Source organism: Bradyrhizobium monzae (genome assembly GCF_021458635.1).
In the GTDB taxonomy this organism is placed as follows: Bacteria; Pseudomonadota; Alphaproteobacteria; order Rhizobiales; family Xanthobacteraceae; genus Bradyrhizobium.
The window spans coordinates 1009391-1237432 of the sequence record NZ_JAIRDQ010000001.1; the positions used below are offsets into that span (position 1 = coordinate 1009391).

Below are 228042 nucleotides of genomic sequence, written 5' to 3' on the forward strand. Positions count from 1 at the left end.
GCCGATATCCACACCAAGCACCTGCATGATCACAGGATCGCGGGCGCCGGCGCGCACGATCAGCCCGATGCGGGTCTTCTCCAGCGTCAGCCACAGCACCAGCAGCACCACCGCCACCAGCGCGATGACGAACAGGCGGTAGCGCGGGAAGAAGCCGATGCCGAGATCGAGCACGCCGACCAGCTGCGGCGGGGTCGGAAACGGGATGCCGTCGCTGCCGAACACGATGCGCACGCCCTCGACCAGGATGTAGCTGAGGCCGAAGGTCAGCAGCAGCGGATCGTCGATCGAGCGCCCATAAAGCCTGCGGATCAGGACAAACTCGATCAGCATGCCGAAGACGCCGATCAGGATGGGTGCCAGCAGCAATCCCCACCAGAAGCTGCCGGTGAGGGAAGCCACATAAAGCCCCGCATAGGCCCCGATCATGAACAGCGCGCCGTGGGCGAAATTGACCACTCCGAGCATGCCGAACACGATCGTCAATCCAAGCGCAGTGATCACCAGGACCGCCCCAAGGGCGATCCCGGAAAGAAGCTGCATGATGATCAGCGACAGGTCCATCGTGACAGCGCTTTAAGTCGCGTGGCCGAGCTCGCTGCAGCTGCGCAGCATCTCGTCCGAGCCCGAATCGTTGGCGACGATCGCGAACAGATCGTTGTCGGTGGCCATGGCCGACTTCTTCTTAGACTCCAGCACCAGCACCGACTGCACCGATTGGTGGTCGCATTTGCGGAAATGCTGCGGACCCTTGGTCAAATCGTATTGCAGCTTCTCCAGGGCATCAACGACCTTGTCGGTCTCGGTGCCACCCGCGGTCTGCATCGCGGCCAGCAGCGATCCGACGCCGGAATACCCGTAGGCGCCGTAGTCGGTCGGGATCGCGCCACCATTGGCGGCCTTGAACGCCGCGTTGAAATCGGCGGCCGTCTTGTTCTGCGTCTCCAGACCCCAATAGTAGTTGGCGCCGCCGACCACGCCCTCGAACACGTCGGGGCCGACCGCGAGGCGCTGGTTATGCAGAATGACGGGCACGACGATCTTCATCTGCTGCTTCACGCCGAAATCGACCGCCTGCTTGATCGCATTGGCCTGGTCGCGGCCGAAATTGGAGATGCAGAGCACGTCCGGCCGCATCGACATCAGGCGCGGCATGAAGGTGGAGTAATCGGCCGCGCCGAACGGATGCAAGATCTCGCCGACATTGTCGGCGCCGATCGCAGCCTGCGCGCGCTTGAAGCCGCGCAGCATTTCGTGGCCGTAGGCATAATCCGCGACGAGGTGGGCGACCTTCATGCCCTTCTTCAGGGTCTGCCGCGCCACGGCTGATGTCGTCATGTGGGGGTTCAGCGCCTCATGGAAGGTGTATTTGCTGAAATCCTTGGCCTCGTTGATGGTGTCGGACTGGCTGATCGACACGTAGATCACGCCGCGGGCGCGGGTGACTTCGTTCACCGCGAGCTGCACGGCACTGGAGAGCGCGCCAACCACAGCATGAACCTTGTCCTTCTCGATCAGCTCCAAGGTGCGGGTCGCGGCTTCGCCGGCATTGAGCTTGTCGTCGCGCACCAGGAGCTCGACCTTGCGGCCACCGATGCCGCCCTTGTCGTTGACGAGCTTGACCGCGAGCTCGGCGCATTTGACCTGATCGCGCGCTTCCGCAGCGAATGGGCCAGTCAGCGGGGTCGGAAAGCCGATGCGGATCGTCTCATCCGCTGCGCGGCCGAGCCGCGGCATGGCGAGCATGGCCGCGCTGGCCGAGAGGCCGGCGAGTGCGGTGCGGCGGGTTAGTTTCGGGGTCGAACGGGATTTGGGCATGATTTCCTCCAACTGTCTTTTTTCTAGAAGCGCTTCAGAGCGGTCAGGACTTTTATGGGCGTGATCGGAATAGAACTGATCGTGGCATCGAACGGCGTGAGCGCATCGTTCACGGCGTTGAGCACGCAGGCGGACGCCGCTGCGGTACCAGCCTCGCCGACCCCCTTGGCGCCGAGTTCGGTGTCAGCGGTCGGCGTCTCGACATGCGCGATCATGATGTCCGGCATCTCCATCGGCATCGGCACGAGATAGTCGGCGAGCGAGCCGTTCATGAGCTGGCCGGTGTCGCTATAGCGGCATTCTTCGAACAGAGCCGCCCCGAGCCCCTGCACGATGCCGCCGCGAAGCTGCTCATCCACCAGCATCGGATTGATGACGCGGCCGCAATCCTCGACGATGAAATGCTTCAGCATCTTGATGAAGCCGGTCTCGACATCGACCTCCAGCGAGCAGCCCTGGATGCCGTTGGTGAAGGCGAAGGGATAGCCCTGCGGCGCGAAGTGGTGGCTGACCGTGAGCTGCGGCTGCGTCCCCGGGGGCAGCGTGTCCGACCGAAAATAGGCGATGCGTGCGATCTCGGAGATCGGCAGGCGGTGCTGCCGGGTCGCCGCGTCGACGACCTGGCCGTCGATGATGTCGAGCGCAGACGGCTGGGCCTGGAGGATGAGCGCGGCGATCTCAAGAATGTTGCGCTTGAGCACGCGGGTTGCCTGGAGCGCGGTCTCGCCGCCGATGCCGGCACCACGACAAGCCCAGGTGGCGCCGCCATGCGGCGTAACTTCGGTATCGCCAGTGATGACCTTCACTTGGTCTTGCGCAATACCGAGCTGGTCGGCCACGATCTGGCTGATGATCGCCTCGGTGCCCTGCCCCTGCTCGGTGACGGAGATCAGGCAACGCACCTCGCCCGAGGGCGTCAGGCTGAGAGTCGCGCCATCCTGCGAGGAGATGCGGGCTCCGCCGACGCCATAGAAGGCCGGGCCCGGATTGGTGATCTCGATGAAGGTCGCAATCCCGATGCCGCGATAGACACCGCGCTTGCGCAAGTCGGCCTGTTCGGCACGCAGCGCGTCGTAGTCCATCATCTCGTGCAGGCGCTTTAGGCAGGCTTGATGCGACAGCGCCTCGAAGCGGTAGCCCGTCGGCGAAGTCTGCGGATAGGAATCGTCGGCGATCACGTTCTGCGCGCGGATCGCGAAAGGATCGAGGCCGACCTTGGCAGCGGCCATGTCGACCAGCCGCTCGGTAACGGCGCAGGCGATGGGATGGCCAACGGCGCGGTATTGGCTGGTCTGCACCTTGTTCTGGAAAAGCACTTCCAGCGTGGCGCGATAGTTCTTGAAACGATATGGACCGCCCATCAGGCGAATGACCTGGTTGCCCTCGACCACGCTGGTGCGCGGATAGGTCGAGAATGCCCCGATCGCGGTCAGGTCCAGCACGTCCATCGCCAAAATCTCGCCCTTGGCATCGAGCGCCATGCGGGCGCGGACGCGATGGTCGCGGGCGTGGATGTCGGAGATAAAGGACTCGATGCGGTCGGCGACGTATTTGACCGGACGGCCGAGCAGGATCGAGAGGCCGACCACCGCCATGTCCTCGTGATAGACATGCAGCTTCATCCCGAAGGAGCCGCCGATGTCGGTTGCGATCACGCGAACGCGGGCCTCGGGGATGCCGTAGTGACGCGAATAGAGGTCCTGGAACTGATACGGCGTCTGCGTCGCATGATGCACGGTGAGCATGCCAGCGGACGGATCGTAATCGGCAACGATGGCGCGCGGCTCCAGCGTCACCGCGGTGTGGCGGCCGAAGGAGAATTCTTCCTCCACCACATGGGCGGCATTGGCGAACGCATCGTCGACAGTGCCGTTGTCGAGCTGGCTGCGGAAGCAGACGTTGCTGGCGCTGCCGGGATTGATCAGGGGACCGCCGGCTTGGCGCGCGGCATCGATGTCGACGATCAGCGGAAGATCTTCGTAGTCGATCGCGATCAGCTCCAGCGCATCCTCGGCAATCGCCCGGCTCTCCGCAACGACGGCAACCACCGCCTGCCCGGCCCAGACCACGCGGTCCAGCGGCAGCGGCCATTGCGGCGTGGAGGTCATGCCCTTGAAGTGATCGAGCGTCCCTATCCAGGGCGTGCAGATCTTTGCGAGATCGGCCCCGGTCGCCACGAGATGCACGCCTTCGAGGGCGCGCGCTTCCTCGGTGTTGATCGCAACGATCCTCGCATGCGCATGTGGGCTGCGCAGGAACGCGGCGTAGAGCATGCGCGGCAGCTTGAGGTCGCTGATATAGCGTCCACGTCCAGCCAGCAGGCGCTTGGCGTTGGGCCGCGGCACCGAGCGACCGACATAGGAGTTGGGACGATCGAGCGAGGTCAGTGGCGCGCTCATGTCGTGCCCCCGGCTTCACTGCGCGCCTTGGCAACGGCGTCGATCGCATCGACGATCGCCTCGTAGCCGGTGCAACGGCAGTAATTGCCTGACAGCGCGTCGCGGATGTCCTCGCGGCTCGGCCGCGCCACCTGCGAGAGCAGCTCCTGCGCGTTGACCAGCATGCCCGGCGTGCAGAAGCCACATTGCAGCGCGTTACGGCGGTGGAATTCGGCCTGAAGGTCGGCGATCACGCCGCTCTCCGTGAGGCCTTCGATGGTGTTGATCTCAGCGCCATCGGCTTGCACGGCGAACATCAGGCAAGAATGGACGGCGCGGCCGTCGAGCTGCACGAGGCAGGCGCCGCAGGCACCCATCTCGCAGCCGGCATGGGTGCCCGTCAGCTCCAACGCGTTACGGAGGCAATCGACCAGCGTCTCGCGCGGCGCGACCTCGCAGGCGACCCTGCGGCCGTTGACGACAAAGCGGACCCGCACGGTCTCGTCGGCCCCATCCAGCATGGACTCGTCGAAACCGCTCATACGCCCTCCTTCAGGCGTCCGAGCAGGCGACCCAGCAGCACGCGAGCGAGATGCAGCCGCATCGCCGGCGGCACCTCATCGCTGTCAGGCGGTGCGAGATCGCCATCGAGCGCGGCTTGGGCGGCGGCGATGCGCTCCGCATCGAGGTTCGATCCGATCAGGGTGGCTTCTGCGCCCTTCACCCGCGTTGGCGTGTTGCCGACCGAGAAGAAGGAGATGCGGATGTCGTCGATGCGCTCGCCGGTGCAAGTGGCAAGCATGCCGCAGCCGACCAGCGCGTAGTCGCCGCGCCGGCGCGTCAATTCGTCGAAAGCAAAGCGCTGGTCGGCCTTGAACAGCGGGACGTAAACCGCGGCGATCAGCTCACCCGGCTGCAGCGCCGTCTCGAACAGATCAAGAAAGAAGTCGTCGGCTTTGACGCGGCGAGTGCCAGTGGCGCCGGCGATCTCAATCTCCGCCTCGAGCGCCAGCGTCATCGCCGGAAACTCGGAGGCGGGATCGGCGAGCGCGACGCTGCCGCCAAAAGTGCCGCGATTGCGGATCGCGGGATGAGCGACGAAGGGAGCGGCCGCATGCAGCAGCGGCGCGAATTCGGCAATCAGCGGCTCGCTCAGCATCTCGCAATGGCGCGTCAGTGCGCCGATGCGCAAATAGCCGCCCTCACGCCTGACGCCGCGCAACTCGTCGATGTGGGTGATGTCGATCAGGAGCCGCGGCGCCTGCAGCCGCAGCGACAGCGCCGGCACGAGGCTCTGGCCGCCGGCGATGAAGCGCACGTCGTCACCAGCGCGCGCATGAGCATCCAGCGCCTGGTCAATCGTGGCAGCACGAAAATAGCTGAAAGCCCTCGCCTTCACCGCCGCTTCCTCGATATCCATCGGCTCATCAGCCGGGATGCCAGATTTGTAACCATCTGGTCTCAAAATCCTGACACGCCGCCAGGGAGCGGTCAACAGGAAATGACCATTTGGTCACAAATGCACCTTTAGGCTAAGAAGGCGGACGAGATCGCGATTCACGGTAAAATGGCGAAGAAGACGCAGAAGATTGCGAAACGACCGCGGCAGCGGACCGAGACGCGTGAGACGTCCGCGCCAAAGCGCCGCAACATGCGCGCGCCCGACCGCGAGCGCGCGATCCTCGACGAGGCGATCCGCTTCTTTGCCGAGCGCGGCTTCGAGGGCCAGACCCGCGAACTGGCAAAACGCATGGGCATCACCCATTCGGCGATCTATCGCCACTTCCCGAGCAAGGAAGCGCTGATCGAGCGGGTCTATCAGGAGGTCTATCTCAGCCGCTGGTCCCCCGATTGGGGTCCGCTGATCCGCGACCGCTCACTCTCGCTGGAGGCGCGGTTGACGCGCTTCTATCTCGACTATGTCGAACGCGTGTTCGAATACAATTGGGTGCGGATCTTCGTATCGTCCGGCATGAAATCGTTCGGCATCACCGGCCGCTATCTCGACATCGTGCGTCGCGAGATCATCGAGCCCGCGGCGGCCGAGTTACGCCACGACTTGAAGCTGCCAGACGCGAAGGCTCATCCGCTCGGCGAACGCGAGACCGAGCTGTTCTGGGGCCTGCACGGCCGCATCTTCTATCTCGCGATCCGCAAATTCATCTACGAGACGCCGATCCCGTCCGATCTCGACGCGATCGTGCGCGACGCCGTCCAGACTTTCATGGACGGCGCGAAGACGACGATGCCGAAGCTCCTGGTGCGCGGCTAGAGCCGTTTCCGTTCCGATGGAATCGGAACGGGGCTCTAGTTTCTTGTTTTGACGCGTTTTCTTTACGCGAACTGGTATCCACTTCGCTCGAAAACGCTCTAGCTACTTCGTCAGGCTCGGCAGATCGAGCCCCTTGTCGCGGGCACAGTCGATCGCGATGTCGTAGCCCGCATCCGCATGGCGCATGACGCCGGAGGCCGGATCGTTCCACAGCACACGCTCGATGCGCTTGGCGGCCTCCGGCGTGCCGTCGGCGACGATCACCATGCCCGCATGCTGCGAATAGCCGATGCCGACGCCGCCGCCGTGATGCAGCGACACCCAGGTCGCGCCGCTGGCACAATTGAGCAGCGCGTTGAGCAGGGGCCAGTCGGACACCGCGTCCGAACCGTCCTTCATCGCCTCGGTCTCACGGTTGGGGCTTGCCACCGAGCCGCTGTCGAGATGATCGCGGCCGATCACGATCGGCGCCTTCAACTCGCCGCGCGCCACCATCTCGTTGAAGGCGAGGCCGAGGCGATGGCGATCACCGAGACCGACCCAGCAGATCCGCGCCGGCAGGCCCTGGAACTTGATGCGCTCCTTCGCCATATCGAGCCAATTGTGCAGATGCTTGTCGTCGGGCATCAGCTCCTTGACCTTGGCATCGGTCTTGAAGATGTCCTCGGGATCGCCTGAGAGCGCGGCCCAGCGAAACGGCCCGACGCCGCGGCAGAACAGCGGACGAATATAGGCGGGAACGAAGCCCGGGAAATCGAAGGCATTCTTGAGGCCCATGTCCTGCGCCATCTGGCGGATGTTGTTGCCGTAATCGAGCGTCGGGATTCCCTGCGCGTGGAAATCCAGCATGGCCTGGACGTGCTCGACCATCGACGTCTTCGACGCACGTTCCACCGCCTTCGGATCGGATGCACGTTTGGCCTCCCAATCGGCCAGCGTCCAGCCCTTCGGCAAGTAACCGTTGATCGGATCATGCGCGCTGGTCTGGTCGGTGACGATGTCGGGCTTGACGCCACGACGCACCAGTTCGGGGAATATCTCCGCGGCATTGCCGAGCAGGCCGACCGAGACCGGCTTCTTGGTCTTCGCGGCTTCCGCCATGATCGCCAGCGCTTCGTCGAGCGTTGCGGCCTGGCGGTCGAGATAGCCGGTGCGCAGGCGCATCTCGATGCGGCTCGGCTGACACTCGACCGCGAGCATCGAAGCGCCGGCCATGGTCGCCGCCAGCGGCTGCGCGCCGCCCATGCCGCCGAGGCCGGCGGTAAGAATCCATTTGCCGGCAAGGCTGCCGCCATAATGACGACGGCCGACCTCGACGAAGGTCTCGTAGGTGCCCTGCACGATACCCTGGCTGCCGATATAGATCCAGGAGCCCGCGGTCATCTGGCCGTACATCATCAGGCCCAGGCGATCGAGCTCGTTGAAATGATCGAGCGTCGCCCAATGCGGCACGATGTTGGAGTTCGCGATCAGCACGCGCGGCGCGTCGGCATGGGTGCGGAACACGCCGACCGGCTTGCCGGACTGAACCAGCAGCGTCTGGTCGTTCTCGAGCTTGCGCAAGGCGGCCGTGATCCGGTCAAAGCTCTCCCAGTCGCGCGCGGCGCGGCCGATCCCACCATAAACGACGAGCTCGCTCGGGCGCTCCGCGACGTCGGGATCGAGATTGTTCATCAGCATGCGGAGCGGTGCTTCGGTCAGCCAGCTCTTCGCGCTGATGTCGCTGCCGCGGGGGGCGCGGATGGTGCGGTCATTGTCCAGTCGGCGGTTCATGCGGACCTCTTCAGACGAGTCTTGGAAATGGATCGGATGAGAGCGAAGTGAGCGCGACGGCCGGCAGTGCATCGGCTTCAATCAGCGCGGCAGCTTTGGCAAGATCGCCGGCCATGTAGCGGTCGGCGCCGAGCGCGGGAACATGCGTACGCAACGCCGCGATGGCAGCGACGAGCGGCGCGCTGGTTGCATGCGGCGCGCGCAGACTGATGCCTTGCGCGGCGACCAGAAGCTCGATGCCCAAAATCGCGGCGAGATTGTCGGCCATGTCCGCCAGCCGCCGCGCGGCATGCGCGGCCATCGAGACGTGGTCTTCCTGGTTGGCACTGGTCGGCGTCGAGTCGATCGAGCAGGCCGCCGCGCGCTGCTTGTTCTCGGCATAGAGCGCGGCCGCCGTCACCTCGGCGATCATGAAGCCGGAATTGATGCCGGGGTCCGGCGTCAGGAACGGCGGGAGACCAAAGTTGAGCGCGGGGTCGACCAGCGTCGCGATGCGTCGCTCGCTGATCGCACCGATCTCGGACAGCGCCAGCGCGATCGCATCGGCGGCAAAAGCGACCGGCTCCGCATGAAAATTGCCGCCGGAGACGATCTCGCCGGTGTCGACCAGCACCAGCGGATTGTCGGTGACAGCGTTAGCCTCGGTGATCAGCGTGCGCGCGGCCTGCGTGATCAGGTCGAGCGCGGCGCCCGCGACCTGGGGCTGGCAGCGCAGGCAATAGGGATCCTGCACGCGCTCGTCGCCCTCGAGATGCGAAAGCCTGATATCGCTGCCGTCGAGCAGCGCGGTCAGCGTCGCGGCCGCAGTGATCTGCCCGGAATGACCGCGCAGCGCCTGGATTTCCGGGCGGAACGGCGCGGTCGATGCCATCGCCGCATCGACCGACAGCGCGCCGGTGACGAGCGCGGCGCGAGCGAGACGAAATGCACGCAGCACGCCGGAGATGGCGTAAGCCGTGGAGAACTGCGTACCGTTAATCAGCGCGAGACCTTCCTTGGGCCCGAGCGTCAGCGGCGCAAGGCCGGCCGCGGCCAGCGCCTCGCTACCCGACACCGTCTTGCCGCCGACGATCGCCTGGCCCTCGCCGATCATCACCGCGGTCATGTGCGCAAGCGGGGCGAGATCACCGGAGGCACCGACCGAGCCCTGCTGCGGCACCAGCGGATAGACGCCACGTGCCAGCATGTCCTGTAGCTGCTCGATCACCACGCGCCGAACGCCGGAGGCGCCACGCCCGAGCGAGACGATTTTCAGCGCCATCATGAGACGCACGATCGGCTCCGGTGTCGCCGCGCCGACACCGCAGCAATGCGAGACGATGAGGTTGCGCTGGAGCAGCGCGGTCTGGTCCGGCGGAATCCGCTTCGACGCCAGCTTCCCGAAGCCGGTATTGATCCCATAGACCGGTGCTGCGGCCTGAGCCGCCTTCGCAACGATCTCCGCTGCCGCATCGACGCGCGGCCAGAACGAGGTATCGAGCATGACGGGCGTACCTGCCAGCACGCGCGCGAGATCGTCGAGGCTCACCGTTCCCGGTTTGACGACGATCGCTGCGCCCAGCTCGGTCACTGGCCCCTCCAGACACGGCGGTGCAGCGGATTGAAGCCGATGCGGTAGACGAGCTCCGCGGGGCGCTCGATGTCCCAGATCGCGAGATCGCACCATTTGCCGGCTTCCAGCGTGCCGGTCTCATCGAGCACGCCGAGTGCCCGGGCGCCTTCGCGGGTGATTCCGGCCAGGCATTCGGCGACATTCATCCGGAACAGCGTCGCACCCATGTTCATGGCGAGCAGGAGCGAGGTCAGCGGCGAGCTGCCCGGATTGCAGTCGGTCGCCAGCGCCATAGGAATGCCATGCTTGCGAAACGCGTCGACCGGCGGCTTCTGCGTCTCGCGAATGAAGTAGAACGCGCCGGGCAGCAACACGGCCACCGTTCCGGCCGTCGCCATCGCGGCAGCACCGGCTTCGTCGGTATGCTCCAAATGATCGGCAGAGAGCGCGGAGAACTTTGCCGCGAGCGCAGCGCCGCCAAGGTTCGAGAGCTGGTCGGCATGGAGCTTGACCGGCAGCCCAAGCACCGTCGCCGCCCCGAACACCCGCGCGGTCTGCTCCGCCGAGAACGCGATGCCCTCCATGAAGGCATCGACGGCATCGGCAAGGCCCGCCTTTGCGACAGCCGGCAGCATCTCGTTGCAGACGCGATCGAGATAGCGATCCTTGTCGCCGTCGGCCTCGATCGGCAGCGCGTGCGCGCCGAGGAACGAGGTGCGGATCGCGATCTTGCGCTGGCGACCGAGGCTGCGCGCAGCAGAGAGTTGCCGCATCTCGGTCTCGGTGTCGAGGCCATAGCCCGACTTGATCTCGATCGTCGTCGCACCCTCGCCGATCAGCGTATCGAGCCGGGGCAATGCGCTCGCGACGAGTTCAGCTTCGCTCGCCTTGCGCGTCGCAGCAACCGTTGAAACGATTCCACCGCCGGCGCGCGCGATCTCCTCGTAGCTCGCGCCCTTCAGGCGCAGCTCGAATTCGTGCGCGCGGTTGCTGCCATAGACGAGATGGGTGTGGCAGTCGACGAGGCCCGGCGTGATCCAGCGTCCTTCGCAATCGATCCGCTGGATCGCATCCGCATCCGCCGGGAAATCCGCCGCGGCACCGGCATAAAGGATGCGGCCGCCGCGCGTGGCGATCACGCCATGCTCGATCTCGCCGAGATCGGGACGATCGGCCCGCATCGTGGCGAGCCGGGCGTTATGCCAGATTCGGTCGAAGCGCTCTGCCATGCCACTGTCCCTTCGCGAAGTCCCTGCGCCCTGGGATGCTTGACTTATATGTCTAGACATATAATCGTAAGGCGGTTCTGTCCAGCCGGCGTTCATCATGTCCCGACTGCATTTCGCCTCCGCGCTCCTGCCCTCGGGCTGGGCCAATGACGTGCAGGTGGTGCTCACCGCCGGCGCGATCGCGGAAGTGACGCCGGGCGTCACGCCTTCTGCCGGCGACGAGCGCCACGCCATCGCGCTTCCGGGATTGGCGAGCCTGCACAGCCACGCCTTCCAGCGCGGCATGGCGGGACTTGCCGAACTGCGCGGCGATTCGACCGACACATTCTGGACCTGGCGCGAGACGATGTATCGCTTCGCGCTGGCGATGACGCCGGATGATGTCGCGGCCGTCGCGACACTGCTTTATGTCGAAATGCTCGAGCAGGGTTTTACCCGCGTCGGCGAATTCCATTATCTGCATCATGATCGCGACGGCTCGCACTACGCCGATCCCGCCGAGATGGCCGCGCGCGTTGCGCAGGCTGCCGAAGCCTCAAGCATCGGCCTGACGCTGCTGCCGAGTTTCTATGCGCACGGTTCCTTCGGCGGCGCCGCGCCGCATGACGGTCAACGCCGTTTCATCTGCTCGGTCGATCAGTTCGCCAAGCTGATGACTGCCTCGCACGAGGCCATCGCGGCGTTGCCAGACGCCAATATCGGCATCGCGCCGCATAGCCTGCGCGCGGTGGCGCCGGACGAGCTTGCGGCGATCATTCCGCTCGCCGAAGGCGGCCCGGTACACATTCATGCCGCCGAGCAGGTGAAGGAAGTCGAGGATTGCCTGGCCTGGTCGGGACGACGCCCGGTGCAATGGCTGCTCGAGCATGCGCCGGTCGATCAGCGCTGGTGCCTCATTCACGCGACCCACATGACGGATGAGGAAGTCGGCACATTCGCGAAGACCGGCGCGGTGGCAGGTCTCTGCCCCGTCACCGAAGCGAGCCTCGGCGACGGCATCTTTCCGGGACGGGAATTTGCCGATGCCGGCGGGCTGTTTGGTGTCGGCACCGATTCCAATGTCCTGGTCGGCGTCGCCGAAGAGCTGCGCCAGCTTGAATACGGCCAGCGGCTCAAGCATCGCGCGCGCAACGTGCTCTCATCCGGTGCCGGTCGCTCGACGGGGCGCACGCTGTTCGACACTGCTCTTGCGGGCGGAGCCCGGGCGCTGGCTCAGCCGATTGCGGGCCTCGCGCCGGGCGCGCGTGCCGACATCGTCACGCTCGACGTTGCGCATCCGTCGCTGGCGGGACGCGCGCGCGACGCCATCATCGACGGCTGGATCTTTGCGGCCGGCAACGGCGCGATCGATTGTGTCTGGGCCGGCGGCAATAAAGTCGTCGAGAGTGGCCGGCACAAATTGCGTCAAGCCGCGCGCGAGCGCTTCAACGCAGCGGTGCGGAGGCTCGTTGCATGAGCCTCGCCACCGACGCCGCCGACAAGCCGACGCTCTACAAGCGTATCCGCGCTGACATCGAAAAGCGTATCCTGACCGGCGAATGGCCGCCGGGCTACCGCATTCCATTCGAGCACGAGCTGGTCGCGCGCTACGGTTGCTCGCGCATGACGGTGAACAAGGCGCTGTCGGAGCTCGCGCAGGCCGACCTGATCGAGCGCCGGCGTCGCGCCGGTTCGTTCGTCCGCCGGCCGCAGCATCAGTCCGCGGTGCTCAAGATCGCCGACATGCGCGCCGAGATCACCGCGCTTGGCCGTACTTACGGCTACGAGCTGATCGGCCGCAAGCTGCGTGCGACGACCGCCGCCGATCGCGAGCGTCTAGGCGTCAAGAAGGCCGGCAAGGTGGTTGCGATCACCTGCCGCCACAGCGCCGACAATGTGCCGTTTGCGGTCGAGGACCGGCTGATCGACCTGTCATCTGTGCCCGACGCCGCGTCCGCGGATTTTTCGCGCGAGCCGCCGGGCTCGTGGCTGCTTCATCATGTCCCATGGACAGAGGCCGAGCATACGATCAGCGCCATTGTCGCGGATGATCGCACGGCGGAAGCGCTCGACATCGCCGTCGGCGCGCCATGCCTCGTGATCGAACGCTATACCTGGCGTAGCGCGCGCACGATCACCGCGGTGCGCCTGCTCTATCCCGGTGACTCTCACCGCCTTGTCGCCCGATTCAAGGGAGGCTGAGAGAACGATGTCGGCACAAATCGTGCAACGCTTCGGGCAACGGTCCCTGCGGACCGACAGAGATCAACAGGACGTCAAACCATCGATCGGCAAGAGGACGACAATCATGCGTAGTTCGACAGTTTTTGCGACAATCATTGCTCTCGCAGCCACCACTCCCGTGCTCGCCGACGACGTCAAGGTCGGCGTCGGCATCTCCGGATGGACGGGCTTCGCGCCGCTGACGCTGGCGAAGGAAGCCGGCATCTTCAAGAAGAACGGCCTCGACGTCACCATCAAGAAGATCCCGCAGAAGGACCGCCACCTCGCCATCGCCTCCGGCGACGTGCAGTGCGCGGCGACCACGGTCGAGACCTGGATCTCCTGGAACGCCAACGGCGTCGCGACCAAGCAGATCTTCCAGCTCGACAAGAGCTTCGGTGCCGACGGCATGGCCGTGCGCAACGACGTCACGTCGATCAAGGAGCTGAAGGGCAAGACGGTTGCGGCCTCCGCGCCCGGTACCTCGCCCTATTTCGCGCTGGCCTGGATGCTGAAGAAGAACGGCCTCTCGGTGAAGGACGTCACCGTCGTGAACCTCGAGCCGGCCGCGGCCGCGCAGGCCTTTGTGTCCGGCCAGAACGACGCCGCGATGACCTACGAACCGTATCTGTCGACCGTGCGCGCCGCCACCGACAAGGGCAAGATCATCGCGACGACGCTGGATTATCCGATCGTGATGGACACGTTCGGCTGCACGCCAAAATTCCTCAGCGAGAACCCGAAGGCGGCGCAGGCGCTGGCCGACAGCTATTTCGAATCGCTCGACATGATCGCCAAGGACCAGGCCAAGGCCTATGAGATCATGGGCGCCGACGTGAAGCAGACCGGCGAGGCGTTCGGCAACTCGGCCAAATACCTGCGCTGGCAGGACAAGGCCGCGAACCAGAAGTTTTTCGCGGGCGACTTCCTCGCCTTCAACAAGGATGCGGCCGACCTCCTGCTCGAGATCGGTATCATCAAGGCCGCGCCGAAGGTCGAGGACCTCTACGATGCGAGCTTTATCAAGTAAGCCTGGAAAAGCTGCTGGTCCCGCCGCCAGGCGGGGCCAGGGCATGATCGACCATTCGGATAGATAGTTGATGCGTCCCCTGGATTCCGTGACATCGAGGCAGCGCGTGGCCTATGGCCTCGCGTTCTTCGTGCTGTTCGTCGCCCTCTGGTCGTGGGCGACCTTCGGCGGCCATGTGTCGAAGACCTTCCTCGCCAATCCGCTGACCATGGTGCAGGAGGGCTATGATCTCCTGGCCAAGCAGGGCTTCCTGTTCGACATCGGCATGACGATCTGGCGCGTGGTCGGCGGCTTTGCGCTGGCCGCGATCATTGCGGTGCCGCTCGGCGTCCTCATGGGCGCCTACAAGCCGGTCGAGGCATTCCTCGAACCGTTCGTCTCCTTTGCGCGCTACTTGCCCGCTTCCGCTTTCATTCCGCTGTTGATCCTGTGGGCCGGCATCGGCGAGTTGCAGAAGCTGCTGGTCATCTTCATCGGCTCGGTGTTCCAGGTCATTCTGATGGTCGCCGTGACAGTCGGCGCGACGCGGCGCGATCTGGTGGAAGCCGCCTACACGCTCGGAGCCAGCGACCGCGGCATCATCCGCCGCGTGCTGCTGCCCTCCTCCGCACCGGAGATCGCGGAGATCCTGCGGCTGGTGCTGGGCTGGGCCTGGACCTATGTCATCGTCGCCGAGCTGATCGGCTCGTCCTCCGGCATCGGCCACATGATCACCGACAGCCAGGCGCTGCTCAATACCGGGCAGATCATCTTCGGCATCATCGTCATCGGGCTGATCGGCCTCCTCTCGGACTTCATGTTCAAGGCGTTCAACGCCTGGCTGTTTCCATGGAGGCTTGCATGACCACGCTGAAGATCGAGCAGGTCTCGCGAACCTTCCCCGCGCGCCATGGCAACGCGCCGACCAGGGCGCTGGAGCCGACCGACCTCACCATCGGCAACAACGATTTCGTCACCATCCTGGGCCCCTCCGGCTGCGGCAAGTCTACGCTGCTTCGCATCGTCGCCGGCCTCGACCGTCCAACCAGCGGGCGCGTCACGCTCGACGGGCGCGAGGTCACCGGCCCCGGCGCCGATCGCGGCATGGTGTTCCAATCCTACACGCTGTTTCCCTGGCTCACCGTGCGCGAGAACATCGCCTTCGGCCTGCGCGAGCGCGGCGTGCCCGAAGGCGAGCGCAACAAGGTCGCTGATGCCTTCATCCGCCAGGTCGGCCTGTCCGGCTTCGAGAACCACTGGCCAAAACAGCTCTCCGGCGGCATGCAGCAGCGCACGGCGATTGCGCGTGCGCTCGCCAACGATCCAAAGATCCTGCTGCTCGACGAACCCTTCGGCGCGCTGGACAACCAGACCCGTGCCTTGATGCAGGAAATGCTGCTGGGCATCTGGGAGCGCGACCAGAAGACCGTTCTGTTCGTGACCCACGACATCGAGGAGGCGATCTTCCTCGGCGGCCGCGTCATTGTCATGAGCGCGCGTCCCGGCCGGATCAAGGCCGAGATCAATGTGGACCTGCCGCATCCGCGCTCCTACAAGATCAAGACCACGCCTGAATTCGTCCGGTTGAAGGAACGGCTGGTCGAGGAGATTCGCACCGAGGCGCTGAAGGTTGCCGAACATGCCTGACACCAAGCCGCGCGCCAATGGCGAGCGCGTCCTCTCCGATCTCAATACGCTTCGTGCGCTCGGCGCCTACAAGACCGGCGTGCACAAGCCGACCTTCTCGGAGCCGCACAGGCAATCGCTGGACTGGTTGGTGCGGAATCTGCCCGACGCCGGCCTCACCGGCGCGATCGACGGCATCGGCAATGTCCTCGGCACCAGTAAAAAGCCCGGACCGAAACTGCTCGCCGGATCGCACCTCGAGAGCCAGAACTACGCCGGCTGGCTCGATGGGCCCCTCGGCATCGTCTATGCGCTCGAGGCGGCGCGCGTGCTCAACATAGATTCCTCGGTGAAAGGCGCGGTCGAAGTCGCTGCGTGGTGTGACGAGGAAGGTCATTTCGGCAGCTTCCTCGGCTCGCGCTCCTATGTCGGGCAGGTGACCGAAGCGGAAATCGATGCCGCGCGCGACCGTACAAATGGCCGCACCATGCGCGATGCGCTGGCCGACATGGGGCTTGCCGGACGGGCCCGTGTCGCCGCCGAGCCGGGACGGCACGTTGGCTATCTCGAGGCGCATATCGAGCAGGGCGACACGCTCGAGAGCGGCAAGCTTGCGATCGGCGTCGTGACTTCCATCGTCGGCATCTGGCAGTATCGCATCAGTTTTGCGGGTGAGCAGAACCACGCCGGCACCACGCGTATGGCCGTGCGCAAGGATGCCGGCCTCGCGCTGGCAAAATTCTGCGTGGCGGTCGACGAACGTTTCCCGGCGGCATGCGGACCGCGCACGGTCTGGACCACTGGCCGCATCACGCTCGATCCGGGCGCACCGAGCATCATTCCGGGCGGCGCGGAGATGCTATTCCAGATCCGTGACGACAACCCGGCCGTCATCACGCGGCTTGAAGAGCTGCTGCGAAAGATGGCGGACGAGGTCAACGCGAAGGGCCCCTGCACCGTCACAGTGGAGAAAATCCGCACCGGCGCGCCGGCGATGATGAACGCGAGCATTCAGGACGCCATCGAGGCCGCAAGCAAGACCCTGGCGGACGGACGATCGCTGCGCATGCCGAGTGGCGCCGGCCACGATGCGCAGATGCTCGCGACCATCATGCCGGCAGGCATGCTGTTCGTGCCCTCGATCGGCGGCATCAGCCATCACTGGACCGAAAACACAGCCGACACCGACATCGTCACCGGCGCGCAGGTCTTCGTCGATGCCTGCCGCCGGATTCTCGCGGGTTAGAACGATGTACCGCCGCCGAGCCTGAATTCGCCGTTCTCGTTGGTGCCCAAGGAGGTCGGCCTGAAGGGCGCGGTCTATGCCGATGCCGGCTCGCTCTGGGGTGCCGGCCTTGAAGTAGGAACGAACCGTCTCGGCCTCGACGCGGCGATTGCCTCGACCACGATCGCGTCCGTGGCTTGCGCCGCCGCTGCCGGCTGCGGCAACATCTTACAGGCCGAAGGATTACGGTGCGGCCATCTACCTTGCGGCCTTCAACCGATCTGCCATGCGCTCAGCGATCGCGACGGTGGTCAAATGGGTGTTGGCGCGCGGGACTTCCGGCATGATCGAGGCATCGATCACGCGCAATCCTGTGCATCCCATCACGCGGCATTCGTGATCGACGACCGAACGTGCGTCGTCCAGCGCGCCCATTCTGCAGGTGCCGCTGGCGTGCTGCGCGTCGCTGCACTCGGCGAACAGCCAATCATCCAGCTCTGTATCACTGAACGGCGCGTCCATGGAGCGTCCGCTGGCGCCATAGTCGACGCGGTGAGCGATATCGGCCACCGCAGGCTGCAGGCAGATATCGCGCAGGCGGCGGACGCCGTCGCGCATTCGCACGAGATCGCGAGGGTCGGACAGCATGCGCTCCTCGACCACCGGATCGACCTCGGGGTCGGTCGTCACGATGCGAACGTAGCCCTGGCTGAACGCCTGATAGACGGAAACGGCGATACGCCCCAGCGTAACATCGGCCATCGAATGCGACGAGCGCGCAAGATTGCCGGCGATCATGATCATGTCGTTGTCGCCGGCGTCTGCGAGGCCGGAGGCGTAGCGCAGGCAGCAATTGGTGTGTCGGTGCATCAGCGTGCTGACCTGGCTGCCTTCGCGCAAATGCAACAATGCGTTGACGATCGGATGATCCAGCAAATTCTCGCCCGCCGGCAAGTCCGCGCGGATGGGAATGCCGAGCCTCTCCAACAGGGAGGCGGGCCCAATGCCGGAGCGCTGCAGGATGGCCGGCGAATGGATCGCGCCGGCGCAGAGGATCACGTCGCGCGTCGCACGGGGCGTGTAGGATCGACCGTTCACGCGGACCCGGACGCCGTTGGCGTGCAGCCGGTTGCCTTCGAAGGTGACGGTATCGACCAGCGCGTGACCGACGATGTCGAGATTGGCGCGAGCGCGCGCCGGCTCCAGATAGCCGTCATTGGTTGAGATGCGCAGGCCACCCTCGCTATTGATGGCGTAGGGCGAGACGCCGGTGCCTGCAGGCGCGTTGTGATCCTCACACCAGCCATAGCCCAGGCCGAGCGCCGATGCGCGCAGCGCGCGGTCGACGTTGCCCCAATCCGGGATCGGGGCGCGATACACCGGGATCGGACCGCGATCGCCGTGATAGGGTGCGTCTGGGTAATTCTTGTCCGTTTCGAGCTTGCAGAAATAGGGCAGGAGCTCGTCCCACGACCAGCCCGTGCAGCCCGCGGCCGCCCAGCGGTCGATGTCGTCGGGAACGGCGCGGATCGCGATCTGGCCATTGATGGTCGAGCTGCCGCCCATGGCGCGGCCACGCCAGAGCAGAAGCGGTTGCTGCCGCTCGGTGCGTCGCGCCAACAGCTTCGGCCAGCGGAAGTCGTCGTCACCGATGGCGCGCATCGGGTTGGGGATGCGAATGTGTTCCGGCGTGGTCGCGGTGCGGAGATCCTGCCCCGCCTCGAGCAGCAGCACACGATGCGATGGATCTTCGCTGAGGCGCGCGGACAGCGTCGCTCCGGCCGAACCTCCGCCGATGATGATCGTATCGTATTCCTGTTCAATCACGTCCTGCGCGCTCCTACGACAGCCCAATGGGACGCGGCGATCATTCCTTCAGACCGGTTCCAGCCACGCCACGCACGAAATTTCGGCGCATCAGCGAGAAGAACAGTGCACTTGGAACGAGGGCAAGCGCAGCGGCCGCGCTGAGATGACCGATATCCACCGTGAAGCCGGTCTGAAACAACGCCAGCCCCACCTCGAGCGTATACGTATCCTTGTTGGTCGTCACGACGAGCGGCCATGCGAATGCGGTCCAGGCCTGGAAGAAAGCCAGCACGGCCAGCGCCCCCAGAGGCCCTCGCATCAGCGGCAGCACGATCCGCAGAAAGATCCACCCCTCGCCCGCCCCATCCACTCGCGCAGCCTCCAGAAGCTCGTCGGGGATCGACGTCGTCACATATTGCCGCACCAGGAAGATGCCGAAGCTCATCACGAGATAGCCGACCATGAGCCCGGGCAGTGTGTTCAACATCCCCGCAGCCTGAACATTCAGGTAGAGCGGGATCATGTAGACTTCGAAGGGAACGACCGATGTCGCGATGATGATGCCGAAGACGGCCGGGAACCATTTCAGGTCGAACTTGCCGAGCACATAGCCGGCGATGGCGGAGGTGGAGACGATACTGGCCGTCGAAAGCGCTGCAAAGACGAGCGTGTTGCCGATCCAGCGAAGCAGCGGCGTTTCGTGCAACACGCCGAGGATGTTCTCCAGCGTCGGTCGGTCCGGGATGATGGTGGGTGGCCACGCCAGCAATTCCGGCGGCGTCTTGAACGCGTTGCTGATCAGGAAGACGAGCGGCAACAGCATCATCAGGCCGACGGCAAAAAGAACGACGTCGATCGCGAGGCCGGCAGGCGTGTTCCGATCGATATCGCTGGACGGATGGTCTGGATCGCTCACGCCCGGCTCCGATCCCGAAACAGCCTGAACTGCGCGCCGGTCAGAACGAGCACGATCACGAGAAGGACCACGGCTTCGGCGGCGGCGTAGCCGACCCGGTAGTTTCGAAAGCTATTTTCGAGCATGTCGAGGACGAGGACGCGAACGAGATGTCCCGGCGCGCCCTGGACGTCCGAGGCCAGGACAAAGGCCTGCGCATAGATGTTATACGACGAGATCAACGTGATCACCGACACGTACAGCATCACCGGCTTCAACAGCGGTATTGCAACGTAGCGGAAGGCCTGAAACGGGGATGCGCCATCGAGGCGCGCCGCTTCATAGAGCGCCTCGGGAACGTTCTTCAACCCGACGAGAAAAATCAGCACGGCGTAGCCGATCGACTGCCAGGAGCACAGAACGATCAGGCACACGATCGACAGGACGGGGTCGAACAACCAGGACTGAGCCGGGATTCCGAACCATCCGATGAAGGCGTTGAGTGGCCCGAGCCTCGCATCGAAGATCCACTTCCAGGCCATCGCCGCCGGCACCAGCGAGACGACGTGCGGCAGGAAGATCGAGGTTTCGTAGAAGCCGCTGCGCCGCAGCCCCTGCCGACCGTTGATCAGCGCGGCGAGCGCGAGTCCGACCGGAATCGTGATCACCAGGACGCCGAAGGCGACGACGGTGGTATTGAAGATCGCTTCGAGAAACAGCGGATCGCTCATCAACTCGACGAAGTTGTCGAGTCCGACGAACGGCTTGCGCCGCGAGATGATGTTCCACTTGAACAGGCTGAGACGCAGTGTCTCGGCGATGGGGTAAACGCGCAGGCAAGCATAGAGGCCCAGAACCGGGACCAGCGCCAGAACCGGAAACAGCCATTTCGGCTTGGAACGCATGGAGTCTCCAGGAGCGGCCGCCGGCTAGCGCTGCAATTGTGTCGTCGTGACCATTGATTGCGAGCTTACTTGGCTAGCAGATCTTCCCGGGCAAGGATCTTGTCGCTCTCCTCGGCCGCGGATTTCAGGAAAGCGTCGATGGCTGCATCGTTTCCTGCCAGCGATTTGTCGGTGAATGCCTTCTCGAGCCGGGCCGCGAGCCGGGTCAGGATTTCGCTGGCCGGACTGATCGCAGGAACGGTGAAGAAGACGTGGTCGGCGGGGGTGTTCACGAACGCGCCGAGCTGGGGGATCTTGCCGAGGATCGCGGAGTAATCGAGCCCCTTGCGATTGGGCACCCACGCCGTGTTCTCGAGCAGCCACAGCAAATTCTCCGGCTCGTTCGCCTTCTGAACGAAATCCCAGGCAATCTGGCTCTTCGGTCCCTTGTTGGGGACGTAGAGGTCCACCGGGACCATCAACGTGCCCTTCGGCAACGGCGCCGTCGCGTATTTGAGGGTGGGCGCCTTCTTGGCGACGTCGCCGATCACCCAGGACTCCCGGATGAACATCGCGGTCTGGCCGAGCTCGAAGGCTTCAGCGTCCGCCTTCATCTCCGGCGACACCGTCCGATAGCTCACGACGTTGTCGAGATATTGCTTGAGCGCGTTGCGGCCGGCCTCGTTCGCATAGGCCGCGCGCCACTTCCCGCCCTTCTCCTCCAGCAAGGTCCCGCCGAAATTATAGAGGATCGTCCAGTACTTCTCGGCAATACCGGAGCCACCGCCGCTGAGACGCAAACTCCAGCCGCTGACGGTCGGCGCGCCGGACGCGTCACGCTGGACGAGCTTCTGCGCGTAGGCCGTATATTCCGCCATCGTCTTGGGAGGCGAATTAAGTCCGGCCTTGGCAAACATGTCGGTGTTGTAGAACAGCGCACCCTGCCCCTGGAACAACGGGACGCCGTAAATCTTGCCGTCATACGTCGCGGTCTTCACCCGCGTCATGTCGTAGTTGGCTTTGACGAAATCCACGATCGAAGCAGGTGGCTCCGGAATCAGGCCAGCCTCCAGATATCTGGCAGCCTCGACCTCCATCTCGATGACGTCTCCGGCCGCGCCGGATGGAAGCGACAGCGCCAGCCGCTTCTCATGCTCACGCAACGCGATTGCCTCGACGCTGATTTCGAGATCGGGATACTTCGCCTTCAGCTGGTCTCCGACGCGCTTGTAAAACGGGGCGAGGTCAGGCCAGCCGCTCCAGATCGTCAGCTTCTCCGCCGACGCCGGCGACGCCAGCATTGGCAGGGCGACAGCCACCGCCAGCCATCGCGCAGCCGATAGCAATGAAAGACGCTTCTTCCTGGGAGGAGTTGGATATCCGAACGTGCCGACGGATGTCGCGATGAAGGCCATGTCCCCGCTCCCAGAACTACATAAATCCCGATCAAAGGCTGTCATGCAACCGGTTGCGTGTCAATTGCGATCCATTGCCGCTTTCCGAGGCTGTTGACCAAATCGTCAGCGGCTTCTTCGTTTTGCGGGCGCCGGACCGGTGCTCGCACGAACGACGAGATGAGAGTTCAGCTTGTGACGAATCTCGCCCGACGCACCACCGTTCAACTGGCTGAGCAGGAGGCCAACGGCGACGTCGCCGGCATCGGCGCAACGCGCCGACACTGTCGTGAGCTGCGGGTAAGTGGTTTCGCCGAGGACATCGTCGCAGCCGACGACGCTGAACGATCTGGGCACCTCGACGCCGAGGGCGGCAAGCCCCGCCAGCAGACCCTGCGCAACCAGGTCGTCAAACGCGATCGCCGCAGTCACTCCGCTTGCAACGATCGGGGCGGCGGCCAATCGCCCGGTATCGTAAGATGGCGGACGGGCCGGAATGGCGATCACCTTGAGCCCGCGTTTCGCCGCCTCCTTGCGGACGGCGTTGCGCCGTTGCTGGTTCGACCATGACGTCGTGGGGCCGCTGACATAAGCGATGTGCCGATGCCCGAGTTCGGCAAGATGCGCGATCGCCGCTGCAACGCCCGGTGCCGTGTCGATCAAGACTCGCGTAATTCCCTCGATGTCGCGGTTGATCAGCACCAGCGGCCGGCGCGCCGCATAGATCCGGATTTGCGCCTCGTCCAGGCGGGATGAGGCGAGCACGAGCCCTTCCACTTGGCCGATGAAGCGACCGAGCAGCAATTCCTCACGGGCGGGATCCTCGTCCGAATTGCCCAGAAAGACGCATAGTCCCGCCCTGTCGGCATGAAGCTGGGCGGCTCTGATCAAAGGCGGGAAGAACGGGTTCGCAACGTCGGAGACGATGAGCGCGACATTGCCGTGCCGTCCGGTCGAAAGCGCGCGCGCGACCTGGTTGGGCACATATCCCAACTTGTCGGCGACCGCCTTGACGCGCCGGACGGTCTCCTCACTGAGCATTTCCGGTCGCGTGAAGGCACGCGATACGGTCGCGCGCGAGACGCCGGAGATCTTTGCGACCTGACTTATGGTCGGCGTAATCTCCGAGCGCCGCTCCCTGCCGTCGGAATCGCGTTTCACCGGGGGCGCCTCCTGTGCGGGATCTCGGCACTACTCATGCATTGATCGCCGCCGAGGCGCAAGCTTGACATGCAACCGATTGCATTACATCCTTGATGGCGCGGAGTGACAGGCCCCGACAAGAACCACGGATGAGATGATGGCTTCGGTCGCTCCAGACATCGCGACATCAGGGATCGCGATATCAGAGACGCGGGATGCGATGGGCCGGGCTGCGGCGTCTGACATCGCTGCCGCGCTGCGCAATCGCCTCGCGCGGCAAGACAGCGTGAGGATGGTGTTCGCCGCGGCTCCGAGTCAGGCAGAGATGTTGGACGCGCTGGCGGCAGAGCGCGATATCGATTGGCGACGCGTGACCGCCTTCCACATGGACGAATATCTCGGGCTTCCGGCGCAAGCGCCAGAGCGCTTCGGCGTGTGGCTGACCCGCAATTTCTTTTCGCGCGTTCCTCTGGGCGCCGTCCATTTGATCGGACAGGAATCAGATCCGGATCGCGAAGCGGCGCGTTACACCGCCCTTCTGGCCGAGGCCCCGATCGACATCGTGTGCCTCGGCATCGGCGTCAACGGACATCTGGCGTTCAACGATCCGCCCGTCGCGGATTTGCACGACACCAAACACGTCAAGATCGTCGAGCTCGACGCGATCTGCCGTCAGCAGCAGGTCGACGACAAGTGTTTTGCGACTCTCGGCGACGTCCCGACCCACGCGATCACCCTGACGATCCCCCGGTTGCTGGACGCTGATCGGCTTTTCTGCGTGGTGCCCGGCGCCGCCAAGCGCGCCGCCGTCGAGCAATCCCTGTACGGCCCGATTGGCGCTGCCTGCCCGGCGAGCGCATTGCGGACGCATCCGCGATGTACGCTGTATCTCGACCGCGATTCCGCACCATCCCAGCTCTCGCTGCAAGCGCCGGCACGCGCATGACCAACGAGACGACACATGTCTCGGGCCGCGATCCGGAGACCGGACAGCCTCATACGATCACGATCATCGATGGCCGCATCTCAGGCATCGCCCCCGGTGGTACCGACGACGGGCATTGGTTGTCGCTCGGGCTGTTCGATCTGCAATTGAACGGTTTTGGTGGCCATGACCTCAATGGTGGCACCGATCCTCAGACGGTTCGCGATCTCGCCCTTGCCGTCCATGGCAGTGGCGTTTCGCGTTTTGCTCCGACGCTGATCACGGCATCGCGCACCGCGCTCATCGATGCGTTGAAGGCGATCGCGCAAGCACGCGACAGCGATCCGCTGATCAGGCACGCAATCCCCTTCGTCCATGTCGAAGGGCCCCATATCGCACCGGAGGACGGTCCTCGCGGCGCGCACCCGGCCGAACACGTCAGACCACCGGATCTCGATGAGTTCGATGCCTGGCAAGCCGCCAGCGGAAACCTCGTCGGCCTGGTGACCTTGTCACCGCACTGGCCGGCGACGACCGACTATGTGCGAGGGCTTCGCTCGCGCGGCGTTCATGTTGCGCTCGGCCATACCAACGCCACGACGGATCAGATCGCCACCGCGGTCGAGGCTGGCGCCAATTTGTCAACGCACCTCGGCAACGGCATCGCGGCCGAACTGCCGCGGCATCCCAACCCGATCTGGGCGCAGTTGGCGGAGGACAGGCTCTGGGCGAGCTTCATCGCAGATGGCCACCACCTTCCGCCCGAGACCTTCAAAGCCATGCTCCGCGCAAAGGGCCTCGGACGTTCCATGCTGGTTTCGGACGCCGTCGCGCTCGCGGGCTGTCTACCCGCGATCTACGACATGCCAGTGGGCGGACGCGTCGAGCTGAAGGCAAATGGACGGCTGGAAGTCATCGGCACGCCGTTTCTGGCGGGAGCAGCGGCCAGCCTCGCATTCGGAATTGCGACGGCGAAACGCATGGCCGGATTGACGCTGGCCGAGGCATTGAGGCTGGCAACGATCAATCCTCGCGCACCATTCCGGCTTCCGGCTCTAACAGTCGGTTCACCTGCGGATCTGCTTCGATTTCGTGTCGGAGACGACGGGTCCATCATCCCCGAGACCGTTTATGTCGCTGGTCAGCCCTTTTCCAGCCAACCATTGAGGAACTGAGATGAGCCAACTTCGCATCGGGTTGGTCGGTCCAGGGGCGATCGGTGAAACGCACGCGCGAGCGATCAGGGCGCTCGACACGACCGTTTTGGCCGCTGTCGCCAGTGGCACCCCCGAGCAGATCGCCGCATGCATCGATGGCAAACCTGTTCCGACATTTGCAACCACGGACGCCATGCTGGCTGGCGCCGACATCGACGCCGTCGTGATCTGTACGCCGAGCGGCGCGCATCATGACGCTGCCCTTGCCGCCATCAGGTCCGGCCGGCATGTGCTTGTCGAGAAGCCGCTTTGCATCGATCCGGCCGAGGCCGCAGCCCTTGTGCGTGCGGCCGAGAGTTCGCAACTCACATGCGGCGTGGTCTCGCAGCGCCGGCTCGAGCCGCAGCACCAGGCAATCAAGACGCTGCTCGATGCGGGCCACCTCGGACAACCGCGCCTGATCGAGGCCGCGATCCATTGGTATCGCTCCGACGCATATTACGCGGAGAAGCCATGGCGCGCCGAAGCCGATCACGGCGGCGGCTCGCTCTTCAACCAGGGCGTCCACAATCTGGATCTGATGCTTTGGCTGTTCGGACCAGTCGCGAGCGTTCAAGGCCAGACGGCAACGCTCGGACACACGCACGCGATCGAGGACACGACGACGGCCCTGCTGTCCTTCACATCCGGCACTCTGGGCGTGATCGTGACGAGCACGGCACTGCCGCCGGGACGGCCGGCCATGCTGCGCCTGTTCACCGATCGCGGCAGTTGCGAGCTCGCGCACGACAGCATCGTTCGCTGGGATTTTCCCGGTGTGCCACAGCCTGTGAGCGCGACAGGACCAGGAAGTGCCGCGAACGATCCCAAGGCGATCGGCATCGAGGGGCATATCGCGCAATGGCGCGACTTCGTCGGGGCGGTCCGGGAGCGACGGCCCCCCGCCACTCCGTTCAGGGATGGGTTCGACGCGACGCGCGTGGTCACAGCAATCTATCGCTCGGCCGAGGAACGCCGGGCCGTCACTCCCAACGACGTCGCGCCGGAGATGGCCTTCGATGCCAGGTAATGCCCCTTCTGCGCTCGATATCGCCATCATCGGCGCGGCTCATCCGCACGTCGAATACGTGCTCTCGGAGGTCGCAGCCAGGACCGACGTCAGGATCGCGGCGGTCGCCGATCAAGACCCAGCGCGCCTCGCCGAGCTGGAACGACGCACGCAGGCTGTCGGCTATGCCGACCCGATCGCGTTGTTGGAAGCGCACAAGGTTCAGGCCGCGGCTGTTTTCACCGAGTTCGGTCTCAGAGCTCCGATCGTGGCCGAACTGCTGCACCGGAATATTTTTGCGATCGTCGACAAGCCGATGGCGGTGACGCTTCCGCAGCTCAGCCTGATTGAGGACGCCCTTGCCGGGCGCGACCTGTTGACGCTTCTGCTGGAGAAGCGCTTTTACCCGGTCACGCTCGCGCTCCGCGCGGTTCTCGAAAGCGGCGAGTTGGGAGACATCGTATCGATCAGCTCGACCGGGCCGCACAAGCTCGTGCCAAGTCGTCGTCCGGCATGGATGTTCGAGCCGTCCACCTATGGCGGCATTCTCGCCGATCTGACGGTCCACGACATCGATCTGGCACTTTGGCTGACGGGGCACACCAGCGGCACGATCAGCGGCTGGGTCACGCCGACGCCTGCTGCCGGCACGACGAGCTTCCCCGCTCTGGGACGCGCCATTCTCGCCTGCGACAACGGCCCGCAATTTTCAATCGAAGTGGACTGGATTCAGCCGGAAGCCTCTCCTCGCCACGGCGACTATGCCATGCGTATCTCGGGGACGCGCGGGCGCGCGGACGTGCTGTTCGCCGAGAACCGGCTTCTCGTGGAAACCGCAACACGAGCGAGACGTGAGGTCGACCTCCCTCCGGGTGGCTCGCCTGCCGGCTTCGTCTTCGATCATCTCGCCTGCGGCGAAGCCCTGCAAATCTCGGCAAAGGACGCCCTGCGCGCCACGCGCATCGCGATCCTTGCCGAGGAAAGTGCGAAGCAAGGCGGCAAACCGATACGTTGGTGTTAACGGGCAAAACCAGAGCTGCCGCTCCGATGCTCTAACTTACGGCAGATTGTCCCGCAGAAAAATGTCGATGCGGATGCGCTCCTGGTCCGGGCTGATCGGCTCGCCGGAACAATGCGCCAGCAGGACGCGCGCCGCTGACCGCGCCTCATGGCCGGGGTCCTGGTTGATGATGGCATCGAGCGTGCCGCGGACCAGGAAACGTCGCGTGTACTGGGTCAGCTCATGGGTGATCCAGACCACCTCGCGCGCGCGGCCGGATGCCTCGAGCGCATCGGCGATGCCACGGTTTCCGGCGCCGCAGCAATAGATGCCGCGGAGATCGGCATGGCGCGCGAGCAGCGCGGTAGTGAGCTCCCGCGTGCGCTCGCTGTCGTCGCGGCCCTCGATGACAGGTAGGGCACGCAGGTTTGGATATTCGCTGGACAGGATCTGGTGGAAGCCGAACTGGCGCTCGGTATGATCGCGCAGCGACAACGATCCCGCGATCACGGCGACTGTCCCCTCGCGCCCGGCAAGGAAGCGCCCCATCAGCGTCGATGCCGTCCGTCCCGCGGCCGGGTTGTCGATACCGACATAATGCAGGCGGCGCGAACTCGGCGCGTCCGACACGAGGGTCACCACGGTGACCCCGCGCGCGGTAAGCTCATCGATCGCGGCGCGCACCCTGGGATGGTCGAGCGCGATGACGGCGACGCCCTGATAGGCCGGCGACAGATTTTCCAGCGCGCCGGCCAGCACATCCGGATCGAACACGTCGACATGGAGGATATCGATGAAGCCGCGCTGGCCGGCGAGCCAGTCCGCGGTGCGCTGGACCTGCTCGGTCAGGTTGGTCATGAAGCTGTTGCTGCCGGACGGCAGCACGAAGGCGAAGCGAAAACTTTGTCCGCGTGCGAGCCGTGCGGCCGCCACGTCGGCGCGGTAACCGAGCTTGGCAACCGCCGCCTCGACACGCGCGACGGTCTTGGCGCGCACGCCCTCGCGCCGGTTGACGACGCGATCGACAGTGGCGAGCGAAACGCCTGCCGCACGCGCGACGTCCTCCAACGTGGCGCGAACGGCCGGCTGCGTCGCGCCAGCTGTCATTCGCGCGCTGCCCACAGCATGCCGCGGGTCATCAACGTCCGGATCTCCGGGACGTCGAGTTCGTAGGCACGGTGGCCGAGCGAGGAATAGAACACCCTGCCCGCGCCGTATCGCTTCTTCCAGACCACCGGCATCACCACGCCATCGATCCAGGATGCGTGCTCGCCGGTAAAAGTCGTCGTCGCCAACACCTCGTTGGCGGGGTCGACATGCATGTAATACTGCTCGGAACGATGCTCGAAACTCTTCAGGCCCTTCATGATGGGATCATCCGGCTTCGTCAAGTCGACCTTGTAGTCGATGATGTTGCCGGGATGGGCGACCCACTGCCCGCCGCACAGGAACTGGTAGTCGACCGACTCGCGGAACGCATCGCACATGCCGCCATGATGGCCGGCAAGCCCGACGCCGCTACGCACCGCCGCGCAGAGATTGAGCGCGTCCGCCTTCTCGATCTTCGACATGGTGTAGATCGGGATGATCAACGAGAGATCATGGATCGCCGGATCCCCGAATGCCTCCGTCGTGGTTTCGATCCGGACCTCGAAGCCTTCCGCCTTCAGCCAGCCGCGGATCATCGAGGCACAGAGATCGGGGTCGTGTCCCGGCCAGCCGCCCCATACAATCATTGCCCTGCGCATGTTTCTGCCCTCAGTCGATCTGTCCGGTTTCACGTCCGGCCGGCAGCATCGCCGGCCGCTCGACGCGGTTCTCGATCTTGACGCGCCGCCCGTCGTCGGCGGAGGTCTGGAACGCCTCCATCACCTCCAGCACGTGGAAGGCGAGCGCACCGCTGGCACGATGCGGCCGGTTGTTCAGGATGGCGGAAGCCATGTCGGCGACACCGATGGAACGGAACTCACCTTCGACGTGACCATGCGTCAATGGCACCGTCTCCCATTCGCCGCCGGTCTTCGCGACCTGCACCTCGCCGCCGAAGCGGTTCGGGTCCGGCACCAGCATGCTGCCCTTGTCGCCATAGATCTCGATCGGCGCGTGCCGGTGTTTCGGCACATCGAAGCTCATCGCGATCGAGACGACCGCCCCGCTCTCGAATTCGAGCGTACCCGCGACATGGGTCGAAACCTCGACCGGGATCAGGGTGCCGTTCATCGGCTGGCTGGTGACCAGACGCTCGGATTTCGGGCGCGCCGTCGAGCCCATCACGCTCGCGACCGGGCCGAGCAACTGCACGAGATCGGTGATGTAGTACGGACCCATGTCGAGCATCGGCCCGCCGCCCCGCAAATAATAGAACCCCGGCGCCGGATGCCAGCGCTCGTGGCCAGGGCAGCCGAAAAAGGCGCTGCCCGCCACCGGCGTGCCGATGGCGCCGTCGTCGATCAGCTTGCGCGCGGTCTGGTGGCCACCGCCGAGGAAGGTGTCGGGCGCGCAGCCGACGCGCAGGTTCTTCTGCGCGGCGAGATCCATCACCTTGCGGGCCTCCGCGACGTTGATGCCGAGCGGCTTCTCGGAGTGAACGTGCTTGCCGGCGTTCAGCACCGCGAGGCTGACATCGGTGTGGGCGAGCGGCACGGTGAGATTGATGACGATCTCGACGTCGTCACGCTTAAGCAACTGGTCGACCCGCATCGCCGGCAGCCCAAAGGCAGCACCCTGCCGCTCCGCGACATCGCTGCGCATGTCGGCCAATGCCCGCACCTCCATGACCGGAAAGCGCTGGGCTGCCTTGAGGTAAGCGGTGCTGATCACACCGCAGCCGATGATTCCGACGCCGACTTTTCTCATTGTGATCTCCGTGAAATTGCGTTCATCCCTTGACCGCGCCTGCAGTGAGGCCGGCGACGATGTGCTTCTGTGCCAGCAGGAACAGAATGATCGTCGGCAGGATGGTGAGCGTGATGAAGGCGAGGATCAGGTGCCATTCGGACGAATATTCGCCCTGGTAAATCATGATGCCGAGCGGCCAGGGATAGAGCGCATCGGTGTTGAGCATCACTAGCGGCAGAAGATAGGCATTCCAGCTGTTGACGAAGGTGATGGTGCCGACGGTCGCGAGGATCGGCCGCGACAACGGCAGCGTCACGTAGCGGAAGAACTTGATATAACTGCAGCCATCGACCAGCGCCGCTTCGAGCAGTTCATGGGGAATATCCCTGAAGAAGCGCCGCAGCAGCAGCACGCTCATGGCAAGGCTGAACGCGACCTGCGGCAGCGCAACGCCGAAATAAGTGTCGAGCAGCCCGAGATCGCGCACCTTGATGAACAACGGCAATACCGCGGTCGCTGCCGGAAACAGCAGGCCGAGCGTCAGGTAGCTCAGCAACATCGATGAGCCGTAAAACTTGACATGAGCGAAGGTGAACGCCGCCATCGAGGCTGTGATCAGGGTCAATGTCACCGTGAGCGTCGAGATGATCAGCGAGTTGCGCAAGAGCTGCCAGTAACGCCCGGAGAACAGGATGTCGGCGTAATTCTGCCATTCCCAATGCGTGGGCCACCCGAACGGATTGACGCGCAATTCGCCGAGCGATTTGAAGCCGCCAAGCAAAGTCGCGAGCAAGGGCACCAGCACGAAGATGGCAACGACGGCGAGGAACGCCGCCTTGAACAGCACGACGGGATCGAACGGCGCGCGGGTGGTCTCGGCACTACTCATCGCGCATGAACCATCGCTTGTAGGTGAAGGCGAAGGTCACGCAGATCACGAACAGGATGACGCCGATGGCGCTGCCGTAACCGACCCGCATGCGCGAGATGCCGTTGTTGTAGAGGAAGCTCACCATCGTGTTGGAGGAATCCGCAGGCCCCCCGCGCGTCAGCGGCATGACGAGGTCGAACAGCTGCAGCGAGCCGACGATGGCGAAGAACACCGAGAGCCGGATCGTCGGATAGAGCAAGGGAATGACGACGTGGCGCAAGGCTTGCGAGCGCGTTGCGCCGTCGATCCGCGCCGCCTCGACCAGGCTCTTGTCGAGGCTCTGGAGCGCCGCAATGAACAGCATCATGTGGAAGCCAAAGTACTTCCAGACGATCACGATCAGCACTGCCAGCATCGCCGTGTCGGTCGAGGCCAGCAGATGCGGCGGCTCGGCGCCGAAGGTGCGCCAGATCGAGGCGACGAGGCCATAGTCGCCGTCATAGACGAAGGAGAAGATCAACCCGGTCGCGATCTCCGCCAGGATATAGGGCATGAAGAACAGCATGCGCAGCGCGACCGCCCCGCGAAAGCGCTCGGCGAGCATCAGAGCCAGCGTGAGCGCTAGCGGCAACTGGACCGCGAGCGAGACCGCGATAATCAGCCCGTTGTTGCGCAACGCGAGCCAGAACGCACGTGTCTCCAGCACGAAACGGTAGTTGTCGAAACCGATCCAGTTGGTCGGCCGGCCGAAACCGTTCCAGTTGAAGCCCGAGTACCAGGCGGCTTCGCCGATCGGCAGCACCACGAACAACGTGAACAGCAGGAGTGCCGGCGGCAGGAACAGGATCAGGACGGTGAAGCGGCCGTCCCAGCTCGGGCCGCGGACTGCGACCTGCGCGGTCGTCTCGCCCGCAACACCCATCGGCGACGCAATCGCGATCCGCCGCGCCACCGTCAATTGCCCTGCTTCCACGCCGCATCGATCGCTTTCGCGGCGTCCTGCGGGCTCATGCTGCCACCGGCGATCTCCGCGGCGACGTCGTTGACGACGCGGCCGACCGACGGGCCGAGGCTTTGGTCATAGAAATTCTGGTGGTAGTTCGACTTCGCGAGATTGGCCGCGATCACCTTCATGAAGGAATTGTTGAGGCCGGCGTCCGCGCCCTGCACCACGGGGATGATGTAGTTGCCCGCGGCAAGTCGCGTCTGCACGTCCTTGGAGATGAAGTACTTCAGGAAATCGACCGCTTCCTTTGGCGAGCCTTTGGTGACCAGCCACCCGGTGATGCCGCCGAGCGTATCCGTCGGCGCGCCCTTGCCGCCGGCAACGACGGGAAAATCGAACCAGCAGATCTTGTCTTCGCTCAATCCGACCTTGTCGGCGGCGAGTGCGCGCTGCAAATTATAGACTGTGGAGATCGCGAGCGTCATCGCGGCCTTGCCGTCGCCGAAATAGCCGACGGCCTGCGGGTTCTTGAAACCGAGGAAGCCGTTCTGGAAAGGCTGGAGATCGACGAGCTGCTTGAACAGCTCGCCGGACTTCCGGAAGGTCTCGCCGGCAAAGCCACCATTCTCGCCGCGCAATGCAGCGTCGAACGCTGCCTTGCCACCGACCCGCACCGCAAGGTGGGTCCAGTAGAAGTGCAGCGGCCATTTGTCGGCGCCGCCGACCACGATCGGCGTCACGCCCGCGGCCTTGAGCGTCTTCACCGCGGCGAGAAGATCGTCCCAGGTCTTGATCGCGGCGGGATCGACCTTCGCCTTGGCCATCAGTTCCTTGTTGCAGAGGAATCCGACCTGCGACAGCGCGACGGGCAAGCCATAGACGCGGCCGTTGCGTGTGAATGCAGCGAGCGCAGCCGGCGTCAGGCTGTCGCTATAGCCCTTCACTTGGTCGGTGATGTCGTCGAGCACGCCGGCTTCGATCTGCGTCTTCAGGACGCCGCCGGCCCAGCTATAGATGATGTTCGGCCGGTCCTTGGATTGCAGGATGGTCGGCAGCTTGGCCTTGTAGGCCTCGTTCTCGAGGAACTGCATCTCGACCTTGACGCCGGGATGCGACGCCTCATAGCTGCGTGCAACCTCCTCCCAGATCTTCACCTGAGCCGGGTTGACCTCGATGTGGAGCCATTTCACCGTGGTGTCGGCTGCGGCGACATTGGCGCCAAGCAGGCATGCGGCAGCGGCGAGTCCCAGCTTCCGGAGCAGTCTCATCACATCCTCCCAGGCTATTATTCTTTGGCCGCAATCCTGCCTTCAATTTTTGAGGTACGCAACTTAAAATCTGACCTATGCACCTCACGCAAGGAATGGCTAAGGTCCGGAAAAGAGTCGGGGCGGCCTGTCGCGTCGTCCGCAACAAACCCGGAGGTGCCCATGGCTGCCATCTATTCCGACCTCGCTGGCAAGGTCGTGCTCGTCACCGGAGGTGCGGCGGGAATTGGCGCTGCGATCGTGCGGCGCTTCGCGGAGCAGAAATCCAAAGTCGTGTTCTTCGACATCAAGGTCGACGAAGGCCAACGGCTGGCGCGCGAGCTGTCCGGTCAGGGACTGGCTGCGCATTTCCAGCACGTCGACCTGACCGACATCCCCGCGCTGCGCGCCGGTGTGGTGAAGGCACGCGAGACGCACGGCCCGATCAACATCCTGATCAACAACGCCGCGCACGACGAACGGCACAAGACCGAGGAGATGACGCCGGAATATTGGGACGACCGCGTCGCAGTGAATCTGAAGCACCAGTTCTTTGCGTCGCAAGCCGTGCTGCCGGACATGAAGGCCGCGAATGCCGGTGCCATCATCAATTTCGGCTCGGTATCTTGGATTGCAGGGCAAGGCGGCATGGCGGCCTACACCGCCAGCAAATCAGGCGTGATCGGCCTGACGCGCTCGCTGGCGCGCGACTACGGTCCCTACAACATCCGCGTCAACGCAATCGCGCCGGGCTGGATCATGACCGAGCGCCAGCTCGAGAAATGGATGACGCCGGCGGGCGAGGCCGAACTTCAGCAGCGACAGTGCCTGAAGCGCAGGCTGGTGCCGGACGAGGTCGCGAAATTCACCGTCTTCCTTACCTCCGACGAGGCCTCCGCCTGCACTTCTCAGCACTACATCGTCGATGGTGGCTGGGTGTGATGCTTTGGGGATGGCGGGCGCACCGGCTTCAGGCCGGGACGCGTCGATGACGTGTTGACTTGTCGGCGGATTCAACAGCTATTCCGACAAACGTCTCGACGTCCCGACAACGTCAAAAGGTGGCACCATGATCAAGCGCGTCCTGCCGTATGAAGGATTGCTCCACGAAGTTGTCGAGCACAACGGCGTGCTCTACATCGGCGGAATTGTTCCCGAGGACACAAGCCTGGATATGGCCGGCCAGGCAAACGATGTACTCGGCCAGTTGTCGCGCTTGCTGGAAACCCTGGGATCCGATCGGTCCCATGTCCTGCAAGTGACGATCTTCATTACCAAGCTCAGCGAGAAGGCCGCATTCAATACGGCCTGGAAAGCATGCTTCGCGGAAACTTCGCTACCGGCGCGCGCGGTCATCGGCGTCGCCGACCTCGGTCCTGGCGTCAAGCTCGAGATGACGGCCATTGCGGCTCGTCGAGCCTCGAGTTGAGGGCACCCATCTGATCCGAGACGAACCAACAGCGCGCCGCTGATCGACACGGCACGCAACGCGAAGCCCAGGCCGGCCGTTCGGCCATCGCCCGGCTCAGGGCGCGACCAGTTTCTTGCGAATTGCATAACGGACAAGCTCAGCGGTCGATGACATCCCGAGCTTGCGCATGGCTGCGGCACGATGGGTCTCGACGGTCTTTACGCTCAGCTTCAAGATGGCGCTGATTGATCTGTTCGTATGCCCCTCCGCGATGAGCTGAACCACGCTCTGCTCGCGCGAGGTGAGCAGCACGTCAGACTTGTTCTGCTTGTTGATTTGATAGTCGTGCAGCAGCTTCTCCAGAAGCACACTGGTGAAGTAGGGCCTGCCGTCAAGCAAGGCCTCGATTGCGAAGATCAAATGCTTCCGGGCGTCCGACTTGAACAGGAAGCCGCGGACACCGGCCATAATGGCTTCGGTCAACAGTTCCTCGCTTTCGTGCATCGTGAGGATCAATACTTCAGAACGCAGATGCATCAACTTGAGGCGGCGACTGACTTCGATCCCGTTCATGAGCGGCATTGAATAATCGACGATAACAATGTCAGGAAGCGTCTCCAACGCCAGAGCCACAGCCTGCTCCCCGTTGGTTGCCTCTCCGCTGACGATCCAATTGGAGCGCGTATCGACGATCGCGCGAAGCCCAGAACGCACGACTTCATGATCGTCGGCAATCACGATGCGCTTCACGGCGTCGTTCCCGTATGTCGGCCCCGAATCCATCGGGCAGTCAACAGACATGACCGGCAGCCCAGCGAGCCGATCATACCGGCCATTCTTCAAAGGGTTATCCTGCAAAACCCTGATGCGCCCGGGCGAATGTACTGACGTTCGCACACGTGATCACTCGTCAACCAGCCTTGCTCGAACTGCGTATCGAACCAGACCGGCGGTCGAGTTCACGTCGAGCTTTCGCATCGCAGCCGCGCGGTGAGCCTCTGTCGTCTTCACGCTCAGGTTCAGGATGGCGCTGATGCCCTTGTTGCTATAACCCTCGGCGACCAGCTTGACGACAAGCCGCTCGCGCGGTGTAAGTCCCTGGTACACGTTCTCGGCGTCAGCCGGTCCGTGATCGACTTCATTCGACCCGCTCCTGATACAGAATGGTCTGTGAAGCAGTAGCGAATCGACAGCCGCCAGCAGCAGCTTGTTCGCGTCAGACTTCACCAGGAATGCCCGCGCGCCGGCCTGATAGGCCTGCTGCGCCAGCAGACTGGAGTTGTGAACGGTAAAGATCAGAACCTCGGTCAAGAGCGGGTACTCCTTGATCCGCCTGGCGACCTCAACCCCTGTCATGCGCGGCATGGAGAAATCGACGATCGCGACATGCGGCTGGCTCTCGATCGCGGCGGCGACTGCCTTGCTGCCGTCACTCGCCTCAGCGACAACCTCCCAGTCGGCACGTTGCGCCAGCACCGCGCGGAGACCCGAACGAACTGCTTCGTGATCGTCGGCAATAAGAATTCGCTTCATGGCAGGAACTCCCGATCATCAACACCCTGCTCCGCCTTCGAGTGCCGGAAGCTGCCGGTCGGAATCCGCTCAGCGCCGGCGACCCGTGATCTCTCGACTGAGCGACCGCACGGCACTCACGATTGCAACGGCGATCGCCGCTTGCGCCGCTTCGCTTCAACGCGCTGCGGGAACACCGCGCACAACGTTGTGCCGGAGTGCAGCGTTTCTGGCCCGGACCGGATCTCTAGCGTCCCTCCAAGCTGCTTAAGTCTCGCCCTCATGGCCGGAATTCCGACGCCCATCGACATCGCGCCGCTACCGTCTGTCGCGCGGCGGGCCGGAAAGCCGCGCCCGTTGTCGCTGATCGTCAAGCGGAACTGCCCGTTCGTCGCGTCGACGACAATTTTGACTTCTGTCGCCTTCGCATGACGAAATATATTCGTGAGTCCTTCCTGGACGACCCGCAGCAACGAACGCTGGCTCGCGTAAGAGAGCAGATCAACGGAGGCGTCGATGCCGATGCCGACTCGTAACGACGTACGTTCAGCAAAGCCGTGGGCGTAGCATTCGATCGTCGCCTTAAGTCCCTGCGCCATCAGGTTCTGAGGATGCAGCAGATAGGTGAGCGAGCGGATCTCCCTGAGGGCTTGGTCGATCGAGGCGTCGACGTCATCACAGAGGCGCTCCAGCCCATCGACCGTGTCAAGGCGGGCACGGATACGCATCATGCCGAGACTCGCGGCGATCAAATGCTGACAGGTCGAATCATGAAGCTCAGACGCTATCCGCTGCTGGATATCTTCCTGAATGGATGCCAAGCCGACGCTGCTGCGAAGGTCCGCCGTCTCGTCGGTTCCGTCTTCGGGAAACTCCTCGAGGAGATTCCGGTGACGACCGATCAGTCGGACAATGACGCCGGCCACGGGATCGAGAATTGGAACAACAATTGTCTCGAAACTTCGCCGGAAGCCACCCAGTGTCAGACTGTGATGAATTCTAACCTCGGTTCCCTCGGCAAGGCACGCCTCAAGGGCCTCACAGACGGCCTCTGAATCTTCCATCCCCATACAATGGAAGATGTCCAGCCCGGACACTTCGCGCGAAGACATTCCCAGGGCTGCTTCGAAGGCCCGATTGATACCCTCGTACACGAAACGCCCGCGGTGCGACGGGCGCACTGCAAAAAGGAGGTCTTCACGGAGGCACCAGTCTGGCCGATCGCCAACCGCTTCCGAGACAATCCGTTCGTTCGTGACGCTGGCCCGCGTCAATGCGCTGGCAGGAAGACTGTTAGGCTTCACGGTACGCACCCGACTTTCGAGGCTGCTCCCGAATTGACTCAGCGGCCAATTTCGACAGCTACCCGCGCTACGGTCTGTCTCGGCGGAGCCGACCGGACCGCAAGCACGAACCCCTAAGGGAATGGCGCAGCATACACCCGCATTTTTCCTACAACCAGAGGGCTACATTCTATGGCGACTAAAACCGCGCATGACTGACATGAATTTCCGCATGTTAATGTGCAGTTTGTGCCTTCTCGTTGAGGGCCGGCGCTCAAAGGCGCTGCAATAACGATTAAAGCTTTCGTCAAGCAGCACTCCAACCGCTGCCCGCGCGCATAGAGCCGATAGGACAGGTCATTTGTCAGATAACCGTCCAGCCTGACGCTCACATCAGGCTCGTAGTAACGAGTTCCGACGACCGGCGGCGATCGCGGTCGAGCCGCGAGGGGCCCATGTCCCCCGGGGGTGTATGGGTCTCACCGCCAGAAACGTCTTCTGCCCATTGCTAGTAGTCCACGGCGTCGCGGATTATCGGGCAGGTCATGCAATGACCGCCGCCGCGACCTCGGCCGAGCTCGGCACCAACGATGGTGATCACCTCAATGCCTGCCTTGCGCAGCAGCGTATTTGTATAGGTGTTGCGATCGTAGGCGTACACGACGCCTGGTGACGCGCAAACGAGGTTGGCGCCACTGTCCCACTGTGTTCGCTCGCGCTGATAGTCGCTTCCGCCGGCCTTGACCACGCGAAGTTTCTTGAGACCCAGTGCCTCCTCGACGACACCGACAAACGGCTTCTCTTCCGCATGCAATTCGACGCCACTCGGCGCATTGCTCGGGCGATAGGAGTAGGTACGAGTCTGATTGATGAAATCGGGCGCGGTCAGCACGCAGTCGCGGTCGGCGAAGGTGAACACGGTGTCGAGATGCATGGCGGCGCGGATCTTGGGCATCGCCGCCACGATTACACGTTCCGCCGCCTTCTTCGCAAACAGCGTCGCCGCGAGTTGACTGATCGCCTGACGGGACGTGCGTTCGCTCATCCCGATCAGCACGACGCCCTTGCCGATCGGCATCACGTCGCCGCCCTCCAGCGTGGCCAGCCCATGGTCATGCGTGGGGTCGCCCCACCAGACGTTGACCTTGCCCGCAAAGTCAGGATGAAACTTGTAGATCGCCGTTGTGAGGATCGTTTCCTCCTGCCGCGCCGGCCAATAGAGCGAGTTGAGCGTCACACCGCCATAGATCCAGCAGGTCGTGTCGCGGGTGTATAGCGTGTTCGGCAGCGGCGGCAGCAGGTACTCGGTGACGCCCGCCGCCTCCTTGACTATCTTGATCGCTTCGCCTCCATGCGTCTCGGGAAAGTCGTGGGTCGAGAGGCCGCCGATCAAGGTTTCCGCAAGCGCGCGGTTGTCCAGGCCGGAGAGGTAGCTTCTCAGCTCGTCGATGAAGCCGAGGCCGACCTGATTTGGTACGACCTGGTGGTCGAGGATCCACTTCTTGCCTTCGGGTACTGCGACCGTTTCGGTCAGCAGGTTGTGCATTTCCACCACATCGACACCCCGGTCGCGCATCTTGGTGACGAAGTCGAAATGATCACGCTTGGCGTTCTCCACCCAGAGCACATCGTCGAACAGCAATTGATCGCAGTTCGACGGCGTCAGCCGTTGATGCGCGCGACCCGGCGAGCAGACCATCACCTTCCGAAGCTGACCGACCTCGGAATGAACGCCGAAGGCTGAGGAGTTCGCCATTGGTGGCTCCTTTCGTGCCGGGGCTAGATGCTGATATAGCCGGTCGCCAGTCCGTGTATTCCGACTGCAGCTGCGACGGCGACTGCGATGAAGATGCCCCACTCGACCGAGGTGAAGACCTTTGCCTTCTGTTCGAGACGAGCCCAGAAATACAGCACCGTGCCAGGCGCGTAGAGAATGGCAGCCAACAGCAGGTATTTCATTCCCGCCGCATAGATCAGAAACAAGGTGTAGATGACGGCGATGCACGTGAAGATCAGGTCGCGCCTGCGTTGGTCCGGATTCTTCTCGTAGGTCTCGCCGCGCCTGACCAGCAGGAGTCCGTAGGCGGCGACCAGGAAAAACGGAATGAGGTTCATGACGCTGGTCAGATTGAGCATCAGCGCAAAGGCGTCTCGCGACCAATAGGTGCTGATGACGAAAAGCTGAACGACCACATTCGTCAGCCACAACGCCGAAGCGGGCACCCTGTTCGCATTCTCGGTACCGAAAATAGCCGGCATGTCCTTGGTCCGGCCCGCCGCTGAAAGCACCTCGGCGCAGATCAGCGACCAGGCGAGATAAGCCCCGAGCACTGAAACCAGAAGCCCGATGCTGACGAAGACAGCGCCCCAGGGGCCGACTACCGCTTCAAGCACCGTCGCCATGGATGGTTGCCGCATGGCGGCGATTTCGGCACGGGGAAGCACAGCATAGGGCAGCATCGTGACGAGCACCATGAGACTGGTGACGATGACAAAGCCCATGATCGTCGCGGCGCCAACATGGGATCGCTCCCTTGCGTAGCGTGAGTACACGCTGGCACCCTCGATTCCGAGAAACACGAACACGGTGACCAACATGGTCGCGCGGACCTGGTCGAACAGTCCCTTTTCCGGCATGCCCTCGCCGCCCCAGAAATTGGCGCGGAACATGTCGGCTTTGAACGCAAAGATCAGAATGACGATGAAGATCACGATCGGTACAATTTTTGCGATTGTGACGATCGTGTTGATCGCAGCAGCCTGCTGCACACCGCGCAGGATCATGAAGTGGAACAGCCAGATTCCGACCGACGCGACGATGATCGCGATGACCGTATTGCCGTCACCAAACACAGGAAAAAAGGCGCCCAGCGTCGACTTGATCAGGACCCAATAGGATACGTTGCCTATGCAGCTTCCCGTCCAGTAGCCGAGCATGGACAGGAAACCGGGATAGTTGCCAAATCCCTCCTTCGCGTAGGCATAGACACCGGCATCGAGATCGGGCTTCCGTTGGGCCAGCAACTGGAAGACGCGGGCCATTGTGTACATGCCCCCACCGGCGATGCACCAAGCGAAGATCGCGCCAAACGGTCCGGTGGCGATGCCAAACGTTCTCGGCAGCGAGAAGATGCCCGAGCCCACCATTGAGCCGACCACCATCGCCGTCAAGGCGAACAGCGAGAGTTTCTGAGCGGATGGCGTCCCAGTCATGAGCGAACCTCAAGCCGCAACCAAGCGGCATTTGTCCTGGCCGGGTAGCATTCTTCGAGCGAAACCATGCGCTCCCGACAGGGGCCATGACATCGGGTGGATTACCGAGCCGGCCGTGAGGAATTCCCCCCATACTGAACCCAAGCAGGATGCAATTCCGAACGTATTGCGGGCGCTTGCCGCCCTGCCTTTCGCGGATCGGAAAATTCATCCCGTCGCCCCCGGGTTTTCTCCGATGCCGAGGGCGGAATCCGCGGGTTAGCGTCACGCTGGAGCGCGCCGTCAGCAGCGCCCGCCCGGCCGAAAACGCTCAAGGAGGTTTCGATGTCAGATCTCGTCGCGATCGTGTACCCGACCGAGGCAAAAGCCGAGGAAGTGCGTCAGCGGTTGATCAAATTGCAGAAGGAATACCTCATCACCATCGGCGACGCCGTGATCGCCGTCAAAACCGACACTGGCAGCATCAAGCTCAACCAGCTCGTCAACACGACGGCCGTGGGAGCGATGACCGGAAGTTTCTGGGGGCTGTTGATCGGCGTTTTATTTCTGAACCCGATCCTCGGCGTGGCCGTCGGTGCAGCGTCCGGGGCGCTTGGGGGTGCACTCTCCGATTTCGGCATCGATGATTCCTTCGTGAAGGAACTATCGGCATCGCTCCACCCCGGCAACGCAGCCCTCTTCGTCCTGATCAAGAACATGACGGCCGACAAGGTGCTCAACGATATCAAGTACGCCGGCGGGGTCGTGCTGAAAACATCCCTGGACGAAGGCAAGGAAAAGATCCTGCGCGATGCGCTCGCAAGCGCAGTGGAGCAACCCGCGACTGAGCCGCCTACCGCCGCCCGCCAAGCAGGCGCAGCAACATCATGAACAAATTGATGAAGTTGAGATAGAGCGACAGCGCCGCAATCACTGACTTGCGGCCTGTCGTGGTCTCGTCGTCTCCGTTGTCATACATCGCCTTGATCCGCTGCGTATCGTAGGCCGTCAGTCCCGCGAAGACACCAACGCCGACGATCGAGATCAGCCAATCCAGTCCTGTCGACCTCAGGAAGAGGTTGACCAGGCTTGCGACGATGACGCCGATCAGGCCCATGAACAGGAAGCTGCCGAGCCCGGACAGGTCGCGCCTGGTCGAATAGCCGAAAACGCTCAGTGCTCCGAACATCGCTGCCGCGATGAAGAAAACCCGCGTGATCGAGGCGCTGGTGTAGATGTGCAGCAAAATCGAAAGCGAGATGCCGACCAGCGCGGCATAGACAAAGAACAACAGCCGCGCTGTTCCCGCCGACAAGGTATTGATGCGCGACCCGATGAAAAATACCAATCCGATCGGTGCCAGGATGAAAACCCACATCAGCGGGCTCTCGAGCAATGCGGGGCCCGTGAGCTGATAGGTCAGCCCGGCCACAACGGCGGTCAGGCCGACGCCCGCGGCCATATAGTTGTAGATGCGCAGCATGTAGGCGCGCAATCCGGCGTCGATGGCGAGCGGGCTGCCAAGAGTGCCCGGGTTAGTCAGGTTCGGTTCATAGTTTGACATCGGTCGTCTCCGCGCGTCCGGTCGGACAAAGAGCCACGCTATCGATCCGGCTCCTGTGGGAACATCGGATGATCACCCGAGTGCAGGGGTGCACATCACCCTATTTCGCGGAACGCGCAGCTTATGCCGCGTGCCGAAAGGTAACTGGCGGGAGCCCTGAGTTTCTCATCCCTCTTGCCTGGATTCTTACACGCTTGTCACTGGAAGTCGACACCGCACCGGCCTACTCCGTCTGCATGCGCTACTTCTTTCATATCGTCGACAAATATGGTCTCTGTCAGGACGGGACGGGATATGAGTGCGCGGACCTGGAAGCTGCCGTCCTGCACGCCAGACGTCTCGCATCGGAACTCGCAAAGGCGGGCGAGTTGTTCCGTACGGGCTTCGTATTGATCGCCCCGCGCCGCCGCGCCCGGATCGGCAAGCCGGTCTAAGGCGCGTCGCACTGCCACTTTGACGTCAAGGAGAGCGCGACGGGACCTGGCCGATTTCCTGCCCTCCCCTCTACAGAGAAACCCTGATGTCCCGAGGGGAAAGTCGCCTCTAAGGTCGTGCCAAGGGCGGCCGGCTCGTCACGCTCGAATTCGACCGTCGCGCCCGCCTCATCTCCGATTGAAAGCCATCCTCGTCATGGCTCCTTCCTCGAACCAGCTCGACCAGAAGCTTTCGCGCAGCGCGCTCGTCGCGCTCGTGGTCGGGTCGATGGTTGGTTCCGGCATCTTCGCGCTACCCGCATCGTTCGGACGTGTTACCGGTGTGCTCGGCACCTTGATCGCGTGGCTCATCGCCGGCATCGGCATGCTCATGCTGGCCCTCGTCTTTCAGACGCTGTCTCGCCGCAGGCCAGACCTGGATGCGGGCATCTACGCATACGCCACGGCGGGGTTTGGCGAGTATATCGGCTTTGCTTCGGCGGCCGGCTATTGGATCGGATGTTGCCTCGCCGACGTGGCCTGTCTCATTCTGATCAAGGCGACGATCGGACAGTTTTTTCGTGTCTTCGGCGACGGCACGACGCCGACCGCCGTCGCATCGGCGTCCCTGCTGCTGTGGGGCGTTCATTTCCTGGTGCTGCGAGGCATCAAGGGCGCCGCCACCCTCAATACGATCGCGACTTACGCCAAGATCATTCCGATCCTGCTTTTCATCGGCGTTGCGTTCATCGTCCTCGATCCCGATCGGATCTCCCGGAATTTCTGGGGAACGGATCAACCCGGCGGGGCAGCCGTATCCTCGCAAGTCCGAAGCACCATGCTGTTGACCGTATTCGTTTTCGTCGGAATTGAGGGCGCGAGCGTATACTCGCGCTACGCAAGGGATCGCTCCGACATCGGGTTTGCGACCGTCGCCGGCTTCCTGTCCGTTCTTTGCCTTCTCGTTCTCGTGACGCTGTTGTCCTATGGCGTCCTGACACGACAGGAACTCGCAAACCTGCCGACACCGTCGATGGCCGGTGTGATGGAGGCGATGGTCGGTCGTTGGGGCGGACTCTTCATCAGCGTGGCGCTGCTGATCTCGATCCTGGGCAACTACCTGTCTTGGTCGCTGCTCGCGGCCGAGGTTCTGCACTCCGCGGCCGTCAACCGCACGATGCCTTCCTTCCTTGCGAGCGTTAACGCTCACCAGGTTCCCATCGGCGCGCTCTGGCTCACCAACTGCGTCATCCAGGCGTTTCTTCTCGTCACCTGGTTTGCCGAATATGCGTTCACGCTCGCCTTGAAGATGACGAGCGCGATGACGCTGATCCCGTATTTCCTGGTTGCCGCGTACGGCCTCAAGCTGGCGTATCTCGGCGACTCCTACCGTGCGGACGAACGCGCCCGGACCGTCGACGGCCTTCGCTCGACCATCGCAACCCTCTACGCTGTTAGCATGATCTATGCGGGCGGTCCGACGTTTCTCCTGCTGTCATCGATACTTTACGCGCCGGGAACGATTCTGTTTTTTTTGGCCAAGCGCGAGCGCAAGGAAACTGTCTTCAAACCGTTCGAGGCAGTCATCTTTGCCGTGCTCGCGCTCGCTGCTTGTACCGGCGTCTATGCACTGGCGGTCGGTGCGATCTCGATTTGAAGCCCTGTAGGTCGAATGGAGGCTAACATGAATGTCCGGACCGTTTGCGGCGTGCTGATCCTGGCGGGATCAATCGGGGCCATGCAGCCGTCCCTCTCTCAGGCACAGTCGATCGATCCGACCACATCCACGTCAAAGCCTGCTGCGGCCACGCCTAGCGCCGCGACACCGAATACCAATACGAACCCGACCAAACATCGCTACTGGCGCCATCGCGGCGGCTCGCATCCTCATTATGGCAGTCGGCGTATTCGTACCTAGGCTCGGATGCGATGGCTCCTCCTTGCAATCGCCGAGTTACCCGATGAGCGACGTGAGGACACGACAAGAGCAACTTCGCGGCCTGCTCGCAACGGGCCTTGCCCTGCTCGCCATATGCGTGGCCCTCTTCCTGGCCTGGCAGACGGTTTCGAGCCTTCTCATCATCTTCGCGGGCGTGCTGTTTGCGGCTCTTTTGGATGCCGTTGCAAGGGCGATGGCGCCTGTCGTCCGCCTCAGTCGTATCTGGCGGCTGACGTTCGTGCTTCTCCTGCTCGCTGCCGGGATCGGACTTGGCCTCGTCTGGGGGGCCGGCAAGCTCCCGGCGCAAACGCGTCTCCTGCTGAAGGTCATGGACAGCCAGTTCGACGTCCTGCAGCAGCATCTGCTGACCTACGGCGTCGACCTGCTTGGTCCGGAATGGGGCCGGGATTTTGCGCAATGGTTGTTGTCCGACCAAGGCCGGTTCTTCAGCCATGCCCAGTTCGTCCTTGGCGGGGCGTCGAGTTTTCTGACCGGCGCACTCGTGATCGTGTTTCTGGGCATCCTCTTTGCTTTTGATCCCAGCAGCCACCGCGAGAGCCTCGTCATTCTCGCGAAACCATCCTATCGCTCCCGAGTACGCGGAGTTATGGACGAGATGGGCGGCGTCATGCGGCTATGGTTCGTCGGACAGCTGATCCGCATCGTCCTGATGACGCTGTGCGTCTGGGTCGCACTCTATTTGATCGGGCTGCCCAGTCCCTTCGTGCTTGGCTTGCAGGCGGGCCTCTCGAACTTCGTCCCGTATCTCGGGCCGATCCTTGCCGCAATTCCAATCGCGCTCGTCGCGATGCCGCTTGGGGGATCGCTGCTGGTCTGGGCCGTCTTCGTCTACACCATCATTCAATCGATCGAGGGCTACGTGATCGGCCCGCTGATCCAGCGCCAGGCTGTGGAAATCCCTCCCGCCTGGACATTGGTCGCGATCGTGCTGCTGGGTGCGCTGTTCGGCGTCATGGGCATCGCGCTCACCATGCCGCTGGTCGCGGTCGGCAGAATCGCAATCCTCAGATTTTACGTCGAGGACTACCTCGGCAACGATCTCGAACCGATCGTCAACAAGGGATGATCGCAAAACGGGTGTCCCATGAGCGAAGCTGAAGCCGAACGAACCAGCAGCGCAGCGCAGTCTTCAAGGCATTCGGGGATGACCCGGCTTCTGTGGCAGCAGCTTCCCTACATCGTCGCACTGGTGCTCGCCATTGCGGGCGTCGCCTATACGAACGCTTCGCACCAACCCCTCGTTGGCTACTGGGAATTTCTTGCACTCGCCGTCGGTATGGTCTGTGTCCTCAACAAGTGGCCGGAGGTCGACGGCAAGGAAGCTCGCTGGCAGCTGATCTGGACTCAAGCGCTGCATTGGGTCGCCGTACTGGTCACGATGAATATCATGCTGGTCTCGGGAGTTCAGCAAATGCTGCCAACGCCGGCGACGAGTCTCGTTCTCCTCACATTGCTGACGCTCGGCACCTTCCTCGCGGGCGTTAGCCTTCTATCGCCGCAAATCGCCTTCCTCGGCATTGCCATGGGCATTGCGGTTCCGGCGATCTCCTGGTTGCAGCAATCCGTGATCTTCTTCCTGCTGAGCGCCATCCTGCTGATCGGCCTCGGCATCACGTTCTGGCTTCGCCGGGACCGCGACCCGGGCGAATCTCGCGCCAACACCAGCAGCCAAACGGAGGCTTGAATGCGAATGAACCTGCTTATAGCGAGCATCTGCGGATCCGCAGTGATGTGCGCCATTGCCTTGCCCGCGAGCGCCGAGAGGTTCAGGGTCGGCAGACTGATCTGCACCAGTTCACCACGCGTGGGGCTCGTGCTTGGCTCGGCGCAGGAACTCCGTTGCGTTTTCGTCGGGACAAGGCCGCCTCGGCAGTACACCTACGAGGGCCGGATCAGGCGCGTCGGTCTCGACCTTGGCGTAACCAGCGCGGGAAGTCTCTCGTGGGCCGTTCTCGCGAGGAACTCGCGCGTCGGACCAGGCACCTTGCGTGGGAGCTACGTGGGCGCGAGCGGCAATGTCGCAGTGGGCCCCGGTCTCGGCGCGAACGTGCTCATCGGAGGCTCGCGCAGGACAATTATGCTGCAGCCCATATCGATCGAGCGATCGATCGGATTGAACCTTGCAGCGGGGGTAACCAATCTGACGCTCGGGCCGCGCGGGCCGCGATAGATCGAACCTTGCGATCGGCATGCTTGATTAAACCGCGAGCATTCCCGCCGACATATTCAGGGTTTCATCGGATGTCGGCGTTGGTGGGCCGCGACTAGCATCGCCGGGGCACCAACCGAGTTGGTCGCCGGAATCCGGGAGGAAGGCGTGGCCAACTGCGACAGCAGCTCCCACGCAGGGACCTTGGCGCCTCCTTCGCGATGGGCATGCGCCCCTCTTGGCGTGGTGACGTAACTAGAAGAGGAGTTACGACAATGAACGCTCCAACCCGTCGAAATTTTCTTGGCTTCGCCCAGAACGCTGTTGCGGCCGTCGCGGTCGGTGCGATTGCGGTTCGCTTCATTGATGTCGCGGAGGCGATGCCGGTTGCGCCCGATTTAGGAGGTGCCGGACAGCGGTCCGACCTTGTGACAGAAGCGCAGTGGGGCCCCGGCCCCGGTTGGGGGGCACCGCCGCGCCCGCGCCGGCGTCGGCGCCGATGGGTTTGTTGGTGGCATCGGGGTCGCCGTGTCTGCGGCTGGCGATGGGTTTAGGTGGCCGCGCAAATGCCTTCCACCGCAGGCAGGTCTGCGGATGGCCGGCTCAAATTCTGGAGCAGACGATGCGCAACAAAAATCAGTGGCTCCTGATTGCAGCCCTCGCAGGACTCCTCATCATCGTATTCTGGTACTGCGTGTCAGTCTGGCGAGCCACACCGGCAATGCCGCTCTATGCCAATATCATTCTGGGCGTGGCTATGACTCTGGCGCTGGTTGCAGGTTGCGGCCTGACGGCCCTGATGTACCACAGCCGGCGTAAGGGATACGACGAACCTGCACGCCCTCAAACGAAGAAAGAAGACCAAGCCAGCCGATGATGAGCTCACGGCGCGATCGATGCGCATTCGAGGCCTCGGATCGCTATGCGAATGAGGGCTATACCGAGATCCGCGCGCGCTTGCGCCGTCCGCCCGGGACGCCAATGTGGAGCCATTCATCGCAGCGAGCGCCAGTATCGACCGACTGCCTCATGGCCGACGCGTCGGCAGCTACGTCATCCGAACCCATGCGCCATTGCATGTCGCGGACTTCACAGCAGCATCGATGAACTTCACGCCTGCCAGACCATTCTCAACGGTTGGGAAGATCACCTCGGGATCCGGCTTTTGGCCGGCCTCAACTGCGCGGATGGCGCGCGCTGCCTCGGCGTAGATGGTCGCGAAACCTTCAAGGTAACCTTCGGGGTGGCCGGAGGGGACGCGGGTAACGCGACCCGCCGCGCCCAGAACGCCGGCGCCGCCCCGGGTCAGGAGCTGCTTCGGCCGGCCGTAGGGCGTGAACCAGAGCTGGTTCGGATTCTCCTGCGACCATTCGAGGCCGCCTTTGCTACCGTAGACGCGTAACGTGAGGCCGTTCTCATTGCCGACGGCGACCTGACTCGCCCAGAGCATGCCCTTGGCGCCCCCTTTCCACCTGAGGAGGATCTGGACATCGTCATCGAGGCGCCGCCCCTCGACGAAGGTCGACAGTTGTGCGAGCAATTCGTCGAGCTCGAGTCCGGTGACAAAGCAGGCGAGATTGTAGGCGTGGGTGCCGATGTCGCCGATGCACCCGCCGGCGCCGGACCGGGCCGGATCGGTGCGCCACGCTGCCTGTTTGTGGTTGCTTGCCTCCAATCGCTCGGTCAGCCAATCCTGGAGATATTCGGCCTGCACCAGCCGGATCTCGCCGAGGTCGCCACTCGCGACCATGGCGCGGGCCTGCCGGACCATGGGATAGCCCGTGTAGTTGTGCGTCAGGACGAAGACCCTGCCCGCTTTCCTGACCAGCGCCACCAACTCCTCGGCGGCCGCGATGGTCGTCGTCAGCGGCTTGTCGCAGATGACATGGATGCCGGCTTCAAGGAAGGTCTTCGCAACCTGGCTGTGCATGTGGTTCGGAGTTACAATCGAGACCGCCGCGATGCCATCCGCTCGCGCGGCTTCGGCCTTCGCCATCTCCTCGAAGGAGCCATAAGCGCGATCGTCGGCAATGCCGAGCTGTTTCGCCGAGGCCTTGGCTCGAACCGGATCGGACGCGAGCGCGCCAGCAACCAGCTCGAACTGGTCGTCGATGCGAGCGGCAATGCGGTGGACCGCGCCGATGAAGGCCCCCTGTCCGCCGCCGACCATGCCGAGCCGGATACGCGCATGACGGCCCGTCTCGTTATTTGCTTTGATCGTCATTTGCTCCTCCCGCGCCGGGATTGGCCCGGCATCTTACGGTTCGCTGCATCGTCGGTGCCGGCGTTGGCGCCGCCGTAACCGGCCACTCGTTGAAGGAGGTCGAGGCGATTCTCGATGCGCACTACCTCGGCCGCGATATTGAGCTCGCAGAGGCGACGGTGCTGAAGCTCGAAGCGCGAACAAGACCGTAAAATGACCCGTAAAATAAGGCCACCTTGCCGCGTCACGCCTGATGCTAAGTGTTTGATTTATATGGTGGGCGCACCAGGGCTCGAACCTGGGACCCGCTGATTAAGAGTCAGCGCTGTCGGCTCCGCAACTAACCGCAGCTTCCCGCCTGTTCAGAACTAATTCATTAACCGGTTCAGTTACTTAGAGCCATAATGCTATGTTTTCCGGCGTGGTCGCCGGAGACTGGAAACGGCCGACCCAGCTTCGCTAATTCTTCGCTGGAGTTCCGATGCCGAAACTAAAAATGACCAAAGCCAATATCCGCGACCTCACTGTTTCGGAGGGACGTAGGCAGGAAGAATATTTTGACATCGTGATGCCGGGCCTCGTCCTGAAAGTGAACTACGGCGGCTCCCGCACTTGGTTCGCCATCCACTACGATGACCAAAAGAAAAACCGCTGGTTCAAGCTTGGCAGGTACGATGATCGCGGCGCCGACGAGTTACCTACTCCGGAAAGTGGCCAGGAATGGCCTCGCGACTTATCGCTCCAGGGGGCCCGGCAGGCCGCCCGGCTCTTCTTTCAAAACAAGGAACTGTATCTGAGAAGCCCGTTATCCTTGAATGCCCGTGTCTCCGCACAGTGGGTATTCGAGGCCGTGGTCGAAAAGTACATCGAACGACGAGCGGTCAAACTGCGGTCAAAGCGCGAGATTGAACGCACCTTGAACAAGTATGTCATTCCAGAATGGAAAGGTCGCAAGGTCGCAAGCATTGCCTGCGGTGACGGCAAGGAGCTTCATGAAAAGATCGCCGAGGCGCACGGGCCTCGTCAAGCCGATGCCGTGATTGCGAATGTGCGCGCCGTTTTGAAGTGGGTGGAAGATTTCGAGAGCTACTATGTTTGTCCCGTTCGTGCCCACCGCTCCGACAATGATGGCATGGAACGCGACGGACGCGAGCGCGCGTTGGGCGCGGATGAAATCCGCCTTGTTTGGTGCGCGGCATCGCAATTGGGAAGCTTTGGAGCGTTCGTCAAGCTGCTTCTACTTACTGCTCAGCGTCGCGAGAAGGTCGCGCGCATGAAGTGGTCAGAGATTAACGACAATCTTTGGACGATCCCGAAGGAGCTACGCGAGAAGGCTAACGCCGGGATATTGAAGCTGCCGAGACTTGCACTCGATATCATCGACGCTCAGCCACATATCGCTGGCAATCCATTCGTCTTTGCCGGACGGCTCGATGGCAAGCCGATCAACGGTTTCTCAAAGCCAAAATTGGAACTAGACGCTTTGCTTCCCGACGATTTCGAACATTGGACGCTGCATGACCTTCGGCGCACAGCACGGTCCGTCATGACGGACCTCGGCATCAGCGAACGTATTGCCGAGCAGGTGCTGGGTCACAAAATCAAGGGTGTCGAACGCATCTACAATCGATCTCAGTACATTGAACAAAAGGGCACCGCTCTTCTGGCTCTAGCAAATTATGTTTCGCAGGTCATCGCGCCCACGCCGAACGTCATCGCACTCGTCGAGCGGAGAGCGCCCGCCACGCTCGCATAGCGAACACGTCGAGCCTATCTGCGGACGTGCGGGAAGATTGCTAGCTCTTGCATCCTTGAACTGCTGGACGAGCTGCGCACACGGTTTGAGCTATATTGCCGCAGCTTTCCGCTTTTGCTAGCTTAACAGAGCCCCGAAAGGTGGCTCTGTTCGCACTGCCCGGTCTCCGGGTCCACTCATACGCAGCCGTAAGGCATAAGGCGGAGGTGGGTGCGGCTAGGGCCGATCAGAGACGGATGTGGACACCCCACTGCCCGGCTGATCCTTCTCAAAACACCGGCAGCGCATCAGCGTTGGCGGCAGAAGGATCTTGCCAATGGTGTCGCGCATCCGCTCTCGCGCTAAGCCAACAGCTCCCGTGAGGAATACTCGCGAGTACTACCTCGCCGAATTCAGGGAGTCGCACATCTATGACGATCGGCTGTTGCTCAGCCGCAAGTTGGTGATGCGGCTGCTCGACATCTCCTATGACACCATCGAGCGTCTGGAAGCAGCAGGTAAGCTGCCGCGAGTCCAATTTAGCACCGGCGGCTCACGGCCTGGCCGGACCACTAAAGTACTCTATCGGCGGGACGACGTGCTTCGGCTTATCGAAGCATCCACGATCGCTCGACCCGAGACATGACCGGGGCGCACCAAGGATGCGCCCCACCATCGCGCCGGCCGGCTAGCCAGCGCTCGCACACCGCTCCATGAAAGCGATGCTATGCCGAAGAATAAATCCAAGGGCGCCCGAAGCGCCACCCCACCGCTCGACGCGATTAGAAGCTCGTCAGCATCGGTCACCCGCTATCGGGCGGCCGATCCCCTGCCACCCCCCGGCACCGAGCTGGACGAGCGCCGCTTCTGCGGCATCCCCTATGTCGATTGCTACCACTATTTCGACAGCGCCTATTTTCTTTCCAAGACACTTCTGGGCGCCGAAGATCAATGGTGGCTGCAAGATCATTGCGAGGATTTCGATATCCTATGGGACGGCCAGCTCTTTTTCGACGAGCGCCGGAAGCGCTGGCGCGAAATACGCGTCTATCCTCCCTATCGCTTTCGCATCGAAGTCCACTTTCCCGACGACGAAGCGCGCGAGTTCTTGGTCCACCTTGCCCTCAACGGTGACCGCAAGCTTGTTGCCGCCCATCCCGCCCGCGACTTCACTTTCGATCACCGCCATTCGGCCAAGGGCGACATGCTCGAATTCGTCAATAAGCATTGGACCCAATCGCATCAGCCTAAAGGTCGCGCCTCGGCTCGCTTCGACAACGGTGCGCTAGACAATGGGGGCGGCTCGACCGGCCGCAGAGGCAGGGGGCACTATTTCACTCACTATGCTTCCGAACATTGCCGAATCGACGGCATCGTCGAGTGCTTTCATATCGAGGGGCGCTATCAGGGAAAGCAGGCTCTCACCAAGATCGGCATCAATTCGGCATTCGACCTGCTGAACTTCGATCACCTCAGGTATTGGCAAAAGGTCGACCGAGTCAGTCTCAAAGAAATCGATGTCCAGCGACTCGGCCAATATCACAGCAATCGCTTGCGCGGATCGCGCGAGCGGCCATCGGACAGGCACAGGCGCATCGGAAGCGTGCTGATCCGCAAGTATGGCCTCGATAAGTTCGGCAACATCTGTGTGCAGCAATTCATCCAACGATATGGACGCGGACCCTTCTTGAGAAATGTCCTTGAGAGGGAATGCTTTGATCAAAAAATCCAGACGAGCGGCATAGATATCAAGAAGGACGATGAACCATGAGCCGTGACGATGAAATCGACTATCGCGTCATGTACCCAATCGGGGGGCGCAATCGGAAGCGATATGCCGAGAACCCACGCAAGCCGAAGGAGCCGAAGAAGACCTATGGCCTCTTCAGCCGCTCCCCCACCGAGGATCGCCAAAAGAAAGCCCAGCTGACCCGGCGCCACCTCGGCAAGCGCTATGACGATGACGGCCGACCCCAACCGAGCATGGAAAAGATGATCCGGATGCGAGTGGCCAAAGACCTGAACCGCTCCGCGAAGAGCATAATTGCTGAACTCGACCGACTTGACTATGAAGCCGCTCCCGTGACCGTGTCGATGATCCGGCAAGAAATGATCGCCACTCTGCGCCTCTGCGAGAAGCACGGCAGCATCATTATTCCCGCGTGGGACGACTAGATCAGTCGCTGTCGCAGGCAGCGCATAACGGACCGCTATGAGCTATAGGGATCTGACAATGCAGGCAGCGCGGACGATCATCATCGCGCAGACGAAGCTCCGCGAGCCTTGCCTCTCGCTTCTGGCGTTCACGCTTGTTGGTGTCTTCGGACATTAGGGTGCTCCAATAGGGTTGCGAAATCCCAACCTATTGGGGGCAGTTCAGGCTCCATGAGCCCCACAGCGGACCTACCGCGCCCGGGAAGATAAACGAAGCGAGAAGAAATTGGAAGTATTCGCCCCGCCCTTTTTTTGAGCACTGAGAGACAAAGACGACGATCGAATATTTTTGCTCAGATGAGCGAGTGACGCGCATTCTCTGATTTTCGATCAGCAGCTCGCTGCGCAAAAACCGCCTTAGAATGTGCGATTAGCCAAAGAGGGTTGCAATTAGCGAACATATAGACCCAGCTTGCGCAAAATCTCCAAGCATCTGGAATGCAGATGGCTGCAAGCAAGCACATCACTCAGCGAAAGACTAAAGCACGATCGCGTGTCACGAATGGCAAAAGTCTATTTCCGAAAGAAGTGGACCAGCGCACTCTTTACTATCGAAGATTTCGCGATCTCATCGATTTGCTTTCGGCTGATCTTGGCGGCGTCGATTGTCTCAGCACGAGCGAGATGGCGCTTGTCAGGACGGCAAGCACGCACATGACCGCGCTGGAGCAACTGGAGATGAAGTTCGCTCTGGCCGAGGGCAAGGCTGGTAATGACGATTTGATGCTTTACCAGACGCTCTCGAATTCATTGCGGCGGCTGCTCAAAGAACTCGGCGTCAAGCGGAAGCCGCGCGATTTGACCCCGGCGAGCCCTCGCGATTATCTGCGCAGCCGCATGATCGACGATGATGATCCGCCTCGACTGAACGGCAGCCATCGAGTGAGGGCTGCATGATCCAGAGGTATCGGGCTTCCGCTGAACAAAGGAAGCCTGGACCTCGTCGCCGACCAAAGCAGGACGGCTCGATTATCGACTGCATCCATGACCCGCAGCTCTTCGCGTCTTGGTTCGAGGACGATTGGCAGAGCTGGCAGCCATGGCTCGCGTTCCTCTGTGCTCTCTTCGCCCTGCCGATGGATGCGGACAAGCTCGGCGTCTACCGCGAATGCACGTCCCGCAAGGATGCACCGAGTGATATCGCGAGGGAAGCTTGGCTTGTCTGCGGACGGCGTGCAGGCAAAAGCTTCATCCTCGCCCTCGTCGCCGTCTTCCTCGCCGCCTTCTTTGACTATCGGCCCTATTTGGCGCCGGGCGAGCGCGGCACGATCCTCGTCATCGCTGCCGACCGGAAGCAGAGCCGGGTCATCCTTCGTTACATCGCAGCGCTGCTCAAGGGCGTGCCGATGCTGACCCGGCTCATCACCCGAGAGACGGCGGAGGGCTTCGATCTCGCCAATTCAGTCTCAATCGAAGTCGCGACTTGCTCCTTCCGCTCGGTGCGCGGCTACACACTCGTCGCCGCCCTTCTGGATGAGGTCGCCTTCTGGCGCGCAGAGGACAGTGCTGAACCTGACTATGAAGTGCTGAATGCGCTGCGACCGGGGATGAGCACAATCCCCAATAGCATGCTGCTGTGTGCCAGCTCGCCCTATGCGCGGCGCGGCGTGCTCTTCGAGGCGCATCGGTCGCATTTCGGCCGCGAGCATGATCCGGTCCTCGTCTGGCAGGCTGCCACGCGCCGGATGAACCCGAGCGTGCCGCAGAGCTTCATCGACGCGGAGATGGAGCGTGACGCCGCATCCGCTCGCGCCGAGTATCTTGCGCAGTTCCGCGCAGACATCGAAGCTTTCATCACCCGCGAGGCCGTGGAAGCCTGCATCTCCAAGAATGTGTATGAGCGCGGTCGGATCGATGGGGTCCGATATTCGGCTTTCTGCGATCCGTCGGGCGGCTCCGCCGACTCGATGACGCTTGCGATTGCTTCCAAGCAGAATGGCGTCGCGACGCTCGACGCTTTGCGGGAGCGCAAGCCGCCTTTTTCTCCCGAACAAGTCGTCAGCGAGTTCGCCACGCTGCTTAAGTCCTATGGCATTACGAAGGTGCTCGGGGACCGCTATGCCGGCGAATGGGTCAAGGAGCCTTTCCGCGCGCATGGCATCACGTACGAGAGCGCGGCCAAGCCGAAGTCGGACCTCTATCGCGATTTCCTGCCGATCGTGAACTCCCGCAAGGCCGATCTGCTCGACCACCCGAAGCTCTTGCAGCAGCTCGTTGGTCTAGAGCGGCGCGTAGCTCGCTCCGGCAAAGACAGCATCGATCACAGCCCCGGCGCTCACGATGACATCGCCAATGCGGTTGCAGGCGCGCTGACGAACGTCGGCGTGCGCAAGTACTCCTATGACTCATCGCTCGCTTGGGTCGGCGGCGACGATCTCGACGAGAACGCAACTTTCCGAGCCGGGCGGATCACCCGGTATCTCTTCAGCGGAGGAATCATCAGATGAAGAGCGAAGTGTTCGACAAGGACGGCAAGCGGATCACGCTGGCCGGGAATGTGATCCCGGATGGTGCGACGATCCGGGTGCCGCGCATGCTCATGGACGCCGCGCCGCCGGCCATACTTCACCGGCCGGGATCGCTGCCGCTTGCGGATGCGGTGATGGATGCTCGGCAAGCAGCCTATGAAGACCGCAAGCGGAGCTTGTCGGATCAATGGCGGGCGCCGGCACCGGCTCAGCCCCTGGCCGATGCCAAAGCGGGCCAGACGACGCCGCCAGCGGCCGTCGGAGGCGCTTCTGACGCCGCTGCTCAATATGCCGACCGCTGCGCGGCTCTCGAACGCGCTTATCGGAGGGCCTGACATGCTGCAATTACCCACCCTGGCCCGTGTAAAGCTGGATCGGCTCGATAGCCGAGCCATAGAGCTGCATGACGCTGTCACTTCCATGGCCCGTCGAGCTTCCGAACTCTCCAGAGCGCGAAGCACGGCACCGGTCACGGAGCTGGCCGGCATGGATCTAGAGCTGGCGCGTCTGCAGGACAAGCTACCCGATCTGCAGGAGAAGCACCGCAATCTGGCTAACCTTGGCGCCAACATCAAGCATTGGGTCTCGGTCGCGACTGGGACCTACGAGATGGCCAAGCTGAGTCGCGCGATGCCGGCCGATGTGAAGACGACTCGAACGCCGGCCCATGCAGTGTCGAATGTGAGAGCGCAGATCAAAGTGCTCGCCGCCCAGCGTGTGCGCGTCTTGCAATCGGGCGTACCGGCCGCCGATCTCAAGGAGCAGGCATCGGCCTTTGTCCAGACACAGCGCGAGAACGGACGACCGAAGCTCGTCTTTGGCCACACGATAACATTCCAAGCTCAATTCAATGCGCTCGTCGATGGAGCGTGGACAACCAAGCAAGACATCGGCGCCGCGCTCGCTTGGCTGGACCCCGTCGCATTCGAAAAAAAATTGCACGACGAAATCGAGATGCTTCCGAAGCCGACGCTCGCGATGTCGTCAGATGAGCGCGCCGCCAAGCTGCTGGAGCTGGAGGTCGAACTGCTGAAATGCGAACGCGAAGAGGAAGCGCTGATCGAACTCAGCGAGGAGCAGGGAGCAGCCGTGCACCGCAGACTGGATGCCGATCCTCGCGCCGTGCTCGGCATCGTGATTGCGAGCGCCAAGAAGTCGAAGCCGGAGCGCATTAGAGCCGCCTAACGAATACCCTCCCGCTTGGTCTCGCGTCGGGAGGGGCAATGCCTGGATCGGCTGGGATGCCCGTCGCCGATCCGGGGGCGGACAAGTCGGTGAGTGTCCGACCTTCATGAAACAACCCCGACAGCCTGCGGCCCTCCTTCCGGGCGCGGCGGGCACAGCGAGCCGCCGCTCCCTGCCCGGTGTCCAGCGGCGGCTCGCTTCCTTCTAGCGTTGGCCTTGCCCGATATCTGCTTTAGCCTCGCGAGCAGACATGCCGATGTCGCGGACGCATGCCGGCTTTGGGCCAAAACTGGACATCAACAGGACAATGACAAAGCCATGGTCGCTTGTCGGCGGCCATAGCTCGATGCACTTTTATCTCTCTGTGAATTCGCGATGCCTCAAACCCGATTCGTGGTGCCGGCCATAACGCCAATGAACGATCCTGCCAGGAAAGAGGCACTAAGCATTATTAGATAGAGAACAAACTTGTCTTGACCAAAATGAAGTAAGATCCACCCAAGCAGCGTGCAAATTAGCCCGCAGCCTACCGGCCAAAGCGCACGCCGCCGTACTGCGAGCCGCTGGGCCGGGCCAAGCAGCTCAGAGTTCCGTGATAGATTCCAGGCTCGGCGAAACGATACCTCGTAACTCAAGGCTAATACGGCCAGACAGGCAGCGAAGAAGTAATAAGACATTATCGTTGTTGCCAACCGTTACCATCTTGAAGGACGCGAGACGATAGCGTGGATTGATTGCCTCGATCTTAAGGGGGATAGCGAACCAACAGTCGTATCGGAGCACTATTCGAAGCTCGTCAACGATGTCCGTTCAGGGTCATGAGCCCCCTCTGGGCTCGTTCAATTGCAGGTTCTGCTTACCCTCCCAAAGCGGATGAGCGCAGCCGGGGACTCGACATTTCGTTCTTGTTATGTTCTATTATCAGCATAGGCAAGGAGCGGATGGCGGGCTGGCGGATGTACTCAAGAAAGCAGATAGATCAGCTAACCGAACGCACTAAAGCCCAGCCGAAGGCGTCGGCGCCCGATCCAGCCCCGGCCGACCCGATCCCCGATGCCATGTGGCAATCGCTGCTAGACGACCCGCGCGCGGCCGGCAAGCCCAAGGTGTCGATCCAGCAATGCCGCCTCGCCGACATCCAGCACCACATGCTGCGCGTCGCGTGCTCGCGCTGCTCTCGCATCGTTGAGATGCAGAAAGCCGAGGCCATCCGCTATTTCGGAGCTGATGCGATCTGGAAGAATGTCGGCCAGCGCTTGCTCGATCAGACCTGCACCAATCGCACCGGCCGGCATGAGGAGGATGGCTGCTGGCCAAATTGGAACGCCTAACCCGGAAACGAAATTCAGGCTGACACCTTCTCACAACTCAGAATAGAGTAATGCAGGGCGAGGGTGAAATACTGAAGATGCCGAAAGAATTCGACTGGGAGCGGGGATTTGATCGTAACCGAGTGCTTGGTCAACTTAAAGGTATCCGAAAGAAGGACGGACGCTCTTTCGATGCGGCCGGTTATTCCTTCTGGTTTCCAGTGCTCAGTTCGGCCATCCGAGCGACCCGAATTGCAGCACCCATTAAAGCGAAATGCGTAGCGGCTTCTGTATCTGACCCATCATTGAGTCTGACCGATCCCGACGCATTTCTTGTTCGCTGCAATCAAGAATTTGAGAAATTGGCGCAGCGACCCAAATCAAAATTCGTTCTGTATACGACGATCACCTATGCCGGCCCTAAGCCAATTGATTGGATTGGTGACGATGGTGCACGCATTTATTGGCAACCCAGCCAGCGTGGCAAGTTTTTACGCGCGGCTAGAAAAGCTCAGGAGGAGCAAAATATTCGACGGGCAGCCAGCAATATCCCGACCGAGGACGGCACACTCTCGCCAGTTCTAGTGCACCTGTCAGCTCACGACCCTTTCGATGCCTTTGAAAGAGCTAGCGAGCATGTCGATCGCTTTCGAGGTATGCTAAATCTCCTTGTTAATTCTGGCAAATCGGTCAACCCTTTCGCCAGATTGACTGCTCCTCACGCAGTGAACAAATGTCGACGCGGCCCTTTCCATTCGATTCACTATCCGGATGGTTCGCTCGCCACCGAAACGTTTTGGTATGAACCGAGATGGGTACACGACACGCCATCCGTTGAATTTAAGGATCCTCGGGACTATCGAAAAAGCATCCAGCGCTGGTGGAGCACGCTGCAGCGAAACTCCATGAAAGATTTCATTTCCGACATCCTCATCCGCTATTGCCGTGCGCTCGACTCACATGAAGCGGACGCCGCGTTGCTCGGAATATGGCAGGTGTTAGAGAAATTGATGGGCACTGAAAAATACGATCTCCTTATCGATCGTCTCGTCCGGATTTTTCGAGATCATGCCGATGCTCGATTAATCGCAGGGCATATCGCCCCTCCGATCACACCGCGATCGAGTTCCTTGAATTCAATTCGCCAGAACTTTCCGCAATCTATTTCGGATGCCGAAGCTCGAAAGAAGATCGCGAAAGGATTACCAAGGCGGCGCGCGCCATCAACCCGGGCGCCAAGCTTCTCTTGGCTGTAAAGTCAGAAAGAGAGTTTGCGCTCGAGTTCGAACCAATCAACTAGACTGCGGCGGAAGCTCACTTTGGTAGGCCGCGATCCGTGCGATTAACACTGCCTCCCGATGGCGGACGTAAGCTTCATCGAAGCCCTTCCTACTATTCGACTGCGCTTTGGCCTCCCCGTCGAGAGTCGCTACGGTCGAAGCTTCCAATCGCTCAGCGAGCTCATTCGCTGTAGTTGCGAGCCCGCGTAGCGCGCGGTTTAGCTCGCCGACGATCTCTGGTACCAAACGTTCCCGCGTGTCGATGATCCGCTCAATTTTCTCTCGAACCGCGATCTTGCGAGAGACGGGTGTCGTTCTAAAGCGGGCGCCTCGCTTGGTGGCGATCAGCGTGCTCGCCTTCGGATATGCCAGGAATTTTCTGATTTGGTCGGCCAGATCATCGACTAGCTCCGTGCTTGCGGGCTGGTCCTCTGCAAAATCATTCTCAGTCCATTGATGGCCCGGTAGCTTGCGTTCTGTTTCCCGACACAATGCGCACTTCACCTCCGTCCGAATATCTTCGCTGCGCGGCAGAATGGTCTGACGTCCAGCGAGCGCCATCGCATCTTTGCGTTCCATCTTAGAATTGACGACCCCGTCTTCGATGGCGCGCTCCAAGTCTTCCCGCTTCAGTTTGCTTAGCTCATAGAGCGTTCCCCACGACGCCGGCAAATCGTTCACGTGTGCTCGATTTGCAATTATCGGATGCGACGCGATCCGCATGAGCTTCCTGGCCGTGCTTTCGGAGAACGGCAATTCATTGCGGACCATGATTTCAAATTCGCCGTGATTGAGCGTGCCCTTCGCGTCGATCAAGCGGCTCCCGGTCTCAATGATACTTTCGACGGCGCTCCGCCAAGCTTCGGCGATGCGAAGCACATGCTCTTGTCTCGCTGACGAGGGCAGGTCTTCGGAATTGGCCTGATGTTGCATGACGGCTCTCATCCCTTAGCGGAGCAGTGTTTCATACAAAGAAGCACCCCGCGGTAGCTTTGCGCTTTAGTCCTTTGCCGGACTGCGGAGGTCGTTCTTCCTCGCTCAAGGAGGAATTAGGCGCACCGACCAGATGACTGCAATGTTGCGAAACGAACGGGACGGCTCGCTAAATCCTTCGCTAAAGGACCTGAGCGATTGCCGAAACAAGGGCTAAGCTTTTGAAAAGCTTGGTGGGCGCACCAGGGCTCGAACCTGGGACCCGCTGATTAAGAGTCAGCTGCTCTACCAACTGAGCTATGCGCCCGAAAGGCGGTCAATGCCTTGCGAGGTCGGTCGTTTAGCAAAGCGATCCGGGTCTGGCAAGCGATGTGGCGCATGTTTTCCAAGGTTCTTCCACAGCCCCGGAAATGCGAAAAGCCGCTGGATTCCAGCGGCTTCTCAGAGGTCCATACCCGGGAAATGCCGGAGCGCTTACAAGCGCCCGTCCTGATCCGGACCGTCGTCGCGATCGTGGCCGCGGAAATGGTCCATGCCACGCTCCATCATGCGGTCCATGCCGCGCTCCATGAAGTGGCGGCGCGGGCCGTCCTCGCCGCCGCCGAATGGGCCGCGGTGGCGGGTCAAGACGGCAAGGCGGCGCTTCTGGCCGTCATCGAGGGTCTTGTAGAGCGGATCGGCGGCGTCGGCGATTTTCTTCAGCGCCGCCGAGGTCGCACCCATGTCGTCGGCGCGCTGGCGCAACCGGGCGACCGGATCCTCCGGCTTGTCGGCATCGCCCGGGCCCGCGTTCATCCGCGCATTGGCGCGATCGAGGCGCAGCTTGGCCAAGTCGCGCACGGCGGCCTCGACCGGCGGCCACAGTTTCTCCTGGTCGGCGTTGAGCTTCAGCCCGGCATGGACCGCGGCGATCCGCGCGTCGACGAAGGCGGCGCGGTCTTCCGGGTTCATGCGGATGTGGCGGAAGTGCTCCATCCACGGGCGATGATATTGGGCATAGACCGCGCCCGAGCCGGCGATGCTGAGCACGGCGATGGCGGCGATGGTGAACTTCCTCATACGGACCTCCTCTGGAAGGATGTCCTGAAGATGAGGGCCTGAAGGCTAAGACGCAACTTACAACTTGGACAGGGAGCGCGTTCTTTCGGAGATGTCATTCATTTGAATGTCCGTTCAGCGACCGGCGGACATCATCCGTAACAAAAAAGAGCTTCCGTGCAGCCCGCACGGAAGCCCCGCTTCATATTTCGTTTGGATTCGTTCGAACCGCGCTCAGTTCGTCGTGCTTTTTGCTGCCTTCAGGAACTCGTCGATCAGCGGCTGGCCGATGCGGCTTGCGGCGTCCTTGTAGACCGGCTCCATCGCCTTGCGCATCGCTTCGTCCTGCTCCGGCGTGAGCTTGATGATCTCGCTCTTGCCGCTCTTCTTGATCTCGGCGAGAGCGTCGTCGTTTTCCTTCTGCGACTGCGCGTTGTTGAAGTCGGTCGCCTCCTTCATCGCCTTCGACAGCTGGTCGCGAATGTCGGCCGGCAGATCGTCCCAGAACTTCTTGTTCACGATCACGACGTAGCCGATGTAACCGTGATTGGTCTCGGTGATGTACTTCTGCACCTCGTGCATCTTCTGGGTATAGATGTTCGACCAGGTGTTCTCCTGGCCGTCGACCACGCCGGTCTGCAGCGCCTGGTAGACTTCCGAGAACGCCATCACCTGGGGCAGCGAACCGAGCGCCTTGAACTGCGCCTGCAGCACCCGCGAGGACTGGATGCGGAACTTGACGCCCTGATAATCGGCCGGTGCCACCAGCTTCTTGTTGGCGCTCATCTGCTTGAAGCCGTTGTCCCAATAGGCGAGGCCGGTGATGCCCTTCGGCTCGAGCAGCTTGAGCAGCCGCGTGCCGAGCGGACCTTCAGTTACCTTCCGCAGCGTCTTCAGATCGGGAAGGATGTAGGGCAGATCGAACACCTCGAATTCGCGGATGCCGAGCGGGCCGAACTTGGAGTTGGACGGCGCCAGCATCTGCACGCTGCCGAGCTGAAGCGCCTCGAGCTCTTCCTTGTCCTTGTACAGCGTCGAGTTCGGATAGACCTCGATCTTGACCTTGCCGCCGGTGTACTTCTCGGCGAGTTCCTTGAACTTCTCGGACGCCTTGCCCTTCGGCGTGTCGGTCGCGACGACATGACTGAACTTGATGATGATCGGGTCGGCGCTGGCGGGTCCGGCAAGGCTCAAGGCCAATGCCGCGACGGATGCCGCGATCGCGAAGGTGCGCATAATCTCTCCCTGTTGTTTTTGGGTCGCCCGGCGCGCGGGGGACCTATCCTCATGCCGGCAGCATCAATACAGGCCGGCGCACCTCGGTGCTATTGGCCGTTAGCAGGGCAGCTATTCGCAGTGAACGCCGCGAGCACTGCTGCGTCCCCTCTCCCGCTTGCGGGAGAGGGTTGGGGAGAGGGTGTCTCCGCATCGGGACACTCCCCGCATGGAGAGAACCCTCACGCCGCCCTTCGGGCGTCGGCCTCTCCCGCAAGCGGGAGAGGCGAAGCAAGCCTCAGCTCGCCGCAGCCGTCGTCACGGTGTCGCGCTGGCGCTTCATGACCATCTTGTTGAGCGCGCCGAGATAGGCCTTGGCCGACGCCACCAGCGTATCCGGATCCGCCGCGCGCGCCGTCATCGCACGTCCCTCATGCGACAGTCGCACAGACACTTCCGCCTGCGCGTCGGTACCTTCGGTCACTGCGTGGACCTGATACAGCTCGAGCTTGGCCTCGTGCGGCACCAGGCGCTTGATGCAGTTGAACACCGCATCCACCGGACCGTTACCCTCGGCTTCCTCGATCTTGATCTGGCCGTCGACGTCGAGTTTCATGGTCGCGCGCTGCGGGCCATGGGTGCCGGCGATCACGGTCAGCGAGGTCAGCTTGATGCGGTCGTGCGACGCCGCCATCTCCTCGTCGACCAGCGCCTCGATGTCCTCGTCGTAGATGTCCTTCTTGCGGTCGGCGAGCGCCTTCATCCGTGTGAACGCATCTTCCAGCTGGTTCGGACCGAGCTTGTAGCCCATCTCCTCCAGCTTGTGCACGAAGGCATGGCGTCCGGAATGCTTGCCGAGCACCAGCGAGGACTGCTTCAGGCCGACCATTTCGGGCCGCATGATCTCGTAGGTCGAAGCATCCTTCAGCACGCCGTCCTGGTGAATGCCGCTCTCATGCGCAAAGGCGTTCCGGCCGACGATGGCCTTGTTATACTGCACCGGGAACGAGGTCGCCGCCGACACCACCTTCGAAGCGCGGGTCAGCTGCGTGGTGTCGATCTTGTTCCAGAACGGGAATTTGTCGTTGCGCACGTTGATCGCCATCACGATCTCTTCGAGCGCAGCGTTGCCGGCGCGCTCGCCGATGCCGTTGATGGTACACTCGACCTGACGCGCACCGCCAACCACGCCGGCCAGCGAGTTCGCAACGGCCATGCCGAGGTCATTATGGCAGTGCACCGAGAACACCGCCTTGTCCGAGTTCGGCACGCGCTCGATCAGCGTCTTCATGAAGTGGGTGTATTCGTCGGGCGTGGTGTAGCCGACGGTGTCGGGTATGTTCACCGTCGTCGCACCGGCCTTGATGACGGCCTCGACGATGCGGCACAGATAATCCATCTCGCTGCGGGTGCCGTCCTCGGCCGACCATTCGACGTCGTCGATCTGGTTGCGGGCGCGCGCGACCATGGCAACCGAGGTCTCAAGCACCTGCTCCGGGGACTTGTTCAACTTCACCCGCATATGCAGCGGCGAGGTCGCGATCACGGTGTGGACGCGGCCGCGCTTGGCGAATTTCACGGCCTCGGCGCAGCGGTCGATATCGGCGGGATGCGCCCGCGACAGGCCGGCGATCACGGCGTTCTTGGAGCGGCGGGCGATCTCGCTCACCGCCTGGAAATCGCCTTCGGAGGTGATGGGGAAGCCGGCTTCGATGACGTCGACGCCCATATCGTCCAGCAGTTCCGCGACCTCGAGCTTCTCCTCGAAGGTCATGGTGGCGCCAGGGCACTGCTCGCCGTCGCGCAGGGTGGTGTCGAATATGATGACGCGGTCCTTATCGGACTTGTTCGCGGGGGCCATTGCAAAATTCCTTTTGAGCTTTTGCGCCGTCAGTCTGCTGGGCGCTTGAGGTGTCCGGTGATCTCGACCAACCCCTGAGCGCCCAGGCGCGTGGCGCCCAGCCGGCCCTCAGGGGCAAGTAAGAAGAAGGCCGCCAATAAGGAGGGTGGGCAGCAGCGCGGCCGGGATCGTGGCGGCGGCCAGAGCCACCTCCCCCGAAATCCCATCAATTTGGCCGCGAATCAGCATTGCCAGACCCTTTTGAGCCCCAAATCGTCGGTCAAAACCGTTGACGGTTGGTTGCCGGGAGGCCCAATGCGTCGTTTCTAGACGAGAAATAGCAGCAACTGCAACGCCAAAAGATGGTCAGGGGGGCTGACCTGACCCGGCCGCCGGTCTCCGTGTCCCGGACACGCTGCAGCGCGGACGCGTCGCCGCGTCCGGGGCACGGACTGAACTATGGCGTACGCTGCCTCCACAATCGTCATTGCGAGCGGAGCGAAGCAATCCAGAATCCCTCCGCGGAACGACTCTGGATTGCTTCGCTGCGCTCGCAATGACGGAGCAAGCGGTGGCATTGTGATCCTCCACTAGACATTTCATCTCGTAGACACACCCTCGCGTCCTCGCGGCGCGTTTCGCCCGAGTTTTGCTCTTCGTTTCATGCCCTCTTCAAACAAAGGGCGCAGGGAAGGCCGGGTGCCGGCTGGCACCCACGGTCCGCTGTGCGCATGTAGCGCAAAAGAACTGCACAGCGGCATACAGGTGAAGCCGAACACACGGCCTTCCCTGCGCGATGGTTGGACGGCTTATGCCGTGCTCTCCCGGGAGCCGAATTCCTTCTGGCCTCCCTCACCTCACGGAATTCGCCGGCACCGCGCCGGTTGGCGCCAATGCCGCATCCGCAAGACTTGACCGTAGCGACGACGGCCGGGACCACACGGTTTTGCCGTACGCGGACTTTCCGGCTTCGCCAAAAGGCTTCGCCGGACATCAAGCGCCGTTCGTACAACGCGGCTTGCGAGACGCTCACGGGGTTCGGCTCAATCCATCGCCCCGCCCTGCACTCGCATCCGCGACGGCGCTGCTCGCGTCCACCGCAACCCGATCCGCGGCTCGTGACGACGTACGACCGCCCCTTTTCGCCGGATCAGGATGGGCGATACATACGATAAAACCGAAATTCGGTAAAGTGGAATATTTGGCGTAGGGCGGTTGACCCAGCGGCTGGTGTTTCGCCCGACGGGTAGCGCAAGGGATTGTAGCCCCGCAGGGAGCGATGCTTACCGCAGTCGAGCCGTCATCCTGAGGTGCGAGCCCTGCGATGCATATGCATCGCAGGGTGAAGCCTCGAAGGATGAGCCACGCGCGCCTCCGGCCCATCCTCGAGGCGCGCAAGGGCGCGCACCTCAGGATGACGGCTGAGCTTGTGGCAAGGCAAAATCGTAACGTGGTCTGGAGGCCTACCCCGTGCGACGCGAACGGGCCCTGCTTTCCCAGCGGTCCAGCATCTGGCCGAGTTCACCAACGGCGGGGGACGGAGTTTCGTTGGTGTTGGCGGGAACGGTGGGACTGAGCCAGTCAGGCTGCGTGTAGCCGCCCGAGCGGCGAGCCTTGGCACGCCGTTTGCGGGACTGGAAATCGCGCGTGAAATAGCCGGCCGCATACGCGATCCCGAGCAACACGATCAATGTGATGATACCCTGCACCATTGGCTGCGGCCCTTTCTTCCAAGGTTTCTGCGCAGCAATAGGGGCAAGGTCAAGGCTTGACAGGGCCCAAACTGGGGCTCGGTCAATTGGCCAAGGGCGCGCGAATTGTCGGGTCACACCGTGCAGAACGGCCGTTCACATTTATTCCCGCATGAATCCGCAAATTGACGAATTCAACCATCTCTAAATTGCGCAGACGACGCGACGGCAGCCCTCGCAACTCATCGCGGACGGGACTAACCTTGGGTTGCTCGGCTGGATCAACCGGCTAGCTGAATATAACCAGGGAGGACGCGAATGACACGCCAACAGCAGCGTGAGCAGGATGCCGCGCTTTCACGACGGACGTTGGTCCAGGGACTTGCGCTCGGTGCCGCGGCCACGATGGCCGGAACGGGCGCCGCGCTGGCCCAGGCCGGACCTGCCGCCCCGCCGACGACGATCACCACACCGCCGCGCGACTTCGGCCCCCATGGCGCACCGACCACCTATTTCTGGGACCCCGATATCATCGCGGTCGATCCCTCCTTCAACGATCTGGCGCAGCCCAACACCGCGATCAAGCGGCTCTATACCGGCGTGCTCTGGGCCGAAGGTCCGGCATGGAGCGCCCAAGGCCGCTATCTGCTCTGGAGCGACATTCCCAACAACAGGCAGATGCGCTGGAGCGAGGATGACGGCCGCGTCAGCGTGTTCCGCACGCCCTCCAACAATTCCAACGGCAACTCGTTCGACTTCCAGGGCCGCCAGCTCTCCTGCGAGCATCTGACCCGGCGGGTGACGCGCTACGAGCACGACGGCACCGCCGCCGTGCTGTGCGACAATTACAACGGCAAGAAGCTGAACTCGCCGAACGACGTGGTCGCGCATCCCGACGGCAGTTACTGGTTCACCGATCCGCCCTATGGCGGCCAGCTTTATGAAGGTGAGCCCGACGCGGCGGGCGGACCGAGCAATGCAGGCGGCAAGCTCAATCCCCGGATCGGACAGCCAGCCGGCTTCACACCGGGCAAGCGCGAGCTGCCGACCAATTGCTATCGCATCGACCCAAGCGGCCGCGTCGATCTCGTCGTCACCGAGGAGCAGGTGCCCGATCCCAATGGCCTGTGCTTCTCGCCCGACTTCAAGAAGCTCTACGTCGTCTCGACCGGCAAGGGACCGGGCGACACCGGTCCGGGCGGCAAGGGCGAAATTTTCGTGTTCGATGTCGGCAGCGACAACAAGCTGTCCAATCTGAAGCGCTTCTCCGATTGCGTGATCGACGGCGTGAAGTGCGGGCCGGATGGCGTGCGCTGCGACGTCAACGGCAATGTCTGGGCTTCCAGCAATGCCGGTCGCGCGGTCGGCTATAACGGCGTGACCGTGTGGTCACCCGAAGGCAAATTGCTCGGCCGCATTCGCCTGCCGGAAGTCTGCGGCAACATCTGCTTCGGCGGGCCGAAGCGCAACCGCCTGTTCATGGCCGCGAGCCAGTCGCTCTACGCGGTGTTCACCGCGACGCAAGGTGCGGGGCCGGGCTGAAGCAGAGCGCAAGTCGAGCTGCGAGACGGCGCCGGCGTGCCTCGCCGGCGCCGAATTGTTTGGATGATCGGATCGATGCGCGAACATCGAGGCAGCACGTGACTTCCGGGCGGAGCGCGTGATAATTGAATCATGGCAGACAAAATTCGCGTCGTTGTTCTCTATGGCGGCAGGTCCGGTGAGCACGAGGTCTCGCTGAAATCGGCCGCCTCCGTGCTCCGGCATCTCGACCGCGCGCGTTTCGAGGTGATCCCGGTCTCCATCGACAAGACAGGTCGCTGGCAGTGGAACGATCCTGCCGGGATCGATCCGGCGCAGGCGGCCTTGCCGATTCTGCCCGATGCGCCCGAGATGCGGTTCGCCCGAGGCGCCGACGGATGTGGCGTTCTCATGCCGATCTCCGAAAGCGCGACAGACCCGATCGAGATCGACGTCGTGTTTCCGGTCATGCACGGCCCGCTTTGCGAGGACGGCACCCTGCAGGGCCTGCTGGAGCTGGCCGAGGTCGCCTATGTCGGCTCGGGCGTTCTCGCCTCCGCCGTCAGCATGGACAAGGATGTCGCCAAGCGGCTCGCGGAATTCGCCGGCGTTCCGGTCGCGCCCTATCGCGTGCTCACCCGCAAGGCCTTCACCGCCGACCGCGCCGCGTCACTCGCCAGGGCGGTCGAGGGTTTGAGCCTGCCGGTGTTCGTCAAGCCGTGCAACATGGGCTCCAGCGTCGGCATTCACAAGGTGAAGACCTTTGATGCGCTTGGCCCTGCGCTCGATGATGCGTTTCGCTATGACGTCAAGGTGCTGGTCGAACAGGGTATCGACGCGCGCGAAATCGAGGTCGCGGTGCTCGAGGGCGAGACGCTGTTTGCGAGCGTCGCCAGCGAACTCAATCCGAACGCCCAGCACGAATTCTATTCCTACGAGGCCAAATATCTCGATCCCGACGGCGCCCGCGTCGATCTTCCGGCCAGGCTCGACGCGACGCAGATGCAGCGCGTGCGCGCGCTCGCGGTGCAAGTGTTCGCGGCGCTCGAATGCAGCGACCTCGCGCGGGTCGATTTCTTCCTCGACCGGCAAACCGGCGAATTCTGTTTCAACGAGATCAACACCCTGCCCGGCTTCACGTCGATCAGCATGTATCCGAAGATGATGGAAGCCTCGGGCGTGCCATATGGGGAGCTGCTGACGCGCCTCGTCCATCTGGCGCTGGACCGCTACCAGCAGCGCCATGCCCTGGAACGCGGCTATTCGAGCTAGGTTGTCTCCGCGAACGTAGGCCGGATCGGGAAGCAAGCCATGCGCGTTGTGATCTGCGGCGGCGGCGTGATCGGGGCCTGCACCGCCTACTTCCTCCGCCGCCACGGCGTCGATGTCATCGTCGTCGAACGGACCGAAGTGGCGGCTGCGGCTTCCGGCAAGGCCGGCGGCTTTCTGGCGCGCGACTGGTGTGCGGGCACGCCGCTCGATGCGCTGGCGCGACGCAGTTTTGCGCTTCACGCGCAACTGCCGGGGGAGATCGCGGGCGATTGGGGTCACCGCCCGATGAGCGCCTATGGCGGCTATGTTGCACCTGATGGCGATCCGCGCCGGAATGCGCCATCCGCGCTCGACTGGCTCGGCGACGGCGTCGTCATCACGCAACGCATCGGCACCCCCGAGACGACCGCGATCGTTCATCCCCGAAAATTCACGTCGGCCGTGATGAACGCGGCGCTGGCGCGAGGCGCCGAGCTTCGCGTTGGCCGCATCACCGGCATCTTGCACGATTCCAATGGCACGGCGTCGAAGGGCGTGGAGATCGAAGGCAGCATCATCGAAGCGGATGCCATTGTGATCGCGATGGGACCATGGTCGCTGCTCGCGGCGCAATGGATGAGCCTCCCCGCTGTCTATGGCCAGCGCAGCCCGAGCATCGTCTACGACATCGGCCCCAACGTGCCGGCCGATGCGTTGTTCCTGGAATGCGAGACGGATGGCAGCGCCGTGTCGATCGAGGTCTTTCCGCGCGCCGACGGCAGCACGCATGTCACCGCGCTCTCCGACATCGCACCGCTGCCGCTCGACCCGGCGACGGTGACGCCGGACCGCGATGCGATCGCGCGCCTGCAAGCCATGTCCGAACGGTTATCGCCGCTGTTTCGTTCCGACAGGATCATCGCGCAGCAGGCCTGCTTCCGTCCCGTGACGGAGGACGGCCTGCCGTTGATCGGCCGGGTGCCGCAGAGCGACGGGCTCTATGTCGCGACCGGACACAATGTGTGGGGCATCCTGAATGCGCCCGCGACCGGCGAGGCCATGGCGCAACTCATCGCCGACGGCGCAGCGCACGAGGTGGATCTCGCGCCGTTCGATCCCGCGCGGCTCGCGCCGCTTGACCCGTCGCTGTTGCAAGCGCGCTGAGCGACCAGCATCGCCGCCGCCGCAACGTACGCGCATGGCCTTCGTCGAAATCTGCATGCCTGCGCGCGCTCGAACGCCTGCAATTTATGCAAGCGCTAGACTTTAGTCCCCATCGTACAATCCTGAATACAGTTTCACTTGCCGGGGATTCTCTCGTCGTTATAGTCCCGCCCCAATAGCTCAAAGAAGCTTTGGTTCAAGGGAGAGAACAACATGAATAAAGCACTCTCTGGTGCATTGCGAAGTGCGTTTGGTGCGGTCGCGACCGGCGCATTGTTGGCGGCTTCCAGCCCCGCCTTTGCGGCCGATCCGATCAGGATCGGCGTCATCGCGGAAGCGCAGGCGATTGCCGGCGCATCGATCCCGCAGGCGGCGCAGCTCGCCGCCGACGAGATCAACGCCGCCGGCGGCGTCGACGGCCGCAAGATCGAAATCATCGGCTACGACAACCACTCTTCCTCGGCGGACTCGGTGCGTGCCTTCCAGCGCGCGGTGAACGAGGACAAGGTCAACGCGGTCATCGCCAGCTACATCAGCGAGGTGGTGCTGGCGCTTGAGCCCTGGGCGTCGCGGCTGAAGACGCCGTTCGTCACGCCGGGTGCGGCCTCCAACGAGATCAGCAAGAGCGTTCACGCCGATTACGAGAAGAACAAGTACACCTTCCACGGCTACCTGACGTCAGCGGCGCTGGCGCTCTCGGTGTGCGACGGCGCCAAGGACCTGCTCGTCGACAAGATGCACATGAAGACGGCCGTCATCATGAGCGAGGACGCCGCCTGGACCAAGCCGCTCGACGTCGGCTACGAGGAATGCCTGCCCAAGATCGGGCTGAAAGTGCTCGACCACATCCGCTTCTCGCCCGACACCACCGACTTCACACCGATCTTCAACAAGATCGAGGGCTCGAAGCCCGACGTGATCATCACCGGCATCTCCCATGTCGGCGTGCAGCCGACGGTGCAGTGGAAGAACCAACAGGTGCCGATCCCGATGTTCGGCATCTCCTCGCAGGCGACCAACGAGACCTTCGGCAAGGACACCAACCAGGCGGCCGAAGGCGTGCTCTATCAGGGCGTCTCCGGCCCCGGCGTTGCGGTGACACCGAAGTCGGTGCCGTTCGCGGAAAACTTCAAGAAGAAGTTCGGCAACTACCCGTCCTACGCCGGCTACACCGCCTATGACGAGGTCTATTACATCGCCGACGCGGTGAAGCGCGCCGGCTCGACCGATGCCGACAAGCTGGTCGACGCGCTGGAGAAGACCGACTGGGAAGGCACGATCGGCCGCGTCCAGTTCTACGGCAAGGACGATCCGTTCACGCACTCGATCAAATACGGCAAGGGCCTGATCACCGGGCTGATGCTGCAATGGCAGGACGGCAAGCAGAGCGCAGTCTGGCCCAAGGACGTCGCCAAGGTCGATCTCAAGTTCCCGAGCTTCATCAAGCTCGGCAACTGATTGGACATGCTCCCGGGACCACCTCCCGGGAGCTTCCATTTGCGGCGCCCCGCAGCACCTTCCCTCCAGTGAGACTCTTGGCCAATCATAGATGCGAGCTTTCCAGATTCTGATTGATGGCTTTGCCATCAGCGCCCTCTACGCACTCGGTGCCACCGGCTTCACACTCATCTTCGGCGTCTCCGGCGTGCTCAACCTCTCCCACGGTGCCATCATGGTGGCGGCAGCGGTGGCGGCCTGGGCCGCCGCCAGCGTGCTCGGTGTCGGCACCTATGCCGGCGCACTGATCGGGGTCGGGGTCGCCCTCCTCACGGCTTTCCTCACTTATTTTGCGGTGGTGAAGCCGATCCAGGACTCCCGGCGCATTCCGACTGAGGAGAAGGAGATCTTCGTCCTCACGGGAACGCTGCTCTGGGGCATCATGATCCAGGAGCTGATCGCCTATTTCTTCACCAACAACGCCAAGACGGTGCTGCCGATCGTCGAGGGCGTCGTCGAGATCCTCGGCGTCCGCACGCCGAAGAACGAGATTTTTACCGCGATCGTGTGCTGCCTCGTCATCGCGCTGCTGTGGCTGCTGGTGAACCGCACCCGCACCGGCAAGGCGGTGCTGGCGGCTTCGATGAATCCGCGCGGCGTGACGCTGCTCGGGCTCGAGCTCACCAACATCTACATCGTGGTGTGGGGCATCTACGGCATCCTCGCCGGTATCGCGGGCGTGCTGCTCGGCATGTTCCTGGGCGTCAGCTCCTACAGCGTGGGCCCGCTGACCGCGAGCGCGTTCTCGATCGTGGTGCTCGGCGGCCTCGGCAGCGTCTCCGGTTCGCTGATCGCGGCCTTCGTGGTCGGCTATCTCGAAACGCTGACGGCCTATCTGGTCTCGCCGGCCTACCGCACCATTCCGGCGCTCTTGCTGCTCGTGTTCGTGATGTATATCCGGCCCCAGGGCCTTCTTGGGAGGCGCTGAGATGGCGAGCTTCTTTACCTCGCGCCTGTTCTTTGTCTCGCTGGCGCTCGTGATCATCGCGGCGACGTTGCCGCTCTATGTCTCCGGTTATGTGCTCGGCCTCCTCACCGTCGCGTTCTATTTCGGCGTGTTCGCGATGGCCTGGGACCTGCTGTTCGGTTTCGCGGGCGAAGTCAATTTCGGCCCCACCTTCCTGATCGGCGTCGGCGCCTACACCGCCGGCATCCTCAACGCCCAGTTCGGCTGGTCGGTCTATCTCTGCATCGTGCTCGGTGCGCTCGCCTCGGTCGTCGCCGGTCTCGTGCTGGCGCTGCCGGCGCTGCGGGTGCGCGGGCCGTATTTCGGCCTGACCACGCTGGTCGCGGTCTTGATGCTGCAGAATTTCATCGTGGTGTTCGCCGATCTCACCGGCGGCGAGATCGGCCTGACCATCCCCGACGTCATCACCATCAACGCCGGCGCCAATTACTGGATCGCGCTCGGCTTCATGACGATCTCGGCCGCGATCCTCTACGGCCTGTCGCAATCGCCGATCGGCCTCGTGCTGCAGGCCAGCGGTCAGGATCCGGTCCAGGCCGGCGCGCTCGGCTTCAACATCGTCAAGCACAAGCTCGCCGCCTTCATCGTCAGCGCGTTCTTCTCCGGGTTATCGGGCGCACTGCTGGTGTTCTACTTCGGCACCGCCTCGGTCGGCACCGTCGTCGACGTCGCGGTCGGCGTCAACGTCATCGTGTCGGCCGTGCTCGGCGGCCGCCGCACCGTGCTTGGGGCGGCGCTCGGCGCGATCTTCCTGATCGTCGCCGGCGAATTCCTGCGCCCGACCGGCGAGCTCGCCACCTTCATCGTCTCGGCGGTCGCGCTGCTCGTCGTCCTGTTCTTCCCCGGCGGCTTCCTCGGAGCGGCCCTCTCGCGCGAGGCTCGCTCGTAATGGACCAGAGGCTTTCAAACCGGCCCGTGCTCGAAGTCCGCGGCCTGACCAAACGCTTCGGCGGATTGACCGCGGTCAAAAACCTCGGCTTCGAGGTCAACAGCGGCGAGATCTTCGGCCTGATCGGGCCGAACGGCTCGGGCAAGTCCACCGCGATGAAGAGCGTGATGGGCATCGAGCGCCCGACCGCCGGCGAAGTCGTCTTCGAGGGCGAGAATGTCGCCGGCCTTCCCGCGCACAAGATCGCGCGAAAGGGCTTCGGCATGGTGTTCCAGCACTCGCGGCCGCTGAACCGGCAGACGGTGCTGGAGAACATCATGGTGGCGCTGCTGCCGGACAGCCTGTTCATGCTGTTTCCGGACAAGGCGCTGGTCGAACGCGCCAAATGGATCGCCGATCGCGTCGGGTTGGGTAGCGTGATGAACCGCCGCCCGCCGACGCTGCCCTTCGCTGATCTGCGAAGGCTCGAGCTCGCCAAGGCGATCGCGCGCGACCCGAAGGTCGTGCTGGTGGACGAACCCTTCGCCGGCCTGACCCGCGCCGAGGTCGACGTGTTCTCCGACCTGATCCGCAGCTTTCGTGATGAGGGCCGCGCGGTGATGCTGGTCGACCACAACGTCAAGAGCGTTGCGGCGCTGGTCGACCGCGTGCTCGCGATGTATCTCGGCGAGGAGATCGTCACCGGCAAGGCCGACGACGTCATGAAGAACGAGACCGTGCGCCGGGTCTATCTCGGCGGTGCGATCGAGACCCATGCGCGGCCCGAGACCAGCTTCAAGGACAAGGTGCCGTTGCTCCAGGTCGAGAATGTCAGCGTTCATTACGGCAAGGCGCAGGCGCTGGAGAACGTCTCGATCCACATCCACGAGGGCGAGTTCGTCTCCATCGTCGGTCTCAACGGCGCCGGCAAGACCACCCTGTTCAACACCATCTCCGGCTTCCTGCCCTACAGCGGCGAGATCATCCGTGGCGGCGAAAAGCTGCGCGGCACCAGCCCCGCAAAAATTGCGCGCAGTGGCCTCGTTCAATGTCCTGAATCGCGCGAGCTGTTCGGCGAGATGAGTGTGCGCGAAAACCTCGATCTCGGCGGGCAACATCTCGACGACGAGGCCCGCGCCAAGCAGCTCGCCTGGCTGTTCGAGCTGTTTCCGATCCTGAAGGAGCGGCAGGGGCAGATGGCGCAGACGCTCTCCGGCGGCGAGCAGCAGATGCTCGCAATCGGCCGCGCGCTGATGATGCAGCCGCAGATCCTGATCCTGGACGAGCCGACGCTAGGGCTTGCGCCCGTCATCCTCGAACTGTTGTCCAAGGCTCTGGAGCGGCTGCGTCAGACGACATCCATCACCGTGCTGCTCGGCGAGCAGAACGTGACCTTCGCATTGCCGCATGCCGACCGCGTCTATGTGCTGGAGCATGCACGGGTCGTCTGGGAAGGCGATCCCGGCCGCTTCGCCGCCGAGGCCGGCGCCGATTTTCTCTAGTTCGCGCCTATCAACAAGAAAACAACGAAAGGGAAACGACCATGCGATCATCGCGCATTTTAAGCTCTGGCCTCCTCACCTCCGCGCTGGCGCTGTGCCTCGCCGCCCCCGCCTATGCGCAGTCCAACGATCCGATCAAGATTGGAGTCATCGCCGAGGTGCAGTCGATCGCGGGCGCTGCGACGCCCGGTGGCGCGCAGATCGCCGCCGACGAGATCAACGCCAAGGGCGGAATCCTCGGCCGCAAAGTCGAGATCGTCACCTATGACAACAAGAGCTCCTCGGCCGACTCGGTGCGCGCCTTCCAGCGCGCGGTGAGCGAGGACAAGGTCTCCGCCGTGATCGCGAGCTATATCAGCGAGGTCGTGCTGGCGCTCGAGCCCTGGGCAGCTCGCCTGAAGATGCCGCTGATCACGCCCGGCGCCGCCTCGAACGAGATCACCAAGGCGATCCACAACGACTACGAGAAGAACAAGTACACCTTCCACGGCTATCTGACCTCGGCTGCGCAAGCCCAGATCGTCTGCGACGCGGCCAAGGATCTTCTGGTCGACAAGATGCACATGAAGACGGTCGCGATCATGAGCGAGGACGCCGCCTGGACCAAGCCGCTCGATGTCGGCTACGAGGCCTGCCTGCCCAAGGCCGGCTTGAAGGTCGTCGAGCATGTGCGCTTCTCGCCCGACACCACCGACTTCACGCCGATCTTCAACAACATGGAAGCCAAGAAGCCCGACGTGATCGTCACCGGCATCTCCCATGTCGGCGTGCAGCCGACGGTGCAGTGGAAGAACCAGCAGGTACCGATCCCGATGTTCGGCATCAGCGCGCAGGCGCTGAGCCCGACCTTCTGGAAGGACACCAATGGCGCCGCCGACGGCGTGCCGTCGCTGGCGGTTGCGACCCCCGACGTCGCCGTGACCTCGAAGACGAAGCCGTTCGCCGCCGCCTTCAAGGCCAAGTTCGGCACGCCGCCGGCCTATACCGGCTACACCGCCTATGACGAGGTCTACATCATTACCGACGCGATCAAGCGCGCCGGCTCGACCGACCCCGACAAGATGGTCGCCGAGATGGAGAAGACCGACTTCGAGGGCACGATCGGCCAGATCAAGTTCTACGGCAAGGACGACGAGTTCACCCACGGCATCAAGTCCGGCCCCGGCGCGGTCACCGGCCTCGTCTTCCAGTGGCAGGACCAGAAGCAGGTCGTGGTCTGGCCGGAGAAGATCGCGGAAGGCAAGTTGAAATTTCCGGACTTCGTGAAGCTGTCGCAGTAAGAAGCGGAAGAACGCCACCACAACGACGTGATGCCCGGGCAAAAGCGCGAAGCGCGTCTTCGCGCGAGATGTCCCGGGCATTTCGTTTTGCGGCGATGCGCCGTGAGCCGAGGCACTCTTGCAAATTTGGCAGGGTCGATCAAAGTAACGACAGCACGCAGGGATCCCAAGAATCTGCTCAAGAATCTGCCCAAGAATCTGCGGCTCATCAAGGAGGACGCATGCTCCCCTATGTCGCCCACGACCCTCGCTTCGACCGGCTGGTCTTCGGCCACGTCAATCTCGAGAAACTCACCAGCGGTTGCCGCTGGGCGGAAGGCCCCGCCTACTTTCCGGCCGGGCGCTACCTCGTCTGGTCCGACATTCCGAACAACCGGATGATGCGCTTCGACGAGACCGACGGCTCGGTGTCGGTATTCCGCGCGCCGAGCTTCAATTCCAACGGCAACACCACCGACAGCCAGGGGCGGCTCGTGACCTGCGAGCATTTCATGCGCCGCGTCACCCGGACCGAGCACGACGGCTCGATTACCGTGCTGGCGGATGCGTTCGAGGGCCGCCGGCTGAATTCGCCCAACGACGTCGTGGTCAAGTCCGACAACTCGATCTGGTTCTCCGATCCGACTTACGGCATCGACAGCGATTATGAAGGGCAGCAGAGCCCGTCAGAGATCGGCGCCTCCAACGTCTACCGGATCGACGGCAGCACCCGTGCCATCACGCGCGTCGTGTCCGACCGGGTGCAGCCCAACGGGCTGGCCTTCTCGCCCGACGAAACCCGGCTCTATGTCGCCGACACCGGCGCGACGCATGTCCGCGGGCTGCCGCCGACGATCTGGTCCTATCAGGTCAAGGGACAGACAGTTGGGGAAGCCTCGCTGTTTGCCACTTGCCCGGACGGACTCTATGACGGCTTCCGCTGCGACATCCATGGCAACATCTGGACGTCGGCGGGCCGCAGCGTGTTCTGCTACGCAGCCGACGGCACGCATCTCGGCACGATCCCGATTGGCGAGATCGTCGCCAATGTCTGCTTCGGCGGCCCGCGCCGCAACCGCCTCTACATCTGCGGACAGACCTCGCTGTATTCGATCTACCTCAACACGCGGGCGGCGGTGTAGGAAGAAAGCCAAAGCCTATGACGAGACGACGAGTTTTGATAGCCATAGCGCTCGTTGTAGCAACGATGCTGTCTGCCGTCGCGGCCGCCCCTTGGGTTCTTTACTGGAAGGGACTTAACGAGATTGAGGGCCGCCCCACGCCCGCAACACACACAGCCTCGATCGAGCAAATAGATGACTTGTTCCAGAAGCTACGGCTCACCCAACCCGCTCAAGTCCGTCCGATGTCACCATACTCCTATTTACTTCAGGGCGGTACCAACGATCCAAGCGCTCGCATCGCCTGGCTCGTTGCACGCTCCTATAACGTGAAACACTTGAGCAACCGCCGATATTGGCACTTGTCTGGCGCAGCTTTGACTGTTTGGCTCACGCGCAACTGGACTCCGACAGAGCTGATCGCCACAGCAGCTGATCTAACTAACTCGTGACACGTTCGCCGCGCCCGTAGACCAGCAGCATGAAGATGATGACGAGGCCGTAGATCACCTGGCGGCCGGCCTCGGGCATATCCATGATCGACAGCACGCTGTTGAGCAGCACGATCAGCACCACGCCGATCAGCGTCCCGAGATAGCGGCCGCGGCCGCCGAGGATGTTGGTGCCGCCGATCACGACCGCCGCGATCGACGGCAGCAGATAGGCATCCCCCATGCCCTGATAGGCCTTGGTGGAGTAGCCGGCGAGCAGAACGCCGGCGAGCGCGGCGGCGAGACCACAGAGGACGAAGCAGATCACGGTAATGCGGCGGGTATCGACGCCAGCGAGATACGCCGCCGCCTCCTTGTTGCCGATGGCATAGACGTAGCGGCCGAGCGTCGTGCGCTGCAGAACAATCGTGACGAGCACCGACACGGCGATCCAGACGAACAGGGCGTTGGGAATACCGAGCGTGCGGTCGCCGGCCAGCATCCGCATCAGGTCGGTGGCGCCGGTCTGCGGCGCGTACCCCCCGGTGTGCGCCACCATCAGGCCGCGCATCACCGCGTTGACGCCAAGGGTGAAGATCATCGATGGCACGCGCAGATAGGCGACCCCGATGCCGTTGACGAGACCGACCAGCAGCCCGACCCCGAGCCCGACCGGAATTGCGAGCGGCCCGCCGATCGATGTCGCCATCATGGCAGCCGCGGCAAGCGTCCACGGCACCGACAGGTCGATCTGGGCAATCAGGATCACCATCATCATCCCGGCGGCCACGATGCCGAGGAAGGCGCCGATCTGAAGCTGCTGCAGCAAATAGGTCGGTGACAACAGCGGCGCGCTGCCGAAGCGCGCAAACGTGTAGATCGTGCCCGCCACCAGGATGACGAGGATGAACAGCGCCGCGATCAGGATCGGGCGGTCATCGCGCGAGAGACTGAGTGAGGCCGAACTCATCGGAACAGCTCCAGCGTGTTCTTGACGCGCAGGACGCCGAGCGCGCCGATGCTGACCGCTGCCAGCAGGATCAGGCCCTCGAACAGCGGTTGCAACAGCGGCGCGATGTCGAAGATGCGGAAGAAGAACGAGATGACGCGCAGCACCATGGCGCCGAAGATCGAGCCGATCGCGCTGCCGGTCCCGCCAAGCAGCGACGTCCCGCCGATGACGACGGAGGCGATCGAGTTGAGCGTGTAGGCGCCGGCCTGCGGGATGTCGGCATTGCCCGAAGATGTCTGGATGGCGAGGAACAGGCCGCCACAGCCGGCAAAGAAGCCGGCGAGCGTGAAGGCGGCGATCTTGGCACGCTCGATCGGAAGGCCGGACATGTAGGCGGCGCCTTCGGCCGAGCCGACCGCATAGACGGCCCGGCCCAGCACGGAGCGGCGGAACGGCACCCAGACCAGGAGCGCAATCAGGACCAGCAGCACGAACGGCACCGGGATCCAGGCCACCGGCGCAAACCAGGGCGCTGCGCCGTCATCGAAAATGTGGACGGTCGCGGCGAAATCGCCGAGCGAATTTGTCAGCGCCCAGTTGAGATCCTCGTCGATCTTGCCGCCCGGCGTCGGCCGCAGGAACAGCGCGATGCCGATATAGACCGCGCCGGTCGCGAGCGTCGCGATGATCGGCTGGATACGTCCATAGACGACGACGCAGCCATTGACGAAGCCGGCCAGTGCGCCGATCGCGAGGCAGATGACAATCCCGAGCAGGATGCCGCTGACGCCGCCGGGAAAGGTGCCGAGGCCGAGATGAAGCCCGAAGATGTCGAGATGCAACGCCGTGCCGCCCGCCGCCCCCGTGAGCAGATAGCTTGCGAAACACCCCACCATGGTCATGACGGCGCCCACGGAGAGATCCAGCCCCGACGCCAGCACCGGCACGGTCTGGGCCATCGCCAGCATGGCGAGCGCAAAGATCTCGTCGCCGTTCTGCACCAGAACCGCCGACGAGAAGCCCTTGGGGTGGGCGAGGTTGTAGAGCAGATAAAGGATGGAGAACAACAGGACGGCGGTGACGATGCCGATGTTCTGGCGAATCCTGATGGCGACATCGTCAAGCATGGGCGGCTCCGGGCGTGTCCGGTGTCGCGGCGTCGATGTTCAGCGCGCTCGCGATGATGTTGGTCTCGTTGAGCTCGTCACCCCAAAGCTCGCGCACGATGCGCCCGTCATACATGATCGCCACCCGGTCGCAGCAGCCAATGAGCTCGTCATAATCGGTCGAGTAGAACAGGATGGCGGCGCCCTGGTCGGCGAGCTCGCGCATCAGCCGGTAAAGCTCCTGCTTGGTGCCGACGTCGATGCCGCGCGTGGGATCGTTGAGCAGGATGATGCGCGGATCGGTCATCAGCCATTTGGCGAGAACGACCTTCTGCTGGTTGCCGCCGGAGAGCGTGGCGACCGCGTCGCCGGGCGCGCCGATCTTGATCTGCAGCCGCGCGATGGCGCGCTTGATCGCATCGGTCTCGCGCGCACGGTCGACCAGGGGTCCGGTCGAGATCGCGTCGAGCGAGGCGATCACCAGATTGTCGGCGATCGACATCGGCAGCATCAGGCCTTCGGTCTTGCGATCCTCGGGCACCAGCGCGATGCCGACCGACTTCGCCGCCGCCGGAGATCCCGGACGCACCTCGCGACCTTCGACGGTGACCTGCCCAGAGACGCCGCGCAGCACCCCGAACAACGCCAGCAGCAGGGATTTCTGGCCTTGGCCGTCGAGCCCGCCGAGGCCTACGATCTCGCCGGCGCCGACGCTGAGCGAGATGCGATCCAGCCTCTTGTCCCAACTCAGATTATCGACAGCCAGCATCGGCTTCGGCGATCCACGCGCGGGCTTGGGGGGATATTGGGCGGCGATGTCGCGCCCGATCATGAGCTGAACGATATCGGCGGTCGAGCGCCGGCCCTGGTCGAAGGTCTCGATATGACGCCCGTTGCGGAACACCGAGGCACGGTCGGCCAGCGCCTCGACCTCGTGCATCCGGTGCGAGATGTAGAGAATGGCAACGCCCTCGGCCTTGAGCCGCGCCAGCATCGCATACACCTTCTCGACGTCGGCACTGGTGAGGGCCGATGTGGCTTCGTCGAGGATCAGGAGCTGCGGCTTCTTGCCGAGCGCCTTGGCAATCTCCACCACCTGCCGTCGCGACAGCGGCAGATCGCGCACGCGCATCAGGGGATTGACGTCCTCGCAACCGATCTCGGCCAGCAGCTCCTCGGCACGGCGGCGCTGCGCCCGCGCGTCGATGAGGCCGAAGCGGCGCGGCGGCGAGGCGATCGAGATATTGTCCGCGACCGAGAGGTCGGGCATCAGCGACAATTCCTGGAAGATGCAGACGACACCGGCCGCATTGGCGGCCGACGGCGTCGCGAAGGTCACTTCGCGTCCGCCGAGCCGCATGGTGCCGGTATCGGGCTGGACGACGCCGGCGATGATCTTGATCAGCGTCGACTTGCCGGCGCCGTTCTCGCCCAGCACCGCGTGGATCTTGCCGCGCTCGCAGGCGAAGTCGACGCCCTCGAGCGCCCGTACGCCGGCGTAGCGCTTGGAGATTCCGGACAGGGTGAGGAAGGCGGGGTGGCTCGAGGTGACGTCCGGCATGGCGGGCTCACGCAGCAGCGGCCCGGCCAAGGCCGGGCCGCAACCGGGACATCTCCAGTGTACTCACTGGGTGTTCTTCTCGCTCTGCGACATGATCTCCGGGGCCGTGAAATTGACGCCGCAGGGCGTGAACTGGTTCGGCGCGAAGAAGTTTGCATTGAGGTCCGGCCAGTAATTGGTGCCGGGCTTCAGATCCTTGTAGGTCGCAACCGGAATCGGGATCGAGATGAGCTGCGGCATCACATTGCCTTGCAGCGCGGAGATCGCCGCCTTGGTGGCGATGGCGACCAGCGCCGGCGACTGGCCGTAGGACATGCCCTTGAGCCCATCCTTGGCATGATCGGCGATCTGCTTGCGGTACTCGTTCTCCCCTTCGCCCGACATCGGGACGAAGGGATGCTTCGCCGACATCATCGCCTGCACGGTGCCGTCGGAGCCGCCTTGCGTGAACACGCCGTCGAAATGGCCGTGCACCGCGAGGGCGTCCGCCGTCACCTTCTGCGAGGTGCCGGTATCCCAATTGCCGACCACTTCTGTGATCTTGAAGCTGTTGCCCGGAGCTTCCATGACCTCGCGGAAGCCGAGATGGCGATCACGATCGACCGAATTGCCCGGCAGGCCGCGGACCTCGAGGATGTCGCCCGCCTTCTTGCCGCTCTCATCGATGAGCCACTTCGCCGACATGCGGCCCATTTCCTTCTGGTCCTCGTTGACCATCATCACCTTGTCGGTGTCGAGGACGTTGTCGAAGGGAACCACGACCACGTTGTTCTTTTCGGCAAGGCGGATAATGCGGTCGAAGCCGTCGGGCGCTACCGCGATGGTGACGATGGCGTCGAAGCCCTGATTGATGAAGTCCTCCATCGCGCCGAGTTGCGCTGCAACATCGGTGCCGGTCGAGACGACCTTGAACTCCTTGATGTTCTCCTTGATGCCCGGCTGCGCCGCGAAGGCCTTTGCGGTCTTCACCATCTGGATGCGCCAGGTGTTGCCGACGAAGCCGTTGACGAGCGCGATCTTGTAGGGACCGGGCTTCTTGTCCCACTGGAAGAACTTGGTTTGAGCAGACCAGGGCTTGAAGCATCCGGGATCGGCGCCCGGACCGGAGACGACCTTAGGCCCTGCCAGGGCGCTGACCGACGACAGCAACAGGCCAACGCAAGCGAGCCCCGTCAAACGAAGCGTCCACACCATATCACTTCTCCTGAGCTTTTGTGTTCCACCCTTAACGCGGCGCAATGGCCAAGCCGGGAATTGGGCTTCCCGTGCAATTTACCCGACTAGGATGGCACGCAACCTCCGATGCGCACAAGCCGAATGCCGGTCATAAGTCTTGTCCCACAACGAACGCGTAGAGCAAAAACCATCACATCTGCGGGAGACGATGTGGCCTCGGGCCGAAGCTGAAAACACACGCGCGACAAGCGGATGTTCGCGTTCGGCCTGATGGCGCGCAATCGGAATGATCGCCAACCAAAGGACAGCGCAGCGCAAAAAGAATGATGCTCAGCGAAAAATGATACTCAGGGAAAAATGCCCGACGCGATTCATGGTCGGCTGCGCGTCCGAATTGCCTAGTGCGGCGCATGTTGACTTTCGTGCACGCCCTCCAAATACTCGCCAAAAAACATAAGACCAGTCGCAAACGACGGTTCGGAGGGAGGGATAGGATGCCGACTTCACGCAGGCAGCTGCTGAAGGGTACGGCGGCTGCTGCCGCCACACTCAGCCTCGATTGGACCCGGGCCCAGGCGCAAGCCGAGAATTTGCGCATCGGCCTGATCTACGATCTCACCGGACCGTTCGCCGCGGGCGGCTCGGTCGCCTCCTCGGTCGGTGCGCAGATCGCCATCGATCTCGTCAACGAGAAGGGCGGCATTGGCGGCAAGACCAGGATCGTGCCCGTCCCCGCCGACTCCCAGAGCAAGGCCGACGTTGCCATCAACGAGGCCGAGCGCCTGATCAGCCAGGAAAAGATCGACATCATCAACGGCGTCTACTCCAGCGCGCATGCCGTGCCGATGGCGGCGAAGGTCGAGCAGCAGAAGAAGATCCTCTGGATCACGACCGCGGTGTCGACCGCCGTGTTCAAGGACAAGAACCTGCAATATGTGTTTCGCGCGCAGATCCACTCGGATCAGTACGGCCAGGCCTTTGCCGGCTTCATCGCCGAGCACGCGAAAGCGAAACTCGGCATGGACCCCAAGGAGGTCAAGGTCGCGCTGATCCATGAGGACGGCCCCTACGGCGTCGGTGTCGCCGCGGCCGACGAGGCCTATGCCAAGGAGGCCGGCATCCAGGTGGTGCTGCGCGAGGGCTATTCGGCCTCGGCGCCCGATCTCTCGGTGCTCGTCACCAAACTCAAGCGCGCCAAGGTCGATGTGATCTCGCACGCCGGCTACAATCCCGACATCACCCTGTTCCTGCGCCAGGCACGCGAGAGCGGATTGCGTTTCAAGATGCTGTTCGGAGCCGGCGCCGGCTACAGCCAACTCGACAAGCTGCGCACGACCTTCGGCGCCGACATCGACAATTTCTGCAACATCGATCCGGTGCCGGCACAACTGCTCGATCCGTCGAAGCTCGCGCCCGGCATGGGCGATCTGATCAAGACCATGGTCACGCGCTACCAGGCCAAGACCGGCGCCACCGACGTGCCGCCGCACTGTTCGATGGGCTTCAACCAGACCTGGGTGCTGCTCAACAACGTACTGCCGGTGGCGAAAGAGAAATACGGCAGCTTCGAGCCGGAGGCCATTCGCAAGGCCGCGCTCGACGTCGACATCCCCGCAGGCGGCACCATCCAGGGCTACGGCGTGAAGTTCTTCCCGCCGGGCACGCCGCTCTCCGGCCAGAACGAACGCTCGACGCCGGTGGTGATGCAGAACGCGGGCGAGCATATCTCTGTGGTGTGGCCGACCAACATCCGCACCCAGGATCCGGTGTTTCCGCTGCCGAAGGGCTCGACTTACGGGACGTAGCGATACAGTTCTCGGTGGATTGCTCCACCCTCCTCTGGAGGGGTAAGAGCGCGCGCCCACTACAACACCACCCGCCGCACTCACGCCGTTGTAGCCGGCGCTGTCTGCAGCCAGCGGTTATTGTTTTCGCGCTGTAGTTGGATTTTTGACCACGCAGCAGCGCGCCCAGGTTGTGAGACGAAGTCTTCTTGAAACAGAAGCCTGCTATGCTGGGACTTTAATAATTGGTCCCACGCTCATTTTTATATGCAAGACGATCAACCAATCACGTTCCAATTTCGGGTTGACGTATCGGCATAGCGGCTCGCATTCCGGAGCCATCCAGCGGGGAGCAGACATTCTCAGGAACTGAATTCCAGCGATGGGGGTGACAATGCCCGCCATATTCGAATTACTCTACAAGGAATATTGCCGCGCTCGCCTTGCCGAGATGCGCAAGCAGCTTCTGCTCACGGGCAAACATCCAAAACTCGTCCTGCCGGATCATGATCCCGCCGACCCGGATAGGGTGGATCCGCAACACGATGCCGAATCGAAGCGCGCGCGGGAATAATCGCGCCACGGCAACAGTATCTTGGAAGGCAGTCCATTTTCAGGAGGCCACATTGAATACGCCCGAATTCTATGCGGCGTCGATCGCCTGCTTCTCTTGCCTGACCATTGTCGTGATGATGGCCGTCGGAGCCTGGTAGGCGACGAGATGATAGCAGCGAACGCGCATCGTCCTACAACATCACCCGCCGCCCCTCTTCCGCCGCCCAATAGCCGGCATAGTTCACCTTGATCGTCTCGTAGGCCAGCGCGAGGTCCGACAGCGGCTGGCGTCCCGTGGCGGCGCATTCCATGAAATCCTGGATCTCCTGGAGATAGCCGCGCGTCCATTCCTCCTCGAGGCAGACATATTGCCAACCGGTTTTGCGGTCGACCTTCTCCGTGATGTAGACCGGGGCGAGCTTCTCCTCGGAGGTCTGGTAGCTCATCAGATGCGTGTTGGGGGTGATGTTGGCGAACAGCGAGCCGCCGCTGGTGTAGGTCTCGATCAGATTGCGCACGCCGCCCATGATCATGTCGCCGGAGAACACGGTGGCCTTGGTGCCGTCTGAGAAAGTCGCCGTCAGCGTGCCCCAATCCTCGACATCGACCGGGTTGGCCTTGATGTAGGTCCGCTCCTCCGGCTTGAGGCCGGCCGTGACGTTTCCGACATCGCCGGTGACGCTGGCGACCTTGATGGTCTCGCCGCGCGCCTTCGCCTCGACCTGCTTGAGATAGAGCACGGCTGAGAGCGGATGGCAGCCCATCCGGATCAGCGAGCCGCCGCCAGTCGTCGCCCATTGCGCGGCATGCGCCGCGTGCGAACCGGAATGACTCTCCTCGCCCTTCATGAACAGGATCTTGTCTTTCGTCGCCTTGAGGATCTCGGCCGTCTTGGTCACCGCCGGTGCGTAGATCCAGTCCTCGGCATACATGAAGAGCTTGCCGGTGCGCTCGATCGCGGCACGGGTGGCGTCCATCTCCTCCAGCACGCGTTCATACATCAGCGCCTTCGGCACGTGCTTGCCGATCGGCTCCCTGTCGCCGTTGCGGCCGAAATAGCCGGCAAACGGCTTTTCGCAGATGACGTGCTTGCCGGCCTGCATGCTGGCGACGATCATCTCGGCATGAAGATTTGGCGGCGTGCAGATGTCGATGACCTCGAGCGCGCGGTCGGCGATCAATTCCGCAAAACTGCGATAGACCCGCGGGATATTATGGCGGGCGGCAAATTCGACGACGTGATCGCCGCGCGCAGCGACCGCCGCTACCTCGACGTCGACGCCGTAGACGCGCCGGAACGCATACATATGCAGCTCCGACACGAAGCCGCAGCCGACGAGTCCGACCCTGATTCTGGCCATAACGCCCCTCCCCTTGCTTTGGGCGGCACTATAGCGCGCGGACGGAGCTATTCCACCGAGACCCGCACCACGCCGGCACTCATCATGCCGAGCGCGCGGGCGGCTGGCACGGAGAGATCGACGATGCGGCCGCGGATGAAGGGACCGCGATCATTGACGCGGCATTGGATGGAGCGTCCGCTGTAGGACACCTTGAGCACGCTGCCGAACGGACGCGTCCGGTGCGCGCAGGTCAGCTCGCCGCCTCTTCCGGCCTTCCCGTATCCATAATAAGAGGCAAGTCCGCTTTCGGCGTGGGCGATGGAAAATGCAGAAAGCGAGAAGGTGGTCAGGCACAATAATAGCGTCGGTTGCGCTCGCACGGCTCCGCTCCGGGTTAGCCCTGCCCCGCGCTGCAACGTCGCCCGGTTCCCGTTGGTTCCCGAAACACTGCCGGGCAACGCCCGGCAGTGCCATCACACATTGTTACTGTTTGTGAAAGACCAGCGTGCGCACCTCGATGCTCTCGCGCGGCGCGGTATCGGTCGGCGTGGTCGGATCGACGAAGGCGGTGTGCGGCCCGAAACGCGTACGGCCGTCGGTCGCCGAGTCATAGCATTTGAGCAGCAGCGCCTCGTCCGCCGTCATCTCGGGGAAATAGAACCAGCGGTGGTTCGGATTGTATTTCACCGAATAGGTCTCGCCGCGACGGTTGGGATAGATCAGGTCGGAGGCGACGAGATCGTCGGGTGACACCGTGGTGCCGTCGACCATCGCCAGCGGTGAATCGCGCAGGGGACCACGGATCGGCCGCCAGAGGTTGATCACCTGGACGCGGCCCTTGAGCAGCTCCTCGGCTTCATCAGGTACATGCTCGCGCACGCGGTTGGCGCCGGAGACGGCGGTCTGGTCGACATGCACACGCGTCGCAGGCTGGCGCGGACCGCCGTCGCGAATATCCGCGGCGCCCTCGACGCGCCTGCGCACGGTGTGGTCAAAGATGACGACGCGATCGGCTTTCAGCGTCGCCCGCAGGAAGGCCTCGACAGCGGGATAGTAGACGGCGCGGATTTCCTCTTCGTTGTAAAAGTCCTTGACCTGGTTCGGATGGCGCACCAGCGCAAAGCCCTCGCGATCGAGCGAGATATTGTTCGCGATCAGGCGCGCATCGAAGATCGGCACCTGATGCGGCTCAGGCAGTGACGTGCTTTTCGGCTCGCCCGGCGGCGGATCGAAGGCGTAGGTGCGTGGCTTGCCGGAAACCGGCGCGAGATAGTTGAGTTCAGCGGTGACGAAGGGAAGCGATTCGATTTTTGTTTCTTGCAGGCCCATGGCCGGTCTCCCGATGTGGTCGTCTTCATGATTTTTGATGGGTGGAGCGTGGCGCAAGAGTGGGGATGCAAATAGCAATGCGGGTGTTGCCGTCAGCATGAAATGCAGAAGGAACCTGTCGAGGAAGGCGACCGGGTTGGAATGCGTTCTATCCGGTTCACGGATGCTTGAGCTCCTTGTGAGGTCTCGTGCCCCGTGTCCGGGACACGGTTGCCGTGCGGATCATTCCGCCGCGATCCCTCGCTGCTGGTCGCGCGCGGCGATCAGCTTGCGCGTCAGCGGGATCAGCTCGCGACCGTAGTCGATGGCATCCGGAAGCGGATCGAAGCCGCGGATCAGGAAGTGGCTGACGCCGAGGTCGTAATAGTCGGCGAAGACCTCGGCGACCTGCTCGGGCGTGCCGACCAGCGCGGTGGTGTTGCTGTTGGCACCGGTGAGCTTTGCGATCTCGGTCCACAGCCGCTTGTCGATACGCGCGCCCTGGTCGGCCGCTGCCAGCAGCCGCTTGGCGCCCTCGGTCGCGTGATTGGGCCGGCGATAGCCGGTCTGATCCTGCAACTCGGTGGCACGCTCCAGGATCCCTTCGGCCTTCTGCCAGGCTTTTTCCTCGGTGTCGGCGAGGATCGGCCGCACCGACAGGCTGAAGCGCGGGCTCGGCCGCCCGTGCTTCGCGGCCGCCGCACGCACGCGTGCCGTGACGTCGCGCACCTGCGCGTAGGATTCGCCCCACAGCGCAAAGGTGTCGGCGTGCTTGCCCGAAACCTCGATCGCGGCGTCCGAACCGCCGCCGACGAAAGTATAGATGCCGCCCTTCTGGAGCGGCTTCACCTGCGAAAAGCCGTTCTCGACGGTGTAATACTTGCCGCTGTAGTTGAACGGCTTCTCGCTGGTCCATTCCAGCCGCACGACGTCGAGGAATTCGCTGGTGCGGGCGTAGCGTTCGTCCTTGTCGTCGAGCGTGTTGCCGTCCTGCCTGAGCTCGATCGCGTTGCCGCCGGTGATGACGTGCAGCGAGACGCGGCCGTCGTAGAGCTGGTCCAGCGTGGCCAACTGGCGCGCCAGCAGCGTCGGCGCGGTGAAGCCCGGCCGCTGCGCGATCATCACCTTGAGATTCCTGGTGATGGTCAGCACGTGCTGGGCGATTTGCAGCGCATCCGGCGTGGTCGAATGGAACGCCAGCAGCGCGCGGTCGAACCCGGCAAGCTCATGCGCTCTCGCCACCGTCTCGATATAGTGCGGATCGAGCAACCGGCCCCTGGCGCACGATGGTCTCGGAAGCGTTGCTGTTTGCGATGAAGCCGATGAACTCGACCGACATGATGGTCTCCCTGTTGTTGTCTGAAAGCTAGAGGCCCAATGCGGCGCGACCGAGGCTGGTGCGCGTCGCATCGTCCTGCGGCGTGTGCACGCGGCCGCACAGCACATCGCGATAATGCCGCTCCAGCGGATTGCTGCGGCTGAGGCCGTGATTGCCGGTCAGCGACAGGGCGTCCTCGACCACGGCGACGGCATTGTTGGTGACCGTCAGCTTGATGACGTTGGATTCGCCGGTGGAGAGATCGACACCATCGTCGAAATCGCGGGCAAACGTGTCGAGCAGCCGCGCATTGACTGCGAGCCTTGCCTCGATGGCACCGAGGATCTCCTGCGCGCGCGGCAAGGTTGCAAGCGGAGCGCCGAGACTGGCGGGAACGCGCTGCTTCAGGAACTGAACGAACCAGTCCCGTGCCGCACGGGCAATGCCGTCATAGATTGCAGCGACAAAGACGGTGTGCACCGTCGCCTGCGTCATGTCGCGCGCATTCCAATCCGCGGGCTTGCGGACATCGACTTCGGCATCGAGCGGGATCACGACATCGTCGAAGATGACGTCGTGGCTGCCGCTGGCGCGCAGGCCGTGATGATCCCAGGTCTCGACGATGCGCGTGCCCGGCAGGCCCGCGGGGACCAGGAACTGGCCGACGCGCGGTTCGGCCTCGTCGGTGCGCGCCCAGACCAGATACCATTTCAGGATCGGCGCGCCGGTCGAATAGATCTTGTGGCCGGAGAGGCGCCAGCCGGTCTCGGTACGGCGCGCGATCGTTGCCGGCAGGCCGCCACGCGCGGGCGAGCCGAGCTCGGGCTCGACACGCAAGGCGTTGACGAGCGCGATGCCTTCGACCGTTTCGCGCGCGAGCTTGCGCGACAGCCGCAACGGCCAGGTCGGGCTCCGCGCCATCACCAGATGGTTGATGTAGTGCATCGACAGCACCAGCGCGGTCGACGGATCGGCCCTGCCGATGATGCCGAGAACACGCGCGGTGTATCGCGCGCCCGCGCCGGCCCCGCCGAGCGCGGCCGGCACCGTCAGCGACAGCAGGCCGGCTTCAGAAAGCTCGCGAAAATTCTCGAAGGGAAAGCTGCCGGTGCGGTCATGCTCGGCCGCGCGCGCGGCGAAGCCTGGCGCAAGCGCCTCGGCGCACGCGATGTAATCGGGCTCGCTATGGGCCACCCTTCCCTGAACTGCAGAAGTCACCATGTCGCATCCAATCCCAGGAGGCCGAGAATCTGACGGCGCAGATCGGCCAGATACGGGTCGCCGCGATGACGCGGATAGGGCCGGTCGACGCGGATGTCGGCTTTCACGCGCGCGGGACGCTCGCTGAAGACGACGACGCGGTTGGCGAGCACCAGCGCCTCTTCGGCATCATGCGTGACGAGGAGCGTGGTGAAGCCCTTGCGCTGCCACAGCGACACCAGCTCGGCCTGCATGGTGATGCGGGTAAGCGAGTCGAGCTTGCCCAGCGGCTCGTCCAGGATCAGGATCTTGGGATCGTTGACCAGCGCACGGGCCAGCGCCACGCGTTGCGCCATGCCGCCGGAGAGCTGATGCGGATAAGCGGTGCGGAAGTCCGACAGCCCAACGAGATCCAGCGCGGCATCGACGCGATGCCGCTGGCTCGTCAAGATGCCCTGCGCCTCGAGCCCAAGCGCGACGTTGTCCCAGACCGTGCGCCAGGGAAACAGCGTCGGGTCCTGGAACACGACGACGCGCGACGGATGTGGCCGGGTGATGCGGATTTCGTCCTCGCGCAGGCTTCCCGACTGGGGCTTGTCGAGGCCGGCGACGAGCCGCAGCAAGGTCGACTTGCCGCAGCCGGACGGGCCGAGCAGTGCCACGAACTCGCCAGGCTCGACGGCAATGCTGACCTCGGTGAGCACCGGCAACTCGGCGCCGTCGATGTCGAAGGCATGGCTGACCTGCTCGATGTCGAGCGCGGCGCCTGCAGCCGAATGCCCGGGAACTTCGGCCAATGCGGCTGCTGCTACCATTTCACGGTCCCCTTCTGCCAGACCAGCAGGCGGTCGCGGATCGCGAACAGCAGCGTGATCGCGCCGGAGCAGAGCAGCGACATCACGATCAGCGCCGCATACATGTTGGCATAGGCCGCCCAGCCCTGCGCCCATTGCAGGTACCAGCCGAGTCCGGCCTTGACGCCGATCATCTCGGCGACGACGAGCACGGCAAAGGACGCGCCGAGCCCCATGAACAGGCCGACGAAGACATGCGGGAGTGCAGCGGGAATCGCGACCTTCAGCACCAGGAAGGACGGCTTTGCGCCAAGCGTTCGGGCGACGTCGTAATAGGCCGTGCTGACGCTCGCGACGCCCGACCAGGTCAGCACCGTGACGGGGAAGCCCGTTGCCAGCGCGATCAGGAAGGTCGAAGCACTCCAGCTCGACGGAAAGGTGAAGAAGGCGATCGGCAGCCAGGCGGTCGCCGGCAGCGGACCGATGAAGCGCAGCACCGGATGCACCCAATAGCCGACCGCACGCGACCAGCCGATCGAGACGCCGGTCAGGAAGCCGGCCGCGGCGCCGATGAGATAACCGCCGAGCTGAAGCCTGACCGAAGCGAACACGCTGTCGAGCAGTTTTGGCAGATCGTCCGTATAGACCTCGATGATCGATTGCGGCGGCGGGAAGAACGGCAGCGGCAGCCAGGCAAATTTGGCGGTCGCGACCTCCCACAAGGTCAGGAAAGCTCCGAGCGCAATGAGCCACGGCGCGCGCTGGCGCAAGGCCCGGCCGGCCGAGCCGAGATAGTCCGCGCTGACGGTCCCGAACAGGGCGACCGCGGCGATGACGAAGGCGGCAATGCCGAGCGAATGCGTACGCGACCAGTCACCGACATCCTCCCACCACAGGCAGGAGAGACCGAAGATCATCCAGGCGGCGCTCGCGAGGATGCCCGGGCCGGACTCGAGAAACCAATGCGCAAGCAGCGGCGCACGCGAGAGGCGCGGCGCGCCAGACGCGCGCCCGTCAGACAGAGAATACGTCGACATAGATGCGCTCCGCGAATTTGGTCGTATCAGTGCTCTGCTTGAACACCTGCACACTCTTGAGGTCGTCGGCATAGGCCTTGAGCTCACGCTTCAGCACCTCGCCCGTGGGGTGATGATGGTGCGTGTGGTAGCGCACCATGCCCTCGATATCGGCGAGCGTGGCGGATTTCGGCGCGTAGGGCTGGAACGATTTTGCCGCGACAGCCGGGTTCTGCGAGGTGAACATCGCGGCATCGAGCAGTCCTTGCGTGATCGCGCGCGCGACCTGCGGCTCCTCGCGCACGAGACTCCCGCGAAGACCGACGATGCAGCAGCTCTTGTCGCGGTAGTCGCCGTCGAGATTGGAGGCGATCTCCTTGTACTGGCTGTCCTTCAGCCAGAGATAGGCCAGCGGATCGGACGACAGGAAGGCCTGCACCTCGCCCTTCTCGACCGCGACGTTGAGCAAATTGCCGGGATAGGCGCGCCAGTCGACGTCCTTGTTCGGGTCGATGCCGAGCTTTGCCAACTGGATCGAGAAGAAATTCTTGTCGGGACCGGCGAGATCGCCGACCGCGACGATCTTGCCTTTGAGATCGGCGAGCCTGGTCACGCCGGAATCCGTGCGGCTCAGCACGCGCATGCAGCCGCCATGGGTGCCGGCGGCGATCTTGACGTCAAAGCCCTGCTCCAATGGCTTCAGCCAGCGCAGCGCCATGCCGAGACCGGCGTCGCTCTTTCCGGTGGCGATCGCCTCGAGCAGCTGGTCGGTCGAGCCTGAATAGTTGACGAGTTCGACGTCGAGATTCTGCTTCTGGAAGAAGCCGTGCTCGATCGCGACCGGCAGCGGCGCGAGACAGACCGCGCCGGCATTCCACGACAGTTTGAGTTTGCGTGGTGCGCCTGAAAGCACCGGACCAGCTGCAGCCGCGCGGCACAGCGGGAATTCCGAGAGGTCGACACCGGACGCGGGCGCCTGCGGAACAAACGCCTGCGCGCCCAACGCGCCGAACGGTGCGGCGAAGGCGGTCGCAAGCCCCGCCTGCAGCAGATGACGCCGATCGAGGCCCGATCCGCGCTTGTTATCGTTGTTCATCAGTCCCCGCTCCTGCGCTGACACGGCTCCGCCATGAGCGCAACGGTCCGCGTTGCGCCTATTCCTTGCGGAGCAGCGTCGAGATAAAATTGTTCCAGCGGCGCGTCATGCGCCACGGTGCGATGCGCAAATCATGCGGCGCGCTCGTCGCATCGTCAATGAAATGGAATTTCGAATGTGACGCGAGGCGAAGTCATTCTCTCCATCGGCACGCATGCAAACGATGAAAGGATTTTTGCCGATAGATCGGCTGGCACGACACGGCGCGACTCTGTCCACGTGCTTCGTTTCTGCTCATCCTCGACTGAGAGCGTCGCAAATTCTCGCAAGCAGCGCTTCGTTGAAATGCCATTGCTCGATGCATACGCAATACGGTTGGCCATTTCATTGACTGCGCATCGCGCGATCATAGACTTGATCGTCTCGACGCATCGTTCGTTCACACGTCGTGAACAAGGCCATAAGACGGATCAAATGAGCATCAACCCCGACAATCCATCCATCACTCGCCGGTTCGCCGCATCGTTGCTTGCCGCTGCAATCACGCTATCGACCGTCGCCGCATCGCTCGCGGCCGACACGGTCGTGCTGCGCGTCGGCGACCAGAAGGGTGGCAACCGCTCGCTGCTCGAAATCTCGGGTTACGCCAGGGACCTGCCCTACAAGATCGAATGGTCGGAATTCCCGGCCGCCGCGCCGATCCTGGAAGCGCTCAATGCCGGCGCGCTCGATGTCGGCTACACCGGCGATCTCTCCTTCCTGTCGGTCTATGCGGCCGGTGCGCCGATCAAGGCGATCGGCGGCACCAGGTCGGATGCGAAGACGCAAGCGATCCTGGTGCGCCAGGATTCGCCGATCAGGTCAGCCGCCGACCTCAAGGGAAAACGCCTCGCCGGCACGCGCGGCGGCTGGGGACAGTTCCTGATCGACGCGACGCTGGCGAAAGCCCAGATCAAGCTGGACGACGCGACCTTCGCGCCGCTCGGCCCGGTCGATGCCAAGGTCGCGCTGATGGCCGGCTCGATCGACGCATGGGCGGTGTGGGAGCCCTATGTCTCGTTCGCAACGCTGAAGGACAAGGCGCGCGTGATCGCCGACGGCGAAGGCCTGACGCCGACCATCACCTTCATCGTCGCCACCGACAGCGCCATCGCCACCAGGCGCGCGGCGGTGCAAGACCTCGTGCAGCGGCTGAACAAGGCGCGGCTGTGGTCGCTGGATCACATCAGCGAATACGCCAGGAGCACGGCCGAGCTGACCAAGCTGCCGGAGGACGTGCTGCTGTCGGCCTACACCGCACAGCGCACCAGCCCGATCGTCATCGACGAGAGCGTCGTGAAGGAAGTGCAGGAAGCATCGGACCGCTCGACGCGCTACGGCATCCTGCCGAAGACGCTCGATGTGAACAAGGCCGTCGACTGCAGCTTCACCGCGGCGGCTGCAGGGTCAAATTAGGCGTGATGACTTTCAGACGAGCCGCGGGCTCAATCAACCTCTCCCGCAAGCGGGAGAGGGAGCGCACCGTGGTCGCGGCGATAGGCAAACCCGGCAGAGCAAAAGGCAGCAAGATGCGCAGGCTTCGGCTCAAAGCCGGCCCGCTCCATCTCGCCGCAATCGTGCTCGGGCATCTCGCCTGCATGAGCCTGATCGTGTGGCTGTCGCTTTGACGCGCGCGATCGCCATTCAGGCGTTCGCGGTCACCAATAGTGCCGATAGTAGGGGCGATAATAGGCCCGCGGCCGATAGTAGCCGTAACTGTAATACGGACGCGGACGGTAATAAGGGCGATAGCCATAACCGTAGCCCGGACCATAGCCGTAACCGTAGTAAGCAGGGGCGTAACCATAGCCCGGGCCCGGGTATCCATAGCCCCCATAACCACCATAATACGGCCCACCGCCGTAATAGCCATAAGCCCCGCCGCTGGCGATCGCGCCGCCGATGATCGCGCCGGCTGCGAGGCCGCCGAGACCCCATCCAAAGCCACGGCCACGCCAATAGACCGGCGTGACGTCGTCACCGGCGGCGGCCTTCATGGTCGCGACATTGGTTGGTAGCGGGGCCGCTGTCACCGGCCCCACTTCGCCCGCCACGACCGCAGCCGTGAGCGAGCAGACAATTGTCATTTTCAAGATATTCATCGCCTTTCTCCCTGTCTGACGTTCCGTTTAGGAAAAGGATCGCAAGCCATGATTCAGGCATCCCGGCGTTAAGTCAAAGCCTCGAATTTGCGTGCAGCGCACAAGATGCCGCGCCTGCCTGAAATGTGATCGTCCGCCGCGCCGTTATGACGCCGGCACGACGGCGCTGGCGAGTTGAGACCGGCGGGAAAGCGTTAAGCTTCCCATGCGTTCGCAACCAACAAGCACCTTCCCGATTTACTATTCGTACCGTTACTATCGGTTCCAACGATGCGCGGCCGGAAGGCGTCTCGCGAAGGCCTTGGTATGCGCCTGAGTTCAGGGAGGACGACATGAGTGCCGCCGGAAATGAGCCGCTTGCCCGCCAGGCCCTGGCGTTCGTCCTGGCCGGCGGTCGCGGCAGCCGGCTGCTGGAATTGACCGACCGGCGCGCCAAGCCCGCGGTCTATTTCGGCGGCAAATCCCGCATCATCGATTTCGCGCTGTCGAACGCGGTGAACTCCGGCATCCGCCGCATCGCGGTTGCCACCCAGTACAAGGCACACAGCCTGATCCGGCATCTCCAGATGGGCTGGAACTTCTTCCGCCCCGAACGTAACGAGAGTTTTGACATCCTGCCTGCGAGCCAGCGTGTCTCGGAGAGCATGTGGTATGTCGGCACGGCGGATGCGATCTACCAGAACATCGACATCATCGAGTCCCACAACTGCCGCTTCATCGTCGTGCTCGCCGGCGACCATATCTATAAAATGGATTACGAGGTGATGCTGCGCCAGCATGTCGACAGCGGCGCCGACGTCACCGTGGGCTGCCTCGAAATGCCCCGCGCGGAATCTTCGGGCTTCGGCATCATGCATATCGACGAGAACGGCTGGATCCAGCAGTTCCTCGAAAAGCCCAAGGATCCGCCACCGATGCCGGGCAAGCCGGACGTCTCGCTCGCCAGCATGGGCATCTACGTGTTCGATGCAAAATTCCTGTACGACCAGCTCAAGCGTGACGCCGAAGATCCGCAATCCAACCACGATTTCGGCAAGGACATCATCCCTTACATCGTCAAGAACGGCCGCGCCATCGCGCACCAGTTCTCGAGCTCCTGCGTCCGCTCTGGCGACGACCCTCGCTCCTATTGGCGCGATGTCGGCACAGTCGACGCCTATTGGGCTGCCAATATCGACCTCACCGACGTGGTGCCGGAACTCGATTTGTTCGACCGAGCATGGCCGATCTGGTCTTATTCGGAGATCACCCCGCCCGCGAAATTCGTCCATGACGAGGAAAGCCGGCGCGGTTCGGCCGTGAGCTCGCTGGTCTCCGGCGGCTGCATCATTTCCGGCGCGGCGCTGCGTCGCTCGCTGCTGTTCACCGGCGTGCGCATCAACTCCTATTCCAATGTCGAAAACGCCGTGATCATGCCTTACGTGAATGTGGGACGCGGCGCGCGGCTGAAGAACGTGGTGATCGACCGCGGCGTCGAGATCCCCGAAGGTCTCGTCGTCGGCGAAGATCCCGAGCTCGATGCAAAGCGCTTTCGCACCACCGAGCAGGGCATCTCGCTGATCACCCAAACGATGATCGACAGGCTCAATACATGACGCCTGTTCGCGTCCTCGCGGTCGCTTCCGAAGTTTACCCCATCGTCAAGACCGGCGGCCTCGCGGATGTCGCCGGTGCGCTGCCGATCGCGCTGAGGGCGCATGGCGTCGAGATGCGCACCGTGATGCCGGGCTATCCGGATGTGATGCGGCTGCTCTCGGGTGCGGAGGAAATCCGGCGCTGGCCGGATTATTTCGGCGGCCCGGGCCGGCTGCTCGCCGGATCCCATGACGGGCTCGACCTGTTCGTGCTCGACGTGCCGCACCTCTACACACGGCCGGGCAATCCCTACGTCACCGCCGAGGGTCTCGACTGGCCGGACAACGGCGTGCGCTTCGCGGCGCTGTCGCGCATCGCGGCCGATATCGGCCACGGTCTCGTCGCGGCCTTCGTGCCTGACATCGTGCATGCCCATGACTGGCAGGCCGGGTTGGCGCCGGCCTATCTGCATTACGATGGCGGGGCGCGGCCCGGCACCGTCATGACCATCCACAACATGGCCTATCAAGGCAAGTTCGACCGCACGCTGGCGGCCGCGATCGGCTTGCCCCAGGACGCGTCGTTCGACGTCCATGGGCTCGAATATTTCGGCGGCATCAGCTTCCTGAAAGCCGGACTGCAGCTGGCCGATCGCATCACCACGGTGTCGCCGACCTATGCGCAGGAGATCCAGAGCGACGAGGGCGGCATGGGGCTCGGCGGCCTGCTGCGCGAGCGCGCAAGCGTGCTGAGCGGCATCCTCAACGGCATCGACACCGAGGTCTGGAATCCGCAAACCGATGCGCATATCGCCTATCGCTTCGGCGCGCAGGACCTCACGTTCAGAGCCGCGAACAAGGCGGTGCTTCAGCAGCAATTCAATCTCGATTCCTCCGACGAAGCGCCGCTACTCGGCGTCATCAGCCGGCTGTCCTGGCAAAAGGGGCTCGATCTGCTGCTCGAGGCGATCCCCACGATCCTGGAGCAGGGCATGCAGCTTGCGCTGCTCGGCAGCGGCGACCGCGATCTCCAGGACCGCTATCAAGCCGCCGCGCGCGCCAATCCCGGCCGGATCGGAGTCATGATCGGCTATGACGAGATACTGGCGCATCTGGTCCAGGCCGGCTCGGACGCGCTGCTCGTACCGTCGCGCTTCGAGCCGTGCGGGCTCACCCAGCTCTGTGCCCTGCGTTACGGCGCCGTCCCCATCGTCTCCCGCGTCGGCGGCCTCGAGGACACCATCGTCGACATTGGCGAGACCGACATGTCGGGCCGCGATGCCACCGGCTTCAAGTTCGGTCCCGTGACGGCAGATGCCCTCGCCGGCACGCTACGCAGGTCGAACGTCGCTTTCCACAACAAGGCGACCTGGCGACGACTGCAATTGAGCGGCCTCGCGACCGACGTATCCTGGCGCAACCGCGCCGGCGAATACGCCACGCTTTATCGCAGCCTGATGGCGTCCCGCCACACGTGAGACTGCCCCTCTCCCCTTGTGGGAGAGGGTGGCTCGCCGCGTAGCGGCGAGACGGGTGAGGGGTCTCTCTCCACGAGTCCAACTCTCATAAACAGTCGATGTCTGCTTTCTGAAGCAAAGAGGAAATGCGCCCAATGTACCGGAATTTCGCCTTTCTGGCCCTTAGCTGACCTCCAACGGCGCTCGGCCGACGTCCGCAAGTGACCCCACAACGGACTTGGCGGCTCCACGCCCGCTACACCGGGTTTTGCAGGAGATCCGCGCGGATGGGCGACCTCAGGGCTCACGCTAACTCATAGACCACCGATCGGGCGACCCGCCCCGCACCTCAGCGCGTGATATTCGCATCGCGTTCGGACGACAGCTGATCAGTGTGAGCTACTGCCCAGATCGAGCAACTGTACTAATGGGCAGAAATTGCTCGCCGGCCAGGATTTGACGGATATTGCAGGAGTAGATTAGGTCAACGCCAATGCCATGTGAAGCGTTTGAGGTTCGCGGGAGGATTCTGGCCGAAATCCGAATCTGCGGAGCACGCGGAGCATAGCTGCGTTTTCCGCGAGTACCTCCGCCGTCAACGCTGTCAATCCAGCCTCGCGTGCGATAGTGATGAGATGGCCTGTCAAGAGACAGCCAATGCCGCGCCCTTGCCAAGCGTCGATGACGACGAAAGCTACTTCGGCTCGTCCCGGCTCGAATATGACATAGCGGCCGCCGCCGATTATCATGCTGCGGTCCGCCACTTCCGTGCACGCAACCAGTGCCACGTGGTTTCTGAAATTGGGTTCCATGAAAAATGCGCGCTCCTGTTCGGAAAAATGACGTTTCGTCACAAAGAAGCGGCGTTGGAGCGATTGAGCGCTTGTCTCCTCGAGCGCAGCAAGCATGTCGGGCTCGTCCTCGGGACGAAGCGCCCGGATATCCACCAATCGTCCGTCGCGCAGCCTCTCCTGGCGGCTGTAATTTGCGGAATCCGGCACCTAAGCTCTCCTGCGGCTCGGTCGCGGCGTGGCCCCGCGGGGCGGTTGATCGTCCCCGATTGACGCGAACACCGTCGCAGACCGTTGACTTATATCAACGTCAGCCACCGCTAGCCTTCTTGAATGGCGTTGCGCGATGACGAGGTCGAACATGGCGATGGAAGACCTAAAGCTGCCTGGTGGCCCGATGTCGGGGCTGGTCGCCTCGGCGGTGGAATTCATGGTCGATGCGGGACAGCGCAGCGTCCTGTTTCTGGACATCATGCGGCAGCGCGGCGACCAGTACCGCGAGCACGTCGCCCAGACTGCACCGCATGTGCTGCAATATGCCGCCGAATTGATCACGGACGGCCGGAGGCTCGACGAGCCCGTCAACTACGCGCTGGTGCGCATTATTCCGCCCAGGGATGTCGAGATCGACATGAGCCGGCGGCCTTTCATCGTGGTCGATCCGCGCGCCGGCCATGGTCCGGGCATCGGCGGCTTCAAGGCCGATAGCGAGATCGGCGTCGCCATGAAGGCCGGGCATCCCTGCTACTTCATTGGCTTCCTTCCGGAGCCGATGCCCGGACAGACCATCGAACGCATTGCGCGCGCGGAAGCCATCTTTATCGAGACCGTCATCAGCCGTCATCCGGACGCCGATGGAAAGCCCTGCGTGATCGGCAATTGTCAGGCCGGTTGGGCCGTCATGATCCTGGCGTCACTGCGGCCGGAATTATTCGGGCCGCTGATCATCGCCGGTGCGCCGCTCGCTTATTGGGCCGGCGTGCACGGCCAATTTCCGATGCGCTATTCCGGCGGACTCCTGGGCGGAAGCTGGCTCACGGCGCTGACCAGCGATCTCGGCGCCGGCAAGTTCGACGGTGCCTGGCTGGTGCAGAATTTCGAGAACCAGAACCCGTCGAATACGCTCTGGACCAAGCAGTACAACGTCTACTCCAAGGTCGATACCGAGGCGGAGCGCTATCTCGACTTCGAGCGCTGGTGGGGCGGGCACGTCAACCTCAACGCGGAGGAGATACAATTCATCGTCGACGATCTGTTCATCGGCAACAAGCTCGCCTCCGGTCGGATTGAGATGTCCGATGGCCAGAAGGTCGATCTGCGCAACATTCGTTCGCCGATCGTGGTGTTCTGCTCCAAGGGCGACAACGTAACCCCACCGCAGCAGGCGTTGGGCTGGATCCTGGACTGCTACGCCGACGTCAACGAGATCAGAGCTTACGGACAGACCATCGTCTACACCGTTCACGAGAGCGTCGGTCATCTCGGCATCTTCGTATCCGGCGGCGTGGCGAAGAAGGAGCATGCTGAGTTCTCCAGCAACATCGACCTGATCGACGTGCTGCCGCCAGGACTCTACGAGGCCACGTTCGAGGCCCGTGGCAACGAGACGCTCAACGCGGATCTTGCGGCAGGCCAGTGGGTGATGCGCTGCGAGGCCCGCACGCTGGACGATATCCGCGCGATGGGCGGAAATTCGCCCGAGGACGAGCGGCGCTTCGCTACCGCCAAGCGTGTCTCTGAACTCAATCTCGCGGCCTATCAGAAGTTCTTGCGGCCGTGGGTGAAGGGCATGGTGACGCCCCAACTCGCGGAATGGGCCCGCAACATGCATCCACTGCGGCTGCAATACGAGGCGTTCAGTAGCCAGAATCCTTGGATGTCCATGGTCAAGTCGGCGGCCGATCATGTCGAGGACAACCGCAAGCCAGTCTCGAACGACAATCCGTTCCTGGCATTCCAGGAGCAGATGTCGAAGCAGATCGTCCATGCGCTCGATAGCTGGCGTGATGCGCAGGAGGCGTTGAGCGAGACCGTCTTCCTCAACGTTTATGGCTCGCCAGTGCTTCAGGCCGCCGTCGGCGTCGATCCTAATTCTGTGCCCTCGCGCCGCCGTGAGATGTCGGTTGAACATCGCGCGCTGCTCGAGAAGCGGGTCACCGAACTGAAATCCAGCATGGGAGAGGGCGGCCTTCGCGAAGCGGCCATCCGCGCGCTGCTCTATGTCGGCTCGGCGCGCGGCATGGTCGACGAGCGAAGCATCGAGGCCCTGCGCCAGGTCAGGCGCGATCATTCCGGTGCGCGGCTGACTCTGCACGAGTTCAAGATGCTGGTGCGCGAGCAATTCTTCATGCTGCTCCTGGATCGGGACGCAGCGCTCGCGGCCATTCCCAACATGCTGCCTAACGACCTCAAACAGAAGCGCGGTGCTTTTGTTGCGATGCGCGAGGTACTGTCGGCGAGCGAGGAAATAACGGGCGAGCGTGCCAACCGTCTGAAACGTGTCGCCGAGCTTTTCGGTCTGGACCCGGGGGAGTTGACGTCGAACGTCGCCCCTTTCGACCCCCAGGCAAGAGCGTCGTAGCGCGGATTGGCGGAAGCAGGAGTGACGTGATGTCGGCCGACACGACGCAGGCGCAATCCAGCAGCAAATATGACCGCCTGATCGCGGCGGCCCGGGCCGCGCCCCCGACGCCGACCGTCGTCGTGCACCCCTGCGACGAGACCTCGCTGCGCGGCGCCGTCGATAGCGCCGGCGCCGGCATCATCCGGCCGATCTTGGTTGGACCAGAGAGGAAAATCAGGGATACCGCCGCCAAATTCAATCTGGACGTCTCCGGCTTCGAGATCGTCGATGCCGCGCATAGCGACGGGGCCGCCGCCAAGGGCGTCGAGCTCATCCACTCCGCAAGAGGCGAACTTTTAATGAAGGGCAGCCTGCACACTGACGAGTTGATGCGGGCTGTCACGGCCAAGGCCGGTGGCCTGCGCACCGACCGCCGCATAAGCCACGTCTTCGTCATGGATGTACCGGCCTACGCCGAAACGATCTTCGTGACGGATGCAGCCATCAACATCTTCCCGGATCTCGATGCTAAGCGCGATATCATTCAGAACGCGATCGATCTCTACAATCAGGCCGGCTTTGGCCGAGCACCGCGGGTGGCGATCCTGTCGGCGGTCGAGACAGTCACGTCGAAGATTCCTTCCACCATCGAAGCGGCCGCTCTCTGCAAAATGGCCGACCGCGGCCAGATCACCGGTGGCGTGCTGGATGGACCGCTTGCCTTCGACAACGCGATCGACCCGGAAGCCGCGCGAATCAAGGGCATAACATCCGAGGTCGCCGGCCGCGCACAGATCCTGATGGTTCCGGACCTCGAGGCCGGCAACATGCTGGCCAAAAACCTCGCTTATTTCGCCAAGGCCGATGGCGCCGGCATCGTGCTCGGTGCGCGCGTGCCCGTCGTCCTGACCTCGCGCGCGGATTCGCCCCGTGCGCGGATGGCGTCCTGTGCGGTCGCCGCGCTCTATGCTCACGCCCGGCGCCAGAAGGCGCCGACGGTTGCCGCGTGATCGCCATGGATACGATCCTCGTCGTCAATGCCGGCTCGTCCAGTGTGAAGTTTCAGGTCTATGCGATCGATGGCGACGGCGCGCTTCGCCGTCAGATCAAGGGACAGATGGACGGAATCGGCAGCCGGCCGCGCCTGAGGGCAAGTGGCCCGAGCGGCGATCCGATGGCCGATCGGGCCTATCCGATCGAAGCTGTGCCTGATGTCCCGGCGGCGATGGCCGTTGCCGGCGACTGGCTACGAGACGAACTTCTCGTCACCCCGATCGCGGTCGGTCACCGGGTCGTGCATGGCGGGCCGGACTATTCGAAGCCAGTTCTGATCGACCACGGCGTTGTGTCCCGTCTCGAACGATTTGTGACCCTGGCGCCGCTGCATCAGCCCCACAATCTCGCGCCGATCCGTTCACTGCTGGCGAATTTCCCGACGCTGCCACAGGTTGCCTGCTTCGATACCGCATTTCACCGCACGCATGACGCCGTCGCCGACCACTATGCTATTCCGCATCAACTTCATGCCGAGGGTGTCAGGCGCTATGGCTTTCATGGGCTGTCCTACGAGTATATCGCCAGGACGCTGCAAAGTGTGGCGCCCGATATCGCGAAGCGGCGTGTCATCGTTGCCCATCTCGGCAGCGGCGCGTCGATGTGCGCGCTCAAGGACGGGCGCAGCGTCGAGAGCACCATGGGTTACACAGCGCTCGATGGCCTGCCGATGGGAACGCGCCCGGGCCAGATTGATCCCGGGGTGGTGATCTATCTTATCTTCGAGAAAGGGATGTCGGCCTCAAACGTGCAGAACCTCCTTTATCGCGACTGCGGATTGAAGGGGCTCTCCGGCGTCAGCAATGACATGCGCGAGTTGGAGGCGAGCGCCGACCCGAAGGCCAAGCTCGCGGTCGACTATTTCGTCTACCGTATCGGTCTCAGTGCCGGCATGCTCGCGGCAGCCTTGCAGGGCCTCGACGCCTTCGTCTTCACGGCCGGGATCGGCGAGAATTCGGCGAACATTCGCGCGCGCGTGGTCGAGCAACTTGGATGGCTTGGCGGCACGCTCGATGCCGTCGAGAACTCGCGTAATTCCAGGCTGATCTCGCGTTCCGACAGCCGCATCCCCGTCTACGTCGTGCCAACCGACGAGGAACTGATGATCGCACAGCATACGCTGTCGCTCTTGATGAACGGACAATCGACCAACCCAAGACAAGAGAGAGTGTCATGATCCCCGTGTTCCCGGATACAAAGGTTGCCCTGAAGGGCAAGAAGGGCCTCGTCGTCGGCATCGCGAACGACCAGTCCATTGCCTGGGGGTGCGCGAGGGCATTTCGTGCGCTTGGGGCCGATCTGGCCATCACCTACCTCAACGATCGCGCCAAGAAACACGTCGAACCGCTTGCGCAGGCGCTGGAAGCGCCGATCTTCATGCCGCTGGACGTGATGACGGAGGGGCAGACCGAGGCGGTGTTCGAGCGGATTACGAAGGAATGGGGACAGCTCGATTTCCTGCTGCATTCAATCGCCTTCTCGCCGAGGGAGGCGCTTCACGGCCGCGTGGTGGACGTCGGCCGCGATGGCTTCCTTAAGACGATGGACGTCTCTTGCTGGTCATTCCTGCGCATGGCGCATCTCGCCGAGCCGCTGATGAAGAACGGCGGCACGATGTTCACCATGACCTATTATGGCAGCCAGATGGTGGTGGAGAACTACAATATCATGGGCGTGGCGAAAGCGGCGCTTGAAGCGGCCGTCCGCTACGCGGCCGCCGAACTTGGCCCGAAGGGGATCCGCGTGCACGCGATCTCGCCCGGCCCGCTCGCCACGCGCGCGGCGTCAGGTATCCCAGAGTTCGACGAGCTCATGGACAAGGCGCAGTCAAAAGCGCCTGCGCGCAGCCTGGTCAGCATCGACGACGTCGGCAATGCCACCGCCTTCCTGGCGCTTGATGGCGCCAAGCTGATCACCGGGGGCGTTCTCTATATCGATGGCGGGTATCACATCATCGATTGAACGCACTCAGCGATAGTGCAAGGCGATCAGCTCGGCGACACAAGCGGGCTTCTTGCCGCCCTCGATCTCGATAACGAGATGATAGTTGACGCGCAAGCCATCCGGCGGCACGTCCTGGGTTTCAGCGACCGTGACGCGGCCGCGAAGCTTTGAGCCGGCCGGCACTGGCGCCAGATACCGTATGCGATCCGCGCCATAATTCAGCGTATTGCGCAGCCCTTTCAGACCCATCACCGATCGAATGAACAGTGGAGCAAGCGAGAGTGACAGCAGGCCGTGAGCGATGGTGGTGCCGCCGGGCGCTTCCTTCCTGGCGCGGTCCTGGTCGACATGGATCCATTGCTCGTCACAGGTTGCTTCGGCGAATTTATTGATCCTATCCTGGGTCACCTCGATCCAGTCGCTCGCGCCGATCTCGGTGCCGACCGCGGACTTGATCTCGTTGAAATCGCTGAATATCCGCACGATCGTGACCTCTCAGATCTTCATTTCCGGGATGTCGTCAGGAACGACCAATTCGGCCTCAGTCACCGCCATAACCTCGGCAACGCTGATACCCGGAGCGGTCTCGAGCAGCGTCGCCTTGCCGTCCGCAAAACCGATAACCGCCATGTCGGTCACGACCAGATGTACCGGGCGCGCGGAGGTCAGAGGCAAGTTGCATTTCTTGACAATCTTCGGCTTGCCTTTCGCGGCATGTTGCATTGCGACGATGACCCGCTTGGCGCCGCTGACGAGGTCCATCGCCCCGCCCATGCCCGGCACCATCTTGCCCGGGATCATCCAGTTGGCGAGGCGCCCATGCGCATCGACCTGGAGGCCGCCGAGCACGGTGACATCGACATGACCGCCGCGGATCAGTCCGAACGACATAGCGCTGTCGAAGGTTGCCGCGCCCGGCAGCGCGCTGATCGGCCGGCCGCCTGCATCTGTGAGCAGCGGATGGGCCATGCCTTGCTCCGGAATGGGCCCGGTGCCGATCAAGCCGTTCTCCGACTGGAAGAACACCTTGAGATCGGCCGGTACGTAGTTCGCGACAAGGGTCGGAATGCCGATGCCGAGATTGACGAGATTGCCGCTCTTCAGTTCCTGGGCGACGCGCCGGGCGATGATGATCTGCGGATCCATGATCTCACCCGTTCGTGATGAGGTAATCGACCAGCGGTGCCGGAGTGATAACGTGATCCGGCGCGATGACGCCGACCGGAACGATATGTTCGGCAGTCACGATCACGGTGTCTGCCGCCATCGCCATGATCGGATTGAAATTGCGCGCGGTGAGCGCGTAGGTGAGGTTGCCGAGATAATCAGCGAGGAAGGCGTGAACCAGCGCAAACTGCGCGCGAATGGCAGTTTCCAGCAGGAATGGCTCGCCGTCGACCTCAATCAGGCGCTTGCCGTCCGCAACAAGTGTGCCGACCCCAGTCGGTGTGAGCACTCCGCCGAGCCCGCAGCCGCCGGCACGAATGCGCTCGACGAAGCTGCCCTGCGGCACAAGGTCGATATTGATCTGGTTTGCCAGCATCTGCTGCTGCGCCTTCGGATTGAGCCCGATATGCGTCGCGGTCAACCGTGACACCAGCGTTGCGTCAAACAGCTTGCCGACGCCTTTGCCGGGAGTGGCGGCGTCATTGCAGATCAGCGACAGGCCGGTCTTCTGCTGCCTCACCAGTTCGTCGAGCAACCGCTCCGGCGTTCCGACGCCCATGAACCCGCCCACCATGACGCTGGCGCCGGCCGGGATCATCGCAACGGCTTCTTCGACGGAAACGGCCCGCATCATTGGAACTCCGATCGGCGTGCGCAAGCAGCGACAGCGGACCGATGTTGGCGGGCATCCGCATGCCACCCTTGATCTGCGTCAAAGCTCCGGATCATTCGCGGGTATCGATGCCGATGCTTGTCAGCATCTCGTGCCAGTGTCCTTGAAATTGCAAAGCTCCAGGAATGGGGCAATTCGATCCGGTCTATCTCCAGCAGAGTCCGTCGCTCTGACGGAAGTCTACGGCTCGCCGACTTCCGGTTATGGTCCCCACGCGGACATGACCAAGTGCGCCTCGCATGTCCGCTTCCGACTGCAAAGCGGACCTCGCCGCTTCCGAAACGACAGGCTTATGAGTACACGCCCTAGCGGATCTGCTCCGGATTGGCCTCACCACCGATATTGGGTCGGCATCTATACCAGCCATCGCGACGCCCGTATCTGATCAGGCTGCCCAAGACCGAGGCCGGGCCACCGGCAAACTCCAAGAAGGTCTAGGATCGCTGCGCCCTGGGATCGGGCCGCACGGGCGCGCAGCGAAAAAATACTCGGAAACACCTGGAAAAGCCATTTCCCGACACTGGGCCGACACTGCCGACGTCTGTTTTGAGTTCATTGACCTTTTCCCCGTGGCGTATCCCACAAGGGGCGAAGGAAGAGGCATTCATCCGAACACGTACGACGCCATCGCCACGTTCGCGACCTCGTCGACGAAGACGCGCTTGCCGACGTCGCTGCCGGCGGCGCCGGCGGCGACCATCAGCGGCAGCAGATGATCCTCACGCGGATGGGCGAGACGCGCGCTCGGTGCGTTCTCCCAATCCACCAGCATCGCGTTGCGGCGCTTAGCATCCGGGTTGCCGATCGCCTCGTTCAGATAGGCTTCGAAATCGTAGGAGACGGGCTTCGATTCCGCGCGGCCAAAACCGCGCATGTTGTGGTAGGTGAGCCCGCTGCCGACGATCAGAACGCCCTCGTCGCGCAGCGCGGCAATCGCCTGGCCAACCCTGATGTGCTCGGCTGCGTCGTAGCTCGACTTCAGCGACAGCAGCACGATCGGCATGTCGGCATTCGGATACATCAGGCCGAGCGGCACGAAGGTGCCGTGATCAAAACCCTGATTGGGATCTTCTCGGCAATCGAGGCCCGCGTGCTTGAGCAGCGCCCTCACCTCTGCTGCCAGTTCGGGCTGGCCCGGCGCCGGATATGTGATGTGGTAGGTATGCTCGGGGAAACCGTAATAGTCGTACACCATCGGCGGATGCGCCGAGGTCGATACGGTGAAGGCGTCGGCCTCCCAATGGCCGGTGATGACGAGCACGGCCTTCGGGCGCTCGGGAAGAAGCTGCGGCAGCCGACCGAATTCCGCAGCAGTCTTCGCATATTGCACCCGCCGGTCCTCCATGAAGGGCCAGGGGCCGCCGCCGTGGGACAGGAACAGGGTTGGAAGTCGCGTCATTTGCGCCAGCTCGTCTCGTTGACAACATGCGCGTGTAGCAGTCGCGCAATCGGCGGCGAGCATAGGCAAACCGGTATGGTTAGCAAGTCGTTAACGATTTGCCGCCCACAATCCGGCGTGGCTGAAGGAATCGGTCAGAAGACATGCGAGACGTGAGATGAAGAAGTTTGCGCTGGGGGACGTCGTCAACAGTGACAAGGGCCGCCGCGGCGTCGTTCGCGCCGCCTACCGCTCGAAGGACGGCCAGCAGTTCTATGCCGTCGAGAAAGACGGCGCGATCGACTATCTGGAAGAAGACCGGCTGAGCCCGGCGCCGCGCGTCGAGCTCGCGGCCTAAATCCACCTCATTTTTTGCTCTCGCGCGCGAGCCGGTCCAGACGCTCCACCCAGGGGTCGTCGCCGCTCGCAATGCGATCGTTCGTGATCATCAGCAGATGATCGCGGTCTGCGGCCGCATCCCAATGCGGCAGCTCTGCGTCGTTGGGATCGCCGCTCCTGGCAAAGTTGATCCAGTAGGCCCGGATGCGGTTTGCGACCTCGCGATCCCGCCGCGAGAAGATGCCCGCACCGGGCACGCCCTCCGCGCCGAAGATGAACTGCAACTCCCGCCCATGGCCTTCGTCGGGATTGCCGCGCCGTGCTTCCGGCACATAGGCAAAGCGATAGCGGAAGGTCGGCGCGCCGGTCGCGGCATGAAGCTGGGCGAGCATTCGCACCGGCTCGGAGAAAACCTTGTCGGTGTAGAAGCTCGCCGCAACATCGGACGATCTCGTTGCATCGGGATAGAGCTTGCGCAGCGCATCGATGCTCTCGCCCGAAGCGGACAGCGTCTCCTTGACCTCCAGCTCGCTGTCGTAACGCGTCTCATCGTCGTTCGAGCCGATGATCAAGGGGATGCGGCTCTCATGTCCCGCGGCAAATCCTGTCGCGATGTCCTCCGTCACCAAATGTCCATCCATCGCCGGGCCGAAGCTGCGGAGCGATTTCTCCAGCAGACGCCTTTCAGCAGCAAGCAGACGCGCCGGTTCGACGGCGCGCAGATCCGTCTCTTGCCCGAGCGCGGCGGCAAACTGCCGGCCTGTGGCCTCCGCCTCCTGCAGCGAAGGCAGGCGCGCGCGGCCAGGTACCGATTGCAAAATGGCTTTCTGGAAGAGATCGCGGGATTGGGCGCACAGCATCAGCAGCGCGATCGATGTCGCGCCGGCGCCGTTGCCGAACAGGGTGACGTTGCTCGCATCGCCGCCGAAGGCTGCGATGTTGTCGTGCACCCAGCGCAGCGCCGTGACCTGGTCCATCAGGCCGAAATTGACCGAACCGTCGTCGGACAGCGCCGGGTGCGTCAGCCAGCCGAGCGCGCCGAGACGATAATTCACGGTCACGACGATGAGCCCGGCCTGCGCAAACCTTGAGCCGTCGAACATCGGGTCATTGGCGGTACCCGTAACGAATCCGCCGCCATGGATGAACACCATCACCGGCAGCGGCCCGTCGACGCCGAAGGGACGAAACACGTTGAGCGTGAGGCAATCCTCGCGCGCGGCCGGCAGCGATGACTGAAGACAGGGCGCGCCATAGTCGTAGGCCGTGCTCATCTCCGAACTCTCGGGCAATGCCTGCGGCGGACGCCAGCGCAGACTGCCCATCGGCGGCGCTGCATAGGCAAGCCCCTTGAACGACGCCACCTCGCCTTTGACGGCGCCGAGCATCTGGCCTTCGCGCGTCAACGCAAATGGAAACTGACCGACCGACTGCGCTAGGGCCGCGCCGGTCCAGAGCAATACAAGGGCTGCAATGAGCGCAAGCAGGGATCGCATCTTCGGGGGATCTCGATGCGCGGAAATGTGTCCCGGCAGGTTACGTCGGCAGCCAGCTGCGAGGCAAGCGCCGCGACCTCAGCTAGCCGCCCTTGGCAATAATCTCCGCCAGCGCACGTCGCGCGATGATGCCGAGCTCGCCAAGCGTGGAGTGGCCGGATTGCGCCGCTTCGATCAGGCGCTCGGCGATGAACCTGCGGCTGTCGTGATCGCCACCATGCGGCAATTGGCGGCAAGTCTCCTCCAGGACGACGTCCATGTTGGCTTTGGTTCGCTCACTCAGCTCTATCATGACGCCCGGTCGGTACGCGTGGCTTGTAGCCGCAAGCATACACAGGCGGATCGTCCATGATTAGCCCGGGTAATCACGGCCATTGTGCATCGCGATGCGTGCATTGAAGCATGGTTCGCGCCGCCACGATGACGCCGCAAACGACTACCGAAGATTGTACTTGCTCTGATGACAGGCCGGGCCTGCAGGACTAGCCTGCCGGCAAAACAAAATACACGGGAGGAATACCATGCCTGACGCAATGGTCGCCGCGCGTGAGTCCAAAGCGACGAGTGGAACAGCCCAACAGGTCGATGTTGCCGTGGTCGGCGCCGGATTCGCCGGCCTCTATCTCCTTCATCGCCTGCGCAAGGCCGGCCTCTCGGCCGTCGGCCTCGACGAAGCCGGCGACGTCGGCGGCACCTGGTACTGGAACCGCTATCCCGGTGCGCGCTGCGATATCCAAACCATCGACTACGGCTACACGTTCGATCCGGAACTCGACAAGGTCTGGACCTGGTCGGAGAAATACGCGGCCCAGCCCGAGATCCTGCGCTATCTCGGCTTCGTCGCAGACCGCTACGATCTGCGCCGCGACATCCGCTTCAAGACCAAGGTCACCGAAGCCAGATGGGATGAGAAGGCCGAGCGCTGGCAGCTCACCACCGACAACGGCGCGCCGGTCTCCTGCCGCCATTACATCATGGCCACCGGCTGCCTCTCCGCGCCAAAGCCGCCGGAGATCGACGGCGTCAAGGACTTCAAGGGCCAAGTCTACTTCACGGGACGCTGGCCGCATGACGGCGTCAACCTCGCCGGAAAACGCGTCGCCGTGATCGGCACCGGATCGTCGGCCATCCAGTCGATCCCGCTGATCGCCGAGCAGGCCGCGCACCTGACCGTGTTCCAGCGCACGCCGAATTTCGCGCTGCCCGCCCATAACGGGCCCTCGCCGGCCGATCGCAAGACCTTCTTTGAAAACGACCGCGCGGCCTATCGCGAGCAGGCACGTCAGTCGATGACCGGCGTGCCGTATCCGCAGCAGACGGTTGTGAGCTGGCAATTGAGCGATGCTGAGCGTCGCGAGCGCTTCGAACGCGCCTGGGCCGCCGGCGACCTCGTCCACATCCTGACCCAGCTCTGGGCCGACCAGGGCGTCGACTTCGACGGCAACGCGTTGATCGGCGAGCTGATCCGCGAGAAGATCTCGGCGGCCGTCAAGGATCCGGAGACGGCGGCAGCGCTGATGCCGCACGATCATCCGTTTGGCGCCAAGCGTCCGTGCCTCGATACCAATTACTACGCGACCTACAACCGGCCGAACGTCACGCTGGTCAATCTGCGGCAGGAGCCGATCAAGGCGATCACCGCCGGCAGCATCACCACCGGCAAGCGCAGCTTCGACGTCGACGTCATCGTGTTCGCGACCGGCTTCGACGCCATGACCGGCGCGATCCGCGCCGTGCATCCGATCACGGGACGCAACGGCAAGTCGCTCACCGACGTCTGGGCACAGGGACCGCAGAGCTATCTCGGTCTCACGGTCGAGGGCTTCCCGAACTTCTTCATGATCACGGGACCCGGCAGTCCGTCGGTGCTGTCGAACATGGCGGTGTCGATCGAGCAGCATGTCGACTGGGTCGTCGACCGCCTTGCAGCGCTGCACGACGCCGGCTTCACAACGATCGAGCCGACCGCGACGGCGCAGTCCGGCTGGGGCCGCCACATGGCCGACTGCTCGATGGTGACGCTGCACCGGCTCGCCAACACCTGGTATACGGGCGCCAACGTGCCCGGCAAAGTGCAGGGCCTGATGCCCTACACCGGCGGCGTCGGCCCCTATCGCAGCATCTGCGACGAGGTCACGAGCCGCGGCATGCTCGGCTTCAGGCTCACCGGCCCCAACGTCGCCGCGCAATGCAATGACGGCGAGGTGGTGCGGCTGCAGCCCGACGTACGGCTGGTGCTGAATTTGCTGGCGTCGCTCAACCTGCCGCCGATCGAGTCGATGGGCGCGATCGGCGCGCGCGCCTTCGTCGACGAGTTCAACAAGGGCCGGCCTGCGGGACGGCTGATCGGCGACATCGTCGACGGCACGCTGCCCGGCGCGGATGGCCCGCTGCCTTATCGCGTCTACAAGCCGGCCACGCCGGGCCCGCATCAGGTCGTGGTCTATTTCCACGGCGGCGGCTGGGTGCTCGGCGACGAGCAGTCGGACGAGCCGTTCTGCCGCGACATGGTGCGGCGAACCGGCATGACCTTCGTCAGCGTCGGCTATCGCCACGCGCCGGAGCATCGCTTCCCCGCGGCGGCCGAGGACGGCTATGCAGCGACGCGCTGGATCGCCGAGCATCTCGCCGAGCTCGGCGGCAAGCCGGGCCCGGTGCTGGTGGCGGGCTGGAGCGCCGGCGGCAATATCGCCGCCGTCACCTGCCAGCTCGCGCGCGACCGCGGCGGGCCCGAGATCGCCGGCCAGCTGCTGGTGTGTCCGGTGACCGACTGCAGCTTCGACCGGCCCTCCTACAACGACAATGCGACCGGCTACTTCCTGACAAGGTCGCTCATGTTCTGGTTCTGGGACCTCTACTGCTCGCCGGCCGACCGCACCGATCCGCGCGTCTCGCCGCTGCGCGGCAAGGTCGCCGGCCTGCCGCCGGCCTTCGTCGTGACCTCTGAGTTCGATCCGCTGCGCGACGAGGGCATCGCGTATGCGGAAGCGATGGCGGCCGCCGGCGTCCCGGTCGAGCAGTTGAAAGCCCACGGCCATTTCCACTCGTCCTTTGCGATGGTCGACGTGGTGATCACCGGCGTCCAGGGCCGGACGCAGATGGCCCAAGCCTTGCGGCGCTTCGCCGGGCTTCCGCCGGAGGTCAGCCGTGGCGACGACGCCGGCCACGGCCAGGCGAGCCCGGGGCACAGAATCGCTGCCGCCGCAAGTTGAGACGCCATCGGCCGGGAACTTTTTCCCGGCCACCGCGTTGCCGACGCGTGGCATTCAGATGCAGCGATGGGTATGGGCCCCGGCACGCGAATTTGTGTGCTGGGGTTCTTTTTGCGTGAGGCGGGGACGATGGGTGGCGTATCGGTTGATTCAAAGGTCGATTTCAGTGCGCGCGCGACGCTGCATAAATGGCCGTCACTTGGAAACCAGCGCCGGCCGGACCGCGCCTCCTACCAGGTGAGCGAGGGCACGCTCGACGAGTGTATCTCGGCCTTCATGGAGAAGCCCGCGCCGACCCGGCATCTCTATGACATCCACACCGCGCCGCAGCCGCCGCTGGTCACGGACATCCTCTCGCCCGAGCACATTGCGGAGCTGTCTCGGCTGCGGGAGTTTCTTTGATTGCGCGCTGACATTCCAACCTCGCGCACGCGACGAACGTCTTACTTGTTTCCGCTAATTTGAGCAGGAACCTTCTTCCGGTTTTTCCCGTTAACGGAGATCGGAAGCCAAGACCTGAGCAACTCACATGCTTGAAGCTGGCGTACCATCCCCGGTCGTGCCCTATGGCGCAGACCAGACCCTGTTCGTGGTGATCGATCGCCGCGACAAGGCGACTGAAATTCGCGTCGAGCGAAACGACCTCGAAGCCACGATCGGCGAGCTCGTGGCCGGTTGCTTCAACGATCCGATCAAGGTGATCTCTTTCAACACGCTCGAGCACTGGATGAAGGACATCTCGACCGAGATCGCCGGCGAAATTCGTGCGCGTTGCGACATCGAGGGCATCCGGCTTCCCGACTATCTCAGCGATTTCGTCGAGAGCCACAGCTAATCGCGTCCAGACGCTAAGCGCGCCGGCGGCCGGCGATCACTTCGATCTCGCGGCGGCGGTCGCCGGCGAAGGTCAGGAGCTTTTCGATCGTCAGCGTATCCGTGATCCGTTTGGCAAGTCGCTCGGCGCGCGCAGCCTGATCTTCGAGATGCTGGATCGTGGTCAAGCGCTGTCTCCCCCCAAGCCCCGGATTGCCGGGCACCCATGGTGCGTGAGAGCAGCTAACAGCCGGTTAAGCGCGGCGTGTCGATGCCGATGAATTGCAGCCTATCGCACGACGTCGAGCCGGACATTGGCGATGCCCTTGTCGACCATGCCGAGCGCCTCGGCTGCGGAGGGCGAGATGTCGACCACACGACCGTGAACAAACGGCCCGCGATCGTTGACCCGGACGGTCACGAAGCGGCCGGAGGAGACATCGGTCACGCGCAGCCTGGTGCCGAACGGCAGGCTCGGATGCGCGGCGGTCAACTCGTTCTTGTCGAACTTCTCGCCGCTCGCGGTCTCCGTGTCCGAATAGAAACTGGCCACACCATGCGATGCGGTTGTCTTGGCGCTCGCCAGGTCATGAGACCGATGCGGCCTGTAGATCGGACGCGGATGCAGCGCCGCCACCCTGTGCGGACGCTCGATCGCAGTTTGCCTCGTGGTCGTGGCAATATCTGCTTTCTGGCGCCCGACCGGCGATTGCGCGCACGCGGCGAGCGAGGCGGCGCCGACGATGGCGAACAGCAACCGGCTCGAGGTTGCCAGCGAAATCCGGGCAGTTTCGGCACGTGCAAAGCAAGACATGATGCGCCCTCCGAACAACCCTGAGTTTCGGTGGGCAATGAGGGCAGAACCTTGGCTGAACAAAAGCGGCCTTGCGGCCGCCGTGGTTTCGCGCCGGCTGTGACGAATCCACCACAGTACCTGTCCTGAATCGACACAGGCTCGCGAAAAATCAGCCCGATAGGACGCGCCAGCTGATCGGGCGCGTCTCCGATTGCGCCTCGCCACGCTCGACGTCGCCCCTGACGAGCCGCATCAGTTCACGCCGATAGAGCAGCCGCCAGCCGGTTTTGAGGCTGGCGAGAAAGTCGAGCTCCCGTTGCGTCAGCATGCACATCATGAACCCGGTCAGCTTGCGAGGGCCTCGCCGAATTCTCCGGGCCCGCGGCCGGCTACCTAATGTAATGTTACGTATCGTAGCGCTCGCGGCGGGCATGCGCAAGCCGCGATTGGTGCAATCGCGGCGACGTCCTGGCGCGCCGCGCTGCTAGAAATTCGGCCCGAGCGCGATCTTGGTGATCGTTCCGTTCCTGACGCCGATGCGCCATTCCGCCGAGCCGTTGGCGAACTGGGCGACATAGATGTCGCTGTCGAGCGCAGTGACGCCGCGGAACGAAACCGCGCGCAACGCACCGAGCCGCGCCACGATGGCCTGGTCGAACGGAAGCTGCTGACGCGTGATGTTGGCGACTTCGGTCGTCATGTGGTCGTAGTCGGGCTGCCCCTTGCCGATGCCCTCGATATATTGCCGCAGCATCGCCTCGCCATTGGCGATCGGGACAGCGCGACGCGACGCGCGCCCCGGCCGTGCCGCGACGTTCGAGGCCTCGACATTGTGGAAGCGCGTCTGCCGGCCCGGCACCAGGATCTCCATGCACTTCCCGGACTTGTCGGCGATGATCCATGGACTGTTCACGGTGGTCAGCGTGGCCCAGGTCATGTCCGACCTGACGACGCTCTGCGCCTTGTGCTGGCCGTTCGCGTCGAGATTAAAGACCTGAATGTCGCTGTCCGTTTCGTTGTAAATCATGATCCTGATCGGCGAGGTATCGGCGCGGCCGCGCACGCTCGCCTCCTGCGAACAGGAAACGATGCCGCCGAGCTCGTCGTTGCCGTCGGGCCGGAAGATGACGTCGCCGGCCTTGCCGTCGGGTTCGAGCAGCACACGGAATTCCGCGGTGCCGTTCTCGAACTTGGCACCATAGATGTCGTAGCCGCCGGGCCCGACGCCGCGGAAGAAGATCGACTCGACGGCACCGAGCGCCGCGAAGGTCGCACGCAATTCGTCGACCCGGCGGTGGATGCTGGCGGCGAGCGGCGCGCTCATCCGATCGTAGCTCGGCGTGCCGCGGCGCAGATCCTCGATCCCTTTGAGGACCACCTCCTTGCTGCCCGCAGCCGGGACCTGCTCCCTGAACCTGTCAGGCACTTCCGCGAGGCGGCGCGCGAAGTCGGTCTCGATCGCCTGGGCCTGCGCTGCATCGATCCGCTGCGCGAGGCGGGCGCCGGAGGTGGCGTTCTGGACCAGCACGCGGGAGACGCCGGCGGCATCATCGCGCAGGAAGATCAGGAGATGATCGCCATGGACGGAGAAGGCGTCAGTGCCCTCGGCGAGAACCGGCGCGCGGCCCTGCCCGGTCTCCTCCACTTGCAGACGATCGCCATCGCGCCGCACGGTGAGCACGCGGTTCGGCGCGATCTTGTACCAGCCGACATATTGATCGACCGACACCGGCTCAGTGGCCGGCGCCGGCATCTCGGCAACGCGAACGGCGCGCACGTCGCGGCCATTCATGCGCAACGTCAGCTCGGACGAGCGACGCTCCGCATCGACCTCGAACGTGATCTCACCGAACGATGCCGCATAGGACGCCGTGCCGTCGTTGGCGACGGTGATACGCAGCCTGCGTTGCCCGGTGAGCTGCCCGTAGATGTCGTCGCCCTCGCGGAAGACGGCGAACACCGAGGCGGGGCCCATGGCGTAGAAATTGACGAACGGACGGTAATGCTGCGCCGGTACATCACCGAGATCTGCGCCGGCGGCCACCGGATCCGGCGTGCGATAGGCGATCATTCCGGCCGACACGACCACGACAGGCACGATCGCCGCCGCGATCCACAGCCGCTTGCGCCAACCGACCGTTGCGGGCATGGCGGCGGCCGCGATGATGCGTTCGACCCGCGCGCGCACGGTCGACGCCTGCGCCATCGCAAGCTCCATCGGCCGCGGCTTCACGGAGGCCGCGACGTCGAGCAATATCTCGGCGTAGGACAGCCGGTCGTCGATCATCTCGATCGCCCGGGCGTCGCTGATGATCTCGGCAAGCTCGGCAAGCCGCGCGAGCTGCCACCAGGCAAACGGGCTGAACCAGAACACCACGCGGTTGAGCGAGGCGAGCAACAGGACGTAGAAATCGCGATTGGCGACATGGGCGCCCTCATGGGCGAGTACCGCGAGGCGCTTCTTCGCGTCCCAGCCGAAAAACTGCGGCGGCACCAGGATGGTCGAGCCGAAGGTGACGGGGCCGCCGACGTCGCGGCTGACGCGCACATCGGCATCGATCATCTCACGGCTCTTCACCGGCTTCGCCGCGCGCGCCAAACGCCAGGTCAGGCAGAGGCCGATGGCCAGCCGCAGCAGCAACAGGCCGGCGACGCAGGCATAGACGGTGGTGGCGACCATCCACCAGTCGATTGAGACACCCCGCTTCACCATCGGCGCGATGGCTGCAGCGGACGCGATCGGCAAGGACGGCTGCGGTCGCTCGAGCATCGCGAAGTCGGCCGGCCACGCTTCCTCCGGCACCGGCACGGACAAAGGCATCCGGTCGATGGTGAGCGTCGGCCAATGCATCACGAACGGCATCGCCAGCGATGCCAGCAGCACGACCACCCACGCCGTCATGTGGACGTGCGGATTGCGCACACGAAACAGGATGAGACCGATCCAGACGACGCCTCCCAGCGCGAAGGAGCGTAACGCCGCCTCAGCCAGAGCTGCGATCATTCTTTCTTCACTCCCCTCGCCTTCTTCGCCTTGGCCACCTGGTCGGCCAGCGCACGCAATTGCTGCTGGTCGAGCATCGCATTGTCCACCATGCCGACGAGGACCTCCTCCATCGAGCCGTTGCAGAACCAGTCGACGATGCGCTGCACCGCCTTGGCCGCAACGCGGGCCCGCTCTTCGGCGGCGTGGTAGACGTAGGTGCGTCCGTCCACGGTGTGGCGAGCATAGCCCTTTTCTTCCAGCCGGCGCAGCACCGTCCGCACCGTCGATTCCTTCAGGCGTCGCGATAGCCGCTCGCGCACGATCTCGGCCGTGACCGGCCCATGGGCCCATACCAATTGCATGACCTCGTGCTCGAGATCGCCCAGGTCGGGCAAACGATCGTCCATGGTGGCTTACCTAACATCTTGAGATTCTTGTAGCGCTACGGACCGTCGCACATAAGGCAACGGCAAACAACGGCGATTCCACCGGAAATGGTGGCGTGGGCTGACCTAACGAGGCGCGCTGCGACCCGCGAGGGCGGTGCGCTCCCTCTCCCGCTTGCGGGAGAGGGTTGGGGTGAGGGTGTCTCCGCAGTGGGACTCCCCAAGAGGATAGAGCCCTCACCCGGCGCAAGTGCGCCGACCTCTCCCGCAAGCGGGCGAGGTGACCGAACCTGCCGCCGGATCGAGTCAATCAAAAGTCATCAGGCGTCAGTACTTCGGTTCGTACATCTGCGACTGGACCAGGCCCTTGACGTCGTTGGGCGCAGGTCCGTCGGCGAGCCCGCGCTGATAGGCGACATCAGCGACGGCTGCCGCGATGCGGGCCGAGACCTCCCGGATGCGGGGCAGCGCGGGATAGAGGCTGCCCTGATCGAGATCCTCCTTGCCGACGCAATTGGCCAGCGTATGGGCCGCCGCCATGAACATCTCGTCGGTCACGAGCCGCGAGCGGCTGGCGATGACGCCGAGGCCGACGCCGGGGAAGATGTAGGAGTTGTTGCCCTGGCGCGGCACGAAGGTGCGGCCGTTGAGCTTGACCGGATCATAAGGACTGCCGCAGGCGAACAGCGCGCGGCCCTCGGTGTAGCGATAGGCATCCTCTGCCGAGCACTCGGCCTTCGAGGTCGGGTTGGACAGCGCGAACACGATCGGCTGCTCGTTGAGTTCGGCCATCGCCTTGAGCACCTCGGGCGTGAAGGCGCCACCGACCGCGGCAACGCCGATGATCGCCGTCGGCTTCAACGTCTTGATCGCGGTGAGGAAGTCGGCGATCGGCGCCTGATCCTTATGCGCATAACGGAGCTTGTGGCCGTGCAGGCCATCGCGGCCGCTGACGACGAGACCGCGGGAATCCACCAGCCACGCGCGTCGAAGCGCATCGGCTTCCGTTGCGCCCTCCGCCATCATCGCGGAGACGACGAGATCGGCGATTCCGGTCGCAGCCTCGCCGGCGCCGAGGAACAGGATGCGCTGATCCCGGAGCTTGCCCCCGCTCACCCGGAGCGCCGAAAACAGGCCGGCGAGCGCAACTGCTGCGGTGCCCTGAATGTCATCGTTGAAGACACAGGCTTCATCCCGGTATTTGTGCAGCAGCTTGAACGCCGAATGGTTGGCGAAATCCTCGAACTGGATCAGCACATCGGGAAACGTCTTTCGCGCGGCCGTCATGAACTCGTCGACGAAGCTGTCATAGGCCTCTCCGGTGAGCCGTCGCTCGCGCAGACCGAGATAATAGGGATCGTTCAGCAGCTCTTCGTTGTTGGTGCCGACGTCGAGCACGACCGGCAGGCACTGCTCGGGATGCACGCCGGCACAAGCCGAATAGAGCGAAAGCTTGCCGACGGGGATTCCCATTCCGTTGGCACCGAGATCGCCAAGTCCCAAAATGCGCTCGCCGTCGGTCACGACGATGAGTTTTGCGGGATTGGGCCAGTTCTTCAGGATGTCCGCGATCTGGCCGCGATCGCGCGAGGAGATGAACATGCCGCGCGGCCGCTGGTAGATCAGTCCGTATTTCTGGCAGGCGAGCCCGACCGTCGGCGTGTAGATGATCGGCTGGATCTCGTCGATATTATCGACGACGACGCGGAAGAACAGCGCCTCATTGCGGTCATGCAGTGCGTTCAGCGCGACGAATTTTTCGAGATCGGTCGGCAGCGTGCGCAGATTGGTCAGCACGCGCTCGACCTGGGTCTCGATCGTCAGCACACAAGGCGGCAGCAGGCCGCGCAGGCCGAGCGTATCGCGCTCCGCTTCCGTGAAGGCCGTGCCCCGGTTGAGCAAGGGATCGCGCAGCAAGGCCATGCCGTGTGCGGAATCGGACGATGTCGGATGGATGCTGACCGGAGCAGGTCTATTCACGAATTCCCCCAGGGAGTTTCTTATTGAAGGGCAGGCATTGTCGGCCAGCGTTCCATCGAGATCAAGGACGTTGCCCGTGGGGCCGCGATTGTGATCTCGCACCGCAGCGAGATTTTCTTTGCGCACGACGGAGCGTTAACTCTCACCCCTCATGGTGAGGAGGCGCGTCAGCGCCGTCTCGAACCATGAAGGCCCCCGATCTCGCCCGCGGCACATCCGTCGAGACGGCCGCTCCGCAACCTCCTCAGGATGAGGAGCAATGCTTGTGGCGCCGTTTAGCTATTCCGGCTTGATGTCCGCGGCCTTCACGATCGGCCACCATTTTTCGGTCTCGGCCTTCTGGAAGGCGCCGAGAGCTGCGGGCGATTGCTGGTCCGCCGGCGGAATCTCCTGGCCCAGTTCGGCAAAGCGCTGCTTGACGGAGGGATCGGCAAGCGCCGCGACGATGGCTGTGTTGAGCCTTGTGACGATCTCCTTCGGCGTGTTCTTCGGGGCCCAAATGCCGTGCCAGTAGGAGATGTACAGGCCCGGCAGCCCCGCCTCGTCGACGGTCGGAATGTCGGGCGCGGACGCGAGCCGCGTCGGCGACGTCACCGCGAACGCCTTGATCGCCCCGTTCTTGTATTGCGGCAGCGAGTTCGAGGCCTGGTCGAACATGATGTCGATCTGGCCGGCGACGAGATCGATCATGGCGGGCCCCGCGCCGCGATAGGGCACGAACTGGAAGTCGGTGCCGGTCTTCTCCTTGAAGAAGACGCCGGCGACATGCGCGCCGGTGCCGGCGCCGGCCGTCCCCGCGGTGGCCTTGCCGGGATTGGCCTTCAGCCACGCAATCATCTCTTTCAGATTGTTGGCCTCGAGCGACTTCCGGCCGACGATCAGCTGCGTGCCCATCGCGACCAGCGCGACCGGTTCGAAATCGGCAACCACGTCATAAGGCAGCTTGAAGATTCCGCCGTTGAGCACATGCGTGCCCCAATGGCCGATGGTGATGGTCGTGCCGTCAGGCGTTGCACGTGCGACGCGGGCGCCCGCGATGCTGCCGGACGCGCCAGCGACGTTCTCGACCACGACCGTCGCATGCAGCTCGGCTGCGATCCGCTCCGACAGGATCCGCGCCAGCGTGTCGGTCGGCCCGCCGGCCGCGAACGGGACCACCAGCGTGATGGGACGGGAGGGGAACGGCTGGGCGTCGCCGGGTGCGCTCCACGCGACACATCCGATCAACGCACACATGACGATTACATGACCGCGCAATCCGGCCCACAGCCCCCGCATCACCTGCTCCCAAGCTTCTTGTCGCCCGCATGTCATCAGCGGACTGGAGGGTGAGTGAACGCTGCCGCGTGGGCGGAGGCAAGCCGGAAATTTGCGGCGCCGCTATCCCGCAGCCCGCCGCGGCGTCAGGTTCGTGGCGACATCGGCCGGTGGCGCGACGTGCATCAAAATCGTTTGGGTCGCGGATGCGACCTCGATGCCGTCCTGCTGGAAACGCTGTTTCATGCGGCGGTTGAACTCGCGCTGGACCGGCCAGCGGCCGGCCTCGGTGCAGCGGATCTGCCCGACGATCGACACCATGGCACCGTCGACCTTGTCGATGCCCCAGAGATCGAGATCGCCGCGGATCAGCGGGCGGAATTCCGTCTCGCGGCGCATCTCATCGACGATATCCTTGAGAATCTGGCCGGCGCGGTCGGTGTCCTCCTTGTAGGCGACATTGACACTGACGGAAGCATTGCCCGCGCCACGGCTGGCATTGGTGATGGTCGTCACCGCGCTGAACGGTACGATGTGCACGGCCCCGTCGCCGGCACGCAGGCGTATCGTACGAATGGAAACGTTCTCGACCACGCCTGACAGGCCCGACACGCTGACGGCATCGCCGACCTGGACCGTGTTCTCCAAAAGCAGGAACAGGCCGGTGATGAGATCCTGCACCAGTTTTTGCGAGCCGAAGCCGATGGCAATGCCGACGATGCCGGCGCCCGCGAGCAGCGGCGCGACATTGACGCCGATTTCGCTCAGCGCCGTGAGCCCGACGACCGTGGCGATCAGGCACAGCAGCGCCGTGCGCAGCATCGGCTGGAAGGTGCGCAGGCGTGCCGCGCGGGCATAATGTCCGTCGCGCGACAGCGTATTGATCTGCCGGTCCAGCAGCGCATTGCTGGCCTCCCAGATCGCCGCGGCGATGGCGACGGCAACGCCGATCGTGGCGACCGCCGCGAGCAGCCGGCTGCCGATCTGGCCGCCGTAGAACCAGACGATGGCATCGACGCCCCAGACCTCGAGCACGGCCACGAAGCCGATGAAGGCAATCACGCCGGAGACGATCTTGCGCAGCAGCGGCAGATAGCGGTTGGCGCGGATCTCCAGTCCCGGAAAGCGCTGAAGGATTTCAGGCTGGATCCGGAAGCCGCGGTCGATCAGGCTCAGCGTCACCATGATCGCGACCCGCGTGATCAGCGCCACCGCGATGGTGCCGACGAAATATTGCAGCAGCAGGGAATAGCCGTTGCGGATGTTGAGCGCCCAGACCGCCCACAGCGCCAGATCGAGTGCAATGGCCAGATAATGCCAGCCGCCGGCGATGCGGTTGCGCAGGCGCGCCGCAAGCCCCAGCCGGTCCGCAGGCGCGCGGATGGCGTCGGCGACCTGGCGGCGGCATTGCAGGATGATGACGACGACGAAGAGATGCACGACCAGCATCACCATGCGAATGAGCGCGGCATAGCCGGCGCGATGCAGGCCGAGCAGCAGCGCCACGTTGGCGAACGCAATGCCGGTTACGCCGACGGCGACGATGCGGCGGGCCCAGATCTCGACATAGGCTGCCGTCTCTGCGCGCACCGGAAACAGGCCGAACGGGCCGGCCAGCGCACGGACGACGCAAATGAGCCCACGCGAGAGCGCGTAGGCATTGACGACCGCGAGGATCACGAGGCGGACTGTGGCGGGCTCGCCGATCTCCGTTCCAAGCAGTGCGGTTGCGATGCTGACGAAAACGATCACCGGAAGCAGTTCGAGCAACAGCCGCCCCAGCACGAAGGGTAGCCGCAGCAACAGCTGCCAGACGCGCGCGAGGCTATGCCGGCGCTTGTGCAAGTCCGGCGAACGGGTGACGTCGGCGACCGATGACGGCGGATCGGCAACGGGCAGCACCCCGACCGGCAGGTGCGCGGTCTGCGGCACACGTGCTTCGAGGAAGCCGACCGGACGCCGGATCAGGCGGACAATCACCCATTCGGCTGCAAGCGCGCAGCCGAACACCAGCGCCAGCTTCCAGGCAATCTCGATCAGGAGATTATAAGCGTCGGGATCATTCGCGGTCTGCACGATCCAGTAATAGAACGCCGGGAAATGCGTGAGCGTCCGCGCCATGTCGGCGACATCGCGCGAGATCTCGCCGATCTCCTCCGACACCGTCAGCAGAAGCTGCGCGCCTAGGCCGTCAGCCGACAGCGGGATCGGTGACTTCTGCTCGGGCGCGGGTGCCGGCTGCTGCGGACCGGACGCATTCGCGATCGCGCGCAGCGTATCGATCATCTGCGCGCGCTTCTTGTCGTCCTGAAGCGTCTCCAGCGCCCGCCTGGCCTCGTCAGGCGACAATGCGGCCGCGCCATTGGCGGCCGGCGCAGGCGGCTCTGCGTAAGCGGGGGAGAAAGACGAGATCGCGGCCAGGAAGAAGGCGGCGACAAGCGCCGAGACAAGCTTATGCGACACGCGGATTCCCCAAATAAATGAAAATGCGCCGGCGGAATCGGGACCGCGCGAAGCACTGCGTCATGCCGGATGGTGGCTATTCGCCCCGATCATGTGTCGGAAGTTTGCCGATCAGGCGACCATCTCTTGGCATTTCCTTTGGCATTTCCCGCAACGCAGATGTGATGGAACCGCGTCATGGCCAGTGTCGCCAAAGCATGCGAGATTGCGGGTGGGAATTCGGGGGCATCACATGACAGATTTCGATCGGCGCCGGCTCGTGCTTGCGGGAGCTGCGATTGTGCTCGGCACGCGATCTGCGGCCGCACAGAGCGGACCCCCCTTCACCTATCGCGGCATCTCGGTCGACACCAGCGCCGCGCGGGGCCAGCCTGATCTCAAGGAGATCGTCGCATCGCTCAAGCATCAGATCGACATCGTCGTCGAATGCGGCGCGAAGCCTGGGATCATGACCTTCTTCAAGAGCCAGCCGGTCTCGGTCAAGCCCGGACAGGGCGACGGCGGCGGGCATTTCACGTCCAAGGTCGAGGGCGTCACGGTTGACGCGGCGGTCGTTGCGCCGGAGAAGCCGGTGCTGTTGCACGAGCTGCTCCATGCCTATCATTTCCGCGTGCTGCCGGACGCGCTGCAGAATCCGGACCTCGTCCGCTTCTACGGCATAGCCAGGCAGAACGAGCTTTACCCGCCGGACTCCTACGTGCTGAAGAACGTCCAGGAGTTCTTCGCGGTGACCGGGAGCCTCTATCTCTGGGGCAATGTCGACCGCCCGCCCAACAACCGTGCCACGCTGCACGAGAAGCAGCCGGTGTATTATCAATGGCTCGGTGATCTCTTCGGCGTGCAAAAGAAGGCATAGTTGCGGTCAGCCCAAAACGCACAGCGCCGGGCAGGTAGGGGCTCTGCCTTGCTGATGCAGCCCACTAAACCTTGACCCGGCGTGCCGTTCGCGGTTTCTGCCGCTATGCGATAGTCCGAACGAGCTCCATCGCAATTAACGCGGCTGGATTTGCGGAGGTGGCGTCATAGACCTCCCCTTGCTCATGAAGTGGACGTTACGCGTCGCTTGTTTGCGACCACCTGCATGCTCCTCCCCCGACATAAAACTGTCAAGCGGGATCGATGGCCTTCAAATCACATTTGGCGACGCGTTCCCTGTTGTTCCCGCGACAGATTGCGCGCATGAGACAGCGGAATTAATCCCTCTCGGCAGCGTTGGTGTGAGCGCGCATATTCGCCTCTCCATTTTTGAAAGCGCCGCGAGATCCTCAACACGCCCATCACGGCACTGTCGCGATGGTGACATCATGCCCGTGTTTTGCCCGACGGGTCAAGCGAATTTCTTAAAATCCGAACATACATCGCGATCGCCAGCAAGCCATTGCTTCCATTAACGCGGGCGACTGTGCATGGGGTTGTTTTCAAGTTTTGCCGACGACGGCGGCCACGCGGGCTTTTTCCTCCCGTCACTTTCCCCGATTCTTGTCCCCCTTCCCTTCCTTCTCCAGCGCCTTGCGCACGTTGTCGAACTCCGCCGCCGAGGCTTTGTCGGCACGGGGAAAGCGCAGGTCCAGTTTCTCGAGCTCCGCGACAATGACGGAGCCGATCACCACGCGGGCAAACCATTTGTGGTCGGCGGGCACGACGTACCACGGCGCGTGCGGCGTGGCGGTGTGGCGCACGATGTCCTGATAGACCGCCTGGTAGCGCGGCCACAGCGCGCGCTCCTTGATGTCGTCCATCGAGAATTTCCACTGCTTGGCCGGCTCCTCCAGCCGGTCGAGAAAGCGCTGGCGCTGCTCTTCCTTGGAGAGATTGAGGAAGAATTTCAGCACCAGGGTGCCGTTGCGGCAGAGATGGCGCTCGAACGCGGAGATGTCCTCGAACCGCTCCTTCCAGATGCTCCGGCTGACGAGCTTTTGCGGCAGCTTCTCCTTGGCAAGGATCTCCGGGTGCACGCGCGTCACCAGGCATTCCTCGTAATGGGAGCGGTTGAAGATGCCGATATGGCCGCGCTCCGGCAACGCGATGACATGGCGCCAGAGGAAATCGTGATCGAGCTCCTTGCTGCTCGGTGCCTTGAACGAGGACACCTCGCAGCCCTGCGGATTGATGCCCTCGAAGATCGCCTTGATCGCGCTGTCCTTGCCGGCGGCATCCATGGCCTGGAACACGATCAGCACCGACCAGCGGTCTTGGGCATAGAGCTTCTCCTGGAACGCGACCAGCCGCTTCTTGTTGGCGTCGAGAATCTCCTGCGCCGTCTCCTTGTCCAGATCGCCCTTCTCGTTGGTCTTGTAGTTCTTCAGGTGAAACTTGCCGGACCCGTCGTGCCGGAACGGCGTGATGTAGCGGTCAAGTTCCTGGGCGAGCGGTTTGGACGGCTTTTTGCTCATGGGCGCGGGGCACCTTGCGTTGCGGCTTCAATCGGTCGAGCAGGCTACCAAGGATGCCCTTCGGAAGGAATATGATGAAAAGCACCAACAGCACGCCGTAGACGAGGTTGTCCCAGCCGACCGCCCTGGTGCCGAAGCCGATGCGCAGGGTTTCCGCGAGCAGGATGGTGATGACGGCGCCGACGGTCGGACCGAGCGAGACGAACAGACCGCCGACGATGGCGGCGAACACCATCTGCAGCGACACCGCGATGCCGGAGACGGTGTCGGGCGTGATGAACATCTGATACTGGCAATAGATCGCGCCCGCCAGCGCCGTCATCACGGCGCTGATCAAGGTGATCTTCAATTTCTCCGCGGTGACGTCGACGCCGGCGGCGGCAGCCGCGTCCTCGTCCTCCGAGATCGCCTCGAGCGCGTAGCGGCTCATGCTGCGATCGATCAGATGCCAGACGACGATGCCGCCGAGCCACACCGCAAGCGCGATCAGATACCAGGTGATCTTGTCGTCGAACTGCAGCGCGAGCAGCTTGTTGCCCGAGGCCCGGTTCGGCGTATAGCCGAGCGAGCCGCCGGTATAGTCGCGCGTCGCGGTGATGATCTGGAGCACGATGCCGGAGAGCGCGAGCGTCACCAGCACGAAGTAATGTCCGGTGATGCGGAAGCGGAAACAGGGATAACCGACGATCAGCGCCAGCGCGCCGGCCGCGACCATGCCAATGGGAATTCCGATCCATGGCGACAGGCCGAGATGATTCCACAACAGCGCGGTGACATAGGCCCCGATCCCCATGAAGCCGCCATGCCCGAGCGAGACCAGGCCGAACCGCCCCATCATCGACCACGACGTGTAGGCGAACGACCAGATCAGGATCAGTACCAGAATGTGCAGATGATAGGGATCGCGATAGACGAACGGCAGCGCGACCAGCGCGGTCAGTCCGATCCCCCAAGCTACGAGCCGGCCCTGCCCCATCATCGCCGCCTCGCGAGCAGGCCCGCGGGCCGGATGAACATCATGACGATGAAGAAGGCGAAGGCGAGCACGTAGCCCCATTCGAGATCGGAGAACAGGCCGCCGAGCGAGATGATCTCGGCAAACACGAAGGCCGCGATGAAGCCGCCGATGAAATTGCCCAGGCCTCCGAGCACGCAGATCAGGAAGGTGATCGGCCCGAAGGAGAGGCCGACGAAGGGATGCACGTCATACTGCAGCACCAGCAGGCAGGCGGCGAGCCCGGCCAGCCCGCCGCCGATCGCGGACGTGATCAGATAGATGCGCTTGGTATCGACGCCCATCAGCGCCATGATCTGGCGGTCCTGCGAGATGGCGCGGATGGCGGTGCCGGTAAAGGTCCGCGTCATGAACAGATAGACCGCGACCATGCCGACCAGCGCCGCCAGGAACGACAAGAGCCGCGCGTAACTGAAATGCATGTCGCCGAAGGCGAGCACCGGGAGGCGGATGCCGAGGTTGAGGAAGTCGATGCCGAAGGCGACGGTAGCAAAGCTCTGCAACACGAACAGCACACCACCGGTTGCAAGCAGCTGGTTGATCGGCGGCGCCGTCAACAGCGGCGCGATCACGAGATAATGCAGCAACGCGCCGAGGATCGCGACCAACAGGATGGTCAGTGGCGCCGCGATGAAATAGCTGACGCCGTAATACTGGACCATGAAATACATGGCGTACATGCCGATCATCACGAGCTCGGCGTAGCAGATCCAGGTCACGTCGATAACGCCGAAGATCAGGTTCAGCCCGAGCGCGAGCAGCGCCAGCACGCCGCCGAGCAGGATGCCGTTGATCACGGCTTCCAGCAGATAAATGTCGAAAATGTCCAGGAACGCCTGCATATGCCCCTCACACCCCGAGATACGCTTCCTTGACCGTGTCGCTCGCCAGCATCTCGGCCGATGTGCCTGAGGCGCGGATCGTCCCGGCCTCGATCAGATAGGCCCGGTCGACCACGCGCAGCACCTGCTGCACGTTCTGCTCGACGATCAGCACCGTCAGGCCGCGGCTGCGGATCCGTTTCACCAGCTCGAAGACCTGCTGCACCACGACCGGCGCCAGCCCCGCCGATGGTTCGTCGAGCAGCAGGAGTTTTGGATTTGACATCAGCGCGCGGCCGATCGCGCACATCTGTTGCTCGCCGCCGGACATGGTGCCCGCCATCTGATGGCGGCGCTCCTTCAGCCGCGGAAACAGGTCGAACACAACCTCCAGCCGCTCGGCGTATTGCCCGCGCGCCTCCTTCATGAAGGCGCCCATCTTGAGATTGTCGTCGACGGAGAGCTGCGGAAACAGCCGCCGGTTCTCCGGCACATGCGCAATCCCGAGACTGACGATCTTGTGAGGCGGCGTCGCCAGCACCTCGGCACCTTCCATCGCGATCGACCCGCGCGAGGGACGGATCAGGCCGGAGATGACGCGCATCAGCGTGGTCTTGCCGGCGCCGTTCGGACCGATCACGCCTACCGCTTCACCGGCCTTCACGTCGAGATTGACGTCGAACAGCGCCTGGAACGTGCCATAGCCGGCATTGACGCCGCGAAGCTCCAGCATCATTGGCCTCCCGCGCGGCGGCGCGCTTCAGCGGCCGCGGCCTGCGTGGTCTCGGCATCGGTGCCGAGATAGACCTCGATGACGCGCGGATCGCCAGCAACCGCACTCGGCAGGCCTTCCGAGATTTTTTCGCCGTGATCGAGCACCATCACGCGGTCGACGACGCGCATCAGCACGCCCATGATGTGCTCGACCCAGATGATGGTGATGCCGAGTTCGTCCCGGATGTTGCGCAGCATGTCGGCGGCCTGGCCCATCTCGGCCTCGTCGAGACCGCCGAGGCTTTCATCGGCAAGCAGAAGTTTTGGGGCGGTGGCGAGCGCTTTCGCGAGCTCGAGCTTCTTCAGCCCCGCCGCGCCGAGGCCGTCAACGCTGGCGTGACGATCGGTCGGCAAACCCACCATCGCGAGCGAGCGCTCGGCCGCCTCCTCGGCCTTGACGCGGCTGTGGCGGCCTTGGCCGTAGAAGCCGGCAAGCGCGACGTTCTCGAAGATGGAGAGGCGGCGAAACGGGCGCGGGATCTGGAAGGTGCGGCCGATGCCCCGGTTGATGATCCGGTGCGGCGCCAGCCCCGCGATCTCCGAGCCATCGAGCAGGATCGATCCGGCGCTCGGCGCCAGCGTGCCGGAGAGCATGTTGAAGATCGTGCTCTTGCCCGAGCCGTTGGGACCGATCAGGCCGAGGATCTCGCCCTGATCGACCTTGAACGACACGTTGTTGACAGCGGTGAAGCCGCCAAACCGCTTCACCAGCCCGCTGACCTCCAGCACCGCCCCGGCTCCGCCGCTACTGGTTGCTGTAGGTGGTGCCCTTCGGCAGCGGCAGCACGGCTTCGCGCTGCGCCTGGCTCTTGGGCCACACCACCGAGGACTTGTCGTCGATGTACTGGATCACGACCGGGAACGAGCGCTCGTTCTGGCCCGCCATCGGTGTGCCCTCGCCGTAGAACTTGACGCCGAAGCCGAGCATGGTGCCGCCCTCCGGAATGTCGGTATCGAGCGACGCCTTGCGCAGCGCCTCGGGATCGACCCCGCCATACTTCTTGATCGCGCGCGGCAGGACGTCGTCCATGAACACGTAGGTGTTGGATGCCCCGATACCGACATGGGCTGAGCGGATGGCAACGCCCGGCTTGATCTTGTCGAACTCCTCGCCGACCATCTTGATGACGGGCGCAAGCTTCGGGTTCATCGTCTTCTGGTTGGCGAGCCAGATCGAAATCGGATCGGTGTTGAAGATGTAGCTCGCGTCGGCGCCCATCCCTTCCTTCAGTTTCTCGTAGACGCCGTAGCCGGCGCCGTGGCCGACGAGGGCTGCAAACTTCAGGCCCTGCTCGCGCGCCTGCCGCAGCAACAGCGTGATGTCAGGGTTGTAGCCAGTGTGGAAAATCACGTCGGGCTTGGCGCGCTTCAGCTTGGTCACCAGCGCGGAGAGATCCGGCGCGGTCGCCGAATAGCCCTCCTTCAGCACGACGTTGAAACCCGCCTTTTTCGCTCCGGCTTCGTTGCCCTTGGCGACATCGACGCCATAGGAGCCGTCTTCGTGGATGATGGCGACGCGGAGGTCTTTTGGCTCCTTGCCGAGCTTGCCTTGCGCGTTCTGCGCGATGAAATCCATCGTCATCGCACCGAATTGGTCGCCGCTCGCCTGTGGGCGGAAGACGTATTTGTAGTTCTTGTCGGCGAACACGGCAGACGAGATACAGGTCGTCATCCACATGAACTTCTTCAACTGCTCGACGCGGGCGGCAACCGGCACGCATTGCGCCGAGGAGAAGAAGCCGAGCACCATGTCGACCTTCTCCTGCTCGAGCAGGCGGACGGATTCGTTGATGGCGACGTCGGGCTTGCTCTGCGCGTCCGCGTAGACCGCTTCGACCTTGTAGCCCTCGACGCCTGTCTTGCTGAAATGATCGAGGATGATCTTGGTGCCCAGGTATTCGAGCTCGGAGCCGCCGCCCGCCAACGGGCCGGTCAGGTCGAAAATCACGCCGATCTTGATCTTCTTGTCTTGGGCCTGGACCGAAACGGTCAAGCCCATCGCGGCAATCGCGATCAACAGCCCACGTACCAAACGGGCAGCCATGCGCAGGCGCATCTAAACCTCCCTGGACGATTGTGCATTGCGTTTTTGTTTTTGCTTTTCGCCCATCACATGGGCTCGGCCGCGCGATGTCAAGCCTCGCGCGTCAGCGCGAGGCGAACTGCTGCGCAATGAAGGCCGTGACAAATCGCGGCATGGTAGGTGTGAGATCATCCATTCCGCGCACGAGATGGATGGCCGAAAGCTCCGGCTCATCCTGGCGAGCCAGATTGGCTTCAATCCGCGCGCGAGCAGCCTCGCCCGGCATATCCAGGTTGAGGATCTGTATCATTGCAAGTGCACTGCCGGTGACGACACAGTGCCAGTCCGCCTCCGCCGAATAATCAGCGGGGAGCAGGCCGGTCTCCTCCTCGAGCTCGCGAACGACACTGCCGGGAATGTCGAGCGTGCCGTCCCTGACATCGTCGAGATCGGGCGTGCCTGACGCAAAGTAGATGCGTCCCGCGTTGGCCGTGTGATGCGCCATCTCGCCCATCACGAAGGCGCCATCGGAGGTGCGCAGCGCGCCCATGCCGAACCCGTTGAACACGTTCGGATCGGGAAAGCCCCAATCGCGCCAGGCCAGGAAACTGGCGAAATCCGTCTCGAAATAGGTCGCAGCAAGATGACCGTCGGTGAAGACGGCATCCCGCCCGAGCAGAACACGGCCGTTCCAGATTTTCGGCCGCGCGCGTTGCTGCTCGGCGAAATGCGCCTCGATCTCGGCGCGCCGCGCTTCGGCGAACGGCCAGACGACGGGGTGCACGGCAAGATCAAGCGTCGAGACGCGATGAATGGTCAGTGACGTCATGACGCCTGATTACCAAGCCTTCGCGTCAGTTATTTGGCGCTCCCCGTGGTCTTCTTGGCCTGGTCGACAAACTTGTTGGTAAACGTCTTGCTGACGTCGATTTTGGCGTTGGCCACCTCGGGCGAACCGACGCTGAACACCGCCAGCACGGCGTCGGCGCCCTTCGGGTCCATCTTGCCGGTCTCGGAGAACATCGGGATCGTGTTCTTCAGCGCGGCGAGATAAAGGTCCTTGTTCTTGCCGACCATCTCGTCCGGCATCTTGGCCATGATCTCTTCGGGCGAATGCGAATGGATCCAGGCGATGGTGGCCAGCATTGCGTTGGTCAGCGCCTGCGTCTCCTTCTCGTGTCCATTGATCCAGGCCACCGTCGAGTACAGCGCGCCACCCGGATATTCGCCGCCAAAGGTCTCGAGCGTGTCTTTTTGCGTACGGGTGTCGCTGAGGATGCGCAAATCCTTGTGGCTGCCCTGGAGCACCGTGACGGAGGGATCGAGCATCACCGCGGCGTCGATCTGACCCTGCTCCATCGCAGCGACGGCCGTGGCGCCGAGGCCGACGCCGATCACGGCGGTGCCGGCGGGATCGAGCCCGTTCTTCTTGAGGAGGTATTTCAGGAAGAAGTCGGTGGAGGAGCCGGGCGCGCTGACACCGACCTTCTTGCCGGCCAGGTCCGTGACCGATTTGATGTCCCCGGTATGCGAGGGGGCGACGACCAGCACGAGCCCGGGATAGCGGTCATAGACCACGAAAGCCTGCAACTCCTGCTTCTTGGCCGCCAGGTTGACGCAATGGTCGAAATAGCCGGAAACCACGTCGGCGCTGCCTCCGAGCACGGCCTTGAGCGCGTCCGAGCCGCCCTTGAGGTCGACCAGATCGACATTGAGGCCCGCCTTCTCGTATTCGCCGAGCTGCTTGGCCAGCACCGTCGGCAGATAGCACAGGCAGGCGCCGCCACCGATCGCGATGGTCACCTTGCTTTGCGCTGCGGCAAGACCGGTGGTGAGCGTCAGCGCGAGCAACGCGCCGGCGAGCCTGGCAATCGTGTTCTTCATTGGTTTCCTCCGTTCGGCTGGCGGCACCATAGAGCAGCGGGATGGGCTTGAGAAGCACCGCTTAACTGGCACTGGCCATTGGCCTTTCGGCGCAATAGCATGCCCGAATAAGAACAATTCTTGATGGGGAGGATCATCCATGAATCGCCTTGCAATCGGGCTGTCGATCGCCACCGCTTTTGCCGCCGGATGCGGCGCAACCCACCTGCTCCGGCCGGCACTGGCCGCCGAGAGCATCGCCCCGCAGATCATTCATACCAGTGAGATGGAAGGCGACGCGCTGGGCCCTGCGAACAATGTCGGCTATCGGTCCAAGACTTTCATGGTTGCCGATGGTGCCACAGTGTCGATTCAGGTCGGCAATGTGCCCAAGCACATGCATCCCAACACCAACGAGATCCAGTACATTCTGGAGGGCACCGGTACGATCTGGTTCGGCGACAAGGAAGTCACGGTGAAGCCTGGCGACCTCGTCATCATCCCCAAGGGGACGGCGCATGGCGGCACCAAGCCGATCAGCGGGCAGGTCAAGGCGATCGCGATCAAGACGCCGCCGCAGGCGCCTGATGACGTCAAGCTGTTAGACTGAACGTTGAGTTCACATGCCTCGCGAGTCGCGCATCGCCTGCGCGACTTTCGTCGCTTGCGACACTCGTCCGATCTTTGCGCCGGTGACGATCTTTCTTCGACGTGTGCTCGCGTTCGGGACCATGCCTTCGTTCGCGGCAGCGCCGGCAGGAGGATAGGTCGTGAAGTTTGCGGCTCGATGCAGCGCAAGCGCCTTTCGAGCCGCTTCGATATTCGCGGTGCGGGCTGCCATATTGTGAAGACGGCCGAGTTCCTTGTTCAGCCGCTTCAGCGCCGCGGCGAAGACTTGCTTGCGCTCTGATGCACGCTCGACGGTTCCTGGAAAGCTTGCTCCGCGCGCCTCAGCCTTTCCGCGCCCTTCGCGTCGCCGTTGTCGGCCGAGCGTGCGTTCCTTATCGCGCATCTTGCGCAAGCGGGGACGCATGGCTTCGAGTTCAGCCACCTCGACGTCATAAATGGCAGGATGGTGCGTAAAGCGGATCGTCTCATACTCTTCGTGGCTGAGGAGACTGCGCTCGAGCTTGGAAGGGACCGGCATAGCATTCCTCCGTTTGATTTCCTCAGATGAAGGGAGCAGGACCCGTCCAGGTCCAGTGACCAAGTCTACCCGCGGAGGCGTGGGCCCGCCATTGGCCGAATCGAAGATGGTAAAAATCTACCGGCGAAGATGCCGTGCCGCTCGGTCCTAAGCGGCTGCACGCTCAACCGCGTCCATCCGACGTAGTCGGCCGCCACACCAGCAGCCTTCGCTCCGCGAGCGTGACGCCAAAGTCGATGAGGATGACGAAGGCCGACAGCACGAACATGCCGGCAAACACGCCGGCGACGTCGAACACACCTTCAGCCTGCTGGATCAGATATCCGAGCCCTGCGGCCGATCCCAGATATTCGCCGACGACGGCGCCGACCACGGCGAATCCGACCGAGGTGTGCAGCGAGGAGAACATCCAGGACAGCGCCGACGGCCAGTAGACGTGCCGCATCAGCTGCCCTTCGCTCATGCCGAGCATGCGGCCATTGTCGAGCACGGTGCGGCTGACCTCCTTGACGCCCTGGTAGACGTTGAAGAACACGATGAAGAACACCAGCGTCACGCCGAGCGCGACCTTGGACCAGATGCCAAGCCCCAGCCACAGCGCGAAGATCGGCGCCAGCACCACGCGCGGCAGCGCGTTGGCCATCTTGACGTAGGGATCGAATACCGCGGCAACCAGCGGCTGCCGCGCAAACCAGAAGCCGACCAGGACGCCGCTGAGCGAGCCGATCACGAAGGCGAGGATCGATTCCCAGAGCGTGATCGCGAGATGCTTCCAGATCACACCGGAAACGAACCATTTGACGATCTGCTCGAACACGTCGATCGGATTGGAGAAGAAGAACGGCGGCAGCAAAATCTTGCCAAACACCGGCACGGTCGATAACAGCTGCCACAACACGATGCAGACGATCGCGACCAGGACTTGCAGCGCAAGCAACGTCACCCGCGACATCAGACCGCCTCCGCCGCGTGGGTCGATTGCGCGTAGCCCTTCATCACCTCATCCTTGAGCACACCCCAGATTTCGCGATGCAGCGCATGGAAGTCCTTGTCCATCCGCACCTCGAAGATGTCGCGCGGGCGCGGCAACGTCACGCGCCAGTCGCCGATGATGCGCGAGGACGGCCCCGCCGACATGATCACGACACGGTCAGCGAGTGCGATCGCCTCCTCGAGATCGTGGGTGACGAACAGCACGGCCTTGCGGTCGGCGTTCCACAAGTCGAGCAGCAGATTGCCCATGACCTGGCGGGTCTGCGCATCGAGCGGCCCGAACGGCTCGTCCATCAGCAGGATCTTTGGGTCGCGGATCAGCACCTGCGCCAGTGCGACACGCTTGCGCTGGCCGCCGGAAAGCATGTGGGGATAGCGGTTGGCAAAGGCGACGAGACCTACGGAGGTGAGCCATTTCTGCGCATGCGGCAGCGCCTCGGCGCGCGGCGTGCCCTTGATCTCGAGTCCGATCGCGACATTGTCGAGCGCCGTCTTCCAGGGGAACAGCGCATCGGCCTGGAACAGATAGCCGGCATCCCGGTTCAGCCCGGCGAGCGGCCGATCAAAAATCTTGACGCTGCCCGCGGCGGGCTTCAGCAAACCGGCCGCGACATTGAGCAGCGTGGATTTTCCGCAACCGGTCGGGCCGACAATGGCAACGAACTCGCCCTGCGCGACCGCGAGATGGGCCTTCTCCACCGCCGTATAGACCCGCCCGTCCCCCAACCGGAACGCAACCTTGGCATCTTCCAGCGCCACCGCCGTGGGCGTTGTCATGTGTTTCCTCCGAACCCTGGCGATGCCTTAGCCTCTCGCGCGTCCAAGTTCAATCAACCGGCCAAGCGTGCTACGCATGGGGCTGGCCGCCCCCTTACCGTCCCTTGAGCCCACCCGCGATGCCCTCCAAGCTGGCAATCAGCTACCGAAACGTCACCAAGAGCTTCGGCCCCCTCCGGGCCGTCGACGACGTCTCACTCGACATCGCCGAGGGCGAGTTTCTGGCGATCGTCGGCGGCTCGGGCTCGGGCAAGACGACGCTGCTGCGGCTCGCCAACCGGTTGATCGAGGCCGACGGCGGCACCATCACGGTCGAGGGCGAGGACGTCCAGAACGTCGATCCGGTCGCGCTGCGGCGCCGGATCGGCTACGTCTTTCAGAGCGGGGGGCTGTTTCCGCACTTGAGCGTCGCCGACAATATCGGGATCACGCCAAAGCTGCTCGGCGCGCCCGCAGCAGAGATTGCCGCGCGCGTCGACGAGCTCATCGAGCTGGTGCAGCTCGACCGTGCCTCCCATCGCGACCGGCTGCCGGAGGCACTCTCGGGCGGGCAGCGCCAGCGCGTCGGCGTGGCGCGGGCGCTCGCGGCAAAGCCTCGCATCGTGCTGATGGACGAGCCGTTCGGCGCGCTCGATCCTCTCACCCGCGATGCGCTCGGCGAGGATTTTCGCGAGCTGCACCGCAAGCTCGGCCTGACCACCGTGATGATCACACACGACATGACGGAGGCGATTTTGCTCGCCGACCGCATCGCGGTCATGCGCGGCGGCAGGTTGCTCGCGCAGGGCACGCCGTCGGAGCTCTCGACCAGCAGCGACGCCTATGTGCTGGAGCTGCTGCGCACGCCACGGCGCCAGGTCGAGCGGCTGAACGCGCTGCTGCCACAGAGCGGTGCGCCATGAGCCTCCTCAATGATCCGCGCTGGGGCGAGGCACTGTCGCATTTGCCCGATTACCTCGGCAATCATGTGCGGGTGAGCCTCGCCGCGCTCGCGCTCGGCCTCGCCGTCAGCCTGCCGCTCGCGATCCTCACACGCAACCGCCCGGCGCCGCGCGCCATCCTGCTCGCGTTCGCCAGCATCGTGCAGACGGTGCCGGGGCTGGCGCTGCTCGCGCTGTTCTATCCGCTGCTGCTGCTCGCGGCGTCCGTGACGCTCAAATGGTTCGGCGTCTCGTTCTCCGCCTTCGGCTTCCTGCCGGCGATGCTGGCGCTCGCGCTCTATTCGATGCTGCCCGTGCTACGCAACGGCATCACCGGGCTCAACGGCATCGACCCCGCGCTGATTGAGGCCGCCAAAGGCGTCGGCATGACGGAGCGGCAGTCGCTGGTCATGGTCGAGCTTCCGCTGGCTCTGCCGGTGATGATGGCCGGCATCCGCACCGCTGCCGTATGGGTGATCGGCACAGCGACGCTGTCGACGCCGATCGGTCAGACCAGCCTCGGCAATTACATTTTCGCGGGACTGCAGACCCAGAACTGGGTATTCGTGCTGTTCGGCTGCTTTGCCTCAGCCCTGCTGGCGCTCGCCGTCGATCAGCTGCTCGGCCTGATCGAGAGCGGCCTGCGCAATCGCAGCCGCCTGGGTGCCGGGCTCGGCGCGATCGGCATCGCGGCGCTGGTCGCGGCGACACTGGTGCCGACGATGGGACGTACGTCGTCCGGCTATGTGGTCGGTGCAAAAACCTTCGCCGAGCAATACGTGCTCTCGGCCCTGCTGAGGGACCGCCTCCAGGCAGCCGGCCTCTCCGCCACGGCACGGTCCGGTCTCGGCTCGAGCGTGATCTTCGAGGCGCTGAAGGCCGGCGACATCGATCTCTATGTCGACTATTCCGGAACGCTCTGGGCCAACCAGCTGCACCGCACCGACATCAAGCCCCGCGCGGAGCTGGTGACAGATTTGAAGACGGCGCTCGCCAAGGACAACATCACCCTGCTCGGCGAGCTCGGCTTCGAAAATGCCTATGCGCTGGTGATGCCGAAGAAGCGCGCCGACGCGCTTGGCATCCGCACCATCGCCGATCTCGCCGCGCACGCTTCAACGATGTCGATCGCCGGCGACTACGAATTCTTCTCGCGGCCGGAATGGGCGGCACTGCAGAAAGCCTATGGCCTTCAGTTCCGCGCACAACGCCAGATGCAACCGGATTTCATGTATGCGGCGGTCGCCAGCGGCGAGGTCGACGTGATCGCCGGCTACACCAGCGACGGGCTGATCGCGAAGTATGATCTGGTGGCGCTCGACGATCCCAGGCAAGCGATCCCGCCTTACGACGCCATCCTGCTGCTCGCGCCGAAGCGTGCCGGTGACGAGCGGCTCAAGGCCGCGCTGAGTCCGCTCCTCGGCAAGATCGACATCACCACCATGCGCGAGGCTAATTTACGTGCGGCCGGCAACGACGCGACGTCGTCGCCGGATGCTGTGGCGACGTGGCTGTGGCAGAAGGTCGGCGGGCGCTAGGGCGTGCCTCCCTGCGCCGCCGCCCTTGCTACGCCTTCTCGGTCGCCCCTCCGGCATCGACCCAGTCCTTGAAGCCGCCGACGTTGTAGACGTGGCCGTAGCCCATGTCCTGAAGGAGTTTGCCCGCGAGCGCGGAACGACCGCCGGAGGCGCAATAGAGGATCACGGTCTTGTCCTTGGCGAGCGCCTTGTCGTGATAGGGCGAGTCCGGATCGGCCCGAAACTCCAGCATACCGCGGGAGATATTCACCGCCCCCGGAATCTTGCCGTTCTTCTCGATTTCAGGCGCATCGCGCACGTCGAGCACGAGCGCGCCCTTCCCGATCATCTCTTTCGCCTGGGCCGGCGATATCTTCGGCACGGCCGCGTTAGCAGCCTCGAGCATCTGCTTCACGGAAATTGGCAAATTACTTCTCCTGCGGTTCGCAATCTGTTGAGCGTCCCCATTAGCCGGCATCGTCCCCCACGGCGTCCCTCATTCGGAGGAGAGCACCGGGCCAAAATATCCACGGACGCAGTGGCGAATGAATGGCCGCGACGGAGACTACAGCCCGTGAATCATCCCTGCGTTAATCAGCAGCCGGTTCAGTCGCCGCGCCTCGGCGCCGTCCTTGCAGCCGTAGAAGATGCCCTTGCAGCGGAGCATGATCTCCTTCTGCTCCGCAAAGGACGGATCGAGCGGAATGCCGGCCGCCTCCTGGATCACCAGCGGCAGATAGGGACCGTCGACCGTGTCCATCACCGCGTCGCTTTTCACTGGCTCGAAATTGACGGCGTCGATCGCATAATAGGTCGCATAGAGGCGCGGATCATAGGCGTCGAGCTTCTTGCCGATCGCGCCTTCGTCGAGCCCGGGCTCGAGCAGATTGGGCGCGAATTCGGGCTGGTGATCGCCATAGCGCACGATCAGGAAAGGCTCGCCCGGAAAACTCTTCTTCAAGCCGGCAATGAAGGACTTGTATTGCTCGGCGCTCATCGCCTGACGGCGCAGATATTCGTCGATGGACGGTGCGTTGCCCGGCGCGCGCCAGTTCGGCACCAGATCAGGGCGGAAGCGCGTCTCCCATGGGAAATGATTGGCGCCGAGATAGATGAAGCTGAACAGCGGCTTGTTGGGCGTCCGCTCGCCCATCAGCCGTAGCGCCTTGTCGTAGAAGAAACTGTCGGGCTCGACGTCCTTCGCACCGAGATCCTTGGCATCGAGGAAACGCTCGATGCCGCTCGTCACCTGGAAGCTGCGCGCGCCCATGAAGCCGCCATAGGCGGGATAGAGCGACATGGTGTCGTAACCGCAACGGCGCAGCGCCAGCGGCAGGCCGCGCTCGACACGGCCCGACGCAATGCGCGTCACGAAATAGGCGAAGCGGCCGAACGAGCGCGAGGAGAGACCTGCAAGCACGTTGTATTCGGTGAACCAGCTCGGCCCGCCATTGCTCTCGGCCAGGAAAGTGCGCTCCTTGCCGTCCCAGGACTTGAAATGACTGCCGTACCCAGGCGGTACCTTGATGCCCTGTGCGGCACGGATGTCGAAACTCGATTCATCATGGATCATGATGATGTTGGGCCGCCGGCCAGCCGGATGGCAGGAATCGACCAGCGGCATGTTGAGCCGCTCATTGGTCGAGGCGTCCGACTCCATGAAGCCGTACTGCACGAAATCGGAGACCGCCGTGACGCCGGAGCGGAAGAACTTTGAGAGATAGCCGTCGTCGTAATAGCCGCGCCAGGCTTCATCAGGATGATAGACGGAGTAGCCGACCAGCCCGGCGAGACATGCAAGCATCGCCGCCAGCGCCGGCAGGCGGCGGATGCGGAACGGATCGAGCCACCACAGCGCATACATCAGCGGCAGCGTGACGAGGCCGGCCCCGATCACCGACCAGCGCAAATTCGGGAAGATCGTGAACAGGAACGCGACCGTGTCGCGGTCGATCATCATCAGGTCGATGAAATTGACCGTCATCTGTACGACGTCGTGCTTGAGCCGCGACAACAGCACCAGCACCACGACCATGGTCAGCGACAGCGCGCCCGACAGCGCCGGCCGGCGCAACAGCGTGATCCAGAAGAAGTTGAGGATGCCCCAGGCGAGCAGGAAGGAGAGGCGCGAGCCGAAATCGGTCTCGGTCTCGTACATCAGCGCCAGCGCTGCGAAATGCGGCGCGGCAACGGCGAGCAGCCGCCAGATGCCGAGCGCGGCGACGCTCGCCAGGACGGCGGTGGTGGCGGAAGGACCTGGATTGGGCGCGGACGCCATCGACGACACGCAACTTCTGGTCCGGCGCGGTGATGCCAAGCCGTCTGGCCGGCCTGCGGCGTTCGACGCAGCCGGAAAGCCTGCGCCACGTCATAAAACTGTAATGGAACGGTCACGGACAAGCAACGCGAGCCGCGATCCGACCTTCGCTTATTGTTAGCGGGTGGCGAAGGGCCGCACCTCTGGTGACGCTAGGACTTGCCGATCCCCGCGATGAACAGATCGATCACCCCCTCCGCCAGCCGCTCGACTTCCGCTTCCGCCACGCCCCAACGCGGAAAATGGCCGTCGAGGTTCATTCGGGCAAAACCGTAGATCAGAGCACGGCCGGCGATCAGGATGCGCTTGAGATCCGTCGATCGCAGCAGGCCCTGTTCGGCCGCCTCGGCCAGCATCCGCTCGGTGAGCGCGACCAGCTCGTCATTGTCGCGGGTCAGCTCGGCCGAGCTGCCATGGGCGAAATAGCGCCCCGTGGAGATGATCTCGAAATGGGCGGGGTAACGCATCGCCCAGCGCACATAGGCGATGCCGAAGGCGCGGAAGCGGGCCAGCGGGTCGGCCGACGGCGCTTCCGCGAGGGCGGCCTCGATCTCGGCGCGAAAGCGCCGCTGCGCTTCCTCGGCCACCGCCGCCATCAGCGCGTCGCGGTTGGGAAAGTGCCGGAACGGTGCCCCCGGCGACACCGCGGCCCGGCGCGCAGCCTCGCGCACGGACACCTCGGCGCCTTCGGCCGCCAGTTGCAGCGCAGCATCGATCAGCACGCGGCGGAGGTCGCCGTGGTGATAGGGCCGGGCTTCGGGTGTCTGGCGACGGGCGCGAGGTTTTGAGGTCTGAGGCTTCGAGATCTGAGGCTTGGACGTCTGACGGGCGGGCATGGCGCCTTCTAGCATCACCCGAACGTGAATGTAAGCAGCGATTACACCATTGACGATTCCGTCACCTCGAAATGTAATCGATGATTACATAATGGAGGGGAACACCATGTCGCAACGTCAAAGCTGGTTCGAAGGCTGGCGGCTGCTCGCCGTCCTCACGTTGAGCCTGATTGCCTTAAGCCTCTGGATCGCCTCGATGCGGCAGTTCGAGGCCGAGGGCGTTCGCATGGTGATCCGCTTCACCGCGCGCAGCTCGCTCCTGCTGTTCTGCCTGGCCTTCGGTGCCGCGGCGCTGGCGCGGCTCTGGCCGAACGCCTGGACGCGCTGGCAGCGTCGCAATCGCCGCTATCTGGGCTTAAGCTTTGCCGCCTCCCACGCCATCCACGCAGTCGCGATCATCGCGTTCGCCAAGATGGACCCGGCGGGCTTTATGGAGACGACGTCGCCGGCCTCCTACATCTTCGGCGGCATCGGCTATGCCGTGATCACTGCGATGAGTGCGACCTCGTTCGATCGTACGGCCGCGCTGATCGGGCCGCGCGCCTGGCGCGCGCTGCACCTTGTCGGCGGCTATTACCTCTGGTTCCAGTTCATGGTGTCGTTCGGCAAGCGCGTGCCGGCCATGCCTGGTTACACGGCGTTCCTAATTCCGCTGCTCGCCGTCATGGCGCTGCGCATGCTGGCGATGGCTTCACGCCCGACCCAACAGACCGCCAAAGCGTAATCACTCTAGCGGCCGAGGCCCTCAAGCTCGCGCGCGTGGACCTCGGTCATCCGGCGCAGGCACTCGCCGGCATCGACGCGGGCAATGGTGCCCTCGCCCATGCCGTAATAGAGGCAATTGGCGTCGCGGTACTGGATCCAGAGCCGCTGCGCGGCGCGAAGCTGGTCGCGCCGCCCGTCCGCGGCATTCTTCATCGCCTGCTGGTAGGCGATGGTCATGCGCTTGTCCCATTGCGCGGTCTGCGCCTTCAGGCACTCGACCATCTCCACGGTCGAGCCGTCGCAGGACCGCGGATCACCCTGGTCGCCGGCTTGCGCCGCGGTAGCGAGGGCGCAAAGGACGGCGATCAAAATGCTTCGCATGTTCTAGCCCTGCGGCAGCAGCCCGAGCCGCTTGGCAATGATGCGGTCGACCGCTCGTTTGGGCAGTGTGGCAGTTATGAAGTGCCGCATCCGATCGGGCGTGATCTGGTACCGAACCTTGGGCTTTGCAGCCGTGAGCGCCTCGAAGACGACTTCGGCGATCCGCTCAGCTGGTAGCCCGGTCTCACCGAGCTTCATCATGAACGCCATGACCTTGTTGAGCGCCGGGAGATAGGGCGAGTTCTGGTAGACCGACATATCGAACTGCTCGGCCTTGGCCCAGATCGGCGTCTTCACCGCACCGGGCGCGACGATGATGACGTCGATGCCGAACAGCATCAGCTCGCGGCGCAGGCTTTCCGACAGGCCCTCGATCGCATGCTTGGAGGCGCAATATGGGGCCGATAGCGGATTGCCATTCTTGCCCGCGACCGAGCTGATCATCACGATCCGCCCTTTCGGCCCCTTCAGCGACGGATCGGCGCCGAGCAGCGGACCGAACGCCTGCGTCGCGATCACAGGGCCGATGACGTTGATGTCCATCTGGCGGCGGAAATCATCCGCCGACAATTCGAGCACGGGGCCAGCGACGGCAACGCCGGCATTGTTGACGAGACCCGCTAGCGTCTCGCCGGCCAGCGCCTCGCGGACCTGGCGCGCGGCCGCCAGCACGGCGGCCTCGTCGGTAACGTCGAACAGCAGCGGCGTGAAGTTCGCACCGAACTCACCCTTCAGCCGGTCAGCGTCGGCCTGCTTGCGGACGCTGCCGAAGACGCGATAGCCGCGCCCAATGAGAAATTTCGCAATGGCCCAGCCAATGCCGGTGGATGCGCCGGTGATGACGACTGATCGCATGGTCCTTCCCCCCTTTGTGCCCCACGGTCAATGTAAGGGGAGGCCGCGCCAGCGCAATGCTGCCCGGTTCTCAAGCAGCGCACTGATGAACTTTTTCGAGAGCTCGACGCACGGCAAAGAAGGCGCAGCAGGTGTCGGTTCTTAAGATGAAGCGGTGTGCGAACGTCGAGAAATACGTTTGACCAACGATGAAAGCGCAGATGAAGAGCCGAATCTTAGACTCTGAGGACACGGCGCTTTTGGCGATTGCGAGTTCTGAAAAAGCGTTGAAGAACGACGCGAATTCAAGAATGTGGTTTAAGCGTCAGTTCTTGCTGCTCTGAGAGCACTTCAACTCGCGAAGAATTTGAATGAAGCAGCAATGCTTCGCGCGAGATGAAAAGAGCGAGACCGCTGTTCGCGATCTCGCTCAGATATAGTCGCGAAGATTTAAGATTTGGTTTGGCGAGCGAAGCTCTTTGTTTTCGCTCTCACGCCCCGAACGTAGCGCGTCACCGACGCGCCACGTCCAGAGATCGCCGCCTTAATTCTTCGACTTGTCGACCAGCGCGCCCTTCTTGATCCAGGGCATCATGTCGCGAAGCTTGGCGCCGACTTCCTCGATCGGGTGCTGGGCGAGCTTGGCGCGGGTCGCCTTGAACGAGGTCTGGTTGACCTTGTTCTCGAGCATCCAGTCGCGCGCGAACTTGCCGCCCTGGATGTCGGCGAGAACGCGCTTCATCTCGGCCTTGGTCTCGGCGGTGACGATGCGGGGACCCGTAACGTACTCGCCGTACTCCGCGGTGTTGGAGATCGAGTAGTTCATGTTGGCGATGCCGCCTTCATAGATCAGGTCGACGATCAGCTTCACTTCGTGCAGGCACTCGAAATAGGCCATCTCCGGCGCGTAGCCGGCTTCGACCAGGGTCTCGTAGCCGCCCTTGATCAGCTCGACCAAGCCGCCGCAGAGCACGACCTGCTCGCCGAACAGGTCGGTCTCGCACTCTTCCTTGAAGGTGGTCTCGATGATGCCGGCGCGGCCACCGCCGACAGCGGAGGCGTAGGACAGGCCGAGGTCATGGGCGTTGCCCGAGACGTCCTTGGCGATCGCGATCAGGCAGGGCACGCCGCCGCCGCGCTGATACTCCGAGCGCACGGTGTGGCCGGGGCCCTTCGGCGCGATCATCAGCACGTCGAGGTCGGCGCGCGGATCGAGCAGGTTGAAGTGGACGTTGAGGCCGTGCGCGAAGACGAGGGCGGCGCCCTTCTTCATGTTGTCGTGCAGGTGCTCGCGATAGATGTCGCCCTGGAGCTCATCCGGGGTCAGCATCATGACGAGGTCGGCCCATTTGGCGGCGTCGGCAACTTCCATCACCTTGAAGCCGGCGGCTTCCGCCTTCTTGACCGAGCCCGAGTCCTTGCGCAGCGCAATGGCGACTTCCTTGACACCGGAGTCCTTCAGGTTGAGCGCATGGGCGTGGCCCTGGCTGCCATAGCCGACGATGGCGACCTTCTTGCCCTTGATCAGGTTCAGGTCGGCGTCGCGATCGTAATAAACACGCATAGTCGTTTCCTCGTTCAGGGCCAGAATCGGCCGATAGTCAGTGTCCGAAGGGTGAAATTTGCGGATTTCGGGGGCTGTCTAGAGCATTTTCAGCCCTTAGGGAAACCCGTTTCTGCATGGAAATCCGCGACATCATGCATCCATGAAAACGGGGTAGAGGGAGGCGAGCAGCAGGAGCGCCATCAGGATATTGAAGGCGCGGACCAGCCGCTCCGAGGTCAGCACCGGTCGTAGTGCAGTGCCGAAGAAGGCCCAAACCACCGTCGAGATCGTGCCGACCAGCAGGCTGATCAGGGTCTGGATGGCGATGTTGATCGGGAACTGGGCAATGGCCGCGTAAGCCGTGATGGTGCCGATCACGATCACCCAGCCCTTGGCATTGATCCACTGGAACATGGCGGCGCCCCAGAAGGTCATCGGGCCGCGACCGTCTCCCTCGCCCGGCTTGGCCGGGCCGGACATGGCGATCACGGCAGCAAGGTAAATCAGGTAGGCGGCGCCGGCATATTTCAGGATGGTCTCGAGGATCGGATAGGCCAGAAACACCGTGCCGAGCCCGAGGCCGACGGTGGCGACCATGAAGGCAAAGCCGAGGACGACGCCGACGATGTGCGGAATGGTGCGACGGAAGCCGTAGGTCAGGCCGGAGGACAACAGCATGATGTTGTTCGGCCCGGGGGTGAAGTACATCACCACCATGAAGGCGAGGAAAGCATAGAACAGCGAGTAGGCCATATTCACCTCACGCGATTTTCGCAAGCGGTTCTTTGGGTAACGCCTTGGGCCGCCTGACCAGCACCATCACTGCGATGCCGCCGATGACCGTCACCATGCCGGCAAGGCGGAGCGGCCCGAACCGTTCGCCGAACACGATGCTGGACGCAGCCGAGCCGACGAACGGCACCAGCAGCGCGAACGGCACCACCTGTGCAGCAGGATAATCACGCAGCAGCCGCCCCCACAGCCAATAGGCGATGCTGGTCGAGATCGCTCCGATCACCAGCAGGCAGATCAGGCCGGTGAGCGACATATGGATCAGCGACTGGAAAGTCTGCGTCGGCCCGTTCACGACCAGCGCGAGTGCGAACAGCGGTACCGCGGCGACGAGGCACAGCCAGGCGAACAGATCGAACATCGGCGCGCCGCGGGCACCGCGCAGCAGGAGATTGCCGACGGCAAAGCAGATCGGCGCGATCATCAGCACCGCGAAGGCGCCGACGCTGAAATCATACCCGACGGTGCCGCAGATCATCAGCAGCCCGATCGCTGCGATGACGATGCCGAGCGTCTGCGCCGGCGCCGGGCGCTCGCCGAAGACGAGCGCCGCGAAGCCGATCGTGAACAGCGCCTGGCTCTGCACCACGACGCTGGTCAGGCCCACCGGAACGCCATGGGCTATGCCGTAAGCCTGGCTCAGGAACTGACCGAGGAACAGCGTAAAGCTGATGGCGATGAGGAGCGACCAGGCGACCTTCGGCTTGGGAATGAACAGGCACGGCACCGCGGCGATCGAAAAGCGCATCGCCGTCATCAGCTCCGGCGAAAACTCGTCGAGCGCGATCCGGCTCGCCACAAAGGCAAACCCCCAGATGATCGCCACCATGAGGGCGATGAGGATGTCGGCGGGCTTCATTGTTGTTTCCGGTTCTGCCCTGTCGTGCAGCCCTGCTTGTTCTTCTCGTCTAGCCTTGCTCGCCGGCTTTCGGTTTGCGCAGGAGATAAGTCCCGTGCATCGGTGCGTGATAGTCGGCCGAGACCAGCGTGAAGCCGACATCGGTCAGCATCCGCTCCATCACCCAGCCGAAGGTCGAATATTCGTCGCGCATATGCGTCACCACGCTCTCGCGCGAGAAATCATGGTTCTTGATATGGTAGTCGGCCCATTGCTCGACATCGCGCTCGACCGCGTCGGGCATCGAGGCGTAGACGATGTCGCGGAGATAGAAGGTCGCCCCCGGTTTCAGCGCGCGAAGAATCCGCGACATTGCGACTGCCTTCCAGAAATCCGGCAGATGATGCAGCGTGAACTCGCTGACGATCAGATCGTAGGATTCGGGCTGGTAAGCAAAACTGAGCAGGCCGGCCGATTGCGTGCGGACAGGCGCCTTGCGGTCGCGGGCATAGATCTCGGCCAGCGCCAGCATCGCCGGCGAGATGTCGATGGCATCGACTTGGGCACCCATCAACGCGGCTTCGGTGGCCAGCACGCCGTTGCCGCAGCCGATGTCGGCGATGCGCCAGCCGCGCTGGACTCCCAGCATTTTCAGCGCGGCGCGCGCCCGCAGATCGGCATCGTCGTGGGCGTCGTAGATCGACGCCACCGCGGGCTCGATGCCCATCCGGTTCCGCTCGTTGTAGTACCAGTCGCGCGCCAGCATGGTTCACATCCCTTCAGGCCCGCGGCCGATCGCGGCAACGCCGGTGCGCGACACCTCGACAAGGCCGAGCGGGCGCATCAGGTCGATAAACTGATTGATCTTGTCCGTATTGCCTGTGATTTCGAACACGAAGCTCTCGGTGGTGGCGTCGATGACGCGGGCGCGGAACGCATCCGCCAGCCGCAACGCCTCGACGCGATGCTCGCCCTGCCCGCGCACCTTCACCATCGCAAGCTCACGCTCGATCGAGCGCTTGGTCTGGGTCATGTCGACGACCTGGTAGACCGGGATCATGCGATCGAGCTGGTGCTTGATCTGCTGGATCACCATCGGTGTGCCCGTGGTGACGATGGTGATGCGCGAGAGATGCTTCTGCGCTTCAGTCTCCGAAACCGTGAGGCTCTCGATGTTGTAGCCGCGGCCCGAGAACAGGCCGATGACGCGGGCGAGCACGCCGGGCTCGTTCTGCACGAGCACCGCAAGCGTGTGCGTCTCGTTCGGATCGTGACGCTCTTCGATGAAGTAGGCGGATGCGGGCTGGTTCATTGTCGTCCCCTCTGGTCTCTGCCTCACGCCATCGCTGGCGCGTCCGTCCCGACCCAACGGCGGAACAGATCGAAATCGATATTGCCACCGGACAGCACGAGACCGACGCGCCTGCCCCTCAGCTTGCTCTTTTCTTGCAGCGCCGCGGCGAGCGCGGCGGCACCGGCACCCTCGGCGAGATTGTGCGTATCGGTCCAGTAGGCGCGGATCGCGGCGGCAACCTCGTCGTCGGTCACCTGGACGATGCGCGAGGCACCCTTGCGGATCAGCGCGAGCGCATCTGCATCCGGGATGCGCGTCGCCATGCCATCAGCGAGCGTGTTGGCGGTCTCAGTCGCCACGATCTTGCCCGCCGCGAACGACAGCGCATAGGACGGCGCTTCCGTCGACTGCACGCCGACGATCTCGGTCTTCAGGCCCAGGAGATCGCACGCCATGATGCAGCCGCAGATGCCGGAGCCCTGCCCGATCGGCACATAGAGAATGTCGAGGTCGGGTGCGGTCCGAAACAGCTCGAGCGCGTAGGTCGCAACGCCCAGCACCAGATCCGGGTGGAACGACGGCACCATGTGGAGCCCAGCGAACTGCGCGCGGCGCTCGGCCTCCTCGCGCGCGGCCTGAAAATCCTCGCCGTACTCGACCAGCTCCGCGCCGAAAGCCTTCATCGCGCGGTTCTTCTCGACCGAGTTGCCGCGCGGCACATAGATCACCGCGGGCAGGCCGTGACGGCTCGCGGCAAAGGCCAGGCTCTGGCCGTGATTGCCGCGCGTCGCCGAGATGATGCCGGGCGTGTTCGGACTCTCGTGCTTGAGACGGTCGAGATAGACGAGGCCTCCGCGCACCTTGAACGCGCCGATCGGCGTGTGGTTCTCGTGCTTGACCACGACTTCAGTGCCGAGCCGCGCAGCGAGCAAGGGCCAGCCGCGCGCCGGCGTCGCCGGGACCGCCCGCCCCACGATCGCATGTGCGCGCTCGAGCTCCGTCAGGTCGAACATGGGCTCACACCAGCGCCTTGCCGCCGGCGAACGCTTTGGCCGTGGCTTCGTCGTTGGCCTGCTCGGGCAACAGCATCTCGTTGTGCGCCTTGCCGGAGGGGATCATCGGGAAGCAGTTTTCCAGCGCCGCGACGCGGCAGTCGAACAGCACCGGGCGTTTGACCGAGATCATCTCCTTGATGGCACCTTCGAGATCGGCAGGCTTTGTGACCTGGAGACCGACCCCGCCATAGGCTTCCGCGAGCTTGACGAAATCCGGCAGCGCCTCCGAGTAGGAATGCGACAGCCGGTTGCCGTGGAGCAACTGCTGCCACTGCCGCACCATGCCCATGTACTGGTTGTTCAGGATGAAGATCTTGATCGGCAGCTCGTACTGAACCGCCGTCGACATCTCCTGCATCGTCATCTGCACCGAGGCGTCGCCCGCGATGTCGATGACGAGGCTGTCGGGATGGGCGACCTGCACGCCAATCGCGGCCGGCAGGCCGTAGCCCATGGTGCCGAGACCGCCCGACGTCATCCAGCGGTGCGGCTCCTCGAAGCCGTAGAACTGCGCCGCCCACATCTGATGCTGACCGACTTCGGTCGTGATGTAGGTGTCCTTGCCGCGCGTCAGCTCGAACAGGCTCTGGATCGCGTGCTGCGGCAGGATGACGTCGTTGCTCTTCTTGTAATAGAGCGAGTTGCGGGCGCGCCATTGCGCGATCTGCTGCCACCAGGTCTTGATGTCCGGCTTCTTCGCCTCGGCCTTGAACACCTGGAGGATGTCGCCGAGGATGTTGCCGCAATCGCCGATGATCGGCACGTCGACGCGGATGTTCTTGTTGATCGAGGACGGATCGATGTCGATGTGGATTTTCTTCGAGTTCGGCGAGAACGCATCGACACGGCCGGTGATGCGATCGTCGAAGCGCGCGCCGACGCACAGCATGACGTCGCAATCATGCATGGTCATGTTGGCTTCGTAGGTGCCGTGCATGCCGAGCATGCCGAGCCAGTTCTTGCCCGACGCCGGATAGGCACCCAGGCCCATCAGCGTCGAGGTGATCGGGAAGCCCGTAACCTCGACCAGCTCGCGCAGCAACTTCGTCGCCTCGGGGCCGGAATTGATGACGCCGCCGCCGCTGTAGATCACCGGGCGCTTGGCGCCGGCCAGCAGCGACACGGCCTTGCGGATCTGCGTCGCATCGCCCTTCACGCGTGGCGCGTAGGAGCGGTGCACGTCGGACTTGCGCGGCGGATGATAGGTGCCGGTCGCGAACTGGACGTCCTTGGGAACGTCGACGAGCACCGGGCCCGGACGGCCCGTGGTCGCCACGTAGAAGGCTTCGTGCAGGACTTTTGCGAGATCGTTGACGTCGCGCACCAGCCAATTGTGCTTGGTGCAGGGGCGCGTGATACCGACGGTATCGCATTCCTGGAACGCGTCGTTACCGATCAGGTGCGTCGGCACCTGACCGGAGATGCAGACCAGCGGGATCGAATCCATCAGAGCATCGGTCAGCGGCGTCACCATGTTGGTGGCGCCGGGACCGGAGGTCACCAGCGCGACGCCGGGCTTGCCGGTCGAACGCGCGTAGCCCTCGGCGGCGTGGCCCGCGCCCTGCTCGTGGCGGACCAGGATGTGCTGGACTTCGCTCTGCTGGAAGATCTCGTCATAGATCGGAAGCACAGCGCCGCCGGGATAGCCGAAAATGTCGGTCACGCCGTGATCGATCAGCGCGCGGACGATCATCGCGGCGCCGGTCATCTGGTTCGGATCGTGGCTCTTGTCGCTCATTGGCTTGCTCCGGATGCGCTGTTGTCAGCGGCTTCGTTCGTGTCGGGTTCGGGAAATAAAAAAGGCCCCGAAGAGGGACCCTGCACACCGCCTGTCATGTGGATGGCAGCTAGCCATCCCCGGCGGTGTGCCTGGGTACGACGGCGATAAGGATGCTGGTAATAATGTTACGCATGGCGGCGCTCGGCTTCCCAAAGGTTGCGCGAAACATAGCGACCAAAGCCCGGATGTCAAGGCAAAGCGGTCGTTCTCGCGCGATTTTGGCAATGTAACGATGTTCCCGGGGTTCGGCGAGGGGTAAATGCGGGAACCCGAGCACAAAACCACGTCAGCCGGGGTTTCGCGCAACGCGCTCCGCGGCCGCCAGCCATCCGCTCGCCTCCTCCGGCTTCACCCATTCGAACGCGGGCAACTGGTGCCGGAACCAGGTGAATTGACGCTTGGCGTAGTGGCGGGTGTCGGCCCGGCCGATCATAGCGGCCTCCTCCAGGCTGAGCTCACCGTGCAGATGGCGGATCAACGCCGGCACACCGTGGGCCTTCATGGCCGGCAGCAGCGGGTCGAGCCCGCGAGCGGCGAGCAGCTCGACCTCGGTCTGGGCACCAGCGCCCAGCATAACGTCGAACCGGGCGTCGATGCGGGCATAAAGCTCATCACGTCCGGGCGCGAGAAACACCGCGCGAAAACTGTCCTTCGGCAATAGCGGCGGCTGGCCCTCATGGTGCCAGTCGAGCAGCGAACGACCGGTCGCCTCGACCACCTCAAGCGCGCGCGCGATGCGTGTGCGGTCGCGGAGATTCAGTCGCTCGGCAGCGCGGGGATCGCGACGCGCGAGTTCCGCATGCAGGGCCTCGACGCCGTTGCGCTCCAGCCGGGCACGTACGTCCTCACGCATTTCCGCTGGGATCGGCGGCACGACCGAGAGACCCGCCGTCAGCGCCTTGAAATACAGCCCAGTGCCGCCAATGAAGATTGGCAGGCGGCCCTCGACCCGCGCTTCTTCGAGCGCCTTCGCGGCATCAGCCACCCAGGCGCCGGCCGAAAAGTTCACGGCCGCATCGACATGGCCATAGAGGCGATGCGGCACGCGCGCCTCCTCATCCTGCGTGGGACGCGCGGTGATGACGCGGAGGTCGCGATAGACCTGCATGGAATCGGCGTTGATCACGATTCCGCCCGCGTTCAGCGCAAGCTCCAGCGCCAGTGCCGACTTGCCGCTAGCGGTCGGGCCTGCGATAAGCACGGCCTTGCTCGAATGCCTCTCGCTCACGAAAACCTCAAATGTCCCTCGTCGCCACGCTGATCTGCAATCCCGCCAATCCCGCCCTCGACTCGACCATCGTCGACGGCGCCCGCGCCGTGCTGCCGCAAGCGGCACCCGCGCACTGGCTGTTCGACGGGGTTGCGGTCGACATCCCCTTCGGCGCCGACAGTAACCTCGAAGGCGACCGTCACGCCATCGAAGAGCGATTGCGCGAGCTTCGCGGCGATCTGCCCATCGACATCGTCGTGCAGCCTGCCGGCGTCCGGCGCAAGAAGCTTTTTCTCGCCGACATGGATTCCACCATGATCGGCCAGGAATGCATCGACGAACTCGCCGATCTCGTCGGGATGAAGGCGCACGTGGCGGCCATCACCGAACGCGCAATGCGCGGCGAGATCGAGTTCGAGCCGGCACTGCGCGAGCGCGTCGCGCTACTGAAGGATCTCCCGGCCAGCGTCGTCGACGAGGTGCTGGCCAAGCGCATCACGCTGACCCCGGGTGGCCGCGAATTGGTCGCGACCATGCGCGCCCACGGCGCCTATACCTGCCTCGTCTCCGGCGGCTTCACCCTGTTCACCAGCGCGGTCGCCGCCAAGATCGGCTTCCAGGAGAACCGCGCCAACGAGCTCGTCGTGCGCGACGGCAAGTTCACCGGTGAAGTGAAGGAGCCGATCCTGGGTCGCGCCGCCAAGCTCGCGACGCTGGTGGATTTGATGGAGTCGTTCGATCTCGACGACATCGACTCGGTCGTCGTCGGCGACGGCGCCAATGATCTGGCGATGATCCAGGCGGCAGGGCTGGGTGTGGCGTATCACGCCAAGCCTGCCGTCGCGGCCGCCGCGGCTGCGCGGATCGACCACGGCGATCTCACCGCGCTGCTCTATGCGCAGGGCTATAAGCGCGCCGAGTTCGTGGAATAGTTCCTTCGGTCGCTGCGACATCGCGCGCAGCCGTACGGTGGGCAAAGGCGCACTTTCGCCTTGCCCACCCACGACATTGTGCCGCGACTACTGCACGCTCAGCGCCACGAACCGCAGTTCGCCATCGCCGTTCGAGACCAGCAGCAGTGCGGACTTCTTGCCGTCCTTCTTGAGCTGGTCGATCCGCTTCTGGATGTCGGCGCCGCTCGCGACCGCTTCCTGCGCGACTTCGACGATGACGTCGCCGGCAGAGAGCCGCTTCTCGGCAGCATCCGAATTGGCATCGACATTGGTGACGACCACGCCCTTGACGCTGTCCTTGATCTTGTAGCGCGTGCGCAGATCCTTGTTCAGCACGGCGAGATCGAGGCCGAGCGCCTTCTGCGTCACCAGCTTCTCGGGCGGCGGCTCGTCGGTCTTCACCGCGGCCTGCACCTTGTCCGGGTCCTGCAGGCGGCCGAGCGTAACCTTCTTGGTCTGCTCCTCGCCCTTGCGGATGATGATGACGTCGACTTCCTTGCCGACTGTGGTGTCGGCGACGACACGGGACAGATCCTTCGGATCCTTGACGTCCTTGCCGTCGAACTTGACGACGACATCACCGGGTTCGATGCCGGCCGGCTTGGCCGGGCCCTTATCGTCGACGCCGGCCACCAGCGCGCCGCGCGCCGGCTTGATGTTGAGGCTCTCGGCGATCTCGTCGGTGACGCTCTGGATTCGTACGCCAAGCCAGCCGCGACGCAATTCGCCGAACTGACGGAGCTGATCGACGACGCCGGCGACCGTCTTCGACGGCACCGCGAAGCCGATGCCGATCGAGCCGCCGGAGGGCGATATGATCAGGGTGTTGACGCCGACGACGTCGCCATCGAGGTTGAACAGCGGGCCTCCGGAATTGCCGCGATTGATGGCGGCGTCGGTCTGGATGTAGCTGTCATAGGGCCCCGAGGAGATGTCGCGGTTCTTGGCCGAGACGATGCCCGCGGTCACTGTGCCGCCGAGGCTGAAGGGGTTGCCGATCGCGACCACCCAGTCGCCCAGGCGCAGCTTGTCGGAGTCGCCGAACTTCACCGAAACAAGCGGCTTCGGCGGCTTGAACTTCAAGACGGCAAGATCGGTCTTCTTGTCGACACCGACGAGCTCGGCCTTGATCTTGGTTCCGTCGTTGAGAATGACGTTGATCTCGTCGGCATCGGCGATGACGTGGTTGTTGGTCACGACGACGCCGGATGTGTCGATGATGAAGCCGCTTCCGAGCGAGTTGGCCTTGCGCGGCGGGCCGTTGCCGTTATCGCCGCCCTTGCTGCCGCCGCCGGGGCCTTTGCGGTTCTTGAAGAAGTCGTCGAAGAATTCCTCGAACGGCGAGCCGGGCGGCAGTTGCGGCATGGTGTTGCTGCCACCGCCCCCCTTGGCCTCGACCGTCTGCGAGGTCGAGATGTTGACGACGGCGTCGATGACTTTCTCAGCGACGTCGGCGATGCCTTCCGGTCCGCGTGCCTGCACCGGCGAGCCGAACACACTGAAAGCGCCGATGGCGAGCGCGGCCAGCCCACATCGCGCATGTTGGCGCAAGCGGGTCGGAACAATGGTGGCAGCGGTCATTGTGGTCTCCAGAGAATAAGGATTCGGCCTCAAGACTGCGCTCGAACAGGGGCACGGCGCAAGCGCGGAGCTTAATGGGCCTCAAGACCCACATAATACGGCGAAAACCCGCCCCTCGCCTTCACTTTGGCGTTGGCCGCGCGGCTAGATCGGACGTCGCATCACCCAGATCAGGATCAGGCCGGCTACGGCCGAGCCGATCCCGACCGCCCGCAGGATATTGTCCGGTGTAGCAATAGCGCTCTTCATGGCCTTGCGCATCCAGTTCGGGCTGGCCGCGAACATCAAGCCTTCGAGCACAAACAGGATGCCTAAGCCGATGAGGAAGTCGGCGAACGCAATGGACCTCATCGGATTGGAACCTCCCGTGGTGCTGTTCTTGTCTGGACGAAGGGCGGCCAAACCTGCCGCCCTTGTCTAGCTTACGGTTTCGCCGGCGTCCCGGTCGTCGGCTTGCCGGACGGGTTACCAAAATACCGGAAGAAATCCGAGTCCGGCCGCAGCAGGAAGCGGGTGTCGTCCTTCTTCAGCCCGTTCTCATAGGCCGTCATCGACCGGTAGAATGCGAAGAAGTCGGGATCCTTGCCGTAGGCCTCGGCGAACAGGCGGTTGCGCTCGGCGTCACCGACACCGCGCGTCTGCTCGGCCTGAGAGTTGGCTTCGGCGATGATCACGGTTGCCTCGCGATCGGCCTTGGAGCGGATCTCCTGGGCCTTCTGGCCGCCCTGCGCGCGGAACTCCGCTGCCTCGCGCTGACGCTCGGTCTGCATGCGCTGGTAGACCGCCTGGCTGTTCTGCTCCGGCAGATCGGCGCGACGGATCCGGACGTCGACGACTTCGATGCCGTAACCATCAGCCTCCCTGTCGAGCTGCTCGCGGATGCGACCCATCAGCTTCTCGCGCTCATCACGCACCACGGTGATGAAGTTGACCTCACCGAGCACGCGGCGCAGCGCCGCGTTCAACAGCGAGGTGAGCTGGAGGTTCGCCGCCTGGATCGAGCCGACGCTCTGGTAGAAGCGCAGCGCGTCCTTGATGCGGTAGCGCGCAAACGCGTCGACCACGAGCCGCTTCTGGTCGGAGGCAATGACCTCCTGCGAAGGGTTCTCGAGGTCGAGAATCCGCTTGTCGATGTTGATCACGGAATTCCAGGGCGCCTTGAAGTGCAGCCCGGGGTCGGTGACGACGTCCACGGGCTTGCCGAATTGCAGCACGATGGTCTGCTCGGTCTGCTGCACCGTGAACAGCGACATGTAGGCGACAATCGCGACCAGAAGCGCTGCGAGCAGCGCGACGATGCCAGTAACCGGAGACCTCATCGCGTGCCTCCGCTCGACTGCAGGCCCGTTGTCGTGGGCTTCTTGGCCGACAATTCATTGAGCGGCAGATAGGGCACGATGCCCTGGCCCGAGGAACCACCGTCATAAATCAGCTTGTCCGAGCCGCCGAGCACGCGCTCCATCGTCTCCAGATAGATCCGTTCACGCGTCACGTCGGGTGCCTTCTTATATTCCTCGTACACTTTCAGGAAGCGTGAACTCTGACCCTTTGCCTCGGCAACCGCCTGCTCCTTGTAGCCCTCGGCGGCCTGCAGGATCCGCGCCGCGTTTCCACGCGCTTCCGGCACGACCTTGTTGGCGTAGGTCTGCGCTTCGTTTTGCAGCTGCTCGAGATTGGCGCGCGCCGCCTGCACGTCGCGGAAGGCGTCGATCACCTGTGCCGGCGGATCGACCTTCTGCATCTGCACCTGGGTGATCTGGATGCCGGCGCCGTAGCTATCGAGCGTCTTCTGCATCAGGTCCTGCACCGTGGCTTCGGTTTGCGTCCGCGCGCCGGTCAGGATCGGCTGGATGTTGGAGCGGCCGATCACCTCGCGCATCGCGCTTTCGGCGACCGCCTTCACGGTGCCCTCGGGATTCTGGATGTTGAACAGGAAGTTGCCGACGCCGTTGGGCTTGATGCGCCACAGCACGGTGAAGTCGACGTCGACGATGTTCTCGTCGCCGGTCAGCATCAGGCTCTCTTCGGGCACGTCACGGATCGAGCGGCCGCGGCGGGCCGGGTCGTCGATCAGTGTCATGCCGATGGAAATGGTGGACACGCGCAGCGCCTTTGGCAGCAGCACGGTCTCGATCGGATAGGGCAAATGATAGTTCAGGCCCGGATCCACGGTGCGCACATGCTTGCCGAAGCGCAGCACGACGCCCTGCTCTTCGGACTGCACGCGGAAGAAGCCCGACAGCAGCCAGAGCGCGACGACGATGAGCAGGATCAGCGTGATGCCGATGCCGGAGAAATAGCCGCCAGGCATGATCTGCTGCAGCCGGTCCTGGCCGCGCCGCAGAAGGTCTTCCAGATCCGGCGGTCTCGGCCCGACCGGTTGCGGGCCTGAGCCCCACGGTCCCTTCGGACCAGAGCCCCACGGGCCACCGCCCTGATTCTTCCACGGCATTCGACGTTCTCCTCGGCAGACCGGGACTAGAGCTTAAGCCGGCCCGCATTGTCCGGCCCGGCTTTATAGGGGACCGAAAGGACCCTTACAACGCAAGCCTCGCCATCCTCCGAGCTAAGCTCGGGGGCAGAAAAGTCAATGTTAACATTGGCGAATGCGGTTAATGGGACCGCCGCCGACGATATGTCACATAGGAGTAGTCGGCGCTGTCGTCGGGGCCGGCGGGATGGCGGACGCGCGCCGTCTCCTCCCACTGCGCCTTGTCGATGTCGAAATGCGTGTCGCCGTCCGGCCGGGCGTGCACTTCGGTGATTTCCAGGCGGTCGGCGCGATCGAACCATTGCCGGTAGATTTCAGCGCCACCGATGACCGCGATTTCAGCGGCCGAACGCCGCAGGGCATCACCGCGCGCAACCGCGGCCGCATCCGCGGCCGATGTCGTGACGACAGCGCCAGCGGCGCGATAGGCCGCATCGCGCGTGATCACGATGTTGGTGCGGTTCGGAAGCGGTCGACGCCCGGGTAAGGATTCAAAGGTCTTGCGACCCATGATCACGGGCTTGCCGATGGTGAGCGCCTTGAAGCGCGCCATGTCCGATTTCAATCGCCACGGGATCGCGTTGCCGGCGCCGATAACGCCGTTCTCCGCAACCGCAACGACGAAGACGATCTCCATCAGGTCACGCTCCCTGCAAGCCGCGTCAGCGCAGGACCGGAGACGCGGCACAGCGTCCAGTCGTCCAGCATGACAGCGCCAAGCGATTTGTAGAACGCGATCGACGGCGCATTCCAGTCGAGCACCGACCATTGCAGGCGCGACCAGCCGTTGTCGACGCATTCCTTGGCCAGATAGACCAGCAGCGCCTTGCCGAAGCCTTTGCCCCGATGTGACGGCCGCACATAGAGATCTTCGAGATAGATGCCGTGGCGGCCGCTGAAGGTCGAGAAATTCAGGAACCACACCGCAAAGCCGACGGGCTCGCCGTTCCACTCGGCGACCGCACAAAACAGCCGCGGATCGCTGCCGAACAGCGCGTCCGCGATGTCAGCCTCGGTCGCCTCGACCTCATGCGACAGCTTTTCGTACGCGGCAAGCTCGCCGACGAAATCGAGGACGAGCCTGGCTTCGTCAGGACGTGCGCGGCGAATGCTGAGCGACATCGGCGCTAGACCGCAACTGCCGCCTTGATGTGCGGATGCGGATCGTAGCCGACGAGCTCGAAATCCTCGTAGCGGAAGGAGAAGATGCCCTTCACGTCAGGATTGATCCGCATCACCGGCAGCGCACGCGGCGCGCGGGTAAGTTGCAGCCGGGCCTGCTCCAGATGGTTGGAATAAAGATGGGTGTCGCCGAACGAATGCACGAAGTCGCCGGGCTTCAGGCCCGTGACCTGCGCCACCATCATGGTGAGCAGCGCATAGGAGGCGATGTTGAAGGGCACGCCGAGAAACACGTCGGCCGAGCGCTGATAAAGCTGGCACGACAGTTTGCCATTCGCGACGTAGAACTGGAACAGGCAGTGACAGGGCGGCAGCGCCATCTTGTCGACCTCGGCCGGATTCCACGCCGAGACGATCAGGCGGCGCGAGTCCGGATTGCGCTTGATCATGTCGACGACGTTGGCGATCTGGTCGATGCTGCGTCCGTCCGGCGCCGGCCAGGAGCGCCATTGATGGCCATAGACCGGACCGAGATCCCCATTGGCATCCGCCCACTCGTCCCAGATGGTGACGCCGTTGTCGCGCAGATATTTGATGTTGGTGTCGCCCTTCAGGAACCACAGCAGCTCATGCACGATCGCCTTCAGCGGCAGCCGCTTGGTGGTCAGCATCGGGAAGCCGGCGGACAAATTGAAGCGCATCTGATGGCCGAACACCGACAGCGTGCCGGTACCGGTCCGATCCGTCTTCTCGGCGCCGTCTGAAAGAATCCGCTCGAGCAGGTCCTGATACTGGTGCATGTGCGATAGAGCCTTTGGGGAGGCGGCGAACTTAACGGCGCCCCCGGCGCTGCGACAGCGGCGATTCGCTGCCTTCGCCGATTATACCCGGAAAAGTGAGTGCTCCGGGCGCAAACGACAAGGGGCGGAACTGGCGTCCCGCCCCTCTCCTATCGGCTTGATTGTGCTGACTAACTTGCCGGCTTGAGCACCGGGGTCCACTTCGCGATCTCGGATTTGACGAGCGCGGCGAGCGCCTCCGGCGTCCGTTCCACGGGACCCGGGATAACACTACCGAGTTCGAGCAGGCGCTTCTTCACGGTCTCGTCGTCGAGCGCCTTGGCAGCGGCGGCGTTCAGGCTCGCCAGAATCGTAGGCGAGGTTCCCTTCGGCGCGAACATGGCATTCCAGGCCTGGGCCTGGAATGTGGGCAGGCCCGCTTCCGCAGTCGTCGGCACGTTCGCCAGCGACGGATTGCGTTCCGGCGTTGCGATCGCGTAGGCCTTGATGGTGCCGGCGTTGATTTGCGGCACGGCGTTGACGATCTGGTCGCACATGTAGTCGACCTGTCCCGCCACCAGCGCGTTCATCGCGGGACCCGTGCCGTTGAAGGGCACGCCGACCGGCTTGACGTCGAGGATGGAGTGCAGCAGTTCGCAGGAGACGTGCGAGACCGAGCCGACACCGGCATGCGCGGCATTCACCTTCTCGGCGTTGGCTTTCACGTAGGCGACGAACTCCTTGAGGTCCTTCGGCGGGAAATCCTTGCGCGCCAGGATCAGGATCGGCGTGCCCGCGAGCAGCGCGATCGGCTCGAAGTCTTTCTCGGGATGATAGGCAAGCTTCGGATAGAGCGGCACGGAGGCTGCGTGCGTGCCCATATGCCCGGTGATCAGCGTATAGCCGTCATTGGTCGCACGCGCGGCGCGCGTGGTCGCGGTGGTGCCGCCGGCGCCGACCACGTTCTCGATGATGATGCTCTGCCCGAGCGTCTGTGCCATGTGCGAGGTGACGATGCGCGCGATGACGTCGGTGGGGCCGCCCGCGGCAAACGGCACGATCATGGTGATGCTGCGCGTCGGATAGGTCTGCGCTTCGCCCGGTGCGACAAAGCCGCACAGCGATGCCAGCACGGCCGCACATGCGCCGGTGAGCGCGCGAATGGAGGTCATCTCGATCTTCTCCGACATGAACAAAAATGCCGGCCACAAGGCCGGCATTTTCATTTCACGAAGCTGTCACGCAAGTCGATTGGACTTCCGAATGCGGCGCGCCGACGCAGTGCGCTGTGACGACGCAGGCGCGACGCCGACGTTGCGCGCGGCGAGATCAGTTCTCGGATTCGGTGAACACCTCGTCGCGCTTGGCGCGCAGCATGGGCAGGAACGTGAGAACCAGCAGGAAGGCCGCGATCGCGAGCAGCACGGCCGACAGCGGACGCGTCAGGAACACGCTCCAATCGCCGCGCGAGATCAGCAGCGCGCGGCGCAGGTTCTCTTCCATCAGCGGTCCGAGCACCATGCCGAGCAGCAGCGGCGCCGGCTCGAAATCGTGCTTGATCAGCCAGTAGCCGACCAGACCGAACACGCCTGCGAGGATGACGTCGACCGGCGCGTTGTTCACCGAGTAGATGCCGATCGCGCAGAAGATCACGATCGAGGGGAACATCAGCCGGTACGGCACACGCAGCAGCCGCACCCAGATGCCGACCAGCGGCAGGTTGATGATGATCAGCATCAGATTGCCAATCCACATCGACGCGATCATGCCCCAGACCAAATCAGGCTGCTTCTGCATCACCTGCGGCCCCGGAACGATGCCATGAATGGTCATCGCACCCACCATCAGCGCCATCACCGCGTTCGGCGGGATACCGAGGGTGAGCAGCGGGATGAAGGAGGTCTGCGCGGCTGCGTTGTTGGCGCTTTCCGGCGCCGCCACGCCCTCGATCGCGCCACGGCCGAACCGCCTCGGATCCTTCGCCAGCTTCTTCTCGAGCGTATAGGCCGCAAACGACGCGATCACCGCGCCGCCGCCGGGCAGGATGCCGAGGATCGAGCCGAGCGCGGTGCCGCGCAGGATCGCAGGCGCGGAGTCGATCAGGTCTTTCCTGGTCGGCATCAGGCCGGTGATCTTCTGCTGCACCAGATCGCGATTCATCTCGGCGCCGGCGTCGAGATTGCGGATGATCTCGGCGAAGCCGAATACGCCCATCGCCACCGTCGCGAAGCCGAGACCGTCGGCAAGCTCCGGAATGTTGAAGGCCATGCGCGAAGCGCCGGTTTCGATGTCCGAGCCGACCATCGACAACAGCAGGCCGAACACGATCATCGCGATCGCCTTCAGAACCGAGCCCTTGGCGAGCACGACGGCGAAGATCAGGCCGAGCACCATCAGCGAGAAATACTCCGCCGGACCGAATGCCAGCGCGAGTTTTGTGAGTGGCGCGCCGAGGACCGCGATCAAAATGGTCGCGACGCAGCCGGCGAAGAACGAGCCGATCGCGGCGATCGCCAGCGCCGGGCCGGCGCGGCCCTGCCTGGCCATCTGGTGGCCATCGATGGCGGTGACGACCGACGTCGCTTCGCCTGGAATGTTGACCAGAATCGAGGTGGTCGAGCCGCCATACTGGGCGCCATAATAAATGCCGGCGAGCATGATCAGCGCGCCGACCGGCGGCAGACCGAAGGTGATCGGCAGCAGCATCGCGACGGTCGCGATGGTGCCGATGCCGGGCAGCACGCCGACCAGCGTGCCGACCAGCGCGCCGATCAGGCACATCAAGAGGTTGATCGGAGAGAAGGCGACGGCAAAACCGTGAGCGAGGTTGGCAAAAAGCTCCATGACAGCCTCACTGAACCAGGAAACGCGGGAACATCGGCATCGGTAGCCCGAGCACGTAGGGGAATAGCAATGCGCAGCCGAGTGTCAGGCAGGCGCCGACAATGATCGCTTCGACCCAGCGGGTCTCATGCGTGCCCAACGCCGCGATCAGGAAACTCACGAACGCCGAAACAACCACCCCGAGCGGACGAATCGCCAGGGCAAAGAAGACGATCGAGGCCATCACGAACAGCGGCCCGCGCCAGGAATAATGCGCCATCGCCGGTCCGTCAGCCAAGAGACCGGTCAACGCGATGCCGGCGCCAAGCGCGACGAGAAGCCCGCCAAACATCCGCGGCGCCGTACCCGCGCCAAAGGAGAAGCCGCGCATCCCCTGCAAATCGCTCGAGGCCCACAGCGCAAACAGCGCGAGCGCCATCAGGACGATTCCGCCGACATAGTCCTGTGCCGATCTGATCGTCATGAAGATCGTGAGGATCGCCACCGCAAACAGCGGATAGGAATAGATCAGCGCCAGCAGCACGTCCGATGACGCCTTCTTGGTGTCACCGCCGGCCGCGGCGAGCAACGCAGCCGGAGCGCCCGCGACCAGCGCCGTCGCATGTGCGGCCACGACCTGCAGTGGACCCCGCCCGGCACCCCATCCGAAGATCGTCCCGATGGACCAGATCAATTCGAAAATCTGCGGCGCGACGGCCAGCAGGCAGAAACCGATCGCTACCGACGTGTTTCTCGTAGCTGTCGCCGAGTGGCCCATTGTGTCGGCCATGCATGTCTCCTCCGCGACCCGTAAGTCACGAGCACTGTTGTTCTAATCGGCTGGAAGGGATCCCCGGCCCGGATCATTGCCTAGCGATTTTCATCACACAATGCCAGCAAAACCCAACACGCCGCCCGCGAGCAGAAGCCACAACGGATTGATGCGCGCGACGGAGGCGATCACTGCAACCGTCGCGGTCAGAAGCAGCGCCGCAATATTGCGATCGGTCGACTGTGCCAGGATCAGGGCACTCGCCGCCATCAGTCCGATCGATAGCGGAACCAGTGCAGCCTGGATCAGACCGGGCCAGCGCGATTGGCTCGGCCGGTTCAGCAATCGGCTGACATAATAGGCAAGCAGCGCTGTCGGCAGGCACATCGCCAGCGTTGCGGCCAGCGCGCCGGGAATGCCCGCCACCGCATAGCCGATTAGCGTGACGATAAGCACGTTGGGACCTGGCGAGAGCTGCGCGATCGCATAGGCGTCGGCGAACTGCTTGTCGGTCATCCAATGATGCAAATCGACCGCGATGCGGTGCATCTCGGGCACCGCGGCCGCAGCGCCGCCGACGGCGAACAGGGACATTAGACCAAAGGTGGAGATCAGCGCCCAGATCGGGTTCTCGCTGCTCATGCTGCTACCTTCCGCCGCATCAAATAGGTGACGCCGATGCTGAGCGGGATCGCGACCAGCAGCACCGCCTGCAACGGCCAGCGAAGCACGCCGATGGCTGTGAACACGCCAAGCATCAGGATGATCACCACGACGTCCATTCGCTTGAGCAGCGGCGTCATCATGCGGAAGACCACCGCGATCAGCAGACCGACCGCGGCGCAGGAGATACCCGCTAGGATGCGGCGGAGCACCTCCACGTCCCCAAACCGGGCGTAGATGATCGCGAGCACGGTCATGATCAGGGTCGGCGGCAGCAACAGCCCGGTGAAGGCGGCAACACCGCCCGCGATGCCGCGCAGCCGCGACCCGAACACCATCGACAGATTGACGATGTTGGGCCCGGGCAGGAAATGGCAGAGCGCAAAGGTCTCGTTGAACTCCTCCGCCGTCATCCAGCGATGCTGGTCGACGATGGCGTGCCGGGCAAACACCAGGACGCCGCCGAAGCCGGCCAGCGACATCCGGGCAAAGGCCAGGAACAACGCTGCGAGGCCGGGTGGAGGGGCGTGAGGTGATGGAGGATCCGGCTCTTGGGCGGCCGGTGCTGAATCCGGGGACATGCCAACAGCTTAGAACGCGGTCCACCGCGGGGCCAAGATCAGACCGAAGGCCGCCCAAATCTATCCAAAGGGAACCTCGGCCCGTCCGCGCCAAACCCCTGTCTTTCTAAACCTTTGCCGCCTATATTGGGGGTGTCGGTTCGCCGGCTATGGAAATAAACGGTCGTCGCAATAAACCATTCGGACCCGGGGGCGGTACCCGGCGCCTCCACCAAAGCTCATCGTTCGGCGGGCTTGGCCCACTGACAAGTGAGCTTCGGCGGGGGCGAAATAGGATCGACGAGGGCGTAAAGGGCGAACTTTTTCCCGGTATTGTTCCGCCGTTATCGGGCTATGCAATAGTTGCCAACGACAACTTTGCTCCGGTTGCTCAGGCTGCGTAACGCAGTTTGAAAGACCATCTTAAAGTCCTAACGGGTTAAGCTCCGTTAGGCGGGGTTCGGAGGCACCTGGCAACAGAAGCCTCCACTTACCTCTGATTTCCTTCCCGGCGGGGACTCCTGCTGACCCGTCAGGCGCGGTACTATTGCGGCTTGGCGAGTCGGGCCGGCAGGGCCCGTCTCCTGGAATGCAACAGGACCACCATGGCGACCGATCATATCCGATACGATGTGCTGGCCCGCGACGCGCTGCGCGGCGTGCTGCGCAAGGTGCTGACCGACGCCGCCGCCCACGGCCTGCCGGGCGAGCATCATTTTTTCATCACCTTCGTCTCGAAGGCCGAGGGCGTGAAGATCTCGTCGCGGCTGCTGGCGCAATATCCGGAAGAGATGACGATCATCCTCCAGCACCAGTTCTGGGACCTGACCGTGCTCGAGGACCGTTTCGAGGTCGGCCTGTCCTTTGGCGGCATCCCGGAGCGGCTGATCGTGCCGTTCAGCGCCATCAAGAGCTTCCTCGATCCGTCCGTGAAGTTCGGCCTCCAGTTCGACACATCCGATGTTGCCGAGGTGGCGGGCGAGAACTTGCCGGCGACCCCGGCCCCTTCCGCTGTCGCGGCACCTGCGTCGGCTACTGAGACGGCAGAGACCGCGGAAGAACCGACCCCTCCGAACCAGGGCGGCGCCGAGGTCGTGCGGCTCGATCGTTTCCGCAAGAAATGATCTAGGTTGGCCGCGAAGCCGTCGCGCCCGGCCAAACTCCCTATATAGAAGAGCACATGAAGAGGGCCGCACGGCGTTTCGCGCGGCAGAATGGATGTGCTCATGGCCAAAGCTGCCCGCGCGAAGACCGACCGCCCCGCGACCCGCATCGAGACCGACAGTTTCGGTCCCATCGAGGTCCCCGCCGATCGCTATTGGGGGGCGCAGACCGAACGCTCGCGTCAGAATTTCCGCATCGGCATCGACCGCATGCCGATCTCGCTCGTGCATGCGCTCGGCATCGTCAAGCTTGCGGCTGCACAGTCCAACCTCGAGCTCGGCCTGCTCGACAAGCGCCGCGCCAATGCAATCATCCGCGCCGCGCACGAGGTGATCGAGGGCAAGCTCGACGATCATTTCCCGCTGGTCGTGTGGCAGACCGGTTCGGGCACCCAGAGCAACATGAACCTCAACGAGGTCATCGCCAACCGCGCCAACGAGCTGCTCGGAGGCGAGCTCGGCAGCAAGAAGCCGGTGCATCCCAACGACCACGTCAACATGAGCCAGTCGTCGAATGACTCTTTCCCGACCGCGATGCACATTGCGGCGGCAAGCCGCGTCACCGCCGATCTCGTCCCCGCCCTCGGCGAGCTGCACCGCGCGCTGCGCAAGAAGGAAAAGGAATTCGCCAAGATCGTGAAGATCGGCCGCACCCACACCCAGGATGCGACGCCGCTGACGCTCGGCCAGGAATTCTCGGGCTATGCCGCGCAGGTCGAGAGCGGCATCGCGCGGCTCAAGGTCGCGGTGAAGGACCTTTATCCCCTGGCGCAGGGGGGCACCGCCGTCGGCACCGGCCTCAACTCCAAGCCGCGCTTCGCAAAGCTGTTTGCAAAGCACGTCGCCGGGATCACGAAACTTCCCTTCACCAGCGCCGCCAACAAATTCGAGGCGCTGGCCTCGAACGACGCCTATGTGCTGGCGCACGGCGCCATCAATTCCGTCGCGACAGGCCTGTTCAAGATCGCCAACGACATCCGCCTGCTCGGATCGGGTCCGCGCTCGGGCCTCGGCGAATTGATCCTACCGGAGAACGAGCCGGGCTCGTCGATCATGCCCGGCAAGGTCAACCCGACGCAGTGCGAGGCCATGACCATGGTGTGCTGCCAGGTGTTCGGCAATCACACCGCGATCACGGTCGCCGGCAGCCAGGGCCATTTCGAGCTCAACGTCTACAAGCCCGTCCTCGCCTACAACATGCTGCACTCGATCCGCCTGATGGCGGACGCCGCGCGCTCATTCACGGAGCATTGCGTCAGCGGCATCCGCGCCGACCAAAAGCACATCAAGGAGTTGATGGAGCGCTCGCTGATGCTGGTGACCGCGCTCGCGCCGAAGATCGGCTACGACAACGCAGCCAAGGTGGCCAAGACCGCGCATGCCAACGGCACCACGCTGAAGGAAGAGGCGCTACGGCTCGGCTTCGTCTCGGCCGACGAATTCGACCGCCTGGTGCAGCCGGAGAAGATGACGAGGCCGGGGTGAATTCCGAATTCCGATAGTCATCCGTAATGATACGGAGCCTAAAGGCTCACAAATATGAGGCTAAACGGGCAGGATTTGATTACCGTCAATGTCGCAGTGAAGATCCATGTTACGCAAGCCTGCCTGCCCTTGACGGGGCGGAATTCATCGTTTGATGGCCCGAGCGGCCGATTGACGAGGACGAGCGAATGACGATCAAGTCTTGCGGGGCGCAACGCGGCGCCTTGTTTCTGGAAGTTTCATCCAGCCTGAAGAGGAGCGGATGATGGAGACGCGGCATGGGGAACGTCATCAACCTGAATCGTTTCAGGAAGCGCGCCGAGCGGGAAGCATCGGCGAAGCAGGCGGACGTCAACCGAACGAAGTTCGGCCGCACGAAGGCCGAGCGATCGGCGGAGGAGAAGCAGGCGGACCAGGCGAAGGCGCATCTGGACCAGCATCGGATCGATCGCGAGGAGCAGCCATGAAGTCGCCCGTCGTGAAGCGCTCGATCGTGGTTGCCGGCCACAAGACCAGCGTCAGCCTGGAAGAGGCGTTCTGGAACGGCATGAAGGAGATCTCGGGCCTGCGCAACATGACGCTGTCCGAGCTCGTCGGCGAAATCGACGGCGCCCGCCAGCAGGGCAATTTGTCCTCGGCGATCCGCCTGTTCGTGCTCGACTACTTCAAGACCCGCGCCATGGCCGCCATCCAGCCGGAAAAGGTCCCGGCGCAGTAGCGCCGGGGCGATCGGCCCACGGCTTCGTGATCTGCACTTTAAAATCACTCTAAGGTGCAGTTTCAGCGAGCGTGCGCGCTTGACCTCCCTGCCCTGCGTTGAAAATACAGGGCATGACCGATACCCATGATACGCGCCGCGAGATGCCGCTGGGCCTGGCCAAGCGCGGCTATACCGGCGTCATTCAGCACCTCTCCGCCAAGGACGCCAGCTCGGCACTCTCGGACATCGAGCTCGAGAGCCGGCTGATCGAGCTTGGCTTCGTCGAGGGCGCCCGGGTCGAGGTCCTGCACGAGGGGCTGGTCGGGCGCGACCCGATTGCCGTTCGTGTCGACAACATCACCATCGCGGTGCGCCGCCGCGAAGCCATGGCCATCATCGTCGCCTGAGATTGCGGCCGGACATCTGATTCCATGGAATTACCCCTTCTGCATCTCGCCCTGGTCGGCACGCCAAACAGCGGCAAGACCTCGCTGTTCAATGCCCTGACCGGCAGCCGGCAGAAGGTCGCGAACTATCCGGGCGTCACCGTCGAGCGCAAAGAAGGTTTTTTCGTCACCCCGCAGGGGCGCCAGGTCTCCGTCGTCGACCTGCCCGGCACCTATTCGCTGCGCGGCCGCAGCCCGGACGAGGAGATCACCCGCGACTTCGTGCTCGGCAAGGCGTCTGGCGAGACCGTGCCCGACCTCGTGCTGTGCGTGGCCGACTCGACCAATCTGCGCCTGACCATCCGCCTGCTGCTGGAGCTCAAGCGCACCGGACGGCCGATGATCCTGGTGCTCAACATGTTCGACATCGCAAGCCGCCGCGGCATCTCGGTCGACGTCGAACGGCTCGCCAAGGAGCTCGGCGTGCCTGTCGTCACCTCGATCGCGGTGCGCAAGGGCGGCACCGCGGACCTGTTGGCGCTGACCGACGAGATCTCGGCCAGGCTCGCCGCCGAGCCTGGCGAGAACAGCTGGCGCGCGCTCAGCGTCGCCGAATTGCGCGCGACCCAGCGCGAGGCCGACCGCATCATCTCGGACTGCGTCAGCCTGCCGAGCCGGCCCGACACCTGGACCGCGCGCATCGACGCGATCGTGCTGCATCCGGTCGGCGGCCTCATCGTGCTCGCGCTCATCCTGTTCGTGATGTTCCAGGCGGTGTTCGCCTGGGCGCAGCCGCTGATGGAGCTGCTGCAATCGGGCTTCGACGCGCTCGGCGACTTCGTCCACGCCACCCTGCCAGAGGGCCTGCTGCAGAGCTTCCTGCAGAACGGCGTGATCTCGGGCGTCGGCAGCGTCATCGTGTTCCTGCCGCAGATCATCATCATCTTCCTGTTCATCCTGCTCTTGGAAGATTTCGGCTATATGGCGCGCGCCGCGTTCCTGATGGACCGCATCATGGGCGGCGCGGGGCTGCACGGCCGCGCCTTCATTCCGCTGCTGTCGAGCTTTGCCTGCGCCATTCCCGGCATCATGGCGACGCGCGTCATCGACAACAAGCGCGACCGGCTGACGACGATCCTGATCGCGCCGCTGATGACCTGCTCGGCGCGCATTCCGGTCTACACGCTGATCATCTCGGCCTTCATTCCGGCCAGGGACGTCTGGGGCTTCATCAACCTGCAAGGCCTCGTGATGTTCGGCCTCTATGCGGCCGGCATCACCAGCGCGCTTGTCGTCTCGTTCCTGATCAAATTCTTCATGCTGCGCGACTACGCGCCGGCGCCGTTCATGCTGGAGCTGCCGGACTACAAGATGCCGCGGCTGAAATCGATCGCGATCGGCATCTTCACCCGCGCAAAGATGTTCCTGCAGCGCGCCGGCACCACGATCTTCTCGATGATGGTGCTGATCTGGTTTCTGGCCTCGTTCCCGCAGCCGCCCGCGGGCGCGACCGAGCCCGCGATCGACTTCAGCCTTGCCGCGATGATCGGCAAGGCGCTGGCGCCGCTGCTCGCCCCCGTCGGCTTCAACTGGCAGATCGCAGTCGCGCTGATCCCGGGCATGGCGGCACGCGAGGTCGCGGTCGCGGCGCTGGGCACCGTCTATGCGATCGAAGGCGGCAAGGAAGCGGCCGAGCAGATCGGCCAGGTGCTGGCGACGAAATGGTCGCTCGCGACCGCGCTGTCGATGCTGGCCTGGTACATCTTCGCGCCGCAATGCGCTTCCACGCTCGCCGTGATCCGGCGCGAGACCGGAAGCTGGGGCTGGATGGCGGCGACCTTCGCCTACATGCTGGTGCTGGCCTATGCCGCGAGCCTCCTGACGTACAACGTCGCGGTCGCGCTGGGCGCCGGCTAGCCTCTTTCAAATCCCGACTTATGAAAACAACCCCATGCACAGTAGACGGGGGTTGCGAGATCAATGGCTTACGCGCGTTTAAAATCACCCGATCGTAGGCCCGTCCCGCCGAGCGCTGCGAAGTGATCGCACTCCGAATTCCCCGCAGGCCGGCGGTCACAATTACCTCGAAGCCGATGGAACTTTTTCGCTCGCGCATCGTTCTTTGGTTTTTCCGCGAAAGTTTCTTCAATGGGCAGGATGTCGGACGAGTTGGGGGATAAGGCCCGCAGAGCAGAGCGTCTCTCCAGCACCATCAGCAGCATCGAGGATGCGAAGAAGCTTCGCGACCTGTCGAAGCAGTTCGATGCAGAAGCCGATGCGCTGGACCGCAGCACCGGCGCGCGCGACGCTTGACCAAACCGTTCCTCTTTTCAGGCATGGAACTCGACGCCGCGCTTTGAATTCCTTTCCAACGTCCCTTTTCAACCAAGGCTTCGGCCTTGGGACTCAACACCGATGACGCCCTTTTCGGGGTAAAAGCGTCAGGAAGTTCGATGATCAGTAAAGCTGGCACCCCTCAAGACGGTGAGCCCAAAGATTTGCCGCGGGTCTCGACAGGCAGCGAAGGGCTCGATGACATCCTCGGAGGGGGCTTCGATGCCAACCGGATGTACCTGTACGAGGGCAGGCCCGGCACCGGCAAGACCACGATGGCGCTCCAGTTCCTGCTGAAAGGGGCCCGTGGTGGCGAACGCGTGCTCTACATTTCCCTGTCCGAAACCAAGCGCGAGCTGAATCTCGTGGCGAAACGGCACGGCTGGTCGCTCGAGGGCGTCGACATCTTCGAACTGGTGCCACCGGAGACGACGCTCGATCCGGACCGCGAGCTCACGGTCTTCCATCCAGCCGAAATGGAGTTGAGCGAAACGACCAATCTCGTGTTCAAGGAGGTCGAGCGCATCAATCCAACCCGCGTCGTACTCGACAGCCTGTCCGAACTGCGTCTCCTCGCCCAGAACCCGCTGCGTTACAGGCGCCAGGTTCTGGCGCTGAAACACTTCTTCACCAACCGCAAGTGCACTGTGGTGCTGCTCGACGATCTCTCCTCGTCCCAGGACGACCTGCAACTGCATTCGATTGCGCACGGCGTTGTGATGCTCGAACAGCTCGCCATCGACTACGGCGCGGAACGGCGCCGGCTTCGCGTGATCAAGATGCGCGGCATCAAGTTTCGCGGTGGCTTCCATGATTTTACGATCGAAGCGGGTGGCTTGCGCATCTTCCCCCGCCTGGTCGCGGCCGAACATCACAAGTCCTTTCCCGGTGAACTCACGCCCAGCGGCAACGCCGAGCTCGATCAGCTCCTGGGAGGCGGCCTCGAGCGCGGCACCAACGCACTTCTCATTGGGGCTGCCGGGGTCGGCAAGTCGTCCGTTGCGCTCACCTATGCAACATCAGCGGCCCAACGTGGCGAGCACGCCGCCTTCTTTGCGTTCGACGAAGGTCGCAGCACGGTCGAGGCGCGGGCCCGAACGCTCGGCCTGCCTCTGGAAAAATATGTCGAGTCCGGACTTATCCGGTTTCAACAGATCGATCCGGCCGAGCTGTCGCCAGGCGAATTCGCCGCAAACGTGCGGAGAAGCGTCGAGATCGACAATGCTCGCGTCGTCGTCATCGACAGTCTCAACGGCTACCTGGCTGCGATGCCGGACGAGCGGTTTCTCATCCTGCAAATGCATGAACTCCTGACCTATTTGGGGCAGCAAGGCGTACTGACGATTTTGGTTCTTGCGCAGCACGGGCTGGTCGGTCCCATGGATACGCCGCTCGACATCAGCTATCTGAGCGATGCCGTGGTCATGCTGCGCTACTTCGAATTGGCCGGAACTGTGCGGCGTGCTCTATCGGTCGTCAAGAAGCGCAGCGGCCATCATGAGCACACCATCCGCGAATTTCGCCTCGGCAGCGCCGGCATCAAGCTCGGCCCGCCGCTCCGGGAGTTCAGCGGCATCTTCTCCGGCAATCCCCAATATACCGGCAAGGCGACGCCGGAAGGGTCCGCCGGATGAGCGCAGACCGCGATCAACAGGTTCTCATATTCGCTCCGATCGGCCGCGACGGGCAGGCTTCCGCCGAGCTCTTCCGCAGCGCGAACCTTGCCGCGATCAACTGCCGAAATCTCTCTGATCTCGTCAACGAGATGACCGCCGGCGTCGGCGTCGTTTTTTTGGCCGAAGAGGGTCTGTTCGGGAAAGACACGTCCGAGCTTGCAAGATGGATCGCGAACCAGCCGCCGTGGTCCGACCTCCCTTTCGTCATCCTCACCAGCCATCGCGAGCAGCCTGCCGTCGTCGCCTGGCGCCGCAGCATCGTCGCGCTGCTCCGCAACGTCTCGCTGCTCGAGCGGCCGGTCCAGCCGATGACGCTGACCAGCGCCATTCAGTCGGCAATGCGCGCCCGGGGACGTCAATATGAAATCCGGGCCTTGCTCGAGGCGCGCGAGCAGACCGCTCAGCAGCTTGAAAAACTGGTGGTCGAGCGCACTCGTGCGCTGGAGGAGGCCAACGAGCAATTGCGCCTGGAGATGAACGAGCGCGCCCGGGTCGAGGAGACGCTCCGCCAGGCCCAGAAGATCGAAGCCCTCGGCCAGCTGACCGGCGGCGTTGCGCACGACTTCAATAATCTGCTGATGGTCATTTCCGGTGGCCTCGACATGCTCGACCGTCAGACGGATCCTGCCCGCCGTCGTCGCCTGATGGACGGAATGGTCCAGGCCGCGCAGCGCGGGGCCAGCCTGACCCGGCAACTTCTGGCGTTCTCGCGCCGGCAGACGCTCCGGCCGGAGCCCGTCGACGTCGCCTCGCAGATGGGCGGCATGCGCGAACTGCTCGATCGAAGCCTGAGAGGCGACGTGCATGTCGAATTCGACTTTCCCGACACGCTCTGGCCGGTGGAAGTCGATCCCGGCGAGCTCGAGCTCGTGATCCTCAACCTCGCCGTCAACGCCCGCGACGCCATGCCCAACGGCGGCACGATTGTCGTGCGCGGGGAAAACCTGCCCGACCTGAACGACGAGCAGATCGCCGGGGATTACGTGCGCCTGTCCGTCATCGATACTGGCGTCGGCATGGGGCCGGAGATCCTGTCGCGCGTTTTCGAGCCGTTCTTCACCACCAAGGAGATCGGCAAGGGGTCGGGGCTTGGGCTTGCCCAGGTCCATGGATTTGCGACGCAGTCGCGCGGAAACGTCCGCATTCGATCCGAAGTTGGTAAAGGCACCAGCATCGAGCTTTATCTACCGCGATCGCACAGCGTTCCTTCCAGAGAACGGCATCTCATCGATCTCAACATGGTGCGACCGACGAAGAGCAACCATGGCCGAGTCCTTCTGGTCGAGGACGATGACGAGGTTGCCGCACTGGTGAGCGAGATGCTCGGGCAACTCGGCTATGAGGTGACGCGCGCTGCGAGCGGCGCTGCCGCACTCGGTGCCCTGGCCGACGGCCGTGCCGTCGACTTCATCTTCTCCGATGTCATGATGCCCGGTGGCATGAACGGGGTCGAGCTTGCACGGGAGATCAAGAGAAGGCGAAGCGACCTGCCCGTCCTTCTCACCAGCGGATATTCCGAGGCCGCGGTTCACGAGGCCGAACTGGCGGGTATCCAGATTTTACCGAAACCCTATCATATCGACGAGCTGGCTGCGGCGCTCAGCGCAGCCAAGTTGGAGCACGGGCTCGACGTTGAATCAAAACGATCCAGCCGTTGCTGATACCGCAAGGCCTCGTACCACGAAACCGATCGACGATAGGGCACGAAAGCAGCTATCTGCCTCCATGGATCATTTCAGCACCGACAGGTTGACCGCCGAGCGATTGCGCGAGGACCATCTGGGCGTTGCGAACGAAGGACGGCGCCTTCGCCGGACGGGCGGGAATTCGGCACATCATCGTGGACAACGTGGACGAGATCGAAATTGCCTACACGTTCAAGCGCGATGTTTGGGGCCAGGGATTTGAGCGAGATCGCGACCGCGCTGACCGACATCGGGCTGTCACACCTGAAATTGCCCTCCCTCATCGGCCTCTCCTTCTTCGCGCACAGCGCATCGCGGCGCGTGCTGGAGAAGTCGAACTATGTGCTTGAAAGGAGTACGACGCATCACGGCGGGGACGTCGTGATCTACCGTATCAGACGGTGATACATGAGATGCCGGCAGCTCGCAGCTTCATGAGCGCCGCGACCAGCTGATCGGGGTGAAACGGCTTTTCGAGGAGCATGCTGTTGGGGACGCCTTGAGACCTCCACGATGCTGCACCGGCGCTGCCCGTGATGTACACGACCGGAAGGGTCGGATCCTTTTCTCGCATTCTCCGGGCGAGATCCCAGCCATTCAGCTTGCCGCCAAGATAGACATCGGTCACGAGCACCTTGTGATTCTTTCCGCGCGCGACGAACACCGTGATCGCCTCCTCGCCGGACGAAAGGATGTCGGCAGCAAAGCCTGCGTCCGCCAACACGTTCTCGAGCACACCCTGGAGCGGATATTCGTCCTCCACGATCAAAATCGACGGCGGTTCCGACATGTGAGCCTTTGATTGGCCGGCGATCCGACCCGACACGAGGTTCCAGTTCGAGCAAAGCGCAACATGCGTTTCTGGCTTTCTCACGATGGCGCGTGTGAAACCTGAACAGCCATTCAAGAAAGTTTCTCGCTGGTTCCTGCAACAGCCGACAGGGGGCAGAAGTTGACCCTCGGACGATGCAGAAGGAGGAACAGATGAAGAAGCTGACTTACGCTCTTGCGGCGGTCGCGACGCTCGCAATCGGTGCCCCTACCATCGCCAATGCGGCGGGCATCGGGATCTACGTCGGCGGCGACAGGGACTACTATGACGGCCCGCGCGCGCGCATCTACGAGCATAACCGTGGCTGGCATCATGGCTGGTACCACCACGATCGCGATTATGACCGCGGCGTCGTGATCCGTCGCCATTACTGGGACGACGATTAGTTCGTACCAGCACTGTGAAACAAGGAGGCCTCGCTTCGGCGAGGCCTTTTTGTATCTGGGAGAACGCGACGACAGCCCGCCCTGCAGACTCTTAGGGTTCCAGTGTGTAGGAGCGTCCGGGTTCAAGCACGTAGATGGTCAGGAAGCGGAGCGGATGGTCCGGGTCGCAATTACGAAAGTGCGTGTGCGGAAGATCCGCCCGGTCCTGCAGCGTCTCGCCGCGCGATATTGCCGCGGTTCGTCGCTGCCATAAGCGGACTCGGCAACGCCTTCGATGATGTAGATTGCACCGGCAACGGGATGGCGGTGAAGCGGAGCAACGCCGCTCGGCGGATAGGTGACCTCGACGACCATGAGGCCCTGATTGCCGGGCATTGGAAGACGTTCGAGAATCTTGCGGGTGACGCCGGCAAAGCCTGCCTGTTGCGCGCTTGCCTGACTCCGGGGACGTTCAACCATTGGGCACCCCTCTTCGTCGATCTAAGACTCCTCGACTTGTAACCCTCACCGGACCTCGCGGCCATGTTCGAAGCGAGCCGCAAAATAAATCCCACCCGAATTTGAATGGCGTTCCGGCAATCGACTGTCTATGGTCCAATCATGTCGCGCCTCTTGTGTTTATTTGTTGCTGCCATCCTGTCGCTGCTGCCGGTCGTTGCGCCTGCCGCGCCCGTTGCGAAGAAGCCCAAGCAAGCCTGGCACGGCTACGGCTTCCTGCCCGGCTATCGCCAGCCGCTGAGCAACAGCCAGCCGATCTACATGCAGAAGAACGGCTTTCGTCGCTACGCGCGCGAGAACCAGCGCCCCTGGTACATCGATCCCGTGCCGAGCTATTACCGCTTCATCGACGGCGAATGGCGCTATTTCGGCCGGCCCGGTTTTGGCGGGTCCCGCTACAATGGCGGCAGCTTCGGTCCGTGCTGGACCCGGACGCCGATCGGCGCGATCTGGAATTGCGGCTGAGCCGTCATTCGGAACAAAACGTTCCGAAGACGCGATCCCACATGCTGGTGACCACGCCGAAATTGCACGGCCGCTTGCCGTAGTGATGGCGGGTGTGGCGGCGCTTCAGGCGCCAGAGATAGCCGCCGCGCTTCACGGGGCGATGGTGGATGATGTGGTGAAGCGCGCCGAAATAGATGTAGCCCAGCATCAGTCCCGCCGTGACGGTGCAGGCGCTGCCAAACCCGACCAGCAGCCACACCGGCAGCAGCGATCCCAAACAGATCGATCCCAGGCTCAGCCACAGCGGCGAGCCGACCAGTGCGCGCGGGTCGGAATGGTGCATGTCGTGCAAGGCGGCCAGATAGGCAGGACCATGCAGCGCGAACCGGTGAATGACGTATTCGGCAAGGCTCCAGAGCAACAACCCGCTTGCGAAGCCGACCGCCGCTTCGTCCCAGCGCAGCGGCTCTTTCCGGAGCATCGCGACCGCGACCAGCGCGGCGCTCGCGAGGGGATAGAAGACGAAATCGGCAAAGTACAAAAAATTTTTCAGTCGCATGGGTTTGCGCATGCGCTGGTCTTGCTGGAACGCTCCATGGCCGCCCGTGCTTCGAAAATCTCCGGCAACTCCTGTGCGTTGGTGAACATCCCGACCACTGGCATGAGCACGCTGTGCGCCTGCGCATCCGTTCCGCTCGCTTGATACAGCCTGGCAAGCGAGAGCGCTGCGCGCAGCTCGTACGTCGCAGTGCGCTGCGCCCGTGCGGTCTCGATGGCCTGGATGAACGCCGCCTCCGCGGCGACGATATCGATGGGATCCTTGCGCAGCAGCAGCTCGCCGCGCCAACGCTGGATCTCCGGGGTGAACCATTCCTGTCCGGTCCGCTCCACCTCGACGAGCTGTTCGTCGAGGATCGCGAGCGCCTCGTCGAACTGCCCCTCGTCGGCCTTGGCTTCCGCGAGCAGCGTCCAGGTCAAGGGCACGTAGAGCCCGGTCGCCATCTTCCCGACCAGCGGCAGCGCGATGGAGTCCTCCATCTCCTGGAGCCCGGCCGCGCGTTCGCCGAGACGGCAGCGGATCCAGCCGTTCCAGAATTTTCCGGCCCGTGTGTAGAGCAGAAGTCCGTGTTCGCGGCTGAGCTCGATCACGGCATCGACATGGGGCCTCGCGCCTTCAGGGTTGCCGCGCACCGCCTCGAGCACGATCTTGTGGAAATGCGTGTAGACCATCGTCGCGACATGGCCGCTGTCGGCCGCACGGCGGATCGCTTCCTGCGCCAGTTGCTCGGCGCGATCGACTTCGCCGAGCGGCCACAGCACCAGCGCAAGATAGATCGCCGCCGCGATCCCGTAATCGTGGCCATACAGAAACGCGAGATTGCGATCGTGCTCATCGCGGTAGATCGTGAGCGCCTGCTCGAGATGCTGCTTGGCATCGGCGAAATTGCCTTCGAACCAGCGGGTCATGCCGCAGACGCGATGGGCGATCCCCGCCTCCGGCGCGTCGGGCCGGTCGGCGGTATCGTGCAGGAAGGCCTGCGCGAGCTCCTGCATCGATCCGAGCTCGCTGCGAACGAGGCTACCGACCCACAGGCCGTAGGTCGCGGCGAACCGTTCGGGCGCGCCCTTGAGCCCCGAGGCGAGCTCGCGCGCACGTGCGAATGCGACCGACGTCTCCGGCGCGCCATAGCCGCGTGTTGCGATCAGCGCATTGCCATAGGCGATCTGCAATTGCAGCCGCCGGCTCTGCCCCGCCGGGCTTTCGCTCAAGCCTTCGGCAAGACCGATGGCCTTGGTCAGATGCGCGATCGCCTCGGGATAGGCCGAGCTGCGCAAGGACCGGTCGCCCGCCTTGCCCCACCATTCGACGGCGTCCTCAACGAGACCAGCCTGCGTGAGATGATGCGCGGCAATTTCGGGCGCTGCTGCGGCGTCGTCCGGGAATTTCTCCTGGAGCACGGCTGCGATCCGCTCGTGCAATCGCCGCCGGCTGCTCCTGAGCAGGCTTTCATAGGCGGTGTCCTGCACCAGCGCATGCTTGAACGTATAGACGCTTTCGGGCGCAGCCCCGCTGCGGAAAATCAATTCGGCGGCCTCGAGCTGGGCCAGCCGGGTATCGAGCTCGGCATCGTCCTTGTCCGAGATCGCACGCAACAGCACGTCGGAGAATTCGCGGCCGATGACGGCGCACACTTGCGCGACCTCCTTTGCCGGCCCGAGCCGGTCGAGCCGCGCCATCAGCGAATCCTGGAGCGTTGTCGGGATCGACAGGCGCGGCAGGCTGCCGGCCATCCTGTAGCGTCCGCCCGCCCCCTTTTCGAGGACGCCCATCTCCAGCACCGTGCGCGTCAGCTCCTCGACGAACAGCGGGATGCCGTCGGTCCGCGTCGCGATCTGCGTGACCAGCTCGGACGGGACCGCGCGGCTTCCGATCACCTCGGCGATCATGTGCTGGACGTCGGTCTCCTTGAGCCGTCCGAGCTGCAGCGTCGTCAAATTCGCCGGGCCCATCCATGGCAGCGTGAATTCGTCGCGGAACGTCAGCACGAGCAGCAGGCGAAGCTGGTCGGCCAACCTGACCGCGAGCCCGAGCAGCTCGAGCGAGGTCGCATCGGCCCAATGCAAATCCTCGACGATACACACCACCGGCGCCTCGGCGCACAGGCGCTGCAAGCGCTGGATCAGCGCCGCAAGCGTGTTGCGCCGCAGCTGTTGCGGCGTCCAGTCGAGCGGCGGATAGCATCCGTCGGTGGCAATCGACAGCAGATCCGCAAACAGCGGCACCAGCGTCGGCGTCTTCAGATCGTTGCGCCCGAGCAGCGCTTCGAGCTTGCGCAGACGCTGGGCGTTGCCGCCGCCGGCGCCGAGCTTCGCCGCCCGCTGCAGCTGGGTGATGACGGGATAGAGCGCGCTGGCACGATGATGCGGCGAGCACTGATAGCGCAGCCGGATGTGCGGCTCCGCCGCGACCCGCTCATTGAGAAAATGCGCAGCTAACCGCGACTTGCCGATGCCGGGCTCGCCAGAAATCAGCACGACCTGGCCCTGGCCGCGCCAGGCCCGCTGCTTGCACTCGGCCAGCCGGTCGAGCTCGTGCTCGCGGCCGACGAAACCGGCGAGGCCTGCGGAGCGATAGGCTTCGAAGCGGCTCGCGAGCGGCGATGGACGCTCCACCGCCCAGACTTCGATCGGCTCGCTGAACCCCTTGATCGCGCGGGTGCCGAGCGCGCTCAGCTCGAACAGATTGCCGAGCAGCCGGCGCGTCGAGGACGCGATGATGACGGAGCCCGGTTCGGCGAAGGCCTGCATCCGCGCTGCGAGGTTGGGCGTCTCGCCGATCACCTCGAGCCGGCTCGAGGCGCCCATTGCGAAGAGATCGCCGACGACGACGAGCCCGGTCGCAATCCCGATCCGCACCTCCAGCCGCAGGCCCGGCTGGACGTCGATGGCCTGGACCGCGGCGGTGATCTCGAGCCCTGCGCGCACCGCGCGCTCGGCATCGTCCTCGTGAGCGGATGGATAGCCGAAATAGGACAGGATGCCGTCGCCCACCAATCGCGAGACGATGCCGTCATAGCTCGCGATGACCGCGGTCGCAGCCTCGCGATAGGCCTGCAGGATCTCGCGCATCTGCTCGGGATCGAACTGCTGCGATAGCGCCGTCGAACCGACCAGGTCGCAGAACATGATCGTGAGCTGTCGGCGCTCGGCACCCGCGTCGATCGTCGGTGCGAGCAGACGCGCCTTCGGAACGTCGAGTTCGGCAATCGAACGCAGCAGCCTGCGCCGGTGCCCAAGCACGACGCCCATGGTCGCGAGATCGCGATCCGTAATCTCGGAAAGGATGTCGAAATCAATGCCGTGGTCGGAAAAGGACTTCAGGTATTGAGGGAGGCCGACCTTCTCCAACCAGGCAGCAACCTGCCCAGTCATCGCGCGGGGTCCAGCATTATCTGTACTAAACCTAAAGTATATCCCCCCAAGGAATGAAGTCAATCGTGGCAGGCAAGCGTCGCCCTTGTTGACGCGTCAAGGGCGTTGGCTCATGCTTTATGGTGGAAGCGTTCCCCATTTTCGCGTGAAAGTATTCATCCGTGAAGCAGGATCCGTATCCGACAGCGGCAAGCCCGATCCACGCGGCCGTCGTAAAACTGTTTTATTCGCGCGCCGCGCGCCAGCTTTTCACCAACACCTGGTACTCCCTGCTGAGCAACCTCGACAGGGGGGCCGCGATCCGATTCCTCAACTACGGCTACGCCTCCCTGAACGGCGAGCAGGTCGCGCTGCAAGCCGTCGACGAGCCCGATCGCTATGCGATCCAGCTCTATCATCACGTGGCGTCGGGTTCTGAAATCGCGGGCAAGGATGTGCTCGAGGTCGGAAGCGGCCGCGGCGGCGGCGCGTCCTACATCGCGCGATATCTCCATCCGGAGAGCTACACCGGGCTCGACATCTGCAAGCCGGCGATCCGCTTCAGCAAGGCGCGCTACGCCGACCAGGACAATCTCGCATTCCGCGTCGGCAATGCGCTCAGCCTGCCGTTCGCGGACGAGAGTTTCGACGTCGTGGTCAACGTCGAGAGCGCGCAGCATTATGGCGACATGGGACGCTTTCTGGAGGAGGTCCACCGCGTGCTCAGGCCGGGCGGCGCTTTCCTGATGGCGTGCTTCGAAGACCGGTCGAAGGACGTGTATCCGCGCGAGTCCCTCGCCCGGTCGCGCTTGCGCCTCGTCCGGGAGGACGACATCACCGCCAATGTGGCGCGCGCGCTGGAGCTCGACGGCGCGCGACGAACGGCGCTGGCGGACGAGATCGTGCCGCGGGTGCTGCTCGGCGTCTCGCACGAGTTCGCCGGCATTCCAGGCACGCAGCTGCATGCGTCCTTCGCCGACGGTACTTGCCCCTATTATTGCTTCACCTGCTGCAAGGACTAAAGCGACCGCTCAGAGCGTCTTGAGATATTCGATCAGCGCCTTGCGGTCGCCCTCGGTCATATCCGTTCCGTAAACGTGCCCGGCATTCGAGTTGCCGCGCATGCTCGTGTCGAACAGGAACGCGCCCGGCATCTCCGCCTTCATGTCGTATCCCACGATGTCCGGATTGAACTCCCAATTGCCGACATAGAAGATCTTTGGCCGCTGCCCTGGCGGCAGCAGGAGATCATTGAGCGACGGCACCGAGCCGTTGTGCAGATAGGGCGCCATCGCCCAGATGCCGTTGAGCGGCCTTGCCCGGTACGCGAGCGGCGCCCGGTACTGGTTTGGACGGCCGCAATTGATCTCGGCGGCGCTGGCCGCGTTGTCCTTGGACCGACCGATCCACTGTGCAGCGATGTTTCCCGTGAGAACCTCGGCGGCCTTGTAGTTGGACATCGCGTCCGGGCCGCCGATCTTCGACAGCGCGATTCTGCGGCTGTTGAACGTCGTCGCCTGCTCGGGATCGGTGCCGATCTTGCGGAGATCGACCAGCGGGATCTGGATCTCGCCGCAGGCCCCGGAAGCCGCTTCGACAGGTGCAGCCTCGTGGCAATTCGCGCACGCGCTGGCATAGACAAGCTGACCGCGCAGCGCCCGCTTGTGGTCAAGTGCACCGAGCATGGCTTCGGGCCAGCGCGGAGAGCGCAGATCCATCAGCTTCCGCTGTCCCCACACGACATTCTCCATCTGGACCCCATGCAGCACGTCGGGCGTGATCATCGTCGCGTCATGCTTGATCGGCGCGAGCACACCGAGCGCCTCGACGATGTTGCGCGTCAGCGGCTGACGGATCGAGGCGTTGTAGAGCACCCAGTTGAAGCGCGGCGTGTCCCACAGCGCCGGGTATCGCACCGGCGCGGTCAAATGCGCATAATTGCTGGTCTCGCCGATGTCCGACGGGTCGGTCATCAGCCTGAACGGCCCGGCCAGCAGCTGGTTCAAGCCGGCGCCATGCGCGTCCAGCCTGCCCGCCCCGCCCGCCGTATCGCCGGAGTTTCCGCCGACGATCTGGTTGAACTTCGCGGCCGCCTGCAGGACGCCGCCGAAACATTGCAATCCCTTCCGCACGTCGGCAGGCGGTGCCTTCACCCGCGCCATGAAGCGCTGTCCGGCCCCGTCCTGATTCTGCAGGACAGCGGTTATGGACCCGACCAGCTGTCCCACGAATGAATCGATATCGATATGGGAAGGACCGCCCTCGATGCGGATCTGCTGGCCGCGATAGCTGACTTGCCCGGTATGACAGCCGGCGCAGCCGAGACCGAGCCAGTTGCCTTTCCAGCACGCGTGCCTGCCGTCGGGAAGGTCGACCGGCGTGCTGTAAAGACCGATCGCAAGACCGTCCGGATTGTTGGTCGGGTTGACGGGTTCGGGGAGGAAACCCAGACGCTGCAAATTCTCGGGCGCCTTGATCAATGCGGTTTGCCCGGAAGGCTGTCCCGGCTGCTCCAGCGCGACGAACCATTCATAGGGGATCAGCGCCGTTCCCTGCGAGATGAAATGCCAGCGATCGGCGGTCTCGTCGCTCCAGCCCTGCTGCAGATGGACGGGACTGCCCGACGCGGGCTTGTCTTCAGCCGATGCGGCCGTGAAAGCGGCAAGAAGGGATAGGAGGGCAATCAATGATACGCGCACATCAAATGTCATCATCGGCTCCAATCAGGGTGAAGCTCTCAATCATGACGGCGTGAATGCCGTCGCTACATCGCAATCAGCAATCGTGTGCCCCGATGGCGCTGCGCGCAGCACCGGAGGCCTTCAAGAAATTTTCGTGCAAATGACAATGCGCGGCGCTCGCGCGGGCGTTCCGAACCACCAACAAGGAAGACACGCCGCCCCATAGCGACCGCTCCGAACCCCATTGCCCGCGACCGCACTCTCGTGCGCCCGCAAGTGGAGGCTACATCATGTCGGATATAAACGCAAAGGTAGAGATGGATCGGATCAGATCTTACGTTCGTTACCGGAAATATCCCAGCACGAGATCGGTATCCGCGCTGGCGGCGACCGTGCCGTTCAGCTCGGCATCGATGACGCGGCGGCAGGCCTCGATCGCGGCGTGGTCGCCGAGATCGTTGGCGGCTTCCAGCACGAGCCATGCGGCGTCGACCGTGGCCTTCTCCGGAGCCGCTCCGCCGATGTCGGCGGTAGGGTTCGTGGCGAGGCTCTTGTTCTTGCGAACTGCGGTGCCGAATTGAGGCAACATTGCAAATACTCCCTCGATGTCCCGTTCAGTGAACCTGGAGCTCGGGCTGACGACCCGTCGCGGGATCGGTGCCGGCGCTGTTCTTGCGCGACTGGTAGAATTTCAGAATGCTGCGTGACGTCTCGATCTTGAGCCGGCCGAAATCGCGCTCGTTGTCGTGGAGCTCGCGCGCCGTGATCAGGTGATCCTTGGCGCCGAGGAACAACAGCGACATCGTCGTGTCCCAGGAGAAGTCGAGCGCCTTGCACAGCACTAGGATCATCTCCCGGTTGCGGTCCATCAGCGCGCGCTCGATCACGTCGACCGGCAGCGACGACAGCAGCGAGAGGCCGATCTGCACCTCGTCGAAGCGATGCTGGCGCGCATAGTTCGAGATCGAGACCTGGTTGAGATTGCCCTGCCGGTACTGCGTCGTCACCACGCGCTTGGCGACGAAATAGCTGCGCGAGGACGGGCCGAACTTCGATTGCAGATCGCCGGTGAGCTCGGTCACCGAGCTCTGGATCTGCGACATCATCTCGGGGCGCTCGGTCTCGAGCCGGCGACGGACGTCTTCGGACGCCTTGGAGATGAGCTGCTGGAAGATGTGGCGCGGCACGTCCTTGCGCAGGCCAAGTTGTTCAGCAAGAATCGAATCTCCCTCGGCGCGGCGGACCATGTGCAGCAGGCCCGAGCCGGAGAAGCGCGCGCCCTCGTTCCTGGCAACCGAGGTAACAACCTCCTGGTTACCACGCTTGACGAGCACGTCGGTCACGGCCTCGCCAATCGCATTACGCTGCGAGATCGCGAGCAGATGCGCCTGGCCCTTGGTCATGGCGCTCTCGACCAGCACCTTCTCGTCGATCCGGGTCGACTCGCGCAGCACGGGGCCGGCGACCTCGATCTCGTCATCCAGAGCGAGCTTCTCGATGACGTTGAGCGGAGCATGATCGCAGCCCGCCATCAATTCGGAGAGCTGCGCCCGCGCGGCGACCTCGATCTCGTCGGCAAGCCGGCCGATGACCTCGCCGAACATGCTGATCTCGTCATCGACGTAGCGACCGGTGATCAAAAGATCGGTCGCATGCCACAACGCCTTCGCCCGGCTTTCGTCGGTGCCGCGCGCGATCGCGTCGTCCAGATCCTGCAGAAGCGTTGGTGCCCCGTTCATCTCGATAACCCCAGTTCTTGGTAGCAATCCTGCTTGTGCGGGCAGGACGCCGAATTCCTCTGGACCAGAGCCTAGAGAACAAACGCGCAAATCCAGTAAAATCGGCAGTTCAGTTTTGCCGAGCAAAATTCATTCAAATGCGAGCGAATGTGTTTACGACCGCGCCGCGGCGGCAGCGAAAGAGCCACTTTTTCAGGGATTCGACGGCGTCAGGACCAGCGGCGGCTTCGGCCGGGGCTTTGCGGGCGGCGGGCCCGGGGCTGGGCGCACGTCGATCGGCGGCGGCAGGGGCGCGACCTGCTGGCTCGCAAGCGGCGGGCTCGGCACGGCGGGGGCAGCAAGCGGCGCCTTCGGCATCGGCGCGGCCTTGGGCTCAACTCTCACCTTCGGCGGCGCGCGGCGCGGATCGCGGCCGGGCATTGGCACATCGGTCAGCGACGGCTCCGGCGCGGGCTCGGGTGAGACCAGCGTCGGCAGCGCGGCGGTCGCCGGCGGCGGCTCGCCGCGCTCGATGGCATCGAGCCTTCGCGTCTCGCGATCGATCGTGCGCACCGCAAGCCACGACGACAACGGGGTGAGATCGACGGTGCGGCTGAGCTTGTCGGGTGGGCCGGCCGCGAACAGCTGGATCTCCGGCGGCGCGCCGGAGAGCCCGGTCATGATCGGCGTCAGGCTGGCGCGGATATCGGCCTGGTCGGCGGGAATATCGTAACCGCCGGAGACGATGGCACGTGCGTTCTTCGCCTCGAGCGGGGTTGCGCCGACGCGCAGGCGGCCGTCGCGGATCGTGAACGCAATCTGCGCCGAGGCGACAGTAATGGGAGCGGCCGACAACGCGGGCTCGACGAGCTGACGCAACCGGTTGTCGTCGCTCACCTGCCCGCCGTCGCTGGCGCGGATGGCGATCTCGAAGGCGCGCGGATTGAGCCCGCTGATCTCCGCCGCGTCCAGCGTCACCGTGCCATTGCCGGCGAGCGCGCCGGTCAGCGCCGAGACGCTGCGGCCCTGGCTCGTCAGCGTCATCTGCACCGAGGCGCGTCCCTTAGGGAGCGCGAGATCACGGTAACGCAGCGACGCCGCATCGACATTGGTGAGATCGAGATGCGCGTTCAGCGCGAGACCGTTGGCGCCGTTGCGCGCATCGAGGCTTGCGGTCATCTCGCCGCCACCGACGCCGCCCTTGAGTGCATCGAGCGCGAGCGACTGACCATCGCCTTTGACCGTTCCGCTGAACGGACGCATCTCGATTCCACCCGGCAAGCTGCCGCGCAATGCCTGGAACGCGATCCGGCCGCGCCAGCCGCTGACGAGACCGGCGCTCAGCGGCTCGCCGCTGTCACGCCCGGCCGCACCGACGGCAAGCGCGAGCGCGGGCATCAGATCGAGCGTGTCGAGCCCGAATTCGCCGTCAACGCGCTTCTCCTGATCGAACGTCATGGCGAGACGGCCGCGCAGATGCGAGCCGAAAGCGGTGCTGTCGAGATCGTCGAAGGTCAGGCGATTGCCTGATAGTCCGACGCGGGAGGACAGGCTCACATTCAATGCTGATTTGTCGGCCGGGCTGGTCCCGAACAGCGGCGCCAGATTGGCGTTGCGCACACGTAGATTCACGCTGGCCTTCGGCTCCGGCGCCGACAATTCGACGCTGCCTTGCGCATCCGCATCCAGCCCGCCGCCGCTGAGCCTAGCGTTCAGTTGCAACGGCCGGCGCCACGCGCCGCTCAGTTTGCCTTCGATCTGCGAGGCGCCCTCGCCTGCGGCGACCATGCGATCGAGGCCGAGCAGCGCCGTCAGCGAAGCGGCCTGCGACGATGACAGTTTCGACTCCAGCGTGAAGTCGCTGTTGCGCAATTTTTCGATGTCGATGCCGTTGACCGCCGCCACCGGCATCTGCGCGGCGAGCGTGGCGCTGGCCTTGAGCTGCGGCGCATCGAGGTCGAACACGGCGCGCGCGTCACTGCGATCGGCATGTTCGGCGTTCTGGTCGAGGCTGAGGTCGAGCTTCAGGCGTGTTGCGCCCGGCAACGGCGCGATCGCATCGAAGCGTGCGCGCAACGCGGGTGAGATCGGCTCCAGCAGGGCCGCGAGATCGCCCAACGAATTGGCGGAGGATTTCAGCGTGAGCTTGCCGGTGGCCCTGGTGCGATCAAAACTGCCGCTCGCCTCCGTGGTCACGCCGCTGGCCTGCCCGAAGCGCAACTGCTCGAGCGACAGCGAGGTCGGACCGTAGCCTAGCCTGGCCGCGAACGGCCGCAGCTCCTGTCCGGCCGAGATCGCGCGCCCGATATCGAGCGAGAGCTTGGCCTCCTCCGGCCATTCGCCCTGCGGTCCGGCGAGCGCGCGGACAAAACTCGCGGCCGCATCGAGATCGAGCCGGTCGGCCTTGAGCTCGGCGTCGATCCGCGAGCCTTTGCTGGCCCCGGTCTGCACGAAGGCAATGCGGCCCTCGACGGCGCCGCCTTCGATGTCGGCTTTCAATTTGTTGATGGCGAGATGGTTGGCGGCGATCGTCACGTCGCCGGCAAGGCGCAGCGGCCGCGTGCTGCGCCGGTTCACCTCATTGCGGCCCAGGAGCCAGGCTGCAAGCGTATCGGGATCGGAGGACTCGACGCTGAGCCGGCCGCTGAAACTGTCGGCGCCGGGCGTGGCGCCGTTGAGCGAAAGCTGTGTCATGCCAGGTGCGCGCAGCTCGAGCCGCTGGAAGGTCCAGGACCGGCCGTCGGTCTGCAACTCGGCCGTGATGTTCTGGAGCGGACGGCCACCCAGCATGATCTGGTCGGAGTTGAACTCGATCTGCGCCGGGATCGGCGCCTGCGGAATCGCAGCGAGACCTGCGCGCAACGCCGGCAAGATGCGCAGCGGCTCGGCATCGTCACGGCCGGAGAGCTTGTCGGCATCGACCTGCCGCGCCGACAGCACCGCGCGCAGCAGCGGCGAGGTGCCGAACCTGAGATCGCCGACGCCGCCGAGCTTCAGCGCGGTATCTTCCGGGCCAAAGCTCGCGTCGACCTGGTCGAACTTGGCGCCGGCCGGATCGGCCTTGAATTTTGCGGTGAGCTTCCAGGGCATCGGCCCCGCCTCGCCCGGCTTCTTTGCCGGCGGCACCGCCAGCGTCAGCGCGCCATCGAATTTCGGCTGGCGATTGTCGAAGGCGAGCATGCCTTCGAGATCGGCCAGCATGGCGCGCTCGCCGGGGTCGATGTTGAGGTGGAGACGGGTGGCGCTGCCGTCTGGGCTCGGACCGGAGGAGACGCGGAACGGGTAGCGTGTGCCTGCGGCCGTGAAATTGCCATCGCCGCGCACGGAGCCGGCGAGCGAGCGCACGTCGCCGGAGAAGACGATGTCGTTGAGCTCCAGCGTCGAGCGGCTGGCAGCGTCATGGAGGGCGATGCGGCCGGTGAGGTTCAGCCGTTCGATGGCGAGCGAAGCCAGATTAAAAGCGCCGCTCGCGGTGGACGGCAAATCGACCTTGCCCCTGGCGTCGAGGCCGAGATCCACCGCCATGCCCCCGACCGAAAGCTCGGTGGCGCGCCATTCGCCGCGCATCAGGGAGCTCAGGCTGAATTCGACGTCGAGCTTGTCGGCCCGCAGCCGGCCGAGATCGTTGTTGCCGCCGAAGGTGACCGAGCGCAGCCTCAACGTCGGCGCCGGCAAGAGCCGCGCATCGAGCTCGCCCGCCACGCGCACCGGCACGCCGATAATCCGGCTCGCCTCCGCCTCAAACTGGGGCCTGAACTGGTTCCAGTCGACGAAATGAGGCCCGATCAGCGCGGCCAGCAGCGCTAAGATAAAGGCAATTGCCAATCCGAGCAGCGTCGTCTGCACGGGTCTCCCCTCGGCCAAGCCGGCACCCGGGTCAAACCCAAGCCTTTCAAACCCAAGCCTACAACCAAGCTTCAGGCGCGCCGGAACTTCCCCTTATATAAGGGGAAGTGTGGCGAAGTCACAGCGACTGTTGCGCACGGAGGTTAACGCTAGCGCGAGACCCTCATGGTGAGGAGGCGCGCAAGCGCCGTCTCGAACCATAGAGGCCCCCGCCCGCGGCCATCCTTCGAGACGCCCGCCTTGGGCGGGCTCCTCAGGATGAGGAAGAGTACGCGCGGGACCAGCGCTGACGGCTATCACCAGCTCGCCGGCAGGTGCTTCAGCCCGCGCAGCACGAAGGTCGGCCGCCATGCCGGGTTTTCGACGTCGTCAATGCGCAGATCGGGCAGCCGGCGCAGCAGCGTCGCGATGGCGATCTCGGCCTCGATGCGCGCCAATTGGGCCCCCAGGCAGAAATGGATGCCGCCACCGAACGACAGCGGCCGGACGTTGGGCCGGGTGATGTCCAGCCTGTCAGGGTGATCGGGATAGACCGCCGGATCGTGATTGGCCGAACCGAGCAGGCAGAGCACGCTCTCGCCCTTGGGGATCCGCTTGCCGCCTAGATCGTCGATCTCCTCCAGCGTGACGCGGCCGGTCATCTGCACCGACGAGTCGTAGCGCAAAAACTCCTCGATCGCGTTGGTGATCAGGTCCGGCCGCGCCTTCAGCAGGGCGAGCTGGTCGGGATTGCGATGGAGCGCCAAAAGGCCGTTGCCGATCAGATTGACGGTGGTCTCGTGGCCGGCACCGAACAGCAGGATGATGTTGGCCGTCAGCTCCTCATTGGTGAGCTTGTTGCCGTCTTCCTCGGCCTGCACCAGCTGGGTGGTGAGATCGTCGGCGGGACTGCGGCGGCGCAATTCGAACAGCTGCTGGAAGTACATTTGCGCCATCGCGTTGGCGGCGTTGCCCTTCGCGATCTCCTCGGCCGTCATCGGCACGGGATCGAGCAGCCGCCCTCCGTCGCGCGAGCTCTTGTAGAAGACCTCGCGGTGATCCTCGGGGATGCCGAGCATGTCGCAGATGATGGTCACAGGCAGGCGGAAGGCGAAATCCTCGATCAGGTCCATGTGGCCGCGATCGATCACCGCATCGATGGTCTGGTCGACGATTTGCTGAATGCGCGGCCGCATGTCCTCGACGCGGCGGGCGGTGAAGGCCTTCACGACGAGGCCGCGCAGGCGGGTATGATCGGGCGGATCGGCCTGCAGCATCCAATTGCCCATGCTGCGGAACACCGGCTCCTTCATGATGTCGGGGCCATAGCGGCGCGTCGTACGCTCGACGAAATCCTTGCCGAAGCGCTTGTCGCGCATGACGAGGCTGACCTCGGCGTGACGGCTGGCGACGAACTGGCCGAACGGCGTCTCGTGGATCGGATCGATCGTGCGCAGCCGGTCGTAATGCGGATAGGGATTGCGGATGAAGTCCGGCGCCAGCGGATTGAACAGCGGATCGCCTGCGGGTTGCACTTGCTCGTTCATGGTGACCTCGACATCGGTTGCCGCATGACACGATACGCGAGGCAGCCCCACAAGCCTCAGCGTAACCATCCCTGTAAATCATCAACTCGATACATTGTTGTATCGAGTTGCATTCTGCCCTAAACTGGGGCGATGTCAAGGGTGAGGACCAGGCCGACCAGGGACGACACGCGCGACAAGCTGTTCGAGGCGGCCGCCCGCGTGTTCGAGCAAGACGGCATCGGCGGCGCCAGCATCGAGGCGATCGCGGCAGAGGCCGGCTTCACCCGCGGCGCGTTCTATTCGAACTTCAAAAGCAAGGACGAATTGATCTTCGCCATGCTCGAGGATCACGTCGAGCGATCGATCCGGCGCAACATGGAGATCCTCGCGCAACACAAGAGCCTCGACGACTTCATCGCCGCGCTGAAGGCAATGGATCGTGCCCGGCAGGATCCCCTCGCCCGCTCGCCGCTGCTGCATATCGAGATGATCCTGTTCGTCGCGCGCGCCGAGAAGCGCCGGCCCGAGCTCGCCAAGCGGCTGCGCGCGCGGCGCAAGCTGATCGCCGACATCGTCGAGGCGACATTGAAGGACAACGCCAGGGGCGAGACGCTGAACCCGCCCTGGATGGCCTCCGTCGTGCTGGCGCTGGAAGACGGATTTCGCCTGCACCGGCTGATCGATCCGGAGACGACGCCGGCCGACAGCTTCTTGCGCGCGATCACGGATTTGCGGCGCAGGACGGGATTGGCGTCGGACAGCAGCTCATAAACGAGAAAGAGGCCGCCCTGCGAGCGACATCTCCTGCGCTGGCGATATATCGCTTGTTGCGTTCAGCTCTCTTGAACGGCGGCCGCGGCCTTGCGGATCACGTCGATCACGATGTCGGGCTGCGAGAGCATCGGCACGTGGCTGCTGTTGATCTCAGTGACAACAGCACCCATGCGCTTGGAGACCCAGCGTTGCAGATCGGGATGCACGGTGTGGTCTTGCTTGGCCAGAATATACCAGCTCGGCTTCGACCTCCACGCAACCTTGTCGGAGGTGAGCTTCTGTTGCTGGAACAGATTAGCGACCGGCGCATAATGCGTCGCCCACACCAGCTTCTGCTCCGCCGCGGAAAGGTCGCCGCAGAAGAACTCGGTGCCGTTTGGAAGCAGCCAGGCCCGCCCATCCGCGACCTCGACGCGCGAGAAAATATCCGACGGATACTTCTCGAGCTGGTCCTGTACGGTTTCGCCGGCATCCGGCGCGACCGCAGCGATGTAGACAAGGCCGACCACGCGCTCATCGGTGCCCGCGCCCGTGATGGTGGCGCCGCCATAGGAATGACCGACGAGAAGGACCGGGCTGCCAACACGGTTGAGCGTGCGCTTCACCGTCGCAAGGTCCTCTTCGTAGGAGTCCAGACCATATTGAACGGCGATCACCTCGTGCCCGTCAGCCTGCAATGCCGGAATGACCCTGCTGAAGCACGAGCCGTCGGCCCAGATGCCGTGACAGAAAACGATGGTTGGTTTCGCGGGCATTTGCGCTCCTTTGCAATTGAAGAGCGCAGTATGGGCAGGGAGAATGTCACGTCTTTCGCGATGGCACGATTAAGCGCAGTCAAAAAAGCGACACTTGCTCCAGGTCCGTTGCAGACGACTTGACCGTCTCGGCGATCATTCGTAGCGTTACATGGTGTAACATCTGGCCAGTGGCGGGGCATGGCTGCAAGTCGAGGTCGCGAGAAACCATGAAGGTCTGGTTCTGGCTTGTTTTGGCGGTCGTGCTCGGCACGTCGCCCACGTTCGCCATCAGCGATAGCGATCTCAAGGCTGCGCTGTCGCTGCGTTTCACCGGCGATCGTACCGGCGCCTGCGTTGCCGCCGGCGTGATCGACAACGGGAGCGTCGCGACAGCTTACGTCTGCGCCGATCCCAAATCCGCGCGTCCCTATGACGACCACACGGCGTTCGAAATCGGCTCCGTCACCAAGACGATGACCGCGGCATTGCTCGCGGAGCTGATCGCAACGCACGACATCGCGCTCGACGATCCCATCGCGAAACTTTTGCCGCCGGGCACAAGCGTGCCGTCATTCAACGGCCACGAGATCACCCTCGGCGAAATCGTGACGCATACGTCGGGCATTCCCGCGAACCTTCCCGACTATCGCCCGCCGGACCCCAGTGATCCCTATGCCGGTGCAACCGAGCGCGACCTGCTCGATACTCTGGCCGCGATCAAGCTGACGCGCGAGCCAGGTTCGAAATGGGAATATTCGAATCCGGCGATAATCGTCCTGTCCTATGCGCTCGCCAAGCGCGCCGGCAAGGATTACGAGACGCTGCTTCGCGAACGCCTGCTCGGTCCACTCGGCATGAACGAGACCTATGTGGCCTCGCGCCCGCCGCAGGTGCATCTGGCGCAAGGCCATCATCCCAACGGCGTGGCGGCGCCGCCTTGGGATTTTCATCCAGACATGGCCGGCGTCGGCGGAGTGCGCGCAACGCTCGCGGACATGTTGCGCTACATGGAAGGTGAACTCGGCACCCGCGACAGCGCGATCACGCCGGCGCTCGCACTGACGCAGCAAGAGGTTACGCATGTCGACGGACACCGCATGGGCATGAACTGGAATCTGCTCATCATGAACGGACATGCCGTGGCCTCTCATGAAGGCGCGACCGGCGGCTACTCGTCCTTCGCAGGTTTCGATCGTGACGCGAAGCGCGCCGTGGTCGTGCTGAGCGATACGTCCCTGGTCACGCTCGGCGGCCTCGGACAATTGGGATTTCACCTGCTGGACACGTCACGCTCGGCCGGCGCACCGCGCATCGCGATGGACGCCGATGCCAAGCTGATCGACGCCCTGGTGGGCAAGTATCGCCTGCAGGGCGGCCTCGGCATCGAATTGCGGCACAAGAACAGCGGTCTGACCATCCAGGCCGACGGCCAGAGCGAATTCGAGATGGGTTACGACAGCGCGGGCGACTTCTATCCGCACGCGTTTGACGCAGTGTTGCGGCCAAAGCGCAAGGCGGACGGAAGCTATGGATTCACCTGGTTTCAGGATGGAGGCGCAGTCGAGGCCAAACGCATTGATCCGCTTCCGGCGACAGCGAGCAAGTGGACGCCGACCGACGCGCAACTCCCGGACTATGCCGGACTCTATCCGCTGACGCAAAAGTTCGGGCTACGTATTTTCGTCGCGGACGGACGGCTCAATGTGCAGGGGACCAACCAGCGACCACTCAAACTCGCGCCAGTCGAACAGGATATCTTCGTCGCGGAACAGGTCGGCGCAGAGATCGATTTTGCGCGCGATGGCGGCGGCAAGATCGTGGCATTGACGCTCAGACAGCACGGACAGGTCCTGAAGGGCGAGCGCCAGCAGGATACCACGACCGAACCGGCCAATCGCTGACGATCTATAGGGACGCAGCGAAGCCGCTGCGTCCGCTTGATTTACGGACCTGTCGTCAGCGCGATGCCGTGCTGAGGTTTTCTCCGAAGAACTTCCACGTCTTGCCGTCGAACTTCGCGAGCTTGAACGTGTCGTAAGTGGAATAGTCGGTCGGCGACACCGAGACCGTGATTCCGGGAAGGAGTAACGGCAGCGATACCTTGCTGATGTTCGTGGCCTGCTTCAGCACATTCTCGCGCGTCAGCACGTCGCCGCAGTTCTTGAGGATGATGGCCGTGAATTGCGCGGACATATAACCGATCTGGTTGCTGCCATCGATCGGATTTCCCTCCGGATACCACTGCTTCATGAACGCCAGATAGTCCTGCACGCCCTGATCAGAATCCCATGCGGGATCACCGACGACCTTTGTAGCGAGCGCCGTGATCAGACCGGTGGACGCCTCCAGCCCCGCAGGCTCGAGCACGCCGCCGATCGAGCTTGCGACCGACACGATGAAATGCGTCGGCTTCCAGCCGAGATCGGTCACCTTGCGGATCGCCTGCGCGCCGAATTTCGGCGTCGTGATCGTCATCAGGACATCGGCACCCGCACTCTTCAGATTGACGATCTGGGAATCGATCGTGGGATCGGTCACTTCATAGCTGAGCTCCTTGACGATGAGATCGGCTTTTTCGCTCAGCCCGTCCTTGAAGCCTTTGAGGTAGTCCTTGCCGAAATCATCGTTCTGATAAATCACGCCGATCTTCGCGTTGGGAAGCTCCTTGAGGATGTACTTTGCATAGATCTTCGCTTCCTGCGCATAGGGCGGATAGAAAGGCGTGGTCCACGGGAAGTTCTTCGCATCGTTCCACTTCGAGGCGCCGGTGGAAATGAGGATGTGAGGAATTTTCTTGCCATTCAGATATTTCTGGATGGCGGAATTCGTCGGCGTGCCGAGTGACCCGATGTTGGCGAGAATTTCGCCCTGCTCGACGAGCTTGCGCGTCTGTTCCACCGTCTTCGGCGGGCTGTAGCCGTCGTCCATGCTGAGCAACGTTATTTTCCGGCCGTTGATCCCGCCCTGGCTGTTGATCATCTTCCAGTAGGCGGCCTCGGCCCTGCCCTGCGTGCCATACCCGGACGCCGGGCCACTATAGGGCATCGTCTGTCCTATCTTGATTTCGGTATCGCTGGCGCCGGGATCGTACTGCTTGTCGGCGGCCCAGGAGGCCGCAGTCGAAAGAATGCCGAAGGTGGCGACAACCGCCACCGCGATGCAACAACGCATTGAGTTTCTCCCTGGTGCGTCGCTGTTTGCCGCGACGTCTACGAGGATAATGATCTTGGGTTTTTGGAATGTCGATCTTTAAGTCGTGGCCTGTCGTCGGGAATCGGGTGGGCCGGGAGCGGTGCCGTCGTCATAGCTACTCATGGCGGGCAACAAAGCACTCAACAGGAGAAACGATCGTGTCGATTGAAGAAGACAACAAAGTCATTGTTGGTCAGTGGTTCACGAATTTCTGGGGCAAGACTTGCGACCTCGGAATTGTCGATGAACTCGCTGCGCCGGACATGCTTCTGCAGTATTCGCTCCACGAACCTCGGCGTGGCCGTGAGGACATCAAGGCGTTCATGACGGACTTTCGGAAGGCGTTCCCCGATCTCAACTTCTGGGGCGCTGCGGATCTGATCGCGGAAGGCGACTACGTCGTCGGCCGATGGGAGGGCGGAGGAACGCATACCGGGCAGGCGTTCGGTGATTTCCTGGCGGGATCGCTGCCAGCCAACACCGGCCGCAAAATGAAATTCACCGGCACGACCGTATTGAAACTCAAGGACGGAAAGATCCTCGAGGAAATCGGTCTTGACGATGGGGTCACGGCCTTGCAGCAACTCGGCCTCATTCGCGCCGCGTGAATTGCACGCTGCCCTGAGCCGGCCGCAGAAACCTCGAGGTAGACACCGGCGCCGCTGCGGTCGCCGGTGTCATTTCGGAGTGCGCGCGCTATGCTGACCGCTTCACCGCGGCTGCGTCCGCCGGCCTGAGCTTGCCCAGCATCGCCTTCGCCTGCCCGGCGCAATGCTCGATCAGCCAGCGCTCGAACGCGACCGGCGTGAGCGCGGGGGCATAGAGGAAGCCCTGCACGACGTCGCAACCGAGCTCGGCCAGCATCTTGCGCTGGCCTTCGGTCTCGACGCCTTCGGCGACCACGGTCATGCCGAGGCCCTGGCCGACGCGGACCACGGCGGTGGCGATGGCGAGCGCGCCGGCGTCCTTCTCGATATCGCGCATAAAGCTGCGGTCGATCTTCAGCTCGCGGATCGGCAGATGCGCGAGGCGGCTGAGGCTCGAATAGCCGGTGCCGAAATCATCCACGGACAGGCCGATGCCGAGCGCGCGGATCGCCTGCATTGTTTCCAATGCGGCGGCACCGTCCTGCATGAAGGTGCCTTCGGTGATCTCCAGCATCAACGCGTCCGCCGGCAGCGCGTACTCGGCCAGGATATCGGCGAGCCGCGCTGCGAGCGCGACATGGCGGAAATTGATCGGCGACAAGTTCACCGAGACGCTGGGAATGTTGAGCCCGGCGCGGCGCCAGCTCGCCATTTGCCGGCAGGCTTCGCGCACAGACCACAGTCCGATCTGCTCGATCAGGCCGCATTCTTCGGCGAGCGGAATGAATTTCGCCGGCGAGACATCACCGAGCGCAGCGTCGTGCCAGCGCGCCAGCGCCTCGACGCCGTGGATGGCGCCGTCGCCACTGCGAATCTGCGGCTGATAGCTGAGGCTCAGTGCATTGTCGGCAATGGCGCGGCGGAGTGCTGCGATCATCGCCAGCCGCTGCTCGGCCAATCCGTTCATCTCGGCACTGAACATGCGATGGGTCGATCGGCCCGCCTGCTTGGCCATGTACATGGCGGCGTCGGCCTGCTGCATCAGCGTGTCGATGTCGGTGGCATGGTCGGGATAGAGGCTGATACCGATGCTGGCCGACATCGGCATCAGCTTCGATCCGAGCCGCAACGGTGCCGCCAGCGCCTGGGTAACGTCGGCCGCGACCCGCTCGGCGCTCTCGGCGTTGCGACCAGGCAGCAGGATGACGAACTCGTCCCCGCCGAGCCGGCCCAGCATGTCTTCGGGCCCGATCTGCTCGCGCAAACGCTGCGCGAGCTGAATCAGCAGCTCGTCGCCCGCGGCGTGACCGAGCGTGTCGTTGACGTCCTTGAAATGATCGACGTCGAGGAAGGCGAGCGCAACGTGGCTGCCGTTCGGACAGGCGGCGATCGCGGTGGTGATCAGGCGCCGCAATTGCGCGCGGTTGGGCAGGCCGGTGAGGATGTCGTGATAGGCGAGCCGCGCGATCTCGGCGCGCGCTTCCTTGCGCTCGATCGCGAAAGCGCCGAGGTTGACGCAGGCATCGACGATGCGCCGGTGCCAGCTGCTCGGCGCCCGCGGCTCACGGAAGTAGAACGCGAAGGTGGCGATGACGCGACCGTCCTTGGCCTTGATCGGCGTCGACCAGCAGGCGCGCAAGCCGATGTCGAGCGGCATGGCCTTATAGGGCTGCCGGCGCGCATCGGTGTCGAGATCTTCGGCCAGCACCGGCTCACCATAGAAGGCGGCGGTGCCGCAGGAGCCGACATTGGGGCCGATCGGGATGCCGTCCAGCGCGCGGGAATAGTCCTCGGGAAGGCTCGGACCGCCGAGCGGATGAATCAAGCCGGCGGAATCGATATGCAACAGCGAACAAACGACGTCGGGAGCGATTTGCTCGACGCGGCGGCATAGCCGGTCGGCGATCTCGGTGATCGGCACCTCGTCGGCCAGCGCGCCCATGATGAGTTGCTGGAGCGAGCGCAGCTGCCGGGATTCGGTGATGTCCTCGAGCAGCGCGAAGATGTGTTTGACGCGGCCCTTCTTGTCGCGGAAGGCGTCGACCCGGGCGCAGACCCAGATCTCCTCGCCGTCCTTGGTGTAGGCCAGCGTCTCGACCTCGCTGCGCCGGCCGCCATCGAGCAGCCGCTTGACCAGCTTCGCAATGGCGGTGCGATTGGTATGGCAGCCGGCGATGAGCTCGCCTGCACGCCGTCCCTCGGCCTCCTCGCTGGTGTAGCCGAACAGCGTCGTAAAGGACGAATTGACGTAGCGGATGTTCTGCTCGACGTCGGTGATGATTACCACGCGATTGGTCTGGTCCGAGACCGCGTTGAGCAGCCCGATCCTGACGCGACGTTCGGCGTCGGCCGTGACGTCACGCGCAAACACGATGTAATGGATTGCGCCGTCGATCGTCGCCGATGACAGCGCAATCGTCGTCTTGATCCGGCTGCCGTCGCGCCGCATCAGGCTGATCTCGTCGCGAAAATCCGCGACCGGATCGGCCTGAAGGCATTTGAGCGTGAGCACGGCGGCATCGCCGCCGAGCACGTCAGCGCGTGCGAGCTTCCACACCCGCTCCGCACCGGCGTTGAAATGCGTGATGCGATTCGCACCATCGACAATGACGATGCCGTCGTCGGCGCATTCGAGCGCCGCGCGCAGCACGTCCGGCATTTCGGTCACTGGGCAATCGGAGGCAGACATCGTTGGGCTCGGCAGCATCAGGAAAATGCGGCAATCCGCCCCAAGCTAACGCTCCGATGGTGTCCAAGACGTTTTTGCAACCGGCTTGCGCTCCGCCAAGCCGCAACATGCTTAACATTCCGCGAAAGATGCGGAGGCAATCCAGTGCAGACGGAACTTATTTTGCAGTCTGAAGCTTGTGCAGCCGCCCAGCCACGGCCCGCACCTTGCGGGGCGCGGCTTGCCAGATCGACAATGCCGAAAGGAGACTTACGACGATGGCGATGGCAAAGGCGAGCGTGTAGTCGCCGGCGCGATCGTAGAGCAGGCCGGTCACCCACGGGCCGGCCGCGCCACCCGCCAGGCCCGCGAGCATGATCACGCCAAAAATGCTGCCCTGGTGCCGCCCCTGAAAAATCTCGAACACGACCGCGCCCATGATCGAGGTGAGGCCATAACCGAGCGCGCCCTGTGTGAACACCATCAGCCAGACCAGCCAGAACGAGGCTTGGAACTTCAGCGCCATCAGCGCCGCAAAGCAGATCGCAAAGCCGGCGCAGCTGATGGCCCAGACCCATTCCCGCCCGATCCGGTCGGAGACATGGCCGAGGAAAATCTGGCCGGGAATGCCAAGCAGGCTGACCGCGCCGAGCGCCCAGACCGCAACACTCGGGCTGAAGCCAATGTCGAGCAGGAATTTCGTCTGGTGCACCTGCACCGCGTACCAGATGTACAGGCCGCAGAAATAGCCGAGCGCGATCCACCAGAAGCGTGCCGTCGCAACCGCGCGCCGCAGCGTCCAGTCGGTGGCGGCCCAGACGGGATCGACGACGTTGGAGACCGGCTTTGCGCTACCCGCAGCAGGCGCTGCGTCGCCATCCGGCTGGAGGCCGATGTCTTCGGGGCGCTTGCGCAGGAGCAGATTGATCGGCGCCAGCACGATCAGGATCATCAGGCCCATCGCGGTGCAGGCGGTACGCCAGCCGGTCTGCTCGATCATGTGCTGCACCCATGGCAGCAGCGTCATCGAACCGATGCCGACGCCGGCAAAGGCAATGCCGATGGCAAAGCCGCGCTTGCGGATGAACCAGTTCGGCAGGAACAACGATTGGCCGGAATAGCCCAGACACACCGAGCCGGCGCCGACCATGACGCCGATCGTCAGATAGAGGTGCCAGGGCTGGCTGGTGAGCGGCGCGAGCAGCAGCCCACCGGCCATCAGCAACACGCCGAGCTCCATCACCGCACGCGGCCCGGCACGATCCATCAGCCGTCCGATCAGTGGGCTGGCAACAGCGGACGCAACGAACCCGAAGGAGAAGGCGCCCGCGGTGACGCCGCGCTCCCAGCCAAATTCGGAGAGAATGGGCGGATAGAACAATGAAAAGGCGGTGCGCGCGTTGACCCCGATGGCCATGGTGACAAAGGTCACTGCGACCACGACCCAGCCGTAGAAGAACGGAAGCCGCATTTCTTGCATTTCATCCCTGGCCGATCCTTCGGACCATCTGGGAATGCCCGGGTCAAGCCATTTTCGCGAATGCCGCCTGAGCGGCACCGCCAAACGTGTTCCTGACGGTAATCCAGAAGGACGGATCGTTCAGGGCGATCGACCGGCTGTAGGGTAACTCACGGCCGCCGCGTCCAGCGGTCGGCGTTCACTGCACCTTGCGGGGCTTCGCCCTTGATGATGACGTCGACCTGCCGCACCGTTTCAAGCGACTGATATTCGATCGCCTGCGGCGTCAGCCCGCCGACATGCGGCGTCGCGACGACGTTTGCAAATTTTGCCAGCTCCGGCGTCGGCATCTGGTCGGGCGCGCGGCCGACATCCATCGCCGCACCGGCGATGCGGTTCTCCAGCAGCGACTTCGCGAGCGCGGCCTCGTCGACGAGGTTGCCGCGCGAGAGATTGATGAAGACGGCATGCTTCTGCATGCGCGCCAGTGCCGCCTCTCCGATCAGCTTCTCGGTCTGCTCGTTGGCGATTGCGAGGCAGACGACGTAGTCGGACGCCGCCAGGAGTTCGTCGAGGCCGACCTGCTTGATCGCACTGTCGCTGACATCCGCAAAGGGATCGGAGACGAGCACCTCCATGCGCATCACCCTGGCGATCTCGGCGAGGTAACGACCGATGCTGCCATAACCGATGATGCCGATCGTGCTGCCGGCGAGCTGACGGCCCATCCGCGCCTCCGGCTTGCGGCCGGCATGGTAGTCGGCGGTGGCCCGCGACACGCCGCGCGACAGATCGACCATGAAGCCGACCGCGAGCTCGGCGACCGCCTGCACGAAGCCGGGACCGGCGCGCGTCACCAGCACGCCGGCTCGCGAGGCGGCATCGACGTCGACGTTGCGGATGTCGACGGCGCAGCGGACGAAGGCTCGGAGATGCGGCAATTGCGCGAAGATCTCGCCGCGGCCCTCGGTCATGCGATCGGCGACGATGATGTCGGCGTCTTTTGCCGCATTCACGAGGCTTGCAGAATCGAGCGCCTGGTCACCTTCGTGCAGGATCACGTCCGCAATCGCCCGCAGGCCATTCAGGCTGCGATCGCCGTAATAATTGCGGCGCATCTCCGGCGTGTGGGCCAGCAGGACTTTCACGGCGGCACTCCTTCAGTAGCCGAATGCGCGCGGCAACGCGGTCGAGAGCCATGGCACGAAGGCGATGACCAGCAGGCAGAGGAACAACAGGCCGAGATAGCCCAGGATCGGCTTCACCGTCTGCTCGATCGGCACATTGCCGATCAGGCAGGCGCCGTAGAGCCCAAGCCCGAGCGGCGGCGCGAACAGGCCGACACCCATCGCGATCACCAGCACCACGCCGAAATGCAGGGGATCGATCCCGAGCTGCACCGCCACGGGAAGAAGCAGCGGCCCGAAGATGATGAGCGCGGCCGCGCCTTCCAGCACCGAGCCCATCACGATCAGCACGGCGATCGCGAGCAGGATGAACAGCCAGATGCCGCTCGTTTTGGACAGTCCCAGCATGAAGTCGCCGACTGCGTGCGGCACTTGTTGCAAGGTCAGCGTGAACGCCAGCGATTGCGCGGCGGCGACGATGAACAGAACCAGCCCCGCGCGCGTCGCAGCCTGAACGAAACTATGCGTCGCCGATTTGAAGCTGAGCTCGCGGAACACGACGCTGCCGACGATGAGCGCGTAGGCCACGGCGAAGGCGGAAATTTCCGTTGCCGTCGCAAAGCCGCTCTTGAAGCCGAAGAAGATCATGAAGATCAGACCGAACGAGGCGATCGCACCGCTCCAAAGACCCGAGACCGGCATCTGCGGCTCGACCTCCTCGGCGTCCGCCGGCGTCTTGCCGAAGATGATGGAGAAGGCGATCAGGACCGCCGCCATCAGCGCCGCCGGCAGCAGTCCTGCCATGAACAGGCCGCCGATCGACAGGTTCGCGACGAAACCCAGAATGATCAGGTTGATGCAGGGCGGAATCGTCTCCGCCATCACCGCGGACGCCGCGAGCAGCGCCACCGCGCTGCCCGGATTCTGCTTCGAGCGGCGCGCCGCCGGGATCAGCACCGAGCCGACGGCCGCGACGTCGGCCATCTTCGAACCCGAGATGCCGGAGAACAGCACCATCGAAGCCACCATCACGACGTTCAGGCCGCCGCGCATGCGGCCGACTCCGCGCTGCAGCAGTTCGATCAGGCGCACCGACATGCCGTTGGCTTCCATGAGGTAGCCAACGAGGATGAAGAACGGGATCGCGAGCAGCACGAAATTGTCGATGCCACGCGCCATCTGCTGGGCGAAGATCACGCCGGGCAGCGCGCCCTCGACCCAGATGAAGATCAGCGCGGCCAGCGCCAGCGCAAAACCGATCGGCAAGCCGCCGAACAGCGTGGCGAAGAAGCCGATCAGCATCAGCACGCCCGCCGACGGCACCGAGGACGGCGACAGATAATCCCAGGCAAGATAGAGGACAGTCACGACGGCGACTGCAACAAGGCCTCTGGCGATGTCAGGCAGCGGTCGCGCGCAGAGCTGGTCGATCGCGAACACCGTCATGAACAGCGCGCCGACGCCCATCGGATAGAAGGTCAATTCCAGTGGCAAGCCGGAGCCGGTGGTCTGCCCCGCCGTCAGCGAGCCCAGCTTGATGGCGTTATAGGCGACGTAGCCGGAGATCAGCACGACGAGCACGGCGCTGGCGGCGTCAACCAGCGTACGCAGCCGTAGCGCCAGCAGATCGCGGAAGAAGGACACGCCGACATTCTCGCCGCGGGCAAGCGCACTTGCTGCGCCGAAGAAAGCCGACCCGACCATCAAGCCGCGCGCGACGTCATCCGACCATTCGACCGGCGCGTTGAAGCAGAAACGCAGCAGCACGGATCCGCAGACAACCGCGAGATCGGCGGCCAGAAGAATCGCCGCGATCCCGTCACTCACGCGAAGCAGAAGGGCGATGCTCCCGTGCCGACCACCCGAGAGCGGCACGGCTTCCGTCATCGTCAACTCAGATTTGGCCATCTCAGGCTTGCGTCGAGCGAATGATGTCGATGACGGTCTTGGACTCCGGCCGCGCCTTGATGAAGTTCTCGATCTGCGGCGCTACGCGCTTCTTGAATGCCTCGCGGTCGCATTCGGCCACCGTCACACCCTTCTCGGTCAGGGCCGCCAGCGCTTCCTTCTCGACTGCGAGCCCATGGGCCCGCGTGTCGACCGCGGCCTTCTTCGCGGCGTCGAGAAAGCCCTCGCGCAGCTTCGGATCGATGCGGTTGAAGGTCATGTCGCTGAAATAGACCGCGAGCGGCGAGAAATTGTGCTGCGTCAGCGCATAGAACTTCGCCGTTTCGAAGAACTTGCTGGCGAGGATCGTCGGCGGATCGTGTTCGAGGCCATCGAGCACGCCGGCCTGCAGCGCCGTGTAGATTTCGCCGAACGCCAGCGGCGTCGCGGCCGCGCCCATCAGCCGCAGGCATTCCGTGATGACGGGATTGGGCAGCGTCCTGATCTTGAGACCGGCGAGATCCTCCGGTGTCTTCACCGGCTTCTTGGCAAAGACGCTGCGCGAGCCGAAATTATAGGCCCAGGCGATGATGCGGATGTTGCTGCCCTTGAGCAGCGCGTCCTCGATCGGCTTGGCGGCACCGGCGTCGAACGCCTTGGTCTGCTGCGGGAAGCTCGAGAACAGGAAGCCGAGATCGTAGGTGCCGACCAGCGGCACCAGATTGGCCGAGATCGACGAGCCCGACACCATGAGATCGATGACGCCGAGCTTCACCGAATTGATGACATCGATTTCCTGACCGAGCTGGTTGTCCGGGAAGAAGGCGACCTCGACCTGCTCGCCGAGCCCGTTGCCCTTCAAATTCTTGACGAGATTGTCGTAGTAGACGCGGCCATTGGCGAATTTGGGATCGTTCGGCAGCGAGGAGGAGCATTTCAGCTTCAGCGTCGCGGCTTCGGCGCGGCCGATGATGGCGGGAGAGAGCACGAGGCCGGCGGTCACTGCCGTCGACGACTTGATGAACGTGCGACGGCTGACGGGCACGATAGTCATGGTGTCTCTCCCCAATATTTTTTGTTCGCGGCCGCGGTCACAGCCACGGCCTATTGCGCGGACTGTATGGCCAAAGCGACGGGGCAGGCAAGGGTTGCGGCCAGCACAGCCGAGACGGGACGAGCGAGAGGCGCGCCGGCAGAGACTGCAGCGGAATGCCTATATTTGCCGATGTTTGCGAGCATGCGGCATCGCGACCGAACGGCGGGCTATGCAAGATTGACGCAGATCGATCCAATTCAGGTATGGATCAATGCCGAACGCAGATAGATGGCTTTGGCAGGTCGCCGCGCGTTGGCACGCAACAAAAAGCTGCGGGACCGTGATCCCGCAGCTCTCGCGTTTCAATGATGCGATGATGTCAGCGCGATGAGGCGACGCTCAAATGTCCGTTCGCCGCCTCGACATTACGCGAGGGCCGCAGCGCGAAGGCGCCATCGCCGAGCAGCGCCTGTGTGACCAGCGCGATCACCCAGAACGCGGGGTACTCCCAGCCGCCCTTCGGGTTGGTGAAGAAGAACCCGGCGGCGCCGTGGACGGTGAAGATCGCGCCGAGCAGGATCGGGATGCCAGCCAGCGCCGCATAACGGGTCCAAACCCCAAGGATCAGGGCAATGCCGCTGAGGACTTCGACAGTCATCACGAGGTAGGCGAACTCGGGCGGGAAGCCGAGGCTGCCGAAGAACTTTGCCGTGCCGGCCGGGGTGAAGACGAACAGTTTCAGACTGGCATGGGCCAGGAACAGCGCACCCAGCGTCACGCGCAGCACCAGCGCGGCGTAGGGAGCGGTACGGGAATCGATCATGGCGGTCTCCATTGTTGGGCACAGCTATGATCTATTCTCAGAAGGACGATAATTGGCTATTCTGGAAAAATACTTCACACCAGCAGAGTGAGATAGATGCTCGACCGGCTGACCAGCCTGGAAGTCTTTGCCAAGGTGGCGGCGAACGGCAGCCTGTCCGGTGCGGCCCGGGCGATGGGTCTGTCGCAGACCATGGTCACCAAGCACATAGCCTCGCTGGAGGCACGGCTCGGCATCAAGCTGTTCCACCGCACCACGCGGCGGCTGTCGATCACCGACGCCGGCCGCCTCTATCTGGAATCCTCCGAGCGGATCCTCGCCGACATGGAGACGGCCGATGCCGCAGTCGCGCGGGAGCGTGCCGAGCCACGCGGATTGTTGAAGGTCAACGTGCCCGTCGTGTTCGGCACACGCCAGATCGCGCCCCTCATTGCGGACTTCTCGGAACGCTACCCCGAGGTCACCATCGAGCTCGGCCTCAACGATCGCCTCGTCGACCTCGCCGAGGAAGGCTGGGACCTCGCGATCCGCATCGGCAAGCTGCGCGACTCCAGCATGGTGGCGCGAAAGCTCGCGCCGAACCGCCTGGTGGTCTGCGCCGCCCCCTCCTATCTGGCAAAGCACGGCACGCCGCGCACCGTCGCCGACCTTGCCGCGCATAATTGCCTCGGCTACACGCTGACGCAGCAGGGCAGCGCCGCGGAATGGCCGTTCGGCATCGACGGCGAGATCCGGATCCAGATCAGCGGCACCTTGCGCGCCAACAATGGCGATGCGCTGCGCGCCGCGACGCTGGCCGGCCTCGGCCTCGCCCGGCAGCCGACCTTCATCATCGCCGACGATCTGCGCGCCGGCACGCTTGTCGCGCTTCCGCTCGACCAGCCGGAAATACAGTCATCCGCGGTGCATGCGGTCTACCTGCCCGATCGAAGGCCGCCGGCGAAGGTGCGCGCCTTCATCGGTTTCCTGGCTGCGCGCTTTGCGCCAGACCCGCCCTGGGACCGTGGACTTTTTTTGACATCGGCATGACACCTCAGCTCCGGCAGAGCCTCTGCCCCTTTTTGCGGCACGCGCGTACGTGAGATAGGACACAGACAGAGTCGTGGCGGACGACTAAGAAAGGTGACATCCTCGCACCATTTCCAATGGAGGTGACACCATGCGCCGTCCAGCACTTTGCAATTTAGTTCTTGCCTTCGGCCTGCTTGCACTCAGCGAGTTGATGACACCGACACAGGCCGCGGCCGAAGCGCGGCTTGCGCTGGTGATCGGCCAATCCGCCTATCGCACGGTGCCGGCACTGCCGAACGCCTCCAACGACGCCAACGGTATGGCCGAACTACTCGGCAATGCCGGCTTCATGGTCACCGCGGCGCCGAATCTCTCGCAGAGCGAGATGCGCCAGGCGATCTCGGACTTCGCCGACAAGGTCAGCGCCAGCGGCGCCGACACGGTCGCGCTGGTGTTCTATGCCGGCCACGGCTTGCAGATCGACGGCGAAAACTATCTCGTGCCGGTCGATCTCGACCCCAAGCGCGAGGCCGATATTCCACTGCAGGGCGTGCGGCTGAACGATCTGCTCAACACGCTCGGCGCGCTGCCGACGCGGGCGCGCATCTTCATGCTCGATGCCTGCCGCAACAATCCGTTCCCGGCGCTGAGCGGCGCCGGCCACGGGCTCGCCATCGTCGACACCAAGGCGGGGGCGCCCGGCTCCTTCATCTCGTACTCGACTTCGCCCGGTGCTGAAGCCGAGGACGGCTCCGGTGCCGACAGTCCCTACACCACGGCGGCGCTGACCGTCGCAAAGCAACCGAACATTCCGATCGAGGAAGTGTTCAAACGCATTCGTATCTCCGTGGCGCAATCGACCGACGGGCGGCAGATTCCCTGGGAGAGTTCGTCGCTGACCACCGACTTCAAATTCTTTGGCGGTGATAGCAGCAGCGGTCAGCCCCCTGCTCCGGGCGCGAACGCGATGGCCCTCGCCAGTACTACGCGCAGCGTCGAGGACTGGCGCAAGGATTTGCAGGGCAAGGATGCCAAGGCCGCCTATCAGCTCGTGATCGCCGACGACACCGTGCCCGCCTACCAGGCTTACATCGAGCTCTACGCGCAGGACGCCCAAACGCCGCGCCTGCGCACGGTGCTGGAGCGCCGGCGCCAGATGCTGGCATGGGATCGTGCAGTAGCGATCAACACCCGCGCTTCGTACGAGGCTTATCTCGCGAACTGGGACAACAGCGATCTCGCCGCGACCGCGCGACGGCTGCTGCTCCGCGTGCAGAACCGCAACTATGTCTTGCCGGTTGTGGCCGCTGCGGTCCCCGTCGCCGTCGCCATGGCGCCGACCTGCCCGTGCTCGGCACCGACGCCGCCTTCGACGCCGGTCAATCCGACGGTTGCGCCCATCATCAAGAAGCGCGTCGACGACACGCCGCCAAAGCGCAAGGTCGTCGAGACGCCGCCGAAACCGCGCCGGCCGCCGCCTGACGAAGTGGTCGTCGAGCGCGCACCGCCTCCCGGTCCGCCGCCTGGCGCCGTGATGCAAGGCATCGGCATCGGGATTGGTCTCGGCATGGGCATGGGCATGGGCGGCGGAGGCCGCGGCGGTGGCGGCGAGATGGGACACGGCGACTACGGCCGCGGCACCAGATACTGAGGTTGCCGCACTGCGATAGACACGAATGTCCGCAAGCATCTCTTGCGGACATTTCTGTTGACGGGGCAGAGCCGCCGCCGTCTGCCGCCCCCCAACCCGGAAATGCGGTAGGCTGACCGACCGACACGCGTTTTCCGGGGATTCGACACCGATGCCAAACGACGCTCATGCCGAGACATCAGCCAAGGGATCATGGCCGGTATTCCGCTCGCTCGCCTCCTATTCCCTGCCCGGCGATCTCATCGCAGGGCTGACGCTCGCGGCGATCGCCATCCCCGAGCAGATGGCGACCGCGCGGCTCGGTGGCTTCGCGCCGCAGATCGGATTCTTCGCCTTCATGGCGGGCTCGCTCGGCTTTGCAATGCTCGGCGGCAACCGCTTCCTGTCCTGCGGCGCCGATTCCACGATCACGCCGATCTTCGCCGGTGGGCTTGCCGCACTCGCTGCGGCCGGCACAGCTGAATATGAGGGGCTCGCGATCGCGCTGGCACTGATGGTCGGCGCGATGATGCTGGCCGGCGGCGCGTTTCGGCTCGGTGGCATCGCCAACCTCCTGTCGATGCCAGTGATGGTCGGCTTCCTCGCCGGCATCTCCGTCCACATCATCGTGTCGCAATTGCCGGGCGTGCTGGGACTGGAATCGCCGAGCGGGCCGACACTCGATCGTATCGGCGTGCTCGCAACCGAGCTTGGCCGCACCAATCCCATCACGTTCTGCATCGGCTTCGGCGTGCTGGCTGTGGTCTTCATCTCCGAGAAGATCAGCGCCAAAATCCCCGGCGCGCTGATCGGGCTTGTCGCTGCGACACTGGTCACGATCGCACTCCGCCTCGAGAGCAAGGGCGTCAACGTCGTAGGCTCCGTGCCGGGCACGCTGCCGCGACCGACCTTCCCCGTGCTTGCGCCTGAGCTTTGGGTGCGGCTGGTGCCGCTCGCCTTCGTGGTCACCGTGGTCGTGATGGTGCAGACTGCGGCGACGACACGGTCGTTCCCGTCCGATCCCGACAAGCCCGCCGATGTCGACCGCGACTTCCTCGGCGCCGGCGCCGGCAGCGTGCTGTCAGGCCTGTTCGGCGCCTTCCCGGTCAATGCCAGCCCGCCACGGACCGGCATCGTCGCGGAGACCGGCGGACAATCGCAGCTCGCGGGTCTCGCGGCTGCAGTGATCGTACTGTTGTTGCTCGCGTTCGGAACGGGATTGCTGCAGCACATCCCGGATGCAGCGCTTGGCGGCATCCTGCTGTTCGTGGCGCTGCGGATCATCCGCACCAAGCAGATCGTGACGATCTATCGCCAGTCGTTCAGCGAATTTCTGCTGATCGTCGCCACCGCTGCGCTGATCATCGTTCTGCCGATCCAGCAGGGCGCGTTTCTCGGCATCGTGCTGTCGCTGCTGCACGGCATCTGGAGCACGACGCGCGCGAGACTCGTGGAGTTCGAGCGCGTGCCGGGAACCACGATCTGGTGGCCGGCGCATCCGCATATCACCGGCGAGCGCATCGCCGGTGTCGCCGTGATCGGGCTGCAGGCGCCGCTGTCCTTCCTCAATGCGCCCGGGTTCCGCAGCGACGTAACCAAAGTCCTCACGACAGCCACGCCGCAATTGCTGGTGCTGGAGGCAAGCGGTATGGTCGAGATCGACTTCACCGCCGCGCAGATCCTGCTCGACGTCTTCAAGGCCTGCAATGAACAAGGCGTCACAGTCGCGCTGGCGCGGCTGGAATCGGCGCGCGCACAGGACGCATTCGAGCGCTTCAAACTGTTCGACGTCCTGCCGAAGGAGCACGTCTTCCACAGTGTGGATGAGGCCGTGCGCAAACTAGCCAAATAACAGCTTAAGTCACACCGGACGAGCCGCGAACTCGGTGCACCTCTCCCGCTTGCGGGAGAGGTCGGCGCGCAGCGACGGGTGAGGGCTCTATCCTCTGGGAGATTGTCCCGTTGCGGAGAGACCCTCTCCCCAGCCCGCTCCCGCAAGCGGGAGAGGGAGCGCACCTGCTTCGTGGAAACAGCCGTCGTCTACTACTGCACCAGCGCCGGGTGATCCCGCTGCGCCGTTTCGCGGATCCAGCTGGCGTGGATGGCGCGAAACAGGATCTGCGCCGTCTTGATGTCGTTCGCGGTCATGCAGAGATTGACGATGCGATGCACCGCGTCGTCGCGCATCAGGCCGTCGGAGATATTCATCGCGATTTCCATCGCGACCTTTGCGGCGCGCTCATAACGTTCGGCTTCATGCTTGTTGTTGCGCCCGGAGCCTGCCGCGCACGCTGCAGCGGCCTCGCAGATCGCGCGGATGCGCTCGGCGGCTTCGATGTCGCCGAGCGGCCATTCGATCGCTTCGTCCCAGATATTCCCCGGTTTCTGCTTCGCGTACCACTTCATCGCCTCGCCACCCGTGGTCTTCCAGCCGCTGTATCGTCGCGCTCCAGCCGAGCCCAGCATAGAGAACCGTATCGAGGTCGGCGAGGCGGTTTTTCCGCCATACTCCGTGGCTCGCGACACGTTCAGGATGTCCGACGTGGCCCGATCGCCTCGAACTGCGCCTTCTGCTCGTCATTCAGCGTGGCGTAGAAATCCTCCAGCGCCGCGCGAACCGATTTGACGCCGCTCAGCATTGTTTCGAGCCGCTTGCGGATCGCGGTCATGCGCGCCGGCGGCGTCATCACGTCATCGGGCTGGCAGGCCGCCTTGAGCGATGCGCTGACTTTGGCGCTCGTATCCTGGAGCACCTGCAGCGCAGCGCGCTGGGTGTCGTCGGGATGAAGCCTCGCCTCGATGTCGGCGCCCGGCCAATCGAGTGCAGCAGATGCTCCGCAATTCCGGACCAGCGATCCACTGGTGGTGTTGGAAGCCGTCGCGCGGCGCTGATCCTCGGCCAGCGCATTGAAGCGCGCCTTCTGCTCGTCGGTGAGCGAGCCATAGAATTTGTCCAGGGCGGGCTGAACGAGATCGACGGCTTTCGCCATCGCCTCGATGCGCTGCTGCATTGCCATCAGCCGACCGGGCGCTGTCGCCGCAACTTGCGCCGGACAGGACGTGCGGATCATCTCCGCCGCCTGGATCGAGGCATTGCCGAGATCGTCGAGGCTTGCGCCTTGCGCGTCCGTCGGCTGCACCGCGGCTGCGATCTGGTCCACCGGCAGACCGACGATTTCGCGGCGGTCGCTGCCGCAAAGCTGCTCGAGTGCAACACCTCGCGCTTGCCGTCGTCCTCGCGGACGTTGCGGCAGATAGGCCGAGAGACCGTCATAGCCATAGGGGGCGAAGATGCCGGCATAGATGTCCGGATAGCCGTAGCCCCAGAAGCCGAGACCGTCGCCCCAGATCGTGTAGTCGTAGAGGTCGTTATAGGCGAACGGCCAGAACAGCGGTCCGACCCAGCCATAGCCGCCCCCCGCATGCTGCCACCACCCACTGCTTGCGCCGTGCCAGCCGGCGAGTGCGGCTCCGGCTACGATCTGGGCTCGCACCGCCGGATTGCCGATCAGCCGGCCGTTGCGGAAGGCGCTGGAATGCAGGTTGAGGGCATTGCGGAAATTCGCGGGACGGACGGCCGCATTGCGGATCTGACCAAAGTTCGCACCGCCGTGTCGGGCTCCTGTTGCGAACCGCATCCCCCCGTGATGCCCGCCACCGCCATGCGCGTGCCCAAAACCGTGACCGCCGAAATGGCCGTGGCCGCCGCCAAAATGACCACCGCCATGGCCGCCGCCGTGCCCACCGCCATGACCGCCACCACCGTGACCGCCACCGCCCTTCGCCAGAGCCGTGCCCGCCAGCATGCAGGCAAGCGCCATCACGGCAATTCCAATGACCGGTCGCAACATCGCATCCTCCCGCAGAGCCACGCCATTGAGGCATCGCAAGTTGACGAGAATGGAACCGGCCAGATGGCCGAACGTTCCGCGATCGCAACGCAACAGGCGCGCGCTACGCCTCCGGCACGATCTTGCCGGGATTGAAGATGTTTTGCGGATCGAGTGCCCTTTTTAGCGCACGCATCGCATCGATGGCTTCAGGGCCGAGTTCCGCCTTCAAATATTTCTGCTTGCCCTGGCCGATACCGTGCTCGCCGGTGCAGGTGCCGTCCATCGCCTGGGCGCGCTCGACCAGGCGATGCATGAATTCCTCGCCGCGCGCCATCTCGGCTGCGTCGTTGGTGTCACACACCAGCGAGCAGTGGAAATTGCCGTCGCCGACATGGCCGACGATCGGCGACAACAAATTGAGTCGCTCGAGATCTTCCTCGGTCTCGCTGACGCAATCGGCAAGCCGCGAGATCGGCACGCAGACGTCGGTTGCGACCACACCGATGCTGTCGCCGGGCCGCAGCGCCTTGACGGACCAATAGGCATCGTGCCGCGCCTGCCACAGTTTCGTGCGATCCTCCGGCTTGGTGGTCCAGGAGAAATCACCGCCGCCACAATCCTTTGCGATCTCGCCGAACGCCTTCGACTGCGCATCGACCTCGATCTCGCTGCCGTGGAATTCCATCAGCAGCAGCGGCGTCTCCGGCAGCGTCAGCTTCGAATAGGAATTGCAGGCCTTGACTTGCGCGGCATTGAGCAACTCGATGCGCGCCACGGGAATACCGGTCTGGATCGCCAGGATCACGGCCTGACATGCCCCGTGCACGGTCTCGAACGACACCGCGGCCGCCGCGATCGTCTCGGGAATGCCGCGGAGTCGAATGGTCAGTTCGGAGATGATGCCGAGCGTGCCTTCGGCGCCGACGAACAGATGTGTCAGGTCATAGCCGGCGGACGATTTTTTCGCGCGCGTGCCTGTCGTGATGATCTCACCGTCGCCGCGCACCACCTTGAGCGCCAGCACGCTGTCACGCATGGTGCCGTAGCGTACCGCGTTGGTGCCGGAGGCACGCGTCGAGGCCATGCCGCCGAGCGAGGCGTCCGCGCCGGGATCGATCGGGAAGAACAAGCCCTGGTCGCGCAGATGCTCGTTCAGCGCCTTGCGGGTGACGCCGGGCTGAATCACGCAGTCGAGATCCTCGGCATGCACCGCGAGCACCTTGTTCATGTCGCGCAAATCGATCGAGATGCCGCCGGCAGGCGCGTTGACCTGACCCTCGAGCGAGGTGCCGGTGCCGAACGGAATGACGGGCACGCCATTTTTGGCGCAGATCCGCACCACGTCCTGGATATCCGCCGTCTCCTGCGCCATCACCACGCCGTCGGGCGGCTGGTTGACGATCCATGTGGTGGTGTGGCCGTGCTGCTCGCGGACGGCCTGCGAGGTGATGAGCCGGTTGCCAAAGCGCGCGGCGAGCTGCTCCAGCGCGCTTGCGAGGGCTTTCGGCGCCGGCCGCGGCGGATTATTGGTGATGGTCGTACCCACGGATAGTCCTCCCGACACAGGAACCGTGGCAAAGGACATCTCACCGGTCAAGTCAAGCGACCGGACGCATAGCCAGGGAATGAGACATGCCGGAGAGCGCCGCCACAACCGAGAACGCCGAGCCGTTCCGTTCGTCTATCATGCAGATCGAGCCGCAATGGATCGACTATAACGGCCATCTCAACATGGCCTATTACAACGTGATGTTCGACCGGGCGATCGACCAGATGTGGCTGCAGCTCGGGATCGGGCCGGGATACATGAAGGAGCGCAACGGGTCGACCTTCACCGCCGAATGCCACGTGCGGTATCTGCGTGAGATCCACCTTGGCGATCCCGTGCAGGTCTCGGTCTGGTTGCTGGAAGCCGACGACAAGCGCCTGCACACATTCCAGGAGCTGCGGCACGCGACCGAGGGCTGGCTCTCGGCCACTTCCGAGAACATGTCGCTGCACATCGACATGGGCTCGCGGAAAGTGGCGGCCTTTCCGCCGGACATAAGCGAGCGCATCGCGGACGTGGTCGAGGCTCACCGCGCCGTGCCGCGGCCCGAGGGCATCGGCCGAAACGTGGCGATGCCCTCGAAGCGGTAGTGCATCATCCGGCGCGCTAGATCCTGCGGCCGCGGGCCAGGCCGACCACGGCCGAGACCAGGAACAGGACGATCGCCACGAAGAAGATGATCTTGGCGATTTCGATCGACGCGCCGGCGAGGCCGCCGAAGCCCAGAAGACCGGCGATCAGTGCGATAACGAGAAACGTCACAACCCAGCTCAGCATGGCCCTAACCTCCGTTTTGATGTCTGTCTGCGATCGGCGCGGCGAACGCGCCTCACTTGCACAAACAATCTCGAGCTCGGAACATTGGTTCCGGCCCGCCGAGGCCCGAAATTCATCGGGCTGGGAGGAACAAATCAGCCCGCCGCGCACGTGGAAAACCCGTCCCGGCCGCCCCATATAGGCAGCAATCCCTGTTATGAAGGCTCCCTTCCACCACCCCGCGGTGCCATCGTGGGGCCAATGATTCGCATGACCGAGCCAAGCAAAATCACCTCCCAGAACGTCCCCGACCACCAGCCCGTGGCCGGCGGCATCGCCGCGCGTGCGCGCGCTTCGGTCGGCCCGAAATATTTGACCGGGCTCAATCCCGAGCAGCGCGACGCCGTGGAGACGCTGGACGGACCGGTCCTGGTGCTGGCCGGTGCCGGCACCGGCAAGACCCGCGTGCTGACCACCCGCATCGCCCACATCCTGAGCCAGGGTCGCGCCCGCCCGGCCGAGATCCTGTCGGTGACCTTCACCAACAAGGCCGCGCGCGAGATGAAGCATCGGCTCGGCCAGATGCTGGGCCAGGCCGTCGAGGGCATGCCGTGGCTCGGCACCTTCCACTCCATCGGCGGCCGCATTTTGCGGACCCACGCCGAGCTCGCGCAGCTCAAGTCGAACTTCACCGTGCTCGACACCGATGACCAGGTGCGGCTGCTGAAGCAGCTGCTGCAAGCCGACAACATCGACGACAAGCGCTGGCCCGCGCGCATGCTGGCCGGGCTGATCGATGGCTGGAAGAACCGCGGCCTGACGCCGTCGCAAGTGCCGTCAGGCGAAGCCGCGGTCTTCGCCAACGGCAAGGGCGGCAAGCTCTATGCGAGCTACCAGGAGCGGCTGAAGATCCTGAACGCCGCCGATTTCGGCGATCTTCTGCTCGAAGACATCCGTATCTTCCGCGAGCACCCGGATATCCTGCGGCAGTACCAGCAGCGCTTCAAATTCATTCTGGTCGACGAATATCAGGACACCAACGTCGCGCAGTATCTCTGGCTGCGGCTGCTGTCGCAGGCGCCGTCTTCGACCAAAGCCGTCATTCCGGGGCGGCTCGAAGAGCCGAACCCGGAATCCAGCAGTGAGACCGATGATCGAGATTCCGGGCTCGATGCGACGCATCGCCCAGAAATGACCGAGCGCGCGGCGATCGCGGCTGCTCCTGCAGGCCCCACCAAGAACATCTGCTGCGTCGGCGACGACGACCAGTCGATCTATGGCTGGCGCGGCGCCGAGGTCGACAACATCCTGCGCTTCGACCACGATTTTCCCGGCGCGAAAGTCATCCGCCTCGAGCGCAATTACCGCTCCACCGGCCACATCCTCGCGGCCGCCTCGCACCTGATCGCGCATAACGAAGGCCGGCTCGGCAAGACGCTGCGCACCGAGGACCAGGACGGCGAGAAGGTCACCGTGACGGGCTCGTGGGACTCGGAAGAGGAAGCCCGCGGCATCGGTGAGGAGATCGAGCAGATCCAGCGCAAGGGCGAGAAGCTCAACGAGGTCGCCATTCTCGTGCGCGCGTCCTACCAGATGCGCGAGTTCGAAGACCGTTTTGTCACGCTCGGCCTGCCCTATCGCGTCATCGGCGGCCCACGCTTCTACGAGCGCGCGGAAATCCGCGATGCGCTGGCTTATCTGCGCGTCATCAACTCGCCGGCCGACGATCTCGCCTTCGAGCGCATCGTCAACGTGCCCAAGCGCGGGCTTGGCGATGCCACCGTGCAGATGCTGCACGACCACGCCCGCAAGCGCCGCATTCCGCTGTTCGAGGCGGCGCGCGCCGTGATCGAGACCGACGAGCTGAAGCCGAAGGCACGCGGGTCCTTGCGCGACGTCGTCGCCCAGTTCGACCGCTGGCGCGCCCAGCGCGAGGTTACCGCCCACACGGATCTCGCCCAGATCGTGCTCGACGAGAGCGGCTACACCGAGATGTGGCAGAAGGACCGTTCGGCGGACGCCGCAGGCCGGCTGGAGAACCTGAAAGAACTCGTGCGCTCGATGGAGGAGTTCGAGAACCTGCAGGGGTTTCTCGAGCACATCTCGCTGGTGATGGACCGCGACAACGGGGCTGACGAAGACGCGGTGTCCTTGATGACGCTGCACTCGGCCAAGGGTCTCGAATTCGACAACGTGTTCTTGCCCGGCTGGGAGGAAGGCCTGTTCCCGAGCCAGCGCACGCTGGACGAACAGGGCCGTGCGGGGCTGGAGGAAGAGCGCCGGCTTGGCCATGTCGGCCTCACGCGCGCGAGGCGGCGCGCGAAAATCTATTTCGCGACCAACCGGCGCATCCATGGCACCTGGTCGACCACGATCCCGTCGCGCTTCCTCGACGAATTGCCGGCGGTCAATGTCGAGATCACGGAATCCAAGGGTGGCTCGGCCTGGGGCGGCACCGGCGGCTACGGCGCCTCGCGCTTCGACGACATGGAGGCGTTCGGCTCGACCTATTCGACGCCGGGCTGGCAGCGTGCCCAAGCCAATCGCAACCGGAGCGGCGGTCGCAATAGCGGCGGCGGAAGTGGTGGCTTCGAGGAAGAGACCTCGAATTTCTCGTCGTCTTCGTCATCCGGCCCCGATTTCGGCAGCTTCTCCTCGCGCCGCCGCGGGCCGATGACGATCGAGGGCGAGCTGGTCGCCAAATCGACCGGCACGACATCCGAATTCTCGCTCTCCGACCGCGTCTTCCACCAGAAATTTGGCTACGGCCACGTCACCAAGATCGACGGCAACAAGCTCACGATCCATTTCGACAAGGCCGGCGAGAAGAAGGTCGTGGACAGCTTTGTCCAGCGGGCGTGAAGCCGACATGCCTCACTACGTTGCCATCATCGAAGACGCAGGCCCGGACGACGTCAGCCTGTGGTTTCCGGACCTGCCCGGCTGCATCTCCGGCGGCGACGACGTCGACGAGGCCCTGGAGAGTGCGCCCGAGGCGATCGCGTTCTACGCGCAGGAGCTGACCGAGGACGGACGCCAGCTTCCCCCGCCCAGGACATTGGACGAGCTCAAGGCCGATCCCGAATTTGCCGACGATATCCGGAACCACACGGCCGTCCTGATCGAATTTCCTCCCGCTGCCGAAGCCGAGGAGTGAGGACTGTTCGCCGCACTGGTCGAACTCTCGACAGTCCTGGGGCGAACAGCCCTTGACCATGGCAAACTTCCCCGTATCAGATGTAACCATGGTCCGGGGCTCCATCACACTGATCGTACTTGCATTGGGGATGCCGTCGCTCGCGACGGCGGAGACCATGAGCTTTGGCGATTCGATCGGGCTGCTGGCGAAAAGCTGCGGTGCGGAAATCGTCGCCAATTGCCGCGGTGTCAATCCGGACTCCACCCGACTGAAGGAGTGCCTCTCCCGTAACCGGGACGTGCTCTCCCAGCAGTGCCAAAGCGACTACCTCACCGCGTTCGACGCCATCCAGAAGCGCGTCGCCGCCCGTGTCACGGTGGCGAACGCCTGCCAGCGCGAAATCGTCAAGGTCTGCGGCGGCTCGACCAAGGAGACCAGCAAGTCGATCCCCTGCCTGGTCTCGACGCCCAAGGGCATCAGCAACAACTGCCTGAAGGCGGTCGGCGACGCGGGGTATCGATGATGCGCGCGGCCGGGCACATCACCGCCGGAATCGGGTTCGCGTTGGGTCTCGCTCTGCTCGCAGGTGCAGCCGGCGCACAGACGGCGCCGACCCGCGACGACATCGTCGGCAAGCTCGATCATTTCGAGGAGGCGGCCGAGGTCGACCTCCCCGCGCTCAAGCAGCAGGTGATGGAGCGGGCCAAGGCCAGGATCAAGAATGATCCGGGCCCGGTGAACCGGCCGCTGATCGCGCCCGATCTGGCCAAGCTGCCCGCCTTCAACGCCCAGATCCAGTTCGACGCCGACACGCCGATCATCCAGCCGGACTCCTACCAGACCGTTGGCCGGATCGCCGACGCGATGGTTCACGCCTCGCTGCTGCCCTACACGTTCCTGATCGTCGGCCATGTCGAATCCAATTCGAAGACGCGCGAGGCCAACGCGATCCTGAGCCAGCGCCGGGCTGACGCGATCCGTGACGTGCTGGTGAACACGTTCAAGATTTCGACCAAGCGGCTGCAGCCGATCGGCCTCGGCGAGGAGCAGTTCCTCGACCGTGCCAAGCCGACCTCGGCAGTCAACGGCCAGTTGCAAATCCTGACCTTTGCCAAAGTGCCCGAAGAAGCGCCTGCGCATCCCGCAGCAGCCCCTGCGCCTGCGGCGAAAAAGCCCACCAGGAAGCATTGAGCGCGCGGCCTTCGCGCCGTACGGAACCCGTTGAAGTCTTGACTATTTTGTGACCTGTCTCACAGCGCGACAGCATGGTTTTGCGCGACAATAGCGCCGGTTTGTGCACTGCCCTGTCCGGTGCTATAGGCTGTCTTCGCCCTTCCCCACCCCGTGCCGCACGAGACTGAGATGGCTGGCTATTTTCGACGCCAACTGGCCGATTATGTCGAATACCATCGCGATCCCTGGAATTGCGCGATGCATGTGGTCGGCATTCTCCTGCTCTTCACCGGCGCGACACTGCCGCTGACGCTGGTGCATTTTTCCGTGTTCGGGGTCGAGGTCAGCCTGGCGGTGATTTTGGCGCTGCCGGTCCTGGTATACTGGCTGATGCTGGATGCAGGCGTCGGGCTTGGCATCCTCGTGTCGATGATCGTGCTGCTTTCGGTCGCAACCGCGATCGGCAATCAGGTCTCGCTTGCCATGATGTGGTCGATTTTTGCGGTGCTGATCGTGCTCGGCGTCGCATCGCAGATCGTCGGCCACAGGGTGTTCGAGGAGCGGCAGCCGTCGATGGTCGACCACCCCACGCATTTTCTGCTTGGACCGATGTTTGTCATGGCAAAATTTTACATTGCACTGGGTTTTCGTCGCGACCTCGCCGCGATTCTCGCGCCTCTTCCGACCAAGTCCCTTTCAACCCGATAGCTTTCTCGAAGCGGAACAGCAAAACCTACTTCATGACTCTCGTACTGGTTACCGGTGGCAGCGGTTTCATCGGACAGCATCTCGTCGAAGCGCTCCGCGCCCGTGGGCAGCGGGTACGTGTTCTTGATGTGCGGCCGCCGGCCGCCGCGAACGCGGACGTTGAATATCTGCACGGCTCGGTGCTGGACGGCGGCGCGGTCGATGCTGCGGTTTCCGGCGTCGATCAGGTCTATCACCTCGCCGGCCTGCCCGGCATGTGGGTCGCCAACAAGCGCGACTTCCACGACGTCAATTTCCGCGGCACCGAGGTCGTGCTAGCGGCTGCGATGAGGCGCGGTGTCTCCCGCTTCCTGCACTGCTCGACGGAATCGATCCTGTTCCCCTACACCAGCCTCAACGGCGTTGCCGCCGAGGAGGCGCTGCAGCCGGCCGACGCGATGCCGGGCGCCTATACGCGGTCGAAGTCGCTCGCCGAGCACCACGCTGCCAAGGCCGCAGCCAGCGGCTTCCCGCTCGTGATCGGTACGCCGACCATGCCGATCGGCCCCGCCGACCACAATCTGACGCCGCCCACCGCGATGCTGTGGTACTTCCTGCAGAAGAAGGTGCAGCCGCATCTCGACTTCCCGGTCAACCTCGTCGACGTCCGCGACGTTGCGATGGGCCTGGTGCTGACGATGGAGCGCGGCCGCACCGGTCAGCGCTACATCCTCGGCGGCGACTGCGTCAGGCTCGGCCAGATCCTGCGGATGATGTCGGCGATGAGCAGACGGCGGCAATATCCGGTCGTCGTTCCGGGCAAGATTGCCGAGCTCTCCGCGATCATGCTTGAATCAATCTCCGATCGCATCACGCACCGTCCACCCAACGGCACCGCCGAGGGCGTGCGCATTGCGCTTGCCGCGAGCGACCTTTCCATCGGCAAGGCCCGTAACGAGCTCGGCTATGCGCCGCGCCCGATCGAGCCGGTGCTGCGCGAAACCATCACCCATCTGCTCGCCCGCGGCGGCCAGGCCGCGTCCAATGCCATCGAGCATCACGCGCTGTCGTCGCGCGCGAGCTGATCTGCTCCTCAACCCAAAGAACCTTTCCGCATGTCTTTCGATTTCAGCAAGCTTCTTTCCGTCGCCTGGGGCGGCTGGACCACGACTTGGCCGACCGAGCTCCTGGCCCTGATCTGGCTCGCCTTTCTCGCCAGCTGGGTGGGCGCCTCGTTCTGGCAGGGCCGGACGCAAAAGCAGGTGATGACGCTGGAGTCCGGCCGCTATCGCCTGCCGATCCTGGTCGGCGGCATCCTGTACACGCCGTGGATTGCGGAGATCCTGGGCTGGAAGCCGCTCTGGGTGCTCGGCAACACCGGCATCACCATCGCCGCGGTCCTCTCGGTCGCCGGCATCGCCTTCGCCTGGTGGGGCCGGCTGCATCTCGGAAAATTCTGGTCCAACACCATCACCCACAAGGAAGACCACCGCGTCATCGACACCGGCCCCTACGGCATCGTTCGTCACCCGATCTACACGGGACTGATCTTCGGCATGCTGGTCACCGGCATCGCGATCGGCACCGTCACGACGATCCTCGGCGCCATCCTGATCTCGCTCGGCATGTGGCAGAAGGGCCGGATGGAAGAGGTGTTTTTGTCGAAAGAGCTCGGCGAAGACGCCTACGGCGCCTATTGCCGCCGCGTGCCGATGATCATCCCGTTCCTGTCGCCGCGGTGATGTAGCAAACCGCTAATCCTCTCCAGTGTCGTCCTGGCGGTTTGCCATGACGACGACGTGATGGCTGCCATGCAAATTCGGCTTGCAGCCATTTGCGCCTTCAACGGCCCGATCCGAGCCCACACAGGTTGACCTTTTTACCGCCACCCAGTTGGATGCGCGCGCAAAACGGCATGACGACGTTCTATCGTGGATCTGGAGAGGTCGACGACCCGGTCTGAGCCCGCGCGGGGCTTTGGACGATCCGTCGTTGGACAGTGCCGCAGGGTTCGACAGGGGATTTTCATGACATTTTCCAGCATATTTGCGCAGTTTGTCGCGTTCGTGGGCGGCATCGCGCTGCAATGGCGAAAGCTGTCGGGCACCACGCCCGCGCCGGCCTGGGGTCAGGCGCCGGCCATTCCCGACGCAAAGCCGCAAGGCGCGCTGCCGACGCTGAAGATGCCGACCGCCCGCGGCTGGAGCGAGGGCCAGAAGCCGACGGTCGCGCCCGGGCTCAAGGTCAACGCGTTCGCGACCGGCCTCGACCATCCGCGCTGGATCGAGGTGCTGCCCAATGGCGACGTGCTGATCGCGGAGGCGACGCAGATCGCGGGCGCTCCCAGGTCGGTGTTTCACTACGCGATGCAGGCGACGATGCGGCGCGCCGCAGCGCTCGGCGAGTCCGCCAACCGCATCACGCTCTTGCGCGACAAGAACGGCGACGGCGTCGCTGAACATCGCGGCGCCTTCATGGAGAACCTCAGCCAGCCGTTCGGCATGGCCCTGGTCGGTGACACCTTCTATGTCGGTAACACCGACGGCGTGATGGCCTTCCCCTATGTCGCCAATGCCGATCGCATTACCGCGCCGGGCAAGCGGCTCACCACGTTCAAGCCGAGCGGCCACTGGACACGCAGCCTGCTCGCAAGCCCCGACGGCAAGAAGCTCTATGCCGGCGTCGGCTCGCTGAGCAACATCGCCGAGATGGGCATGGAGGTCGAGGAAGGCCGCGCCGCGGTCTACGAGCTCGATCTCGCCGCCGGCACGCATCGCATTTTTGGTGCAGGACTGCGCAACCCGGTTGGACTCGCGTGGGAGCCGAACACGAACGTGCTCTGGACCGTCGTCAACGAGCGCGACGGGCTCGGCGACGAGACGCCGCCGGACTATCTGACCTCGGTGCGCGACGGCGGCTTCTACGGCTGGCCCTATTGCTACTGGGGCAAGACGGTGGACGACCGCGTGCCGCAGGATGCAGCGATGGTCGCCAAGGCGCTCACGCCCGACTACGCGCTCGGTGGCCACACCGCTTCGCTGGGCCTGTGCTGGATGCCTGCTGGCACCCTGCCCGGCTTCCCTGACGGCATGGTGATCGGCCAGCACGGCTCGTGGAATCGCAGCACGCTGTCCGGCTACAAACTGGTGTTCATCCCGTTCGAGAACGGCAAGCCGTCAGGCCCCGGTCGCGACATTCTGTCGGGCTTCCTGTCCCCGGACGAGAAGGAATCCTACGGCCGCCCGGTTGGCGTCGTGATCGGCCCCGACAAGAAGTCGCTGCTGATGGCCGACGACGTCGGCAACGTGATCTGGCGCGTCACCGGCGCATAAAAGATTACGTTCCAACGCAAAGCGTGGCGCGTTGCTTCCGCAGCAGCGCGATCACGGACAGCGCGGTGATCATCCCGGTCTTGGGATTTTCGGACGGGATGTTCTCGATGCCCATCGAGAACCGCGCCGAATCCGCCTCGACCTCGATGCGATGAACATTGCGCGTCACGGTGGGGTCGGCCCAAACCTGCATCTGGGTACGATCGGGCCCGATGCCCGCCAGCGACAGCGCAACGGCGACATTGACGTTCGCCGGAAAGCCCTTCGCCGCGTCGCGCGCGCTGCCCTCGAACAGTTTCAGCGGCTCGCGCAGATTGTCGATGTCGATGTTGTTCTGAACGATGAACGGCGCGCCCTTCAGCCCGTCGACCGGCTTGCGCGTGACCATCTTCACCGAATGAATGGTGCCGACCGCGGCGGCATTGACCGCATCGAGCCCGATCAACGCACCGGTCGGCACCAGAATGCGACCGCCATTGGCCCGGGCGAGATCGACGAGATCGAAATTGTCGAGCAATCCGCCGACGCTGACCACGACCGCGGACCTGCCGCGCGTCACCGCCGGCTCGACGACCGCGCGCAGCTGGCTGCTCGGCGCACATTCGACCACGATGTCGGCAGCGTCGCCGAGCTGGTCGATCGGCAAAACTTTCGGCGGGTGGCGCAGGCTGCTCAGGAAGCTCTGGTGCTTCGCGGGATCGCGTACCGCCACGGCGGAGAGCGTCAGCCCCTCGATGCCGTGATCGAGCGCCGTCGCGATCTTGCTGCCGATCGAGCCAAGCCCCGCAATAGCAACCCGCAATTCGTTCGAAGCTTTCTGTTCAGTCATCGCAATCTACCTTCTCGCCAAACCCAAGTCATAGCCGCTCACGCTTCCCGCGCATAGCTGCGCAGGCGCGCCTCCAACACCGCCAGCATCGCATCTCGGGCCGGATCGCGCGACCCGCGCAACCAGGCCGCCGCAAGCGGCAGCCGCCCGACGGGGCCGCTCTGCTTCGGCCGGAGCGGCACGAAGCGCACGCCGGAGACTGCCATCCGCGTGGTCCAGCGCGGTACGATCGCAACGCCAAGCTTCGTTGCCACCAGATGGATGATGGTCTGCTTCTCGTCGGCGACCTGCACGATGCGCGGCGTCAAGCCGGCCTGCTCGAACAGCTTTATCGTGAGGTCGTGGCTGTGCGGCCGCGAGCGACGGTCCGGGACGAGCATGGCTTCGTCGGCGATGTCAGCCAGCGTGATCGACTTGCGCCCTGCGAGCGCGTGGCGCTGCGGAAAGGCCACGATCGCGGTCTCCTGAAGCAGGGGGCGGAGCTCCAGCCGCTTGTCCGGCCGGTCAGGCGGACGGACGAAGGCGAGATCGAGCGCGCCGGTCAGAATTTTCGGCAGCAGCCGGATTGTCTTGTCCTCCAGCAGCTGGACCGCGACCTGGGGATGTCCGGCGCGGAAGTCACGCAGCAGCGGCGGCAGCAACCCCGCCGCAGCGCTGTCGATGGCGCCGACCCGCAGCCGCCGCGCCGCGCCTGCCCGCGAGCGGTTGCGCAGGTTACTTTCCACGGCTTCGACCCGGGCGAGGATGGCGCGGGCATCGCGCAGCAGCGTCGTGCCGTCCTCGGTCAGCGAGACCGCGCGGGTCGTGCGTGCGAACAGCCGTGTCCCAAGGTCCTCTTCCAGCAGCCTGATCTGGCGGCCGAGCGCGGAGGGCAGCATCTGGAGATGCTGCGCGGCGCGGCCGAAATGCAGCTGCTCGGCCGCCGCCACGAAGCATCGCAACTGATGCAATTCCATTAAAAGCCCTCTCGTCGCCCCTCGGTCGTCATGCCCGGGCTTGTCCCGGGCATCCACGTTCTTCGCGCCGCAGGGAAAGGCGTGGATGGCCGGGACAAGCCCGGCCATGACGCCGCGGAAGCTTCGATGCGCTCAACGCTCACCCATGCGATTGCCCAACGATTATATCATTCTTTTGTATAAACCAGCGCCAATTGAGTCCACCTGCCGCCCGCGCCTAGGCTCGCTGCCACACAACAAACCGGAACCTGAGGGAGGCGAGAGTGGCGAGCGAGATTCAGACGCGCGTGCTGCGCAAGATCACCTGGCGCATCGTTCCCTTCATCATGCTGCTCTACTTCGTGGCCTTCATCGACCGCGTCAACATCGGCTTCGCCTCGCTGACGATGAACAAGGACATCGGCCTGTCGCCAACCGTCTACGGTTTTGGCGCCGGCATCTTCTTCTGGGGCTACTTTCTGTTCGAAGTGCCCTCCAACATCATCCTGCACAAGGTCGGCGCGCGGATCTGGATCGCGCGGGTGATGATCACCTGGGGCCTGGTCTCGGCGGCGATGGCGTTCGTGCAAGGTGCGACCAGCTTCTACATCCTGCGCTTCCTGCTCGGCGTGGCAGAGGCAGGCTTCTTTCCCGGCATCATCCTCTATCTCTCCTACTGGTTCCCGGCGCGCCAGCGCGCCGCGGTGACCGCATTGTTCATGGCGGCAGCACCACTCTCGACCGTGCTGGGATCGCCGGTCTCCGGCGCGCTGCTGGAGATGGACGGCCTGCTCGGCTTCAAGGGCTGGCAATGGCTGTTCGTTCTGGAGGCCGTGCCGGCCGTGCTGCTCGGCTTCGTCGTGCTGGCCTTCCTGACCGATCGCCCGGAGAAGGCAAAATGGCTCGCCGATGATGAGCGCCGCTGGCTGGTCGAGACCATGAACGAAGAAACCACAAGCAAGGCCGCAACCGCGAGCCACAGCATCTGGCGCGGGCTCGCCGATCCGCGCGTGCTGGCGCTGTCGCTGATCTATTTCGGCACTTCGGCCGGCCTCTATACGCTCGGCGTCTGGGCGCCGCAGATCATCAGGCAGTTCGGCCTGTCCACGCTCCAGGTCGGCTTCCTCAATGCGCTTCCGGCCACGGCCGCCGTCGTCGCCATGGTGCTGTGGGCACGGCATTCGGACCGCACCGGCGAGCGCACCTGGCACGTCGTACTCGCCTGCCTGATCGCAGCGGTCGGGCTTGCCTATGCCGGCCTTGCATCCGGCGTCGTCGCCGTCATCGTCGCGCTGACGCTCGTCAATATCGGTATCTCCTCAGCAAAGCCGCCGCTCTGGAGCATGCCGACGCTGTTCCTCTCCGGCCCTGCGGCTGCGGCCGGCATCGCCACCATCAATTCGATCGGCAATCTCGGCGGCTTCGTCGGCCCCGCCATGATCGGCTGGATCAAGGACCAGACCGGCAGTTTTGTCGGCGGACTCTATTTCGTCAGCGGCCTGCTCGTTCTCTCGGCGGTCCTGACCCTGCTATTGTCGCGCGCGCAGACCGCGCCCGTCGAACCTCTGCCGCAATCCCACTGACATCCCAACGGAGCATTCTCATGCGCACCCATTCGATCGCAGCCATTCCCGCCGACGGCATTGGCCCCGAGGTCATCTCGGCCGGAATCCGCGTGCTGGAGGCGCTAGCCAAGCGCAGCGGCGACATCGCCTTCAACGTCAAGACGTTCGACTGGGGCTCGGACTATTACAAGAAGCACGGCGTGATGATGCCGGCCGATGGTCTCGCCGAGCTGAAGAAGTTCGACGCGATCTATTTCGGCGCGGTCGGCGCGCCCGACGTGCCCGACCACATCACGCTGTGGGGCCTGCGGCTGCCGATCTGCCAGGGCTTTGACCAATACGCCAATGTGCGGCCGACCAGGATTTTGCCGGGCGTCGCCTCGCCGCTGCGCAATGTCGGCGTCGGCGATCTCGACTGGGTGATCGTGCGCGAGAATTCGGAAGGCGAATATGCCGGCATGGGCGGCCGCGCGCACAGGGGCCTGCCGGAAGAGGTCGGCACGGAAGTGGCGGTCTTCACCCGCGTCGGCGTGACGCGGATCATGCGCTACGCGTTCCAGCTCGCGCAATCGCGTCCGCGCAAATTCCTGACCGTCGTGACCAAGTCGAACGCGCAGCGCCATGGCATGGTGATGTGGGACGAGATCGCCGCCGAAGTCGCGACCGAATTCCCCGACGTCACCTGGGACAAGATGCTGGTCGACGCCATGACCGTGCGCATGACGCTGCATCCGAAGAGCCTCGACACCATCGTTGCGACCAACCTCCACGCCGACATTCTTTCCGACCTCGCCGGCGCGCTTGCGGGCAGCCTCGGCGTGGCGCCGACCGGCAACATCGATCCGCAGCGCCGCTTCCCCTCGATGTTCGAGCCGATCCACGGCTCGGCCTTCGACATCACCGGCAAGGGCGTTGCCAACCCGGTGGCAACGTTCTGGACCGGCGCGCAGATGCTCGAGCATCTCGGCGAGAAGGATGCCGCCGCGCGGCTGATGAAGGCCGTCGAGCAAGTCTGCGCCGCCGGCGTGCTGACGCCTGATGTCGGCGGCAAGGCGACGACGAAGGACGTGACGGATGCCGTGATCGACGCGATCCACGGCTCGAACGTTTGAGAGAAAGCTACTTCCGTCGCGATGGTGGTGCCGCCGCCGGCGGCACCACCATCGCGGCCGCGGCGTCCGGTGGTGTCAAATGCCGCGGGACAATGATGGACTGGCCCGGAGTGAGCGTTGCGTTCTCCGGCAGCGAGTTGCTCTGCGCGAGCGACCACAGCGGCACGCGGTTGGCGGCCGCAATGCTCTCCATGGTGTCGCCGCGGCGGACCGGCAGCCGCACGCCGCTGTCCCACAATTCGACCAGCGTGTCCCCGGGCACGAGATAGCGCAGCGGCACCGCATCGGCCTCGGTCTGCGCCGCCTGGATCCGCGGCAACTGCGTCACCATGTCGACGATCTGGCGGTGGATGTCATCCGACTTCTCGATGTTGATGTGCGAGACGCGGCTGTTCAGTTTCAGGTCGTAGCTTGCGTAATGGCCACGGAAGCCCGGCACTGCCACGACGTTGCCGCCGCCGAGCACACTGTCGGAGAGGAAGATGTTGATGAAGCGCTCGACATTGAGCGGCACGTCATCGGTCGCATGCGCGGGATCGATGGTGATGACGAGGCTGATCGGGATGTTCTCCTTGGCCGCCATCTCGGAGATGAGAACCGAACACAGGCCGCCCATGGAATGGCCCATCAGCACGATCGGCGCCGGGCTCTCCTTGTAGCTGGCGATGGCGCGATTGCCGATCAGCCGGCACAGAGTGAACTCGTAAACGTCGGCCGAGAAGCCGGCTGCAGTGAGCTTCTCGCTGAGCCGGTCCATGCCGGTCGAGAAGATCGGCCCCATCGCACCGCGGAACAGGTAAATCTTCGGCGGCGGAAGCGGCTCGGCGGGGGGCGCAGGAGGTGGCGCGACGGTCGGGGCCGCAAGCGGCTTCGACTTGGCGGGCGAGGCTCCGGTCGTGCCAGGGGTCAAGGCGAGCAGCGCGACCGCCGCCAACACCACAAATCGCCTTGGATTAATCATGAAGTCCCGCAGTCCCACCACTGGCGGCAGAGGCCTCCACCGCGGCGCTTAGTGATCCCTGATTGGGCGGTTTTTGGGGCACGGAACCGAGACCGGGGCGCCGGTCAGCGGGTGCGCTCACTCTGACCACATCGACATTCTCGCCCTCACTTGAGCGGAACCAATGATTCGGCTTCGCACGCCTCGGACAATACCGAACTCTGGATTCCCTTGTACTCGTCATTGTCGAAGAAAACCGGGCCGTCCGCCCACCGATGGGCCTGTCTGCCTCAGGCAGACCAAATACGATCCCGGCCCGTGGTCGGTGTGACGAACGGCGGACATCTCAAGGCTTCCGGTCAGCTTGGCCTCAGTGGCTACTTTCTTGACGCCCTCCTGCACCGCCTTGGCGCTCGGCGAACAGCATCGTGCAGTTATGGCCCTCGCGCGCTTTCACGTCGGCGAAATCCTCCTTGCAGCGAAAGTCAGTTCCTCGCCGGAGCCGTTGCAGCCGCCGAGTGCGCAGCCCGCGGCGCGCGGGGTTCGGCGACCGGTCCAGCCGGACCGCGCGAGCGGGCGATCGCGGCGTCGATCTCGGCGATCACGCGGCGCTGGATCGCCTCGTTCTTGTCGATGGTGATGTGGCCGACGCCGCTGCCGCGCACGTCGACATTGTCGAGCTTGCCGCGCAGGCCGTTCGCGGCACGCACCGGCTCACCCGGACCGTCGCCGATATAGATGTTGATGTAGCGCTCGGCGCCGGTCGACAGCTTGGTCTTGAACACGGAGTCGAGCCCGATCGCGAGCTTCACGGGCACGCCGAGCTGGTTGAGCTTGGCGATCATGTCGGGCAGCGCGGTCGCGCCCGAGGAATGTCCGACCAGCACGATGGTCTTGATGCGGCCGGCCCTGTAGGCCGTGGCGGCTTCATCGGCGAGCGACGACCAGGAGACGAAGTTCGCGACGGTCACCGGGATGCCCTGGGCCTGGAGGCGGGCGCCGATCGTGTCGAGACCGAGCGAGAAGATGTTGAGCACGCCACGGAGCAGGTAGACATGCGTGGTCTGGACCGCGGCCTGGCTCGGCGCGGCCTTGGCGGCGGTCGGGTTCATGGCAACAGCTGACAGCAGAAGCAGGCAGATCGCCCACATGCGGAGAGTGGACAACTGGCTGGCGCCGGCGGTGTGACGGCCGTTCGGTCTCATCGATCTTTTCCCTGGGGACATACGCTTCGCGATTGGCCGGAATCGTAGCCACGGCCTGCTCGCAGACGCAACAAAGAGCCGCGTGAACGGCGATCTTAGCCGCAATCCGTGACCATCGCGCAACACTTGCCTGAAACCTGCCACTTAACGGCCTGTTTTGAGACCATTTTTCTCCGGGCAATTGCGACCGCGCAAGGCCATTCCTATTTCAGGGCTCCGCCGGTCTTCCGCCCTCCAGGGTGCGGGTTCCGGCGCATCCCTCCCCACCCCCGACCGGCCCTCATGTCCTCCATCATTTCCGTCGCCAATCTGTCGAAGACCTATGGGTCCGGCTTCAAGGCGCTCAAGAACGTCAATCTCGACATCAAACGCGGCGAGATCTTTGCGCTGCTCGGCCCCAACGGCGCCGGCAAGACCACGCTGATCTCCATCATCTGCGGCATCGCCAACCCCAGCGAAGGCCGCGTCCTCGTCGGCGGCGAGGACATCCAGACCTCCTACCGCAAGGCCCGCTCGCTGATCGGCCTGGTGCCGCAGGAGCTGCACACCGACGCCTTCGAGAGCGTATGGGCGACGGTGAGCTTCTCTCGCGGCCTGTTCGGCAAGCAGAAGAATCCCGCTCATATCGAGAAGGTCCTGAAGGACCTGTCGCTATGGGACAAGAAGGACAACAAGATCATCACGCTCTCCGGCGGCATGAAGCGCCGCGTGATGATTGCGAAAGCGCTCTCGCACGAGCCGCAGATCCTGTTCCTCGACGAGCCGACCGCGGGCGTCGACGTCGAACTGCGCAAGGGCATGTGGGAAGTTGTGCGGACGCTTCAGCAATCCGGCGTCACCATCATCCTCACCACGCACTACATCGAGGAAGCCGAGGAGATGGCCGATCGCATCGGCGTAATCAACAAGGGCGAGATCGTTCTGGTCGAGGACAAGGCGACTTTGATGCAGAAGCTCGGCAAGAAGCGGCTGACGCTGCATTTGCAGGGCAAGGTCACGACGCTGCCGGAGAGTCTCGCCCATTACGCGCTCGACCTCTGCGACAACGGCGCGACGATGATCTACGACTACGACACCAAGGGCGAACGCACCGGCATCACCAGCCTGCTCAGTGACCTCCGTACCGCCGGCATCCGCTTCAACGATCTCGACACGACCCAATCGTCGCTCGAGGACATCTTCGTCGACCTCGTGAGGACGTCATGAACCATCGCGCCATCCGCGCCATCTATCTGTTCGAAATGGCGCGCACCTGGCGCACGGTGCTGCAAAGCATCGTCTCGCCTGTCGTTTCCACCTCGCTCTATTTCGTGGTGTTCGGCGCCGCGATCGGCTCGCGCATCAGCCAGGTCGAGGGCGTCAGCTACGGCACATTCATCGTACCGGGCTTGATCATGCTCTCCGTGCTGACGCAGAGCATCGCCAATGCTTCGTTCGGCATCTACTTCCCGAAATTCACGGGCACGATCTATGAGATTCTCTCTGCACCGATCTCCTATTTCGAGATCGTGCTGGGCTATGTCGGTGCTGCAGCGACCAAGTCGATCATTTTGGGCCTGATCATTCTGGCAACAGCCGGCCTGTTCGTGCCGCTGCACATCCATCATCCGGTCTGGATGCTGACCTTCCTGGTGCTGACGGCGGTGACGTTCAGCCTGTTCGGCTTCGTCATCGGCATCTGGGCCGACGGGTTCGAAAAGCTCCAGATGATCCCGATGCTGGTGGTGACGCCGCTGACCTTCCTCGGCGGCAGCTTCTATTCCATCGACATGCTGCCGCCGACCTGGCGCACGGTGGCGCTGCTCAATCCGGTCGTCTACCTGATCTCCGGCTTCCGCTGGAGCTTCTACGAGATCGCCGACGTCAGCGTCGTCGTCAGCATCGGCATGACGCTGACGTTCCTGGTGATCTGCCTCGCCGTGATCTGGTGGATTTTCCGGACCGGGTATCGGCTGAAGAACTGATCGTCATTCCAGGCGCGCTCCGCCCGCCCGGGATGACCGCCTGTTACCTGTAGCAGCGGAAGTGGTGATAACCGTCGTAGTACCCACGGCAATGGCGGTGGCCGTGATAGGGGATCCCCAAGATACCGTCGACGGCGCCAACCGCGCCACCGACACCGGCGCCA

General features: G+C 63.7%; 212 protein-coding genes, 1 tRNA gene, 1 other RNA gene and 1 pseudogene (2 of these 215 only partly in view). 93 read left to right on the forward strand and 122 right to left on the reverse strand.

Annotated elements, in window-relative coordinates:
* The 5 genes in view from K3F49_RS05000 to K3F49_RS05020 are tightly spaced (at most 23 nt apart) and all read right to left on the reverse strand, a layout consistent with a single transcriptional unit that may run on beyond the window.
* On the reverse strand, positions 1-564 hold the 5' portion of the coding sequence (locus tag K3F49_RS05000; RefSeq protein WP_234679780.1) for a branched-chain amino acid ABC transporter permease. 312 nt of this gene lie to the left of the window's left edge; the window shows 564 of its 876 coding nt (coding positions 1-564); the start codon lies at positions 562-564; its stop codon lies beyond the left edge, outside the window.
* A gap of 12 nt (positions 565-576) precedes the next feature.
* Positions 577-1818, reverse strand: coding sequence for an ABC transporter substrate-binding protein (locus tag K3F49_RS05005; RefSeq protein WP_234679781.1), 1242 nt, complete (start codon positions 1816-1818; stop codon positions 577-579).
* Positions 1819-1841: 23 nt separating this feature from the next.
* Positions 1842-4217 (reverse strand): xanthine dehydrogenase family protein molybdopterin-binding subunit, encoded by a 2376-nt coding sequence (locus K3F49_RS05010; protein WP_234679782.1) that lies wholly within the window; start codon positions 4215-4217, stop codon positions 1842-1844.
* Entirely contained in the window at positions 4214-4738 is a 525-nt protein-coding gene (locus tag K3F49_RS05015; protein ID WP_234679783.1) for a (2Fe-2S)-binding protein, read from the reverse strand. The genes K3F49_RS05010 and K3F49_RS05015 overlap by 4 nt, the downstream gene beginning before the upstream one ends.
* The gene (locus K3F49_RS05020; RefSeq protein WP_234680573.1) at positions 4735-5595 is read right to left on the reverse strand and encodes an FAD binding domain-containing protein; all 861 of its coding nucleotides are present in this window, start codon (positions 5593-5595) and stop codon (positions 4735-4737) included. Before K3F49_RS05020 ends, K3F49_RS05015 begins: the two co-directional genes overlap by 4 nt.
* Before the next feature lie 252 nt (positions 5596-5847).
* Between K3F49_RS05020 and K3F49_RS05025 the strand changes: the two genes are divergently transcribed.
* Complete coding sequence (locus K3F49_RS05025) at positions 5848-6468, forward strand: TetR/AcrR family transcriptional regulator (RefSeq protein ID WP_234680574.1); 621 nt, start codon at positions 5848-5850, stop codon at positions 6466-6468.
* 102 nt (positions 6469-6570) lie between these two features.
* On the opposite strand, the gene hutU is transcribed toward K3F49_RS05025, so the two are convergent.
* The 3 genes from hutU to hutI are packed head-to-tail and all read right to left on the reverse strand — an operon-like array spanning position 6571 to position 11022.
* Positions 6571-8241 carry a urocanate hydratase gene (gene hutU / locus K3F49_RS05030; protein WP_234679784.1) on the reverse strand — a complete coding sequence of 557 codons (1671 nt, stop codon included), beginning with the start codon at positions 8239-8241 and terminating at the stop codon, positions 6571-6573.
* 10 nt (positions 8242-8251) lie between these two features.
* Complete coding sequence (hutH, locus tag K3F49_RS05035; protein ID WP_234679785.1) at positions 8252-9811, reverse strand: histidine ammonia-lyase; 1560 nt, start codon at positions 9809-9811, stop codon at positions 8252-8254.
* Positions 9808-11022: an imidazolonepropionase gene (gene hutI / locus K3F49_RS05040; RefSeq protein ID WP_234679786.1), complete on the reverse strand. Its 1215-nt coding sequence runs from the start codon at positions 11020-11022 to the stop codon at positions 9808-9810. Before hutI ends, hutH begins: the two co-directional genes overlap by 4 nt.
* 97 nt (positions 11023-11119) lie before the next feature.
* On the opposite strand from hutI, the gene K3F49_RS05045 reads away from it, so the two are divergent.
* The 6 genes from K3F49_RS05045 (at position 11120) to K3F49_RS05070 (ending at position 17105) form a co-directional block, all read left to right on the forward strand.
* A complete protein-coding gene (locus K3F49_RS05045) occupies positions 11120-12478 on the forward strand; it encodes a formimidoylglutamate deiminase (protein WP_234679787.1) in 1359 nt (452 codons plus the stop codon).
* The gene (gene hutC / locus K3F49_RS05050; RefSeq protein WP_234679788.1) at positions 12475-13203 is read left to right on the forward strand and encodes a histidine utilization repressor; all 729 of its coding nucleotides are present in this window, start codon (positions 12475-12477) and stop codon (positions 13201-13203) included. The genes K3F49_RS05045 and hutC overlap by 4 nt, the downstream gene beginning before the upstream one ends.
* A 106-nt stretch (positions 13204-13309) precedes the next feature.
* Positions 13310-14254 carry an ABC transporter substrate-binding protein gene (locus tag K3F49_RS05055; protein ID WP_234679789.1) on the forward strand — a complete coding sequence of 315 codons (945 nt, stop codon included), beginning with the start codon at positions 13310-13312 and terminating at the stop codon, positions 14252-14254.
* Positions 14255-14324: 70 nt separating this feature from the next.
* Complete coding sequence (locus K3F49_RS05060) at positions 14325-15098, forward strand: ABC transporter permease (protein ID WP_027534058.1); 774 nt, start codon at positions 14325-14327, stop codon at positions 15096-15098.
* Entirely contained in the window at positions 15095-15880 is a 786-nt protein-coding gene (locus K3F49_RS05065) for an ABC transporter ATP-binding protein (RefSeq protein ID WP_234679790.1), read from the forward strand. The genes K3F49_RS05060 and K3F49_RS05065 overlap by 4 nt, the downstream gene beginning before the upstream one ends.
* Positions 15873-17105, forward strand: coding sequence for a Zn-dependent hydrolase (locus K3F49_RS05070; RefSeq protein WP_234679791.1), 1233 nt, complete (start codon positions 15873-15875; stop codon positions 17103-17105). Before K3F49_RS05065 ends, K3F49_RS05070 begins: the two co-directional genes overlap by 8 nt.
* A 237-nt stretch (positions 17106-17342) precedes the next feature.
* On the opposite strand, the gene K3F49_RS05075 is transcribed toward K3F49_RS05070, so the two are convergent.
* The 5 genes from K3F49_RS05075 to K3F49_RS05095 all read right to left on the reverse strand — a co-directional run bounded on the left by K3F49_RS05075 (position 17343) and on the right by K3F49_RS05095 (position 23227).
* Entirely contained in the window at positions 17343-18911 is a 1569-nt protein-coding gene (locus K3F49_RS05075) for a GMC family oxidoreductase (RefSeq protein WP_234679792.1), read from the reverse strand.
* A gap of 40 nt (positions 18912-18951) precedes the next feature.
* Positions 18952-19809 carry a carbohydrate ABC transporter permease gene (locus K3F49_RS05080; protein WP_234679793.1) on the reverse strand — a complete coding sequence of 286 codons (858 nt, stop codon included), beginning with the start codon at positions 19807-19809 and terminating at the stop codon, positions 18952-18954.
* Complete coding sequence (locus K3F49_RS05085) at positions 19806-20693, reverse strand: carbohydrate ABC transporter permease (protein ID WP_234679794.1); 888 nt, start codon at positions 20691-20693, stop codon at positions 19806-19808. The genes K3F49_RS05080 and K3F49_RS05085 overlap by 4 nt, the downstream gene beginning before the upstream one ends.
* A gap of 65 nt (positions 20694-20758) precedes the next feature.
* On the reverse strand, positions 20759-22132 hold the full coding sequence (locus tag K3F49_RS05090; RefSeq protein WP_234679795.1) for an extracellular solute-binding protein: 1374 nt from the start codon (positions 22130-22132) through the stop codon (positions 20759-20761).
* 60 nt (positions 22133-22192) lie between these two features.
* Positions 22193-23227 (reverse strand): LacI family DNA-binding transcriptional regulator, encoded by a 1035-nt coding sequence (locus K3F49_RS05095; RefSeq protein WP_234679796.1) that lies wholly within the window; start codon positions 23225-23227, stop codon positions 22193-22195.
* A 202-nt stretch (positions 23228-23429) separates the two neighbouring features.
* Here K3F49_RS05095 and K3F49_RS05100 point away from each other — a divergent pair, with 202 nt between their 5' ends.
* The 4 genes from K3F49_RS05100 to K3F49_RS05115 are packed head-to-tail and all read left to right on the forward strand — an operon-like array spanning position 23430 to position 27360.
* On the forward strand, positions 23430-24155 hold the full coding sequence (locus K3F49_RS05100; RefSeq protein ID WP_234680575.1) for a glucosamine-6-phosphate deaminase: 726 nt from the start codon (positions 23430-23432) through the stop codon (positions 24153-24155).
* Entirely contained in the window at positions 24152-25309 is a 1158-nt protein-coding gene (locus tag K3F49_RS05105) for an N-acetylglucosamine-6-phosphate deacetylase (RefSeq protein ID WP_234679797.1), read from the forward strand. Before K3F49_RS05100 ends, K3F49_RS05105 begins: the two co-directional genes overlap by 4 nt.
* Before the next feature lies 1 nt (position 25310).
* Positions 25311-26360: a Gfo/Idh/MocA family protein gene (locus K3F49_RS05110; RefSeq protein ID WP_234679798.1), complete on the forward strand. Its 1050-nt coding sequence runs from the start codon at positions 25311-25313 to the stop codon at positions 26358-26360.
* Positions 26350-27360 (forward strand): Gfo/Idh/MocA family protein, encoded by a 1011-nt coding sequence (locus K3F49_RS05115; protein ID WP_249794645.1) that lies wholly within the window; start codon positions 26350-26352, stop codon positions 27358-27360. The genes K3F49_RS05110 and K3F49_RS05115 overlap by 11 nt, the downstream gene beginning before the upstream one ends.
* A 36-nt stretch (positions 27361-27396) precedes the next feature.
* On the opposite strand, the gene K3F49_RS05120 is transcribed toward K3F49_RS05115, so the two are convergent.
* Genes K3F49_RS05120 through K3F49_RS05145 form a run of 6 tightly spaced genes read right to left on the reverse strand, consistent with a single transcriptional unit; the run spans position 27397 to position 33262 of the window.
* Complete coding sequence (locus K3F49_RS05120) at positions 27397-28446, reverse strand: LacI family DNA-binding transcriptional regulator (protein ID WP_234679800.1); 1050 nt, start codon at positions 28444-28446, stop codon at positions 27397-27399.
* Positions 28443-29087, reverse strand: coding sequence for a ThuA domain-containing protein (locus K3F49_RS05125; RefSeq protein WP_234679801.1), 645 nt, complete (start codon positions 29085-29087; stop codon positions 28443-28445). Before K3F49_RS05125 ends, K3F49_RS05120 begins: the two co-directional genes overlap by 4 nt.
* A gap of 10 nt (positions 29088-29097) precedes the next feature.
* Positions 29098-30195 carry a Gfo/Idh/MocA family protein gene (locus K3F49_RS05130; protein WP_234679802.1) on the reverse strand — a complete coding sequence of 366 codons (1098 nt, stop codon included), beginning with the start codon at positions 30193-30195 and terminating at the stop codon, positions 29098-29100.
* A 22-nt stretch (positions 30196-30217) separates the two neighbouring features.
* Positions 30218-31066, reverse strand: coding sequence for a carbohydrate ABC transporter permease (locus tag K3F49_RS05135; RefSeq protein WP_234679803.1), 849 nt, complete (start codon positions 31064-31066; stop codon positions 30218-30220).
* Positions 31059-32000, reverse strand: coding sequence for a carbohydrate ABC transporter permease (locus tag K3F49_RS05140; protein WP_234680576.1), 942 nt, complete (start codon positions 31998-32000; stop codon positions 31059-31061). The genes K3F49_RS05135 and K3F49_RS05140 overlap by 8 nt, the downstream gene beginning before the upstream one ends.
* A gap of 2 nt (positions 32001-32002) precedes the next feature.
* Positions 32003-33262, reverse strand: coding sequence for an extracellular solute-binding protein (locus tag K3F49_RS05145; protein WP_234679804.1), 1260 nt, complete (start codon positions 33260-33262; stop codon positions 32003-32005).
* 162 nt (positions 33263-33424) lie between these two features.
* On the opposite strand from K3F49_RS05145, the gene K3F49_RS05150 reads away from it, so the two are divergent.
* A complete protein-coding gene (locus K3F49_RS05150) occupies positions 33425-34183 on the forward strand; it encodes an SDR family NAD(P)-dependent oxidoreductase (RefSeq protein ID WP_234679805.1) in 759 nt (252 codons plus the stop codon).
* Between the two features lie 127 nt (positions 34184-34310).
* Positions 34311-34670 (forward strand): RidA family protein, encoded by a 360-nt coding sequence (locus K3F49_RS05155; RefSeq protein ID WP_234679806.1) that lies wholly within the window; start codon positions 34311-34313, stop codon positions 34668-34670.
* Between the two features lie 96 nt (positions 34671-34766).
* On the opposite strand, the gene K3F49_RS05160 is transcribed toward K3F49_RS05155, so the two are convergent.
* The 5 genes from K3F49_RS05160 to K3F49_RS05180 form a co-directional block, all read right to left on the reverse strand.
* A complete protein-coding gene (locus K3F49_RS05160; protein WP_234679807.1) occupies positions 34767-35402 on the reverse strand; it encodes a response regulator in 636 nt (211 codons plus the stop codon).
* A gap of 153 nt (positions 35403-35555) precedes the next feature.
* Complete coding sequence (locus K3F49_RS05165) at positions 35556-36185, reverse strand: response regulator (protein ID WP_234679808.1); 630 nt, start codon at positions 36183-36185, stop codon at positions 35556-35558.
* A gap of 116 nt (positions 36186-36301) precedes the next feature.
* Complete coding sequence (locus K3F49_RS05170) at positions 36302-37477, reverse strand: sensor histidine kinase (protein WP_234679809.1); 1176 nt, start codon at positions 37475-37477, stop codon at positions 36302-36304.
* Between the two features lie 478 nt (positions 37478-37955).
* Positions 37956-39203 (reverse strand): arginine deiminase, encoded by a 1248-nt coding sequence (gene arcA, locus K3F49_RS05175; RefSeq protein WP_234679810.1) that lies wholly within the window; start codon positions 39201-39203, stop codon positions 37956-37958.
* A 23-nt stretch (positions 39204-39226) separates the two neighbouring features.
* The gene (locus K3F49_RS05180; protein ID WP_234679811.1) at positions 39227-40660 is read right to left on the reverse strand and encodes a basic amino acid/polyamine antiporter; all 1434 of its coding nucleotides are present in this window, start codon (positions 40658-40660) and stop codon (positions 39227-39229) included.
* 324 nt (positions 40661-40984) lie between these two features.
* Between K3F49_RS05180 and K3F49_RS05185 the strand changes: the two genes are divergently transcribed.
* Positions 40985-41530, forward strand: coding sequence for a DUF1269 domain-containing protein (locus tag K3F49_RS05185; RefSeq protein WP_234679812.1), 546 nt, complete (start codon positions 40985-40987; stop codon positions 41528-41530).
* On the opposite strand, the gene K3F49_RS05190 is transcribed toward K3F49_RS05185, so the two are convergent.
* The gene (locus K3F49_RS05190; RefSeq protein ID WP_234679813.1) at positions 41493-42203 is read right to left on the reverse strand and encodes a Bax inhibitor-1/YccA family protein; all 711 of its coding nucleotides are present in this window, start codon (positions 42201-42203) and stop codon (positions 41493-41495) included. The two genes, K3F49_RS05185 and K3F49_RS05190, sit on opposite strands and share 38 nt — an antisense overlap.
* A gap of 194 nt (positions 42204-42397) precedes the next feature.
* On the opposite strand from K3F49_RS05190, the gene K3F49_RS05195 reads away from it, so the two are divergent.
* From K3F49_RS05195 to K3F49_RS05220, 7 genes are all read left to right on the forward strand, one after another.
* Positions 42398-42637 carry a DUF6894 family protein gene (locus tag K3F49_RS05195; RefSeq protein ID WP_234679814.1) on the forward strand — a complete coding sequence of 80 codons (240 nt, stop codon included), beginning with the start codon at positions 42398-42400 and terminating at the stop codon, positions 42635-42637.
* 196 nt (positions 42638-42833) lie between these two features.
* Positions 42834-44273, forward strand: coding sequence for a basic amino acid/polyamine antiporter (locus K3F49_RS05200; protein ID WP_234679815.1), 1440 nt, complete (start codon positions 42834-42836; stop codon positions 44271-44273).
* Between the two features lie 304 nt (positions 44274-44577).
* The gene (locus K3F49_RS05205; protein ID WP_234679816.1) at positions 44578-45642 is read left to right on the forward strand and encodes an AI-2E family transporter; all 1065 of its coding nucleotides are present in this window, start codon (positions 44578-44580) and stop codon (positions 45640-45642) included.
* Between the two features lie 18 nt (positions 45643-45660).
* Positions 45661-46260 carry a hypothetical protein gene (locus K3F49_RS05210; protein ID WP_234679817.1) on the forward strand — a complete coding sequence of 200 codons (600 nt, stop codon included), beginning with the start codon at positions 45661-45663 and terminating at the stop codon, positions 46258-46260.
* Entirely contained in the window at positions 46261-46746 is a 486-nt protein-coding gene (locus tag K3F49_RS05215) for a DUF992 domain-containing protein (RefSeq protein ID WP_234679818.1), read from the forward strand.
* 254 nt (positions 46747-47000) lie between these two features.
* Positions 47001-47279 (forward strand): ubiquinol-cytochrome c reductase iron-sulfur subunit N-terminal domain-containing protein, encoded by a 279-nt coding sequence (locus K3F49_RS39615; RefSeq protein WP_452100457.1) that lies wholly within the window; start codon positions 47001-47003, stop codon positions 47277-47279.
* Complete coding sequence (locus tag K3F49_RS05220) at positions 47225-47602, forward strand: hypothetical protein (protein ID WP_234679819.1); 378 nt, start codon at positions 47225-47227, stop codon at positions 47600-47602. The genes K3F49_RS39615 and K3F49_RS05220 overlap by 55 nt, the downstream gene beginning before the upstream one ends.
* Before the next feature lie 171 nt (positions 47603-47773).
* On the opposite strand, the gene K3F49_RS05225 is transcribed toward K3F49_RS05220, so the two are convergent.
* Positions 47774-48949, reverse strand: coding sequence for a Gfo/Idh/MocA family protein (locus K3F49_RS05225; RefSeq protein WP_234679820.1), 1176 nt, complete (start codon positions 48947-48949; stop codon positions 47774-47776).
* Positions 48950-48969: 20 nt separating this feature from the next.
* Here K3F49_RS05225 and K3F49_RS05230 point away from each other — a divergent pair, with 20 nt between their 5' ends.
* From K3F49_RS05230 to K3F49_RS05280, 11 genes are all read left to right on the forward strand, one after another.
* Positions 48970-49140, forward strand: a complete 171-nt coding sequence (locus tag K3F49_RS05230; protein ID WP_346657297.1) for a hypothetical protein — start codon at positions 48970-48972, stop codon at positions 49138-49140.
* A 269-nt stretch (positions 49141-49409) separates the two neighbouring features.
* On the forward strand, positions 49410-50684 hold the full coding sequence (locus K3F49_RS05235) for a tyrosine-type recombinase/integrase (RefSeq protein ID WP_234679821.1): 1275 nt from the start codon (positions 49410-49412) through the stop codon (positions 50682-50684).
* Between the two features lie 316 nt (positions 50685-51000).
* On the forward strand, positions 51001-51309 hold the full coding sequence (locus tag K3F49_RS05240) for a hypothetical protein (RefSeq protein WP_234679822.1): 309 nt from the start codon (positions 51001-51003) through the stop codon (positions 51307-51309).
* Between the two features lie 81 nt (positions 51310-51390).
* A complete protein-coding gene (locus tag K3F49_RS05245) occupies positions 51391-52434 on the forward strand; it encodes a hypothetical protein (RefSeq protein WP_234679823.1) in 1044 nt (347 codons plus the stop codon).
* Complete coding sequence (locus tag K3F49_RS05250; RefSeq protein WP_234679824.1) at positions 52431-52838, forward strand: hypothetical protein; 408 nt, start codon at positions 52431-52433, stop codon at positions 52836-52838. The genes K3F49_RS05245 and K3F49_RS05250 overlap by 4 nt, the downstream gene beginning before the upstream one ends.
* Before the next feature lie 483 nt (positions 52839-53321).
* On the forward strand, positions 53322-53774 hold the full coding sequence (locus tag K3F49_RS05255) for a hypothetical protein (RefSeq protein WP_234679825.1): 453 nt from the start codon (positions 53322-53324) through the stop codon (positions 53772-53774).
* A complete protein-coding gene (locus K3F49_RS05260; protein WP_234679826.1) occupies positions 53771-55324 on the forward strand; it encodes a hypothetical protein in 1554 nt (517 codons plus the stop codon). The genes K3F49_RS05255 and K3F49_RS05260 overlap by 4 nt, the downstream gene beginning before the upstream one ends.
* Positions 55325-55332: 8 nt before the next feature.
* Complete coding sequence (locus K3F49_RS05265) at positions 55333-55680, forward strand: hypothetical protein (protein ID WP_234679827.1); 348 nt, start codon at positions 55333-55335, stop codon at positions 55678-55680.
* Position 55681: 1 nt separating this feature from the next.
* Positions 55682-56530 carry a hypothetical protein gene (locus K3F49_RS05270; protein WP_234679828.1) on the forward strand — a complete coding sequence of 283 codons (849 nt, stop codon included), beginning with the start codon at positions 55682-55684 and terminating at the stop codon, positions 56528-56530.
* A 941-nt stretch (positions 56531-57471) separates the two neighbouring features.
* Entirely contained in the window at positions 57472-57861 is a 390-nt protein-coding gene (locus K3F49_RS05275; protein ID WP_234679829.1) for a hypothetical protein, read from the forward strand.
* A 50-nt stretch (positions 57862-57911) separates the two neighbouring features.
* Positions 57912-59096 carry a hypothetical protein gene (locus tag K3F49_RS05280; RefSeq protein WP_234679830.1) on the forward strand — a complete coding sequence of 395 codons (1185 nt, stop codon included), beginning with the start codon at positions 57912-57914 and terminating at the stop codon, positions 59094-59096.
* A 36-nt stretch (positions 59097-59132) separates the two neighbouring features.
* On the opposite strand, the gene K3F49_RS05285 is transcribed toward K3F49_RS05280, so the two are convergent.
* From K3F49_RS05285 to K3F49_RS05310, 6 genes are all read right to left on the reverse strand, one after another.
* Complete coding sequence (locus tag K3F49_RS05285; RefSeq protein WP_234679831.1) at positions 59133-60053, reverse strand: DUF3102 domain-containing protein; 921 nt, start codon at positions 60051-60053, stop codon at positions 59133-59135.
* 231 nt (positions 60054-60284) lie between these two features.
* Positions 60285-60360: transfer RNA gene (locus K3F49_RS05290), tRNA-Lys, on the reverse strand.
* Between the two features lie 167 nt (positions 60361-60527).
* Positions 60528-61112 (reverse strand): Spy/CpxP family protein refolding chaperone, encoded by a 585-nt coding sequence (locus K3F49_RS05295; protein ID WP_234679832.1) that lies wholly within the window; start codon positions 61110-61112, stop codon positions 60528-60530.
* A 213-nt stretch (positions 61113-61325) separates the two neighbouring features.
* Positions 61326-62327 carry a TRAP transporter substrate-binding protein gene (locus K3F49_RS05300; RefSeq protein ID WP_234679833.1) on the reverse strand — a complete coding sequence of 334 codons (1002 nt, stop codon included), beginning with the start codon at positions 62325-62327 and terminating at the stop codon, positions 61326-61328.
* 277 nt (positions 62328-62604) lie between these two features.
* On the reverse strand, positions 62605-64167 hold the full coding sequence (locus K3F49_RS05305) for a 2-isopropylmalate synthase (protein ID WP_234679834.1): 1563 nt from the start codon (positions 64165-64167) through the stop codon (positions 62605-62607).
* Positions 64168-65609: 1442 nt separating this feature from the next.
* Positions 65610-65855: a hypothetical protein gene (locus K3F49_RS05310; protein ID WP_234680577.1), complete on the reverse strand. Its 246-nt coding sequence runs from the start codon at positions 65853-65855 to the stop codon at positions 65610-65612.
* A gap of 300 nt (positions 65856-66155) precedes the next feature.
* Between K3F49_RS05310 and K3F49_RS05315 the strand changes: the two genes are divergently transcribed.
* The 9 genes from K3F49_RS05315 to K3F49_RS05355 all read left to right on the forward strand — a co-directional run bounded on the left by K3F49_RS05315 (position 66156) and on the right by K3F49_RS05355 (position 77008).
* Positions 66156-67379 carry an SMP-30/gluconolactonase/LRE family protein gene (locus K3F49_RS05315; RefSeq protein ID WP_234679835.1) on the forward strand — a complete coding sequence of 408 codons (1224 nt, stop codon included), beginning with the start codon at positions 66156-66158 and terminating at the stop codon, positions 67377-67379.
* A gap of 132 nt (positions 67380-67511) precedes the next feature.
* Entirely contained in the window at positions 67512-68630 is a 1119-nt protein-coding gene (locus K3F49_RS05320; RefSeq protein WP_234679836.1) for a D-alanine--D-alanine ligase family protein, read from the forward strand.
* Between the two features lie 39 nt (positions 68631-68669).
* Positions 68670-69773, forward strand: a complete 1104-nt coding sequence (locus tag K3F49_RS05325) for an NAD(P)/FAD-dependent oxidoreductase (protein WP_234679837.1) — start codon at positions 68670-68672, stop codon at positions 69771-69773.
* 213 nt (positions 69774-69986) lie between these two features.
* Complete coding sequence (locus tag K3F49_RS05330; RefSeq protein WP_234679838.1) at positions 69987-71231, forward strand: ABC transporter substrate-binding protein; 1245 nt, start codon at positions 69987-69989, stop codon at positions 71229-71231.
* Positions 71232-71322: 91 nt separating this feature from the next.
* A complete protein-coding gene (locus K3F49_RS05335; protein ID WP_234679839.1) occupies positions 71323-72198 on the forward strand; it encodes a branched-chain amino acid ABC transporter permease in 876 nt (291 codons plus the stop codon).
* A gap of 1 nt (position 72199) precedes the next feature.
* On the forward strand, positions 72200-73126 hold the full coding sequence (locus K3F49_RS05340) for a branched-chain amino acid ABC transporter permease (RefSeq protein WP_234679840.1): 927 nt from the start codon (positions 72200-72202) through the stop codon (positions 73124-73126).
* Positions 73126-74607 (forward strand): ATP-binding cassette domain-containing protein, encoded by a 1482-nt coding sequence (locus tag K3F49_RS05345; protein WP_234679841.1) that lies wholly within the window; start codon positions 73126-73128, stop codon positions 74605-74607. The genes K3F49_RS05340 and K3F49_RS05345 overlap by 1 nt, the downstream gene beginning before the upstream one ends.
* Positions 74608-74648: 41 nt before the next feature.
* On the forward strand, positions 74649-75887 hold the full coding sequence (locus tag K3F49_RS05350) for an ABC transporter substrate-binding protein (RefSeq protein WP_234679842.1): 1239 nt from the start codon (positions 74649-74651) through the stop codon (positions 75885-75887).
* A 221-nt stretch (positions 75888-76108) separates the two neighbouring features.
* Positions 76109-77008 carry an SMP-30/gluconolactonase/LRE family protein gene (locus K3F49_RS05355; RefSeq protein WP_234679843.1) on the forward strand — a complete coding sequence of 300 codons (900 nt, stop codon included), beginning with the start codon at positions 76109-76111 and terminating at the stop codon, positions 77006-77008.
* Positions 77009-77428: 420 nt separating this feature from the next.
* On the opposite strand, the gene K3F49_RS05360 is transcribed toward K3F49_RS05355, so the two are convergent.
* The 4 genes from K3F49_RS05360 to K3F49_RS05375 all read right to left on the reverse strand — a co-directional run bounded on the left by K3F49_RS05360 (position 77429) and on the right by K3F49_RS05375 (position 82231).
* Positions 77429-78388: an ABC transporter permease gene (locus K3F49_RS05360; protein ID WP_234679844.1), complete on the reverse strand. Its 960-nt coding sequence runs from the start codon at positions 78386-78388 to the stop codon at positions 77429-77431.
* A complete protein-coding gene (locus tag K3F49_RS05365; protein ID WP_234679845.1) occupies positions 78385-79497 on the reverse strand; it encodes an ABC transporter permease in 1113 nt (370 codons plus the stop codon). Before K3F49_RS05365 ends, K3F49_RS05360 begins: the two co-directional genes overlap by 4 nt.
* On the reverse strand, positions 79490-81037 hold the full coding sequence (locus tag K3F49_RS05370) for a sugar ABC transporter ATP-binding protein (protein WP_234679846.1): 1548 nt from the start codon (positions 81035-81037) through the stop codon (positions 79490-79492). Before K3F49_RS05370 ends, K3F49_RS05365 begins: the two co-directional genes overlap by 8 nt.
* Before the next feature lie 63 nt (positions 81038-81100).
* On the reverse strand, positions 81101-82231 hold the full coding sequence (locus tag K3F49_RS05375) for a sugar ABC transporter substrate-binding protein (RefSeq protein ID WP_234679847.1): 1131 nt from the start codon (positions 82229-82231) through the stop codon (positions 81101-81103).
* Positions 82232-82707: 476 nt separating this feature from the next.
* Between K3F49_RS05375 and K3F49_RS05380 the strand changes: the two genes are divergently transcribed.
* The gene (locus K3F49_RS05380) at positions 82708-84018 is read left to right on the forward strand and encodes an ABC transporter substrate-binding protein (protein WP_234679848.1); all 1311 of its coding nucleotides are present in this window, start codon (positions 82708-82710) and stop codon (positions 84016-84018) included.
* Between the two features lie 373 nt (positions 84019-84391).
* Positions 84392-84571, forward strand: a complete 180-nt coding sequence (locus K3F49_RS05385) for a hypothetical protein (protein WP_234679849.1) — start codon at positions 84392-84394, stop codon at positions 84569-84571.
* Positions 84572-84743: 172 nt separating this feature from the next.
* On the opposite strand, the gene K3F49_RS05390 is transcribed toward K3F49_RS05385, so the two are convergent.
* The 8 genes and pseudogenes from K3F49_RS05390 to K3F49_RS05425 all read right to left on the reverse strand — a co-directional run bounded on the left by K3F49_RS05390 (position 84744) and on the right by K3F49_RS05425 (position 92627).
* Positions 84744-85913, reverse strand: coding sequence for a Gfo/Idh/MocA family protein (locus K3F49_RS05390; protein WP_234679850.1), 1170 nt, complete (start codon positions 85911-85913; stop codon positions 84744-84746).
* A gap of 47 nt (positions 85914-85960) precedes the next feature.
* Complete coding sequence (locus tag K3F49_RS05395; protein ID WP_234679851.1) at positions 85961-86275, reverse strand: septal ring lytic transglycosylase RlpA family protein; 315 nt, start codon at positions 86273-86275, stop codon at positions 85961-85963.
* A 103-nt stretch (positions 86276-86378) separates the two neighbouring features.
* Positions 86379-87224, reverse strand: a complete 846-nt coding sequence (locus K3F49_RS05400; RefSeq protein ID WP_234679852.1) for a CmcJ/NvfI family oxidoreductase — start codon at positions 87222-87224, stop codon at positions 86379-86381.
* A 222-nt stretch (positions 87225-87446) separates the two neighbouring features.
* Positions 87447-88542 (reverse strand): annotated as a pseudogene (locus K3F49_RS05405) (LLM class flavin-dependent oxidoreductase).
* Positions 88543-88569: 27 nt separating this feature from the next.
* Positions 88570-89742, reverse strand: coding sequence for an acyl-CoA dehydrogenase family protein (locus K3F49_RS05410; protein WP_234679853.1), 1173 nt, complete (start codon positions 89740-89742; stop codon positions 88570-88572).
* Positions 89736-90536, reverse strand: a complete 801-nt coding sequence (locus K3F49_RS05415; protein ID WP_234679854.1) for an ABC transporter ATP-binding protein — start codon at positions 90534-90536, stop codon at positions 89736-89738. The genes K3F49_RS05410 and K3F49_RS05415 overlap by 7 nt, the downstream gene beginning before the upstream one ends.
* The gene (locus K3F49_RS05420) at positions 90530-91552 is read right to left on the reverse strand and encodes an ABC transporter permease (protein WP_234679855.1); all 1023 of its coding nucleotides are present in this window, start codon (positions 91550-91552) and stop codon (positions 90530-90532) included. The genes K3F49_RS05415 and K3F49_RS05420 overlap by 7 nt, the downstream gene beginning before the upstream one ends.
* Positions 91530-92627, reverse strand: coding sequence for an ABC transporter substrate-binding protein (locus K3F49_RS05425; protein WP_234679856.1), 1098 nt, complete (start codon positions 92625-92627; stop codon positions 91530-91532). The genes K3F49_RS05420 and K3F49_RS05425 overlap by 23 nt, the downstream gene beginning before the upstream one ends.
* 474 nt (positions 92628-93101) lie before the next feature.
* On the opposite strand from K3F49_RS05425, the gene K3F49_RS05430 reads away from it, so the two are divergent.
* A complete protein-coding gene (locus K3F49_RS05430) occupies positions 93102-94082 on the forward strand; it encodes an ABC transporter substrate-binding protein (protein WP_234679857.1) in 981 nt (326 codons plus the stop codon).
* Between the two features lie 242 nt (positions 94083-94324).
* Here K3F49_RS05430 and K3F49_RS05435 read toward each other — a convergent pair whose 3' ends face one another.
* Positions 94325-94768, reverse strand: a complete 444-nt coding sequence (locus tag K3F49_RS05435; protein ID WP_234679858.1) for a hypothetical protein — start codon at positions 94766-94768, stop codon at positions 94325-94327.
* A gap of 332 nt (positions 94769-95100) precedes the next feature.
* Here K3F49_RS05435 and glgC point away from each other — a divergent pair, with 332 nt between their 5' ends.
* Together glgC and glgA are read left to right on the forward strand one after the other, a co-directional pair.
* The gene (gene glgC / locus K3F49_RS05440; protein ID WP_234679859.1) at positions 95101-96363 is read left to right on the forward strand and encodes a glucose-1-phosphate adenylyltransferase; all 1263 of its coding nucleotides are present in this window, start codon (positions 95101-95103) and stop codon (positions 96361-96363) included.
* Complete coding sequence (gene glgA, locus K3F49_RS05445) at positions 96360-97820, forward strand: glycogen synthase GlgA (RefSeq protein ID WP_234679860.1); 1461 nt, start codon at positions 96360-96362, stop codon at positions 97818-97820. The genes glgC and glgA overlap by 4 nt, the downstream gene beginning before the upstream one ends.
* Before the next feature lie 458 nt (positions 97821-98278).
* On the opposite strand, the gene K3F49_RS05450 is transcribed toward glgA, so the two are convergent.
* Positions 98279-98800, reverse strand: coding sequence for a GNAT family N-acetyltransferase (locus K3F49_RS05450; protein ID WP_234679861.1), 522 nt, complete (start codon positions 98798-98800; stop codon positions 98279-98281).
* Positions 98801-98951: 151 nt separating this feature from the next.
* On the opposite strand from K3F49_RS05450, the gene K3F49_RS05455 reads away from it, so the two are divergent.
* The 4 genes from K3F49_RS05455 to fabI are packed head-to-tail and all read left to right on the forward strand — an operon-like array spanning position 98952 to position 104168.
* On the forward strand, positions 98952-101171 hold the full coding sequence (locus K3F49_RS05455; RefSeq protein ID WP_234679862.1) for a DUF3141 domain-containing protein: 2220 nt from the start codon (positions 98952-98954) through the stop codon (positions 101169-101171).
* A 29-nt stretch (positions 101172-101200) separates the two neighbouring features.
* A complete protein-coding gene (locus K3F49_RS05460) occupies positions 101201-102163 on the forward strand; it encodes a phosphate acetyltransferase (RefSeq protein WP_234679863.1) in 963 nt (320 codons plus the stop codon).
* 5 nt (positions 102164-102168) lie between these two features.
* A complete protein-coding gene (locus K3F49_RS05465; RefSeq protein WP_234679864.1) occupies positions 102169-103383 on the forward strand; it encodes an acetate/propionate family kinase in 1215 nt (404 codons plus the stop codon).
* The gene (gene fabI, locus K3F49_RS05470) at positions 103380-104168 is read left to right on the forward strand and encodes an enoyl-ACP reductase FabI (protein ID WP_234679865.1); all 789 of its coding nucleotides are present in this window, start codon (positions 103380-103382) and stop codon (positions 104166-104168) included. Before K3F49_RS05465 ends, fabI begins: the two co-directional genes overlap by 4 nt.
* A 6-nt stretch (positions 104169-104174) precedes the next feature.
* On the opposite strand, the gene K3F49_RS05475 is transcribed toward fabI, so the two are convergent.
* From K3F49_RS05475 to K3F49_RS05490, 4 genes are all read right to left on the reverse strand, one after another.
* A complete protein-coding gene (locus tag K3F49_RS05475; RefSeq protein ID WP_234679866.1) occupies positions 104175-104633 on the reverse strand; it encodes a MaoC family dehydratase in 459 nt (152 codons plus the stop codon).
* Positions 104634-104645: 12 nt separating this feature from the next.
* A complete protein-coding gene (locus K3F49_RS05480; RefSeq protein WP_234679867.1) occupies positions 104646-105296 on the reverse strand; it encodes a 3-oxoacid CoA-transferase subunit B in 651 nt (216 codons plus the stop codon).
* Between the two features lie 4 nt (positions 105297-105300).
* On the reverse strand, positions 105301-105948 hold the full coding sequence (locus tag K3F49_RS05485) for a CoA transferase subunit A (protein ID WP_234680578.1): 648 nt from the start codon (positions 105946-105948) through the stop codon (positions 105301-105303).
* 646 nt (positions 105949-106594) lie between these two features.
* Positions 106595-107389: a DODA-type extradiol aromatic ring-opening family dioxygenase gene (locus K3F49_RS05490; protein ID WP_234679868.1), complete on the reverse strand. Its 795-nt coding sequence runs from the start codon at positions 107387-107389 to the stop codon at positions 106595-106597.
* Positions 107390-107546: 157 nt separating this feature from the next.
* On the opposite strand from K3F49_RS05490, the gene K3F49_RS05495 reads away from it, so the two are divergent.
* Positions 107547-107726: a hypothetical protein gene (locus K3F49_RS05495; protein ID WP_234679869.1), complete on the forward strand. Its 180-nt coding sequence runs from the start codon at positions 107547-107549 to the stop codon at positions 107724-107726.
* A gap of 7 nt (positions 107727-107733) precedes the next feature.
* Here K3F49_RS05495 and K3F49_RS05500 read toward each other — a convergent pair whose 3' ends face one another.
* Both K3F49_RS05500 and K3F49_RS05505 read right to left on the reverse strand, forming a co-directional pair.
* Positions 107734-109203 (reverse strand): carboxylesterase/lipase family protein, encoded by a 1470-nt coding sequence (locus K3F49_RS05500; protein WP_234679870.1) that lies wholly within the window; start codon positions 109201-109203, stop codon positions 107734-107736.
* Positions 109204-109285: 82 nt separating this feature from the next.
* Positions 109286-109534 (reverse strand): hypothetical protein, encoded by a 249-nt coding sequence (locus K3F49_RS05505; RefSeq protein WP_234679871.1) that lies wholly within the window; start codon positions 109532-109534, stop codon positions 109286-109288.
* A 190-nt stretch (positions 109535-109724) separates the two neighbouring features.
* Here K3F49_RS05505 and K3F49_RS05510 point away from each other — a divergent pair, with 190 nt between their 5' ends.
* From K3F49_RS05510 to K3F49_RS05520, 3 genes are all read left to right on the forward strand, one after another.
* Positions 109725-112415 (forward strand): flavin-containing monooxygenase, encoded by a 2691-nt coding sequence (locus K3F49_RS05510; RefSeq protein ID WP_234679872.1) that lies wholly within the window; start codon positions 109725-109727, stop codon positions 112413-112415.
* Positions 112416-112544: 129 nt separating this feature from the next.
* Positions 112545-112817: a hypothetical protein gene (locus K3F49_RS05515; protein WP_234679873.1), complete on the forward strand. Its 273-nt coding sequence runs from the start codon at positions 112545-112547 to the stop codon at positions 112815-112817.
* A gap of 127 nt (positions 112818-112944) precedes the next feature.
* Positions 112945-113250 (forward strand): hypothetical protein, encoded by a 306-nt coding sequence (locus K3F49_RS05520; RefSeq protein ID WP_234679874.1) that lies wholly within the window; start codon positions 112945-112947, stop codon positions 113248-113250.
* 13 nt (positions 113251-113263) lie between these two features.
* Here the strand turns inward: K3F49_RS05520 and K3F49_RS05525 are convergent, their stop codons facing one another.
* The 8 genes from K3F49_RS05525 to K3F49_RS05560 all read right to left on the reverse strand — a co-directional run bounded on the left by K3F49_RS05525 (position 113264) and on the right by K3F49_RS05560 (position 123096).
* Positions 113264-113416: a hypothetical protein gene (locus K3F49_RS05525; RefSeq protein WP_234679875.1), complete on the reverse strand. Its 153-nt coding sequence runs from the start codon at positions 113414-113416 to the stop codon at positions 113264-113266.
* Between the two features lie 101 nt (positions 113417-113517).
* Entirely contained in the window at positions 113518-114042 is a 525-nt protein-coding gene (locus tag K3F49_RS05530; protein WP_234679876.1) for a septal ring lytic transglycosylase RlpA family protein, read from the reverse strand.
* Between the two features lie 151 nt (positions 114043-114193).
* Positions 114194-114352, reverse strand: coding sequence for a hypothetical protein (locus K3F49_RS05535; RefSeq protein WP_234679877.1), 159 nt, complete (start codon positions 114350-114352; stop codon positions 114194-114196).
* A 156-nt stretch (positions 114353-114508) separates the two neighbouring features.
* Positions 114509-117028, reverse strand: coding sequence for a M56 family metallopeptidase (locus tag K3F49_RS05540; RefSeq protein ID WP_234679878.1), 2520 nt, complete (start codon positions 117026-117028; stop codon positions 114509-114511).
* Positions 117025-117417: a BlaI/MecI/CopY family transcriptional regulator gene (locus tag K3F49_RS05545; protein ID WP_148753097.1), complete on the reverse strand. Its 393-nt coding sequence runs from the start codon at positions 117415-117417 to the stop codon at positions 117025-117027. Before K3F49_RS05545 ends, K3F49_RS05540 begins: the two co-directional genes overlap by 4 nt.
* 306 nt (positions 117418-117723) lie before the next feature.
* Entirely contained in the window at positions 117724-119376 is a 1653-nt protein-coding gene (locus K3F49_RS05550; protein ID WP_346657299.1) for an NAD-dependent malic enzyme, read from the reverse strand.
* 279 nt (positions 119377-119655) lie between these two features.
* Positions 119656-120654, reverse strand: coding sequence for a tripartite tricarboxylate transporter substrate-binding protein (locus K3F49_RS05555; RefSeq protein ID WP_234679879.1), 999 nt, complete (start codon positions 120652-120654; stop codon positions 119656-119658).
* A 102-nt stretch (positions 120655-120756) separates the two neighbouring features.
* The gene (locus K3F49_RS05560; protein WP_234679880.1) at positions 120757-123096 is read right to left on the reverse strand and encodes a mechanosensitive ion channel domain-containing protein; all 2340 of its coding nucleotides are present in this window, start codon (positions 123094-123096) and stop codon (positions 120757-120759) included.
* A 232-nt stretch (positions 123097-123328) separates the two neighbouring features.
* Here K3F49_RS05560 and K3F49_RS05565 point away from each other — a divergent pair, with 232 nt between their 5' ends.
* Positions 123329-123952 carry a hypothetical protein gene (locus K3F49_RS05565; protein ID WP_234679881.1) on the forward strand — a complete coding sequence of 208 codons (624 nt, stop codon included), beginning with the start codon at positions 123329-123331 and terminating at the stop codon, positions 123950-123952.
* Between the two features lie 607 nt (positions 123953-124559).
* Here K3F49_RS05565 and K3F49_RS05570 read toward each other — a convergent pair.
* From K3F49_RS05570 to K3F49_RS05605, 8 genes are all read right to left on the reverse strand, one after another.
* Complete coding sequence (locus K3F49_RS05570; protein ID WP_234679882.1) at positions 124560-125489, reverse strand: polyphosphate kinase 2 family protein; 930 nt, start codon at positions 125487-125489, stop codon at positions 124560-124562.
* Positions 125449-126468 carry a branched-chain amino acid ABC transporter permease gene (locus K3F49_RS05575; protein WP_234679883.1) on the reverse strand — a complete coding sequence of 340 codons (1020 nt, stop codon included), beginning with the start codon at positions 126466-126468 and terminating at the stop codon, positions 125449-125451. Before K3F49_RS05575 ends, K3F49_RS05570 begins: the two co-directional genes overlap by 41 nt.
* Complete coding sequence (locus K3F49_RS05580) at positions 126465-127346, reverse strand: branched-chain amino acid ABC transporter permease (RefSeq protein ID WP_234679884.1); 882 nt, start codon at positions 127344-127346, stop codon at positions 126465-126467. The genes K3F49_RS05575 and K3F49_RS05580 overlap by 4 nt, the downstream gene beginning before the upstream one ends.
* A 7-nt stretch (positions 127347-127353) precedes the next feature.
* Positions 127354-128058 carry an ABC transporter ATP-binding protein gene (locus tag K3F49_RS05585; protein WP_234679885.1) on the reverse strand — a complete coding sequence of 235 codons (705 nt, stop codon included), beginning with the start codon at positions 128056-128058 and terminating at the stop codon, positions 127354-127356.
* Complete coding sequence (locus K3F49_RS05590; RefSeq protein WP_234679886.1) at positions 128058-128828, reverse strand: ABC transporter ATP-binding protein; 771 nt, start codon at positions 128826-128828, stop codon at positions 128058-128060. The genes K3F49_RS05585 and K3F49_RS05590 overlap by 1 nt, the downstream gene beginning before the upstream one ends.
* Positions 128829-128844: 16 nt before the next feature.
* Positions 128845-130155 (reverse strand): ABC transporter substrate-binding protein, encoded by a 1311-nt coding sequence (locus K3F49_RS05595; RefSeq protein ID WP_234679887.1) that lies wholly within the window; start codon positions 130153-130155, stop codon positions 128845-128847.
* Between the two features lie 91 nt (positions 130156-130246).
* Entirely contained in the window at positions 130247-130951 is a 705-nt protein-coding gene (locus K3F49_RS05600) for an NUDIX hydrolase (protein ID WP_234679888.1), read from the reverse strand.
* A 29-nt stretch (positions 130952-130980) separates the two neighbouring features.
* Positions 130981-132006: an ABC transporter substrate-binding protein gene (locus K3F49_RS05605; protein ID WP_234679889.1), complete on the reverse strand. Its 1026-nt coding sequence runs from the start codon at positions 132004-132006 to the stop codon at positions 130981-130983.
* Positions 132007-132145: 139 nt separating this feature from the next.
* On the opposite strand from K3F49_RS05605, the gene K3F49_RS05610 reads away from it, so the two are divergent.
* Positions 132146-132595, forward strand: a complete 450-nt coding sequence (locus K3F49_RS05610) for a cupin domain-containing protein (RefSeq protein WP_234679890.1) — start codon at positions 132146-132148, stop codon at positions 132593-132595.
* A 9-nt stretch (positions 132596-132604) separates the two neighbouring features.
* Here K3F49_RS05610 and K3F49_RS05615 read toward each other — a convergent pair whose 3' ends face one another.
* From K3F49_RS05615 to K3F49_RS05625, 3 genes are all read right to left on the reverse strand, one after another.
* A complete protein-coding gene (locus K3F49_RS05615) occupies positions 132605-133132 on the reverse strand; it encodes a hypothetical protein (protein ID WP_234679891.1) in 528 nt (175 codons plus the stop codon).
* 163 nt (positions 133133-133295) lie between these two features.
* On the reverse strand, positions 133296-134084 hold the full coding sequence (locus K3F49_RS05620; RefSeq protein WP_234679892.1) for an ABC transporter permease: 789 nt from the start codon (positions 134082-134084) through the stop codon (positions 133296-133298).
* A complete protein-coding gene (locus K3F49_RS05625; protein ID WP_234679893.1) occupies positions 134084-134902 on the reverse strand; it encodes an ABC transporter ATP-binding protein in 819 nt (272 codons plus the stop codon). Before K3F49_RS05625 ends, K3F49_RS05620 begins: the two co-directional genes overlap by 1 nt.
* A gap of 119 nt (positions 134903-135021) precedes the next feature.
* On the opposite strand from K3F49_RS05625, the gene K3F49_RS05630 reads away from it, so the two are divergent.
* Both K3F49_RS05630 and K3F49_RS05635 read left to right on the forward strand, forming a co-directional pair.
* Positions 135022-135804 carry an ATP-binding cassette domain-containing protein gene (locus K3F49_RS05630; RefSeq protein WP_234679894.1) on the forward strand — a complete coding sequence of 261 codons (783 nt, stop codon included), beginning with the start codon at positions 135022-135024 and terminating at the stop codon, positions 135802-135804.
* A complete protein-coding gene (locus tag K3F49_RS05635) occupies positions 135801-137360 on the forward strand; it encodes a glycine betaine ABC transporter substrate-binding protein (protein ID WP_234679895.1) in 1560 nt (519 codons plus the stop codon). Before K3F49_RS05630 ends, K3F49_RS05635 begins: the two co-directional genes overlap by 4 nt.
* A 28-nt stretch (positions 137361-137388) precedes the next feature.
* Here the strand turns inward: K3F49_RS05635 and K3F49_RS05640 are convergent, their stop codons facing one another.
* The 3 genes from K3F49_RS05640 to K3F49_RS05650 all read right to left on the reverse strand — a co-directional run bounded on the left by K3F49_RS05640 (position 137389) and on the right by K3F49_RS05650 (position 140492).
* Entirely contained in the window at positions 137389-137766 is a 378-nt protein-coding gene (locus K3F49_RS05640) for a rhodanese-like domain-containing protein (RefSeq protein ID WP_234679896.1), read from the reverse strand.
* Between the two features lie 138 nt (positions 137767-137904).
* Positions 137905-139617, reverse strand: coding sequence for an LTA synthase family protein (locus K3F49_RS05645; RefSeq protein WP_234679897.1), 1713 nt, complete (start codon positions 139615-139617; stop codon positions 137905-137907).
* Positions 139618-139808: 191 nt separating this feature from the next.
* The gene (locus K3F49_RS05650; RefSeq protein WP_234679898.1) at positions 139809-140492 is read right to left on the reverse strand and encodes a TetR/AcrR family transcriptional regulator; all 684 of its coding nucleotides are present in this window, start codon (positions 140490-140492) and stop codon (positions 139809-139811) included.
* 106 nt (positions 140493-140598) lie between these two features.
* Between K3F49_RS05650 and K3F49_RS05655 the strand changes: the two genes are divergently transcribed.
* Positions 140599-141216, forward strand: coding sequence for a hypothetical protein (locus K3F49_RS05655; RefSeq protein ID WP_234679899.1), 618 nt, complete (start codon positions 140599-140601; stop codon positions 141214-141216).
* A 5-nt stretch (positions 141217-141221) separates the two neighbouring features.
* Here the strand turns inward: K3F49_RS05655 and K3F49_RS05660 are convergent, their stop codons facing one another.
* The 10 genes from K3F49_RS05660 to miaA form a co-directional block, all read right to left on the reverse strand.
* The gene (locus K3F49_RS05660; protein ID WP_234679900.1) at positions 141222-141578 is read right to left on the reverse strand and encodes a lysozyme inhibitor LprI family protein; all 357 of its coding nucleotides are present in this window, start codon (positions 141576-141578) and stop codon (positions 141222-141224) included.
* Positions 141579-141581: 3 nt separating this feature from the next.
* Positions 141582-142433 carry an SDR family oxidoreductase gene (locus K3F49_RS05665; RefSeq protein ID WP_234679901.1) on the reverse strand — a complete coding sequence of 284 codons (852 nt, stop codon included), beginning with the start codon at positions 142431-142433 and terminating at the stop codon, positions 141582-141584.
* Positions 142434-142956: 523 nt separating this feature from the next.
* Positions 142957-143976 carry a ketol-acid reductoisomerase gene (gene ilvC, locus K3F49_RS05670; RefSeq protein WP_148778509.1) on the reverse strand — a complete coding sequence of 340 codons (1020 nt, stop codon included), beginning with the start codon at positions 143974-143976 and terminating at the stop codon, positions 142957-142959.
* A 132-nt stretch (positions 143977-144108) separates the two neighbouring features.
* The gene (locus tag K3F49_RS05675) at positions 144109-144711 is read right to left on the reverse strand and encodes a LysE family translocator (protein WP_234679902.1); all 603 of its coding nucleotides are present in this window, start codon (positions 144709-144711) and stop codon (positions 144109-144111) included.
* 7 nt (positions 144712-144718) lie between these two features.
* Positions 144719-145609: an EamA family transporter gene (locus K3F49_RS05680; protein WP_234679903.1), complete on the reverse strand. Its 891-nt coding sequence runs from the start codon at positions 145607-145609 to the stop codon at positions 144719-144721.
* 49 nt (positions 145610-145658) lie between these two features.
* A complete protein-coding gene (locus K3F49_RS05685; RefSeq protein ID WP_234679904.1) occupies positions 145659-146354 on the reverse strand; it encodes a class I SAM-dependent methyltransferase in 696 nt (231 codons plus the stop codon).
* Between the two features lie 3 nt (positions 146355-146357).
* A complete protein-coding gene (gene ilvN / locus K3F49_RS05690) occupies positions 146358-146900 on the reverse strand; it encodes an acetolactate synthase small subunit (protein WP_234679905.1) in 543 nt (180 codons plus the stop codon).
* Positions 146901-146923: 23 nt separating this feature from the next.
* Positions 146924-147895 (reverse strand): threonine dehydratase, encoded by a 972-nt coding sequence (locus K3F49_RS05695; protein WP_234679906.1) that lies wholly within the window; start codon positions 147893-147895, stop codon positions 146924-146926.
* A 4-nt stretch (positions 147896-147899) separates the two neighbouring features.
* Positions 147900-149675 carry an acetolactate synthase 3 large subunit gene (locus K3F49_RS05700; protein ID WP_234679907.1) on the reverse strand — a complete coding sequence of 592 codons (1776 nt, stop codon included), beginning with the start codon at positions 149673-149675 and terminating at the stop codon, positions 147900-147902.
* 328 nt (positions 149676-150003) lie between these two features.
* On the reverse strand, positions 150004-150945 hold the full coding sequence (gene miaA, locus K3F49_RS05705) for a tRNA (adenosine(37)-N6)-dimethylallyltransferase MiaA (RefSeq protein WP_234679908.1): 942 nt from the start codon (positions 150943-150945) through the stop codon (positions 150004-150006).
* Between the two features lie 11 nt (positions 150946-150956).
* On the opposite strand from miaA, the gene serB reads away from it, so the two are divergent.
* Positions 150957-151859 (forward strand): phosphoserine phosphatase SerB, encoded by a 903-nt coding sequence (gene serB, locus K3F49_RS05710; RefSeq protein ID WP_234679909.1) that lies wholly within the window; start codon positions 150957-150959, stop codon positions 151857-151859.
* 87 nt (positions 151860-151946) lie between these two features.
* Here the strand turns inward: serB and K3F49_RS05715 are convergent, their stop codons facing one another.
* From K3F49_RS05715 to K3F49_RS05770, 12 genes are all read right to left on the reverse strand, one after another.
* Complete coding sequence (locus tag K3F49_RS05715) at positions 151947-153461, reverse strand: Do family serine endopeptidase (RefSeq protein ID WP_234679910.1); 1515 nt, start codon at positions 153459-153461, stop codon at positions 151947-151949.
* A 144-nt stretch (positions 153462-153605) separates the two neighbouring features.
* Positions 153606-153812, reverse strand: coding sequence for a DUF2065 domain-containing protein (locus K3F49_RS05720; protein WP_057747247.1), 207 nt, complete (start codon positions 153810-153812; stop codon positions 153606-153608).
* Positions 153813-153883: 71 nt separating this feature from the next.
* Positions 153884-154780 carry a protease modulator HflC gene (gene hflC / locus K3F49_RS05725; protein WP_234679911.1) on the reverse strand — a complete coding sequence of 299 codons (897 nt, stop codon included), beginning with the start codon at positions 154778-154780 and terminating at the stop codon, positions 153884-153886.
* Positions 154777-155913 (reverse strand): FtsH protease activity modulator HflK, encoded by a 1137-nt coding sequence (hflK, locus tag K3F49_RS05730; protein ID WP_234679912.1) that lies wholly within the window; start codon positions 155911-155913, stop codon positions 154777-154779. The genes hflC and hflK overlap by 4 nt, the downstream gene beginning before the upstream one ends.
* A gap of 160 nt (positions 155914-156073) precedes the next feature.
* A complete protein-coding gene (locus K3F49_RS05735; RefSeq protein ID WP_234679913.1) occupies positions 156074-156589 on the reverse strand; it encodes a dihydrofolate reductase in 516 nt (171 codons plus the stop codon).
* Positions 156589-157074, reverse strand: coding sequence for a GNAT family N-acetyltransferase (locus tag K3F49_RS05740; protein ID WP_234679914.1), 486 nt, complete (start codon positions 157072-157074; stop codon positions 156589-156591). The genes K3F49_RS05735 and K3F49_RS05740 overlap by 1 nt, the downstream gene beginning before the upstream one ends.
* A gap of 5 nt (positions 157075-157079) precedes the next feature.
* Positions 157080-157874: a thymidylate synthase gene (locus tag K3F49_RS05745; RefSeq protein WP_234679915.1), complete on the reverse strand. Its 795-nt coding sequence runs from the start codon at positions 157872-157874 to the stop codon at positions 157080-157082.
* A 170-nt stretch (positions 157875-158044) separates the two neighbouring features.
* The gene (locus K3F49_RS05750) at positions 158045-159025 is read right to left on the reverse strand and encodes a tripartite tricarboxylate transporter substrate-binding protein (protein ID WP_234679916.1); all 981 of its coding nucleotides are present in this window, start codon (positions 159023-159025) and stop codon (positions 158045-158047) included.
* 157 nt (positions 159026-159182) lie between these two features.
* Positions 159183-160697, reverse strand: a complete 1515-nt coding sequence (locus K3F49_RS05755; protein WP_234679917.1) for a tripartite tricarboxylate transporter permease — start codon at positions 160695-160697, stop codon at positions 159183-159185.
* Between the two features lie 7 nt (positions 160698-160704).
* The gene (locus K3F49_RS05760; protein WP_234679918.1) at positions 160705-161466 is read right to left on the reverse strand and encodes a tripartite tricarboxylate transporter TctB family protein; all 762 of its coding nucleotides are present in this window, start codon (positions 161464-161466) and stop codon (positions 160705-160707) included.
* Positions 161467-161559: 93 nt separating this feature from the next.
* Positions 161560-162090 carry a chromate transporter gene (locus tag K3F49_RS05765; protein ID WP_234679919.1) on the reverse strand — a complete coding sequence of 177 codons (531 nt, stop codon included), beginning with the start codon at positions 162088-162090 and terminating at the stop codon, positions 161560-161562.
* On the reverse strand, positions 162087-162692 hold the full coding sequence (locus K3F49_RS05770; protein WP_234679920.1) for a chromate transporter: 606 nt from the start codon (positions 162690-162692) through the stop codon (positions 162087-162089). Before K3F49_RS05770 ends, K3F49_RS05765 begins: the two co-directional genes overlap by 4 nt.
* Positions 162693-162787: 95 nt before the next feature.
* Between K3F49_RS05770 and ssrA the strand changes: the two genes are divergently transcribed.
* The 11 genes from ssrA to K3F49_RS39620 all read left to right on the forward strand — a co-directional run bounded on the left by ssrA (position 162788) and on the right by K3F49_RS39620 (position 172505).
* Positions 162788-163162, forward strand: a transfer-messenger RNA (tmRNA) gene (ssrA, locus tag K3F49_RS05775).
* Positions 163163-163276: 114 nt separating this feature from the next.
* Positions 163277-163795, forward strand: coding sequence for an SspB family protein (locus tag K3F49_RS05780; RefSeq protein WP_234679921.1), 519 nt, complete (start codon positions 163277-163279; stop codon positions 163793-163795).
* Positions 163796-163885: 90 nt separating this feature from the next.
* Positions 163886-165319, forward strand: coding sequence for a class II fumarate hydratase (gene fumC, locus K3F49_RS05785; protein ID WP_234679922.1), 1434 nt, complete (start codon positions 163886-163888; stop codon positions 165317-165319).
* 278 nt (positions 165320-165597) lie between these two features.
* Positions 165598-165786: a DUF4169 family protein gene (locus K3F49_RS05790; protein WP_194480248.1), complete on the forward strand. Its 189-nt coding sequence runs from the start codon at positions 165598-165600 to the stop codon at positions 165784-165786.
* Positions 165783-166037, forward strand: a complete 255-nt coding sequence (locus K3F49_RS05795) for a ribbon-helix-helix domain-containing protein (RefSeq protein ID WP_234679923.1) — start codon at positions 165783-165785, stop codon at positions 166035-166037. Before K3F49_RS05790 ends, K3F49_RS05795 begins: the two co-directional genes overlap by 4 nt.
* Before the next feature lie 113 nt (positions 166038-166150).
* A complete protein-coding gene (locus tag K3F49_RS05800; RefSeq protein ID WP_234679924.1) occupies positions 166151-166426 on the forward strand; it encodes a FeoA family protein in 276 nt (91 codons plus the stop codon).
* Between the two features lie 24 nt (positions 166427-166450).
* The gene (gene feoB, locus K3F49_RS05805; RefSeq protein WP_234679925.1) at positions 166451-168322 is read left to right on the forward strand and encodes a ferrous iron transporter B; all 1872 of its coding nucleotides are present in this window, start codon (positions 166451-166453) and stop codon (positions 168320-168322) included.
* Positions 168323-168562: 240 nt separating this feature from the next.
* Positions 168563-168718, forward strand: a complete 156-nt coding sequence (locus tag K3F49_RS05810) for a hypothetical protein (RefSeq protein WP_234679926.1) — start codon at positions 168563-168565, stop codon at positions 168716-168718.
* Between the two features lie 140 nt (positions 168719-168858).
* Entirely contained in the window at positions 168859-170373 is a 1515-nt protein-coding gene (locus K3F49_RS05815) for an ATPase domain-containing protein (protein ID WP_234680580.1), read from the forward strand.
* Entirely contained in the window at positions 170370-172076 is a 1707-nt protein-coding gene (locus K3F49_RS05820; protein ID WP_234679927.1) for a response regulator, read from the forward strand. The genes K3F49_RS05815 and K3F49_RS05820 overlap by 4 nt, the downstream gene beginning before the upstream one ends.
* Positions 172077-172280: 204 nt before the next feature.
* The gene (locus K3F49_RS39620) at positions 172281-172505 is read left to right on the forward strand and encodes a hypothetical protein (protein ID WP_452100495.1); all 225 of its coding nucleotides are present in this window, start codon (positions 172281-172283) and stop codon (positions 172503-172505) included.
* Here K3F49_RS39620 and K3F49_RS05830 read toward each other — a convergent pair.
* Positions 172495-173007 (reverse strand): response regulator, encoded by a 513-nt coding sequence (locus tag K3F49_RS05830; protein WP_234679928.1) that lies wholly within the window; start codon positions 173005-173007, stop codon positions 172495-172497. The two genes, K3F49_RS39620 and K3F49_RS05830, sit on opposite strands and share 11 nt — an antisense overlap.
* A 77-nt stretch (positions 173008-173084) precedes the next feature.
* On the opposite strand from K3F49_RS05830, the gene K3F49_RS05835 reads away from it, so the two are divergent.
* A complete protein-coding gene (locus K3F49_RS05835; protein ID WP_234679929.1) occupies positions 173085-173318 on the forward strand; it encodes a hypothetical protein in 234 nt (77 codons plus the stop codon).
* Positions 173319-173456: 138 nt separating this feature from the next.
* Here the strand turns inward: K3F49_RS05835 and K3F49_RS05840 are convergent, their stop codons facing one another.
* Positions 173457-173777, reverse strand: coding sequence for a cupin domain-containing protein (locus K3F49_RS05840; RefSeq protein ID WP_234679930.1), 321 nt, complete (start codon positions 173775-173777; stop codon positions 173457-173459).
* A gap of 141 nt (positions 173778-173918) precedes the next feature.
* On the opposite strand from K3F49_RS05840, the gene K3F49_RS05845 reads away from it, so the two are divergent.
* Entirely contained in the window at positions 173919-174281 is a 363-nt protein-coding gene (locus tag K3F49_RS05845) for a hypothetical protein (RefSeq protein WP_234679931.1), read from the forward strand.
* A gap of 4 nt (positions 174282-174285) precedes the next feature.
* Here K3F49_RS05845 and K3F49_RS05850 read toward each other — a convergent pair whose 3' ends face one another.
* Positions 174286-174834, reverse strand: coding sequence for a sterol desaturase family protein (locus tag K3F49_RS05850; protein ID WP_234679932.1), 549 nt, complete (start codon positions 174832-174834; stop codon positions 174286-174288).
* On the reverse strand, positions 174813-178196 hold the full coding sequence (locus tag K3F49_RS05855; RefSeq protein WP_234679933.1) for an AAA family ATPase: 3384 nt from the start codon (positions 178194-178196) through the stop codon (positions 174813-174815). The genes K3F49_RS05850 and K3F49_RS05855 overlap by 22 nt, the downstream gene beginning before the upstream one ends.
* Positions 178197-178357: 161 nt before the next feature.
* Here K3F49_RS05855 and K3F49_RS05860 point away from each other — a divergent pair, with 161 nt between their 5' ends.
* Positions 178358-179197 carry a class I SAM-dependent methyltransferase gene (locus K3F49_RS05860; RefSeq protein ID WP_234679934.1) on the forward strand — a complete coding sequence of 280 codons (840 nt, stop codon included), beginning with the start codon at positions 178358-178360 and terminating at the stop codon, positions 179195-179197.
* A gap of 9 nt (positions 179198-179206) precedes the next feature.
* Here K3F49_RS05860 and K3F49_RS05865 read toward each other — a convergent pair whose 3' ends face one another.
* From K3F49_RS05865 to K3F49_RS05885, 5 genes are all read right to left on the reverse strand, one after another.
* Complete coding sequence (locus K3F49_RS05865; RefSeq protein WP_234679935.1) at positions 179207-180886, reverse strand: di-heme-cytochrome C peroxidase; 1680 nt, start codon at positions 180884-180886, stop codon at positions 179207-179209.
* A gap of 313 nt (positions 180887-181199) precedes the next feature.
* Positions 181200-181445, reverse strand: a complete 246-nt coding sequence (locus K3F49_RS05870; protein WP_234679936.1) for a hypothetical protein — start codon at positions 181443-181445, stop codon at positions 181200-181202.
* A gap of 25 nt (positions 181446-181470) precedes the next feature.
* Complete coding sequence (locus K3F49_RS05875) at positions 181471-182595, reverse strand: DUF2336 domain-containing protein (RefSeq protein WP_234679937.1); 1125 nt, start codon at positions 182593-182595, stop codon at positions 181471-181473.
* Between the two features lie 192 nt (positions 182596-182787).
* A complete protein-coding gene (locus K3F49_RS05880) occupies positions 182788-186420 on the reverse strand; it encodes an AsmA family protein (RefSeq protein ID WP_234679938.1) in 3633 nt (1210 codons plus the stop codon).
* 296 nt (positions 186421-186716) lie between these two features.
* Entirely contained in the window at positions 186717-187946 is a 1230-nt protein-coding gene (locus K3F49_RS05885; RefSeq protein ID WP_234679939.1) for a cytochrome P450, read from the reverse strand.
* 132 nt (positions 187947-188078) lie between these two features.
* Between K3F49_RS05885 and K3F49_RS05890 the strand changes: the two genes are divergently transcribed.
* Entirely contained in the window at positions 188079-188699 is a 621-nt protein-coding gene (locus K3F49_RS05890) for a TetR/AcrR family transcriptional regulator (RefSeq protein ID WP_234679940.1), read from the forward strand.
* A gap of 62 nt (positions 188700-188761) precedes the next feature.
* Here the strand turns inward: K3F49_RS05890 and K3F49_RS05895 are convergent, their stop codons facing one another.
* Positions 188762-189457 carry an alpha/beta fold hydrolase gene (locus K3F49_RS05895; protein ID WP_234679941.1) on the reverse strand — a complete coding sequence of 232 codons (696 nt, stop codon included), beginning with the start codon at positions 189455-189457 and terminating at the stop codon, positions 188762-188764.
* 209 nt (positions 189458-189666) lie between these two features.
* On the opposite strand from K3F49_RS05895, the gene K3F49_RS05900 reads away from it, so the two are divergent.
* A complete protein-coding gene (locus K3F49_RS05900; RefSeq protein ID WP_234679942.1) occupies positions 189667-191340 on the forward strand; it encodes a serine hydrolase in 1674 nt (557 codons plus the stop codon).
* 55 nt (positions 191341-191395) lie between these two features.
* Here the strand turns inward: K3F49_RS05900 and K3F49_RS05905 are convergent, their stop codons facing one another.
* Entirely contained in the window at positions 191396-192610 is a 1215-nt protein-coding gene (locus K3F49_RS05905; protein WP_234679943.1) for an ABC transporter substrate-binding protein, read from the reverse strand.
* A 179-nt stretch (positions 192611-192789) separates the two neighbouring features.
* On the opposite strand from K3F49_RS05905, the gene K3F49_RS05910 reads away from it, so the two are divergent.
* Positions 192790-193239 (forward strand): ester cyclase, encoded by a 450-nt coding sequence (locus tag K3F49_RS05910; protein ID WP_234679944.1) that lies wholly within the window; start codon positions 192790-192792, stop codon positions 193237-193239.
* An 88-nt stretch (positions 193240-193327) separates the two neighbouring features.
* Here the strand turns inward: K3F49_RS05910 and K3F49_RS05915 are convergent, their stop codons facing one another.
* The 6 genes from K3F49_RS05915 to K3F49_RS05940 form a co-directional block, all read right to left on the reverse strand.
* Positions 193328-195907 (reverse strand): EAL domain-containing protein, encoded by a 2580-nt coding sequence (locus K3F49_RS05915; protein WP_234679945.1) that lies wholly within the window; start codon positions 195905-195907, stop codon positions 193328-193330.
* Between the two features lie 157 nt (positions 195908-196064).
* Positions 196065-197357, reverse strand: a complete 1293-nt coding sequence (locus K3F49_RS05920) for an MFS transporter (protein WP_234679946.1) — start codon at positions 197355-197357, stop codon at positions 196065-196067.
* Positions 197358-197515: 158 nt separating this feature from the next.
* Complete coding sequence (locus tag K3F49_RS05925) at positions 197516-198493, reverse strand: hydroxyacid dehydrogenase (RefSeq protein ID WP_234679947.1); 978 nt, start codon at positions 198491-198493, stop codon at positions 197516-197518.
* 12 nt (positions 198494-198505) lie between these two features.
* Entirely contained in the window at positions 198506-200359 is a 1854-nt protein-coding gene (locus K3F49_RS05930; protein WP_234680581.1) for a TRAP transporter large permease, read from the reverse strand.
* Between the two features lie 22 nt (positions 200360-200381).
* Positions 200382-201413: a TRAP transporter substrate-binding protein gene (locus K3F49_RS05935; RefSeq protein ID WP_234679948.1), complete on the reverse strand. Its 1032-nt coding sequence runs from the start codon at positions 201411-201413 to the stop codon at positions 200382-200384.
* A gap of 361 nt (positions 201414-201774) precedes the next feature.
* Positions 201775-202218 carry a DoxX family protein gene (locus tag K3F49_RS05940; RefSeq protein WP_234679949.1) on the reverse strand — a complete coding sequence of 148 codons (444 nt, stop codon included), beginning with the start codon at positions 202216-202218 and terminating at the stop codon, positions 201775-201777.
* 96 nt (positions 202219-202314) lie between these two features.
* Here K3F49_RS05940 and K3F49_RS05945 point away from each other — a divergent pair, with 96 nt between their 5' ends.
* The 3 genes from K3F49_RS05945 (at position 202315) to K3F49_RS05955 (ending at position 206711) form a co-directional block, all read left to right on the forward strand.
* Entirely contained in the window at positions 202315-203247 is a 933-nt protein-coding gene (locus K3F49_RS05945) for a LysR family transcriptional regulator (protein ID WP_234679950.1), read from the forward strand.
* A 130-nt stretch (positions 203248-203377) separates the two neighbouring features.
* Positions 203378-204880, forward strand: a complete 1503-nt coding sequence (locus K3F49_RS05950; protein ID WP_234679951.1) for a caspase family protein — start codon at positions 203378-203380, stop codon at positions 204878-204880.
* Positions 204881-205031: 151 nt separating this feature from the next.
* A complete protein-coding gene (locus K3F49_RS05955) occupies positions 205032-206711 on the forward strand; it encodes a SulP family inorganic anion transporter (RefSeq protein ID WP_234679952.1) in 1680 nt (559 codons plus the stop codon).
* 191 nt (positions 206712-206902) lie between these two features.
* Here K3F49_RS05955 and K3F49_RS05960 read toward each other — a convergent pair whose 3' ends face one another.
* The 3 genes from K3F49_RS05960 to K3F49_RS05970 all read right to left on the reverse strand — a co-directional run bounded on the left by K3F49_RS05960 (position 206903) and on the right by K3F49_RS05970 (position 210238).
* Positions 206903-207265 carry a hypothetical protein gene (locus K3F49_RS05960; RefSeq protein ID WP_234680582.1) on the reverse strand — a complete coding sequence of 121 codons (363 nt, stop codon included), beginning with the start codon at positions 207263-207265 and terminating at the stop codon, positions 206903-206905.
* Between the two features lie 122 nt (positions 207266-207387).
* Complete coding sequence (locus tag K3F49_RS05965) at positions 207388-208710, reverse strand: Spy/CpxP family protein refolding chaperone (protein ID WP_234679953.1); 1323 nt, start codon at positions 208708-208710, stop codon at positions 207388-207390.
* 103 nt (positions 208711-208813) lie between these two features.
* Positions 208814-210238, reverse strand: coding sequence for an FAD-binding oxidoreductase (locus tag K3F49_RS05970; protein WP_234679954.1), 1425 nt, complete (start codon positions 210236-210238; stop codon positions 208814-208816).
* Between the two features lie 86 nt (positions 210239-210324).
* Between K3F49_RS05970 and K3F49_RS05975 the strand changes: the two genes are divergently transcribed.
* The gene (locus K3F49_RS05975) at positions 210325-210831 is read left to right on the forward strand and encodes a thioesterase family protein (protein ID WP_234679955.1); all 507 of its coding nucleotides are present in this window, start codon (positions 210325-210327) and stop codon (positions 210829-210831) included.
* Between the two features lie 16 nt (positions 210832-210847).
* Here K3F49_RS05975 and K3F49_RS05980 read toward each other — a convergent pair whose 3' ends face one another.
* Positions 210848-211018, reverse strand: a complete 171-nt coding sequence (locus tag K3F49_RS05980) for a DUF1328 domain-containing protein (RefSeq protein ID WP_234679956.1) — start codon at positions 211016-211018, stop codon at positions 210848-210850.
* 240 nt (positions 211019-211258) lie between these two features.
* Between K3F49_RS05980 and K3F49_RS05985 the strand changes: the two genes are divergently transcribed.
* From K3F49_RS05985 to K3F49_RS06020, 8 genes are all read left to right on the forward strand, one after another.
* Positions 211259-213859 carry an ATP-dependent helicase gene (locus K3F49_RS05985; protein WP_234679957.1) on the forward strand — a complete coding sequence of 867 codons (2601 nt, stop codon included), beginning with the start codon at positions 211259-211261 and terminating at the stop codon, positions 213857-213859.
* Between the two features lie 7 nt (positions 213860-213866).
* Positions 213867-214154: a type II toxin-antitoxin system HicB family antitoxin gene (locus K3F49_RS05990; protein WP_234679958.1), complete on the forward strand. Its 288-nt coding sequence runs from the start codon at positions 213867-213869 to the stop codon at positions 214152-214154.
* Between the two features lie 88 nt (positions 214155-214242).
* Positions 214243-214659, forward strand: a complete 417-nt coding sequence (locus tag K3F49_RS05995) for a hypothetical protein (RefSeq protein ID WP_234679959.1) — start codon at positions 214243-214245, stop codon at positions 214657-214659.
* Positions 214659-215327, forward strand: a complete 669-nt coding sequence (locus K3F49_RS06000) for an OmpA family protein (RefSeq protein ID WP_234680583.1) — start codon at positions 214659-214661, stop codon at positions 215325-215327. Before K3F49_RS05995 ends, K3F49_RS06000 begins: the two co-directional genes overlap by 1 nt.
* A gap of 171 nt (positions 215328-215498) precedes the next feature.
* On the forward strand, positions 215499-216017 hold the full coding sequence (locus tag K3F49_RS06005; protein ID WP_234679960.1) for an Mpo1 family 2-hydroxy fatty acid dioxygenase: 519 nt from the start codon (positions 215499-215501) through the stop codon (positions 216015-216017).
* Positions 216018-216049: 32 nt separating this feature from the next.
* Positions 216050-217081 carry an NAD-dependent epimerase/dehydratase family protein gene (locus K3F49_RS06010; protein ID WP_234679961.1) on the forward strand — a complete coding sequence of 344 codons (1032 nt, stop codon included), beginning with the start codon at positions 216050-216052 and terminating at the stop codon, positions 217079-217081.
* A 30-nt stretch (positions 217082-217111) separates the two neighbouring features.
* Entirely contained in the window at positions 217112-217738 is a 627-nt protein-coding gene (locus tag K3F49_RS06015) for a methyltransferase family protein (protein WP_234679962.1), read from the forward strand.
* Between the two features lie 285 nt (positions 217739-218023).
* Positions 218024-219328 carry a PQQ-dependent sugar dehydrogenase gene (locus K3F49_RS06020; RefSeq protein WP_234679963.1) on the forward strand — a complete coding sequence of 435 codons (1305 nt, stop codon included), beginning with the start codon at positions 218024-218026 and terminating at the stop codon, positions 219326-219328.
* Between the two features lie 4 nt (positions 219329-219332).
* Here K3F49_RS06020 and K3F49_RS06025 read toward each other — a convergent pair whose 3' ends face one another.
* Both K3F49_RS06025 and K3F49_RS06030 read right to left on the reverse strand, forming a co-directional pair.
* The gene (locus K3F49_RS06025) at positions 219333-220157 is read right to left on the reverse strand and encodes an aspartate dehydrogenase (RefSeq protein WP_234679964.1); all 825 of its coding nucleotides are present in this window, start codon (positions 220155-220157) and stop codon (positions 219333-219335) included.
* Positions 220158-220195: 38 nt separating this feature from the next.
* Positions 220196-221113 carry a LysR family transcriptional regulator gene (locus K3F49_RS06030; RefSeq protein WP_234679965.1) on the reverse strand — a complete coding sequence of 306 codons (918 nt, stop codon included), beginning with the start codon at positions 221111-221113 and terminating at the stop codon, positions 220196-220198.
* Between the two features lie 263 nt (positions 221114-221376).
* On the opposite strand from K3F49_RS06030, the gene K3F49_RS06035 reads away from it, so the two are divergent.
* Together K3F49_RS06035 and K3F49_RS06040 are read left to right on the forward strand one after the other, a co-directional pair.
* Complete coding sequence (locus tag K3F49_RS06035) at positions 221377-222675, forward strand: MFS transporter (protein ID WP_234679966.1); 1299 nt, start codon at positions 221377-221379, stop codon at positions 222673-222675.
* 20 nt (positions 222676-222695) lie between these two features.
* The gene (locus K3F49_RS06040) at positions 222696-223769 is read left to right on the forward strand and encodes a tartrate dehydrogenase (protein ID WP_234679967.1); all 1074 of its coding nucleotides are present in this window, start codon (positions 222696-222698) and stop codon (positions 223767-223769) included.
* A 7-nt stretch (positions 223770-223776) separates the two neighbouring features.
* On the opposite strand, the gene K3F49_RS06045 is transcribed toward K3F49_RS06040, so the two are convergent.
* Complete coding sequence (locus tag K3F49_RS06045) at positions 223777-224730, reverse strand: LysM peptidoglycan-binding domain-containing protein (protein WP_234679968.1); 954 nt, start codon at positions 224728-224730, stop codon at positions 223777-223779.
* Positions 224731-225194: 464 nt separating this feature from the next.
* Complete coding sequence (locus tag K3F49_RS06050) at positions 225195-225914, reverse strand: hypothetical protein (RefSeq protein WP_234679969.1); 720 nt, start codon at positions 225912-225914, stop codon at positions 225195-225197.
* Positions 225915-226196: 282 nt separating this feature from the next.
* Here K3F49_RS06050 and K3F49_RS06055 point away from each other — a divergent pair, with 282 nt between their 5' ends.
* Positions 226197-227120, forward strand: a complete 924-nt coding sequence (locus K3F49_RS06055) for an ABC transporter ATP-binding protein (RefSeq protein WP_234679970.1) — start codon at positions 226197-226199, stop codon at positions 227118-227120.
* Positions 227117-227878 (forward strand): ABC transporter permease, encoded by a 762-nt coding sequence (locus K3F49_RS06060; protein ID WP_234679971.1) that lies wholly within the window; start codon positions 227117-227119, stop codon positions 227876-227878. Before K3F49_RS06055 ends, K3F49_RS06060 begins: the two co-directional genes overlap by 4 nt.
* Before the next feature lie 43 nt (positions 227879-227921).
* On the opposite strand, the gene K3F49_RS06065 is transcribed toward K3F49_RS06060, so the two are convergent.
* Positions 227922-228042: the 3' portion of a hypothetical protein gene (locus K3F49_RS06065; protein ID WP_234679972.1), read on the reverse strand. It continues 203 nt past the right edge of the window; 121 of the gene's 324 nt are visible here — the last part of the coding sequence; the start codon falls outside the window, past its right edge — the gene reads right to left on this strand; its stop codon occupies positions 227922-227924.

What these genes read in the sequence shown, in the direction of transcription:
- K3F49_RS05430 (WP_234679857.1), top strand. Translation starts at nt 93,102, where the DNA reads ATGAGCATCAACCCCGACAATCCATCCATCACTCGCCGGTTCGCCGCA.
- K3F49_RS05695 (WP_234679906.1), bottom strand. Translation starts at nt 147,895, where the DNA reads ATGTTCGACCTGACGGAGCTCGAGCGCGCACATGCGATCGTGGGGCGG.
- K3F49_RS05270 (WP_234679828.1), top strand. Translation starts at nt 55,682, where the DNA reads ATGCTGCAATTACCCACCCTGGCCCGTGTAAAGCTGGATCGGCTCGAT.
- K3F49_RS05900 (WP_234679942.1), top strand. Translation starts at nt 189,667, where the DNA reads ATGAAGGTCTGGTTCTGGCTTGTTTTGGCGGTCGTGCTCGGCACGTCG.
- K3F49_RS05320 (WP_234679836.1), top strand. Translation starts at nt 67,512, where the DNA reads ATGGCAGACAAAATTCGCGTCGTTGTTCTCTATGGCGGCAGGTCCGGT.
- K3F49_RS05415 (WP_234679854.1), bottom strand. Translation starts at nt 90,536, where the DNA reads ATGGTAGCAGCAGCCGCATTGGCCGAAGTTCCCGGGCATTCGGCTGCA.
- K3F49_RS05570 (WP_234679882.1), bottom strand. Translation starts at nt 125,489, where the DNA reads ATGAGCAAAAAGCCGTCCAAACCGCTCGCCCAGGAACTTGACCGCTAC.
- K3F49_RS05070 (WP_234679791.1), top strand. Translation starts at nt 15,873, where the DNA reads ATGCCTGACACCAAGCCGCGCGCCAATGGCGAGCGCGTCCTCTCCGAT.
- ilvC (WP_148778509.1), bottom strand. Translation starts at nt 143,976, where the DNA reads ATGCGTGTTTATTACGATCGCGACGCCGACCTGAACCTGATCAAGGGC.
- K3F49_RS05205 (WP_234679816.1), top strand. Translation starts at nt 44,578, where the DNA reads ATGAGCGACGTGAGGACACGACAAGAGCAACTTCGCGGCCTGCTCGCA.
- K3F49_RS05630 (WP_234679894.1), top strand. Translation starts at nt 135,022, where the DNA reads ATGCCCTCCAAGCTGGCAATCAGCTACCGAAACGTCACCAAGAGCTTC.
- K3F49_RS06040 (WP_234679967.1), top strand. Translation starts at nt 222,696, where the DNA reads ATGCGCACCCATTCGATCGCAGCCATTCCCGCCGACGGCATTGGCCCC.
- K3F49_RS05955 (WP_234679952.1), top strand. Translation starts at nt 205,032, where the DNA reads ATGCCAAACGACGCTCATGCCGAGACATCAGCCAAGGGATCATGGCCG.
- K3F49_RS05465 (WP_234679864.1), top strand. Translation starts at nt 102,169, where the DNA reads ATGGATACGATCCTCGTCGTCAATGCCGGCTCGTCCAGTGTGAAGTTT.
- K3F49_RS05460 (WP_234679863.1), top strand. Translation starts at nt 101,201, where the DNA reads ATGTCGGCCGACACGACGCAGGCGCAATCCAGCAGCAAATATGACCGC.
- K3F49_RS05015 (WP_234679783.1), bottom strand. Translation starts at nt 4,738, where the DNA reads ATGAGCGGTTTCGACGAGTCCATGCTGGATGGGGCCGACGAGACCGTG.
- glgA (WP_234679860.1), top strand. Translation starts at nt 96,360, where the DNA reads ATGACGCCTGTTCGCGTCCTCGCGGTCGCTTCCGAAGTTTACCCCATC.
- K3F49_RS05155 (WP_234679806.1), top strand. Translation starts at nt 34,311, where the DNA reads ATGATCAAGCGCGTCCTGCCGTATGAAGGATTGCTCCACGAAGTTGTC.
- K3F49_RS05345 (WP_234679841.1), top strand. Translation starts at nt 73,126, where the DNA reads ATGGACCAGAGGCTTTCAAACCGGCCCGTGCTCGAAGTCCGCGGCCTG.
- K3F49_RS05780 (WP_234679921.1), top strand. Translation starts at nt 163,277, where the DNA reads ATGGCGACCGATCATATCCGATACGATGTGCTGGCCCGCGACGCGCTG.
- K3F49_RS05425 (WP_234679856.1), bottom strand. Translation starts at nt 92,627, where the DNA reads ATGAACAACGATAACAAGCGCGGATCGGGCCTCGATCGGCGTCATCTG.
- K3F49_RS05555 (WP_234679879.1), bottom strand. Translation starts at nt 120,654, where the DNA reads ATGCGGGGGCTGTGGGCCGGATTGCGCGGTCATGTAATCGTCATGTGT.
- K3F49_RS05965 (WP_234679953.1), bottom strand. Translation starts at nt 208,710, where the DNA reads ATGTTGCGACCGGTCATTGGAATTGCCGTGATGGCGCTTGCCTGCATG.
- K3F49_RS05335 (WP_234679839.1), top strand. Translation starts at nt 71,323, where the DNA reads ATGCGAGCTTTCCAGATTCTGATTGATGGCTTTGCCATCAGCGCCCTC.
- K3F49_RS05105 (WP_234679797.1), top strand. Translation starts at nt 24,152, where the DNA reads ATGACCAACGAGACGACACATGTCTCGGGCCGCGATCCGGAGACCGGA.
- K3F49_RS05720 (WP_057747247.1), bottom strand. Translation starts at nt 153,812, where the DNA reads ATGAGGTCCATTGCGTTCGCCGACTTCCTCATCGGCTTAGGCATCCTG.
- K3F49_RS05360 (WP_234679844.1), bottom strand. Translation starts at nt 78,388, where the DNA reads ATGAGTTCGGCCTCACTCAGTCTCTCGCGCGATGACCGCCCGATCCTG.
- K3F49_RS05840 (WP_234679930.1), bottom strand. Translation starts at nt 173,777, where the DNA reads ATGGTTGAACGTCCCCGGAGTCAGGCAAGCGCGCAACAGGCAGGCTTT.
- K3F49_RS05410 (WP_234679853.1), bottom strand. Translation starts at nt 89,742, where the DNA reads ATGGTGACTTCTGCAGTTCAGGGAAGGGTGGCCCATAGCGAGCCCGAT.
- K3F49_RS05845 (WP_234679931.1), top strand. Translation starts at nt 173,919, where the DNA reads ATGTCGCGCCTCTTGTGTTTATTTGTTGCTGCCATCCTGTCGCTGCTG.
- K3F49_RS05215 (WP_234679818.1), top strand. Translation starts at nt 46,261, where the DNA reads ATGCGAATGAACCTGCTTATAGCGAGCATCTGCGGATCCGCAGTGATG.
- K3F49_RS05985 (WP_234679957.1), top strand. Translation starts at nt 211,259, where the DNA reads ATGATTCGCATGACCGAGCCAAGCAAAATCACCTCCCAGAACGTCCCC.
- K3F49_RS05025 (WP_234680574.1), top strand. Translation starts at nt 5,848, where the DNA reads ATGCGCGCGCCCGACCGCGAGCGCGCGATCCTCGACGAGGCGATCCGC.
- K3F49_RS05280 (WP_234679830.1), top strand. Translation starts at nt 57,912, where the DNA reads ATGCAGGGCGAGGGTGAAATACTGAAGATGCCGAAAGAATTCGACTGG.
- K3F49_RS05895 (WP_234679941.1), bottom strand. Translation starts at nt 189,457, where the DNA reads ATGCCCGCGAAACCAACCATCGTTTTCTGTCACGGCATCTGGGCCGAC.
- K3F49_RS05260 (WP_234679826.1), top strand. Translation starts at nt 53,771, where the DNA reads ATGATCCAGAGGTATCGGGCTTCCGCTGAACAAAGGAAGCCTGGACCT.
- K3F49_RS05760 (WP_234679918.1), bottom strand. Translation starts at nt 161,466, where the DNA reads ATGGCCGACACAATGGGCCACTCGGCGACAGCTACGAGAAACACGTCG.
- K3F49_RS05645 (WP_234679897.1), bottom strand. Translation starts at nt 139,617, where the DNA reads ATGGCGTCCGCGCCCAATCCAGGTCCTTCCGCCACCACCGCCGTCCTG.
- K3F49_RS05675 (WP_234679902.1), bottom strand. Translation starts at nt 144,711, where the DNA reads ATGGCCTACTCGCTGTTCTATGCTTTCCTCGCCTTCATGGTGGTGATG.
- K3F49_RS05580 (WP_234679884.1), bottom strand. Translation starts at nt 127,346, where the DNA reads ATGCAGGCGTTCCTGGACATTTTCGACATTTATCTGCTGGAAGCCGTG.
- K3F49_RS05800 (WP_234679924.1), top strand. Translation starts at nt 166,151, where the DNA reads ATGACCGATACCCATGATACGCGCCGCGAGATGCCGCTGGGCCTGGCC.
- K3F49_RS05235 (WP_234679821.1), top strand. Translation starts at nt 49,410, where the DNA reads ATGCCGAAACTAAAAATGACCAAAGCCAATATCCGCGACCTCACTGTT.
- K3F49_RS05600 (WP_234679888.1), bottom strand. Translation starts at nt 130,951, where the DNA reads ATGACGTCACTGACCATTCATCGCGTCTCGACGCTTGATCTTGCCGTG.
- K3F49_RS05685 (WP_234679904.1), bottom strand. Translation starts at nt 146,354, where the DNA reads ATGCTGGCGCGCGACTGGTACTACAACGAGCGGAACCGGATGGGCATC.
- K3F49_RS05500 (WP_234679870.1), bottom strand. Translation starts at nt 109,203, where the DNA reads ATGCGATCCCTGCTTGCGCTCATTGCAGCCCTTGTATTGCTCTGGACC.
- K3F49_RS05090 (WP_234679795.1), bottom strand. Translation starts at nt 22,132, where the DNA reads ATGACAGCCTTTGATCGGGATTTATGTAGTTCTGGGAGCGGGGACATG.
- K3F49_RS05935 (WP_234679948.1), bottom strand. Translation starts at nt 201,413, where the DNA reads ATGACTATCGTGCCCGTCAGCCGTCGCACGTTCATCAAGTCGTCGACG.
- K3F49_RS05995 (WP_234679959.1), top strand. Translation starts at nt 214,243, where the DNA reads ATGGTCCGGGGCTCCATCACACTGATCGTACTTGCATTGGGGATGCCG.
- K3F49_RS05990 (WP_234679958.1), top strand. Translation starts at nt 213,867, where the DNA reads ATGCCTCACTACGTTGCCATCATCGAAGACGCAGGCCCGGACGACGTC.
- K3F49_RS05100 (WP_234680575.1), top strand. Translation starts at nt 23,430, where the DNA reads ATGGGCCGGGCTGCGGCGTCTGACATCGCTGCCGCGCTGCGCAATCGC.
- K3F49_RS05305 (WP_234679834.1), bottom strand. Translation starts at nt 64,167, where the DNA reads ATGGCCCCCGCGAACAAGTCCGATAAGGACCGCGTCATCATATTCGAC.
- K3F49_RS05960 (WP_234680582.1), bottom strand. Translation starts at nt 207,265, where the DNA reads ATGAAGTGGTACGCGAAGCAGAAACCGGGGAATATCTGGGACGAAGCG.
- K3F49_RS05585 (WP_234679885.1), bottom strand. Translation starts at nt 128,058, where the DNA reads ATGCTGGAGCTTCGCGGCGTCAATGCCGGCTATGGCACGTTCCAGGCG.
- K3F49_RS05790 (WP_194480248.1), top strand. Translation starts at nt 165,598, where the DNA reads ATGGGGAACGTCATCAACCTGAATCGTTTCAGGAAGCGCGCCGAGCGG.
- K3F49_RS06060 (WP_234679971.1), top strand. Translation starts at nt 227,117, where the DNA reads ATGAACCATCGCGCCATCCGCGCCATCTATCTGTTCGAAATGGCGCGC.
- K3F49_RS05510 (WP_234679872.1), top strand. Translation starts at nt 109,725, where the DNA reads ATGCCTGACGCAATGGTCGCCGCGCGTGAGTCCAAAGCGACGAGTGGA.
- K3F49_RS05435 (WP_234679858.1), bottom strand. Translation starts at nt 94,768, where the DNA reads ATGAATATCTTGAAAATGACAATTGTCTGCTCGCTCACGGCTGCGGTC.
- K3F49_RS05370 (WP_234679846.1), bottom strand. Translation starts at nt 81,037, where the DNA reads ATGCCGGACGTCACCTCGAGCCACCCCGCCTTCCTCACCCTGTCCGGA.
- serB (WP_234679909.1), top strand. Translation starts at nt 150,957, where the DNA reads ATGTCCCTCGTCGCCACGCTGATCTGCAATCCCGCCAATCCCGCCCTC.
- K3F49_RS05875 (WP_234679937.1), bottom strand. Translation starts at nt 182,595, where the DNA reads ATGAACGGGGCACCAACGCTTCTGCAGGATCTGGACGACGCGATCGCG.
- K3F49_RS05055 (WP_234679789.1), top strand. Translation starts at nt 13,310, where the DNA reads ATGCGTAGTTCGACAGTTTTTGCGACAATCATTGCTCTCGCAGCCACC.
- K3F49_RS06000 (WP_234680583.1), top strand. Translation starts at nt 214,659, where the DNA reads ATGCGCGCGGCCGGGCACATCACCGCCGGAATCGGGTTCGCGTTGGGT.
- K3F49_RS05915 (WP_234679945.1), bottom strand. Translation starts at nt 195,907, where the DNA reads ATGTCTGCCTCCGATTGCCCAGTGACCGAAATGCCGGACGTGCTGCGC.
- K3F49_RS05045 (WP_234679787.1), top strand. Translation starts at nt 11,120, where the DNA reads ATGTCCCGACTGCATTTCGCCTCCGCGCTCCTGCCCTCGGGCTGGGCC.
- K3F49_RS05625 (WP_234679893.1), bottom strand. Translation starts at nt 134,902, where the DNA reads ATGACAACGCCCACGGCGGTGGCGCTGGAAGATGCCAAGGTTGCGTTC.
- K3F49_RS05575 (WP_234679883.1), bottom strand. Translation starts at nt 126,468, where the DNA reads ATGATGGGGCAGGGCCGGCTCGTAGCTTGGGGGATCGGACTGACCGCG.
- K3F49_RS05740 (WP_234679914.1), bottom strand. Translation starts at nt 157,074, where the DNA reads ATGTCGCTCAGCATTCGCCGCGCACGTCCTGACGAAGCCAGGCTCGTC.
- hutC (WP_234679788.1), top strand. Translation starts at nt 12,475, where the DNA reads ATGAGCCTCGCCACCGACGCCGCCGACAAGCCGACGCTCTACAAGCGT.
- hflC (WP_234679911.1), bottom strand. Translation starts at nt 154,780, where the DNA reads ATGAGGTCTCCGGTTACTGGCATCGTCGCGCTGCTCGCAGCGCTTCTG.
- K3F49_RS05250 (WP_234679824.1), top strand. Translation starts at nt 52,431, where the DNA reads ATGAGCCGTGACGATGAAATCGACTATCGCGTCATGTACCCAATCGGG.
- K3F49_RS05380 (WP_234679848.1), top strand. Translation starts at nt 82,708, where the DNA reads ATGCCGACTTCACGCAGGCAGCTGCTGAAGGGTACGGCGGCTGCTGCC.
- K3F49_RS05245 (WP_234679823.1), top strand. Translation starts at nt 51,391, where the DNA reads ATGCCGAAGAATAAATCCAAGGGCGCCCGAAGCGCCACCCCACCGCTC.
- K3F49_RS06055 (WP_234679970.1), top strand. Translation starts at nt 226,197, where the DNA reads ATGTCCTCCATCATTTCCGTCGCCAATCTGTCGAAGACCTATGGGTCC.
- K3F49_RS05350 (WP_234679842.1), top strand. Translation starts at nt 74,649, where the DNA reads ATGCGATCATCGCGCATTTTAAGCTCTGGCCTCCTCACCTCCGCGCTG.
- K3F49_RS05400 (WP_234679852.1), bottom strand. Translation starts at nt 87,224, where the DNA reads ATGGGCCTGCAAGAAACAAAAATCGAATCGCTTCCCTTCGTCACCGCT.
- K3F49_RS06050 (WP_234679969.1), bottom strand. Translation starts at nt 225,914, where the DNA reads ATGAGACCGAACGGCCGTCACACCGCCGGCGCCAGCCAGTTGTCCACT.
- K3F49_RS05545 (WP_148753097.1), bottom strand. Translation starts at nt 117,417, where the DNA reads ATGGACGATCGTTTGCCCGACCTGGGCGATCTCGAGCACGAGGTCATG.
- K3F49_RS05210 (WP_234679817.1), top strand. Translation starts at nt 45,661, where the DNA reads ATGAGCGAAGCTGAAGCCGAACGAACCAGCAGCGCAGCGCAGTCTTCA.
- K3F49_RS05125 (WP_234679801.1), bottom strand. Translation starts at nt 29,087, where the DNA reads ATGCGCAGGGCAATGATTGTATGGGGCGGCTGGCCGGGACACGACCCC.
- K3F49_RS05530 (WP_234679876.1), bottom strand. Translation starts at nt 114,042, where the DNA reads ATGTCTTGCTTTGCACGTGCCGAAACTGCCCGGATTTCGCTGGCAACC.
- K3F49_RS05795 (WP_234679923.1), top strand. Translation starts at nt 165,783, where the DNA reads ATGAAGTCGCCCGTCGTGAAGCGCTCGATCGTGGTTGCCGGCCACAAG.
- K3F49_RS05980 (WP_234679956.1), bottom strand. Translation starts at nt 211,018, where the DNA reads ATGCTGAGCTGGGTTGTGACGTTTCTCGTTATCGCACTGATCGCCGGT.
- K3F49_RS05255 (WP_234679825.1), top strand. Translation starts at nt 53,322, where the DNA reads ATGGCTGCAAGCAAGCACATCACTCAGCGAAAGACTAAAGCACGATCG.
- K3F49_RS05520 (WP_234679874.1), top strand. Translation starts at nt 112,945, where the DNA reads ATGCTTGAAGCTGGCGTACCATCCCCGGTCGTGCCCTATGGCGCAGAC.
- K3F49_RS05615 (WP_234679891.1), bottom strand. Translation starts at nt 133,132, where the DNA reads ATGCCGGTCCCTTCCAAGCTCGAGCGCAGTCTCCTCAGCCACGAAGAG.
- K3F49_RS05905 (WP_234679943.1), bottom strand. Translation starts at nt 192,610, where the DNA reads ATGCGTTGTTGCATCGCGGTGGCGGTTGTCGCCACCTTCGGCATTCTT.
- K3F49_RS05750 (WP_234679916.1), bottom strand. Translation starts at nt 159,025, where the DNA reads ATGACCTCCATTCGCGCGCTCACCGGCGCATGTGCGGCCGTGCTGGCA.
- fumC (WP_234679922.1), top strand. Translation starts at nt 163,886, where the DNA reads ATGGATGTGCTCATGGCCAAAGCTGCCCGCGCGAAGACCGACCGCCCC.
- glgC (WP_234679859.1), top strand. Translation starts at nt 95,101, where the DNA reads ATGAGTGCCGCCGGAAATGAGCCGCTTGCCCGCCAGGCCCTGGCGTTC.
- K3F49_RS05420 (WP_234679855.1), bottom strand. Translation starts at nt 91,552, where the DNA reads ATGTCGACGTATTCTCTGTCTGACGGGCGCGCGTCTGGCGCGCCGCGC.
- K3F49_RS05635 (WP_234679895.1), top strand. Translation starts at nt 135,801, where the DNA reads ATGAGCCTCCTCAATGATCCGCGCTGGGGCGAGGCACTGTCGCATTTG.
- K3F49_RS05975 (WP_234679955.1), top strand. Translation starts at nt 210,325, where the DNA reads ATGCCGGAGAGCGCCGCCACAACCGAGAACGCCGAGCCGTTCCGTTCG.
- K3F49_RS05065 (WP_234679790.1), top strand. Translation starts at nt 15,095, where the DNA reads ATGACCACGCTGAAGATCGAGCAGGTCTCGCGAACCTTCCCCGCGCGC.
- K3F49_RS06030 (WP_234679965.1), bottom strand. Translation starts at nt 221,113, where the DNA reads ATGGAATTGCATCAGTTGCGATGCTTCGTGGCGGCGGCCGAGCAGCTG.
- K3F49_RS05745 (WP_234679915.1), bottom strand. Translation starts at nt 157,874, where the DNA reads ATGCACCAGTATCAGGACCTGCTCGAGCGGATTCTTTCAGACGGCGCC.
- K3F49_RS05605 (WP_234679889.1), bottom strand. Translation starts at nt 132,006, where the DNA reads ATGAAGAACACGATTGCCAGGCTCGCCGGCGCGTTGCTCGCGCTGACG.
- K3F49_RS05120 (WP_234679800.1), bottom strand. Translation starts at nt 28,446, where the DNA reads ATGACAGCTGGCGCGACGCAGCCGGCCGTTCGCGCCACGTTGGAGGAC.
- K3F49_RS06005 (WP_234679960.1), top strand. Translation starts at nt 215,499, where the DNA reads ATGGCTGGCTATTTTCGACGCCAACTGGCCGATTATGTCGAATACCAT.
- K3F49_RS05315 (WP_234679835.1), top strand. Translation starts at nt 66,156, where the DNA reads ATGACACGCCAACAGCAGCGTGAGCAGGATGCCGCGCTTTCACGACGG.
- K3F49_RS05755 (WP_234679917.1), bottom strand. Translation starts at nt 160,697, where the DNA reads ATGGAGCTTTTTGCCAACCTCGCTCACGGTTTTGCCGTCGCCTTCTCT.
- K3F49_RS05225 (WP_234679820.1), bottom strand. Translation starts at nt 48,949, where the DNA reads ATGACGATCAAAGCAAATAACGAGACGGGCCGTCATGCGCGTATCCGG.
- K3F49_RS05480 (WP_234679867.1), bottom strand. Translation starts at nt 105,296, where the DNA reads ATGGATCCGCAGATCATCATCGCCCGGCGCGTCGCCCAGGAACTGAAG.
- K3F49_RS05275 (WP_234679829.1), top strand. Translation starts at nt 57,472, where the DNA reads ATGGCGGGCTGGCGGATGTACTCAAGAAAGCAGATAGATCAGCTAACC.
- ilvN (WP_234679905.1), bottom strand. Translation starts at nt 146,900, where the DNA reads ATGAACCAGCCCGCATCCGCCTACTTCATCGAAGAGCGTCACGATCCG.
- K3F49_RS05940 (WP_234679949.1), bottom strand. Translation starts at nt 202,218, where the DNA reads ATGATCGATTCCCGTACCGCTCCCTACGCCGCGCTGGTGCTGCGCGTG.
- K3F49_RS05390 (WP_234679850.1), bottom strand. Translation starts at nt 85,913, where the DNA reads ATGGCCAGAATCAGGGTCGGACTCGTCGGCTGCGGCTTCGTGTCGGAG.
- K3F49_RS05850 (WP_234679932.1), bottom strand. Translation starts at nt 174,834, where the DNA reads ATGCGCAAACCCATGCGACTGAAAAATTTTTTGTACTTTGCCGATTTC.
- K3F49_RS05295 (WP_234679832.1), bottom strand. Translation starts at nt 61,112, where the DNA reads ATGAGGAAGTTCACCATCGCCGCCATCGCCGTGCTCAGCATCGCCGGC.
- K3F49_RS06025 (WP_234679964.1), bottom strand. Translation starts at nt 220,157, where the DNA reads ATGACTGAACAGAAAGCTTCGAACGAATTGCGGGTTGCTATTGCGGGG.
- K3F49_RS05355 (WP_234679843.1), top strand. Translation starts at nt 76,109, where the DNA reads ATGCTCCCCTATGTCGCCCACGACCCTCGCTTCGACCGGCTGGTCTTC.
- K3F49_RS05200 (WP_234679815.1), top strand. Translation starts at nt 42,834, where the DNA reads ATGGCTCCTTCCTCGAACCAGCTCGACCAGAAGCTTTCGCGCAGCGCG.
- K3F49_RS05655 (WP_234679899.1), top strand. Translation starts at nt 140,599, where the DNA reads ATGTCGCAACGTCAAAGCTGGTTCGAAGGCTGGCGGCTGCTCGCCGTC.
- K3F49_RS05930 (WP_234680581.1), bottom strand. Translation starts at nt 200,359, where the DNA reads ATGACGGAAGCCGTGCCGCTCTCGGGTGGTCGGCACGGGAGCATCGCC.
- K3F49_RS05385 (WP_234679849.1), top strand. Translation starts at nt 84,392, where the DNA reads ATGCCCGCCATATTCGAATTACTCTACAAGGAATATTGCCGCGCTCGC.
- K3F49_RS05610 (WP_234679890.1), top strand. Translation starts at nt 132,146, where the DNA reads ATGAATCGCCTTGCAATCGGGCTGTCGATCGCCACCGCTTTTGCCGCC.
- K3F49_RS05340 (WP_234679840.1), top strand. Translation starts at nt 72,200, where the DNA reads ATGGCGAGCTTCTTTACCTCGCGCCTGTTCTTTGTCTCGCTGGCGCTC.
- K3F49_RS05010 (WP_234679782.1), bottom strand. Translation starts at nt 4,217, where the DNA reads ATGAGCGCGCCACTGACCTCGCTCGATCGTCCCAACTCCTATGTCGGT.
- K3F49_RS05595 (WP_234679887.1), bottom strand. Translation starts at nt 130,155, where the DNA reads ATGCGCCTGCGCATGGCTGCCCGTTTGGTACGTGGGCTGTTGATCGCG.
- K3F49_RS05885 (WP_234679939.1), bottom strand. Translation starts at nt 187,946, where the DNA reads ATGAACGAGCAAGTGCAACCCGCAGGCGATCCGCTGTTCAATCCGCTG.
- K3F49_RS05115 (WP_249794645.1), top strand. Translation starts at nt 26,350, where the DNA reads ATGCCAGGTAATGCCCCTTCTGCGCTCGATATCGCCATCATCGGCGCG.
- K3F49_RS05650 (WP_234679898.1), bottom strand. Translation starts at nt 140,492, where the DNA reads ATGCCCGCCCGTCAGACGTCCAAGCCTCAGATCTCGAAGCCTCAGACC.
- K3F49_RS05540 (WP_234679878.1), bottom strand. Translation starts at nt 117,028, where the DNA reads ATGATCGCAGCTCTGGCTGAGGCGGCGTTACGCTCCTTCGCGCTGGGA.
- K3F49_RS05855 (WP_234679933.1), bottom strand. Translation starts at nt 178,196, where the DNA reads ATGACTGGGCAGGTTGCTGCCTGGTTGGAGAAGGTCGGCCTCCCTCAA.
- fabI (WP_234679865.1), top strand. Translation starts at nt 103,380, where the DNA reads ATGATCCCCGTGTTCCCGGATACAAAGGTTGCCCTGAAGGGCAAGAAG.
- K3F49_RS05565 (WP_234679881.1), top strand. Translation starts at nt 123,329, where the DNA reads ATGACAGATTTCGATCGGCGCCGGCTCGTGCTTGCGGGAGCTGCGATT.
- K3F49_RS05920 (WP_234679946.1), bottom strand. Translation starts at nt 197,357, where the DNA reads ATGCGGCTTCCGTTCTTCTACGGCTGGGTCGTGGTCGCAGTGACCTTT.
- K3F49_RS05870 (WP_234679936.1), bottom strand. Translation starts at nt 181,445, where the DNA reads ATGTTGCCTCAATTCGGCACCGCAGTTCGCAAGAACAAGAGCCTCGCC.
- feoB (WP_234679925.1), top strand. Translation starts at nt 166,451, where the DNA reads ATGGAATTACCCCTTCTGCATCTCGCCCTGGTCGGCACGCCAAACAGC.
- K3F49_RS39615 (WP_452100457.1), top strand. Translation starts at nt 47,001, where the DNA reads ATGAACGCTCCAACCCGTCGAAATTTTCTTGGCTTCGCCCAGAACGCT.
- K3F49_RS05490 (WP_234679868.1), bottom strand. Translation starts at nt 107,389, where the DNA reads ATGACGCGACTTCCAACCCTGTTCCTGTCCCACGGCGGCGGCCCCTGG.
- K3F49_RS05945 (WP_234679950.1), top strand. Translation starts at nt 202,315, where the DNA reads ATGCTCGACCGGCTGACCAGCCTGGAAGTCTTTGCCAAGGTGGCGGCG.
- K3F49_RS05185 (WP_234679812.1), top strand. Translation starts at nt 40,985, where the DNA reads ATGTCAGATCTCGTCGCGATCGTGTACCCGACCGAGGCAAAAGCCGAG.
- hutU (WP_234679784.1), bottom strand. Translation starts at nt 8,241, where the DNA reads ATGAACCGCCGACTGGACAATGACCGCACCATCCGCGCCCCCCGCGGC.
- K3F49_RS05700 (WP_234679907.1), bottom strand. Translation starts at nt 149,675, where the DNA reads ATGAGCGACAAGAGCCACGATCCGAACCAGATGACCGGCGCCGCGATG.
- K3F49_RS05285 (WP_234679831.1), bottom strand. Translation starts at nt 60,053, where the DNA reads ATGCAACATCAGGCCAATTCCGAAGACCTGCCCTCGTCAGCGAGACAA.
- K3F49_RS05715 (WP_234679910.1), bottom strand. Translation starts at nt 153,461, where the DNA reads ATGACCGCTGCCACCATTGTTCCGACCCGCTTGCGCCAACATGCGCGA.
- arcA (WP_234679810.1), bottom strand. Translation starts at nt 39,203, where the DNA reads ATGGCGAACTCCTCAGCCTTCGGCGTTCATTCCGAGGTCGGTCAGCTT.
- K3F49_RS05145 (WP_234679804.1), bottom strand. Translation starts at nt 33,262, where the DNA reads ATGAGACTGCTCCGGAAGCTGGGACTCGCCGCTGCCGCATGCCTGCTT.
- K3F49_RS05515 (WP_234679873.1), top strand. Translation starts at nt 112,545, where the DNA reads ATGGGTGGCGTATCGGTTGATTCAAAGGTCGATTTCAGTGCGCGCGCG.
- K3F49_RS05950 (WP_234679951.1), top strand. Translation starts at nt 203,378, where the DNA reads ATGCGCCGTCCAGCACTTTGCAATTTAGTTCTTGCCTTCGGCCTGCTT.
- K3F49_RS05815 (WP_234680580.1), top strand. Translation starts at nt 168,859, where the DNA reads ATGATCAGTAAAGCTGGCACCCCTCAAGACGGTGAGCCCAAAGATTTG.
- K3F49_RS05735 (WP_234679913.1), bottom strand. Translation starts at nt 156,589, where the DNA reads ATGGAGATCGTCTTCGTCGTTGCGGTTGCGGAGAACGGCGTTATCGGC.
- K3F49_RS05365 (WP_234679845.1), bottom strand. Translation starts at nt 79,497, where the DNA reads ATGCTTGACGATGTCGCCATCAGGATTCGCCAGAACATCGGCATCGTC.
- K3F49_RS05485 (WP_234680578.1), bottom strand. Translation starts at nt 105,948, where the DNA reads ATGCGGGCCGTTTCCGTCGAAGAAGCCGTTGCGATGATCCCGGCCGGC.
- K3F49_RS05130 (WP_234679802.1), bottom strand. Translation starts at nt 30,195, where the DNA reads ATGAGAAAAGTCGGCGTCGGAATCATCGGCTGCGGTGTGATCAGCACC.
- K3F49_RS05005 (WP_234679781.1), bottom strand. Translation starts at nt 1,818, where the DNA reads ATGCCCAAATCCCGTTCGACCCCGAAACTAACCCGCCGCACCGCACTC.
- hutI (WP_234679786.1), bottom strand. Translation starts at nt 11,022, where the DNA reads ATGGCAGAGCGCTTCGACCGAATCTGGCATAACGCCCGGCTCGCCACG.
- K3F49_RS06020 (WP_234679963.1), top strand. Translation starts at nt 218,024, where the DNA reads ATGACATTTTCCAGCATATTTGCGCAGTTTGTCGCGTTCGTGGGCGGC.
- K3F49_RS05890 (WP_234679940.1), top strand. Translation starts at nt 188,079, where the DNA reads ATGTCAAGGGTGAGGACCAGGCCGACCAGGGACGACACGCGCGACAAG.
- K3F49_RS06015 (WP_234679962.1), top strand. Translation starts at nt 217,112, where the DNA reads ATGTCTTTCGATTTCAGCAAGCTTCTTTCCGTCGCCTGGGGCGGCTGG.
- K3F49_RS05810 (WP_234679926.1), top strand. Translation starts at nt 168,563, where the DNA reads ATGTCGGACGAGTTGGGGGATAAGGCCCGCAGAGCAGAGCGTCTCTCC.
- K3F49_RS05220 (WP_234679819.1), top strand. Translation starts at nt 47,225, where the DNA reads ATGGGTTTGTTGGTGGCATCGGGGTCGCCGTGTCTGCGGCTGGCGATG.
- K3F49_RS05060 (WP_027534058.1), top strand. Translation starts at nt 14,325, where the DNA reads ATGCGTCCCCTGGATTCCGTGACATCGAGGCAGCGCGTGGCCTATGGC.
- K3F49_RS05085 (WP_234679794.1), bottom strand. Translation starts at nt 20,693, where the DNA reads ATGCGTTCCAAGCCGAAATGGCTGTTTCCGGTTCTGGCGCTGGTCCCG.
- K3F49_RS06045 (WP_234679968.1), bottom strand. Translation starts at nt 224,730, where the DNA reads ATGATTAATCCAAGGCGATTTGTGGTGTTGGCGGCGGTCGCGCTGCTC.
- K3F49_RS05495 (WP_234679869.1), top strand. Translation starts at nt 107,547, where the DNA reads ATGAAGAAGTTTGCGCTGGGGGACGTCGTCAACAGTGACAAGGGCCGC.
- K3F49_RS05865 (WP_234679935.1), bottom strand. Translation starts at nt 180,886, where the DNA reads ATGACATTTGATGTGCGCGTATCATTGATTGCCCTCCTATCCCTTCTT.
- K3F49_RS05110 (WP_234679798.1), top strand. Translation starts at nt 25,311, where the DNA reads ATGAGCCAACTTCGCATCGGGTTGGTCGGTCCAGGGGCGATCGGTGAA.
- K3F49_RS05135 (WP_234679803.1), bottom strand. Translation starts at nt 31,066, where the DNA reads ATGAGTAGTGCCGAGACCACCCGCGCGCCGTTCGATCCCGTCGTGCTG.
- K3F49_RS05835 (WP_234679929.1), top strand. Translation starts at nt 173,085, where the DNA reads ATGAAGAAGCTGACTTACGCTCTTGCGGCGGTCGCGACGCTCGCAATC.
- K3F49_RS05330 (WP_234679838.1), top strand. Translation starts at nt 69,987, where the DNA reads ATGAATAAAGCACTCTCTGGTGCATTGCGAAGTGCGTTTGGTGCGGTC.
- K3F49_RS05680 (WP_234679903.1), bottom strand. Translation starts at nt 145,609, where the DNA reads ATGAAGCCCGCCGACATCCTCATCGCCCTCATGGTGGCGATCATCTGG.
- K3F49_RS05150 (WP_234679805.1), top strand. Translation starts at nt 33,425, where the DNA reads ATGGCTGCCATCTATTCCGACCTCGCTGGCAAGGTCGTGCTCGTCACC.
- K3F49_RS05535 (WP_234679877.1), bottom strand. Translation starts at nt 114,352, where the DNA reads ATGCTGACGCAACGGGAGCTCGACTTTCTCGCCAGCCTCAAAACCGGC.
- hflK (WP_234679912.1), bottom strand. Translation starts at nt 155,913, where the DNA reads ATGCCGTGGAAGAATCAGGGCGGTGGCCCGTGGGGCTCTGGTCCGAAG.
- K3F49_RS05660 (WP_234679900.1), bottom strand. Translation starts at nt 141,578, where the DNA reads ATGCGAAGCATTTTGATCGCCGTCCTTTGCGCCCTCGCTACCGCGGCG.
- K3F49_RS06010 (WP_234679961.1), top strand. Translation starts at nt 216,050, where the DNA reads ATGACTCTCGTACTGGTTACCGGTGGCAGCGGTTTCATCGGACAGCAT.
- K3F49_RS05165 (WP_234679808.1), bottom strand. Translation starts at nt 36,185, where the DNA reads ATGAAGCGAATTCTTATTGCCGACGATCACGAAGCAGTTCGTTCGGGT.
- K3F49_RS05620 (WP_234679892.1), bottom strand. Translation starts at nt 134,084, where the DNA reads ATGTCGCGGGTGACGTTGCTTGCGCTGCAAGTCCTGGTCGCGATCGTC.
- K3F49_RS05375 (WP_234679847.1), bottom strand. Translation starts at nt 82,231, where the DNA reads ATGGTGTGGACGCTTCGTTTGACGGGGCTCGCTTGCGTTGGCCTGTTG.
- K3F49_RS05665 (WP_234679901.1), bottom strand. Translation starts at nt 142,433, where the DNA reads ATGCGATCAGTCGTCATCACCGGCGCATCCACCGGCATTGGCTGGGCC.
- K3F49_RS05180 (WP_234679811.1), bottom strand. Translation starts at nt 40,660, where the DNA reads ATGACTGGGACGCCATCCGCTCAGAAACTCTCGCTGTTCGCCTTGACG.
- K3F49_RS05455 (WP_234679862.1), top strand. Translation starts at nt 98,952, where the DNA reads ATGGCGATGGAAGACCTAAAGCTGCCTGGTGGCCCGATGTCGGGGCTG.
- K3F49_RS05765 (WP_234679919.1), bottom strand. Translation starts at nt 162,090, where the DNA reads ATGAGCAGCGAGAACCCGATCTGGGCGCTGATCTCCACCTTTGGTCTA.
- K3F49_RS05190 (WP_234679813.1), bottom strand. Translation starts at nt 42,203, where the DNA reads ATGTCAAACTATGAACCGAACCTGACTAACCCGGGCACTCTTGGCAGC.
- K3F49_RS05300 (WP_234679833.1), bottom strand. Translation starts at nt 62,327, where the DNA reads ATGCGCACCTTCGCGATCGCGGCATCCGTCGCGGCATTGGCCTTGAGC.
- K3F49_RS05820 (WP_234679927.1), top strand. Translation starts at nt 170,370, where the DNA reads ATGAGCGCAGACCGCGATCAACAGGTTCTCATATTCGCTCCGATCGGC.
- K3F49_RS05505 (WP_234679871.1), bottom strand. Translation starts at nt 109,534, where the DNA reads ATGCTTGCGGCTACAAGCCACGCGTACCGACCGGGCGTCATGATAGAG.
- K3F49_RS05770 (WP_234679920.1), bottom strand. Translation starts at nt 162,692, where the DNA reads ATGTCCCCGGATTCAGCACCGGCCGCCCAAGAGCCGGATCCTCCATCA.
- K3F49_RS05240 (WP_234679822.1), top strand. Translation starts at nt 51,001, where the DNA reads ATGGTGTCGCGCATCCGCTCTCGCGCTAAGCCAACAGCTCCCGTGAGG.
- K3F49_RS05325 (WP_234679837.1), top strand. Translation starts at nt 68,670, where the DNA reads ATGCGCGTTGTGATCTGCGGCGGCGGCGTGATCGGGGCCTGCACCGCC.